174 protein-coding genes, 2 tRNA genes and 1 pseudogene (1 of these 177 only partly in view) are annotated in these 230,686 nt (G+C 36.8%); 93 read left to right on the top strand and 84 right to left on the bottom strand.

Translation table 11 applies throughout. The annotated features are described in order from the left end of the window. Positions 1-21: 21 nt before the first annotated feature. From BUA71_RS05360 to BUA71_RS05285, 16 genes are all read right to left on the bottom strand, one after another. On the bottom strand, positions 22-1,104 hold the full coding sequence (locus tag BUA71_RS05360) for a hypothetical protein (protein ID WP_072877485.1): 1,083 nt from the start codon (positions 1,102-1,104) through the stop codon (positions 22-24). 153 nt (positions 1,105-1,257) lie between these two features. Beyond that, entirely contained in the window at positions 1,258-2,022 is a 765-nt protein-coding gene (locus tag BUA71_RS05355; protein WP_072877483.1) for a hypothetical protein, read from the bottom strand. A 159-nt stretch (positions 2,023-2,181) separates the two neighbouring features. Then, positions 2,182-2,721, bottom strand: coding sequence for a hypothetical protein (locus BUA71_RS05350; protein ID WP_072877481.1), 540 nt, complete (start codon positions 2,719-2,721; stop codon positions 2,182-2,184). Between the two features lie 101 nt (positions 2,722-2,822). After that, the gene (locus tag BUA71_RS05345; RefSeq protein ID WP_072877479.1) at positions 2,823-3,290 is read right to left on the bottom strand and encodes a DUF4468 domain-containing protein; all 468 of its coding nucleotides are present in this window, start codon (positions 3,288-3,290) and stop codon (positions 2,823-2,825) included. 300 nt (positions 3,291-3,590) lie between these two features. Next, positions 3,591-4,064 (bottom strand): hypothetical protein, encoded by a 474-nt coding sequence (locus BUA71_RS05340; protein ID WP_072877477.1) that lies wholly within the window; start codon positions 4,062-4,064, stop codon positions 3,591-3,593. Between the two features lie 4 nt (positions 4,065-4,068). Next, the gene (locus BUA71_RS05335) at positions 4,069-4,611 is read right to left on the bottom strand and encodes a hypothetical protein (RefSeq protein WP_072877475.1); all 543 of its coding nucleotides are present in this window, start codon (positions 4,609-4,611) and stop codon (positions 4,069-4,071) included. A gap of 108 nt (positions 4,612-4,719) precedes the next feature. After that, the gene (locus tag BUA71_RS05330; protein WP_072877473.1) at positions 4,720-5,646 is read right to left on the bottom strand and encodes a competence protein CoiA; all 927 of its coding nucleotides are present in this window, start codon (positions 5,644-5,646) and stop codon (positions 4,720-4,722) included. A 284-nt stretch (positions 5,647-5,930) separates the two neighbouring features. After that, a complete protein-coding gene (locus BUA71_RS05325; RefSeq protein WP_072877471.1) occupies positions 5,931-7,142 on the bottom strand; it encodes a GIY-YIG nuclease family protein in 1,212 nt (403 codons plus the stop codon). After that, a complete protein-coding gene (locus BUA71_RS05320; protein ID WP_072877469.1) occupies positions 7,135-9,108 on the bottom strand; it encodes a DEAD/DEAH box helicase in 1,974 nt (657 codons plus the stop codon). Before BUA71_RS05320 ends, BUA71_RS05325 begins: the two co-directional genes overlap by 8 nt. A 118-nt stretch (positions 9,109-9,226) precedes the next feature. Then, on the bottom strand, positions 9,227-11,932 hold the full coding sequence (locus tag BUA71_RS05315; protein WP_072877467.1) for a class I SAM-dependent DNA methyltransferase: 2,706 nt from the start codon (positions 11,930-11,932) through the stop codon (positions 9,227-9,229). A gap of 181 nt (positions 11,933-12,113) precedes the next feature. Beyond that, positions 12,114-14,330 (bottom strand): DUF3987 domain-containing protein, encoded by a 2,217-nt coding sequence (locus BUA71_RS05310; RefSeq protein WP_072877465.1) that lies wholly within the window; start codon positions 14,328-14,330, stop codon positions 12,114-12,116. A 1-nt stretch (position 14,331) separates the two neighbouring features. Further along, positions 14,332-14,637 (bottom strand): helix-turn-helix domain-containing protein, encoded by a 306-nt coding sequence (locus BUA71_RS05305; protein ID WP_072877463.1) that lies wholly within the window; start codon positions 14,635-14,637, stop codon positions 14,332-14,334. 4 nt (positions 14,638-14,641) lie between these two features. Continuing rightward, positions 14,642-14,938 carry a helix-turn-helix domain-containing protein gene (locus BUA71_RS05300; protein WP_072877461.1) on the bottom strand — a complete coding sequence of 99 codons (297 nt, stop codon included), beginning with the start codon at positions 14,936-14,938 and terminating at the stop codon, positions 14,642-14,644. An 83-nt stretch (positions 14,939-15,021) separates the two neighbouring features. Continuing rightward, complete coding sequence (locus BUA71_RS05295) at positions 15,022-15,894, bottom strand: hypothetical protein (protein ID WP_072877459.1); 873 nt, start codon at positions 15,892-15,894, stop codon at positions 15,022-15,024. Positions 15,895-15,909: 15 nt separating this feature from the next. Continuing rightward, positions 15,910-16,803, bottom strand: a complete 894-nt coding sequence (locus BUA71_RS05290; RefSeq protein WP_072877457.1) for a hypothetical protein — start codon at positions 16,801-16,803, stop codon at positions 15,910-15,912. 154 nt (positions 16,804-16,957) lie between these two features. Continuing rightward, complete coding sequence (locus BUA71_RS05285; protein WP_072877455.1) at positions 16,958-18,271, bottom strand: tyrosine-type recombinase/integrase; 1,314 nt, start codon at positions 18,269-18,271, stop codon at positions 16,958-16,960. 388 nt (positions 18,272-18,659) lie between these two features. Between BUA71_RS05285 and BUA71_RS05280 the strand changes: the two genes are divergently transcribed. Further along, a complete protein-coding gene (locus tag BUA71_RS05280) occupies positions 18,660-20,270 on the top strand; it encodes a sulfatase family protein (protein ID WP_072877453.1) in 1,611 nt (536 codons plus the stop codon). Positions 20,271-20,378: 108 nt separating this feature from the next. On the opposite strand, the gene BUA71_RS05275 is transcribed toward BUA71_RS05280, so the two are convergent. After that, a complete protein-coding gene (locus tag BUA71_RS05275) occupies positions 20,379-21,263 on the bottom strand; it encodes a bile acid:sodium symporter family protein (protein ID WP_072877451.1) in 885 nt (294 codons plus the stop codon). Between the two features lie 756 nt (positions 21,264-22,019). Between BUA71_RS05275 and BUA71_RS05270 the strand changes: the two genes are divergently transcribed. From BUA71_RS05270 to BUA71_RS05220, 11 genes are all read left to right on the top strand, one after another. After that, on the top strand, positions 22,020-22,550 hold the full coding sequence (locus BUA71_RS05270) for a c-type cytochrome (protein WP_072877449.1): 531 nt from the start codon (positions 22,020-22,022) through the stop codon (positions 22,548-22,550). A 62-nt stretch (positions 22,551-22,612) separates the two neighbouring features. Beyond that, positions 22,613-24,574, top strand: a complete 1,962-nt coding sequence (gene nosZ / locus BUA71_RS05265) for a Sec-dependent nitrous-oxide reductase (RefSeq protein WP_072877447.1) — start codon at positions 22,613-22,615, stop codon at positions 24,572-24,574. A gap of 106 nt (positions 24,575-24,680) precedes the next feature. After that, positions 24,681-25,298 (top strand): hypothetical protein, encoded by a 618-nt coding sequence (locus BUA71_RS05260; protein ID WP_072877445.1) that lies wholly within the window; start codon positions 24,681-24,683, stop codon positions 25,296-25,298. Positions 25,299-25,404: 106 nt separating this feature from the next. Further along, positions 25,405-25,815 (top strand): nitrous oxide reductase accessory protein NosL, encoded by a 411-nt coding sequence (locus BUA71_RS05255; protein ID WP_072877443.1) that lies wholly within the window; start codon positions 25,405-25,407, stop codon positions 25,813-25,815. 132 nt (positions 25,816-25,947) lie between these two features. Further along, entirely contained in the window at positions 25,948-27,186 is a 1,239-nt protein-coding gene (locus BUA71_RS05250; RefSeq protein WP_072877441.1) for a nitrous oxide reductase family maturation protein NosD, read from the top strand. Continuing rightward, the gene (locus BUA71_RS05245; protein ID WP_072877440.1) at positions 27,180-27,887 is read left to right on the top strand and encodes an ABC transporter ATP-binding protein; all 708 of its coding nucleotides are present in this window, start codon (positions 27,180-27,182) and stop codon (positions 27,885-27,887) included. Before BUA71_RS05250 ends, BUA71_RS05245 begins: the two co-directional genes overlap by 7 nt. After that, complete coding sequence (locus BUA71_RS05240) at positions 27,880-28,662, top strand: ABC transporter permease (RefSeq protein WP_072877438.1); 783 nt, start codon at positions 27,880-27,882, stop codon at positions 28,660-28,662. The genes BUA71_RS05245 and BUA71_RS05240 overlap by 8 nt, the downstream gene beginning before the upstream one ends. A gap of 161 nt (positions 28,663-28,823) precedes the next feature. After that, the gene (gene ric / locus BUA71_RS05235; RefSeq protein ID WP_072877436.1) at positions 28,824-29,546 is read left to right on the top strand and encodes an iron-sulfur cluster repair di-iron protein; all 723 of its coding nucleotides are present in this window, start codon (positions 28,824-28,826) and stop codon (positions 29,544-29,546) included. Between the two features lie 186 nt (positions 29,547-29,732). Then, on the top strand, positions 29,733-29,969 hold the full coding sequence (locus BUA71_RS05230; RefSeq protein ID WP_072877435.1) for a hypothetical protein: 237 nt from the start codon (positions 29,733-29,735) through the stop codon (positions 29,967-29,969). Between the two features lie 17 nt (positions 29,970-29,986). Continuing rightward, on the top strand, positions 29,987-30,256 hold the full coding sequence (locus BUA71_RS05225) for a type II toxin-antitoxin system RelE/ParE family toxin (RefSeq protein WP_245812543.1): 270 nt from the start codon (positions 29,987-29,989) through the stop codon (positions 30,254-30,256). Between the two features lie 167 nt (positions 30,257-30,423). Further along, entirely contained in the window at positions 30,424-31,644 is a 1,221-nt protein-coding gene (locus tag BUA71_RS05220; protein WP_072877433.1) for a hypothetical protein, read from the top strand. Here BUA71_RS05220 and BUA71_RS05215 read toward each other — a convergent pair. From BUA71_RS05215 to BUA71_RS05205, 3 genes are all read right to left on the bottom strand, one after another. Next, positions 31,619-32,215 carry a Crp/Fnr family transcriptional regulator gene (locus tag BUA71_RS05215; RefSeq protein WP_072877432.1) on the bottom strand — a complete coding sequence of 199 codons (597 nt, stop codon included), beginning with the start codon at positions 32,213-32,215 and terminating at the stop codon, positions 31,619-31,621. The genes BUA71_RS05220 and BUA71_RS05215 overlap by 26 nt on opposite strands. Before the next feature lie 74 nt (positions 32,216-32,289). After that, the gene (locus BUA71_RS05210) at positions 32,290-32,685 is read right to left on the bottom strand and encodes a response regulator (RefSeq protein WP_072877431.1); all 396 of its coding nucleotides are present in this window, start codon (positions 32,683-32,685) and stop codon (positions 32,290-32,292) included. Continuing rightward, positions 32,672-34,690 (bottom strand): PAS domain S-box protein, encoded by a 2,019-nt coding sequence (locus BUA71_RS05205; protein WP_072877430.1) that lies wholly within the window; start codon positions 34,688-34,690, stop codon positions 32,672-32,674. The genes BUA71_RS05210 and BUA71_RS05205 overlap by 14 nt, the downstream gene beginning before the upstream one ends. 506 nt (positions 34,691-35,196) lie before the next feature. Here BUA71_RS05205 and galK point away from each other — a divergent pair. The 3 genes from galK to BUA71_RS05190 are packed head-to-tail and all read left to right on the top strand — an operon-like array spanning position 35,197 to position 38,561. Beyond that, on the top strand, positions 35,197-36,348 hold the full coding sequence (galK, locus tag BUA71_RS05200; protein ID WP_072877429.1) for a galactokinase: 1,152 nt from the start codon (positions 35,197-35,199) through the stop codon (positions 36,346-36,348). Between the two features lie 4 nt (positions 36,349-36,352). Continuing rightward, the gene (locus tag BUA71_RS05195) at positions 36,353-37,396 is read left to right on the top strand and encodes a UDP-glucose--hexose-1-phosphate uridylyltransferase (RefSeq protein ID WP_072877428.1); all 1,044 of its coding nucleotides are present in this window, start codon (positions 36,353-36,355) and stop codon (positions 37,394-37,396) included. A gap of 49 nt (positions 37,397-37,445) precedes the next feature. Further along, entirely contained in the window at positions 37,446-38,561 is a 1,116-nt protein-coding gene (locus BUA71_RS05190) for a formylglycine-generating enzyme family protein (protein ID WP_072877427.1), read from the top strand. A gap of 97 nt (positions 38,562-38,658) precedes the next feature. Here BUA71_RS05190 and BUA71_RS05185 read toward each other — a convergent pair whose 3' ends face one another. From BUA71_RS05185 to BUA71_RS05175, 3 genes are all read right to left on the bottom strand, one after another. Continuing rightward, entirely contained in the window at positions 38,659-40,236 is a 1,578-nt protein-coding gene (locus BUA71_RS05185) for an NADP-dependent glyceraldehyde-3-phosphate dehydrogenase (RefSeq protein ID WP_072877426.1), read from the bottom strand. Between the two features lie 577 nt (positions 40,237-40,813). After that, positions 40,814-42,097, bottom strand: coding sequence for a DUF3472 domain-containing protein (locus tag BUA71_RS05180; RefSeq protein ID WP_072877425.1), 1,284 nt, complete (start codon positions 42,095-42,097; stop codon positions 40,814-40,816). A gap of 13 nt (positions 42,098-42,110) precedes the next feature. Further along, positions 42,111-43,337 (bottom strand): glycoside hydrolase family 27 protein, encoded by a 1,227-nt coding sequence (locus BUA71_RS05175; protein WP_072877424.1) that lies wholly within the window; start codon positions 43,335-43,337, stop codon positions 42,111-42,113. Positions 43,338-43,555: 218 nt separating this feature from the next. Here BUA71_RS05175 and BUA71_RS05170 point away from each other — a divergent pair, with 218 nt between their 5' ends. Further along, positions 43,556-45,154 carry a beta-N-acetylhexosaminidase gene (locus tag BUA71_RS05170; RefSeq protein ID WP_072877422.1) on the top strand — a complete coding sequence of 533 codons (1,599 nt, stop codon included), beginning with the start codon at positions 43,556-43,558 and terminating at the stop codon, positions 45,152-45,154. 331 nt (positions 45,155-45,485) lie between these two features. Here BUA71_RS05170 and BUA71_RS05165 read toward each other — a convergent pair whose 3' ends face one another. From BUA71_RS05165 to BUA71_RS05120, 10 genes are all read right to left on the bottom strand, one after another. Next, complete coding sequence (locus BUA71_RS05165) at positions 45,486-47,096, bottom strand: beta-N-acetylhexosaminidase (RefSeq protein ID WP_072877420.1); 1,611 nt, start codon at positions 47,094-47,096, stop codon at positions 45,486-45,488. A gap of 121 nt (positions 47,097-47,217) precedes the next feature. After that, positions 47,218-47,904 (bottom strand): DUF3823 domain-containing protein, encoded by a 687-nt coding sequence (locus BUA71_RS05160; RefSeq protein ID WP_072877418.1) that lies wholly within the window; start codon positions 47,902-47,904, stop codon positions 47,218-47,220. Between the two features lie 12 nt (positions 47,905-47,916). Then, positions 47,917-49,674 carry a RagB/SusD family nutrient uptake outer membrane protein gene (locus BUA71_RS05155; RefSeq protein WP_072877416.1) on the bottom strand — a complete coding sequence of 586 codons (1,758 nt, stop codon included), beginning with the start codon at positions 49,672-49,674 and terminating at the stop codon, positions 47,917-47,919. A 15-nt stretch (positions 49,675-49,689) separates the two neighbouring features. Then, a complete protein-coding gene (locus BUA71_RS05150) occupies positions 49,690-52,773 on the bottom strand; it encodes a SusC/RagA family TonB-linked outer membrane protein (RefSeq protein ID WP_072877414.1) in 3,084 nt (1,027 codons plus the stop codon). Positions 52,774-53,748: 975 nt separating this feature from the next. Beyond that, positions 53,749-55,455 (bottom strand): RagB/SusD family nutrient uptake outer membrane protein, encoded by a 1,707-nt coding sequence (locus BUA71_RS05145; protein WP_072877412.1) that lies wholly within the window; start codon positions 55,453-55,455, stop codon positions 53,749-53,751. Between the two features lie 12 nt (positions 55,456-55,467). Beyond that, on the bottom strand, positions 55,468-58,476 hold the full coding sequence (locus BUA71_RS05140) for a SusC/RagA family TonB-linked outer membrane protein (protein WP_083572040.1): 3,009 nt from the start codon (positions 58,474-58,476) through the stop codon (positions 55,468-55,470). Positions 58,477-59,148: 672 nt separating this feature from the next. Further along, a complete protein-coding gene (gene agaR / locus BUA71_RS05135; RefSeq protein WP_072877409.1) occupies positions 59,149-59,910 on the bottom strand; it encodes a transcriptional repressor AgaR in 762 nt (253 codons plus the stop codon). A gap of 209 nt (positions 59,911-60,119) precedes the next feature. Continuing rightward, positions 60,120-61,121 carry an amidohydrolase family protein gene (locus tag BUA71_RS05130; protein ID WP_072877407.1) on the bottom strand — a complete coding sequence of 334 codons (1,002 nt, stop codon included), beginning with the start codon at positions 61,119-61,121 and terminating at the stop codon, positions 60,120-60,122. Positions 61,122-61,432: 311 nt separating this feature from the next. Continuing rightward, on the bottom strand, positions 61,433-62,377 hold the full coding sequence (locus tag BUA71_RS05125) for a carbohydrate kinase family protein (RefSeq protein ID WP_072877405.1): 945 nt from the start codon (positions 62,375-62,377) through the stop codon (positions 61,433-61,435). Positions 62,378-62,504: 127 nt separating this feature from the next. Beyond that, complete coding sequence (locus BUA71_RS05120) at positions 62,505-63,644, bottom strand: SIS domain-containing protein (protein WP_072877403.1); 1,140 nt, start codon at positions 63,642-63,644, stop codon at positions 62,505-62,507. Positions 63,645-64,085: 441 nt separating this feature from the next. Here BUA71_RS05120 and BUA71_RS05115 point away from each other — a divergent pair, with 441 nt between their 5' ends. Beyond that, a complete protein-coding gene (locus BUA71_RS05115) occupies positions 64,086-64,886 on the top strand; it encodes an aspartate dehydrogenase domain-containing protein (protein ID WP_072877401.1) in 801 nt (266 codons plus the stop codon). A 558-nt stretch (positions 64,887-65,444) separates the two neighbouring features. Here the strand turns inward: BUA71_RS05115 and BUA71_RS05110 are convergent. From BUA71_RS05110 to BUA71_RS05100, 3 genes are all read right to left on the bottom strand, one after another. Then, positions 65,445-66,344, bottom strand: coding sequence for a DMT family transporter (locus tag BUA71_RS05110; RefSeq protein ID WP_072877399.1), 900 nt, complete (start codon positions 66,342-66,344; stop codon positions 65,445-65,447). 163 nt (positions 66,345-66,507) lie between these two features. Next, positions 66,508-67,893: an NAD(P)-binding domain-containing protein gene (locus BUA71_RS05105; RefSeq protein WP_072877397.1), complete on the bottom strand. Its 1,386-nt coding sequence runs from the start codon at positions 67,891-67,893 to the stop codon at positions 66,508-66,510. Between the two features lie 771 nt (positions 67,894-68,664). Next, entirely contained in the window at positions 68,665-69,591 is a 927-nt protein-coding gene (locus BUA71_RS05100) for a ketopantoate reductase family protein (RefSeq protein WP_072877395.1), read from the bottom strand. Between the two features lie 223 nt (positions 69,592-69,814). Between BUA71_RS05100 and BUA71_RS05095 the strand changes: the two genes are divergently transcribed. From BUA71_RS05095 to BUA71_RS05070, 6 genes are all read left to right on the top strand, one after another. Then, positions 69,815-70,693, top strand: a complete 879-nt coding sequence (locus tag BUA71_RS05095; RefSeq protein WP_072877393.1) for a cell division protein FtsX — start codon at positions 69,815-69,817, stop codon at positions 70,691-70,693. Positions 70,694-71,157: 464 nt separating this feature from the next. After that, a complete protein-coding gene (locus BUA71_RS05090) occupies positions 71,158-71,745 on the top strand; it encodes a YceI family protein (RefSeq protein WP_072877391.1) in 588 nt (195 codons plus the stop codon). A gap of 25 nt (positions 71,746-71,770) precedes the next feature. After that, positions 71,771-73,030: a hypothetical protein gene (locus tag BUA71_RS05085; protein WP_072877389.1), complete on the top strand. Its 1,260-nt coding sequence runs from the start codon at positions 71,771-71,773 to the stop codon at positions 73,028-73,030. A 142-nt stretch (positions 73,031-73,172) separates the two neighbouring features. After that, positions 73,173-73,748 (top strand): YceI family protein, encoded by a 576-nt coding sequence (locus BUA71_RS05080; RefSeq protein WP_072877387.1) that lies wholly within the window; start codon positions 73,173-73,175, stop codon positions 73,746-73,748. A 283-nt stretch (positions 73,749-74,031) separates the two neighbouring features. Then, positions 74,032-74,313, top strand: coding sequence for a hypothetical protein (locus BUA71_RS05075; RefSeq protein WP_072877380.1), 282 nt, complete (start codon positions 74,032-74,034; stop codon positions 74,311-74,313). Next, the gene (locus BUA71_RS05070) at positions 74,313-74,705 is read left to right on the top strand and encodes a group III truncated hemoglobin (RefSeq protein ID WP_072877378.1); all 393 of its coding nucleotides are present in this window, start codon (positions 74,313-74,315) and stop codon (positions 74,703-74,705) included. The genes BUA71_RS05075 and BUA71_RS05070 overlap by 1 nt, the downstream gene beginning before the upstream one ends. Positions 74,706-74,814: 109 nt before the next feature. Here the strand turns inward: BUA71_RS05070 and BUA71_RS05065 are convergent, their stop codons facing one another. The 3 genes from BUA71_RS05065 to BUA71_RS05055 form a co-directional block, all read right to left on the bottom strand. Beyond that, a complete protein-coding gene (locus tag BUA71_RS05065) occupies positions 74,815-75,576 on the bottom strand; it encodes a universal stress protein (protein ID WP_072877376.1) in 762 nt (253 codons plus the stop codon). An 87-nt stretch (positions 75,577-75,663) separates the two neighbouring features. After that, positions 75,664-76,695: a response regulator gene (locus tag BUA71_RS05060; protein WP_072877374.1), complete on the bottom strand. Its 1,032-nt coding sequence runs from the start codon at positions 76,693-76,695 to the stop codon at positions 75,664-75,666. A 35-nt stretch (positions 76,696-76,730) separates the two neighbouring features. Beyond that, positions 76,731-77,966 (bottom strand): PAS domain-containing sensor histidine kinase, encoded by a 1,236-nt coding sequence (locus tag BUA71_RS05055; protein WP_139277062.1) that lies wholly within the window; start codon positions 77,964-77,966, stop codon positions 76,731-76,733. Between the two features lie 202 nt (positions 77,967-78,168). Here BUA71_RS05055 and BUA71_RS05050 point away from each other — a divergent pair, with 202 nt between their 5' ends. The 6 genes from BUA71_RS05050 (at position 78,169) to BUA71_RS05020 (ending at position 85,192) form a co-directional block, all read left to right on the top strand. Continuing rightward, positions 78,169-78,927 (top strand): DUF481 domain-containing protein, encoded by a 759-nt coding sequence (locus tag BUA71_RS05050; RefSeq protein ID WP_072877372.1) that lies wholly within the window; start codon positions 78,169-78,171, stop codon positions 78,925-78,927. A 184-nt stretch (positions 78,928-79,111) separates the two neighbouring features. Continuing rightward, positions 79,112-82,447, top strand: coding sequence for a type ISP restriction/modification enzyme (locus BUA71_RS05045; RefSeq protein WP_072877370.1), 3,336 nt, complete (start codon positions 79,112-79,114; stop codon positions 82,445-82,447). Between the two features lie 139 nt (positions 82,448-82,586). Continuing rightward, the gene (locus BUA71_RS05040; protein WP_072877368.1) at positions 82,587-83,159 is read left to right on the top strand and encodes an ATPase; all 573 of its coding nucleotides are present in this window, start codon (positions 82,587-82,589) and stop codon (positions 83,157-83,159) included. Next, positions 83,152-83,340 carry a hypothetical protein gene (locus BUA71_RS05035; protein WP_072877366.1) on the top strand — a complete coding sequence of 63 codons (189 nt, stop codon included), beginning with the start codon at positions 83,152-83,154 and terminating at the stop codon, positions 83,338-83,340. The genes BUA71_RS05040 and BUA71_RS05035 overlap by 8 nt, the downstream gene beginning before the upstream one ends. A gap of 448 nt (positions 83,341-83,788) precedes the next feature. Further along, positions 83,789-84,313, top strand: a complete 525-nt coding sequence (locus BUA71_RS05030; protein ID WP_139277061.1) for a hypothetical protein — start codon at positions 83,789-83,791, stop codon at positions 84,311-84,313. Between the two features lie 525 nt (positions 84,314-84,838). Continuing rightward, positions 84,839-85,192 carry a type II toxin-antitoxin system HicB family antitoxin gene (locus BUA71_RS05020; protein ID WP_072877362.1) on the top strand — a complete coding sequence of 118 codons (354 nt, stop codon included), beginning with the start codon at positions 84,839-84,841 and terminating at the stop codon, positions 85,190-85,192. 85 nt (positions 85,193-85,277) lie between these two features. On the opposite strand, the gene BUA71_RS05015 is transcribed toward BUA71_RS05020, so the two are convergent. Beyond that, positions 85,278-85,350: transfer RNA gene (locus BUA71_RS05015), tRNA-Gln, on the bottom strand. Positions 85,351-85,741: 391 nt separating this feature from the next. Between BUA71_RS05015 and BUA71_RS05010 the strand changes: the two genes are divergently transcribed. The 4 genes from BUA71_RS05010 (at position 85,742) to BUA71_RS04995 (ending at position 90,619) form a co-directional block, all read left to right on the top strand. After that, complete coding sequence (locus BUA71_RS05010) at positions 85,742-89,038, top strand: glycosyltransferase family 117 protein (RefSeq protein ID WP_072877361.1); 3,297 nt, start codon at positions 85,742-85,744, stop codon at positions 89,036-89,038. A gap of 142 nt (positions 89,039-89,180) precedes the next feature. After that, entirely contained in the window at positions 89,181-89,903 is a 723-nt protein-coding gene (locus BUA71_RS05005) for a polysaccharide deacetylase family protein (RefSeq protein WP_072877359.1), read from the top strand. Between the two features lie 202 nt (positions 89,904-90,105). Beyond that, a complete protein-coding gene (locus BUA71_RS05000; protein ID WP_072877357.1) occupies positions 90,106-90,333 on the top strand; it encodes an addiction module protein in 228 nt (75 codons plus the stop codon). Further along, positions 90,314-90,619 carry a type II toxin-antitoxin system RelE/ParE family toxin gene (locus BUA71_RS04995; RefSeq protein WP_072877355.1) on the top strand — a complete coding sequence of 102 codons (306 nt, stop codon included), beginning with the start codon at positions 90,314-90,316 and terminating at the stop codon, positions 90,617-90,619. The genes BUA71_RS05000 and BUA71_RS04995 overlap by 20 nt, the downstream gene beginning before the upstream one ends. A 208-nt stretch (positions 90,620-90,827) precedes the next feature. Here the strand turns inward: BUA71_RS04995 and BUA71_RS04990 are convergent, their stop codons facing one another. After that, a complete protein-coding gene (locus tag BUA71_RS04990; RefSeq protein ID WP_072877353.1) occupies positions 90,828-91,124 on the bottom strand; it encodes a thioredoxin family protein in 297 nt (98 codons plus the stop codon). 77 nt (positions 91,125-91,201) lie between these two features. Beyond that, positions 91,202-92,428, bottom strand: a complete 1,227-nt coding sequence (locus BUA71_RS04985; RefSeq protein ID WP_072877351.1) for a metallophosphoesterase — start codon at positions 92,426-92,428, stop codon at positions 91,202-91,204. A gap of 262 nt (positions 92,429-92,690) precedes the next feature. Here BUA71_RS04985 and BUA71_RS04980 point away from each other — a divergent pair, with 262 nt between their 5' ends. From BUA71_RS04980 to polA, 3 genes are all read left to right on the top strand, one after another. Further along, the gene (locus BUA71_RS04980; RefSeq protein WP_072877349.1) at positions 92,691-93,662 is read left to right on the top strand and encodes a glycosylasparaginase; all 972 of its coding nucleotides are present in this window, start codon (positions 92,691-92,693) and stop codon (positions 93,660-93,662) included. Continuing rightward, a complete protein-coding gene (locus tag BUA71_RS04975) occupies positions 93,663-94,973 on the top strand; it encodes a sugar MFS transporter (RefSeq protein ID WP_072877347.1) in 1,311 nt (436 codons plus the stop codon). 524 nt (positions 94,974-95,497) lie between these two features. Further along, on the top strand, positions 95,498-98,326 hold the full coding sequence (gene polA / locus BUA71_RS04970) for a DNA polymerase I (RefSeq protein WP_072877345.1): 2,829 nt from the start codon (positions 95,498-95,500) through the stop codon (positions 98,324-98,326). A gap of 211 nt (positions 98,327-98,537) precedes the next feature. Here polA and BUA71_RS04965 read toward each other — a convergent pair whose 3' ends face one another. Next, positions 98,538-99,128, bottom strand: a complete 591-nt coding sequence (locus tag BUA71_RS04965; RefSeq protein ID WP_072877343.1) for a lipocalin family protein — start codon at positions 99,126-99,128, stop codon at positions 98,538-98,540. An 847-nt stretch (positions 99,129-99,975) separates the two neighbouring features. Between BUA71_RS04965 and rplM the strand changes: the two genes are divergently transcribed. The 10 genes from rplM to BUA71_RS04915 all read left to right on the top strand — a co-directional run bounded on the left by rplM (position 99,976) and on the right by BUA71_RS04915 (position 111,853). Beyond that, a complete protein-coding gene (rplM, locus tag BUA71_RS04960; RefSeq protein WP_072877341.1) occupies positions 99,976-100,431 on the top strand; it encodes a 50S ribosomal protein L13 in 456 nt (151 codons plus the stop codon). Continuing rightward, the gene (gene rpsI, locus BUA71_RS04955; RefSeq protein WP_072877339.1) at positions 100,431-100,817 is read left to right on the top strand and encodes a 30S ribosomal protein S9; all 387 of its coding nucleotides are present in this window, start codon (positions 100,431-100,433) and stop codon (positions 100,815-100,817) included. The genes rplM and rpsI overlap by 1 nt, the downstream gene beginning before the upstream one ends. Before the next feature lie 203 nt (positions 100,818-101,020). Next, positions 101,021-101,935, top strand: a complete 915-nt coding sequence (gene rpsB / locus BUA71_RS04950) for a 30S ribosomal protein S2 (RefSeq protein WP_072877337.1) — start codon at positions 101,021-101,023, stop codon at positions 101,933-101,935. Positions 101,936-102,022: 87 nt separating this feature from the next. Continuing rightward, the gene (gene tsf / locus BUA71_RS04945) at positions 102,023-102,850 is read left to right on the top strand and encodes a translation elongation factor Ts (RefSeq protein WP_072877335.1); all 828 of its coding nucleotides are present in this window, start codon (positions 102,023-102,025) and stop codon (positions 102,848-102,850) included. Positions 102,851-102,987: 137 nt separating this feature from the next. Further along, a complete protein-coding gene (locus BUA71_RS04940; RefSeq protein ID WP_072877332.1) occupies positions 102,988-103,797 on the top strand; it encodes an SDR family NAD(P)-dependent oxidoreductase in 810 nt (269 codons plus the stop codon). Further along, the gene (locus BUA71_RS04935; RefSeq protein WP_072877330.1) at positions 103,787-104,767 is read left to right on the top strand and encodes an NAD-dependent epimerase/dehydratase family protein; all 981 of its coding nucleotides are present in this window, start codon (positions 103,787-103,789) and stop codon (positions 104,765-104,767) included. Before BUA71_RS04940 ends, BUA71_RS04935 begins: the two co-directional genes overlap by 11 nt. An 8-nt stretch (positions 104,768-104,775) precedes the next feature. After that, positions 104,776-105,528 (top strand): tRNA1(Val) (adenine(37)-N6)-methyltransferase, encoded by a 753-nt coding sequence (locus tag BUA71_RS04930; RefSeq protein ID WP_072877328.1) that lies wholly within the window; start codon positions 104,776-104,778, stop codon positions 105,526-105,528. 331 nt (positions 105,529-105,859) lie between these two features. Next, positions 105,860-106,168, top strand: a complete 309-nt coding sequence (locus BUA71_RS04925) for a DUF6660 family protein (protein WP_072877758.1) — start codon at positions 105,860-105,862, stop codon at positions 106,166-106,168. A gap of 88 nt (positions 106,169-106,256) precedes the next feature. After that, positions 106,257-110,606, top strand: coding sequence for a CusA/CzcA family heavy metal efflux RND transporter (locus BUA71_RS04920; protein WP_072877326.1), 4,350 nt, complete (start codon positions 106,257-106,259; stop codon positions 110,604-110,606). Positions 110,607-110,677: 71 nt separating this feature from the next. Continuing rightward, positions 110,678-111,853, top strand: a complete 1,176-nt coding sequence (locus BUA71_RS04915; protein WP_072877324.1) for an efflux RND transporter periplasmic adaptor subunit — start codon at positions 110,678-110,680, stop codon at positions 111,851-111,853. 178 nt (positions 111,854-112,031) lie between these two features. Here BUA71_RS04915 and BUA71_RS04910 read toward each other — a convergent pair whose 3' ends face one another. Both BUA71_RS04910 and BUA71_RS04905 read right to left on the bottom strand, forming a co-directional pair. Then, positions 112,032-112,334 carry a HigA family addiction module antitoxin gene (locus BUA71_RS04910; RefSeq protein WP_072877322.1) on the bottom strand — a complete coding sequence of 101 codons (303 nt, stop codon included), beginning with the start codon at positions 112,332-112,334 and terminating at the stop codon, positions 112,032-112,034. Positions 112,335-112,351: 17 nt separating this feature from the next. Further along, positions 112,352-112,633 carry a type II toxin-antitoxin system RelE/ParE family toxin gene (locus tag BUA71_RS04905; RefSeq protein WP_072877320.1) on the bottom strand — a complete coding sequence of 94 codons (282 nt, stop codon included), beginning with the start codon at positions 112,631-112,633 and terminating at the stop codon, positions 112,352-112,354. A gap of 377 nt (positions 112,634-113,010) precedes the next feature. On the opposite strand from BUA71_RS04905, the gene BUA71_RS04900 reads away from it, so the two are divergent. The 4 genes from BUA71_RS04900 to BUA71_RS04885 all read left to right on the top strand — a co-directional run bounded on the left by BUA71_RS04900 (position 113,011) and on the right by BUA71_RS04885 (position 116,170). Beyond that, complete coding sequence (locus tag BUA71_RS04900; protein ID WP_072877756.1) at positions 113,011-113,598, top strand: HupE/UreJ family protein; 588 nt, start codon at positions 113,011-113,013, stop codon at positions 113,596-113,598. Between the two features lie 242 nt (positions 113,599-113,840). Further along, positions 113,841-114,272: a deoxycytidylate deaminase gene (locus BUA71_RS04895; RefSeq protein WP_072877318.1), complete on the top strand. Its 432-nt coding sequence runs from the start codon at positions 113,841-113,843 to the stop codon at positions 114,270-114,272. Then, positions 114,269-115,858 (top strand): S41 family peptidase, encoded by a 1,590-nt coding sequence (locus tag BUA71_RS04890; protein ID WP_072877316.1) that lies wholly within the window; start codon positions 114,269-114,271, stop codon positions 115,856-115,858. Before BUA71_RS04895 ends, BUA71_RS04890 begins: the two co-directional genes overlap by 4 nt. 9 nt (positions 115,859-115,867) lie before the next feature. After that, entirely contained in the window at positions 115,868-116,170 is a 303-nt protein-coding gene (locus BUA71_RS04885; protein WP_072877314.1) for a hypothetical protein, read from the top strand. 134 nt (positions 116,171-116,304) lie between these two features. Here BUA71_RS04885 and BUA71_RS04880 read toward each other — a convergent pair whose 3' ends face one another. Both BUA71_RS04880 and BUA71_RS04875 read right to left on the bottom strand, forming a co-directional pair. Further along, positions 116,305-116,502 carry a hypothetical protein gene (locus tag BUA71_RS04880; protein WP_072877312.1) on the bottom strand — a complete coding sequence of 66 codons (198 nt, stop codon included), beginning with the start codon at positions 116,500-116,502 and terminating at the stop codon, positions 116,305-116,307. Continuing rightward, positions 116,499-117,080, bottom strand: coding sequence for a MarC family protein (locus BUA71_RS04875; RefSeq protein ID WP_072877310.1), 582 nt, complete (start codon positions 117,078-117,080; stop codon positions 116,499-116,501). The genes BUA71_RS04880 and BUA71_RS04875 overlap by 4 nt, the downstream gene beginning before the upstream one ends. A gap of 385 nt (positions 117,081-117,465) precedes the next feature. On the opposite strand from BUA71_RS04875, the gene BUA71_RS04870 reads away from it, so the two are divergent. From BUA71_RS04870 to dgt, 4 genes are all read left to right on the top strand, one after another. Then, positions 117,466-118,029, top strand: coding sequence for a DUF3109 family protein (locus BUA71_RS04870; protein ID WP_072877308.1), 564 nt, complete (start codon positions 117,466-117,468; stop codon positions 118,027-118,029). A gap of 584 nt (positions 118,030-118,613) precedes the next feature. After that, positions 118,614-119,438, top strand: coding sequence for a DUF4412 domain-containing protein (locus BUA71_RS04865; RefSeq protein ID WP_072877306.1), 825 nt, complete (start codon positions 118,614-118,616; stop codon positions 119,436-119,438). 6 nt (positions 119,439-119,444) lie between these two features. Then, entirely contained in the window at positions 119,445-119,807 is a 363-nt protein-coding gene (locus tag BUA71_RS04860; protein ID WP_072877304.1) for a DUF4870 domain-containing protein, read from the top strand. 250 nt (positions 119,808-120,057) lie between these two features. Continuing rightward, positions 120,058-121,404 (top strand): dGTP triphosphohydrolase, encoded by a 1,347-nt coding sequence (gene dgt, locus BUA71_RS04855; protein WP_072877754.1) that lies wholly within the window; start codon positions 120,058-120,060, stop codon positions 121,402-121,404. A gap of 263 nt (positions 121,405-121,667) precedes the next feature. Here dgt and BUA71_RS04850 read toward each other — a convergent pair whose 3' ends face one another. Both BUA71_RS04850 and BUA71_RS04845 read right to left on the bottom strand, forming a co-directional pair. Continuing rightward, on the bottom strand, positions 121,668-122,675 hold the full coding sequence (locus BUA71_RS04850) for a DUF3078 domain-containing protein (RefSeq protein ID WP_072877302.1): 1,008 nt from the start codon (positions 122,673-122,675) through the stop codon (positions 121,668-121,670). A 32-nt stretch (positions 122,676-122,707) separates the two neighbouring features. Further along, positions 122,708-124,486 (bottom strand): 1-deoxy-D-xylulose-5-phosphate synthase, encoded by a 1,779-nt coding sequence (locus BUA71_RS04845; protein WP_072877300.1) that lies wholly within the window; start codon positions 124,484-124,486, stop codon positions 122,708-122,710. Positions 124,487-124,892: 406 nt separating this feature from the next. Between BUA71_RS04845 and BUA71_RS04840 the strand changes: the two genes are divergently transcribed. From BUA71_RS04840 to BUA71_RS04830, 3 genes are all read left to right on the top strand, one after another. Then, positions 124,893-125,342 carry a nucleoside deaminase gene (locus BUA71_RS04840; RefSeq protein WP_072877298.1) on the top strand — a complete coding sequence of 150 codons (450 nt, stop codon included), beginning with the start codon at positions 124,893-124,895 and terminating at the stop codon, positions 125,340-125,342. A 182-nt stretch (positions 125,343-125,524) separates the two neighbouring features. Continuing rightward, entirely contained in the window at positions 125,525-129,103 is a 3,579-nt protein-coding gene (locus tag BUA71_RS04835) for a BamA/TamA family outer membrane protein (protein WP_072877296.1), read from the top strand. Positions 129,104-129,312: 209 nt separating this feature from the next. Beyond that, the gene (locus BUA71_RS04830; protein ID WP_072877294.1) at positions 129,313-130,539 is read left to right on the top strand and encodes a hypothetical protein; all 1,227 of its coding nucleotides are present in this window, start codon (positions 129,313-129,315) and stop codon (positions 130,537-130,539) included. A 1,034-nt stretch (positions 130,540-131,573) separates the two neighbouring features. Here the strand turns inward: BUA71_RS04830 and BUA71_RS04825 are convergent. The 4 genes from BUA71_RS04825 to BUA71_RS04810 all read right to left on the bottom strand — a co-directional run bounded on the left by BUA71_RS04825 (position 131,574) and on the right by BUA71_RS04810 (position 138,840). Next, positions 131,574-133,055, bottom strand: a complete 1,482-nt coding sequence (locus BUA71_RS04825; protein WP_072877292.1) for an aminotransferase class V-fold PLP-dependent enzyme — start codon at positions 133,053-133,055, stop codon at positions 131,574-131,576. Positions 133,056-133,061: 6 nt separating this feature from the next. Continuing rightward, positions 133,062-135,104 (bottom strand): protein-disulfide reductase DsbD family protein, encoded by a 2,043-nt coding sequence (locus BUA71_RS04820; protein ID WP_072877290.1) that lies wholly within the window; start codon positions 135,102-135,104, stop codon positions 133,062-133,064. A 178-nt stretch (positions 135,105-135,282) separates the two neighbouring features. Then, the gene (locus tag BUA71_RS04815) at positions 135,283-138,021 is read right to left on the bottom strand and encodes a M16 family metallopeptidase (protein WP_072877288.1); all 2,739 of its coding nucleotides are present in this window, start codon (positions 138,019-138,021) and stop codon (positions 135,283-135,285) included. Positions 138,022-138,261: 240 nt separating this feature from the next. Then, complete coding sequence (locus tag BUA71_RS04810; protein ID WP_072877286.1) at positions 138,262-138,840, bottom strand: RNA polymerase sigma factor; 579 nt, start codon at positions 138,838-138,840, stop codon at positions 138,262-138,264. A 90-nt stretch (positions 138,841-138,930) separates the two neighbouring features. Here BUA71_RS04810 and BUA71_RS04805 point away from each other — a divergent pair, with 90 nt between their 5' ends. The 6 genes and pseudogenes from BUA71_RS04805 to BUA71_RS04780 all read left to right on the top strand — a co-directional run bounded on the left by BUA71_RS04805 (position 138,931) and on the right by BUA71_RS04780 (position 149,372). After that, positions 138,931-140,046, top strand: a complete 1,116-nt coding sequence (locus BUA71_RS04805) for a FecR family protein (protein WP_083572038.1) — start codon at positions 138,931-138,933, stop codon at positions 140,044-140,046. A gap of 93 nt (positions 140,047-140,139) precedes the next feature. After that, positions 140,140-143,634: a TonB-dependent receptor gene (locus BUA71_RS04800; protein WP_072877284.1), complete on the top strand. Its 3,495-nt coding sequence runs from the start codon at positions 140,140-140,142 to the stop codon at positions 143,632-143,634. An 11-nt stretch (positions 143,635-143,645) separates the two neighbouring features. Beyond that, complete coding sequence (locus BUA71_RS04795; RefSeq protein ID WP_072877282.1) at positions 143,646-145,055, top strand: RagB/SusD family nutrient uptake outer membrane protein; 1,410 nt, start codon at positions 143,646-143,648, stop codon at positions 145,053-145,055. Between the two features lie 103 nt (positions 145,056-145,158). Further along, entirely contained in the window at positions 145,159-146,193 is a 1,035-nt protein-coding gene (locus tag BUA71_RS04790) for a TlpA family protein disulfide reductase (protein WP_072877280.1), read from the top strand. A 349-nt stretch (positions 146,194-146,542) separates the two neighbouring features. Continuing rightward, positions 146,543-147,076, top strand: coding sequence for a lipid-binding SYLF domain-containing protein (locus BUA71_RS04785; protein ID WP_072877278.1), 534 nt, complete (start codon positions 146,543-146,545; stop codon positions 147,074-147,076). Positions 147,077-147,304: 228 nt separating this feature from the next. After that, positions 147,305-149,372 (top strand): annotated as a pseudogene (locus BUA71_RS04780) (glycoside hydrolase family 97 protein). A 301-nt stretch (positions 149,373-149,673) separates the two neighbouring features. On the opposite strand, the gene BUA71_RS04775 reads toward BUA71_RS04780, so the two are convergent. Beyond that, the gene (locus BUA71_RS04775; RefSeq protein WP_072877276.1) at positions 149,674-150,720 is read right to left on the bottom strand and encodes an AI-2E family transporter; all 1,047 of its coding nucleotides are present in this window, start codon (positions 150,718-150,720) and stop codon (positions 149,674-149,676) included. 191 nt (positions 150,721-150,911) lie between these two features. Here BUA71_RS04775 and BUA71_RS04770 point away from each other — a divergent pair, with 191 nt between their 5' ends. The 5 genes from BUA71_RS04770 (at position 150,912) to BUA71_RS04750 (ending at position 155,183) form a co-directional block, all read left to right on the top strand. Then, positions 150,912-151,355: a PepSY-like domain-containing protein gene (locus BUA71_RS04770; protein ID WP_072877274.1), complete on the top strand. Its 444-nt coding sequence runs from the start codon at positions 150,912-150,914 to the stop codon at positions 151,353-151,355. Positions 151,356-151,607: 252 nt separating this feature from the next. Then, the gene (locus BUA71_RS04765) at positions 151,608-152,489 is read left to right on the top strand and encodes a LysR family transcriptional regulator (RefSeq protein WP_072877272.1); all 882 of its coding nucleotides are present in this window, start codon (positions 151,608-151,610) and stop codon (positions 152,487-152,489) included. A gap of 274 nt (positions 152,490-152,763) precedes the next feature. Beyond that, positions 152,764-153,687, top strand: a complete 924-nt coding sequence (locus BUA71_RS04760; RefSeq protein ID WP_072877270.1) for a YeiH family protein — start codon at positions 152,764-152,766, stop codon at positions 153,685-153,687. Between the two features lie 254 nt (positions 153,688-153,941). Beyond that, entirely contained in the window at positions 153,942-154,715 is a 774-nt protein-coding gene (locus tag BUA71_RS04755) for a TrkA C-terminal domain-containing protein (RefSeq protein WP_072877268.1), read from the top strand. 105 nt (positions 154,716-154,820) lie between these two features. Continuing rightward, entirely contained in the window at positions 154,821-155,183 is a 363-nt protein-coding gene (locus tag BUA71_RS04750) for a hydroxyisourate hydrolase (protein ID WP_245812542.1), read from the top strand. Positions 155,184-155,276: 93 nt separating this feature from the next. Here the strand turns inward: BUA71_RS04750 and BUA71_RS04745 are convergent, their stop codons facing one another. The 8 genes from BUA71_RS04745 to uvrC form a co-directional block, all read right to left on the bottom strand. Then, positions 155,277-157,955, bottom strand: a complete 2,679-nt coding sequence (locus BUA71_RS04745; RefSeq protein WP_072877264.1) for a TonB-dependent receptor — start codon at positions 157,953-157,955, stop codon at positions 155,277-155,279. 182 nt (positions 157,956-158,137) lie between these two features. Then, positions 158,138-159,775 carry a glucose-6-phosphate isomerase gene (gene pgi / locus BUA71_RS04740; RefSeq protein WP_072877262.1) on the bottom strand — a complete coding sequence of 546 codons (1,638 nt, stop codon included), beginning with the start codon at positions 159,773-159,775 and terminating at the stop codon, positions 158,138-158,140. Positions 159,776-159,901: 126 nt separating this feature from the next. Next, positions 159,902-161,137: a M23 family metallopeptidase gene (locus BUA71_RS04735; RefSeq protein WP_175545935.1), complete on the bottom strand. Its 1,236-nt coding sequence runs from the start codon at positions 161,135-161,137 to the stop codon at positions 159,902-159,904. A 308-nt stretch (positions 161,138-161,445) separates the two neighbouring features. After that, positions 161,446-162,231 carry a DUF3108 domain-containing protein gene (locus BUA71_RS04725; RefSeq protein ID WP_072877256.1) on the bottom strand — a complete coding sequence of 262 codons (786 nt, stop codon included), beginning with the start codon at positions 162,229-162,231 and terminating at the stop codon, positions 161,446-161,448. Between the two features lie 310 nt (positions 162,232-162,541). After that, a complete protein-coding gene (gene hppD, locus BUA71_RS04720; RefSeq protein ID WP_072877255.1) occupies positions 162,542-163,681 on the bottom strand; it encodes a 4-hydroxyphenylpyruvate dioxygenase in 1,140 nt (379 codons plus the stop codon). Positions 163,682-163,833: 152 nt separating this feature from the next. Then, positions 163,834-164,991: a homogentisate 1,2-dioxygenase gene (locus tag BUA71_RS04715; protein WP_072877254.1), complete on the bottom strand. Its 1,158-nt coding sequence runs from the start codon at positions 164,989-164,991 to the stop codon at positions 163,834-163,836. Between the two features lie 408 nt (positions 164,992-165,399). Continuing rightward, positions 165,400-167,622 (bottom strand): patatin-like phospholipase family protein, encoded by a 2,223-nt coding sequence (locus BUA71_RS04710; RefSeq protein ID WP_072877253.1) that lies wholly within the window; start codon positions 167,620-167,622, stop codon positions 165,400-165,402. Beyond that, entirely contained in the window at positions 167,619-169,415 is a 1,797-nt protein-coding gene (gene uvrC / locus BUA71_RS04705; RefSeq protein WP_072877252.1) for an excinuclease ABC subunit UvrC, read from the bottom strand. The genes BUA71_RS04710 and uvrC overlap by 4 nt, the downstream gene beginning before the upstream one ends. A 247-nt stretch (positions 169,416-169,662) precedes the next feature. Here uvrC and BUA71_RS04700 point away from each other — a divergent pair, with 247 nt between their 5' ends. The 5 genes from BUA71_RS04700 (at position 169,663) to BUA71_RS04680 (ending at position 173,081) form a co-directional block, all read left to right on the top strand. Then, entirely contained in the window at positions 169,663-170,115 is a 453-nt protein-coding gene (locus BUA71_RS04700) for an ATP-dependent zinc protease family protein (RefSeq protein WP_072877251.1), read from the top strand. Next, on the top strand, positions 170,084-170,956 hold the full coding sequence (gene rimK, locus BUA71_RS04695) for a 30S ribosomal protein S6--L-glutamate ligase (RefSeq protein WP_072877250.1): 873 nt from the start codon (positions 170,084-170,086) through the stop codon (positions 170,954-170,956). The genes BUA71_RS04700 and rimK overlap by 32 nt, the downstream gene beginning before the upstream one ends. Positions 170,957-170,959: 3 nt before the next feature. Continuing rightward, a complete protein-coding gene (locus BUA71_RS04690; RefSeq protein WP_072877249.1) occupies positions 170,960-171,940 on the top strand; it encodes a succinylglutamate desuccinylase/aspartoacylase family protein in 981 nt (326 codons plus the stop codon). After that, on the top strand, positions 171,933-172,502 hold the full coding sequence (locus tag BUA71_RS04685; protein WP_072877248.1) for a 5-formyltetrahydrofolate cyclo-ligase: 570 nt from the start codon (positions 171,933-171,935) through the stop codon (positions 172,500-172,502). Before BUA71_RS04690 ends, BUA71_RS04685 begins: the two co-directional genes overlap by 8 nt. 159 nt (positions 172,503-172,661) lie before the next feature. Further along, positions 172,662-173,081 carry a response regulator gene (locus BUA71_RS04680; RefSeq protein WP_072877247.1) on the top strand — a complete coding sequence of 140 codons (420 nt, stop codon included), beginning with the start codon at positions 172,662-172,664 and terminating at the stop codon, positions 173,079-173,081. 16 nt (positions 173,082-173,097) lie between these two features. Here BUA71_RS04680 and BUA71_RS04675 read toward each other — a convergent pair whose 3' ends face one another. The 10 genes from BUA71_RS04675 to BUA71_RS04630 all read right to left on the bottom strand — a co-directional run bounded on the left by BUA71_RS04675 (position 173,098) and on the right by BUA71_RS04630 (position 191,473). Then, on the bottom strand, positions 173,098-173,703 hold the full coding sequence (locus BUA71_RS04675; RefSeq protein ID WP_072877246.1) for a lipoprotein signal peptidase: 606 nt from the start codon (positions 173,701-173,703) through the stop codon (positions 173,098-173,100). 406 nt (positions 173,704-174,109) lie between these two features. Further along, positions 174,110-174,493, bottom strand: a complete 384-nt coding sequence (locus BUA71_RS04670; protein WP_072877245.1) for a TraR/DksA family transcriptional regulator — start codon at positions 174,491-174,493, stop codon at positions 174,110-174,112. 4 nt (positions 174,494-174,497) lie between these two features. After that, positions 174,498-178,364, bottom strand: coding sequence for a class I tRNA ligase family protein (locus BUA71_RS04665; protein WP_072877243.1), 3,867 nt, complete (start codon positions 178,362-178,364; stop codon positions 174,498-174,500). A 652-nt stretch (positions 178,365-179,016) separates the two neighbouring features. Then, positions 179,017-180,246 carry a C40 family peptidase gene (locus tag BUA71_RS04660; RefSeq protein ID WP_072877241.1) on the bottom strand — a complete coding sequence of 410 codons (1,230 nt, stop codon included), beginning with the start codon at positions 180,244-180,246 and terminating at the stop codon, positions 179,017-179,019. 129 nt (positions 180,247-180,375) lie between these two features. Next, entirely contained in the window at positions 180,376-181,389 is a 1,014-nt protein-coding gene (locus BUA71_RS04655; RefSeq protein ID WP_072877239.1) for a dipeptide epimerase, read from the bottom strand. 12 nt (positions 181,390-181,401) lie between these two features. Beyond that, positions 181,402-183,210 (bottom strand): glycoside hydrolase family 9 protein, encoded by a 1,809-nt coding sequence (locus BUA71_RS04650; RefSeq protein WP_217653603.1) that lies wholly within the window; start codon positions 183,208-183,210, stop codon positions 181,402-181,404. Positions 183,211-183,228: 18 nt separating this feature from the next. Then, positions 183,229-184,665 (bottom strand): sodium:solute symporter, encoded by a 1,437-nt coding sequence (locus BUA71_RS04645; RefSeq protein ID WP_072877237.1) that lies wholly within the window; start codon positions 184,663-184,665, stop codon positions 183,229-183,231. A 7-nt stretch (positions 184,666-184,672) separates the two neighbouring features. Then, entirely contained in the window at positions 184,673-186,283 is a 1,611-nt protein-coding gene (locus BUA71_RS04640; RefSeq protein WP_072877235.1) for a glycoside hydrolase family 10-like protein, read from the bottom strand. A gap of 228 nt (positions 186,284-186,511) precedes the next feature. Then, the gene (locus BUA71_RS04635; protein WP_072877233.1) at positions 186,512-188,224 is read right to left on the bottom strand and encodes a RagB/SusD family nutrient uptake outer membrane protein; all 1,713 of its coding nucleotides are present in this window, start codon (positions 188,222-188,224) and stop codon (positions 186,512-186,514) included. Between the two features lie 18 nt (positions 188,225-188,242). Further along, entirely contained in the window at positions 188,243-191,473 is a 3,231-nt protein-coding gene (locus tag BUA71_RS04630; RefSeq protein ID WP_072877231.1) for a SusC/RagA family TonB-linked outer membrane protein, read from the bottom strand. A gap of 330 nt (positions 191,474-191,803) precedes the next feature. Between BUA71_RS04630 and BUA71_RS04625 the strand changes: the two genes are divergently transcribed. Further along, positions 191,804-192,559 (top strand): DeoR/GlpR family DNA-binding transcription regulator, encoded by a 756-nt coding sequence (locus BUA71_RS04625; protein WP_072877229.1) that lies wholly within the window; start codon positions 191,804-191,806, stop codon positions 192,557-192,559. A 78-nt stretch (positions 192,560-192,637) separates the two neighbouring features. On the opposite strand, the gene BUA71_RS04620 is transcribed toward BUA71_RS04625, so the two are convergent. Next, positions 192,638-194,140: a SusD/RagB family nutrient-binding outer membrane lipoprotein gene (locus BUA71_RS04620; protein WP_072877227.1), complete on the bottom strand. Its 1,503-nt coding sequence runs from the start codon at positions 194,138-194,140 to the stop codon at positions 192,638-192,640. A 4-nt stretch (positions 194,141-194,144) separates the two neighbouring features. After that, on the bottom strand, positions 194,145-197,207 hold the full coding sequence (locus tag BUA71_RS04615; RefSeq protein WP_072877225.1) for a SusC/RagA family TonB-linked outer membrane protein: 3,063 nt from the start codon (positions 197,205-197,207) through the stop codon (positions 194,145-194,147). Positions 197,208-197,490: 283 nt separating this feature from the next. On the opposite strand from BUA71_RS04615, the gene BUA71_RS04610 reads away from it, so the two are divergent. After that, positions 197,491-198,246, top strand: coding sequence for a DeoR/GlpR family DNA-binding transcription regulator (locus tag BUA71_RS04610; RefSeq protein ID WP_072877223.1), 756 nt, complete (start codon positions 197,491-197,493; stop codon positions 198,244-198,246). 80 nt (positions 198,247-198,326) lie between these two features. On the opposite strand, the gene murQ is transcribed toward BUA71_RS04610, so the two are convergent. From murQ to BUA71_RS04595, 3 genes are all read right to left on the bottom strand, one after another. Continuing rightward, the gene (murQ, locus tag BUA71_RS04605; RefSeq protein WP_072877221.1) at positions 198,327-199,139 is read right to left on the bottom strand and encodes an N-acetylmuramic acid 6-phosphate etherase; all 813 of its coding nucleotides are present in this window, start codon (positions 199,137-199,139) and stop codon (positions 198,327-198,329) included. Between the two features lie 76 nt (positions 199,140-199,215). Continuing rightward, positions 199,216-200,781, bottom strand: coding sequence for a beta-N-acetylhexosaminidase (locus tag BUA71_RS04600; RefSeq protein ID WP_175545934.1), 1,566 nt, complete (start codon positions 200,779-200,781; stop codon positions 199,216-199,218). A gap of 42 nt (positions 200,782-200,823) precedes the next feature. Then, positions 200,824-202,089, bottom strand: a complete 1,266-nt coding sequence (locus tag BUA71_RS04595; RefSeq protein WP_072877217.1) for a sugar MFS transporter — start codon at positions 202,087-202,089, stop codon at positions 200,824-200,826. A gap of 414 nt (positions 202,090-202,503) precedes the next feature. Between BUA71_RS04595 and lepA the strand changes: the two genes are divergently transcribed. From lepA to BUA71_RS04575, 4 genes are all read left to right on the top strand, one after another. Further along, positions 202,504-204,300, top strand: coding sequence for a translation elongation factor 4 (gene lepA, locus BUA71_RS04590; RefSeq protein WP_072877216.1), 1,797 nt, complete (start codon positions 202,504-202,506; stop codon positions 204,298-204,300). Between the two features lie 47 nt (positions 204,301-204,347). Further along, entirely contained in the window at positions 204,348-204,548 is a 201-nt protein-coding gene (locus BUA71_RS04585) for an addiction module protein (RefSeq protein WP_072877215.1), read from the top strand. Further along, positions 204,548-204,850, top strand: coding sequence for a type II toxin-antitoxin system RelE/ParE family toxin (locus BUA71_RS04580; RefSeq protein ID WP_072877214.1), 303 nt, complete (start codon positions 204,548-204,550; stop codon positions 204,848-204,850). Before BUA71_RS04585 ends, BUA71_RS04580 begins: the two co-directional genes overlap by 1 nt. Positions 204,851-204,957: 107 nt before the next feature. Then, entirely contained in the window at positions 204,958-205,719 is a 762-nt protein-coding gene (locus tag BUA71_RS04575; protein WP_072877213.1) for a YebC/PmpR family DNA-binding transcriptional regulator, read from the top strand. A gap of 104 nt (positions 205,720-205,823) precedes the next feature. Here BUA71_RS04575 and BUA71_RS04570 read toward each other — a convergent pair whose 3' ends face one another. After that, on the bottom strand, positions 205,824-207,737 hold the full coding sequence (locus tag BUA71_RS04570) for a cation:proton antiporter (protein WP_072877212.1): 1,914 nt from the start codon (positions 207,735-207,737) through the stop codon (positions 205,824-205,826). A gap of 187 nt (positions 207,738-207,924) precedes the next feature. Here BUA71_RS04570 and BUA71_RS04565 point away from each other — a divergent pair, with 187 nt between their 5' ends. The 6 genes from BUA71_RS04565 (at position 207,925) to BUA71_RS04540 (ending at position 217,462) form a co-directional block, all read left to right on the top strand. After that, entirely contained in the window at positions 207,925-209,703 is a 1,779-nt protein-coding gene (locus tag BUA71_RS04565) for a cation:proton antiporter (RefSeq protein WP_072877211.1), read from the top strand. A gap of 424 nt (positions 209,704-210,127) precedes the next feature. Further along, positions 210,128-210,994 (top strand): MBL fold metallo-hydrolase, encoded by an 867-nt coding sequence (locus BUA71_RS04560; protein WP_072877210.1) that lies wholly within the window; start codon positions 210,128-210,130, stop codon positions 210,992-210,994. Positions 210,995-211,024: 30 nt separating this feature from the next. Continuing rightward, positions 211,025-212,698, top strand: coding sequence for a S8 family peptidase (locus BUA71_RS04555; protein ID WP_072877209.1), 1,674 nt, complete (start codon positions 211,025-211,027; stop codon positions 212,696-212,698). Between the two features lie 60 nt (positions 212,699-212,758). Continuing rightward, complete coding sequence (locus BUA71_RS04550; protein ID WP_072877208.1) at positions 212,759-214,606, top strand: M1 family metallopeptidase; 1,848 nt, start codon at positions 212,759-212,761, stop codon at positions 214,604-214,606. Positions 214,607-215,378: 772 nt separating this feature from the next. Next, positions 215,379-215,759, top strand: coding sequence for a ribonuclease P protein component (gene rnpA, locus BUA71_RS04545; RefSeq protein ID WP_072877207.1), 381 nt, complete (start codon positions 215,379-215,381; stop codon positions 215,757-215,759). A 68-nt stretch (positions 215,760-215,827) separates the two neighbouring features. Beyond that, the gene (locus BUA71_RS04540) at positions 215,828-217,462 is read left to right on the top strand and encodes a S41 family peptidase (protein WP_072877205.1); all 1,635 of its coding nucleotides are present in this window, start codon (positions 215,828-215,830) and stop codon (positions 217,460-217,462) included. Positions 217,463-217,531: 69 nt separating this feature from the next. Here the strand turns inward: BUA71_RS04540 and BUA71_RS04535 are convergent, their stop codons facing one another. Next, the gene (locus BUA71_RS04535) at positions 217,532-217,969 is read right to left on the bottom strand and encodes a GNAT family N-acetyltransferase (RefSeq protein WP_072877203.1); all 438 of its coding nucleotides are present in this window, start codon (positions 217,967-217,969) and stop codon (positions 217,532-217,534) included. A 46-nt stretch (positions 217,970-218,015) separates the two neighbouring features. After that, positions 218,016-218,444 (bottom strand): ribose 5-phosphate isomerase B, encoded by a 429-nt coding sequence (gene rpiB / locus BUA71_RS04530; RefSeq protein WP_072877201.1) that lies wholly within the window; start codon positions 218,442-218,444, stop codon positions 218,016-218,018. A 1,175-nt stretch (positions 218,445-219,619) separates the two neighbouring features. Between rpiB and rnr the strand changes: the two genes are divergently transcribed. The 3 genes from rnr to BUA71_RS04515 all read left to right on the top strand — a co-directional run bounded on the left by rnr (position 219,620) and on the right by BUA71_RS04515 (position 223,343). Next, the gene (gene rnr, locus BUA71_RS04525) at positions 219,620-221,812 is read left to right on the top strand and encodes a ribonuclease R (RefSeq protein WP_072877198.1); all 2,193 of its coding nucleotides are present in this window, start codon (positions 219,620-219,622) and stop codon (positions 221,810-221,812) included. Positions 221,813-221,925: 113 nt separating this feature from the next. After that, entirely contained in the window at positions 221,926-222,597 is a 672-nt protein-coding gene (locus tag BUA71_RS04520; protein WP_072877196.1) for a head GIN domain-containing protein, read from the top strand. Between the two features lie 29 nt (positions 222,598-222,626). After that, positions 222,627-223,343 carry a LysE family translocator gene (locus BUA71_RS04515; protein WP_072877194.1) on the top strand — a complete coding sequence of 239 codons (717 nt, stop codon included), beginning with the start codon at positions 222,627-222,629 and terminating at the stop codon, positions 223,341-223,343. 309 nt (positions 223,344-223,652) lie between these two features. Here BUA71_RS04515 and BUA71_RS04505 read toward each other — a convergent pair. Next, positions 223,653-223,723 (bottom strand) — tRNA-Cys (locus BUA71_RS04505). 52 nt (positions 223,724-223,775) lie between these two features. Then, positions 223,776-224,132 (bottom strand): dihydroneopterin aldolase, encoded by a 357-nt coding sequence (gene folB, locus BUA71_RS04500; RefSeq protein ID WP_072877190.1) that lies wholly within the window; start codon positions 224,130-224,132, stop codon positions 223,776-223,778. A 291-nt stretch (positions 224,133-224,423) separates the two neighbouring features. Here folB and BUA71_RS04495 point away from each other — a divergent pair, with 291 nt between their 5' ends. The 4 genes from BUA71_RS04495 to BUA71_RS04480 all read left to right on the top strand — a co-directional run bounded on the left by BUA71_RS04495 (position 224,424) and on the right by BUA71_RS04480 (position 227,217). After that, entirely contained in the window at positions 224,424-226,100 is a 1,677-nt protein-coding gene (locus BUA71_RS04495; RefSeq protein WP_072877188.1) for a glutamine--tRNA ligase/YqeY domain fusion protein, read from the top strand. A gap of 139 nt (positions 226,101-226,239) precedes the next feature. Beyond that, complete coding sequence (locus tag BUA71_RS04490; RefSeq protein ID WP_072877186.1) at positions 226,240-226,626, top strand: YtxH domain-containing protein; 387 nt, start codon at positions 226,240-226,242, stop codon at positions 226,624-226,626. Between the two features lie 9 nt (positions 226,627-226,635). Further along, the gene (locus BUA71_RS04485) at positions 226,636-226,986 is read left to right on the top strand and encodes a phage holin family protein (protein ID WP_072877184.1); all 351 of its coding nucleotides are present in this window, start codon (positions 226,636-226,638) and stop codon (positions 226,984-226,986) included. Between the two features lie 3 nt (positions 226,987-226,989). Continuing rightward, complete coding sequence (locus tag BUA71_RS04480) at positions 226,990-227,217, top strand: DUF6327 family protein (RefSeq protein WP_072877182.1); 228 nt, start codon at positions 226,990-226,992, stop codon at positions 227,215-227,217. Positions 227,218-227,333: 116 nt separating this feature from the next. Here BUA71_RS04480 and BUA71_RS04475 read toward each other — a convergent pair whose 3' ends face one another. Continuing rightward, a complete protein-coding gene (locus tag BUA71_RS04475; protein ID WP_072877180.1) occupies positions 227,334-228,275 on the bottom strand; it encodes an SPFH domain-containing protein in 942 nt (313 codons plus the stop codon). 130 nt (positions 228,276-228,405) lie between these two features. Then, positions 228,406-229,923, bottom strand: coding sequence for a glutamate--tRNA ligase (gene gltX / locus BUA71_RS04470; protein WP_072877178.1), 1,518 nt, complete (start codon positions 229,921-229,923; stop codon positions 228,406-228,408). 124 nt (positions 229,924-230,047) lie between these two features. On the opposite strand from gltX, the gene BUA71_RS04465 reads away from it, so the two are divergent. Continuing rightward, a protein-coding gene (locus tag BUA71_RS04465; RefSeq protein WP_072877176.1) for a coiled-coil domain-containing protein crosses the window boundary here: on the top strand, positions 230,048-230,686 show its 5' end (the start). 2,616 nt of this gene lie beyond the right edge of the window; only the first 639 of its 3,255 coding nucleotides appear in the window; the start codon lies at positions 230,048-230,050; its stop codon lies off the right edge, out of view.

Below are 230,686 nucleotides of genomic sequence, written 5' to 3'. Positions count from 1 at the left end.
ATTGCTGCTTGTTACTGGCTTTTAAACGTAACTTCTACCACAGTCCATAATAACATTTGTCACGACATTTAACATCTCAGATATGATGATTTCTCCATCCCTACTTTTTATATATTCAATCATCTTTTGGTTGAAATAGTTGATTGCTTCTTGAGAAGGAAAAAATCCGAAAAAAGCACGATGAAGTTGGAAGAATGTGTCTGTGAATTTTTGTCTAATCTGCTCAAGTTGTATTAAAGCGATTTTATTGAACAATTTTTTTCTTTCTTCATCTGTATTAATCCCAATTCTCAACTCATCATCCAAATTGCTTGAAATTATGCAACCTATATTTGATTCAATCGTGCCCTTAGTTAAATCCGGCATTTTTTTAGAATCTAAGATTTTAAAATCAAAAATGATAGATAGCCTATTTAACAGAATAAAAAATGGCTCTGCAGAATTATCAATTAATACCCCATTATCAGAAAGTTGGTTTCCAGATGATATAAAATAATTTAAAGCAAAATCAAATCTTTCTATTTCCTCTAAATTTTCCTGAGTTTTCTTAATAATGGATTGAATATCTAAATCAGCAGTTTTTAAAATAAACTTTCTTAAATACTCCTCATCATCTTCTTTCAAAGACCAATTATCATATTTCGAAGCTGATGCCCTCCAAATATTAATTATTGAAAATTGAAGGCCCAGGGTTTTTTGATTTGCAAATGAAACATAATTGCAACTATCACTCTCTAGCTCTTCATCTTTTTTCTTGATAATTTTGGCATAGATATCTTGTGCGAAGCTTGTTTCAATGGGGCCAAATTTTTTTTCGCAATCTCTACATACTAAATCTCTATTAATGAATGGATTTTTATTTTTCTTAATTTCATCTTCACTAGCTTCTCTTCCTAATATTTGTTGAAGTTTTTCAGGAAGAACTCCATTTCCAAAATAATCTAATCCAATATTTTCAGTTGAAATTTCATAAATCAATTCCTTATCTTCTCTTTTTGTAAATCCGTCTTCATTTAAAGCAGTTCGAATAATACTTTCAGTGAAAATGTGTGATCCTACATTTTCTAATTTATTTGTTTGACATAATTTACATAAATCACTCATAATTTGTTTAGGCTTGCAGCTAATGTCTCGTATAATAACAATTCGAGTTGTTGAGTTTGGTTGAGCCTAGGCCTACTAGCCGCAGCAAGCAAAGACTCAAGATTTGAGACAGATTTAGCATTATTTTTATATTGTTTTAGCAAATATTTTATTTCAAAACTGATTCCAAAAATCTTCGCTTTGTTGGTCTTTATCTAGATCTTCATTGTAATGGGTATAGTCTGTAATATCCGTAAATTTGTGATTGATGGATCTATTTTCCGGTTGATGGTGGATTTTATTGTTTTCGTCAGGAATACCATCAAATAAAAATTCGTTATCGCTGAACAAGTCTAAAACTAGTACTTTACAGATATACCCCGAATAACCATCTTTGCTTCTTAAAAATCTTTGTTTAGTTATAATGCCTTTATTTTCTAGAAGTCGTATTAATTCATCGTCCACTATATCCCACAGCAAAATGTGATCTTTGTTTAATTCTTTATTCGGGAATGAATGGTTTATGCAAAGAATTAAACTCTTATGATTACTGGTATTTACTAATTCTATAAGAAGATTATTGTCACGATAGTATTTCCTTAGGTTATAAATACCTTCTTTATACCTAATCCAATTATCAATTCTTGTATTCTTTACAATCTCAAGGGATTTACAAATAAGTTCATTAGCAGAATATTGCTTTTGACCGTATTTCCACATACTGCCTTTTAATTTGACATCAATTGCAATTTCTGACCCTATTTTGCAGAATCTCAAAAGATCGATATACTTGTCATAAAATGAGATAGTTAATTTCTCCCCGTCTGCGTCAATTACAATTCTTTGTTTTAAAAAAGATTTGCTCTCATTTAACTTTGAATACTGATGCTTACCTTCAAAAAAGTAAACTATTTCTCCCTTCAATTTTTGGTTTAACATTTTTTAAAATGTTTGCAACTCGTTATAGTATCCTAATATAAAAGAATATCTCAAGCAAAACCGGAGTACGTTGCGAGTGGTTTATGTTAAAAAAACATAAGTGCATTACTAATTGGGTTTATAGTTTCAATATCCATTAGGTCACTATATTGAGAAAATTTATAAATCTAAATAGATCGAACCATTGGTATAAGTAACCTCATTTCCAAAAGGAGCATCTGGAGCATCCTCACTGTAATACAAACCATTGCAGTATACTCCATAACCATTTGAAAAAGCAAGTGTAGCAATGAATTCCTCTTCATTATTTGCTGTTACATTTATATCAGGGTAAGGAGTGTCAGGAGCATAGTAAGAGCAATCATTATTATTCTCACGGGTGTGAAGGTTAAATTCACCGATAATATTATCACCTTGATCCGCAGTTAATCCAAGTGTGACATCAAACTCAATAACTAAATCATCTTTATTGTCGATCTTAGCTGTAACGTAATAATATTTATCATTTGGATCTTCAAAATGCTTTTCAAAAGTAAAAGTATTAAACCTGTATTCAGTCCCATTGATAGTAACATTTATCTTACTCTCATTAGAATTTTTCTCATTATTCGCATCCTCACTTGAACACGATGTAATAATAAAACTAAATATTGCGATAACTAGTAGTATTGTCTTTTTAATAATATTATATATTTTCATTTAATTAATTAAAGGCGGACGGCGTTGCGAAGCGAGAGCGCCGTCTCGCCAGTTAATATGTAATTTTTAATTATTTTTTTAGAATAAATTTCGGATAGAGTTTACCAATCTGAATTATCCTTTTCCACGATACTTTCTTCAAATGAGGAAATCAAATTGTTGATTTTGTTCTTCGCATCTTCTTCTTTGTACAAGGTGTACATATTTCCTTTCATATACTGAAATTCCTCGGGAGTAACAGTAATTTTACTGGCATCATCTTTAACCTGGATATTAATTATTGCATAGGCATCCTGACCCGGACCATATTGGTTAGCTGATGTAATGGGGCTCAAATAATATTTTCCCGTAATAGTTCCTGATTCTTTATCGGTAAATTGAACTACCGATTCAGCATCATTGAAGGCTTCTACCATCCAGTTATTAGCCCTTACATACAATTCATTTTTGGATGTATTTTCAACGGGGACTACTTTGGTAATTGGAGTATTATCAGAGGTGGTAAGACTACCGCAACTTGTTAAAAAGGAAACACTAATTAGTGATAAAAAAAGTAAAAATTTGTTCATTGGAGTATGTTTGAAGTTAATAGGATTAAGCCTGGTATTTCTGGTCGTTAATTGTGAATTATAAAACTGAAATGTATCGGCTGAAAAAACAAGCAACCGATGTAGGGATAGGCCGCTTGCTTTAGCAATTTAAGAATATTCTATTAATTAAAATGTGGAAAGCCGTAAAAACAGGGCAATTTTAGGAATGAGCGAAGAGCAGGCGGAGCCGGAAGTGAGCGAATGAGTAAATTTGCCTCCTTAGCCGAAAGCGGTATGCACGAGGTTAGTACCGAGTGCAATACGGCTGAAGGCGCTTGTTTAGTTTAGCTTTTGAGATTCCTGTAAACTATCAATTATTTCCACAAAAGATTCTAATTGTTTTGTAAAGGCAATTGCTTCTTCTCCTTGCTGACCGATTAAAAGAGATTTGGTCATTTTAAAAGTTAATTTTAGTTCTTTAAGTTTTTGCTCAAATTCTAATGATTTGGCTTCGGCATTTATCTTTCTTGCTTCTGCCTTACTTCTTTCTATTTTAGAGAATTTCTCTTTTATTTCTGAGAAAACTTTATAATTACTAACCCCAGGACTATATTGAGATGGAGTTGAATTGTTACTGCCCGATGAAATATGTTTTTCCATTAGGCTTTTAATAGATACTCCCTTATCATCCCTGGTAGAGCAATCTAATACATCGTTAATTTTTGCTATTAAATGGCCACGTAAATTTTCAAAAAGCGTTTCATTTAAACCTATCAAGTCTATCTTTATAAAATTCTGCTTTGTCTCTTCCATAGGACTAAATTGATGGTTCAAAATACTTTTCTAACTGAACCTTTGAAAAGCCTTTTATTCTTAAAGCATCGCCACCAATTTCTTTATAGAGATCAGACAGGCAAGAGATCATCGCACTCATTTCTTCCGGGTCATACTCATCTTCTAAAAAATAAATAGGTAAACTTTCTACTGTAGGGGCTAAAGAATTAAATAATAACTTAAAATCGAGTTTGTCTGTATCTATATTTAATTTTGAAAAAATCAGCTGTAATTCAATTTCATCATCTAAATTTTTTTCATCAATTTCCATATGAACGCTCACGCCCGCTCTCATACTATTAAGAATAGAATCATTTATAGCACTAATTTCATCTACTGTTATTTCCTCACTACCAGTAGAAATTTTTAGAAAAACTATTTTTGAATCCAAGACATCATAACCGCCGTTGTAAATTTTCTTGTAGACATCATTTACAGCTTTTCTTGCCCTATTCTTTCCCCTTGCTTTTGCAAAAATTTTAAGACTATACTTGGGATTAGCTATTAATTCGTATAGATTATCCATATTTATCAATTGAATGAATAATAAATATAATAATTTATTAGTAATATGGCATTTTAATCTATGAATTTAATATTTAGGAATAGCTTAAGTAATTTTTTTGTTACAATTTTACTTTGCCATTTTTTGGTATTTACTAATAAACCGATCCTTTTTCACTATTTTATCCTTAGTGTACCAATATAATTCATCACTCTCAAGGCCATTTAATTTATCGAAAAAAACATTGCATTTCATTTTATCTATAAACTTTCTCCAGTAGCTTTTTGTCAAATAATGGCTTTGTAAATCAACCTTAGTTTCGGTATAGGAAATCTGCAATTTATGATGTAATTCATCATTATCAATATTATCGTAGTCGTTATGCATTTCAAAGTATCCAACTATATTATATTTTAATTGAGGTATATCCATTTGCAAATCTATATCATTATGATGGTAGAAGTATATCTCTAAGGTGGTGTCCTGGAATTTATAATCGTGATAGTTGTTATCGTAGAACCTATTTTTGATAAGATCTACAATGTCTTCAATAAACTCAGTTTTAAGGTATTCTGACCTACTTCGCAATAGCAGCGGAAATTTTATCTTCCAGGTATATAAGCGGTCTACCCCTATTCGTACTAAACGAGATGAATTTGCTAAACTTTTACCGTTTAAAATCCATATTAAATTTTGGTAAAAAGCTTCTCTTTTTTGGATTTGTGAAATTGGAATGGATGAATTTTGTACTTCAATGACAATCTCTTTATTATCCTTTTGAAGTAAGATATCAGCACGGTGTTTTTTACCTGCTTTTTCTACAATAGCTTCTCTATTTATCTTCGGAAATTGATTTTGCCACCATAAATGCCATTCGGTTATTGGTTCATACCAACTATCACAATTTTTGGAATTTATATGGGCCCAGTGGGCAACCCTTTCATCACCTTTTTTCCCCTGTACTTTAGAGTTACAAATCCCACACCATCCAATTTCTCCTGAATGTGAAACTTCAACCTCATCCTCATCTTTATTTAAATTAAGTGCGTAGCGCATTGCTGAACTTTTTTAGAATACCAAATATATGGTACCAGCTAAGGAATAGTTTACATTTTATAAACGATGAAGGAAAGCTCAAAAGAATTAACTAATTATGACTTTAATTAAAAAGGGTTACCCAGTGTGCATTGCGAAGAGGCAGGGTAACCACGTTTTCAGACAAATATAATAATTTCTTCGAGTATAATTCTTTCCTATTTTAGTGAAAAATGGTACTTGATTAAAGCAACCTCAACACGATGGCAAAATTAGAAAACGTTTATTTTTATACGATTTCTATTTTAACCTTTTAATATAACCTTCTCCTGGGAAGGGTCATATTCATAGTGGATAATATTCTCATTCAAAATTAATTGAATTGCTTGCTCTATGGCTTCAAAAGGTACTACAAACCATTCTCTAGGATTTAATCTTTGTCCTTTGTCATTAAATAAATCGATGTCTAAGCAGGCCTTAGCGAAAAACCGGTGTAAAAGAGCTTCTAACTTATCGGCATTTCTATTATATACTTTGTAAGTAGCAAATTTTTGAACATCGGCATACAAATAGGTAGCTTCTTTTTTTGCATTTTTTATTCTTAAATCTACAGATTCACTTGCAAAACCAATCTTGTAAAGATTTTGAATTCCGGCTATTTCTTTTCTGGAAGACTTACTTTTTAAAACGTAAATCCAACCAGACTGCACATCTTCTTCTTTTACCAATCCCGAATTCACAAACAAATCTTCTTCAATTTTATCTTTAGTATTGGTAATTAATTTACCTTCTTTTTGAATTTGTTTACCTAAAGATCGATAAAGCATATTGCTGTAAGTTCCATTTTCAAAAACGGTTCTAGTACGCCCTTCCACTCTAATTCTATTACCTGATTTCTGCTCCCACTCTTCTTTTTTTAAGTTAGCTGATTCTAAATACAGCATAATTCCATTCATAAGATAAAAATCGCCAACGTGTAGATTCTTTTCAATGTTGGTAAATGGTTTAATCTTACGCTTTCCATCTTTTATTTCCCTATGAACCTGTAAAAACATTTTTTCATATTTATCAAAGTCCTTTTCTTTAATTGGTTTTCTTTGAGCCACGAAATCTGTTTCCTGCCTATCTTCTATTTTTGGGGTGTGATTAAATTTGAAAATATCTAAATCATTTTCTGCATCCAATAAACCTAACTCATCATCATTTAAAATATCATCGATTGATTTCTTTTCAATTTCTACATACCCTAATAAATTATGTTTATCATATGGTTTTAGTATCTTTTTCTGGACTTCATTCTCTCTGAAGTTTTTTAGTTTAGCCTGTAAACCATATTCCGACATACTGGATTTGCCCGGCTCCCTACCATTCTTATCTATAAAAATGTTTATTTCTTCAAATGATTCTATTAATCTTTGTTCATCTGTTTTTACAGTTGAAGTTTTGACATTAGAATCTAACAATCCAAAATCATCATCATCAAAAATATCGTCTATGGTCAATTTCTTTTTACCCATTTTCAAGTGCTCTTTTACGTTTCAATTCCCTTAAAAACACTAATGCTTCCGCCATTCTTTTTTCTTTATGGTCAAATGCCTGGATGTTTGGCTGCTCACCATTATTATTCTTAACCCATTCTTTTATTTTAGGCCAAAGTAAAATGGCTTCTTCTTCGGTCATTTCAATCTTAGTCGATTGAATATGTTCATCAATTAATTTTAAAACCTGTGTCGTTACGGATTTGGACAATATTTCAAATGCTTTTTGAAATGGATTCACCTGGTCTATTAAATCTATATGAATATCATCTATATTCACAAAGCTTCCAGCCATTCTAATAAATTTTTTATCACCTTGTTCTTCAATGGTCCCATTCTTAATAACTGAATCTACGACCACGTGCTGTCTTACTGCTTCAACATCTTCATCTTCCAGGTCTGGATAGACCTCTCGAATAATTTTCGGAATTAAAACAGTGTTTATTACTTCCGGTTCGATATTACCCGGCATAGCTTTGAGCATTTGAGGATCTTGAAGAATTTTAGCTTTTAAATCATTTAAATCTGTATCAATAATATCTTTAGCTCTTTGTGAAGTAGGCAACTTAAAACCTCTTATTTTAATCGTGTTATCATCTTCTTCATCTTCCTCATCATTCTCTTCATCATCGTCTTTTTTGAGCTTAAATTTAAAGTTTGGTGCCAAAACCTGCTCCATTAATAAAGAAGCCGTAATAGCTTTAAGCATATTATTTACCGATAATTTAACCTCATCACTCTCTGCATCCGGTTCAGCAATAAGATTGGTAAACTGTGCGTGGCTTTTATTATTACTATCTCGGGTAGCTCTACCAATAATTTGAATAATTTCAGTTAAAGAACCTCTGTATCCGATGGTTAAGGCGTGTTGACAATAGGGCCAATCAAAACCTTCTTTTGCCATACCTAGAGCTATAATGATATCTATATCGCTTGCTGATTTTACAGTTCGCAGGAAGGCACTTATTTTGTCTCTTGACTTTGGATTGTCATTTACCAAATCAGCAACTTTCAACATTTTGCCTGTCTTATGGCTTTTAATATGTAATACGCCTGTGGTTTCATCCTGATATTCCAACTCACCCAAAACATCAATGATATGGTTTACTTCTTCGTATTTCTCTTTAGAAGATTCAGCAGAGTTTACACTAGGGATATGAATAATGGTCTTTTGGTCTTCATTTAATATTTCTGCCAGTGCAGAAATACCGGTTTCCGGATTCTTTTTAAAATATTTCCCCGTGTAAAAGTGATAACCTATACCCAAAGATTTTAAATAATCATAGCCGTTTAATTGCTGGTAATAGGTATAAGTTACCTTGGTAAATTTTGCTTCATCTTCCGGCATTAATACTGGAACACTGTCGCCTCTAAAATAAGAGCCTGTCATAGCCACTATATGAGCATTTGAATTTGCCATAATACTTTTTAGTACCCGACCTAATATATTGTCACCTTCAGCTGAAACGTGATGAAATTCATCAATAGCAACTAATGAGTCATCCAGTTTTTTTGGATCCAGGCCTTCAAAAGCAGAGCGTAATGTGGAATGCGTACAAACCAAAATTTGTTCTTGAGATTCTAAAAATTTCTGAAATGTTTTTACTTTACTTTTTTCTTCGCCCGGTGTACACAAATTGTATTTGGGATTAGGAATCCAGTCTTCAAAAAAGCCAAATTTCTTAAGTTCTGTTTCTCCAAAAGAAGCACCAATGGATCTTTCAGGAACGGCAACAATCACTTTTTTAATGCCCTGATTTTTCAGTTTATCTAAAGCAATAAACATTAAAGCCCTTGATTTACCTGATGCTGGTGGGGCTTTGATTAATAAATATTGTGCTGTTCTGCCTTCGTAAGCTTTTTGTTGCATTTCCCGCATTCCAAAGGCATTAGTACTTTTACTTTTACCGGTTTGCTTATAGTTTACTTCTACTAAATTTGGCATTATATTTTTTTTTAAAACTCTTAATTAAGTTTATGTAAAGTTTATCAAAATTATTTTACATCATCATTTTTGAAAAACTCAATATTCATCTGGAAACATAAAAAATGTAAAACCTTTATCATTTCACTTTCTTTTTTCTCGTTTTCTTTTGCTTAGAAAATAGCGTATCTTCCTTTACCATCTTTTCATACAATTTAAATAAATACTCCAAACGCTCAGTATCGTTTTTAAAAGGTTGCAAACGGTAACATTGCTCTATGGCGGTATCTAATTCTTGATGGGCTTGTAGCAAACCTTTGGGCATTGTACTTGGATTGTACAATTGTGCCATTGTTTTGCTGGGGTGTTTGGCGCGCTCATCCAAAATATCAAACACGTATTGATTCAAGTTCTCCTTTTGCTTGGTCGTGATGTCTGGAAAAGGGAAGGTGTTGTAGCAAAGCGTGTTTGAATATTGCATATCCATTTTTAATCGCCCTGCAACAGCTTTTACCCAAACAATATGCATTCTTGAAGATATTACACCGAAAAGCCAAGGTTGAACTTTGTAAATAACTCTTGTTGCGTTTGAAGGAACATACGATTCATCAAAATATCCAATCGGAACATAGTTTCTCCTTTCTGAACCTGTTTGAGGAACTAAAATAAATTCGCCTTTTTGATGTTTATCTTCATCAAAAAAGTGAGGTGTTTCAGCTTTTTTCTGTGTGGCTACTTTTTTACTGTTTAGCCTAAAAATTTCAACTTTTTCAAAGCGTTCTTCAAGTGCTTTAACCTTGTAAGCTTCCTTTACATTCTCATCTGTAATGTGAATACAATACCTGCTTGTGCCTTTTATAAACTCAGATGCACCAATGTATTTTTTAATGAATTTTTCGGCTTCAGGATACTTAGAAATTATTTCGTTTTTCTCGTCCTGGTCTAAAAGTAAATTGCCATTGTCGCCTGGTGAACTCCCTTTAATCATTGAAGGTAAATTGCTTAGAGGATTTGTTCTTGGCGAAACGTAAACGTTGGAAGTGTTAGTTATATAAGGACTGATATTTTTTACACTTTGCTTCAGGTTTTGATTATAAAGGAATTTGTCTGTTGTATCATTATTTCTAATACCAATAATTACTACAGCTACACCTGCATTTCCTTTGGCGTTGTTGGTCCATTTGAAAGATTGATGAGCAAATTCAATTTCTTGTCCTTTGTTTAAAATAAGTGGCCAAAGTAAAGCCACTTGCTCACCTTGCGTGATTGAATTGGTAGTAACGTAAGCGTATTTTGAAAACCTATTTTCAATGTACTTCGTTGCTTTATAAAACCAACAAGCGATATAATCTAGCTTTTTATAATTATTGATGCGAGAGAAGACATTTTTCATATCTTCTTTTTGACTTTCATCTTGTCGGCTATAACCTAAATAAGGTGGATTTCCAATAATATAAACTTCATCCTTTTTAGAAATAGGGCATATCTTACTCCAATCTTTTCTGGTGGCATTTCCTTGTTGTATTTGACCCGCTTCTTTAAGTGGTAGAATGGGTTTTGTTTTCCCATAATCAAAAAGCATTTCTTCAAACACTTTATTCATTTGGTGTTCTGCCAGCCATAGCGAGAGAATTGCCATTTCGTGGGCAAAGTCGTCTATTTCTATGCCGTAAAATTGGGACAGCTGTATAGAGGTCCATTTAAAACTTGGGTTTGTTTCTAAATCGGTTATTTTTTGTAGAATCTTAATTTCCAACAAGCGGATTTCCTTGTAGGTAATAATTAAAAAATTTCCGCTACCGCAGGCAGGGTCAAAGAATTTTATTTTTGAGATTCGTTGAATAAGCGCGTTGAGTTGTTTAACTGTTCTGGCATTCTCGTAGGCTTCATAGAGTTCATCCAAAAACAGTGGTTTTATCAATTTTTTGATGTTTTCTACAGAAGTGTAGTGCATCCCTAGATCGCTGCGGTAATCTTTATCCACTACCGCCTGAATCATAGACCCAAAAATATCAGGGTTGATCTCGGACCATTTGAGATCACCTAAATCAATTAAAATTTTTCTAGTCTTAGTATTAAATTTTGGTGAGTATATTTTTTGACCAAATAAACCACCATTAACATAAGGGAATTTTGCCAGAAACGCAGGATAGTCCTTTCCACTTTCGCTATTTAAGCGGTCAAATAACTCATCTAAAAACGTATGGGTGTCTTTACCATTTTCAGTGGTGTGTTGTGCTAAGGTATTCGTAAAAATACTGTCTTGTTCAAAGATATCGGTATCTTCAGCAAAGAAGCAAAATAAGAGACGGGACAGAAAAATATTAAGTTCGTGAACGCTTTCTTTTGAATTATAAACATTGGGGTTTTCTTCCACCAATAGATCATACAATTCTGCCATCTTATACGAGGCATTTCTATCGGCTTCATTATTGTTGGTAGCATTATAAACTTCGCTGCCTGCCAAAGGCAAAAAGAAATCGAAGTAATTGGATAATTCTTTTAATTTAATATCCAGATTCTTGCCTAATTTTAGATCCCTGGCTACTAATTGCTTATAGTCGGTAAGAACAGCGAACCTAGGTTTCTGCTTTAAAATTTGCTCGTTATTTGAAATCGAATCAATACTACTCAACAGTCTATCAGTGGCTTCTACTTTAAAGAAAATTTTCTTTTTGTAAAGTATTTCGCCATCCACTTTAGAGAGATTGTAATCTCCCTTTTTCAAACGTGTTACAGAGGTTTTTGAAATGCCATAGGCTCTTAATAAATCAAAAATAAACTCTTCTTTTGAGAAGTTATCAATGAGGTCTTGAACGTTATTTTTTATCTCTGCTGATTTCACGTGTCGTATTTTATTTTAGGAGTATTTGATACCAATAAATTTCAATATTAGTATTTCTACCATTGTAAAAGCACATTTGTTTACATAAACACCACTAAATTTGTGGGGTTTATCAACAGCATTGTAGGGATTACTGTAGGAAGCCAAGATAAGAATTTAATAAACTTTTAAAATAATGAATTTAGATGTTATGACTTTCTTTCTCATATACCCCTTCTTTTTCCTTCTTAAGGAAACAGGTTTTAGTTAATTTAGAAAGGTAATAATCTGCAGTTCTTTCTTTTATACCCATTTTCTCAGCAAGTTTTATAGCTTCTTTTCTTTTAAATTTCACCGGTAATTTTAGATAGAAATTTTTCATTGCGGTATTCGTAATAGCACTTTCTTTGGGTAGATTTTTAAAGATAGTTACCGCGTGTTCCTGGTAAACCTCAACTAATTTTAAAGCATTATCAAAATCGCGATCTTCACAGGTATAGTTTAAACTTACTTCTGCATTCTCGTAATATCTTAATACGGTAAATACCATCGCAATTCTGTATAGAATTAAACCTAAACGTTTTGAAGTACTGCTAAGATCTTCACTAATAAACGTAGCCAGGTAATTTAAACCTTTACTTCCAAAAACATTGAGTTTAGCCCATTGTACTTCGGTAAGTTCAAAAGTAACATCGGCCTGGGTTTCGTGAAAATCTATTAATTCTAATACCTGTTTACCTAATTCAGAAAAATGAGTAGTGAGATTAACGCCATTTGAAGTTGGCCCAATTTCCCGCCATTTAATTTCATTTTTAAACGTGTAAAAGAGAAAACGACTAAATAAACCATCTTCGGCAGTGGCGATAAGGCTTTTTACCTGGCTTGGAGTACCGGCCAAACAAATAGATAATTTTGGACCTTCAATTTCTACCCATTCTTTATCGGTTTTTCGGCTATAGGAAATAGATTCGTGATGAAAGGCTTTTCTAAGTAAATCGGAATAGCCGCCCCAATCCTGTTTTAAGACATTACCCATTGTATCGGCTTCGGTTTCACAAAAAATACCCTTATTTTCACTTTCGTGAAGTTGTTGAATAACCCTTGCACTACTATTATTTGCCGGTATGTATAAAACTTTAAATGGTGGTTCTACCGGTGGTTCGAGATTGGCGGTGTCTATTTTTTTATCGGCTAACTTTCGTTTATACTCTTTTTCTTCCATCTGATAATTGCGATAAGCTTCCTGACTTTCTGCCACCAAACGTTTATGATGCTGTTGCGCTAAATCTTTTGCATAGGTTATAGAACCTTTTCCACTAGCAGCTGGAGCTATTACAAAAGAGAACAAATTAGCCGAATGTTCTTTACCATCATAGGTGCCCGAGATACAAGGGAGACATCCGCTTAAAATAGCGATAGCACTAGTTAGAAAAACATCTCTTTCCCTGCGATCTTTAAATACCCTGGCTCCTTCTTTTAAAATTTCAGGTAAATCATCAAAAACCTCATCGGGTAAATAAGGCATATTTAGAAGATTTTCTTCTTCGTTTTCTTTTTCCTGATTTCCTGCAGGGCTTGCAAGCTTTGCAAACTTTGCAAAGTCTGCAGTATTATTTTTATAAGCGCTATTTATTGTATTGCTTATTTCGCGTTGAGGTAAATCATAGCTCTGTAAGCAAAATTCTAATAGTTCCTGTTCAGGAATGCCTCTTCGATTCGTATTACAGGCTAATTGATGAATAAAATTGTTTCTACTACCTTCCTGATAGGAAATACAGTTTTCAGTAAATGCCACACAGTCCTCTATTAAGTTACCGGTAGGTACTATATTTTCCGGAATAGATTTATTGGAATTTTTAGTTATTTCGGGTGTTATTTCTACTTCAAAAATTTCACCATTTTCCTTTAAAAAACAATCTTCATCATAAGACACATAACACAATCTATTAATATCACTGCCAGAAGTATCAATTTCCAACTGCAAGCATTGCTCATAATACTTAACCACCTGTTCAAAGGCTTTTTTATGAACTTCTGGTCCTGAATTTACAGGCACAAGAATTTTAATACCCTCCCCTCTCGGGCTTCGAAAGGCGAAATAGGTATAAGGTGCCAGGCATACTAAATCCCACTTTTCTTTATAAGCCGATTTATTTATATGGTCTAAATCGAGTATTAAATAACCAGAATATTGGTTTAAGTTTTTTGCAATTCGTCTACCCACAAAAGTACCCGAGGCGGTAAAGGCGGGTAAAGCAGCCTTTAAACGGTCTGCTTTATCCTCCTCTCCCTTTTGCATACACTCTCTAATTTGAATAATTTGCTCTTTATATTCCCCCGTTTTTATTTTTGAAATCATTTCCTCTAAAGACAAATCTTTCACATAGGAGAATTTCTTATATACTGATACAGCTTCCATCCTACTTACGTTTTGAGTCCCCGTTACTTATTTGAACCTTATGATAATTTCGGTCTAAAAAGGCCTGAATATCTTCGATTTTATAATAGATTTTATTTCCAATTTGGGAATAAGCTATTTGATGTTCGTCTCGCCAGCGTTGGGCGGTTTTAGCGCTAATTTTAAAAAGCTGAAGAATATCGGCATTATCAAGTAAAGACAACACACTACCAAAACTTGGTTTGGTTTCCAGTTTCTCAATTATTTGGTCTAAGCGCTTATTTATTTGCTCCCATTGAGCTATGCTAAATTGATCTTTTGGTGCCATAGCTCTATTTTTTATTTTGATTAATTTGAATAAGTGCTTTATCTAACTCACTTCTTTTATAACGTACCAGCGTACCTAATCGATAGGGATTAAGAATTCCCTTTTTATTCCAATCGGAAAGAGTGATAATAGAAACCTTAAGAATTTCGGCGGCTTCCTGGCGCGTAATGTATTCTTCAGGATCTGGTGCCTGAAAATTTGAAGCTAACTGACTTAATTCAGCTCTAACATCATTCACGATGCTTGCTTTTAATTCTTCGGGAGTAATACCGAAAACCTGAGTAACTTTTGTTTGTTCCATCATATACGTTTTTAATGATTTATGATGGCTAAACTAAGCTGGTTATGTGGGGTTATCCGTTCCGCTAAGTTCTGGAACGCGTTCTAACTTATTAACTTAATGTGAGGTATATAGAAGTTCTCAGCATCTAATTTTCCTTGAGTTTCCTGGGCTTTATCTGAATGAATATTTAGATATTTTGAAAGAGAATCCGCCTTAGAATTACTTTCAAAATTTTTCAAAACAAGTTTGCTAAACTTAGCATAATTGATTTCTCCATTTGGTTTTTTAGGAGCTTCTATAAATCCGCTTTCGGCTAAATGGCCAATAATTAAACCTAATTGGGCTGTACCACCCGTCCATTTTAATTTTTCGTTTTCAGATATTATCTCCTGGCTAGTTTTCGTAGGATTTTTTGAAGGCATAAGATAGACCTGGGCTAATTCACTCCCGCCCCTGGCTTCAGGTTCCGGTACAATTAATTCGTAATCTTTACCTAATTCCTGAAGGCGATTTGCTAGAAATTCAATTTTTCTAGCTGCAGCAAATTTTAATTTACTTTCATCATTTATGAAGCGATGGTAGAACAAGGTTATCCCATTATACTCCAGAGTCCGATTTAATTTTGGATTGAAAATATCAACAAGCTCTTCTCTTATAAAATCACTTTCAATAGCATCTGGATTTTCTTCAATAAAAGACTCTAACTTTTTGGAATATGTGTTTTCATAGATAATAAAAGGTGCATCAAAAAATAAGAAATTAGCCTCTATGGCTTCTTTTTGCAGCTTTTCTATATTTGTGGTGATTGTAAAATTCTTCCATTGAGTTTCTCGATTAAACTCATTATGTAAATTTTCATCGTAATCTTCAATACCGTGGTCTACTAAAACCTTATTATTTTCTACTTGCTGCTTTAATTCCTGCAGCTCCTTAATTTCTTTATCAATATTCTTTAAAATTTCATTTACAGACATACTATTTATATTAAATCAACTAACCCTTCTAATATCTGGAAGATTAAAATCTTCGCTTAAAAAGTTACGAGAAGCTTCTTCAAACTTTGAATTTTGCAGGTTTAAGTATTTGGCAAGAGAAGCCGGTGTAGTTTTTAAATTAAAGTGTTCTATTAATTGCCTGGCAAAAGCACTACAATTCACTTCCCCCTCTTTAGTTACCGGGGAATCGATATAACCTTCTTCGACCAGGTTTCTGAAAATAAAACCTAATTGTGCCGGGCCGCCATTCCATTTAATTTTATCACTTAAAATGGAGTCGTTACTTAGAGTCTTTGCAGAAAAGTTTTCTAATTCTAAAGGACTAAAAGTGATAGTTACAGGATCTAAAGAGTTATTAATTAATTCAGTTTCGGAAGGTTTTAAAATTTCAACTTTGGTAGACCAGCCTTTATCTTTTAATAGATTAACCAGGTAATGTTGTTTTTTACGCAAAGTAATATTGAAGCAATTAATATCTTCCGCGTATTCAGAATAGTCCATTTTTTCCTCTTTATGCCAAAAGAATCTATTTTGAAAAGGCCTAAAATGTTTTTCTATCTCATACTTAAGAAAATCTTCTTGTTCTGCATCATAATTTTGATCCTGAAATTCTCGGAAACGATGTTGATAAGTATTAGTGTATACCTGAAAGCTACAGTCAAAGAAATAATAATCGTCTTCGAGAGATTTTCTTTTAAGTTCTAATAAATCTTTTTGAAAAATGAGCCTCATAGCCTCAAGGCTTTCATTTAATTTATTCTCTTCAACGATCCAGGAATCATCATCTGTAAATTGTTTGACACCTATAATTTCGTGTACCTTAATTTTATTCTCACGTACCTTAAAAAGTTGAAAAGCTATAGAATTAGCCAGGTTTTTAGACTCCATAGATTAGTATATTCAATAATTAAAACGCCAGCTGAAAACACCGACTATCATTATAAAATTGACTGAGCTATTTGGAATTAGCTACGGGTAGGGTAAGAGTAAATATAAATAAAGAATTTTAAATTGTACAATTACAAATTTGAATTTCAGCTATCTACAAGTTAAAATAGCCGTTTTTAGCAATATGCGTTGCTCTTTCTTCTTCCTTAATTCTAATGTATTTATAGAATTCTTTTTCGGTGGTATGGCCGGAAAATAGCATAATATCGTACACTGACATACCGGCTTTATATTTATTGGTGCAAAAACTTCTACGAGCGGTATGCGATTTTATAAGGTTGTATTTCTCGATATATTCTGTTTGAAATTCTCCACCTTTGGTGTATTCGCATTTTATTTTTTGGTTTAGGGAATCCATTTCCAACATCTGCCCTACTTGTTTAATATAATCGTTGAGGTCTTTATCGGGTATTCGTTTTGGCGGCTTCCCTTCATAACGTTTATCCATAATTTCACGAATTTCCTTTGTTATAGGGCATAAAACCTTTCTGCCAGATTTTCGGTTTTTCTTTTGTACAATTTTAAAGTAATCTACCCCATCAATGCTTACAATATCTTCTTCTTTAAAGCTATTATAATCACTAACTCTTTGACCTGTGTAGCAACCTATTAAGAATATATCCCTGGCCTTTTCTAAATTTGGGTACTTGCTTAAATCTTTTTGTCTAAAAGCTTCAATTTCATCTTCGGTAAGATAAATTTCGGTGGTAATTTCTTTTGTAGCTTTAAAAGAGTTATTTCTGAATTTCAGGTTATTATTAAAACCTTCATCTACTGAATAATTAAGGAAGGTCTTTAGCGATTTTATATGTTTCCCAATAGTATTAAGTGAGTAATTCTCACTTTCCATAAATCGGGTGAATTTGGAATAGAAACCCATATCAAAGCTAGACCAATCCAGAGTGGTATTCTCAGCTTTCTCAAACTCCTCTAATCGTTTCTTTGTTTGTTTATAGGATCTTAAGGTTACATTGGTTACACGTCCTTTCTTTTCTTCTAAAAACCTATCAATAACTTCAAAAAATGAAAGGTATTCAGGTTGATCTGTGACTTTTATTTTATCGGTAATAATATCTAATTCCCGCTTTAATTGTTTTGGGGTGATATTGGGATCAGTAAGCTGCAACTCCTCGAATCGATCAGAAAATTTATTCTCTAAATCTCTTAAATGAATATTTACAGCATCACTATTTAAAATATCTGCTCGTTTTCTAATTTTATTTTTACCGGCATCCCAATTATGCCAGGAAGTTTTAAATCCGGTAGAATATTTTAATCTTTTACCGCGACCATAGGAAAAGAACATATAAAGTAAATGTTCTTTTTTTGTATCTTTTTCAAGCTCTTTTTGTGGAGTTTTAAAACCAAATCGAATGGTTCCCCGAGACCTTTCAACCCTGTTGCTCATTGTTTTATTATTTCTCTAAAAATACAAAAAGGGTGCTACATAGGGTGCAACATAAACGTTTAAATACATATATTGTAGATAATCAAACCTAACTGAAATACCTATAAAACCCCTATTACTAAAGGATTTAAGAGGTGTTTTGATAAAGAATATTATATATAGAAAAATGGAAGTATAGTACTGGAGGCACCACCCAGGAAACCCGCTATTTTTAGCGGGTTTTTTGTTTTATGGCTATTTTGGGAAAATATTATCCCACGTAATTCTTACACAAACTTCTAAATTTTCTTTTGTAATTTGTGGAAAGCTTTTACATAGCTTCAGCGCTGGGTTTTTACTGAATATTAAAAATCCTGAAACAACAGCGACCATTAAACTATCTAATCCTATGAAAATCATTTGGTTTCTCCCCGTTTTACTTATTTACCTAATTCCCCACGGCTCATTTTCGCAGGAAAACGCGTCTAAAGAAAATCTGCCCAATATTATTTTTATCATGAGCGATGATCACGGCTACCAGGCTATTAGCGCTTACAACGATGAATTAATTCAAACTCCAAATATTGATAGAATTGCAGATGAAGGTGCCATATTTAACAACTCTTTTGTCACCAATTCTATTTGTGCGCCAAGTAGGGCGGTAATGCTCACAGGAAAACATAGTTTTATAAACGGGAAAGTAGATAATGTTCAACCTTTTAATTGGGACCAACAAATGTTCCCTAAACTTTTACAGGAAAATGGATACCAAACCGCACTGGTAGGAAAAATTCATTTGGATGGCACCCCGCAGGGATTTGACTATTCGGCTGTTTTACCGGGACAGGGACGCTATTATAATCCGAATTTTATTATAGATGATAAAAAACAGCAAATTCACGGGCATGTCACAGAAATCACTACGCAGTTAGCTTTAGACTGGCTTAAAGATCGTGAACAGGATAAACCTTTCTTGCTTTTATATCACCAGAAAGCACCACACCGTGAGTGGCTACCCATGCCCAAACATTTTCAGGCTTATAGCGATAAGGAATTTCCATTACCGGAAACTCTGTTCGACGATTATAAAGGTCGTGGCACCGCAGCCAAAACTGCCGAAATGAACATCCTGGAAGATATGAACTGGGCAGGAGATTCTAAAATTCCACCAGAAGTGATGGAACAATTGGGAATTGAAGAACGTACAGATTGGGGTAAAAATGCTTATAAAAGTAATTTAGGTCGTATGGATTCTACTCAAAGAGCGACCTGGGATAAAACCTATGACAAAATGATTGAAGATTTTATAGCCGAATACCCAAATATGAACAAAAAAGAGTTGATGCAATGGCGCTACCAAAGATATATGCAGGACTATTTAGCGAGTATCGCCGGGGTAGATGAAGGCGTGGGAGATATCCTCAATTTCCTTAAGGAGAACAACCTGGAAGAAAACACGATAGTTGTTTACACATCAGACCAGGGGTTCTACCTGGGAGAACACGGTTGGTTCGACAAGCGTTTTATGTATGAACCTTCTTTAAAAACACCACTACTAATTCGTTATCCCAAAGAAATAATGCCAAATACCACAGTAGATAAAATGGTGCAAAATATAGATTATGCTCCTACGCTTTTAGATTATGCCGGGGTTGATATCCCCGGGGATATTCAGGGAAAATCTATGAAGCCTTTACTTGAAAACAATAATGCTGAATGGCGGGATGAAATCTACTATACCTATTATGAATATCCTTCTATTCATATGGTTAAGCGGCATTATGGCATTAGAACCCCGCGCTATAAATTGATTCACTTTTATTATGATATAAACGAGTGGGAACTCTATGATCTAAAAGAAGATCCGCGTGAAATGAAAAACCTTTACAACGATCCACAATATGCCGACTTAATTAAAGAATTAAAAGCACGCCTACAGGATTTAAGGGATAAGTATGGAGACTCTAAAGTTAAAGATGAAAAGTTTCTAGAAGACTATTTAGAAGCCGTTGAGAACTAAAGCGAACTTAACCAACAGATTCCAAGAAAATATGACTTACTTTTTTAACCTAAAAATCAGGGCGTTTTTTCAAATCGTTTTAATAAAAAATAAGATAATGTTTAAACGTTATTTTTCAAACCTTCCTTTTCCAAAATATCTTTTTAAGATCCAGGCTAAGATAAACGTACTTACCAGGGAAAAGCCGCTGTATAAAATAGCTACAAGGCTAATATTTCTATCCTCCAAAATAGAATTGGCAATAAAGAGCGCCAAAACACTGTTTTGCAAGCCCATTTCTATGGCAATAGTATAGGAAGAAGTATGTTTTAAATATAGTTTTCTTGCCAGGGCATATCCACAAATAATCGTTCCAATATTTAAAATAAACAAAGGAATTAATAAGTTTACGTGAGATAGATAATTGATGTTTTGTTGAGAATCATCAATAAAAATCACCACTAAAAATGCCAGGATCATAATTCCGGGTAAGATAAACCGTAAAGCTTTGTGCAGGTTTCTTCCAAATTTATGTCCAAAATATTGGTTTAACAAAACCCCAGATATTACTGGAAAAAGCACAGTATAAGAAACGTTTTTTACGGTCTGTAAAAAGTTTAAGGTTACTGTCAAATTATCATTTCCAAAAACAGCATAGCTAAATTGTATTATTAAAGGAATACTCATTAAAATAATAAAGCTATTAAAGGCTGTTAAAGAAACAGAAAGCGCCACCCTGCCGCCAAGCATCTTCGTTACCAGATTAGATGTCGTACCTCCCGGACAGGCAGCTAAAAGCATAATCGCAATTTTATAAACCGGTGCTATTGGCCAGAAAAAAACAAGAGCAAAAGCGAAAAGTGGCAGGATAAATAATTGACTGGCCAGCCCGGTAATTATAGCCCTGGGGTCTATAAAAACTCTTCTGAAATCTTTAAAACTCAGTTCTAAACCAATCCCAAACATAATTAGGGCAATGGATAAGGGCATAAAAATATCTGCAAATTGTTGCATAGTTTCTCCGGAAAAAATTAAAGTTAAGCTTTTTCTCGTTTTTTAAAATTTAGTAACGAATCGAGTCAAAAGTATTACCCTTCTATGTAAATACTGTGCGAAAAGAGCATAATTATTACCAAATTTTCTCTAGAGAAGAGATAAGAGCATTTTTAGGTTTACTTCTTACTATTTGAAATCACTATTGTACGGTAAAGAAACAAGATCGCTTCGCTGCAAGAAAAAAGAGAAAAGACTAAACCTTAACTAACTGAGCATCCTGCTTTTTCATAGGTAATATTCTACAATTAACTCTTTTTCGTGAAGATTTCACATAGCAAGGAGAATAATTATGAAATCGCTTTTAAGCTTTACTATAAAAAAGAACATGCAAAATCGCTATATTTTTATCGGACATCAATAATTTGAAATTTTCATATTAAGCCTTATTGAAAAATCTTATTTCTGAAAAAGAAAAGTTTTCAGATCTATCATAGCCTGGTGTGTTCTCTTTTTTCTTGTAGAAACGTCTCGATTTTTGCTGAAAATTGATCTTTAACCAGGCAATACTAAATTTAAAGATTTCAGCTTAAAATTATTCTTAATTTTTTAAGATTTAATTCTACATAAAATCTTTATAAGGCCTGCCAGAACCACTTCTTCCCGGTTTCCACCAACATAGAAGTTTTCTTAATTTTTTCTTTATGATTGGGGTCATAAAATAGCTTCAGCCTGAAACTTAATTTTACCCTGAATTTACAATCAAACCTATTAATTATGAAAAATGTAATAAAATCGGTAGTTCTATTTGCTACACTGCTCATTTTATCTTCCTGCGGAAATTCAGAAAAAAAAGATAACATTAGGCTGGAAGATTATAACGAATCCTCACAACAAACCGAAAAACAGGATACCGATAAAGCTCCTTCAAGTGAAAAAGAAGAAACCAGTACAGAAGATGCGCTTTCTAATAAAGGAATTGGGCCGGTAAAAAATTTAGAGCTCCCCGAAGGTATAAACAGCGATATGGCTAGCAGCGGGGCCGATGTCTTTAAAAAGCTATGTTCTGCCTGCCATAAAATGGATAAAAAGTTTGTTGGCCCCCAATTAGCCGGAGTTACAGAAAGAAGATCTCCAGAATGGATTATGAATATGATCCTTAATCCAACCGAGATGATTAAAAAAGATCCGATTGCCAAAAAATTATTGATAGAATCTAATATGGCGGTAATGGCAAACCAGGGACTTTCGGAAGAAGAAACCAGGTCTATTTTAGAATACTTTAGGCAGTATGACCAAGAGAATTAAACCTGTCTTGTTCTCCCTAGAATTTTAAACAATTCATTCAACAATTAGCAAAACTCAATCCAATGAAAAACTTTTTTAGAATCTTTAGTTTAGCCATTCTGGGCATTCTAACCCAGGCGTGCAACAACAGCGATAATTCCCAGGGAAAGAAATCGGGTGCACTGGCTTCTAACGTTGCAGAACGTGTATATGTAGCTCCCGGTGAGCACGATGAGTTCTACGCATTCCTATCTGGTGGATATAGCGGTAACCTCCTGGTTTACGGTCTTCCCTCTGGAAGGATGTTTAAAGAGATCCCAGTATTTTCGCAGTTTCCTACCAACGGGTATGGTTATTCTGAAGAAACTACTCCTATGCTAAACACCTCCCACGGATTCATTCCCTGGGGAGATGCCCACCACCCAGATATTTCTCAAACAAATGGGGAGACCGATGGTCGTTGGGTTTTTATCAATGAAAATAATACACCACGAATAGCTCGTATTAGCCTGGAAACTTTTGAGACCGAAGAGATTATTGAGATCCCACACAGCGCGGGGAACCACTCTTCATCTTTTGTGACCGAAAATACTGAATATGTTGTGGCAGGAACCCGTTTTTCTGTGCCATATCCACAAAAAGATATGCCTATTGAAGAAATGAAAGGTAATTTTAAAGGCCCTCTTACTTTTATTGCTGTAGATGATAAAGGGGGTATGAGTATAGATTTTCAATTGAAAATGCCAGGTTTTAACTATGATCTTTCTCACCCGGGACGTGGTGATTCACACGGCTGGTTCTTCTTTACTACCTATAATACCGAGGAAGCCCACACTATGCAAGAAGTAAATGCTTCTCAAAACGACAAAGACTTTATCGCAGCAGTAAACTGGAAAAAAATTCAGGAATATGTGAAAAACGGTGGTGGAAAAGAGATAGATGCAGAGTACGCTCACAATGTGTTTGACCATAAAACCCATAATGCCACTTCTACAATGAAGAAAAAGGTGTTAACGGTAGATCCAAGAGAAGTTGAAGGCGCAGTTTTCTTTATGCCAACCCCAAAATCACCACACGGTTGTGATGTAGATCCATCTGGCGAATATATTATAGGGAACGGGAAATTATCTACAGATTTAACTGTACACTCTTTCTCCAAGATGATAAAAGCTATCGAAAATGAAGATTTTGAAGGAGAAGCATACGATATTCCCATTCTTAGCTTCGAATCTACGCTTGGCGGTACAGTAAAAGAAGGAGGCCTGGGACCACTGCACACCGAGTTTGATGGTAAAGGAAATGCTTATACTACATTCTTTATTTCTTCGGAAGTTGTAAAATGGAAATTAGGAACCTGGGAGGTATTAGATCGTCAACCAGCTTATTATTCTGTGGGACACAATATGATTCCCGGCGGAAACTCCAGAAAACCCGATGGTAAGTATATGATTTCTATGAATAAAATTACCAAAGACCGTTACCTGCCAACCGGTCCAGAATTGGAGCACTCTGCGCAGCTTTATGACATCTCTGGTGATAAAATGGAATTACTTTTAGACTTCCCAACACACGGAGAGCCTCATTATGCAGCCGCAATTAGAGCAGATAAGGTTAAGCCAAATTCAAGGAAAATCTATAGACTGGATGAAAACGAACATAAATATGCCGCTACCAGTGAAGATGAAACTAAAATGGTGCGGGAAGGTAATGAAGTACACGTGTATATGACTACGGTAAGAAGTCACTTCTCCCCAGATAACCTGGAAGGAATTAAAGTTGGGGACAAGGTTTACTTTCACGTTACCAACTTAGAACAGGACTTTGATGTTCCTCACGGGTTTGCGATGATTGGTGCAAATACCTCGGAATTATTGATTATGCCGGGACAAACCAAAACCATTACCTGGGAACCTAAAAGAGAAGGTATCTGGCCATTCTATTGTACAGATTTCTGCTCCGCACTTCACCAGGAGATGCAAGGTTATGTAAGAGTCTCCAGTAAAAATGCTAAGGTACCTCTAAAATGGACATTAGACGGGGAATAGCAATTGGTTAATTAGTTGATTTATTTTTAATACTGGTTGTTTTTAGATGGTTGAAGGCGGGTAAGATTGTATCTGCCCGCCTTCTTTTTAAAAAATAAAATACGTTATGAAAAAATCAGGAGTATTAATGATAATTGGTTCAGCACTTTTGTTGGGACTTTTTATCTTTCCGCTTTGGAATATTGAACTGGAAGCCCCACAATACCCAGATCCTTTGGGAATGAATATTTTCATTGGAGGAATACAGGGGGAAGAAGAATTTGATATTCAGAATATAGACGGGATTAACCATTATATTGGGATGAAAAAAATTCCAAAACCGGTAGAAATGTGGGAATTTCAAACTTTTCCACTCGTAATAGGTGGGATGGCTGCGTTGGGAATCTTACTTGGTGTGCTGGGGTTCTTTAAAATAATTAGTCCAAATTGGTTTTTAGCCTGGCTCATTTTAATGAGCGTACTTGGGATTCTTGGAATGTACGATTTTAATAGCTGGTTATTGGAGTACGGTACCGATCTTGATCCCAAAGCTATTATGAAATTAACCGATGCCGAGGGTAATCCGCTCAATTACAAACCACCATTATTTGGTTCTCAAAAAATACTCAATTTTACTGCTCACTCCTATCCCGAGACGGGAGCTTACTTAATGTTTGCAGGAATGCTGCTCACTTTGGTGGCGTGGATCACCGGTAGAAATTCGGTTGCGGCCAGAAAATCATAGACTGCATATAGAGAAACGCTTTAAACCCGCCTTGATGTTATTTAGCAAAAAACAGGCAATGATTTTAAGCAAGTTTAGAATTATGTTGAGATTAAAATTATAAAAGATGAAAAATTATATTTTCTTATTTGTGAGTTTGCTATTGGTAGCTTGTAGTACAGAACCAGAACCAATTGTCTATGGTAGTGACGCGTGTGATTTTTGCGAAATGACTATTGTTGATAAAGAATTTGCAGCCCAAAGCGTTAGTGATAAAGGCAAGCAATTTAAGTATGATGCCATAGAATGTATGCTGAATGATCACCTGCAAAAGGATACAAAAATGGCGGTAAAATTGGTGGCTAACTTTCATGACCCGGGAAAGATGCTAGAGGTAGATCATGCAAAGTTTGTACAAAACGATTCTATAAACAGTCCTATGGGAGGTCATCTGGCAGCCTTTAGCACCAAAAATCCTCAAGCTAAAAAAGCAGGAATTTATACCTGGCAGGAATTACAGCTTAAATTTAAAGAATAAACAAAGCCAGTTTAAGTTTTTATTTTAACCTTTTAAGAGCGATAATTAACTCGATTTACCTTTCTTAAGGAATAATGAAACGGGGTTATTCGCATTAGAAAAAAACCTTTCCTATCATACAAGTATCAATTCATGGAACGACTTTTTATCATATTAGTGTTGTTCCTCGCGGTTTTCGCGGGGCATGCTTCAGAAATTGAAGTTTGTAAAACCTGTGAAATCAGTAGTATTCAGAAGGCGATAGATTTTGCTGAGGACGGCGATCTTATTCGAATTAAAAGCGGAATTTATAAAGAAAATGGAATCCAGATTTTAAATAAATCCCTGAAAATAATTGGTGAGAATTACCCGGTAATTGATGCAGAAATGCAAGGTACTGCCTTAAGCATAAGTGCAAATAATTTTTCTATTGAAGGTTTAAAAATTATAAATGTAGGAAAAAGTCATACTGAAGAATTCGCTGGCATCCTCGTATCACAATCCAGAAATTTTAAAATTCTGAATAATAAACTGGACAATGTTTTCTTCGGAATTCTATTGGAGAAATCTAATGAAGGCGTGATTTCTGGAAATCACATTACCAGTAATGCCCGTTCCCAGTCCAATAGTGGCAATGGAATTCACTTATGGAACACCAATAAGGTTGAGATTAGAAACAATAAAATTGTTGGCTTAAGGGATGGGATTTACCTGGAATTTGTAAATAACTCGGAAATTTCGGGGAATTTCTGTAAGGATAACCTGCGTTATGGGCTACATTTTATGTTTTCTGATGAAGATATTTATACCGATAATATTTTTGAAAATAACGGCGCCGGCGTGGCGGTGATGTATTCAAAATTTATAGAAATGCGGGGGAATCATTTCAGAAAAAATTGGGGAAGTGCCTCTTATGGTCTCCTGCTTAAAGAAATAACAGATTCTAAATTAGAAAATAATATTTTTGAGGAAAATACCATCGCCATAAGTGCCGATAACACTAACCGGATAGAGTATTTAAAGAATGATTTTAAAAATAACGGTTATGCTGTTAGAATACGCGGTGCTTGTTATGATAACTTTTTTAAAGAAAACAACTTCCTATACAACTCTTTTGATATTGGTTATACCGGCAGATTGAACAATAATGAATTTACCGAGAACTACTGGAGTGCTTATACGGGTTATGACCTGGATAAAAATGGTATTGGAGATGTACCTTATCGACCGGTAAAATTATTTTCTTACCTGGTAAACCGAACGCCGGAAGCTATTATACTACTTAGAAGCTTATTTATAGATCTATTAGATTTTTCTGAAAAAGTTTCTCCCGTTTTCACACCGGCCAACCTTATGGATTCCCAACCTTTAATGAAAAAAGTATCATGGTAAACATACAAAATCTACATAAAAAATTTGGTTCCCTACAAGTACTTAACGGCCTCAACCTAGAAACTCCAGAAAACGGGATTATTGCGGTTTTAGGCCCAAATGGCTCCGGTAAGACCACGCTTATTAAAAGCATTTTAGGGATGGTAGTACCTCAAAAAGGAGAAATAAAAATTAACGGTAAAAAAATAATAAAGCACTGGGATTATCGTAAAGACATAGATTACCTACCTCAAATTGCTAATTTCCCCGGCAATCTAAGCGTGACCGAGCTTATTAAAATGATCAAAGACTTACGCTGTAAACCGGCCAGGGACAAAGAATTGATTTCACTTTTTAAACTGGAACCTTTTTTAGATAAAAAACTGAATAACCTTTCTGGCGGAAGCAAACAAAAAGTAAACCTGGTGTTGTGCTTTATGTTTAACAGCCCACTTATTATTTTAGACGAACCTACCACCGGCCTGGACCCCGTTTCTCTTATTAGGCTTAGAAAGTTAATACAAAACGAGAAGGAAAAAGGAAAAACCATTCTTATCACCTCCCATATTATGAGTTTTGTGGAAGAAATTTCAGATAGGATCGTCTTTTTACTGGAAGGCAAAATTTACTTCAACGGGACAGTAGCCGAGTTAAAAAAGGCTACCAACCAACAGGATTTTGAACACGCTATTGCTAACATTTTATCAGAAAATCATGCTTAAAATTTTAAAATATAGTTTTAAAGATTTGTCCCGTAGCCGTTGGAGTTATGTATATTTTTTCTTCTATCTTTTACTGGGCATTGTTTTATTGTTTTTAAACAACGACCTCTCCAATGCTGTAATCACGCTTATGAATGTGATTATAATCCTGGTACCATTAATTGGGACTATTTTTGGGGTGATGTATTTTTACAATTCCAGGGAATTCACCGAGCTATTGCTTGCCCAGCCGGTAAAACGCAGCAGTATCTTTTTGGGCCAATATCTTGGGGTAGCTATTTCACTCTCTGCCAGTCTTATTTTAGGGCTGGGAATCCCGTTTGTGGCTTATGGTATATTCCAATCGGCGGCGATATGGGATTTCTTTTCTTTATTAGTATCGGGCGGATTTCTAACTTTTATTTTCACTGCCCTCGCCTTTAATATTGCCCTTTCACAGGAAAATAAAATTAAAGGTTTTGGAATGGCTATTTTACTTTGGCTTTTTCTCGCGGTAATTTACGATGGGCTATTTTTATTGTCCCTGGTCTATTTTCAGGATTATCCTTTAGACAAATTTTCTTTGGTGGCCAGTATGCTTAATCCTATAGACCTATCCCGTATTTTAATTCTATTGAAACTAGATATTTCTGCACTTTTAGGCTATACCGGGGCTGTTTTTAAAGATTTCTTTGGCACCAGTTTGGGAAGTATTACCTCCTTTGGAGTACTTATTCTATGGGTTATTTTTCCGGTTTGGCGCATTGTAAAACTTTCAGGAAAAAAAGATTTCTAAAAAGAAGCTTTATGCGCAGGCTCATAAATTTTAGCTATATAAAACCTCAACTTTACTTTTTGTAATACACTAATTCTTAGTTAACCACAAAATTTTAAAAATAAAATTTACGCAGCACTTAGCTTAACATTGAGCTTGCGAATAACCAAAAGCCCATAATTATGGAACAATTAAGAGAAAAGACCGTGGCACAAATGGTGACCGAAAATATTAAAACTGCCCATATTTTTAAGAAATACGGGATTGACTTTTGCTGCGGAGGTGGACAAAGTATAGAAAAGGCCTGTAATCGCAAAAGCGTAGATTTAAATATTCTTGAGCAGGAATTATTAGCTGCTAATGACAGCAATGAAAGAAATTACGATTATAAAAACTGGAAACTTCCTTTTCTTATAGATCATATTGTAAATATTCACCACCAGTATGTAGAGGAAAATATTCCCTTATTAAGACAATATTCTACACGGGTTGCCAAAGTACACGGCAACACCCATCCCGAAGTAGTAGAGGTTGAAGATCTATTTCATCAGGTAGCAGATGAACTGGCGGCACATTTAAAAAAAGAAGAACTTATTCTCTTTCCTTACATCAAGAAACTGGTGATTGCCTCGGAAGAAAATAGCGCCCTTGAGCGTCCCTCCTTTGGATCGGCAGAAAACCCTGTGGAGATGATGAAAGACGAGCACGAAAGTGCAGGGGCTATTTTTAGTAAAATTGCTCAACTAACCAATAATTACACGCCACCTATGGGCGCCTGCAACACTTTTAGAGCGATGTATGCAAAATTAGATGAGTTTGAGCAAGACCTGCATTTACATATTCATCTAGAAAACAACATCTTATTCCCAAAAGCTTTAAAATTGGAACAAGAAGTAATGGGATAATTAAAACTTAGTTTTATCCCTCTAAAATGAGCTGTTTTAAAAACCTGCTTCAAGTCGTCCCCATTTTTATTTGAGAAGTATTATTAGAATGGCCTTTTTTTAGGTTGGAAACCATATCTTTAAATAGTCCTATAAACTTTCAGTATCACAGAAATTGTATATTTACCTTAATAAAAAGTAGAAGTCATGAATATACAAACAGATTTAGACTGGATACACAAAGAGTTGGAAACGGTTCAAGACCCCACTCTGGTACAGGCTATCAAGAACATATTGCAGTATAGAAAAAGCGTAACATCAGAGCGTATTAGTGTTGAGCAATATAATAAAGAGATTGATGCTTCTGAAAATGAAATAGAATCAGGTAATTTCTATACACAAGAAGAGGTTAAGCAGATTGCAGCTCAATGGGGAAAAAAATAATATGGTCACCAAGCTCATTGCGTCAACTAGAAATTATCCACCAGGATATTCTACAACTCAGCAAATCTTTAAAGATTGCAGATGGGTTCATTGATGATATTATAAAAAGTACCGATATTCTAATTTCTCAACCTGATATTTACACCTTAGATGATAATAAAATTAAAAATGATGGCAGCTATAGGTCCTATGAAATTCGGACTTACCAGATATCATATCGCATTTTAACACATACTATTCGAATAATAAGAGTGCGCTATTCTGGTAAAGAACCCAGGCAACATTAGAAAGACTATTTTATGAATTTTTCAAAAAGTCATTTTCAATATTAGTTAACATCCAAAAAACGCTCTTATTCAATAAATGAGGTTGGTTTTTTTATTTGCTTTTTACAAGTCTCGCAACCTCCGTTCACTCACCCTACAAATCTGATATTTTTTCTAACTTGCAAAGCATGATTGCGATTAAAAAGCATACTATCCTGGCTTTAGGATATTTTCTATTGGTAGCTCTTCTAGGGCTTTTACTTAGGTTTTTTGTTATCGTCGATGTCCCGGCTACTTACAGGTTTTTGGTGCACACCCATTCCCATATTGCATTATTAGGTTGGGTTTATATAGCCCTTACCAGTATAATTTATCTGCTTTATTTAAAGTCGGCAGCTATAGATGCTTTGTACCGGCGAATTTTCTGGTTTACACAAATTACCATCCTGGGGATGTTATTTAGTTTTCCTTTTCAGGGATATGCTTTATTTTCTATAATTTTCTCGACACTTTTTCTTATCGCTACTTACTTTTTTACGTGGATGGTCTTAAAGCACACCCCAAAAAAATTTAGAAACAGGAATTCTTATACCTGCGTAAAAACCTCATTAATTTATATGGTATTTTCCAGTATTGGACCCTGGGCTGTTGGTGGCGTTATGGCTACCCTGGGCAAAACCTCTATTTGGTATAAGCTGGCGATCTATTTTTACCTGCATTTTCAATACAATGCCTGGTTTATTTTAGCTTTATGCGGATTTTTATTTTTTATCCTGGAAAGTCGGAATATTGAAATCGATAAAAAGGTTTTTCAAAGATTCTTCTATCTTTTTAATATTTCGGCTATACTCACGCTTTTCCTTTCAGTACTCTGGACGCAACCTCCCACCGTTTTTTATTATCTAGCGGGAATAGGAGCCGTGGTACAAGTGTTCGCTTTCCTAAAATTCTTCGGAATAATAAGACCGAATTTTAAAGCTTTGGGCTTTGATCGATTTACCGGGTTATTACTAAAAATAGCCGTCATTGTTCTCATCCTGAAGGTTTTAATGCAATTAATTTCTGCCCTGCCCTATTTTGCAAAACTCGCCTACCAGTCGCAAGACTTTGTCATTGGTTATTTACACCTCACATTTTTAGGTTTAATTAGCGTAAGTTTACTCGCTTTGCTTAGCCATTTCAAGCTAATTTATCTTTCAAAAGGCGGCTTTTGGTTTTTCTTTACCGCTTTTATATTAACCGAGGCTATTATTTTTTACCGCGGCCTCGCCATCTGGCAGGCACTACCCATACCAGAACAGCTGCTCAATTACTTATTTGCAGCAAGTTGTTTATTTCCTATTGGGATTGGGTGGTTATTAATCGCAAATTTCAGAAAGAAGGTTAGCGATAAACCTTTCGGGACTTAATTTTTAGCTCTTTTTTACGCTCTAAAGACTTAGTAGCCCTTATTACAGTTTCTACACGCAAACCGGTGAGATCTGCAATTTGTTGTCTTGTGAGATCTACTTTAAACTCAAAAGGTTCTTTTAAGTTGTGCACGTGTTTTTTTAAATAATCCAGTAATCTTAAAATTCTATGTTCGGGTTCCTGGGTAGAAAGTTCAGAAGCGATAATTGCTTTGTAATAAAGCCTACTCGCCAAAGTTTTAGTGAATTCTAAATGCAAATTTGGATGTGCCGTGAGCAACTCGAGAAATTTTAACTTTTGAAGTTTAAAGAGCCTGGCATCTGTAATAGCTTCAGCATTAGCAGGGTATTTTACATCGGCTAGCAGAGGTGGCTCACCAAAGCTTTGTGGTGCATAAAAAATACCCTGTACAAACTCTTTTCCATCGTAATTAAAATTGTTCATCTTAATCTCTCCAGAAATTATTTGGTAGTAATTATTAGCGTGTTCTCCTTCAGAAAAAATTTGTTCTCCTTTGGGGTAACTTACCTTTTGTGCTCCAAAACTTTCTAAAATATCTTCTTTGAACATAATTTACATTTCGATATTACAATGACGGCAATTTGTAACAAAGCCTACCGATTATTACTAAGAGCTAAGTCCTATTACCTGATTTTTTCTAACAGGGAAATTAAATTTTCAATTTTAATTGGTTTAATAATATAGTTTGAGACCTGGTTATATTTTTTGGCTTTTTCAATATCCTTATTAGAAATGCTACTGGAAAGGATAAAAATAGTGATTTCCTCTTCGATAGGAATCTTTATAAACTCATCTAAAAACTGCCATCCATCCCAAATTGGCATATTTAAGTCTAATAAAATAACCTTTGGCAGTTCACCGCCTTCCTGTACTATAGCCGCCAGACTATCGAAAGCGATTTTGCCATTTTGAAAGACCATTAGGTTTTCTATCATTCCCGTTTGTTTTAGGTATTTTTTAGACAGAAAAACATGAACGGGATCATCATCAATCAAACACGCTAAATTAATCTTTTGCATAAGGTAGAAATACTTTAAATTCGGTACCATTATTTACTTCGCTTTCCACTTTTACAAAACCATTCATGGTATCAATTTGGTTCTTAGTGATGAAAAGTCCTATCCCCCTGGAATCTTCGTGTTGATGAAAGGTTTTATACATTTTAAAAAGTTGGTCCTTATGCATTCTCATATCTATTCCCTGACCATTATCTTTAAACGAAAGTAAGGTATAAGCATCTTCCCGTTTCGCTGTAAGTTTAATATAACTTTGCCTGTCTATTGCTCTGTATTTTATACCATTGGTTATAAAATTAAGAACAATACTTTCAAGATAAGATTTTATACCTAAAATGCTAAGATTTGGTTCAACATCTAAAATAATCTCCACTTCTTTGGCTGCAGCCAGCCCTTTTACACTTTCCAGGGTTGCACTTATAACTTTATTAACCGAAATATTATGAAATTTATTAACATCAGATAGATTAATTTCTACTACCTCGTTTAAGTCTTCTATAGTATTTTCAAGGTTTCTGGAAGCATTTTTCAAGTGCATAAAAGCCTCGCCATCTTCAACCTCGGGACAATCGTCCTTTAGAAAATCGAGTAATACTGAAATTCCTCCCGAGTGGGAACGCAAGTTATGAGAAACGATGTATGCAAAATTTTTAAGTCGGTCGTTTTGATTTTCGGTTAATGCATAAAGCTTTTCAATACGCTTTAAATTTTCAGCTCTAAGGTTTTCGGTATTTTTACGTTCTGTAATATCTTCAATAAAACTCCAAATTTTCTTATTACCATCAATATCTTCAACCAGAATCCCATTTAATAGTACAGGATATGTTTCTCCATTCTTATTAATATATTCTTTTTCATAAGGGCCGTAAGCCCCAGTTTCCGTTAGCTTTTCTATTAAAAACTGCTCCTCGTTTTCGTAAGCTCTTGGGGTTACATCCCAATAACTTAATTTAAGAAACTCCTCCCTGGTGTATCTCGAAGATTGCAGGAGCTTTTCGTTAGCCGCCAAAAAACTTCCGTCCTCAAAATCATTTAATGCAATCCCTATAGGAGACAACTCATATAAAGCATCCAGTAACTTTTTATTGTACAGTAGCTCGTGTTCCTTCTTTTTAATTTCGGTAACATCTTCCAGGATTCCAAACATCCTAACCGGTAACTTACCCTGGTCATCTACGAAAACTTTTCCCTTGCAGTCTATCCAAATATAGTGACCGTTTTTATGTAATACCCTAAACTCAAATTGAAAAGGTCGCTTTTTATCCTCAAGGTGGTCATTTAGTTTAGCCAGTAAAATCTCTAAATCTTTGGGGTGCACCCGGTCTCGCCAAAAATAAATCTGTTGTTTTTCTTTTAATGAAGTTTCATAACCGGTAAGCTCCTGCCACTGTTCATTGAAAATTAATTGGTCTGATAATAAATTCCACTCAAAAGTGGCTGTAGCGGTACCAGAAGTTATATGGTCAAACCTATCTTTACTTATTTGTAAATCCCTATTAGCAGTTTCAAGTTCAACCGACTTTCTTCTTAATTCCAGTAGATTGACAACCTGGCTTGCCAATTTTTTTAATTTTTTTATTTGTTGAGCTGTGAGTGAATGAGGATTACTATCTATGGCACAAATAGTTCCAATAGCATAGCCATTTTGATTTATTAAAGGCACCCCGGCATAAAAAACCACCGGATTATCATTTTCTGTGAAAGGATTTTTCTTAAAGCGCTCGTCTTGTTTGGCATTTTCAACAATTGTAATTTCTGGCGCTTGCTCTAATGTCAAATTACAAAATACAAACTCCCGCGGCAGTTTTCGCTCTTCAAATTCGACTCCATTTGCAGATTTGATATACTGTGTATCCCGGGTAATGAGCGTAATAATTGCAGCTTCAGTTTGGCATATCTCTGCAGCCATGGTGCTCAAAAAATCAAGATCGTCCTTGTGAAAAGTTTGTTCGAGATCATATTTATGAACCTCCCGAATTCGGTTAGCTTCGTTTTTTGGGGCAATCATTTATAAAACTTTGGGGTTGGTGATTACGAATTGCAAAAAATAGCTTTTCTACATTTCAAAGCTATAAAGATATTAGAGATTTTAAACTAAAGCTTTTAAATTCAAGAAAAAAGTATAAAAAATTGAAACTCATAAATTCAAGAGCACACAAAACAGTAACACATAATCACTTTAGTTTTCAAGAATAATCCATATTAAACACTATTGTCCGGTAAAGAAGCAAGATCGCTTTCGCTGCAAGAACAAAGACTAAATTGTAACTAACTGATAATTTTAATCTTTCTATTCATCAACGAACCTTTTTATTGAAGATTTCAAATAGCAAGGAGGATAATTATGAAATCGCTCTTAGGCTTTGCTATAAAAGAGAACGTTCTATTAGGTTCTATTTTTATCGGACATCAATAAATATTAAACAAACTTTAATCCCAAAATTCTTAGTGTAAGTTTTAGGTTTATTATATTTGAAGTTATTCCAAAAATGAATGCCCTTGCAACCTCAAAATATGAAAAAAAATTGTCCTGAAGATTTCAAAAATTTTACTGCTGAAATAAAAGTAGCTTCTCCCGGAAGAATTAATTTAATTGGCGAACATACCGACTATAACAACGGCTTTGTCATGCCCTCTGCCATAGATAAAAAGATCTACTTTGAAATGGCAAAAAACGATACAGATAATTTAGCAAGAATATACAGCGAAACTTTCGATACTTATGTGGAGTGGGATCTCGCTAATATTAAAAAAAGTGAAAATTCCTGGGAAAATTACTTACTGGGGGTAATTGATGAAATCAACAAGTTAGGAAAAACTTTTTCTGGCCTAAACTGCATTATCAACAGTGAATTACCCATTGGTGCCGGGATTAGTTCTTCGGCCGCCTTAGAATGCGGATTTGCGGGTGGCCTTAACGAATTATTCGGTTTAGGATTATCTAAAATGGATATAGTAAAGCTCTCCCAACGTGCCGAAAATAACTTTGTAGGCTCCAATTGTGGTATTATGGATCAATTTGCTTCAGTAATGAGCAAGAAAGACCATTTTATAAAACTGGATTGCGATTCTTTAACATCCACATTTATTCCGGCAAAACTTAATAATTATAAATTACTACTCATTAACACCAATGTATCGCATAACCTTGCCGACAGTGAATACAATACGCGCCGCCAGGAATGTGAAGACGCTGTAGCGGTTATCCAGAAGGAATATCCGGAAGTATCTTCATTGAGGCAGGTAAGTTTTGAAATGCTACAGGAATTTAAAGGGAAAATAGCACCTGTTCCTTTTAAGAGATGTCGCTATGTTCTAGAAGAAAACAAGCGGGTAACAGCCACAGAAAAAGCACTTAAAAATGATGACCTGGCCGCGGCGGGAAAATTAATGTACGCCTCGCACCGCGGTTTGCAACATGATTATGAGGTGAGCTGCAAAGAGTTGGATTTTCTGGTAGATTTTTCTGAAGATAAAGAATATATTCACGGTTCTAGAATGATGGGTGGCGGATTTGGCGGCTGTACCATCAACCTCATTGAAGCCGATAAAATTGAAGCCTATTTTGCTGAAGTAAAGTCGGCTTATACCAAAGCCTTTGATCGCGAGCCCAGCCAAATAATTGTAGTTCCAGACGAAGGCACAATAGTTACTAAATTACAATAAAAGGATGAATACAGCATTTAACAATAGCCCGCACAGAAGATATAATATTTTAACCGGCGAATGGATTTTAGTTTCCCCACACCGAACCAAACGACCCTGGCAGGGAAAAACCGAGAAAAACAATCAGGAAAAAAGAGAAACTTACGATCCTTCCTGTTATTTATGCCCCGGAAATTCCAGGGCCGGAGGTGAAACCAATCCAGATTATAAAGGCGTGCACTCTTTTGAAAATGATTACCCTGCCTTACTTAGGGAAGAGCCAGGGCAATCTAATTTAGAGGATGGCTTGCTTAAAGCCGAAAGCGAAACAGGAATATGTAAAGTGGTATGTTTCTCTCCAGATCATTCCTTAACGCTTCCGCTAATGAAAGTTGAGGACATCACCAAAGTAGTAGGGCTTTGGAAAAAAGAATATAACGAACTTGGCGCGACAGCCGGTATTAACTACGTACAAATATTTGAAAACAAAGGCGCGATGATGGGATGTAGTAATCCGCATCCACACGGTCAAATTTGGTCTCAAAAATCTATTCCTACCGAAGTTTTAAAGAAATCAAAACACTTTAAAGACTACTGGCAAAAAAATAAGCGCAGTTTGTTAGGTGATTATTTAGAGCAGGAATTGGAATTAGACGAACGCATTTTAGCCAAAAATGAGCATTTTGTTGCGTTAATTCCTTATTGGGCGGTATGGCCTTATGAAGCCATGATTGTTCCTAGAAACCATTATCAGCATATTGGGCAGTTAAATGCCGAAGAAGAAAAAGCATTTGCTGAAATCATTAAAAAATTGACCACGAAATACGACAATCTCTTTGAGACTTCATTCCCCTACTCATCGGGAATTCATCAAATGCCCACCAATGGTGAAAATTATGAAGAATGGCATTTTCATATGAGTTTTTATCCACCTTTGTTACGTTCAGCTACAGTTAAGAAATTTATGGTAGGTTATGAAATGTTTGCCGGTCCGCAACGCGATATCACGGCAGAACAGGCTGCGGCAAATTTAAACGAACTATCTGATGTGCATTATTTAAAGCAGTAATGCTCGCTAAAGTTTAGAGTTGAAATGAATACGGCAAAACTAGCAGGTTATGATTTATTATAGATTAGTGGTTTTCATCTTGAGTGGTGTAGTGCTTTTTTCTTGTAAGAATAAGGAAAATGACGAAGCGATAGCTATTCAGGAAAACTCGAATAAGGAAAAAAACTTTAAGGTTATTACAAAAAAACCTTCTGAAGTAAATACTCCGGAAGGCATGGTATGGATTCCCGGTGGGACTTTTATACAGGGTGCAAGAGCTGAGGATGAAATGGCCATGAAGCACGAAAAACCGGCACACCAGGTTACCGTGGATGGCTTTTTTATGGATATAACCGAAGTAACCAACGCTGAATTTAGGGAGTTTGTAGAAGCAACCGGTTATGTAACCATAGCCGAAAGGGAAATTGAATGGGAAGAAATGAAAAAACAACTTTCCCCCGGCACCGCCAAACCTCACGATTCTATTCTACAACCCGGTTCGCTAACCTTTAAGAAAACCAAAAACAGCGTTCCAAACCTATACGATTACTCCCAGTGGTGGGACTGGACAATTGGGGCGAACTGGCGCCATCCCGAAGGCCCCGGCAGTAGTATAGAAGGCAAAGACAACTATCCCGTGGTGCACATCGCTTATAAAGATGCTCTAGCCTATTGTGAATGGGCCGGAAGACGTTTACCTACGGAAGCAGAATGGGAATATGCCGCACGTGGCGGGCAAGAAGATGCTATTTTCACCTGGGGAAACGATCTCAATAAACTTTCTGAAATGGCAAACTCCTGGGAGGGCGAATTTCCAAAAAAGAACACTAAAGCCGATGGTTTTGAAAATAAAGCCCCGGTAAAATCTTATCCTGCCAATCCTTATGGACTATATGAAATGGCCGGGAATGTATGGGAATTTACACAAGATTGGTATAATGTAGACTATTATAAAGATTTAGAGAAAAAAGGCAACATTAAAAATCCTATGGGACCAGAAAAGGCCTATAATCCCAATCAACCAAGAACACCCGAGAAGGTAATTAAAGGAGGCTCTTATTTATGTCACGAATCTTACTGCGCCAGTTTTCGCATATCGGCAAGAATGGCCAATTCTACAGATTCGGCACAAGAACATTTAGGTTTTAGAACGGTGGCTAGTGTGGATATGGTAGGAAAAGAATAATATTTTACTCTAAGAAACTCTTGAGAGTTTTAAACACAAAACCCCGAAAACGATTATCAATTCATTTTCGGGGTTTTGTATTTATAAAACTATCTCTCTATAATAGATAATCTGTACTCACAAAATTAGATTTTTTGCTATCCAATAATTTTCTTAAAATCTCATTGTTATATTTCTTGTCCTTACTCGCCACAAAAGTTCTAATGGAGAAAGAACGCAAGGCGTCATGAACGCTTAACGTACTTACTGCAGAGTCTTTTCTTCCGGTAAACGGAAATACATCTGGACCACGCTGACAGGAACTGTTAAGGTTTACACGACATACCAGGTTAACCAGAGTATCGATAAGCGGTGCGATTTTCTCTATGCCCGTACCAAATAAACTTACCTGTTGCCCATAATTAGAGGCAGAAATCTCATCGAGTAAGTCATCTATAGAATTAAAAGGTTTTATTGGAACTACAGGACCAAATTGCTCCTCTTTATAAACACGCATCTCTTCCGTCACCGGGTATAAAACCGCAGGATAGATAAAATTATTAGAGGTTTCCCCGCCTCGTTCGTTCAGGATTTTCGCACCTTTATCTTTAGCATCATCAATTAATTCCTGGATATATTTGGGCTTATCAGCTTCGGGTAATGGCGTTAGCATTACATCTTCATCCCATGGATTACCAAACTTCAATTCATCCACCCGTTTTGCGTAACGCTTATTAAATTCCTCCCGAATATCTTCGTGCACATAAAGTATTTTTAATGCAGTACAACGCTGTCCATTAAAAGAAAGTGTTCCCGAAATACATTCCTCTACTGCCAAATCAAGATCGGCATCGGGTAAAATAATCGCCGGATTTTTTGCTTCCAGGCCAAGTACAAGTCGAAGCCTGTTTTTATAAGGGTGTTGATCCTGCAAAGCGATAGCCGATTTGCTATTACCAATTAATGCCAACACATCTATGCGACCGGTTTTCATAATTGGCGCTGCAACCTCTCTTCCTCTTCCGTAGATCACATTTACCACACCTTTAGGAAACGCAGTCTGAAAAGCTTCTAATAAAGGAGACAATAACAACACCCCGTGTTTTGCGGGTTTAAACACTACTGTATTCCCCATCATTATAGCGGGAATTAATAGTGCGAACGTTTCATTTAAAGGATAATTATAGGGGCCTAAACATAGTACTACACCTAATGGTCCGCGGCGAATATGCGCATATACGCCAGATTTTTTATGAAACTTAGAACTATCGCGATCCAATTGTTTATAATCGGCAATCGTATCGATGATATATTCTACCGTACGATCAAATTCTTTTCGGGAATCTGGTAGGGATTTACCAATTTCCCACATCAAATACTTAACAACTTCTTTTCTTTTCGTCTTCATTTGCTCCACGAAATCCTCCATGCAAGCAATCCTATCGGCTACTTTCATTGTAGGCCAATCCCCCTGGCCTTTGTTATAAGCATTTGTTGCCGATTTTAAAACCTCTAAGGCAGCATTTTCATCCATATGCGGCACAGTGCCCAGCAAAGTTGGTTTGTAATCTTCGGTAGAAGAAATTGTGGAGTAAACCTCATCGGTTTTTCCTTTCCAGGAGAGTAATTCTCCATTAGAAAGGTACTTTTCCTGGTGTAGTTGTTCAGTAATTTGAAATTCTTTGGGTATCGTCATATAGTTAAATTTAGATTGATTCTTTTATCATAAATAGTTACTTCTGAAACAAAAAATTAAGGCCAAATACTTAACTACTGTATTGAGTATAAGCATTTCATTGTTTCTGAATTTACTTAGTAAAATACCCCGGGGCCAGCCCACAAGATATTATATAGAAAAATTATTTTGATTTCGAGGCAAGCCTCGTAGCTCCCGATAGCTATCGGGATAAATCACAATTGTCGAGTAAAAATAAAGAAAAAATAATAGTTTTTCTGAAGCTAAAGGCTTCAGCTTCAATATAAGAAGCAAAACCCGATAAGGATGAAGCAGAAAACCTGGACAAAAAAGAAGTTAGTTTGCAGAATAACCAAACCAGCGAATTATCATCTAAAATCTGGCAATTTAATTAGCTTCAGAATAAAAATACAATAAAACTGCAAGAGCGGATAAAATGATTCTGTCATCAAAAAATTGATTTTTACAAGTTTTATATAACAATATAACTCATCTGGAATTTCTGTTTAAAATTATAAAATATATACTTCTAAGCAGTTCAGTTTTAAGGGGAGCTTACATTTCTAAATATATTATATTAGGGCAAGTCCTCAAACTTTATTTTAGGCGCCTGCGTAGCGTCACGTTTAAATTCTGCACCTACCTCTGTATAGTTATCAAAAAAACCGCAGTTTTTGAGGAAGTAACCATCTTCAGTTTCTCCGCCGGCATAATCTAAGCGATCTTTTTGGTGTGCAGTAGCATCGGCACTAAAAATAGCATCATTAATTGCCAACCAACCCTTATCCTTATCATAGACCCATTGGTTTTTATAGTTTGCCATACGAGTAACATCGCCTGTGGCAGGAACGAAGTTCTCGAGAAAAGAATAAAGACTGCCAAGGTAATTGCTAGATTTAGGTCTTCTAAAACTGGCGATAAGTTCCCACTTTCCTTTTTCCGGAGCAAAGAAATATGCAGTATAATCGGTGTGATTTGAACCGGCCGGCTCTCCTTTTAATAAAAAACGATAGGTATTCCCCGTTTTCCACATATAGCGCTTAAAGCTTTGTCCACCAGAACCCTCGTTTCCAAATTCACCGGTATTTACCTCATCTCCTTTTTTCAGTAAGACTATTTTTTGATCATCTGGAATTTCAGAGGGATCTTGAGTATCATAAGGACTCCAAACCGAAAACAATATTCTACGCTCTTTTTCAGAATTTATCTGAATACCAAAATAACCATGGGCAAAACCATTGGCCATATAATAAGATCCTATTACATCTTCTCCTTCTGGCACTACTATTTCATTGTAAAAATAGGTTGGTTTCTTGCTTTCTTCTGGGATGGGATAGCGCAAATGCACCGACGGACCGCGTCTTCCGAAATGAAAATTATCCTTTACAAAATTCACTTCCCCTTCGGTTACATGACCTGCCAATAGCAACTCCTTTATTTCTATATTTTCATTGGTTTGTGGCTTTACAACTTCAATAGAAACTTGTTGATATCCGGCTTTTTTAAGCTCAAAATCACCAAAATAAATTTCTTTAAAATCTTTATTATTAACTGTAACCTCATGGCTATTTCCCGCCAGGGATACTTTAAGCCTCGTATTTCCAGAAGCCGATTTCAGATTAAATCCAAGCTTAATCTCTCCAGGTTTCTCAGTTCTAAAGTAAGTTTGGAGCGGTTTACTTCCGTCCCAATTTCGAACTCCTTCTTTTTTAATAATTTCACCATCTTCACGCTGGTTATTAGAAATCCAGGAATTTTCACCTAGTGAAATCTTATAGGTGAAATCTTCTGGTACATTAGATTGGGAATTGCAGGAAAGAAAATAAATTAAGACAAGACTTGTTAAGAGACTACTTCTCATTCTAATAATTCATTTAGTTGGTTAATTTAAATACAAGGGTTTCGTGGGATTTTACTTTGAAATTTAGCTTATTAGTTTTTTTGTGAGTTTCTTTGTTCCACACATCGAATAACTGATACTTCCCATCTATTCCAAGATCTGAAAGCTTACTTTTAAACCTGCGTTTCTTTTCATCAGCATTTAATATCCCCACAGCGTAGGTTCCATCTGCCAAAGGTTTTACAAAAACCTGCCATCCATTTTCGTTTATTACTCTTTTAGCTTGTTTCCCTAACGGATCCTGATCGATTGCAAGAATATCCTTATTAGTAAGGATAGCGCGAGTGGCATCGTCCATATTTCTCACATCGTTGCTAATCATTAATGGAGCAGCCATGAGGCTCCAAAGGCTCATTTGACTTTGATACTCGGTATTAGTGGCTCCAGTACCTCCCTGATCTTTCGAGGGGCCGCTTTTCCCGTGAAGTCCTACTACAAGCATATCTGGATCATTCCAACCGCCTGGGCCGGCATATTCATCGAGTTCGGCATTGATTTCAAGGATATCTAAAATACCGTAGCCTATACTTTCTTCGTGAAGATCGGCTCCTTCTGGAGCATCTGCTTTCCATTTATCCCGAATGTCATAGGTAGTTCGCCATAATTGTCCGCCCGCTTCTTCAGCCCATAACCAGGGTTCTCGCTGACCCCATTCGCACACTGCGAAAACAATATCCCTATCGGTTGCTTTAAGAGCATCGGCCATTTTAATGTATCTTTTTTCGGCAGTCTCCCTGTCTGTAGGGGCAAAACAATAATCATATTTTAAGTAATCTACTTCCCATTCTGCAAAAGTTTTAGCATCCTGTTCTTCAAAACCAAGACTAGCGGTATAGCCGGCACAGGTAAGTTGAGCAGCATCTGAATAAATCCCCAGTTTCATACCTCTTTCATGCAGGTAGTCGGCCAAGGCTTTTATCCCCGAGGGGAATTTCTCGGGATCTGGAATGATATTATTCTTGTTATCCCTGCCTCCTTGCCAGCCATCGTCTATAAAAATATAGTCATATCCCAGTTCTACCAGACCTTCCTCTAACATAGCATCGGCTATAGATTTTACATCCTGCTCGGTGATGTTATCGCCAAAATAGTTCCAGGTCATAAAACCCATAGGCGGAGTTGGGGCGAGATTGGATTTCTGGGCGGTGGAACAGAGCGGAATAGAAATAATGAATGTTAGAATCAACAACGTATGCTTCATTTTAAATAGATTTAATGAATTTAGAAATGGGGTTTATCTGTTTGTTAGATTTAATAAGGAAAGAGCTGATAATTATTTTCGTTTTCTTTATATATTCTTAATTATAAGTTATAAAAATACTATTTATATTTGATTCTAAATAAGACAAAGGTTAATATTTGGATATGGTTAAATCTAAAACACAAGTCATCTCCGATGGGTTTTTAAAAAATAAGAAAATGAATATATTTAAAATTACAGTATTCGCTATATTCCTGCTAAATGCTTTCGCTCTAAGCGCACAAGAACATAGTTTAAAAATAATTCCGGAACCTTTACAAGTACAAGTAAATAATGGAAGTTTTACTTTGAAGAAAGAAAATGTTATTTACCTGGATACTAATTTTCTCGAAGCACAACCGGAAGTAAAACAATTACAGCAATTAATTGTTAACAAAGCCAAAATTGACCTCCCCATCGTTAACAGAGATTCCAATAAAAAGGTAGGAATTCATGTGTTTCGAGATCCTAAGATTAAAAATAAAGAAGGATATGTCCTGGATATTGATGCAAGAGGAATTCATTTAAGTGCTGCGCATAGAACTGGTTTGTTTTATGGCATTCAAACATTGGCTCAAATCTTCCCTGTGCCTATTGAAAATATTCCTTTAGAAAAACTGCCTTTTTTATCGATTACAGACAGCCCCAGGTTTCCGTATCGTTCATTAATGCTGGATCCCGCAAGACATTTTTTACCCATAGAGGACATTAAAAAATATATAGATGTCATGGCAGCCTATAAGTATAATCATTTGCACTTACATCTCACTGATGACCAGGGCTGGAGAATAGAAATTAAAGAATACCCATTATTGACTGAAATTGGGTCCAAGCGAAAGGAAACCGACGGCGATGGCCAGCCGCATTCAGGCTTTTATACCCAGGAAGAATTAGAAGACCTGGTGGCTTATGCCAGAACCAAACATGTAGAGATTATCCCGGAAATAGACATGCCCGGCCATGGATTATCTATACTTGCTGCCTATCCCAATTTGGCGTGTTTTCCCAGGAAATTTGAGGTAAGCACTGTTCCTGGAGTATCGAAAGAACTTTTATGTGCAGGAAAAAAAGAGGTTTACGAATTTTATGAACACATAATTTCTGAAGTAGCTTCGATTTTCCCCAACACTAAAATGCATATAGGTGGGGATGAAGCACCGTTAGACCAATGGGAAAAATGCCCAAATTGTCAAAAGACGATGCAAGAGAATAGTTTGGAAAAAGAAGAAGAATTGATGGCCTATTTTTTTGATCGTATAAACAATATCCTGATTAACTATGATAAAGAACCCTTATTGTGGTATGAAAGCAATGTTGAGAACTATCCTAAAAACAGTACTGTTATACTATGGCGATATGAAGAACCAGATGTAAAACTACGCGAAATCCAATCGAGAGGATTAAAGATGATTAATTCTTATGGGGGAAATGTTTATTTTGATTATCCCCAGTGGGAAGGTGATATTCCAAAAACCAATTGGATGAATATAATATCATTAGAAAAAACCTACGCATTTGACCCGGTAAGGGGCCTTCCAGAAGAGGAGAACAATTTCATCATAGGGGTCGAAGGCTGTGTTTGGGGTGAATATGTGCCAAATATTGACCGCGCTTTTTATATGACCTACCCACGGGCTTTAGCTCTTGCTGAAGCGGGATGGTCAACAGATAAAAACCGTTCCTGGGAGAATTTTCAAAAGAAATTGGACAAACATTTCATTAGGTTTATCAATGAAGGAATTAACTTCAGGCCCCCAAATGAATTATCAAAAAAGTAAATAAAACTCTTTTAATAAGGATTGGGGGGCAGTAAAAGCTTTTCGTTTTATTGAAAAGAAAGACCATTAATACTGTCATATTTGGAAAATTCTCGCTTTAATAGAATTCATTTAAACTTTCTGGATTGTAGCGAAAATTAGACATTTTCAACCCAACGGAAGGCTTTTTGATTACTATCCATTACAACAAAAATTGGGTAAAAAAGACAATTTATTAGCTAATATAAAAGGCTTAAACGAGTAAAGGAAAATATAATTCCAGATGTGAAAACCTGGATTATAGATTAATTTCCTCCTCAGTTATTTTTATTGTACGAGTTCCCCAAAATCATTATAATTTATCTGCGATTTCACCATAAATAATACCTTTATTCTTCCATCGTTTCAATAGATTTGGTAAAGCTGCTTTAAAACGTTCATAATCTTTTTTATCTCTGCCAGACCAACCAACCTCAGCATAGGCTGCAATTCTAGGAAATACTTTTCTTTGCATATCTTCTACTGTTGGAATAAACTCTCCCCACATTTGACAGCCTAAACCTAATACCTTTTTCTCATCCTCCTTTTTCAAACCATCAGGTATAGGGTTAAAAGAATAAGCTTTAGACAGGGGTATAGATTTATAACTATAATCTAAATATGTGTAAACGTGGTATGAATTCACTATTTCATAACCTTCTTTTAAACTTTTAGTCATTAATTGAGGATCGCCCTTCCAAAATTGAATAATAGTTTCTTCAGCCAGACTTTGCCCTAGTTGTTTCGTATCGCTATCAGACTGATAATCGTGCAGTTTATCTCCTTTTATCTCATTCCACCCCATCATTCTTTTATTTTTTTCCTTTAACATAGAAGAAATATTATTGGTAAAGAAAACCTGCAATTCTGCCGGTGTTTCTAAGTTATTTTCTACCATATACTCCTGTATGCTTTCTGAACTTTTCCACTGATCGTATCTTATTTCGTCCCCTCCAATATGGATAACGGGTGACGGAAAAAGCGCTATAACCTCATCGAAAATATCATTGAAAAACTCTAACACTTTGGGTTTGGTAACGTCATAAACATCATAATGAACCCCAAATTTGGTAGGGACATCAATATTCTCTCCTGTAACCCCTAGCCAGGGATAAGCCGCGATAGCAGCGCTGGAGTGACCTGGCATTTCAATTTCTGGTACAATTTGAATATGCCTCTTAGTTGCATAATCCACAATCTCCCTAATTTCATCTTGAGTGTAATAACCGCTATGTGGTTTACCATCGAAAACATTACTATGAAAATGATTGATTTCTGTAGAATCCCTCCTGGCACCAATTTCGGTTAGTTTAGGGTATTTTTTAATTTCTATCCTCCAGCCCTGGTCATCTGTTAAATGCCAATGAAATGTATTCATTTTTAAAAATGACATCTCGTCCAATAACTGTTTAACAACTTCTTTACCTTTAAAATGCCTGGCTTCGTCAAGCATAAAAGCACGCCAGGAAAAAGCAGGATTATCTTTAATAGTTCCTCGTTGAATTAAAAATCCATTTCCTTCTTCTTTAATAATTTGCCGTAAGGTTTGTATGCCATTCAAAATTCCTGCGGAGGAGCCAGAACTAATTTTAATCTTTTCCTCATCAACCTTTAAGGTATAGCTTTCTATTTCTTTCGCTTCCTTAGACGAATTTATTTCTAAAATAATATCGGCCTTATTCCAACTATTAACCTTCTTAAGATTTATCTGAAAATCACTGTCCAAAAAGTTTTCTAATAATTGAAACTCATTTTTTAATTCTTCTGGAAAAACCACTTTAACGGATCTCCCTAAAGAAACTGAACCTTTAGCATATGTAATATCTTGAGGTTCTGGAATAATTTGATATTCATGCTTGGGAGCCGGTTTAAAAGCAAAAAAGAACAAGGATAGTAGAGTTCCAAAAAGGGCTTTTGATTTCATTTTAAGTGTTTTTAAATATTTGTTTGATGTTATTTAGATTTAGCGAAAAAACCTTATAAAATAAACCCCGTAAACTTGTAGTAAACGGGGTTTGCCAAAAATTGTCTATTTTAACCAATTATTAAGGTAATTCAATTTCCATCACTTCTGAATAGTTATAGCGATTTCCTACATTGTCAGTTCTTGCACCTATCCTTACAAAATAGGTAGTATTCGATTCAAGTCCTCTAATAGTATCCCTATAAGTAGTGGTTGTGATTAAAGAATCTGATACACTTTCAGTATTAATAAATGGATTGCTATTTACAAAATTATTGATATCAACATACGGAGTATTGCTTACCAATGTGCTTCTTCGCATAATTTTACCTTCTTCGGGCTTTGTTTCAGATAATTCATAATCAACAATAATAGAATTATCTTCCCCAGCTTTTGCATTTGCTCTTATTCGAAGAATTGGCAAAACCTCTATATTAAGGGGTTCATTTTTAGGTAAAGAGACAGCAAGCGTATCCTCCGAATAAAATCCACCATTATCTACTACCACTTTGTAATCTCCGCCAAATAATTTTGTGTTTTTAAAACTACCGTCTTGCATTCCCCAAAAATCTATGGGTTGAGGGTCTTGATAACCTTGGTCGTATAATCTAACGCGTAAACCATTTGGGCTTTGAGAAGGGATACTGTCTCCTGTTTCCCTATCTATAATCGCACCTTGCAAGGTCTTATTTGGAGCCGAATAATTATCTTTTTCGCTACACGCCACTACTATAAATAGAAGTAATGCTATAATTAATAATTTTCTCATTATTGCTATATTTTAATATCCCGGATTTTGAATTAGATTAGGATTTTTTTCTATTTCTCCACTTGGAATAGGTTCATAATATGTTTTCTCTAAAAAGGTTCTGGTATTTTTTGGAGCATCTACAATAGTAAAGGTATAATCTTTACTATTCCAGTTTAACCAGGGATACAAAGCTTCAAATTGCGTATTATTTAATATTTCGGTAGCTGTTCTCCATCGTCTAATATCCCAAAATCTATGGTTTTCAAAAGCTAGTTCAACTTTACGCTCATGTCTAATTTTAGCTATATCAACAGATTCCAACTCTGCGATGCCGGCCCGATTTCTTATCTTATTGATAGAGGTTAATGCTTTGTCACTTTGCCCTAATTCTTCTGCAGCTTCAGCATGGTTCAAAAGAATTTCACCAAGCCTAAAAACAATCCATGGTTGATCTGAGCGTCCATAATTCACCCTATCTGTGGGATTCATCGATTTTTTTACATAAAAACCTGTTTTAGTTGGATCCCAGGTGGTAAGCGGTCCATCTTTTCCCACAATTGAAACTGCTTCTGCTCCACTTCCATAAGTATCTGTAAGATTAGATGCTGTTATATACTCTCCATTATCAAGTATCCCCGCACGAACCTCTACGGTACCACCCTGCCAGGGTGAAAAAGGTGGTAATATAGTTGCAAAAAAGCGCGGATCCTTGCCTTCAAATAGATCGTATGGATTATCGAAATGAATAGGATTTCCGTCGTCATCTTTAATTTTCAACTCGCCAGAGCTCCCATCTATATATTCATAATCTTCAACTAATGATAACGTAGGGTTAATAGCATTACCATAATCTACCCTAAAGCTTTGAGGTGCATTAAAAAAGTCATAAGAATGAGTTTTATCTGGAGAAGAGAATATTTTTGCAAAAATTATTTCTGAATTATTTTCTACATCTAAAAATAAATTCTGAAAGTTTTCTGCCTTATCATCAGATTGATTGTATAGTGAAAAACCTGCATTAATAATTTCTTCTGAAGCTTCCATTGCATATTTAAAGTAGGTATCGGCATCCTGGCTTGGTATTCCTACCAGTCCATTTAATTGAACATCGCTGTATTTCCCTATAGACCCTGCATATAACATAGATCGGGACATCAGGGCCAATGCTGTATACTTAGTAGCCCTGTATTGTTCAGCAGTGCCATAACTATCTGGTAAATTAGAAATAGCAAGATTCAACTCTTCACGAATAAAATCATAAACTTCTTTTTCTGTAGCTCTAGGCACCTGAAGTTCAGATATATTATCTCCTGTAAATTCTTGCGGCTCGGTAATAATTGGCACACCACCATAACGCTTTACCATAGAGAAGTAGTAGAAAGCACGAATAAAATGACCTTCGGCCAGATATCGATTTTTTAAATTTTCATCTACATTGGCAGTTTCAATTTGATTTAAAAACACATTGACTTTTCGAACATTACCATATCCCCACCAACCATAAGAGTTAGAAGGAACAATAGGGTCATTTTGTGCTCCCCAGCCATAAGATCTTACAGCAATATCTGTCACAGTGGATAGAAAACCGGCCTGAGCTATAACTGAGTAGTTAAAATCCTCTACCTGCATATTATCATAGAGGGTCACCATATAAGCATCTATCGCATTAGGATCGCTCCACACGTCATCATCGGAAACAACATTTAACGGACTGCGATCCAAATAATCTTCGCAGCTAGTAGTGATCCCAATGATCGCTACCAGGAATAATATTTTGTATCGATTCATATTCTTTATCTTTTATTATAAGGTTAAATTAACACCTAAATTAACTATTTTTTGTTGTGGGTAATAAGTTCCTCGACCTGTAGGAGCTTCTGGATCCAAGAATTCTATCTGGTCCCAGGTTACCAAATTATAACCGGAAATATATATCCTAAACTCATCAACATTTATTTCATCCAGGATTGTTCTGGGAAGACTATAACCTAACTCAATATTCTTTAGTCTTAAATAACTTGCATCTTTAAGCCAGAAAGAGGAATATTTCTTATTGTTAGGGTTTCCGGAAGCAATTGTAGATGGAAATTTCCCGGGAATCCATTCACTATTTGGATCGTAAATGTCTTCTCTGTGCCATCTATCTTTAAATACCGCCAAAGAATTGGCGCCGTTATAAAACGGGTTTTGTAGCTCACCATCATAATAGGCCACAAAGTTCGCTGCTCCCTGAAGCTGGGCACTCAAATCAAAACCTTTCCATTGCATAGCTAAATTTAAACCATAAGTAATCTCTGGAGTAGTTCCCTTTCCTATTGGTTTAATATCATCGTCATTAATAACCCCATCGTTATTGTAATCTAAATATTTGATATCTCCTGGCAGCAAGGTGGTATTACCTTTATCATCCTGTACTGCCCAGTTATCAATTTCTTCCTGAGACTGGAATTGACCAAGCGCTTCATAACCCCAGGTTACATTCTTCCATCTACCGGTTTTATCATTTCTCCATCTGTTTAAAGAATTCACAAAATCGGCTCGTTCTACATAATTATCCTTGGATCTGGAATACCCGTAATTACCTGTTACATTTAATTTAAAATCTTCAGCAATAGTTGTTCTATAAGAAACACTTAAATCAAATCCTTGCGTTTCGTCGCTATTTAAATTTTCTTGAGGTAGTGCCGAACCAAAACTACCTGGCAAGGAAGATGCCCTGGTGGCCAATAACCCACTTCTTTTTCTATAGAACCAATCGAAGGTAAAATCAATTTGCCTGTCTAAAAATGTGGCATCAAAACCAATATCTGTAGTCTCAGCTTCAAACCAGGTAATATTTCGATTAGCCAGACCTCTATCGGTTAAACCTGGCACTACACTATTACCAAAAATATAGTTTCCGCTGGGGTAATTATATCCTGTAATAAATTGAAATTCACTGGCGCTATCATCACCAAGCTGTCCCCAGGAAGCTCTTAGTTTTAAATTATCAAAAAAGCTTAAAGGCTCCTCTAAAAAATCTTCTTTAGTAAGAACCCATCCTCCCGAAACGAATGGAAAGAATCCCCAACGACTTTCTGATGGAAACTTAGAAGACCCATCATATCTAAAGCCCGCTTCCAGCAGGTATTTTTCATCAAAATCGTAATTAAACCTACCCACTAATCCAGCAGATGCTAACTCGTAAGCTCCACCACCATTATCTTTGTTTTCATCCAAACCGGCAAACAGATAATCAAGATCCAGTAAAAACTCCCTATAGGCAGAAAAATCATCTCCCTCATTCTCCAGAGTCTCAAACAACACCAATCCTTTTACATTGTGTTTTTCGGCAAAAGTATTTTCATAATTTAAAGAAACCTGCATTTGGTTATAGTTTCCTGGCAAATCATTTTCATAATATCCAGAACTATAACTTTCACTTAGACTTGATGGATCGTTACCTACGTAATCCACAACATATTCGTCTGAAGCTTCATCGTAAGCATATAAATTATACTTTTGCGTCCATCCTTTCACTCTCTTTACATTGGTCCCGTATGCATATCGTAATTTAGCGGACAATCCTTCTATACCTGGTATTTCATAATTCAAGGTCAAATTACCGTTAAATACCTTTCTTCTATCCTCTGTATATCCTGATTGATCTTTATTCATCAAAAGTGCAACGTTTTGATGCGCCTGATTGGTAAGTCCATAATAATTTCCTTCTGGATCGGCATAAGGACTATAAGTAGGATAATTTCGCAAAATCCCAGACATTAAAGTAGCAGCTCCGGCTCCTGGATAATCACGATTTTCCAAACGCGCTGAAATATTCATCGAAGCCGTTAAATTATCGGTGATTTTCGCTTCCAGGTTTGAAGAAATATTAAAACGTTCATAATTAGTATCTCCACTTTTCCACATTCCTTCCTGTTGAAGATAGCCAGCAGACATAAAATACTTCACGTCTTCTGAAGCCCCAGAGACATTTAAATTATAATATTGCTGTGGAGATTGATCCTGAATAACCGTATTATACCAATTAGTACTCTCAAAACCCGCAACATTATTTCTGTAGTTCTCTACTTCTTCTCTTCCATAGACAGGTTCTCTCCCTTGATTCACCTGTGATTCATCGGTAAGTTCGGCGAATTCTGCAGCATTTAGAAGGTCTGGATAACGTGTAGGCGATTGAAAACCAGTATAGGCATTTAATGTGATTTTAGGCTTACCTATTTTCCCTTGTTTCGTAGTAACGAGTAAAACACCATTTGCCGCTCTCACCCCATAAACTGCGGCAGAAGCATCTTTAAGCACACTAATACTTTCTATCGTATTTGGGTCTATTGAAGTAAAAGACCTTGGCACCCCATCTACAATAACCAGTGGGTTTCCAAAACCTCGCAGGTTAATATCTGCGCCGTCATAACCAGGCTCACCAGAGCGCTGGGTAATTTTTAATCCGGGTAATCTTCCAGCCAGGGCATTACTAATATTTGCCACAGGAGATTTTTTAACCAAATCCCCATCTATTTGTGAAACTGCAGCAGTAACACTCCCTTTCTTTTGGGTACCATAACCTACTACAACTATTTCCTCCAAACTAGATGCTTCTGGACTTAATTGTATGCTTATTTGAGTTTGATTATCAACTTGCACCTCTTTAGTGGCATAGCCTAAAAAGGAAACTTCAAGCACCGCATTAGGTGCAACACTTAAAGTAAAATTACCATCAAAATCTGTCATTGTACCATTAGAGGTTCCTTTTTCAATGACGTTTACACTTGGTATAGGAATACCGGTTTCGCCATCCACTACAGAACCTGTAATTTCTGTAGCTTCCTGCCCCAACATTATAAAGGGCAAAAGCACGACTGCGAAGGTTAGTACTAATTTTTTCATAAAAATTGCATAATTATCTGGTTAATATTAGTAATTAAATCATTCGTAATAATTTAAACGAAACACTAAACTTTCGTATTCTTTGGCTAAATTATATTTTTCAAAGATGATAGCAAACTTTTTCTTAATTAAATATTAATTTTAACTTTCGTTAGTTTAAGAATTTTTTAATCATCGTTTTTTTAAAGAAGTTTAAAAAACAAACATAATATTTTAGAAAGTATGAAAATTCAATTAATAAGTTGAAATGCAGATTTCTTATATTGCTCAACAATCATCCTTTAAAACTTACGAAAAAGAAGGACAAGCCAGAATGAGGATAATTATATCGGTTTTATGCCATACCATATAAGAAAGCTCAACATTTAGTTTTGTTTTCAACAAAACATTGATAATTTAATATTTATCTCAAAAGTGCTTAATATCAATAGCGTCTTAAACCTTTTTTTGGAGGTACTTTGTAAGGACTTACTATAATTGGGTGCGGAGAGCTTTGTATAATAATTGGAATGATTTTCTGTAATACGATTTCTATGGCTGACCTATCGAAAATTTATCGTGAAATTTGAAGTGAAAATTTAGGCTGATTGAGCCAAACGGATTTTTTAGACCTATACTAAAGGTCACCGACGAGTTTTCCTAATCCCATACTACGGAAGGGATCGAACGATAGATTTAGAGAAAGTGTAGCCGGTCCTTAGCGAAGTCACGGTATTAGCCTATACTTTTTTGTTTCTTTTTGGGTAATGCAAAAAAGGAAAAATTACATTAGAAAATTTAAAGATAAATTCTGCGCTAAAATTAATCATAACAATACTGGTTTAATATCATTATTCTATTAAAGAAACCCCGTATTAAAATTTTAAACGGGGTTCTTTATATAACGCTGAAGTTTGGCTAATTCTAATATTTAAAAAACTTCTTCGTAAGTAATATTGGCATCAAGTCTGGAAAAACCACATTTCCATCTCTTATCTACTGCGTTGGATTTTGCGTTAATGTACCGGGGTAGGAGTTAATGGCATCCTGCGGAATATAATAAACTACGCGAAAATCTGTGGCTGGGATATCTTCAAACTGTTCGTGAGGCCCCGGGTACTCACGGCTCAACTCCTTTCCATTACGAAACACATCATAGCTGCGTTCTGCCTGGTAGGCAAGCTCCAATTGACGTTCTTTGTCAATTCTTGCACTAGCGTTAGACGCATCTAGAGCGGCATAGCCTCCATCTACAATAGAGCGCTCTCTTATTGTATTTAGATCTTCCAGGGCAGCAGTGTAATTTCCTAATTTGGCATAGGCTTCGGCACGGTTTAGGTAAATCTCGCCCAAACGACTAATCACAGGCGAATGCAAATGGGATTCCTCTCCTTCTAAAGAAGCCTTAGTAATATAGAATTGCGGATATACCCGATTAAGAGTAATATAATTATCTATAACCCCAGTATAGGTATTACCGTCTTCATACTGAATAGAGTACACACCTTCATTAGCATTTACTGGCTTAAGACTATACGTATTATCATCTTCGGTTGCAGTTATACTACTACCGCTACGTGTAATGTCTGCCTGCACATAATTTAAAACACCATCTTCTTTCTTTACAAAACGAAATACCTCATTAAATTCTCCTGCATCGTTTTCTTGATAAGTTGGTCTAATAAAGGAAGCTCTTGCATCCACCATATTGTAGCTCTCTGGTCTCCAATCGTTACGATCAGTTTCGTTAAGCAATTCAATATATTTGGCGCTGGCATACATTTCTCCCCAACCCATACCTCCTATATTGGCATACATTCCGCCAACACCATAATAGTGGTCATTACCAGAAAACTCTGAAGCTACACGCTTTATAGCAAAGATAGTTTCTGCATTATCTTCTGGAACAAACGTGTTATATTCCATAAACTCCTCTCTTGGCAATAGTGAGAATTTTCCTGAATTAATTACCTTGTTTGAATACTCTACTGCAAGCTGCGCATATTCCATATTAGGAGATTCATAAGTACCGCTCATATATAAGTAAATACGTGACAACATAGCCTGTGCTGCTTCTTTTGTCGCATAAATTGACTGATTATCTAAGGTGAGCATTTCCTCTGCTTTCTTCAGATCATTAATAGCCTGCTCATAACTTTCTTTTACGGTTGCACGATCTGGCAGTTCAAGATTAATCACATCATCTGGCGTTCCATTAACAATTGGTACTCCTAAATTACTTTCTGGGTTTTGGTAATAAGGCCGTCCAAAAGCCCGGGTAAGGTAGAAGTACATCATCCCTCGAACATAATAAGCTTCACCCAGGTTATTGTCTATCTTTTCACTTTCGCCTTCTGCGATCATATTAATGATATTGGAAGATTGTGCAATAGCTTTATACCCTGAATCCCAAAACTGAGTCAAACGATAGTTATTTGGAGTTCGGGCATAGGAAATGAATTCATAGAAAGGGTCTGTCGAAGAACCGCGAATCATCATGTTATCCCCGGCATATTCTCCCATTCTATGCATAGGATCTGACCAGGATTTTAACTGGGCATACATCCCATTTAGTAAAGCTTCCAGGGAAGCATCGGGATCATTTACAATTGTTTCAGAATCCATACTTCCATGTGGCGGTCTATCAATATCGCAGCCTAAAAGTGCTGCCGTGGTCAAAATGACTATAAATATTCGTTTCATATCTTTTTCGATTTAAAATTTCACGTTAAGGCCTAACATAAATTTACGGGTAGCAGGATATACTCCGGGCCCCGTTGATCCTAATATAGCGCCATTACTTTCATTTACCGGTATTTCGGGATCTACTCCAGAATAATCTGTAATCACAAACAGGTTTTCACCAGATAAAGATATTCTTACATTATCAATATTATACTGACTAAAATCAAGGTTATAGCCCAAAGTTAACGAACGTAACTTTAAGAAATCACTTTTCTCCAGGTAACGCGTAGAGGTAGCATTGCCTTTATCCTGATTGTTATACCTTGCCACAGGATGTGTTGCTATATCGCCGGTTTTTTCCCAACGGCTCCAGCCTGGTCTTAGCTTCATTTGGTTGCGATCTGTATAGGTTCCATCAGAATCATATTCCTGTCTGGAATAGTTGTAAATCTCGCCTCCCAGGGAATATCCAAAGACTGCATTAAGATCAAATTGCTTATACGATACCGAAGTGGAAAATCCTCCAAAAAGATCAGGAGACATTTTTCCGGTTTTTTCAAATGTTGCTTCAGAATAATTGGATGTAGTAGTTCTGGAAAGTTCATTTCCATCGTCATCTCTTTCTACTACATACCACATTGGCAATCCATTTTCAGGATCTACACCGGCCCATTCTTTTAAATAATAGGTATCAACAGATCTACCGGGCTCCAATATTCGTTGTGCAGAACCTGCGATTCCCAAATTATCGCCTACAATAATGGGTTTTACCACATATTCTCCACTGGCATTTTTTGTTTTATAAAGTTTGGTCAATTTATTCACATTATGACCTACATTTAAATCTAAACTCCAGGTTAAGCTTTCATTACGAATAATATCACCGCCAATGGCAATTTCAATTCCCTTGTTTTCCATTTCGCCTATATTTTGCCAAATACTGGTAACCCCCGTCAAACCGCTAATTGGAACGCGGTACAAAATATTTTCAGTGTTTTTTTCGTAATAATCGAAGGTAAGCCTGGCACGGTTATTAAATAAGCCAGCGTCAATTCCCACACCACTGGTATATGTTTTTTCCCAGGTTAAGTTTTCATTTCCTATTTGACTAATCAAGGCACCTGGATTTCCATTGTAACCAGATCCTGTAGAAACACTATAAAGATCATATTGAGGATACAAAGAACTAGGTCTGTTCCCTACAGAACCATAAGATGCTCGCAGCTTTAGCGCATCTACCCAATCGGCATTAAACCACTCTTCTCTATTAATGTTCCATCCCCCACTAACGGAGAAGAAATTTCCGTATTTAGCATTATCACCAAAATTTGAAGCACCGTCTCTACGAAAAGAAACCTGCCCCAGGTATTTACCATCGTAATCATAATTTGCATTGAAAAGGAATGACTGTACAGCCCAATCACTAATGGCGCCTTTGGTACGTTCGGGTTTGCTTACCACATCTAAAACCTCGAAGCCAGGAATAAATCCGGTACCGTAAACATCTAAGGTTTCATTTTTATAATCGTTAAATTCATACGCTAATAAACCGTTTACATCATGCTTGCCCCAACTTTTGTCAAATCTTAAGATCTGGTTAGTATAACGACGTGTAACTTCAGAGCGGTATTCCATTATTCGGCCATCTACGCTTTCGCCAGCGTTAGAACGAGGATCTTCGTAACCTTTTGATTTGTAACTGGTATAGCGAAAATTATTTACTGAAGAAAAAGTCAACCAATCTGTAAGATCAACATCAAAATCGAGGTTCCCCATAAACTCATAATTTTTATTGGAAGAATGGTTCCATTGAAGATCGTATAAATAATTGGTGCTGGCACTATTCACCCAATCACTAGATCTGTGTGGTACCAGGTCACCATTCTCATCATAAGGGCTATCCCACGGAAGATTAGAATACATCGCTGTTGTAGAATACTGCCTGTCATCTACATCACGAAGAGAACCAGACAAGGAAGGTTTAATTTTCAACCAGTCTGTAGGTCTGTATTCGGTTTTAAACCGGAAGTTATAACGTGAATAATCATACCCCTTAACAGCTCCCTCCTCATCATAAAAACCAACAGAAGCATAAGATCTAAGAGTTTCGCTACCTCCCTGTATAGATACATTATAATTTTGAGTAAAGCCAGTTCTTGTAGCTACATCCCACCAATCAAAGTTACTGTTTCTTAATTCGGGATTCCAACGTGGAAAAGATATCTGGTCTGCATTGGAAAAAGAAGCGTAATAATCATACAGCTCCGCACCATTCATCATTTCCATATTTCCGTTATTGAGGTCATTAAAACCTACTTTAGCAGAGACATTGATGGAAGTTTTACCAGGCTTTGCACTTTTAGTTGTAACTACAATAACCCCATTTGCTCCCTGGGATCCGTATATGGCTGTAGAGGCAGCATCCTTTAAAATTGTCATGGACTCAATATCATCTGGGTTTAATTCTCCCGGTCCAGATCCTACTATCACACCGTCTATAACCCATAATGGACTGGTAGTACCGCTTAAGGTTGCCTGCCCCCTAATAACGACTCCACCTTTGGCACCCGGTTTTCCAGATCCCGGTGCAACAAATACTCCAGGAGCCTTGCCATTCAACATATTTTCCACAGATGGTGTAGTAACGTCTCTCAATTCGTCACCTTCTACTGTTTGTAAAGCACCGGTTAGACTTTCTCTTTTTTGGGTGCCATAACCAACTACAACAACTTCATCTAAAGCTGCTGCATCTTGTTCTAAAACAATATTGAATTCTGTTTGGCCATTCACCGCTATCGTTTTGGTAGCATACCCCAGGTAACTTACTTCTAAAACAGCATCACTGGCCACTTCTAAAGTGAAATTACCATCAAAATCTGTCATGGCACCGTTAGAGGTTCCTTTCTCGATAATATTTACACTTGGTAAAGGAACACCGGTCTCATTCTCCACAACAGACCCGGTAATCTCAATTGTCTCCTGCCCCAATAATATAAGTGGCGCGACTAGCATTGTGAAGGTTAATATTAGATTTTTCATGAAATTAGATAATTGTTTGATTAATATTAATAAACCTAACGTTAAAATTGAATTAAATGAAACACTAAACTTTCGTATTCTTTGCTAAATTATGTTTTTCATGAAGCTCACCAAATTCTTTCTTAAATAAATATTAATTTTAACTTTTTGAATTAAGCATTATTTTATTTTGAATTTTTTAAAGAAGAAAAAAATAGAAATAAAAATATTAAAGAAGTGCAGAAGCCTTCTCCTCAGTTAGGTAAGTATCTATAATCACAAAAAAAGCGTTAAGCAGAGGAAAGATCCTGTTAATTTTGAAAATTAATTACCTTTAATTACTTAAGCGTTTAAATTAAAGGATATTTAAGACGGCTCAAACGATCAACTACGTTATGATTTATTATTGATTTTTTTGCAGTCTCTACCCGATAAAGTCGGGCACCAGAGACTCTAAGCTAGATTTTTATAGCAAACCATATAAAAAAAGAACACAGCAATATTCTTAAGAACAGTCCTGAAATTAATTCCCAAAAAGATTATTAGCAAAACTGCATTATAGAAGTAAATTACCCCGGTACAAGACCACGAGGTATATTATAAATGAAAGTTATTAAGATTTCCAGGCATTCCCGCAGCTATCGAGATAGAGCAATTAAATCTCGATTATCAAGCAAATACTGCAAAAATAATCTATTCTGCTATTATCACCTCAACATTATTCTTTTGCAGCATTTCGATCATTGACTGCTCAATATACCTGTCGGTGATAAATTTGTGAATTTTTTCAAAACCACAAATAAAAGCCAAACCAGATTTCATAAACTTAGAGGAATCAGCCACGATAATAACCTCTTCAGCAACTTCAATCATCAATTGATTCAAATAAGCTTCTTCCATATAATGTGTGAAGATTCCAAGATTATCTTTTATCCCATCAACTCCCAAAAATAACTTATTACAGTAAAGCTGCTTAAAATTTCGCTCGGCCATAGGCCCTACCAGCGACATACTAAATTCTTTTAAATAACCTCCCGGCATAAATACGTCTAATTGTTTGTGCTGGGAAAGGTTATTCACAATATCCAGCGCATTGCTGATTACCGTAAGACTATCAAATTTTTTCAAATTATTAGACAATTCGAAAGTAGTAGTTCCAGAATCTAAAATGATGCTATCTTCTTCATTTATAAGGCTTGCGGCTTTTTTTCCTATTAGACGCTTTAAGTCTATATTTATTTTTTTCTTTTCAGAAACATTTAAAGCTATATTATTGGTTTTAAAAGCACCGCCATGCGCGCGAATTAATAACTTATTTTTTTCAAGCTTATCCAGGTCATTTCGAATAGTCACCTCACTAACTCCCAATAGTTCACTAAGATCCCTTACATTAACCTGTCCTGTCTCATCTAATTTTTCCAGAATTAATGATCTACGATATGCTGTTTTTTTCATAAAAAAGAATTGTGATTAATAGATTTCTAAAATAAGACTTCATAACCTAATAAAATCATAATTATGTAAAAAATTTACGTATTCAATATTTAAACTTTCGTTTTTTTAAATAGTGAAAAAAGCTATATCTTACAAAGGAATTATATAATTGAAATTCAATAACTTACAAACAACATTGTAATACAAAAAATTGAGGGTTCTGAAAATAATTACTTGCAATTATTTTTAAAACCGTAAGTTTTTTGCGCATTAACTCTAAAAAGCTTTTCTAAAATTGTCTCGGGAAGAGCGAGCCCTCTAAAACTTCCTTCAAACTGCGGCGCCTCGAGAACTTTTGAAGTTGAAAAAAATTCCCAATGGTATAACCATAAATTTCTAAAGTGCTCAGCAAGATCTTTTTCCTTCATAGAACCGTCATCTATCACATCTGTTCCGTAAATAATCCTGTCCTGGTACTCAATAAAAAAATCTCGTACTTTCTCACGGTTTTGCATCGCTTGAAATTGTACATGACATATTCTTCCGGCCACATCGGTTTTTGAATTGGGAAATTCTTCTAAACGTTTTGCGACCTCCTCCAAATTATACTCTAAACTAAATAGATGTAATCCCACAAATTTCAAATCGGGATATTTTCGTAACACATTATCACGTGCCTGCATATGCCTCTCATAAGAAGGATAGTTGGGCTTACTATGCATATAATATTCAGGATGATTCAAAAAATACTCCCTATCACTTTCTACTGTCATTTCGTCTAAGGCTAACCAACAGTTTCGGGGTTCTCCCTGGTGCCCTACCAACAAAATATCATTCTCAATAAGATACTCAAAAATTGGATTAAAACGCGAATCATCAATCATTACAAAATTTCCATCATCATCCTTAAAGTTTTTATCCATCCCAATATTTTTCCATATTTTAACTCCAACAGCCCCATTCGCCACACCGTTCTCAATTTGCGACAAAGCGCGGGGCAACCACTCTTTAGTGTTCCAGTATTTATTGTCAAAGCTAGTTATATAGGCGATTCTATTTGGATACTCTTGCTGTAATTGTTGAATAACAGCTTCCTGTCCCTTGAGACCTTCAAAAAAAGGAATTGTGGTGTTTATGGACAAAAAGCGCGCTCCAAAAACTTTGGCCATCTCAATTTTAGCGGTAGATTTAGTGTTTAAATGTACATGTGCGTCTATAAAATTATCTATCATTCTTTTAAATAAATTTTCTGAATGTCAATTGATTACTCATCAATATCATCAGACCAAATTACTTTCAGTAATAAGCAGAGCTGTAATTAGCAAACCCTGTCTTGAAAATATTCGGTTAAAAAAGGGTTCTTTCTCAGTTTAGTGTTTAACACTTATTTTTTTCACTAATTTAATCATTTTTCGTCGTTTGGAAGCCCAAATCTACCGCGATAATTGCACTCATTTTTGAAGATAAACACCTTAGGCCTGGAATTTAGTGTTACGAACGTAATGACGTAAGCAAACTTGCAGTCTTACTTCTAAGAAATTTATTAAAGTACCCGTTTCTTAATTTCATCTGCTTTTTTGCGAATTTCCTCTGCTGAAGTGAACGCCGCGGTACCACCGGCGCGGGTTGTGTTGAGGGATCCCATAAGATTGGCATATTTTAAACAGTTTTCCCAGGAAGCCGCATTTAAATACTTATGGATAAATCCTGCGTTAAAAGAATCGCCGGCACCTACAGCGTCTTTAAAATCTTTATTTAAAAGAGCGCCCTGCCTGTACTCTTGTTCACCTGTAATGAGTCTTGCCCCTTGCTCACCCATTTTAATTACCAAAACATTTGCATAATCTCTAATATGAGCAATCGCAGCGGTCAAATCGTTTTTTTTACAAAGGCTCAACAATTCGCTATAATTAGGAAGGAAAATATCTACAAATGGAAGCGTATTTTTATAATCAAATTCCCATTTATCATCTGGATCTACCTGCAAATCTAAAGAAGTAGTAAGTCCCGCTTCTTTCATCCTTTTAAATATTTCTGTAATATCTTTTTGTATCCCTTTTTGTAAAAAGTAGTTTGAAAAATGGAAATGATCGTATTCCTTAAGGTCTTCCCAGGGAATATCTTTAATATTCAAGGCTTCCATCGCACCACAAAAAGTGAGGTTTGCACAGTCTTGTTCGTAATTCATCACAACAGTTATACCCGTTTTTAAAGTGTCTGAAGTACTTATATAACGAGTAGAAACCTTTCTTTTCTGAAGTTCCTGTTTTAAAAATTCACCAAATTTATCGTGACCTATTTTACCGCAGAATGTTGTATCTGTCCCCATTGCCGAGATATTAGAAGCCATAATTGCTGCCGAACTTCCCAGGGTAAATTCCATCTCACCGGCCAGGGTTTCGTTCCCAATCTTTGGAAACCCTCTAATATCATTTAAAATAAGATCTACGTTAAGCTCACCAACAACTAATAGTCTTTTATTGTTCATTCCTAAGTAATTTAAGCTTTTTTCATCCAAAGGTCGCTTGCTCCTACCCCACTCTAATTAATTTTGATCTGTCATCATTACCGGGCAATGCAATGTTACGTGTAAGAATTTGGATAAAGGTTTAAAATCATACCGATAAATATTTTGGGTGATCATAGATAGTCACTCCTTCAACGACACGACTTATAGTTCCAGATTTGGAAGGTTCATCTGGATTTAATCCTAAAGCCAATGATTTATAATAACCTAAAATTTGTCCTACCAATGCTGCAGGTATAATATTCAATTCTTCACATTTTCCAAAATTTAAATTCAAGTTGAAGCAAGGTGACAGGCCTTCTTCCCTTTTTCTTCCTATTGATATACAAGTTATATTTCTGGGATCTTCAGCAATATTTTTTGCAAGATCTAATTCATACTTATAAACGTGTTCCATTGGGGAGAATAAATAGACCATTAATGTTTTAGTATTTGTTATCGCTCTTGGACCATGACGAAATCCTAAAAAAGAATCATATTTGCAAATTACTGCTCCATCAGACAATTCCTGTAATTTTAAATGACATTCTTTTGCGATACCCAACATCGTTCCAGAACCTAAAAATACAACTCTGTTAAATTCCCTGGTCGCCATCATTTTAAAAGAATCCCAATGATCTAAGATTAAATTAGCTTGCTCCATAATTTTCTCTATTTCAGCTTTGGCTTTTTCGAAATGTTCCTTCCTAAAGACAAGCAACAAACTTAATAACATGGAGGTAAAGCTCCCCGTCATAGCCAGGCTTTGATCATTGGCTTCTTCTGGAAGCAGGATGGCACAGGCATCATTTGGGTTTTCACAACCATAACGTGCCAACTCCCCTTTGCTGTTACAAGTGATTATAAGATGGTAAACATTCTTGCAAAACCCATTTACCAAAGCTATTGTCTCTACACTCTCGGGACTGTTACCAGAACGTGCAATAGAAACTAATAAGATAGGCTTGTTTTTTGGTAAATAAAGTTGTGGATGAGTAACAATATCCGTAGTAGCAATAGCACTTGTAGCACATCCTGTATAATTTTGCACCAGGCCCTGCGCGGCATCTCCAACGAAAGACGAAGAACCGGCACCGGAAAGGATAATATGGAGATCGGGTATTTCCAGAATTGGGACTAAAAATTCTTTTATTTCTTTTTGCCTGGAAATCAAGAGCTCGAAAACCTGTTGCCATAATTTTGGCTGTCCTTCAATTTCTTTTTTTGTATAAAATTCTTTACTATTCATATTCTAAGCACTTGTATAACCAGTTTGCAATAATTATCCTGATTAATATTTCATTTTTCAACCTAAAACAACTCACAACTTAATAATTTTTCAATGATTCCCGAAAAGTAAAATAAAGATTTCGAAAGATTTGTTTTTTATAATTTAAAAACCAATCTTTTACCAGAAAGCAGAATAAATATTGAACCTTATTTCGAGCTTTTCTATAATTTTTACTAATTGTTCAGGTTAAGCTCGATTTAATCCTACTCTTTTTAGAACGGAAATCAACAAGCTTAACCCTAGAGTACGAGCTATGCGTCCTAAAAAAGTTCTATTATTTCCAGACAGGTCCAAAAGAAATGAATACCGATGCAATAAAATTTAAGGATAAAATCGAATTACAGCGCTTTTTATACGACCACTTTTTTTAATCTATTAAATAACGTAATTTTCAAAAATATGGAAAAGAAAAAATTAGCTATTGTTGGCTGCGGAAAACTTGCAAATATTATCGCAGGTGCTTATAATGACGGACTTTTATCAAACTATCAATTTACAGCTGCCTACTCCAGAAGTAAGGAAAGTGCTCAAAATTTTGCAGATAAAATCTCTTCCTCCCAACAAAATTCCTGCAAAGTGTGTAGCGAGCCAGAAGAAATGCTCAATACTCAACCCGATATTATTATTGAAGCAGCAAATCCGCAGGCTTTTAAAGAAATAGCCCTTCCGGCTTTAGAAAAAGGCATTTCAGTTGTCACTTTATCCATTGGAGCTTTTGCAGACGAGGAGTTTTTAGAAAAAACGAAAGCTATTTGTTTAAGAACCGGGGCTAAGATCTATATTGCCTCTGGTGCCATAGGAGGTTTTGATGTCCTTAAAACAGCGAATTTAATGGGTTCCTCAAAAGCTTCTATACACACTACCAAAGGCCCCAACTCTTTAAAGAAAACCTCGGTTTATCAAGAGGATATGCAAGAAAAAGAACGCAAAGTTTTTGACGGCAATGCAAAAGAAGCCATTGCACTTTTTCCCACTAAAGTAAATGTAGCTGTTGCAGCTTCTCTAGCCTCTGTTGGACCGGAAAAAATGGATGTTTCAATTACCTCTGTTCCAGATTATGTTGGAGATGAGCACCGAATTGAGATAGAAAATGAGCAGGTAAAAGCGGTTATAGATGTATATAGCAAGACTTCAGAAATAGCAGCCTGGAGTGTAGTTCACAGTCTAAGAAATATCGTCTCACCCATTGTTTTTCATTAAGCAATAAGAATAAACTACCTCGTGGACTTATCACGAGGTTTTTTCCTTTTATATTTTAGGTCACAGTTACTCCAAAAAAAAGCCTCTTCCCGAGTTCACGGAAAAAAGCTTCTCATTGGTTAGCCAAAATCCCCACAACACAGGATTTTACTTGGCTAAATACATCCCGTTTTCACGGGACAAACAACACAACTTAATCTTTGAGATTAGCAATTAACCCCAGTATTTTATTTTTATAGCCCAATTCAACTTTCATAAAAATTAAGACCTAAAAATCTTGATTTCATAAAGAAGGCTGGCAAATATAAGTATATTTTATCATTCAGCAAGCTAAAACAGCCTACTCCTTAATAAACTAATAAATATTGTTCGATTAAAGAGTGTAGATCGCTTCACTGAAAGAGAAAAAACAGAGCTACATTTTCAGCATTAACCCGGAATATTCATTAAAATCACCTCAATGCTATACTGCGACTAAGTTTTACCATCCCGACTTCTCCTAATTAGATCCTTTTCACTAACCCGGATATAAACTAATCAACTTAACGTGACGTCGGCTTATCTTGGCGTTACCTGCGGCTTTTTCTTTTTCTCCCTAATTAAATAAATTCCTATTAAGATTAATAATCCGCCAAGCACATACCAAATGGTAAATTCCTCACCGTCTAAAACCCCCCATAGTACCGCCACGACCGGCAATAAATAGGAAACCGTGCTGGCAAAAACTGCCGAAGTATCCTGTATCAATTTATAAAATAAAACGATAGCCGCTGCTGTTCCAATTACGCTAAGAATACTTAAAAACCCAAGAGCGTGCAGCGTTTCATTATTAAACTCAAAATCCCGGAAGAAACCGGTAAACATCAGGATTATAAAAGAAGGAATCATCCAGATACTAAAAACACTACTGGAAATATGTAAAGAACGCACATGTTGCAACTTATCTTTAATTATAAGTGCTGAAACTGCGTAAGAAGCAGAGGCCAAAACCATTAACAACGAATACCACACCTGATTTCCTTCAGAGTTTACTTCAGAAAAATACAACAAGGTTGCAGCGCCAATAAAACCAATTATAGCACCAATTACCTGCTTGTACCTACTTGTAATTCCGAAGAACAAAAAGCCTAAAAACAATACAAAAATTGGCTCCAAACTATTAATAATCCCAGCCAGGGAACTACCCACCCTGGTTTGCGCTATAGGAAACAAAAACATAGGCAGGAAATTACCGAAAAATCCTGCTGCAGCCACCCAAAATATGGTCTTAGGTTTCATTTTTCGAATGGCCGGCACTCCTATAAAAGCTAAAAGCAAGCCAGATAATCCTACCCGAAAAGCTCCAATTTCAAAAGGCGAAAATACCAACAAGGCCTTTTTAATTAAAATAAAGGAACTACCCCAGGTAAGGGCCATAATACATAATAAAAACCATTTGTTTCTTAAAAAAGCAGGCATAATCAATAATTCTAAAATAAAAAATGCCGAAAGAGGTTCGGCGTTTCAGGTTGCAAATATCTTCTTTTTATTTCGAACTGCTTTGCACTTTTCCAAGAATTACCGATAAAAAAACCGCGACATGGAGCATATATCGCGGCTTTATTGTTTGGAGTTTAAAACTTTACAATCTGTCTGAAACAAACTCCTCTTCTTCCTTCACTTCTTCTTCAAAGAGGTAACGTTCCTTACTATCATCCAGTTCATCCATCCAGTCGGTATGGTGATCGGCTGCCATAGTTCCGGTAACCACACTTTTATAGGTTTTATCGCGATAGGTAAGAATATTCTCTTCTTTATCCCGCAACCACTGTTTGAAAATTTCTGAAACCTTATCCACGTTAAAATCGGGATAATCAGACAGCGATAAGAGGTCTTTAATGTAATCTGTTTGAAAATCTACGTGGTCTGCACCGGTTTCTAAAGCCTCATTACGCTCCAACCACTTGTCCATATCTACACGTCGTTCAGCTTTTGTAGGCAGGTCTAATTTTCCCATAATATAGTCACGCGCAGCCCAGGCCTGGGTATCGAACATATTAAACGTATAATATTGATCTTGCATACCTAAATAAATCAACTCCGGTAAATCATTGTAGAAAATTCCCTTATAAAGTTGATCGGGATAAAGATTATTTTTGGTTTTTAACCGCAGCTCATCGGGTAGAAACGGAAATTTATGTTGATACCCGGTACACATAATTACTGCATCATATTTCTCTGTAGTACCATCTTTAAAAAAGGCGGTATCTTCTTCAAAATGCGTTAATAATGGCAATTCTTTGATTCCTTCTGGCCAGTCCACACCAATGGGATTGCTGCGATAACTAAGGGTTACAGAATTGGCTCCATGTTTATAACATTGCACTCCAATATCTTCTGCAGAATAACTACTTCCTATGAGCAATAGGTTTTGATCCTTAAATTGATCTGCTCCTCTAAAATCATGGGCGTGAATTACATTCCCCGGAAAATTCTCTATTCCCTTAAAATAAGGCATATTTGGAGTAGAGAAATGCCCCGAAGCCACTACCAGGTAATCAAATTCTTCAGAATAGGTTTTGTCAATTTTTAAATCGTCTAAATGCACGGTAAACTTTTTTGTCTCCTCGTTATATTCTACCCATCTTGCAGTGGTGTCAAACCTAATATAATCACGTGCCTTGCTCTTCTTAATACGCCCCTGAATATAATCGAATAATACAGGTCGCGGCGGGTATGATGAAATGGGCTTTTCAAAATGCTCATCGAAAGAATAATCTGAGAATTCCAGACACTCCTTAGGCCCGTTAGACCAAAGATATTTATACATGCTACCGTGAATGGGCTCTCCATATTTTCCTACCCCTGTTCTCCAGGTATAGTTCCACATACCACCCCAATTACTCTGTTTCTCAAAACATACAATCTCTGGCACATCAACTCCCTTATCCTTAAGGGCTTCAAAAGCACGAAGTTGTGCTAAACCACTAGGTCCAGATCCAATAATACCAATACGTTTGTTATTCATAAATCTTAAATATTTAATTAATAGTTATCGGGAAGTAACTAATTCCATTTTCAATTTTTCTATAGCAATTGTTTGAAAAATTTAGTTCCCGACCGGTTTTTTCTATGCGCCACTTCTAGTCTATAAAAGAAGCCCACAGATCCTCCTTTAATTTCAAAATAATTTAATTTTCAAACCGAAAGATAATACGCTATTTAAGCAAGTAATCCAAAAATTTATTCATTATTAAGAAAACACTAACCCCTATGCAATTCACCACACATAAACCTATCTATGAATCACTTTTATTAACATACTAAAAAGAATTCCGACTATAATTTTAATTTTTCTGATTAACTATTTATACTTCTAATATAATTTCTACTGGAAAATATGAATTTAAATGCAGAAGCAACATTATTCTTTCTGAAGACATGACAGGAAAAATAAAACCTTGGATTACGGAAAACCGTATTTTTTATCAGTTTCGAAGACTTACTTTTGAAGTAAATTAGAAGACGAATTAAAACAGCATTAAACAACGCTTTAAAGAGTTGCGGGAAAGATTTGATGTTCACAAGAATCCGCATTTATGGAAATTGTGAAAGATTTACCATTAATAAAAAGAATGCCGCATCTGGGTACTGTAGCGAATTGAGTAGGGTTAAAACGCTTCCCCCCAGATGCCGGCATTTTTACTCGATAATCGAGATTTAAATGCTCCGTCCCGATAGCTACCGTGATGCCTCGAAATCAAAATAAGCCTCTTTTATAATACCACGTGGTAGTTTATTACTTTTTCCTTGCTTCTCGCTCCATAGGCAATAAAAGCTCATAAAGCATTTTATTTACAGGAGTAGGCACTTTTAGTTTTTCGCCTTCTTTTACAATAAACCCATTAAAATTCTCTAATTCTGAGGCTTTGCCGGCCATAATGTCCCGTTGGGTAGAAGCAGTAGTATCTTCAGCTTGATTTTTAATAATTTCAAAGGTTTGATTGAGGTGTTTTTCTTCTATAGGAATTCCCTTTGCATTGGCCACTGCCTTAATTTCACTAGCGGTTTTTTGCATAAGTTCAAACAAATATTCCCGCTCCCTTATTTTATCGATTGAAACCCGTGTTAAACCACCAATCCCACTTATTGTGGCAATAAACAAGAATTTTTTCCAGATTTCCACCTGGATATTTTCCGGATTATTATTAGTGATTTCAGCTTTGTCAAAAATAGTTTTAAGAGCTTCTATCCTTTTAGTTTTAGAATTATCTACCTCGCCAAAAGTTATACGGGGATCAAAAGCAACGTGTTTTATCTTACCGGGTTTTTCCATAAAAGAGATAAGATGGCAAAGTCCTGCCAGTATATTTTTCTTCGGAAAGATTTCCAAAAGCTCTTCTGCATTATTAGCACCGTTTTGCAAGGGTAAAATCATTGTTTCTGAAGTAATAATGGGTTTCAACTGAAGCGCTACGTTTTTAAGCTGCCAGGATTTCACGCCCAGGATTATAAGGTCTGGCGTAGGCACTTCTGCCAAATCGCTGGTCACTAACTTTGGCTGCACTTTAAAATTTCCATTAATGCTCTCTACTTCGAGTCCATTTTCCTTAATTGCTTCCAGGTGTTTTCCACGGGCGATCATTGTTACATCAAAACCTGCATTGGCGAGTTTTCCGCCAAAATAACCACCCACACCCCCACTTCCGAAGATTAAAATTTCCATAGTATCCAATTTTGAAGCATAAAATTAATGAATTCAATTTTGCTACTGGCGTTTTTCCATGTTGAACTAGCAGCACTCCACGCTGTTTCAAAAATAATGGGAATTAAATAAGGTTTTAGGTGCTGAAAAATTACTGAGTTCGCTAATTTTTTTAAACTTTAGACGTTTTAAACATATTGCAAGATTATCTTTTTTATTTTTACAAAAAATCTAAGGTCGCCCTATGAGCACATCTTTTGAAAAGTACCAAAAACGCCGGTTGATATCGTCCTATTTCTCGGTAGTGATTAGTATTGCTTTAGTACTTTTTTTATTGGGAATGTTGGGATTATTGGTTTTAAATACTAAAAAAGTAGCCGATCACTTTAAGGAGCAAATTGCCCTTACCGTTTATTTGGAAGATTCGGCTAAGGAAGTAGAGATCGAACAGCTTAAGAAAAGCCTCGCGATGGCAGATTATACTAAATCTACCAACTATGTCTCTAAAGAAGAAGCGGCCAAAAAGCACAGCGAGGAGATTGGGGAAGATTTTATGGACTTCTTAGGTTACAATCCGCTGCAAAACTCCATAGATGTTTATATGAACGCCGATTTTGTTTCTGGTGAGCAGGTAGATAAAATCGCGACAGACCTCACTGAAAAAGGCTTTGTAGATGAGGTGGTGTATGACAAACCTTTAATTGCACTTTTAAACGAAAACGTACAAAAAATTAGCTTTTGGGTACTTATTGCCAGCGGAGTCTTTACATTTATTGCTGTACTGCTTATTAACAGCTCCATAAGACTTTCGGTTTATTCTAAGCGATTTATCATCAAAACCATGCAAATGGTGGGCGCCACAAAAGGCTTTATACGTCGCCCTTTTATTTGGCAAAGCATTAAACTGGGCATTATTGGCGCTGTTCTTGCCTTAATTGGGATGGCAGCGATGCTTTTCTACCTGGATAACAGTTTTCCCCAACTTCAGCTAACGGCTGATGTTAACCTGCTGGTAGGTCTCTTTCTAGGAGTATTTCTTATAGGCATCATCATCACCTGGCTTAGCACGTACTTCGCTACTTCCCGATTTCTAAACCTAAAAACAGACGAGCTTTATTACTAACTGATCGTTTTGAGCTTTTCGGTAATCTTTACTTGGAGCAAATCAAAAAGCTATACTTTGTACAGATATATCAATACTAATCCTCTCCTGTCTTGGATATGGGCTTTTACCATTCTCCAAAGCCAAGTAATCTCCATTTTTTGGCTCTAGCTGTCTTCATGATTTTATATACCAAAAAGAATAGCCTTAGTTTTTTCTAAAGTGATATTAATTATTGGCTTCTAATTTTTAAGCCTGTTTCTTACCAATCATAAGGTCTAATTTACCCAAAAATCAATAAGCTTATTTAGACTTAATTTGGCTCTACGAAAACGTTATATTAATCACAACCTACTAATAAACAGCAGAATACAAATAACACAATCATAATTTATCGTTAAAAAAACTTCAGTAAACCTGATTTTCCTCATAAATAACTCAGCATTCATTCCCCATCTTTGTACCAAACTTAAAAACCTAATATTATGAACTTTTTTAAATCATACAAAGTACTGTTTACCGGAGTGATTTTTATGCTCTTCACCACTGGAAGTCTTTTTGCTCAAAATTTCAAAATGGATCCTTCTTCAGAAATAATTGTTGAAGGAACCTCAAATATCCACGATTGGGAAATGAAAACAGACTCCAAGCAGGGGATGGCCATACTCAAAATGCAAGATGGCAAGTTAACTGAAATTAGCAAGCTTCAAGTTAGCGTGCTTGCAGAGAGCCTGGATAGTGGAAAAGGCGGAATGAATAAAAATGCCTATAAAGCACTGGATACTAAAAAGCATAAAAATATTGAATTTAGCCTCGATAAAGTCAAAAACATCTCAGCCGGTGCTAATAACTCCTATACCGTAGAAGGTTTGGCTAGTCTAAAAATTGCCGGCGTAAGCAAACAGGTTCCGGTTAGCTTCACGGCTACTGTAAAGGGAAATAAACTTAAAATAAATGGGGAACAAAAAATTAATATGACCCACTATAAGGTAGATCCTCCAACAGCTATGTTTGGCACCATTAAAACCGGTGAGGAAGTAACTGTAAAATTTAATTCATCATTCACTAAATAATTATTCAATTTTAAAAATCGTAACTATGAAAAATTCAATCAAATATCTCGGCTTAATTGCATTTGTTCTCTTTGGTTTACAAATCCAAGCTCAGGACAGGGACCTGGATAACTACAGGCTTCCAGACAAACGCGGCATTAATGTGTTTGAAGCGCCAAAAGATACCCTTACAGATTTCGATGGCGTGCATGTGAGAATTGGTGGTTCATCTACTATTCAATTTCAGGCCATAGATCACGAAAACTCTGGCCAACCCTTAAAAGAAATTGGCGATAACTTTAACCTGGCAACGGCCAACTTAGACCTGGACGTGGTTTTATATGACGGTTTAAGAATGCACCTTAGGACTTATTTATCTTCTCGTCACCACCCAGAACCTTATGTAAAAGGCGGGTACATTCAGGTAGATAAATTGGAGTTTGTAAAAGAAGGCTTCCTGGAAGATCTTATGAAAAAAGTGACCTTAAAAATAGGACATATGGAAAACAACTATGGTGATGCGCACTTTAGAAGATCAGACAACGCCCAGGCTATGCATAACCCATTTGTTGGTAACTATATAATGGATGCTTTCACTACAGAAGTTGGTGCAGAGGTTTACTACCGTGACCGTGGATTTTTAGGAATGCTTGGATTGTCTAATGGAAAATTAAACCAGGCCGTAGATAACCCGGGAACTACTGAAGCCTCATTCCTTGCCAAAATAGGCTATGACAATTATGTGGCTGAAGATTTAAGGGTGAGATTAACAGGATCTCTTTACCACACAGGTAAATCTGCCAACGCTTATCTTTATGCCGGGGATAGAGCAGGATCGAGATATTATATGGTTTTGGAAAACCCAGAAGCAACTTCAAGTGGAAACTTTAGGTCTGGACGTTACAACCCCAACCTTAGAAACGAACTTACTTCTTTTATGATTAACCCTTTTGTAAAGTATAAAGGTTTAGAATTCTTCGGAACTTATGAAAGAGCTAGTGGAAAAGCCACCGATGAAGCCAGCGATAGGGATTTTGACCAAATTGCAGCAGATCTTGTTTACAGGTTTGGAAATAATGAAAATTTCTTCATAGGCGGTAGATATAACACTGTTGAAGGAACTGAGATAGGTGGGAACGATATAGACATTACCAGATATCAGGTAAGTGCAGGTTGGTTCTTAACCAAAAATGTATTGGCCAAAGTAGAGTATGTAACACAGGACTACAACGGCTTTAACCCAGGAACAATTCTACACGAAGGAAACTTTGAAGGACTTATGCTTGAAGCAGCGATTAGTTTTTAAGTGAGTGATGAGCCCCGGTTAGTATCCAAAAGATATTTGCCGGGGCTTTTTTTCTTATCAAACTCATTTTTTAGCTTAGAAATTACGATTGTAAAGCTATTTTTTATTCTTCTTTACGTAGAGGATTTAAAATTAGAAATATATGAAGACCATTTTTAACATATTGCTGTTTTTCACCCTGGGACTTTCGGTCCAGGCACAAAATATACAAACCCGGGAGGTTACAATTTTACCCAATAGTAGCCTAAGTATTTCAGGAACTACCAATATCAATACTTTCGATTGTGATTTTAATGTACTGAGTTTCAAAAAGCAAGCTTTTGAGGTACATTATACAGATAAGGACCGTGTTCTTCATTTTAAAAACAGTGTACTTCCCTTGGAAAACAAATATTTTGACTGCGGAAACAGGAAAATAAATAAAGACTTCCACAAACTTCTCAAAACAGAAGAATATCCGGCAATTTTTTTAACGGTAAAAAAAATAGATATGAGTCGCGGTGAAGATGCCGTGGTTACCTTAAGTTTTACCATCGCCGGGATAGAAAACGATTATAAATTTCCCATAGAAGTTTCATGGGAAAATCAACTTCGCTTTAAAGGCAATCTACAGCTCAACATTAAAGATTTTAATCTGGAAGCACCCAGTAAAATATTTGGTCTTATTGTATTGGAAGAAGAAATTGAAATCAATTTTAACCTGAATATTCAAACCTAACATTATATAAATCCTAAGGATGTCATCTTCGTAAACCTTACATAAAGTCCTACTTCTTATTTCTATAGCCCATCAAGATTTTATGAAGCATGCATTTAACTGTTTTAATTAAGTAAAAACGATAATATTTTAAGAATAAGTGACTATCTAAAAAGCACTTTGACTTGTCATTGCAAGGATTTTACTTTTGAGACAGCCACTTTTTGTTTATGATTGAGGTCATAAAACCGCCTGCAGTTTTTCAATAATTTTACAAAGATTTTTAAATGAAAAACTAGGCATCATGAAACTTTATAAAAATATATTGTCAGACTTTGAAAAGATGAGTCTGGGGCATTCTACGATAGGAATTATCGCATCCAGCTGTCTTGGCTCTGTCGCTGCGATGTTTATTCTTGAGAGCGGGCATAGCTTTTTGTATATGTTCGAACTTTTTTTGGTGGTAAGCGTGTGTATGGGATTCAACGCAGTAGTTTTATTACAGCTTAGACCAAAAATTATACTCAATACACTTATATTAAGCCTGGTAGTTTCCACTATATTTATTCTTTTAAACATTTTTTAATGCAAAAGCAAGATTTACAAAATAGGGAAGACGTATATAGGCTGGTTTCCAGTTTCTACAAAAAAGTAAGGAAAAATCCAGAAATTGGTTATTTCTTCAATGAGGTAATTAAAGATTGGGATGAACATTTAAATAAATTAACCGACTTTTGGGAGAGTCATTTATTTGGAAAAGCTATCTACTACGGCAATCCTAAAATAGCGCATATAGAAGTAGATCAACGCAATAATGAACAAATAAGCTCTTATCATTTTGGAGTGTGGTTAAATATGTGGTTTGAAACAATAGATGAACTTTACGAAGGTGAAAAGGCCCAACGCGCTAAGACCAACGCCCGTAAAATGTCTTCGAATCTATACTTAAAAATGTACGAAGCGCGCTCCAGTAAATAATTCGTATTCTTAGTACGTTTTTTGCTATATAGGACAAATAGCGCTACGGTAGCCTCGTAATATTGCAAGTTCTTACGAATGCCTGGAATTTCTAAAACTAAAGCTGTTCTTAACCGTGTAATATAAGCACCGGTGGCCTGCTATTATCGTCTTTTCCTGAAACCGGTGGATGTAGCAATAATTCTTCTGAAACTTTTAAATTCCTCGCCATTAAAACAACGAGATTGGCATTGGTTTTGGCCTTTTTCCAAAACTGTCCCCCTAATTGATCGGCAACCTCTATTTCACTGAAGTTAACAGCCTGCGGACTCAGTTTTGAATTGATCTCATTTCGATAGGAGTTTAGTTTTTGCTTATCGGCGGCATTAATTTCCCAAACATTAAAAACCGAAAGCTTTAACAGCGGAAGTTTTTTAAAAACACCAAGGGTTTCGCCGTGTAACATCACTCCATAATCTATAGGAAAGAGTAAATTTTCCCAGGGCTTAAACTCCTGGTTCTCTGCAACTGTCAAAACCGGGCATTTCACCTTCCTTATAACGTTGTAAGTATTATTGCCCAAACCTTTTATTCTAGATGAACTTTTGCCCGAGGCTCCCATAACTATTAAGTCTATATTTTTCTCGGCAACTATTTTCCTGGTAGCATCTATAAGGTTATCGTTGCTAAAATTAGGACAAAATTTATGTTTAGCAGCCCTATTATTTCCCTGAGAGAGCTTATGGATAAAGCGATCCATCAATTTTGTTTCTGTACTACCTGAATTTAAAATATAAAAATTTGAAGCAGATTTAGATAAATTAAGAGCATATCTCGCCGCATTTAGCGAATGCCCCGAATAATCTGTTAAAATCAAAATATTAATAGCCATAGCTCTATCATCTAATTTTTGCGGTAAAAATAGGATGAAAGCCCCGAGACAAATATGATAGAAATCAGTTCATGGCAAAAAAGCGGTTTAACTTATTTTTTCAAGTTTCTCGGCATCAATAAGTTTCACATTTCTACCTTCAATTTCTATAAGACCCTCTTTTTTAAAATCTGATAAGGTTCTAATTAAAGTTTCTGAAGCTATTCCTGCCACCCCGGCAAGATCGGAGCGGGAGATCCTAATGCTATGCAGTGGATTCTTCTTTATTTTATGGGCAAAAAGTAAAATTGTACGGGCAGTTTTTCTTCGCACCGAAGCATAGGCTATTTCTAAAAGTTGCTCTTTTACCCCCAATAAATGATCGCTTACTTCTTCCAGCAGTTCCATCCCAATGTTACTGTTTTGCTTTAAAATTTCGGCAAAATCTTCTTTAGAAGCCACATACAACAAACTATCTTCAATGGCTGTGGTATATTCGCCATAAACAGAACTCTTATTAAAACTTAAATTTCCGAAGAAATCACCCTCTTTATAAATTTCAGTAATCATCTCTTTACCGCGGCTATCAAATTTATGCGCTTTAATTACTCCGCGCTCTACCATATAAAAATGTAGGGAAGATTTTCCTTCTTCATAGATTACATCCCCTGCTTTATGCTGTACACGTTCCCTTTGACGCATCATTTCCCTAAATGCCGTAAGATTTTGCACTTTGTCCTCTTCGGGTTCTTTAGTTTGAGATTTAAGTATCTCTACCTTGGCAATACGACTTTCTATAGCGCTAAGCAACTCGGCTTCTTCAAAAGGTTTGGTGAGATAATCGTCTGCACCAAGATCCATGCCCCTTCTAATATCTTTATGTTCGGTTTTTGCTGAAAGGAAGATAAAGGGAATACTACTGGTTTTTGAATCCTTAGAAAGATTTGTTAACACATCATAACCGTCTAACTCGGGCATCATAATATCGCAAACGATGATATCTGGCAATTCAACTTTTGCTTTTTCCAGGCCTTGTTTACCATTGGCAGCGGCGACCACCTCGTAATCTGATAATTCTAACAACTCTGCCGTGTTTTCACGAACGGTCACATCATCTTCAATTAAAAGTATCTTTTTCATTCTAATCTTTTTTCAATTTCAACTACGTTTGGTAATTATCTATCCTGGTTAGGTAATTCTACCGTAAATTTTGAGCCTTTATTTTCTTCGCTTTCAAAAACTATGCTACCGCCCATATTTTCTACGTGTACCTTTACAATATTTAATCCAATCCCGGTACCCTGGTCAAGCAGGGCGTTTTTTGCCCTAAAATAACGTTCAAAAATATTCTTTTGATCCTTTTTGGGTATCCCAATTCCCTCGTCTTCTACTTCAAAAATAATCCTATTTTTCTTCGGAAATATTCTAAAGTAAATAGTGGAATCCTCTGGTGAATACTTTATGGAATTGCCTATTAAATTTGAAAGTACCAATTCTAAAATCCTTTCATCCTGATAGAGGATGACATCTTCCATATCCTTTTTATATACTATTTCCTGGCCGTATTTTAAAGTAACATTCGCATTGTAAATAACTTCATTCACCAGTTTATTTAAGCTAAAGGCGGTGTATTTATAATTGACATTGCCAGATTCCAGGCGTTCTAAAGAAAGAAAATCATTTAGAATATTATTGAGGTACTGGACTTTATTTTTTATTGTGGTTAAATGTTTGTCCCGTTTCTCCTGTTGTTCCTCCTTTGTGTATTTACCGGCCAAAGTTGCCGAGGTTAAAATCCCACTTAAAGGGGTTTTAAATTCGTGAGAAACTAAAGATAAAAAGCTGGTTTTTAATTCGCTAAGCTCTTTTTCTTGTTTAAGAGCTAGTGTAATTCGCTTTTCGGCTTCTCTTCTTTTAGTGATCTCCTCTTCTAAACTTTTTACCGTATGACGCAGCTCCTGGGTGCGAACTTTAATCTTACCCTCCAGTTCATTATTCAATTCTTTAATGCGCTTTTGATGTTCTTTTCTTGCACTTATATCTACAATAAGCGACATTACATAAGATTCTCCATCAATTTGAAATGGATTAAGCCCCGCTTCTACAGGAAACTGAGTGCCATCTTTTTTTACGCCATATAATTCTCCTTTTCCATGCCCCATTTGCCGCTTCTTCCCATCTTTCATAAACCCCTTGAAATGTTTAGGATGTTTATGCTTATACTTCATAGGGATTAGAATGTTGAGGTCTTTACCCAGCAAATCTTTTTTTTGATAGCCAAACATATTTAATGTGGCCAGATTTGCACTAACTATTATTTGTTGATCGTTTACCACAATCACACCTTCTGAAGCAGCTTCAAACAAGGTGTCAAAAATTTTTTCATTCTCATTTAGAAAACCCAGGGACACATCTTTACTTTTAAAATTTACGAAAACGAAATTACAAAGTGTTTGGCTAAATATTAAGAAAAGACGGTTTTAATTTCAATGGAGAAATAGCAAGGGAAAGCAGCGACTTTTTACCTCATCAAAATTAAGAATTCAGCATAAATTAAAGCATATTTTAAAAAAGTGAGATTAGTGGTTATATTTACTTTCTTAATACAATTATATGCTTAGACATTTTATACTCATTCTATTTCTTATTTCAACCATAGCAAATGCACAATTGGTTAACATTGAAGGAAAACGACTACAAACCGATTCTATTCGTTTTGCTTTAAATGCCGATTTCGCTTTTAACCATACCAATAACGATGGCACTAAAGTGAACCAGATAGATGGAGCACTAACTACCCAGTTTAAATCTAAAGATTTGAGAAAAATATACCTTTTCCTGGGAACTTATAAATTAATAGATTCTGATGCTAAAAACCTGCAAAACTCCTGGTTTTTACATGGAAGGTTTAATTATAAAATGAATCAAGTATGGCGATTGGAGTCTTTTGTGCAGGGACAGTACAATCAATTATTAGTAGTAGAGCAGCGTAATTTAGTAGGTGCAGGATTGCGCGCTAAATGGATGGATGAAGAAAATTTCACCGGCTACCTGGGCAATAGTTACATCTATGAAGTAGAACATAGTAATAAAGCAAATACCAGGGAATACAACCATAGGAACAGCACTTACCTAACTCTTTCCTACGTTCCGGAATCTGAAAAATTTTCAGTGGCGAACACTTTTTATTATCAGCCATTGTATCATGATTTTGGAGACTATAGGATTTTAGAGCAGTTTCGTTTAGATATCCCGCTCTCCAACTGGTTTAAGGTTTTTGTAATTTATGACTATTATTTTGACAGTAAAACCCCGTTAAAAACCCGGGAATATACCTCAGAGCTCGAGATTGGGGTTGGGATAAGTTTGTAAGATTTAATTTTCTGATTTAACGCTAAATCTTTGAAACAAAATAAATAGTATCGTAAAATTTACATACTTTCTATCTATTGAAGTCAAAATTGAATGTCTAGTTAAAAAAGTGGCGCACATTTCCGTAAGTGTGCTATTTAATTTATCTTCACTTTTCTTTTCAAAAGCCTGAACATTTACATAAATGACAATACATAATTACCTGGAGATCGTAAATTCACGTTACACCTCTGGAATTTCCCGCGAACACTCTTATAGAGGTGACTTTGAGAATCTACTACGTTCAATCTTAATTGATATTGATGTTACCAATGAACCCGCAAATGTAACCGACTGTGGGAACCCCGATTATGTTTTGACCAACGGAAAAATCCCCATTGGCTATATTGAAGCAAAAGATGTTGGCAAAGACTTAAATTCCAAAACTTATAAAGAACAGTTTACACGTTACCGTAATGCCCTGGATAATTTAATTATTACCGATTATTTATGGTTTCAGTTTTTCCAAAATGGTGAGTTAGTCCACGAAATTGAAATTGCCGAAATTGAAAACGGAAAAATCATTCCGCTTCCTGAAAATTTTCAGCAGTTTGAAAATCTAATCAGGAACTTTTGCAGCTTTATTGGGCAAACCATTAAATCGGCTAAAAAATTGGCCGAAATGATGGCCGCTAAAGCCCGCTTGCTGCAAAATATTTTGGAAAATGCTATCACTTCCGATGAGAAAACGCAAGAAAACACCTCTCTACAAGGACAATTCAAGACCTTTAAAGAAATTCTTATCCACGATTTAACGCCCAAAGGTTTTGCCGATATCTATGCGCAAACTTTGGCCTACGGAATGTTCGCCGCCCGCTTACACGACCCCACGCTGCAAGATTTTAGTCGGCAGGAAGCCGCCGAACTTATCCCAAAATCAAATCCGTTTCTACGGAAATTGTTTGGCTATGTGGCCGGGCCCGATATTGACGAACGTATAAAACCCACCGTAGATAACCTGGCCGAAGTTTTTAGGGCGACCAATGTAGAGCAACTGCTAAAAAACTTCGGAAAAAGCACCCAAACCCAGGATGCCATTATTCATTTTTATGAAACCTTTTTGGCAGAATACGACCCGAAACTTAGAAAAGCACGCGGAGTTTGGTACACGCCAGAGCCTGTGGTGAAATTTATAGTGCGCGCGGTAGATGATGTGTTAAAAACAGAATTCAACCTGCCACAAGGCCTGGCCGACACCTCTAAAACCAAAATAAAGGTAAATACCGATGTAGCCGATAAACGTTCGGCCACCGGCTATAAACAAACCGAAAAAGAAGTTCATAAAGTTCAAATTCTCGACCCCGCCACGGGTACGGGCACATTTTTGGCCGAAGTGGTGAATTATATTTACAGCAAAAAGTTTAAGGCCATGCAGGGCGCGTGGAGCGGTTATGTAGAGCAACATTTAATTCCGCGGCTAAACGGCTTTGAATTGTTGATGGCTTCTTATGCGATGGCGCACCTAAAACTGGATATGCTTTTGCGCGAAACCGGGTACAAAGAGAACAGCGGCCAACGCTTAAATGTTTACCTCACCAATTCTTTGGAAGAACACCATAAAGACACCGGCACCCTATTTTCTAACTGGTTAAGTACCGAAGCCAACGACGCCAACCATATAAAACGCGATACGCCGGTGATGTGCGTAATTGGGAATCCGCCGTATTCTGGGGAAAGTGCCAATAAAGGGAAATGGGTAATGGATTTAATGGAAGATTATAAAAAAGAACCCGGCGGAAAAGAAAAATTAAAAGAACGGAATTCTAAATGGATCAACGACGATTACGTAAAATTTATGCGTTACGGCCAGCATTACATCGAAAAGAATGGCGAAGGAATTTTGGCCTTTATTAACCCGCACGGATTTTTAGATAACCCTACTTTCCGGGGAATGCGGTGGAATTTATTAAAAACCTACGATAAAATTTATACCATAGACCTGCACGGAAATTCCAAAAAGAAAGAAACCGCCCCCGATGGCGGGAAAGATGAAAACGTATTTGATATTCAACAAGGCGTTTCCATTAATATTTTGGTAAAAACCGGAAAGAAAAAACCCAATGAGCTCGGCGAAGTTTATCATTATGATTGCTTCGGAAAAAGAGATAAAAAGTATCAGTTTTTAAATGAAAATAATTTGGCCAAAATACCTTTTGTAGAACTCCCCAACAAAGCACCCAATTATTTTATGGTGCAAAAAGATTTTGAGGCACAAGAAAAGTTTAATGAAGGGTTTTCGATTAATGAATTATTTGTAAATAATAGTGTTGGCATCGTTACTGCGAGAGATAAATTCACCATTCACGATAACAAAAATGAATTAAAAAAAACTATTGAAGAATTTCTGAATTTAGATGATGAAGTCGCTCGTTTTAAATTCAATTTAGGTAAAGACGTAAGAGACTGGAAAATAAAATATGCTAAAGAGGATTTAATTTCAAATTATCCAGATCAAAGTAAGTTAGTTCAAATAAGTTACCGTCCATTTGATGCAAAATGGACATTTTATACCGGAAATTCAAAAGGTTTTCATTGTTATCCAAGATTTGAAGTAATGCACCATTTAATAGAGGAAAATGTAGGAATAATTTTTTCAAGGCAAGCAACAGCTGAAAATTGGACTTCAATTCAAATATCAAAAAATATGATAGATAATCGCTATCATTTTAGTTATAAGGGAATTCCACAACAAGCCCCACTTTACCTCTACCCCGAACCCACCGACCAACAAAGCACCGAAACAAAACCCGAACGCATTCCCAATCTAAACAAAGAAATCCTGGCGGAAATCGAAAAAAGTTTGGGATTGGAGTTTTTACCCGAAGAACCGCAAGAAGGCGAAGTTTGTTTTGCAGAAAGCAGCGAACTTCGAGATGATTTTAAAAGCTATTTTACGCCGCTTAATTTGTTAGATTATATTTACGCGGTTTTACATTCGCCCACCTACCGCGAAACCTATAAAGAATTTTTAAAAATAGATTTTCCACGGGTGCCTTTTCCAAAAGACCAGCAGGAGTTTTGGCAGTTGGTAACATTGGGCGGCGAACTGCGCAAAATTCATTTACTGGAAAGCCCAAAAACCGAAGATTTTATTACCACCTATCCCGTAGACGGCGATAATATTATCACCAGAAAAATCACAAAAACCAGCCCCGGTTTTGAGTTAAACCCCAATGTCAGTTCGAGCGCAGTCGAGAACCAGAGCGCAGTCGAGAGAAACTTCCCCCCTTCGGGGGGATTAGAGGGGGGCCTGGGGGGCTTTGGCCGCGTTTGGATAAACGACACTCAATATTTTGATAAAGTACCCAAAATTGCCTGGGAATTTTACATTGGCGGTTACCAACCCGCGCAAAAATGGCTAAAAGACCGCAAAGGCCGGGAATTAAAATTTGAGGACATTCTGCACTACCAAAAAATAATAGTCGCCCTCACCGAAACCGATAGGTTGATGAAGGAGATTGATAAGGTTGAAATTGTGTGATTATGCATCAAAAAAGGTACTACATATATTGTGATGAGTGGCCATTATTCAAGAAAAGTAAACGAAGATAAATTTAATTTATATTTGCTGGGATTTGAATAAACAAACTCGGAGCATTCAAATCTTGATTATCGAGTAAATGAAAAAACTATATATCATAGCAGGATGCAACGGAGCCGGAAAAACGACCGCTTCCTATACTATTCTTCCTGAAATTTTAGGATGTGATGAATTTATTAACGCTGACGAAATCGCTAAAGGATTATCGCCCTTTAATCCCGAGAGAGCAGGAATTCAGGCAGGGAGATTAATGCTGCAAAGTATTAAAACCCTAATTAATTCAGAAAAAGATTTTGCATTTGAAACAACTTTATCAACCAGAAGCTATAAAAATTTTGTTATAGAAGCACAAAGAAAAGGTTTTTCGGTGACCCTACTTTTCTTTTGGCTAAGTTCTCAGAATCTTGCTATAAAACGTGTTGAGACAAGGGTAAAAGAAGGGGGACATAATATCCCAGAACATGTAATTCGTAGAAGATATGAGAATGGACTAAAGAATTTTTTCACTATCTTTAAAGAATTAGTCGACGATTGGATGTTCATTGATAATTCAGGAGAACCCTATCAAATTATTGCAGAAGGTGCAAAGAATGAGGATGAAATTGGAAATGCAGAAATTTGGAATAATTTAAATAAAAAATACAATGGATAGAAAAACCGAATTAAAAGAGAAGCGCAAAAAAATAGTTGCAGGACTTGAGGAAACATATCAAAAATTAGTGGAATATAAACGTTATAAGAAAAGTCCGTTAATTATAGCAAAGAACGGAGAAGTACTGGAAATAGCACCAGAAGAAATACTACCCACAACCCCCTATATAACAAACAGCTAAGGCATTTCTAATTCGAAAATTTTGATGATTCTGGAAGGTTTCCAATGTTCATTTTGGAATTTTAGAGAGGAGAGCAAGGGCTAAGATTTCTTAGGCTGCGTCCAAAAAGAAACCAGAACTTTTCAATATATCGCCTTCTAAAACTGCGAAACTTATATCTTTCTCACAAAACAACCAGGTTTTTTTAAATTTTATATGAAAATTGGATATATATTAAACTTTCTATCTAATTTTAATATTTCATTAAGAATCTAATTTCCCTGCCAATTTATCTTTTTCAATGAGAAATAAATCTTCTTTAGTTTTAGTGCTGCTTACTATTTTTCTTTTTATATTTAATTTAATTTTACTTTATTTTTTCGGTGAGAAGCTTAACAGATGGTCGGGGTTTATTAGTATTTTCTTGTTTTTCATTTATTTTTTATCGCAGCCGGTCGGGTCTAGAAAAATGTTGGTTTTTTTTATTAGCTACCTAATAGGGGATTTTCTGCTTATTTTTTATGAAAATCCAGACCTTAGGAATATAGCATTTGGTTTTAGGGCAATTTCATTTTTAGTTTTAGCTGCTATGGTTTTTAAACGCATGCAAAACCTAAAACTGGATTTTTCTGGAATACTTGTGCTTGTTATTGCCTGTTCCGTTAACTTTTACCTGCTACATGTACTCATAGATATTACACCCAATACTCCGGGCCTTGATACTTTTGAGTTTATATTTTACGCCTACGGTTTAAGCGTGATTTTAAGTGTGGTGGCTTCAATTTCCTACCAAATGAGATATGCCAGCAAAGCTTCATTTTTTTTCGTAGTAGGGGTAATAAGTCTGGTGTTATCTAAATTAAGCTACTATATTGGTTATTACCTGGAATACAACTATTTCTTTCTTGCGTTTGTGTTTTTTGAGATTATTGGATTAGCTTGTCTTTTAAACTACCTACAAAAAAAGCCAGTTGAAAGCACCTCCCTTATTTAACTAAATCAAGAGCGCACTCGTTGCAGATTCATATTTGTTTGAATCTCGATGCGATTCATCCTTAGTTAAGCTAATTAAAGGAGCTCCTTCCCTTTGAAGGGAAGGTGGCTACTTCTGCGATAGCGGATGAAGTCGGAAGGGTTGGATAGGTGATAGAATCTAATTGAAAGCAACCGATTTTCTAAGCTAAAATCCTGAATCTTTTCCAAAAGCAAAAGCAGATAATATTTTTTTGCAACTAAAATTTAGTTGCTTATATAAAAGTCATATATTTGTACATGTCTAAAATTGAAAAACTTGTTCAAAAATTCCAAAAGATCCCCACGGACTTAACCTGGGAGGAGTTTTCGAAAGTATTGAAACATTACGGGTATGTTGAGATTAAGAGAAAAGGTAAAACAGGAGGATCCAGGAGAAAGTTTATAAATAAAAAAGACAATGATATTATAATAGCCCATAACCCCATCCTCAAAATGTCGTGAAAAAATATATAATTGAACAGGTAATCGAAAAATTAGGTCTGTAATGAAGAATTATTTAGAATATAAGGGATATATAGGTACAGTTGAGTTTAGTGCCGATGATAAAGTTTTCTTTGGAAAAATACAGGGAATGAATGATTTAGTCCTTTTTGAAGGTGAATCTGTTTCTGAATTGGAAAATAGTTTTAAGGAATCTGTAGACGATTATCTGGAAACCTGCAAGGAATTAGGAAAAGAGCCCAACAAAGCTTTTAAGGGTAGTTTTAATGTGCGGGTAAATAAAAAAGTACACCAAAAGTTATTTATGCTCGCCGCTAAAAAAGGAATGAACTTAAATCAATTGGTCAATAAATCTTTGAATTTCACCGTTGAGAATGAGGAAGCGGTTTTAGAGTAAGAGAGCAAGGACTACCTTTAAACTTGCTAAAATTTCATCTAAAACAAAAAAACCGAACTGTTCTTACAATTCGGTTTTCTTTTTGTTGGCCTACTAGGGCTCGAACCTAGACTCTTCTGGACCAAAACCAGACGTGTTGCCAGTTACACCATAGGCCATTGCTGTAATGCGGATGCAAATTTAAAACAAACTTTCTATTGCGCAAACTTTTTATTGAAAAAATAAATGTTTTTTATTCTCCTAACTTCAGCTTTGTACTTTTTAGAAAATATAAAACTTCTCCTTCCTATACTGCCTATACATAGGAACAACCTCATATTGTATCGAATGACAGAGGTTCAGCATCTTACAAAATAAATCCTTTTAAAGCACGTTCTGTAAACATTCCTATATTTATTATTAAATTCGCCACTTGAGATTTAAAGCTTCAAACTTAAAGTAGTAGTTATAAATCTTAAATATCGAGTAATTATTTTTAGACAGATTGATCGTGATTTTGCCAAAACCTGCAAACTAAACTTTCAATAAGGGATTCAATTTTAGTAGAAAATGACAGATTTTAACTTTAAAAAGTGGAACAAAATATTAGGATGGCTGGTATTTTTAATTGCACTTACTACCTACACCCTCACTTTAGAACCTACTGCAAGTTTTTGGGACGCAGGGGAGTATATTGCCACTTCGGCAAACCTTGAAGTGGGTCACCCCCCGGGAGCTCCTTTTTATCAAATGTTGGGTGCCTTCTTTTCTATGTTTGCTCCCAGTGATTCCCAGGTTGCACTTATGGTGAATTTTATGTCTGGCCTGGCCAGTGCTTTCGCCATTTTGTTTATGTTTTGGTCTATTAGCCTGCTGGTATTGAAGATTGCCGGCCCCATTGAAAAACTTAAACCCGCAAATAAAATAGCTGTTTTGGGAAGTGCTCTAGTGGGTTCTTTAGCTTTTACCTTTACCGATAGTTTTTGGTTTAGTGCCGTAGAAGCGGAGGTTTATGCCATGGCAGCCTGTCTTATGGCACTTATGTTCTATTTAGGTTTACTATGGGAACGAGATATGTTTAAGCCGCGTGGTAACCGTTGGCTTATATTAATTTCACTGGTTATTGGACTTTCCTTTGGCGTACATTTTATGGGACTTCTCACCATCCCGGCTATAGGATTCCTGTATTTCTTTAAAAATTACGAAAAAGTTACTGTTAAGAATTTTATCGTTGCCAATATCGTAGTGGTTGCGGTGCTTATGTTTATTTTTAAACTCTTACTGCCTTATACGCTGACTTTCTTTGCGGCTTCAGAACTATTTTTCACCAACAGCCTGGGGCTTCCGTTTAATACGGGTACTGTAATAGCACTATTAGTCATCGTTGCTGCTTTTTATTATGCCCTAAATTACAGCCGAAAAAAAGAGTACTTTCAGCTTAACACTTTTTTCCTCTGTATTTTATTTATTCTAATTGGTTTTTCCAGTTGGGTGATGCTGCCTATACGTTCTAATGCGCCTACGGTGATAAACGAAAACAGCCCCGATAACGCCCGCGAATTGCTGGCTTATTACAACCGTGAACAATATGGGGAAACCCATCTTTTTTACGGTCCTCAGTTTTCTGAAATGTACGCCGGCCTGGATCCCAACAATCCATACACCGATGCTAAACCTAAATATGAAAAAGATGAGGAAGCCGGGAAATATATTATTGTAAACGATTATAAAAATGCCAAACAGAACCTGGACGATTCCCACAAAGCATTTTTGCCCCGTTTATGGAGTTCGCAACACGCAGCAAATTATATGGACTTTACCGGTCCCTTAGAATTTACCATTAAACCAGAATACCAGGGAGAAGAACGTCTAGTAAGTGCTGTTAACGAGTTTAAAAACCGCTACGCTGCCGGGGAACTGGACAATACCGATTATCATAGTTTCTTAAGACAATTTGGAAATTACCTTAATATAGAAAAACCATCATTTGGTTCTAATATCGCTTATTTACTCGAATATCAAATTGGTTACATGTATTGGCGTTATTTTATGTGGAATTTTGTTGGTCGCCAAAACGATATTCAGGGGAAATATACCGATATAGATGGAAACTGGCTTAGCGGAATAAAATTTATAGACGAAATGCGTCTCGCGCCACAGGACAACCTCCCCGATGATGTAAAAAACAACAAAGCGAGAAATACCTATTATTTCCTACCCCTAATTTTAGGATTAATCGGGCTCGTTTTTCAGTTTAAACGCGATAAAAATAATTTTTGGGTACTGCTGGTCTTCTTCTTATTTACCGGGATTGCCCTAAAAATCTACCTCAACGAAAGACCTTTTGAACCACGGGAGCGGGATTATGCCCTGGTAGGCTCTTTTTATGTTTTTGCAATCTGGATTGGTTTTGGAGTTTATGCCCTTTTCGATTGGGTTAAAAAATTCCTGACTCCAAAAATTGCCGGTCCCATTGTGATTGCTGCTTCCCTACTTGCTGTCCCGGTGTTATTAGCTTCAGAAAATTGGGACGATCACGACCGTAGCGGCAGGGATACTACCCTTACCATGGCCAAGATGTACCTGGATTCTGTAGATGAAAACGGAATTATCTTTACCATTGGGGACAACGATACCTTCGCTTTGTGGTATGTGCAACAAATTGAACATTACCGTACCGATGTGCGGGTAATAAACACGAGTTTATTTGCGACAGATTGGTATATAGACCAAATGAAACGCAAGGCTTTTGAAAGTGATCCTATCCCTTCACAATTTGAAAATAAAGATTATAACGGGGTAAATGATGCCGTCTTTGGAAGAGTGGTCACCCAGGATACCCTCCCCATAAAAACCTGGCTCAATTTTATTCAAAATGACGACCAGCGCACTAAAGCCGAGTTACAGAGCGGACAAATGGTAAATACTTTTCCTTCAAAAAATGTGCGAATTCCGGTTGATAAAGAAACAGTACTGGATCACGGGATTGTAGAACAGCGTTTTGCAGATCAAATCGTAGAAGATATTGTAATTAAAATAGATTCTGATGTGATTTATAAAAATACCCTAATGATGTTGGATATTATCGCCAATAACAATTGGGAACGCCCCATATATTTCTCTGGTGGAAGCTTTAAAGATGAAGATTTCCTCTGGATGAAAGAGTATTTGCAACTGGAAGGAGTTGCCTATAAACTGGTGCCTATCAAAACGCCAATAGATCCCAAAAGCCCTTATGATATGGGCCGAATTAACACCGATAAGATGTATGATATTGTGATGAATTGGGACTGGGGAAATATGGGCTCTTCAGAAATTTATCACGATACCGAAACGCGTAGAAACTCCATTACTTATCGCAGCAACCTGGCAAGATTGGTAGAGAGCTTGCTTAACGAGCAGGATACAGCCAGGGCGAAAAAAGTATTGGATGTAGCTATGGAAAATATGCCGGTAGAGCATTTTCAATATTATGCTTTGCTTGAACCCTATGTGAGCGGATATTATGAAGTTGGAGAACCGGAAAAAGCCCGGGAAATCTGGGAAAAGATTGCTACACATTACAAACAAAACCTGCAGTATTACAGCAGTTGGGATGTAGATAGGCAATATAAAAATGCCAATGAAATTATATCAAACATTGAACGTTACCGTGCCCTGGTTGACCTTTTGGTGATTCATCAGGATGAAGAAATCATTTCTGAAAAAGCCGATGAGTTTAACGAGCATCTTGAGCTTTTCCGTCATTTTTATGGGGAAGAAGAAGATATCACTCCGGAAGATCCCAGGCAGGAAGCAATTCCGGAAGGGTTAAACCAGGAAATAAACCAAGGAGGCAATTCCTTAAGAATAGATTCTTCGGAATAAAAACGCTGCGGTTAGCAAGTAAACCTGCGAGGTTTTCAAAACCTTGTAGGTTTATTTTTATCTATCCATCAAAACATAGAAAATCTCCAAAAATTAAAACCTACTATTTGCCAAATACCAGACAATAACATTATTTTTTCCCGTGAATCCATTTCTTGTAAAATATCCTTCTATCCTAAAGAAATTATATCCTGAAAGAATTACACGGCTAAATACCCCAAAAACACTCTACCTCACATTCGATGATGGTCCAATCCCCGAAATCACTCCCTGGGTTTTGAGGCAACTGAAGGAATATAAGGCTAAAGCCACGTTTTTTTGTATAGGTGATAATATTAGAAAACACAAAGATATTTTTAATCAGGTCATTGAACAGGGACATCGCATTGGCAACCACTCCTTTAATCATTTAAACGGCTGGAAAACCAATACTGATTTCTATGTTGAAAACGTGCTAAAAGCTGAAGAAGCAATTATTGAAAATAGAGCTCAGAAAAAAGAAAAAAGAGAGAAGAGCCAGGATTCAAGAAGTAAGAAACCAAACCCGCAACTCGCAACTTGCAACTCGCAACCCGCAACCCAAAACTCGAAACTCTTCCGTCCGCCTTACGGAAAAATCAAAAACTCCCAGGCTGCAAAACTTGTAAACCTGAATTACACTATAGTGATGTGGGATGTTTTAAGCGGCGATTTCGATAAAACTATTACTGCGGAAAAATGTTTCAACAATGTGATAAAACATACTAAAGAAGGAAGCACTATTGTTTTTCACGATAGCCAAAAAGCCTCGAAAAACCTTAAAGCAGTACTCCCCGAGGTTTTAGAATTTTATACTAAAAAAGGTTTTCAATTTGAGACACTATAAAAACCATCATACAAAGCTGAAAATTTTAGTTTTTTCAAATTTCTAGTCCTTCTTAACGTCCTCGAATCTTAAAAGCTTAATTCATCCCCTACTTGCAAGGGTTGGGAGCGTCATTATATGGTTAAATTGGCATAAGAACTACAATGCTTCAAAAATCGACAATCGCATTATAAATTAGTATCTTTGTCTAAAATGATTTAACATGGAAATTACAGTTAACATAAAGGAGCAGAGTAAAATAGCTACATTTCTTAATCTAATCAAAAAAATTGATTATGTTAAGATTGTTAGTGTAAAAGAAGAATCACAGGAGCTTCCAACCGAGCATAAGGATTTGCTTGATAAAAGACTACAAAGAATAGAAAACGGCGAAACGACTTTTAAGAGTTGGGACTTGATTAAAGAGAAATATGAAGACAAAGCCGTTTAGTATTGAATTATCGGATGAGGCAGAAGCTGACTTTGATAAATCATATAAATTTTATTCTGAGGACAGTCCAAAAGTTGCAGACACTTTCTTTAAACAAATTAAACTTGGTTTTGAGTATATCCAGCAAAACCCAAAATCTTTTCCAATTGCTCACAAAGATGTAAGAAAATATGTTGTAAAAAAGTTTCCGTTTGTGATTTACTATCTAATTGTTAATACAGTAATTCAAGTAATTGCGATTTTTCATTCAAGTAGAAATCCTGAAATATGGAATGAACGGATATAAAGTACGAGGGTACACACATTTTATATAAGTAATGGCAAGGAAGGTTATAAATATCATGATTTGTAGTCCGATCAAACGGCATAGTGGTTTGAAAGAAAACAAGCCCATGTGCCACTACTCATACCGTTCCTTCCCTTGAAAGAGAGGGTCGCTTCCTCCCCGGTAACAGAAGAAGTCGGAGGGGTTGATATTTAACTCTATACTATAGTTATAAATATTCCTTAAGAATACCAACCAGCGTAGCCGAAACTTGCTCCCCGCTTTGCCGCCATTTCATTTCGCCGGCTTTATAAATAATAAGCGTTGGCACAGTCTTTACGTGCAGGGCTTCCGCCAATTGTGAGTTTTTATCGATATCTATTTTAATCACTTTAACCTTGCTACCAAGTTTTGTGACCACGTCCCGCAACACCGGGTCCATCACTTTAGATTTTTCATTTCCTTCACTGTGAAAATTCAATAAAACCGGAATTTTTAAATCTATTAATTCCCCAAATTTTGACATATAGCTTTTCTTTAGATGAGCGTTTTTTTAAAACTTATTAGGAGCAATTCTTAATCAAATATAAGAAATTCAAAAATTTATGAGGGTCTGGAGCCTTTTTTGAGTTCTATTACACTAATTTCTGGCCAAATCCCCACTCTACCGGGAAAAGCCAAATAGCCAAATCCGCGGTTTACATTTATATAACGTCCAAATTCCTCATATATTCCAGCCCAGTTTTGATAACGGTATTTCGCCGGGCTCCATTTTAACCAACCGGGAATTTCAATTCCAAATTGCATTCCGTGAGTATGACCACTTAAGGTTAGGTGGTAATTGTTTTTATCTGTTTTAATTTTTTCTTGCCAATAGGAAGGATCGTGGCTAAGCAGGATTTTAAAATCTTTTTCGCTTAAACCTTTTCCGGCTTTATCCAGGTCACCGGCTTTTTTAAATCCGCCAGTACCCCAGTTTTCTACGCCAACCAAAGCAATTTTTTCTCCGTTTTTCTCAATAATCCGATGTTCGTTGAGCAGTAAGTCCCAGCCCATATTTGCGTGCGTTTGCTTCAGGGTGTTCAGGTTTTCTTTTTTTGCTTCCGCAGAACTCCATTTTTTATAATCACCATAATCGTGGTTTCCGAGGATAGAATAAACCCCGTCTTTGGCTTTTAATCCGCTAAACATCTCTGTCCAGTTGTTCATCTCCTTTGCTTCGTTATTCACCAAATCCCCCGTAAAAACGATCATATCACTTTCCTGCTCGTTCAGTAAATCCACACCATATTGAATTTTCTTTTTGTTATCGAAACTTCCGCTGTGAACATCACTTATTTGACTTACACGATAACCATCAAATGCAGCGGGCAGGTCTTCAAAATAAAGAGTATAGCGTAATACCCTAAAATTATAGCGCCCCTGGTACATGCCATATAAAACCGAAGCAAAAGGTATGGCCGCCAAACCCAGCGCCAACTGACTTACAAATTTACGACGCGATGGTAACGCAAAGGTATTTTGAGTGGTAAAGACTTTTCGGTAAGACGCTATACTTAAACGCACTAAATCTTCCCCGAACATAATTAGTAAGAGAAAAACCTTGAAAAGTATTATAGCCAGTAAGAAACCAAAGGCATAACTTCTCGCCCCAGTTAATACAGCTCCCTCTACCGGTTTCAACCATTGATAAAGGAAGTTTCCCAACACTACAGCAGTGATTAAAAAATAAATTCCCAACCACCAATAGCTGCGGGTAATAGTTTTTAAAGCCTGATAAGCGTAAATTTCTAACAGCAAGAAAAGGACGATGAATAGAATCCAGCGCATATTTTTTCTGCAAAGTTACTTTTAATCATTAGGTTAGCGATTTTGTTTAGGCATAATTTAACGCTTATAGAACCACCTATCTAATTCTTAACAACAGATTATTGATAGCCACCAGAAACTAAGACTGCTTACTACAAACTAGTGAAGTTAATCTAAATCACTTCCGTAAATAGTACGAAAATGGTCGTTTAGCTATTAAATTTGAATATCACTGCGATATAAACTACTTTTCAGGGATTTTTTAACCTTAAAAATCATCCACATGAAACGTAGAAATTTTATAAAAGCCGCTACGATTACCGGTGCCGGCGTGAGTTTTTTTCCCGCAGCCTGTAAAGTGAGCGCTGCAAATTTAAAAGATTACCAGAAACCCAATCCCATATGTGTGGCCACCTGGAATTTTCACGAAGCCAGTAAAACCGCAGGAGAATTACTTTATAATGGAATTCCTGCCTTAGATGCTGCTGAACAGGGCGTAAAGGTTGAAGAAGCAAACCTGTCTAATACCACCGTGGGAAACGGCGGAGCACCAGACCGTGACGGAAATGTAACTTTAGATGCTTCTATTATGGCACCCAATGGTGACTGCGGTAGTGTGGTTTATTTAAAAGAAATTGAACACCCTGTTTCTGTAGCGCGAAAAGTTATGGAGGAAACTCCGCATGTAATGCTGGCCGGGGAAGGTGCTTTACAGTTTGCTATTCAGCAGGGCTTTAAACGCCAAAATTTACTCACTAAAGAATCTGAAGAAGCCTGGAAAGAGTGGTTGAAGAAAAAAGAATACAAACCAATTATTAATATTGAAAATCACGACACTATTGGTATGCTGTGTATTGATGAAACCGGGGATATCGCCGGGGCATGTACCACCTCTGGCCTGGCCTATAAAATGAATGGTCGTGTGGGGGATTCCCCAATTATTGGCGCTGGTTTATATTTAGACAATGAAATTGGTGGTGCCGTAGCAACCGGAATGGGCGAGGCTATTGTAAAAAGTGTAGGCAGTTTTTTAATCGTAGAGCTCATGCGACAGGGCAAAACACCGCAGGAAGCCTGTGAAATTGCGGTACAGCGAATTGTTAAACAGCATAAGAATTACAAAGATTTCCAGGTAGCTTTCTTAGCTTTGGACAAAAATGGAAATGTAGGTTCCTACTGCATTCATCAGGGTTTTACCTACGTAAAATATCAGGATAAACAGAATACCAATATCCCAAGTAAATCTCATTTATAAATGGAACAGAAGAAATCATACCGCACCGCTTTTATTTTCGTAACCATACTTTTCTTTTTATGGGGATTTATTACCGTCTTAGTAGATTCTTTAATTCCAAGATTGCGCGAGGTATTTACACTTTCCTACTTCCAGGCAGGAATGGTACAATTTGCTTTCTTTGGAGCTTTTTTTTTACTTTCCATTCCGGCAGGTTATATTTTATCCAAGATCGGTTATAAAAAAGGAATCATTTTAGGTTTGAGCGCCATGGCGCTGGGTTGTCTTTTATTCTATCCGGCCGCATCTTATAGGGTATTTGGGATTTTCATGTTAGGGTATTTTACCCTGGCTGCGGGAATCACCGTATTACAGGTTGCCGCCAATCCCTATGTTACCATATTGGGGCCAGAAAAAACCGCTTCCAGTAGGTTAAACCTTTCACAGGCTTTTAACTCGTTGGGAACTTCTATTGCTCCTATTCTTGGCGCTTTTTTTATACTTCAGGATAAGGTAAAGACCACTGCTGAAATTGAGGCGCTGGATGCAACGGCGCAAAAAAGCTATTATGCTGCTGAAGCCTCTGCAGTGCAATTACCTTTTCTAGGCATAGCTGTCTTTATTGCCTTAATCGCGTTAGTTTTTTTCTTTGTAAAACTCCCTACCGTTAGTGATAAGAAAGCTTCCAACGATTATGGCCGGGTGTTGAAGAATAGAAATCTCGTTTTAGGAGCCATCGGACTTTTCTGTTATGTGGGAGCCGAAGTTTCCCTGGGTAGCTATATGGTGAATTATTTTTTAAACTTAGATCTTGCCAATGTGGTGAGAGAAACCTCTTTTATGCGCACCATAGCAGAGTGGGTTCTTTCAACCGGGGTTTCTGCCTCCAGTGACATGGCGGTAGTTGGAGTATTTGTCACCTTTTACTGGCTGGGCGCCATGGTTGGCCGTTTTATAGGGTCTTATTTAACTACCATATTTAATCCAGCCAAAGTGCTTAGTATTTTTGCGGTTGGCGCCATAGGAATGATCTTAATTTCCACCTTCTCGGTGGGGCTGGCAGCAATGTGGACTATTATTGCGGTGGGCTTGTTTAATTCTATTATGTTTCCAACTATCTTTAGTCTTGCATTAGATGGGCTGGGAGACGATAAAGCCCAGGGCTCCGGGATTTTATGTACTATGATTGTTGGTGGCGCTATTATCCCGCCGGCTTATGGTTTCCTTACAGATTCCTATAACTTTAATATCGCACTAATCCTGGTAATGGCTTGTTACGCCTATATTTTTTATTATGCCTATAGCAACAAGAGAAGACAGGTCAGTGTTTAAAATACTTATGCAATATTTTTCTTCGGAAGAATAAAATGGCTTTTTAAATAATTGTTAGGGATAAAACTGATTTTTTTTTAACTGATTAAATTCACCTAAATTACATCACATATCAACCCTTCCGACTCTTTCCGCTATCGCAAAAGAAGTCACCTTCCCTTCAAAGGGAAGGAGCGCTTTCAATTCGACTAAGTAACCCGATAAGCCTGCTCCCCTACTTGGCAAGGAGGGGATGATTTCAGCTTAGCTGAAGAAGGGGTGGTTGCGTTTTTTATTCCTCAAATTCAATTTATAGTTTCAAAAATTGTGATATTTTTCTGATTTTCAAGAAACTAAAGAATAAAATATTCCAAGTTTCATCAATTACAGCCCGTCGAAGCCCTGCCAATTAACTTAGTGCCTTTAAACGAATTTATTCTGTCCGCTCCCATCATTCTCCACTAACTTTTTAACCGGTCTTAAAGATGATATGCTAATATCTTTGTAGCTTTGGAACATTCAGAAAAAATAAATTCTCAAACACTATGTCTGCTAAAAAACGCCTGTTCCTTGTTGATGCCTATGCCTTAATTTTTAGAGGATATTATGCTTTTATTAAAAATCCGCGAATAAATTCCAAGGGATTTGACACTTCGGCTATTATGGGGTTTATGAACTCCCTGTTTGATGTTATTAGAAGGGAAAAACCAGATCATCTCGCAGTGTGTTTCGACAAGGAGGGCAGCAAAGTAAGAACAGAAATGTTTACCGAATACAAGGCCAATCGAGATGCCACACCAGAGCCTATTCGAGAGGGAATTCCTATTATTCAGGATATTCTCAAGGCTATGCACATCCCGGTGATAGAGATGGCAGGTTGTGAGGCCGATGATATCATTGGCACCCTCGCTCAACAGGCAGAAAAAGAGGATTACCAGGTTTTTATGGTTACACCAGACAAGGACTTTGCCCAATTGGTCACCGATAATATCTTTATGTACCGGCCGGCAAGAATGGGTAACGGGATAGAGATTTGGGGTATTCCAGAAGTTCAAAAAAGATTTGAAGTAGAACGCCCCGAACAGGTGATAGATTATTTGGGAATGATGGGTGATGCAGTAGATAACATTCCGGGGCTTCCCGGGGTTGGCGATAAAACAGCTAAAAAATTCCTCAAACAATTTGGAAGCATGGAGGAATTGCTCGCTAACACCGACCAGCTTAAGGGGAAAATGAAAGAAAAAGTGATTGCCAATGCCAAGCAAGGCATACTTTCTAAAGAACTGGCCACGATTATCACCGATATCCCTGTAAATTTTAATGCTGAAGATTACGAACTCTCCATGCCAGATTCTGAAAAAGTACAGGAAATCTTTGAAGAACTGGAATTTAGAAGGTTGAGAGATCAATTTATAAAACTGTTTAGCGGAGAGGAAGAACAACAAACCCAGGTTACCAATTCGCCAACCGCTAAAAAAGCTTCAGAAACGGCTGGTGCGGGTCAATTTTCTTTATTCTCTGGAGATAAAGGCAGTGAAATAACAGAAACTGAAGGCAGCAGAAAATCTTTGCAAGATACCGCGCACGTTTATCAAAGCCTAAACACCAAAATGGCTCGAGAACTATTTCTTCAGAATTTAATGAAGCAGGACAGCGTGTGCCTGGATACCGAAACCACCAGTTTAAACGCGCTGGAAGCTAAACTTGTAGGCATCGCTTTTTCCTGGGAAGCCGGGAAAGGTTTCTATTTGCCGTTTCCGGAAGATCAGCAGAAAGCCCAGGAACTTATCGAAGAATTAAGACCGTTTTTTGAAGATGAAAACATCGAAAAAATTGGACAGAACTTAAAATATGATATTAAGGTTTTAGCCAAATATAAAGTACAGATTAAAGGAAAACTATTTGATACCATGATCGCGCATTATTTGATAAACCCAGATATGCGCCACAATATGGATGTGCTGGCCGAAACTTATTTGAATTACACTCCACAACCTATTTCAGCATTAATCGGAAAAAAAGGCAAAAACCAAAAGTCTATGCGCGTGGTGCCTTTAGACCAACAAACCGAATATGGAGTAGAAGACGCCGATATTACCCTTCAGCTTAAAACATTCTTTCAGGAAGAGCTAAAAGAGGCTAAAACCCGAAAGTTGTTTGATGAAATTGAAATTCCGCTGGTTCGCGTTCTGGCAGCAATGGAACTGGAAGGTATTAAACTAGACAAAGATTTCTTAAAATCACTTTCCGAAGCATTAGAAAACGATATAAAAGTCCTGGAAGATAACATCTATAAAGAAGCGGGAGAAGAATTTAAAATTAGTTCGCCAAAACAATTAGGGCTTATTTTATTTGAAAAAATGGCGCTGGTTAAAAAGCCCAAGAAAACTAAAACGGGACAATATTCCACCAGTGAGGATGTACTTTCGGCACTGGTAAAAGAACATAAAATTGTTGAAGATGTACTTATGTTCCGCGCCCTGGTGAAATTACAAAACACTTATATAGATGCCCTGCCTAAACAAGTACAAAGAGCTACCGGCAGGATTCATACCGATTATATGCAAACCGTTGCCGCTACCGGTAGGTTGAGTTCCAATAATCCCAACCTGCAAAACATCCCAATTAGAACCGAGCGTGGCCGGCAGGTAAGAAAAGCTTTTGTGCCCCGTGATGAAAATCATATTATTCTCGCTGCCGATTATTCCCAGATAGAATTGCGCATTATCGCTGCTTTAAGTAAAGAGGAAAATATGATTAAGGCTTTTAAAGATGGAAAAGATATTCACGCTTCTACCGCTGCCCGGGTCTTTGAGGTAGATATTGATAAAGTAACCCGGGAACAAAGAAGCAATGCCAAGACGGTAAACTTCGGGATTATTTATGGAGTTTCTGCGTTTGGATTAAGCAATCAAACCAATTTATCCCGCGCCGAGTCTAAAGAACTGATAGATACTTATTATAAAACATACCCGAAACTCACCGGATTTATAAGCGATCAGGTGGCTTACGCCCGGGAACACGGTTATGTACAAACAGTTTTAGGCCGAAGGCGTTATTTAAAAGACATAAACTCCAGAAATGCGGTGGTGCGCGGCGCAGCAGAGCGTAATGCTGTAAATGCCCCAATACAGGGAAGTGCAGCCGATATTATTAAACTGGCAATGATTAATATTCACCAAAAACTTACTGAAGGAAAATTTAAAACTAAAATGCTACTCCAGGTACATGATGAGTTGGTTTTTGATGCTCACAAAGAAGAGCTTGAGGAGGTAAAAAAAATGATTAAGTATGAAATGGAAAACGCTTATAAATTAGACGTACCATTGGACATAGAAATGGGCGAGGGACAAAATTGGCTGGAAGCGCATTAAAGAGCAGTGAAAATAAAGATTAATTTTTACCAACAAATCTTATTAAAAAAAGCCTCGCAATATTAAACTTGCGAGGCTTCCTTATCTAACACTAAAAAAGTTCTTTATAATAAACAATTTCAATCCAGGGATACGAGATACGCACCCGATTTTTTTTTATTTCAACCAAGGTAAGCTTCGAGGAATTAAACCTCTGGCTATCACCTCGCAATTAATTCACCCTGGTATATTCTAAAGACAAAATAGTCACATCTTCGGCATCGGTGCCATCTGGATTACCATAATATTGTTCAGATTCCATTTTGCTAACTTCAAAAGCAAAGGTATTTTCGGTTCTTTCCAGCACCCGGCTATGCGTATATTCATTTCCGTTAATCGTCATGGTAAGCACTAAACGCTCTTCGTTATTTTGATTTTCTACCCTCCAGGTTCCGGTATCGGTTCTTCCAGACAGGCATTTAAATTCATCATTATTTGCGCCGGCTTTAAAATCCAGTTTAGAATTTGTGGTAACCATATCTCCGTTAGGATTAAAAACAACACCCATGGTATCAAAACAATCGGTTTCCAGTAAAATATTCTTATGGCCAACATTGTCATTGTTAAGATCTACCAGCGTATCTGCGTTCATTTTAGAAAGTATCCATTCCCCTTCAAGATCTGCTGGAGTTATAGAAGCAGTAGCATCGGTACCCGAAACATTGCTTGCCATTATCTCGCTATCTTCTGCTTCACAGGAAATTAGGGACAGTGCCAGGCCTATAAAGACGCACAAGCCCTTTAAATTAAATAGGTTTTTCATAGCTTAATCGATTTGGGACTACAAAACTACAGAAAAACAAAAATAATTAGCACTTTATTAACACAAACTTTGCCGCTTATCGCATAAATATGTTTTTCATCGATAAGCTTTAAGTAGTCCTGTAGGCGGTTAGGCCAACCAAATAGCCTGCAAATCGAATTTTCATAAGCTGTGTACTCTATAAAATTTTAAAAAAACAAATGGCATTTAATACATCTAATTATGCTCTAACGAGCTATGAAAACCACTATGATAATGGGCAAATTCGTTTAACAACCAAAACAAAAGACCAAAACAAAATGGTATTTTTCTTTCATATTGGAGAAACGTTAACTTAAAAAAAACAGATTTGTAACGTAATAGATAACTTTTACAAGGAAAAACCTGGCACATAAATGGTAATGAGGAAAAATATTCCTAATCTAAAATACCCACAAAGTTATAAGTCTGTATTCAAAGCACTTTACTCTGGTTAAATAAAAAAAGCTTAGACTATAATCCAATAAAAATCCTGCTTTTTAATAATAATTCTCGAATAACTATTTTTAAAAGCTATTTCAGGAAAAATTATATAATTGCTATAGACCGGGTATCGCAAAAAATTAAGTTATAAATTAATTAATCAGATTTTTGTTACTGAATGTATTATCGCCCCCATAAGGCCATAAAATTTGATTCTTCACGGGGTTATACCAATGGAGAATTCCTCATATCTCCCTCAGTATAAATTAATTAATTTGGTTCTTGCTATATAAATTTATAATTGTACATTTGCACCCCGTTTTCCTAACATGAATTTGAAAGGATCGGGGAATGGAATGTTTAATAATAAGTAAAATTAATTAGTGTGGACACATTAAGCTACAAAACAGTATCGGCCAACAAGGCTACCGTGACCAAAGATTGGGTACACCTGGATGCTGAAGGACACTCATTAGGTCGTTTTGCTTCTATAGTAGCCAAGCTACTTAGGGGAAAACACAAACCTAACTTCACCCCACACGTTGATTGCGGAGACAATGTAATTGTTACCAACGCAGAAAAAATCAACTTAACCGGAAAGAAATGGGATTCTAAGGAATACATTCGTCACACCGGTTACCCAGGGGGACAAAAAAGTTTAACAGCAGCCGAGTTATTTGAAAAGGCTCCTGAAAGACTTATTGAGAAATCTGTAAAAGGGATGTTACCAAAAAACAAACTTGGAGCAGACCTATTTAGAAATTTAAAGGTTTATGCCGGGGCTGATCACGATCACAGCGCGCAAAAGCCTAAAACTATTAACTTAAACGATCTTAAGTAATGGAGGTTATTCACAAAATTGGCCGTAGAAAAACGGCAGTTGCACGTGTTTACGTTTCTGAAGGAAGCGGGAAATTTAGCGTGAACAAAAAAGACCTTAAAGACTATTTTACCACCGGAACCTTATTGTACAAAGCCAACCAGGCAATGCAACTTACCGGAAATGACCAAAACTTTGACATAACTGCAAATGTTTATGGCGGTGGTATTACAGGACAGGCAGAAGCTATTCGTCTTGCCCTTTCTAGAGCAATGGTAGAACTGGACGCAGAAAACAGAAGTGTTTTAAAGCCAGAAGGTTTAATGACCAGAGACCCAAGAATGGTAGAGCGTAAGAAATTTGGACAGAAGAAAGCCCGTAAGAAATTTCAATTCTCTAAACGTTAATTTTTATTGGGGATTTTCCCTAAAAGTTCATTTAATATTAAAAAGATTTTTGTTGTTACCCCACCCTCATACCAAGCTTGTCGAAGTGACACTTAGCGATTGAGCGTGCGGGAGTTAGTTTAGCATCTAAACAGGTAAGGCCGTGTTTTTAAAACAGCCACTTACGTGTTGCTATCTTCAACAGAACGTAAACTATTACAAAAATGGCAAACAAAGTAGAAGTAAAAGAATTACTTGATGCAGGTGTGCATTTTGGCCACCTTACAAGAAGATGGAATCCAAATATGGCCCCATATATCTATATGGAGCGTAACGGGATTCACATCATCAACCTATATAAAAGTGCTGCAAAAATGCAGGAGGCAGGAGATGCCCTTGCAAAAATAGCAGCTAGCGGTAGAAAAATACTTTTTGTAGCTACCAAAAAACAGGCTAAAGAAATTGTAGCCGAACAAGCTGAAAAAGCAAACATGCCATACATTACCGAGCGCTGGCCCGGTGGTATGCTTACCAATTTCGTGACTATTCGTAGAGCTGTTAAGAAAATGGCTTCTATTGATAGGATGAAAAAAGACGGTACTTTTAATACACTTTCTAAAAAAGAACGTCTTCAGGTAGATCGTTTAAGAGCGAAATTAGAAAAGAACCTTGGTTCTATTTCTGAAATGAGCCGTCTTCCAGGCGCACTTTTCGTTGTTGACATTACCCGTGAACACATTGCTGTTAAAGAAGCTCAAAAATTAAACATTCCAATTTTTGCTATGGTAGATACCAACTCAGACCCGCGTGAGGTAGAGTATGTGATCCCATCTAACGACGATGCTTCAAAATCTGTTAACAAAGTAGTATCTTATGTTTCTGATGCTATCGTAGAAGGTCTTTCTGAAAGAAAAGCTTCTAAGAAAGAGAAAGCCGAAAAGGCAGAAGCACAGAAAGCCGAAAAAGAAGCAAAAGCCGAAACAAAAGCATCTGCAAAGAAAGCTGAAAAAGTTGAAGCTGAAGTTCCTTCTAAAGACGCCGAAGATAAAGAGGCTATGAAAGAAGCCAAGAAAGATGTAAAACTGGAGTCTAAAGAAGAAACTTTAGACAAAGCCAAATCATCTAACGAAAAAGAATAACATAACCTTTTCACAAATTCTAAAAGTCGTTTAGTTCTTTCTTAATAGTTAGTTTCTAAGCGACTTTTTTAAATAAAAGACAATATTATGGCAAAAATAACCGCCGCAGAAGTAAATAAATTAAGAAAATCTACTGGAGCCGGAATGATGGACTGTAAAAAGGCATTGGTAGAAGCAGATGGAGATTTCGACAAAGCCATCGAAGTACTTCGTAAAAAAGGTCAAAAAGTTGCTGCTAAAAGAGCCGATAGAGATTCAGCTGAAGGTGTGGCAATTGCTAAATTAAACGCAGATAATACTAAAGGGGCTATTGTTTCCCTTAACTGTGAAACAGATTTTGTGGCCAAAAATGAAGATTTCATCACATTGGGCAACGATCTTGCTGAACTTGCTCTTGGAGTTTCTTCAAAAGAAGAGCTATTAAAAACCGAGTATAAAGGAATTACTGTTGAAGAAAAACTAACCGAGCAAACCGGTGTAATTGGTGAGAAGATCGAGATTGGTTCCTTTGAAACCCTGGAAGCTCCTTACGTAGGTGCATACATTCACGCCGGAAACAAAATTGCCGTGATCACAGGACTTTCTAAAAATGTTGAAGGAGCTGAGGAAGCTGCTAAAAATGTTTCTATGCAAGCTGCTGCTATGAACCCTATTGCACTTAACGAAGAAGGTGTGGACCAGGAAACCATAGATAAGGAGAATGAAATCGCTAAAGACACCCTTCGCCAGGAAGGAAAGCCAGAAGAAATGTTAGATAAAATCGCTAAAGGAAAAATTAAGCGCTATTTTAAGGACAACACTCTGGTAAACCAAATCTTTATCAAAGACAGTAAACAAAGCGTAGCAGAATATGTAAAATCTGTAGATTCAGAATTAGAAGTTGTAGGCTTCAAACGAGTGGGGCTAGGCGAATAACCAGCTCCACTTATAAAATTTCACAAACCGTCTCTATTTAGAGGCGGTTTTTTTATCGAATAAATTAGTTTTCTTGTTTCGAAAATTTGCCTGCCTTATCTTGCAAAATTCTAGCTATAGAATAATCTAAAATTGTGATGCAAGCCAATCAACCATATACAATTATCACCGGTTCCAGCCAGGGACTGGGCAAAGCCTTTGCCGAAATTTGTGCTAAACAAAAAAGAAATTTAATCCTTATTTCTCTTCCCAACGAAAACAATGGCAACTTAGCACAGGAATTAAGCGACAAATTTAATATTGAAGCCATACGCTATGAAGTAAATCTTACCAAAAAAGAGGAGTTATATAAACTGGTTAATTTTGTAAAAAAGTTTCCCGTTAATATATTGATTAATAACGCAGGAATTGGTGGTGCCAATAAGTTTGACGAAGTGAGTCTAGATTACTTAAACAATATTATCCTGTTAAATATTAAATCTCTGGTTACACTAACCCACCAATTACTACCCATTTTAAAAAAGCAGGAAGAAGCTTTTATTCTGAATATTTCCAGTCTCGCCGCTTTCGCTCCAATGCCATTTAAAACAGTTTACCCCGCCAGTAAAGCATTTGTTTCTTCATTCTCAAGAGGTTTAAAAGCTGAATTAAAAGAAACCAACATTCACGTTGCTGTAGCACACCCGGGACCTATGGCAACTAACGAAAATGTATCTAAACGGGTAAACGCTTTAACCGGGATCGTTAAGTTTTCAGTTCTATCGCCCGAAAAAACTGCCGAGATTTGCCTGGAAAAATTACTCAAGAAAAAAGCAGTAATTATTCCCGGGAAATTGAATTGGTTCAATTCCCTCTTATTACGTTATGTACCCACCCCCATACAACTAAGGATCTTAAACGGAAAGTTAAAAACTGAAACAACAAATACATTTAGCGATGACTCCTAAAGTATTGGTGACCGGCGCCAGCGGTTTCCTTGGTTTTCATATTACCAAACAGCTTTTGGAAGCAAATTACCGGGTAGTAGCTTTTATTAGAAGCAGCAGCGATGCAACATTGCTAAAAACCTTAGATTGTAGTATTTACAGAGGCAGTTTGAGCAGGAAGCAAGATATTGAGACTGCTTTAAAAAGTTGTGATTTCTTAATTCATGCGGCTTCAAAAACAAGTCAGGATTCTCCAGATTTTGAAGATTATCGCGAGGCAAATATTACCAGCACCAGGCTTTTGATGGAAGCCAGTGAGAAATTCAACATTAAAAAATTTATTTTTATAAGCAGTGCGAATGCTTTTACTATGGGTAGCAAAGAAAATCCGGGAGATGAAAACTCTGGGTTTATGCCGTTTTTGAAAAATTCCGGCTATGCACATAGTAAGTATAAAGCCCAGCAATTAGTACTGCAAGCAGTGGAAAATGATGCTTTCCCGGCAATCGTTTTAGCCCCTACTTTTTTGGTTGGACCTTATGACAGTAAACCTTCCAGCGGCAGATTACTCTTATATGCTTTAAAAAACAAAGTTGTTTTTTATCCCAAAGGAGGTAAAAGTTATGTTGACGTTAGTGCGGTAGCAACTACCTGCGTAAGCGCTTTAAAGAGTAATAAGCAAGGAGAAAGCTACCTGCTCTCGGGTGTTAACTTAACTTATAAAGAATATTTTAAAAAAGTTATGGTTATTTCAGGGCAGTCTAAAGTTTTAATACCTATTCCAAAAATCCTGGTAAGCTTAATCGTTATAGCAGCAAGTGTTTTTCCTTCTAAAAATATGCGTCTTTTAAAAACAAATTTAAAGATGTTATTTTCAGAAAATTATTTTAGCAATGCCAGAGCACAAAAAGAATTGGATATGCCTAAAACCAACATTAACTCGGCCATTAAAGAAAGTATCGCCTGGTTTCAAGAGAATAATTATATTTAATTTTCATTATGTCAAACAAAGCATTTCAATTTAAAGAATTTAAGGTAGAACAAGATCGTTGTGCAATGAAAATTGGCACCGATGGAGTCCTATTGGGAGCCTGGACTTCCCTAATGCATGAACCAGACAGTATTTTAGATATTGGCACAGGAACCGGGGTTATCGCTTTAATGTTGGCACAGCGCTCTCCGGCCCAACTCATAGATGCCATAGAAATAGATGAAAATGCTTACGAACAGAGTGTAGCAAATTTTGAAGCGAGCGATTGGGGCGATCGTTTATTTTGCTATCACGCAGCATTTGATGAGTTTGTAGAAGAAATGCAGGAAGAAGAACAATATGAACTCATCGTTTCCAATCCGCCTTTTTATGAACCCAGGCTCCCTCTGCCTTCGGTATCTACCCAGAAGGAGGAGAAAATAGCGTTATCCAGAAAAACAGCGCGCTTTTACGATGCGCTTCCTTTCTCAGAATTATTGGAGGGAGTTTCAAAATTACTTCATCCGGAAGGAGAATTTAGCACGGTAATCCCGTATAATGAAGAGGAAAATTTTATAGAACTGGCTGCAAAATTCAAACTTTTTCCGAGGAAAATCACCCGGGTAAAAGGTACCGAAACTTCAAAAATTAAGAGAAGCCTTCTAAGTTTTAGTTTTCATCAAATTAAACCCGAAGAAGACAAACTAATTATAGAAATTTCAAGACATAACTACACTCGGGAATATAAAGCCCTGGTAAAAGATTTCTATTTAAAAATGTAGGAAATATGATTCAAGGTTTAAAGTTTCAAAGTTCAAGGTTTGACAAAAAACCGGTACTTATCCAATGAGTAGAACAATTTTTTTTCTATGTAGCTCAATTTTTCACCTTCATTTCCAAAAAAGAGTAACACGGGCGATAAATTTTTTGAAATACCTAATTAAAAATCTATCGGAAAAATCTGCTTCATCAAAGTGATCTTTAATCTACCTTTTTTTAGGTTTTTAAAACTAAAAGTTTCGCGCATTGGTGGCAAATATTTCTTCCATAGTAATTCTTAATTTTCCTTTAATTCAAAGTTTTATCTTCAAACAAAACACCTATCTTTGCAACGTGAAGCATTTAGCTATTATACTCGCTGTATTTTTTTTGGGACTTAATTTGGTTCCCTGTGAGGATGATATGCTTACTATTCAGCAGGATACGCAAGTACAGGTGAGTGATCACGGTGAACATTCACCTCTGGAAGCAGACAGCTGTAGCCCTTTTTGCCAATGTCATTGCTGCCATGTACATGTTACAAACTTTAACGGCCAGGCTTTTGAAACTCTAGACCTCGCCATTTCTACACTAATTATCAATAGAGGTGCAAATTTAGGTGAAGAACTTCCTAACTTTCACTTTCAACCGCCCAGGGTTTAATTCAGTATAAGGGATGATTATATCCCATCGTCACCGGCTTTCTCTTGTCGGCTTTTTTAATATTTAACTGAATTAAACATCAATATACATGATTAATAAAATCATTGATTTTTCAATCAATAATAAATTTATTATTGGCTTGCTTACCCTGGTGCTTATTGGCGCAGGAGTCTGGAGTATGCTGCAGGTTCCCGTAGATGCCCAACCAGACATTACCAACAACCAGGTACAGGTAATGACGCAAGCCCCGAACCTGGCAACCGAAGACATTGAACAGTTTGTCACCTATCCTGTAGAAATTGCCTTAAGCAACCTTCCCGGGGTAACAGAGATTCGTTCTGTTTCCCGTTTCGGTCTCTCGGTAGTGACCATTGTTTTTAAAGATGATATGGGCACCTATCTTCCCAGGCAACTGGTAGCCGAAAAACTAGAAGCCGTAAAAGATGAAATCCCAAAAGGCTTTGGAGCACCTTCCATGGGACCAATTTCTACCGGCCTGGGAGAGATTTATCAATATACTTTGGAGGTTGAAGATGAATATAAACAGGAATATTCAGCTACCGAATTACGCAGTATTCAAGATTGGATTGTTAGGCGACAAATGGCCATGGTGCCGGGAGTCGTGGAGGTTAATGGAGTTGGTGGAAAAATAAAACAATATGAAGTTGCCGTAGATCCCGAAGAGCTACACGCCATAGACTTAAGTATTTCTGATGTTTTTAAAGCTCTTGAAAACAATAACCAAAATACGGGGGGTGCTTATATTGAAAAAAACCACCAGGCGAATTTTATTCGTGGCGAAGGTTTAGCGCGAAGTGTTGATGATCTTAAAAAAATAGTGGTTACTAATAAAAACGGCATTCCTATTACTGTAGAAGATGTCGCTGAAGTTCGCTTAGGCAGTGCTGTAAGATATGGTGCTCTTACTAAAAATGGCGAAGGAGAAGCCGTTGGTGGGATGGTGATGATGCTGAAAGGTGCCAATTCTAACGAGGTTATCGATAATGTAAAACAGCGCATTGTACAAATACAAAAATCCCTACCGGAAGGAATTTCAATAGTGCCCTTCCTGGATCGTAGTGAATTAATAAGTGAAACCACTTCTACCGTAACCCAAAACTTACTGGAAGGCGGGCTAATTGTAATTTTTGTCCTGGTGTTGCTATTGGGTAATTGGCGCGGCGGACTTATAGTTGCCTCCACCATTCCCCTATCGCTATTGTTTGCCTTTATCCTTATGAATGTCTTTGATGTTTGGGCTAATTTAATGAGCCTGGGCGCGATAGATTTTGGAATTATTGTTGACGGTGCAGTAATTATTGTAGAAAGCACGGTATTTACCATTCATCAGCAAATAAAGAAAAAGAGGAGTTTAGGTGCTGCAGAAAAAGATAAAATTGCTTCGTCTTCAGCAAAAAAGATGATGAATTCTGCATTTTTTGGGCAACTTATCATTTTAATTGTTTTTCTCCCTATTCTCGCTTTAGAAGGCGTAGAGGGTAAAATGTTTAAACCCATGGCACTTACTTTTATTTTTGCCATGCTGGGCGCGATGATCCTTTGCCTTACCTACGTACCTATGATTTCCTCGGTATTTCTGAAGAAACCAAAAACTTCAAAAAAATCTTACGGAGATAAATTTATAATTTGGCTTCAGGATAAATATGAGCCTCTACTAAAAAAGTCCCTGCGAAAAGGAAAATTGATTCTGGGACTGGCAATTGGCCTATTTGCCCTGGCAGTTTTTATGTTCAGCAGGATGGGAGGAGAATTCATTCCTCAATTAGACGAAGGGGATATTGCTTTTCATATTATTCTAAAACCCGGAAGTTCCCTGGAAGAAGGTATTGCTACCTCAACAAAAATCGAGAAACTCCTTTTAGATGAGTATCCCGAAATTAACCAGGTGGTAAGTCGCTTTGGAGTTTCAGATGTTCCCACAGATCCCATGCCTATGGATATTGGCGATAGTTTTATCATTTTAAAAGATAAATCTGAGTGGACTTCGGCCTCCTCTAAAGATGAGCTTATTGCCAGTATCAAAGAAACGCTTAGCGTATTTCCGGGTGTAAGTTATGAATTTACACAACCGGTAGAAATGCGCTTCAATGAGCTTTTAACCGGAGTTCGGGAAGATATTGCCGTAAAATTATACGGGGAAGACCTGGAACTCTTAGCCAGCAAAGCCCGGGAGATGGGAAATATTATTAGTGGTGTAGAAGGTGTTGCCGATATGAAAGTAGAAGCCACATCTGGCCTGCCGCAGATAAGTGTAAAATACAATCGTGATAAGATTGCCCAGTACGGCTTGCAAATTAACGACCTTAACACCCTGGTACAATCGGCTTTTGCCGGTGGAAAGGCCGGGGTTATTTTTGAAGGTGAGAAACGCTTTGACCTGGTGGTTAGACTACAGGAAGAAAATCGCAGCAGTATTGAAAATATAAAAGATTTGTATGTGAGTTTACCCTCGGGAAATCAAATTCCTCTTAAAGAAGTTGCGAATATTAGTTATCAACCAGGACCAATGCAGATTAGTCGGGATAACACCAATAGACGTACTTATGTTGGAGTAAACATTAGGGATCGCGATGTAAAATCTGTAGTAGAAGATATTCAAACAAGGCTTGATGCTCAGTTTGAATTACCAGCCGGTTATTATATTCGTTACGGTGGGGCATTTGAAAACTTTGAACGCGCCAGCAAGCGGTTGCAAATTGTGGTTCCAATCGCGCTTTTACTCATTTTTATTCTAATTTATTTCGCATTAAAATCTTTTAAGCAAACCACTATGATCTATATCGCCATTCCCCTGGCGGCAATTGGCGGGATTTACTCACTATGGCTTCGGGATATGCCATTTAGTATTTCGGCTGGGGTTGGATTTATCGTATTATTTGGGGTTGCCGTCTTAAATGGACTCGTACTAATAAGCGGTTTTAACGAATTAAAAGAAGAAGGCGTGACCAATATCAACGAACGTATTTCCCTTGGTACACGGCGTAGAATAAGACCTATTTTACTAACTGCGTTGACCGATATTTTAGGTTTTCTTCCCATGGCTGTTTCGACCTCAGCCGGTGGTGAAGTGCAACGACCTTTAGCTACGGTAGTTATTGGTGGTCTAATTACCTCTACCCTTTTAACCTTATTTATTTTGCCCATCCTTTACAAATGGGTGGAAAACAGAAAAAATAAAAGTATGTTGAATCAAAATATCGTGGCTGGGATCGCGGTTGTAGCATTTTTAGTTCTTCCGCTAAAAACGACTATGGCTCAAGAGACCAGCAATAATTCTTCTGAAATTAGCCAACAGGAAGCTGTAGAACTGGCACTAAAGAATTATCCCTTGCTAAAAAATGAAAAGCGCAAAATTGAAAAAGAAAAAGCGCTAAAGAAATCGGCCTGGGATTTGGGGACCACCGGTGTTTTTACCGGCGGAGAAGAACTTGGGGATTCCGGAGGAACTTATACCACTGTGGGTGTTAAACAACAGGGAATTGATCTCTTCGGAATAATTCCGAAGAACAAATTACATAAGGAGCGTATTAAACTTGCAGAAAATGCTTATCGTTTATCTCAACTTGAAGTAAGCCGCGAAGTAAAAAAATTGTGGACCAAAGCTTTTGCGGCAAATCGAAAGACCAACTTGTTTACCAGGCTGGATTCACTTTATTCGAAGATGGAAGAGGCAATTTCTCTAAGGCACGAAGTTGAAGCCATTTCCCGTTTGGAAATGCTTACTGCGCAAAACCGGGTTAGTGAGATAAAAATTGAGAAAGCCCAGGCAGAAAACGACTATCAAATTGCCATTCAGAAATTAAATTTATGGTTGGGAGAGGAAGCAAATTACAAAGTTCCCACAAGTTTTGAAACTAAATTAATCGCAGAAAACGAACTAAACCCCCGGGTAATAGCATCACATCCCCAACTTCAAGTTGCCCAGCAGGAACTCGCTGTCTCAAAAGCAAAATACAGTACAGAGAAAGCAGATTTTCTTCCCGATTTTAATGTGCAGTATGGATTTCAGAAAAAAGATGGAAATACCGGGTTTTACAGCTATCAGGCGGGGATTTCCATTCCTATTTTATCGGGTGCAGCGCACGGCGAAGTGAAAGCGGCGCGTATAGATCGCGATATAGCCAGGGAAGCCGCCAAATTTGAGGAAAAACGCTTAGCTTCTAAGTTTAAAACAAGGCTTCAGAATTACAAAAAATGGAAAGCTTCCTGGGAGTTTTATCGCGATAAGGTATTGCCATTATTGGAAGAAGAAAGACAGGGTTCGCTGTTGGCCTTTAACGAAGGCGCTATGGAATACGTGGCTTTTATTCAGAACCTGGACAACGCGGTACAGGCCGAATTAAAAGCGCTTACCGCTTACAAAAATTACCAGTTTGCCCTGGCAGAAATTCAATTTTATTTACAAAACGAACTTTAATCTCTATTCGTTCAATCTAAAACCTCGTGAAAATAACAGGAGGTAGTTTTCTAAACTATAAACAAAACAATATGAAAATCAGAAATATTATATTCTTCTCTATAATCATAGCATTTGTGTCCTGCAAGGATAAACAGGAGCCGCAAGCAAATAGTAAAGCTCAAAAGGAAGCTCCAGAAACAGCCCAGGTCGAAGAAGCCATGTTGTCACAGCAGCAGTTTGAAGCTTTAGACATGAAAATTGATACGCTACAGCATAAGCTAATGAGCGGCTTTGTAGCAGCAAATGGACAGTTGGAAGTGCCACCCCAAAGTGAAGCCTCTATCACCCCCGTTATTGGTGGGAATGTTAAAAATATAAAGGTAATAGAAGGCGAGAAGGTAAAAAAAGGAGCGGTACTCGCTTATATTTCCCATCCTGAAATAATTAAAATCCAGACAGACTATATGAACGCGAGCAATCAGTTAAAATTTCAGGAAAAAGATTTCTCGAGACAACAAAAATTATATGAAGGCGGCGTAGGCTCGGGAGAAAGTTTCCAGCGGGCTGAAGCCGATTTAGATATGATAAAAGGCCGTCTCGCGGGATTGGAAGCTCAATTAAGACAATTACACATTAATCCAAAAAGTGTAAAAAATGGAAATATCCAGCAGCAAATCCCCATCCTATCACCCATAAATGGTGCTATACAGGCGGTAAACGTTAAAACCGGCCAGTTTGTACAGGCGCAAACGAATATGTTTGAAGTTATTAATACTGAACATGTTCACGTAGATCTTATGGTTTTTGAAAAAGATGTGGCAAAAGTAAAAGAGGAGCAAAAAGTGTATTTTACAGTAGAATCAATGCCCGGCAAGGAGCTTACTGCAGAAATTCTTTCCATTAGCAAAAACTTTGAACAAGATCCAAAAGCGTTGCACGTGCACGCCGAAATTGATAATCTACCCGAGAATTTAGTACCGGGAATGTTTGTACGCGCAAAAATAGCGGTGGCAGATAGCCGAAGCATCGCTTTACCCGAAGCAGCCATCACTAAAGATGGAGACCAGTTCTTTACTTTTTCTGCAGAAGAAGAGGGTGATGCCTGGAGCTTTAAACCCATAGAGGTTGTTCCCGGGATCCAGGAAGGCGAATGGATTGCCATAAAATTAGTGGACGAAGTCGCTCCAGGCACGCGATTTGTTTATAACAACGCCTACTACCTCATGGCCGAAATGCAAAAAGGAGAAGGCGGACATAGCCATTAATTTCAGTTGGTAGTGAGGCAGTGACCAGTTGGCAGTGACAGTAAGCAGTTAGTAGCATCCTGCAAGGTCTAGCAGAATCTTGCAGGATTAAAATAAGCAATTGTGAGAAAAGATCTCGAATATCCGTAAGTTTTTATTAATTACCCCTAGCTAAAGGGATCACAATTGCGAATATTCTTTATTGGGCCACGTTATTTTCTAACGGCTTTATGTTATTGAATTCTTTCTCTTTTAATGTTTTCTCTTCATCTAAATCATAATCATCTTGTAAACCCAACCAAAATTTAGCTGTTGTTCCAAAATATTTTGAAAGTCGAAGAGCTGTATCAGCAGTTATTCTTCTTTTCTTTTTAATGATTTCACTTATTCTTGTTTGCGGAATAAATGTGTCTTTGGAAAGTCTGTATGCAGTAATTTCCATTGGATCTAAAAATTCTTCTTTTAAGATTTCTCCAGGATGTATGTTTTCAAGTTTTTTCATTTCTCTATTTTTTAGGTTTAATGATAATCAACTATTTGAACTTCAAAAGCATTGCCATTTTTCCATTTGAACATTATTCTCCATTGTTTATTAATTCTAATACTATGAAAATCTTCTAAATTTCCACTCAACTTTTCTAGATGATTAGCTGGAGGAATTCTTAAGTCATTTATATTTTGAGCATTATTTATCATTCTCAGTTTTCTTCTTGCTACATTTTGAATATTGGCAGGAAGCTTTCTTGATTGGGTTCCATTCCAAATTTTGTCAGCTTCTTTGTCTGTAAATGATTTTATCACAAATAAGATTGTTTCACGTTACTAACGTCAAAGATAAGCAAAAAAGCTGAAGTTCTATGCGCGAAAATTTATGCTTGACTAACTTGTTTTATCAAAAGATATTCGTGTGCACACCGTAGCTTATATTCATAGGATGTTAATTTCCCCGCTACTTCTAATGGAAAAGAAAGCAGAATTTTAAATTAACAACCTCGCCCCAAGGGTGCGAGGTATGCTTCCGAAAAAAACTCTTTTATTTCGAGGCAAGCCCCGGCGGAATTAAACCCTTGGCTTTCGCCCCGCGATTAAAAGTCGCCAATTGACTGGAAGAACGGGATTTCTTGTCTTTGCAATTTTATGAATTAGTTGTACTTTCGGGTTTTTCTAATTCATTTGATATGTCCCAATTCTGGCTGTATTTTAAATTAGGTTTAGAACACGTTCTGGACTGGCAAGCTTACGACCATATTCTATTTTTGATTGTGTTGGTTGCAGCTTATACCTTTAGCAGCTGGAAACGCATATTATGGCTGGTAACGCTATTTACCATTGGTCACAGCCTGGCTTTATTCCTTTCTGTATATGAGATTGTAAAAGTAGATTCGGCTTACGTAGAACTGCTTATTCCCATTACTATTATTTTAACGGCTTTATTTAATCTTTTTACCGCCAGCAAGAAGGAGCGGAATACGAACCACAGTTGGCTTTATTTTACCACGGTATTCTTTGGTTTGATTCACGGTTTAGGCTTCTCCACCTATTTTAAAATGGTTTCTGCCAATACCGAAAGTAAACTTTTACCCTTACTGGAATTTGCTCTGGGGATAGAAACAGCCCAGGTAATTGTAGTAATTGCCGTGATCATTTTTTCCTTTATAGCGCAAAATATTTTACAGGTTTCAAGACGCGACTGGATCCTGGTAAGTTCGTCTGTGGTTATTGGGATTATACTACCAATACTTCAAGAGAACTGGCTGGCGATTTAAAATTTTAAGCATAAAGACCTCACGAGGTCTCTGAGTCCGTGAGGTCTAATCTACGTGTATATTTAAGAAAGTCTCTTAAAAATTCTACCGCGAAGAAAGATTAAATTGTAACTGACTGATAAATAGCTTTTATTATCTTTGAATTTCAGAAAAAACAAACCTTAATTTCGGGATCATTTAAGATTAAGACTGAAATTTTTAAATTCAGAAAAAATAGCCCAACAAGCGAGGAAATTCCACACATGGATAAGAAAAAACAATTAAAGTACGACAAGGCCTATTTGAGAATTGCCCGGGAATGGAGCAAATTATCGCAATGCAAAAGAAAGCAGGTTGGCGCAGTTATTGTAAAAGACAGGATGATAATTTCTGATGGTTTTAATGGTACTCCTACCGGTTTTGAAAATTATTGTGAAGATGACGAGGGATATACCAAATGGTACGTGTTACACGCCGAAGCCAACGCAATTTTAAAGGTTGCAAGTTCTACACAATCCTGTAACGGTGCTACCCTTTATATCACGATGTCCCCCTGTAAAGAGTGTAGTAAATTAATTCACCAGGCAGGAATCACACGGCTGGTGTACCATATCGATTATAAAGATAACTCTGGGTTGGATTTTTTAAAAAAGGCCGGTGTTGATCTAAAACAGATTGATAATTTAGAAGATTGAAAAGAAGATATAAAATATTATTACCCATACTAATGGCCACCGCTTGCGCCATAGGGGTAATACTTGGAGGCCGAATTAATTTTTCTACATCTAAAAATTTATTTACGTCCAATCCTAAAAAACAAAAGCTAAACCGACTTATAGACTATATTGACTACGAGTACGTAGATGATGTCAATACAGATAGTATCGTTGATCTTACTGTAAACCGAATTTTAGAAAACCTCGATCCACATTCGGTGTACATTCCCAAAGAAGAATATGCCAGCGTTTCTGAGAATATGCAGGGGGATTTTGTAGGAATTGGGGTTAGTTTTTACAACGTGAATGATACGGTGGTGGTGATACAGGCACTAAAAGGCGGGCCAAGTGAAAAAATTGGCATTCGCGGGGGCGATCGTATTTTATATGCCAATGGTACTCCACTCTTTAATATGAACATCCCTACAGATTCTCTGACCAGGCATTTAAAAGGGGAAATCAATTCTGCAGTTACCTTAAAAGTTAAACGAAAAGGTACCGAAGATCTGCTTACTTTTAAAGTAAAACGCGGGCGTGTTCCCTTAAAAAGTGTCGATGCTGCTTACATGCTTTCCCCCACCCTGGGTTACATAAAAGTGAACCGCTTTGCAGAGACTACTTATAAAGAATTTAAAAAAGCATTAAAAAGATTAAAGAAAGAAGGCGCTACACAAATTGCGTTAGATCTTAGGGATAATCCCGGTGGCTATCTGGCAGAAGCTATTAAGATTGTAGATGAAGTTTTAGAAGATGAAAAATTAATCCTGTTCACCAAAAACAAGAGTGGCGCGGTAGAAGAAACTTATTCCCGTCGTGAAGGCATGTTGGAAGATGGGGATATTTATGTATTAATTAATGAAAATTCGGCTTCGGCTAGTGAAGTTATTGCGGGTGCTCTGCAAGATAATGATCGTGGCATTATTGTAGGAAGACGTTCTTACGGTAAAGGACTCGTGCAGCGGGAAATGGAATTGGGTGATGGTAGTGCGGTAAGGCTTACTATCGCAAGATATTATACACCTACAGGACGTTCCATTCAGAAGCCATACAACAACGGAAATGACAATTATTTTAAAGATTATATGCGACGTTATAATAACGGGGAATTAAACAATGCCGATAGTATTCACGTAAATGACTCTCTAAAATATACTACTCCAAAAGGAAAGACTGTTTATGGTGGCGGTGGAATAATCCCAGATGTTTTTATTCCTAAAGATACCGATAGCGAACGCGCTAAAATTCAGCTTCTAATGCAACACGGCTTTATGAACCGTTTTGTTTTTAATGTACTGGAGGAAGACCGGTCATATTATAACAATATTTCCCGTGAAGATTTTAAAACTGAAGTAAAGATTACCGAAGAAATAGTGCAGGATTTTATAAGATTTTCGAGAATGCAGAACATATCCCTGGAGGTAAATGAACACGAAGATTTATTGAAACGATATTTAAAAGCTGTGATGGCGCAGCAATTATATGGAATGAATGCTTTTGAAAAATTGCTAAATGCCAACGACCCCGCTATTGAGAAAGTTCTTGAATTATCTAAAAAAAATCAATAAATTGCGATTGTGAGTGTTTTTTCTGAGAATCTAATTATCGCATTTTTCGTTGCCCCCCTGTTTTTCTTCATTATAGCGGTGGCTTTTCGGTTATTAGATAACAGTTCTTTACTTTTTCTTCAGAAAGAAATTTTGGTAACTTCTTCTAATGTTTCGATGAAATGTATTAAAAATGAAATACAACTTACCGAAGATTTAACCTTTAGAAAAAAATTACGCCTGGCACTAATTTACAGAAAATTGCATCGCAGCTTTCTCATACTCACTTTCCTCTCCCTGCCTTTAATGATGTTTGGTTATTATTTAATGTAAGCGCAGCTAAGTTTAGCTTAGTTACAAAAGCTGCCAATGAGGACAAAGCAACTTTTCCCTAAAATAAGCACGTAAATTAGGGCTAATTGAAATTGATAAGAACTGGTCTTAAGCTAAAGAGTCTTTGAATGCAATTAAGCTTTATGCTTCTTAGCGATACTTCTGGAAACCAACAAGATACCCATTAGCACAATAACACAAAGACAGGCTAGAATTACCAGAACAGCGGTGCCGCTATCACCTTCCATTAAATTATTAAAATTTAATACATTGGCGCTATAAATGGATATAAATCCAGCCAAAATAATTACGGTATAAATTAAAAACTTCATGAAAACAAGCTCTGAATGTTTGCGGCGAATAATTTTACTGCAATAGCCAGTAAAATTACACCAAATACTTTTCTAATCACACTAATCCCCTGGCTTCCTAAAATACTTTCAATTTTAGCAGAAGATTTAAGTACAATATATACAAAGATAAGATTGATTAGGATAGCTGCAATAATATTTATGGCTTCAAATTCTGCTTGTAGAGAAACCAGGGTGGTCATTGTCCCCGCTCCAGCAATTAAAGGAAAGGCTAATGGCACTATAGATGCGGTTTCTGGCTCATCATCTTTATAAAGGGTTATTCCCAAAATCATTTCTAAAGCCAGGAAAAATAAAATAAAAGCACCCGCCACGGCAAAAGAATTTACATCTATACCTATTAAATTTAGAATTTCTTTTCCTAAAAATAAAAATACGATCATGATCACCCCGGCCACCACAGAAGCTTTTTCACTTTGAATATGACCTACTTTTTTTCGTAAGTCTATAATAATTGGAATATTACCTATAATATCTATTACCGCAAATAGAATCATCCCGGCCGTAAATATTTCCCGAACATTCAATAATTTCCACATAATATTACTTTTCAAAAAATTTGCGCAAAAGTAATTTTTAAAAATTGACTGTCAAGACTTTCCCTATTAATTTTTATATAAATTTCAGCATTGAAATCATGAGAAATTTCATAAATAATCACCTGAATACTAATGTTTTAAAATAAAAATCAATAATTTCAACTTAAGAGTGTGAGGGATGCTTCCGAAAAAACTCTTTTTTTCCCAGGCAAACTCCTGGTAATTAAACGTCTGGCTATCGCCTCGCAGCTAAAATAAGTTTTGGATGCATTGAAAAAATAATGTGTTATTTATGAGAAATTGAACACGAAAGATCAATTTAATTTTAATTGAAAATTTCTGGTGTTTTATTCTGAAAAAATAAGGATAAGGCTATCTTTGTATTATGTTTCAGATAGGAAAAACCATAGTTTCAGAAGAGATTCTTACCAAAGATTTTGTATGCAACCTTTCAGCTTGCAAAGGAGCTTGCTGTGTTGATGGTGAGGCCGGTGCCCCGGTCACTCCAGAGGAAAGACAAATTTTAGATGATATCTACCCTAAAGTAAAGCCTTATTTAAGACAAAAAGGAATTGATGCGATAGAAGAGCAGGGTACTTATATCACGAACGATTTTAATGAAATTGAAACCCCACTTATCGACGGGGCAGATTGTGCCTATGTAACTTTTGACAATAAGGGCACCGCACTCTGTGGAATTGAAGAAGCTTACAACCAGGGGGATATCGACTTTAAAAAGCCCGTTTCCTGTCATTTATACCCGGTGCGGATTCAGGAGTATTCAGAATTTTCGGCTGTAAATTATCATAAATGGCATATTTGCGATGATGCCTGTACCCTGGGAGCCGAACTTCAGGTTCCTATTTATAAATTCACTAAAGATGCATTAATTCGCAAATTTGGCGAAGACTGGTATAAAGAATTGGAAGAAGCCGCGAAAGAGCTATAACTTAAATACCTTCTTTATTTCATAATTCTTTAATCCATTCCTAACGAAAGAAAACTTTACATTCCAATGATAAAAACAAGTGATTTTTAGAATCGTACAAGTTTTACTATACCCAACATTAGCTGCACAAACACTTGTTTTTCAAATATTGTTTTATACTTCTCATTTATTTCGTATATTAGATTTAAATTTATTGCGCCCTAACTGGTTATTTTCTCCCCCAACCGGTTAATTAATTACAATTTATTCCCTACCAAAGACTAAACCTTTGCGTTGCACTGGTTGGCGTCTGGTCTATCAAACCTGTTATAATCTAGATTATTCATAACAATAACTGAATGATCTAAATAAAGTTAGTTGAACTAATATTTTTGATACTCAAGAAATAGTTTTTCTAATTCGGGATAAACCGGCCGAGGAAAGCATTTCTAAGCAAGGATGTGAAATATGCGGGTAAAGCTTTTTTCTCATTTTTACTATGCATTTATGCATTGAAATGAATTACAATTGCTTATTCACAGTGTTTTTTAGATCAAATCAATTATGATTAAACGAATACCAATTATTAACCTAAATATCGAATTATGAAAAAAATAGTCTTACTGGGATTTTCTTTATTGTTTTTCGTGGCTACTGCGGAAGCTCAATTTTTTAAGAAATTAAAGAAGAAAGTTGAACAAAAAGTTGAACATGCTGTAACTGAGAATATTTCTAATAAAGCAGCAAATGAAGCCAATAAGTCCCTTAATAAAATGTGGGAAACCGATCTAAAGAACAGTCCAATTCCTATGGGTAGCAATCGGGTAGATATTAGTAAAATACCACAAACTTATCAGTTTAATTGGGAATATAAATTAAACATCGAAACAAAAGATGGCGCCATGGATATGACCTATCTATTAAATAAAGATCAACCTTACTTCGGAATGAGGGTACCCAAGGCAAATGGAATGCACATGGTTTTAGATAATCAAAATAAATTAAGTGTAATGTATTTTTCTTCTGGAGATAATAATTTTATCACTGCTACAGAAATTAAAGATCTGGAGGATTATGAGGCTGAAGAAAATCCTTACGAAGGTTCAGAATTAAAAGAAATAGGCTCTAAAACTATTATGGGCTATTCCTGCCAGGGTTATGAGACCGAAAATGAGGAACATATACTTAAATTCTACGTAACCCGAGATGCTCCCATAAGTTTTGCAAATATGTACAACAATAAAAAAAGTAATATTCCAGATGGTTGGAATGCAGACTGGTTTGAAGATGATGCACTTATGATGGAGATGGAAATGATCGATAAATCGAAATCCAAAAATAATGTTGTTATGCGTTGTACCGGTCTGGAAAAAAAATCATTTAGTTTAAATAAAGATGATTATGCATCGCTTGGTGCCACAAAAAAATAATTTATTATGGAAAATACGCACTCAGAAGCAAATAAGACAGAGAAAACAAGCAATGGTTTTGACGCCAAAACCATTGCTATAATTTCTTACCTTACCGTAATAGGTTTGATAGTCGCATTTGTATTAAACAACGAGAAAAAAGACGCCTATGCTAATTTTCATATAAAGCAATCTTTAGGGCTGGTATTAATTGGGTTCGGACTGTTTATTTTAGGAATGATTCCCATTCTAGGCTGGATTTTAAGCTTTTTGGGGTCAATTTTTCTATTGTACCTATGGATTATGGGACTTATAAATGCCATAAATCATCAAAAAAAGCCTGTTCCTATATTAGGAAATAAATTTGAAACCTGGTTTGCAAGTATTTAGTACTTGCTCACTTTGCTATAAGCTCTTGTAGAAATTGAAGCTCTTCCTATATTTTATTGGGATGACCAGGTCTGGTTTTTCAAATTTCGTATTTATAGAATTATATGAATTTTTCTACTATAAATGTTTATCTCGACTTTCCTGAATATTCCAGGTTTAAAAAATTCTACGTTGCAAATCCTATCGTTTTCGCTACTTTTGAAATGTTTATAATTAGGCACCAATAACTTCTAAAATATTTCAGAAAATGATGAACTGGGAACAGCTTTTATCTCTAAAACGCTTTGGCGACACCAATAAAAGGCTAAGAAAAGAGCAGAATGAAACCCGTCTTGGGTTTGAGGTAGATTACGATCGCATCATATTTTCTTCCGCTTTTAGGAGTTTGCAGGATAAGACCCAGGTAATCCCACTTTCCAAAACAGATTTTGTGCATACCCGGCTTACCCATAGTCTGGAAGTTTCAGTAGTAGGACGTTCCCTGGGAAGGTTAGCCGGTCAAAAAATACTGGAGAAACATCCGCAATTAGAAGAAACGCACGGCTACAAAATGAATGATTTTGGAGCTATTGTTGCCGCAGCCGCTTTAGCGCACGATATTGGGAATCCTCCTTTTGGTCACTCAGGAGAGAAGGCAATTGGTGAATATTTTAGTTTAGGGCGAGGTAGGCGTTTTAAAGAAGCGCTAACTCCAAAAGAATTTCAGGATCTTATAAAATTTGAAGGAAATGCCAACGGCTTTAAAATTTTAACTCAAAACAAACCGGGCATCTCTGGCGGCCTTAGACTATCTTATGCTACACTGGGAGCTTTTATAAAATATCCCAAAGAATCCTTACCCTATAAACCCACTAAAAAAGTAACCGACAAGAAATTTGGTTTTTTTCAGACCGACAGTAATTTCTTTCAGGAAATTGCTTCAGAATTAGGTTTAAAAAACACCGGAAGTAAGGGTGATATTAGTTATTCCAGGCACCCACTGGCTTTTTTAGTAGAAGCTGCCGATGATATTTGTTATACCATCATAGATTTTGAAGACGGCATTAACCTTGGACTTATCGAGGAAGAATATGCTTTAGAATATCTTATAAAATTGGTAAAAAACAACATCAATACTAAAAAATACAACCGGCTTACCAATACTGCCGACAGATTAAGTTATTTGCGAGCCTTAGCCATTAGCACCTTAATTACTGAAGCTGTAGAGATATTCCTCCATTATGAAGAAGCTATTTTAGCAGGAGAATTTCACCAAACCTTGCTGGAAAAGAGTGCGTATAGTGCACAAATAGATGATATTATTAAAATTAGTGTTGAAAATATTTATGAAAGTGAAGAGGTGATTAATAAAGAAATTGCCGGCCATAAGATGCTCACACACCTACTAGACACCTATACTGAAGCGTTTCTACCAGATGAAACACACTTAGATTCGCACTTTAATAAGCTGGTATTAAAATCGGCACCAGGCTTAAATTTTCTAAAAGACGAAGAATCGGTTTACAAACGCCTGCTGGAAATTTGTTCCCATACCTCATCGCTAACAGATGGGTTCACGGTAGCTTCTTTTGAACGATATAGCGGGAAAAAATTATAAAATAAATCACTATTGTCCAGTAATGAAGTAAGATAGCTTTGCTACAAGAAAAATGAGAAAAGACTAAATTGTAACTAGCTGATAATCTTAATCTTTTATATATATTATTCTTCAGCAAACCCTTTTTCGTAAAGATTTCAATTAGCAAGAAAGGTAATTATGAAATCATTCTTAGGCTCTATTATAAAAGAGAACGTGCTATTTGGTTATATTTTTATCGGACATCAATGAAAATAAATGCCTACACAATTGAATAAAATTGGTCAAAATTCATAGACCAGTCCCACCCCAAGCATCTGTTTAAATTGCACCCGCGGGCCGGTGGTTTCCAGATTACCGTCCCCATTGGTGTCTTCTTTAAATTTCACATCATCATCGTAAATTAAATGAGAACCTACATTAGCTTTAATAAAGTCGTTCACTTTTAAGTTCACATTTAACCGCCATTCTACATCGATATTTCCGAATTTATTGAGATAATCTGAATAAAAACTTACTTGATTTTCTAAATCTACATTCTCAAAAACCTCTTTAGAAAACTCACTGGTGACCAGGAAACCAAATTCCGTACGCACCCTTTGACCTTTTTTTATCACATTCCCAAGACTATCTTTTTCGGCTGGATTAACCCCAAACATCCCATCATTCGCCAGCCTTTGGTCTAAAACAAAGGTAGATTTATCTGTTAGCGGCGAAATGTAAACAGTAAAATCTTCCACAGGGTCTGAATATTCGGTACCAACCCCTAAAAACAAATAACCCGGGGCCATAAATTTAGAGATTGGTGTATTGGTATCGGGATATTTATAACCATTGGTAAATTGTGTATTAAAATTCAATTTTCCCGAATAAAACCAATTAGATGTTGAATCCTTTCTATAACCAAAAGTAGAAGTTAATCTAAATTGATCTTCAGTTTTGCGAACTTTTTGACCTTCCTGCGAGTTTAGACCATATCTAATAGAAACCCGGTTTTTCCAGCTTAAAAGGCTTTTCTTAAAATTCCTTTCAAAATCTCCATGCATTAAGGCTGAAATAGAATTATTTCCCCCCGCATTCCAGTTTATAAACGCAACTTCATTAAGATTAACACCAACCTTGTTCTTTGGAGTCCAGAAGGTGACCACTATAGAATCTACTTCCTTCTCCTGTTCTACAACTTTTATAGTGTCAGAAGGTTTTATAGTGTCAAAATACCTGGCATTTAAATTTTTCGCAAAAGAGATAAAATGAATTAAGCAGACTAAAAAACATAAGACTTTGATTCTCATTGGTTAATATTAGATTGTTCGGATTTGCAAAATTAAAAATTTAAGAATAGGGATGCTATCTCTTCCCTTATATTTTCAACGCTTATTTTTGCAATTTCTTGTAATTCGCCAACATTTCCCTGCTCAATAAACTCATCGGGAATACCCAACACCTTGATCTTCTGCTTATAATCGTTTTTTGCAGCAAACTCTAAAACGGCGCTTCCAAAGCCACCGGCTATCACCCCGTCTTCCACCGTTAGAATTATTTCATATTCTTTGAATATTTGATCTAGTAAAACTTCGTCTAATGGTTTGACAAAAAGCATATCGTAATGAGCGGGTTTTTCAGTATTCAACTTTTTAATGGCTTTTTTCACATTGGTAGTCATATTACCTACACTCAAAACGGCAATTTTATTACCTTTTCGAAGACATTTTCCTTTTCCTATCTCTATTTTTTCAAACGGGGCTTCCCAATTTACAGTTGTTCCCCTACCCCTGGGATATCTAATTGCAATGGGAAGTTGCAATTCTAATTGAGCAGTGAATAATAAATCCCGAAGATCTTTTTCATTGGCAGGAGCAGCGATAATCATATTGGGAATGCAGCGCAAATAAGCCAGATCGAAAACGCCATGATGGGTTGCGCCATCTTCACCAACCAAACCCGCCCTGTCAAGACAAAAAACTACCGGTAACTTTTGAAGTGCCACGTCGTGAATCACTTGATCATAGGCTCGTTGCAAAAATGTAGAATAAATAGCACAAAATACGGTAAAACCTTGTGTAGCCATTCCCGCAGAAAAGGTCACAGCATGCTGTTCTGCAATACCTACATCGAAAGCCCTATCTGGAAACGCCTGCATCATAAATTTTAAAGAACTGCCGGTAGGCATGGCCGGGGTTACGCCAATAATTTTTTTGTTCTTAGAAGCCAGTTCTACTAGACTTAATCCAAAAACATCCTGAAATTTTAAAGGAAGCCCGGTAGTATCATAAGATAAAAGTTCCCCGGTATCGGGTTTAAATTTCCCCGGGGCATGATATTTCACCTGGTCTTCCTCGGCTTTTTTCAAACCTTTTCCCTTGGTAGTAATTACGTGCAGGAATTTAGGGCCTTTAATTTGCTTTAATTCTTCAAAAACTTTCAGAAGTCCGGGGATATCGTGTCCATCTACCGGACCAAAATATTTAAAATTAAGCGCTTCAATAATATTGCTTTGTCTTGGCTTGTAACCAACCCGGGCTTTGGTAAGATATTCTTTTAATGCCCCTACACTGGGATCTATTCCAATCGCATTGTCATTTAAGATTACCAATAAATTTGCATTGGTTACCCCGGCGTGGTTAAGACCTTCAAACGCCATGCCACTTGCGATAGAAGCATCACCAACTACGGCGATATGATGTTTTTCCTCTTGCCCGTTTAAACTGGAAGCAATGGCCATACCCAGAGTAGCAGAAATAGCGGTAGAAGAATGGCCAACCCCAAAGCTGTCATATTCACTTTCCTCTCGTTTTGGAAATCCGCTAATACCATTAAGCCGCCGATTGGTTTCAAAAATATCCCGACGTCCGGTTAAAATTTTATGTCCATAAGCCTGGTGTCCCACATCCCAGGTTAACAGATCTTGCGGGGTATGATATGCATAATGCAAAGCAACGGTTAATTCTACCACGCCGAGGCTGGCGCCAAGATGACCTTCTTTAGTAGCCACAATATTGATGATAAACTGTCTCAGTTCAGCAGCTACTTCCTTGAGCCCGGCTTCCGGCAATTTCCTAAGGTCTTCCGGGCTATTAATGTTATTTAAATGTTTATAGGCCATAACTCACAAAGTTAAACTAATCTTATCTGAAAAAGTAATAAGAAACTAAACAAGATGCTCCTTCAGAAGAAAATATAAATTTGTTTCATTAGACTCAATATCAATTTTCCATTTCTTAAACCGATTTACCCTGAAGATTTTGTAATATTCGCTGGTATTGTCTGTTTCCCGGGATCCTCTGCCTAAGTTGACGCGTAGTTTGTAAAGCATTACTCTCAAAGTTTATTATGTACTACAGACACAATAAGTTTCATTTTGCATAAGAACAGTTCAAGTTATTCATTCTTTTTAATTTTCGAGAATTTGTGAGCTTCAATAGTAAACCTTAACTATTTCATCCTCGAAACCGAAAAACACATTTTTCCTGATTAAGTTTTTAATTTTTACCTTTCCGAAGAAAAAACAGATGATGCAGGTTTACGATGATGAATATTTTATGCGAAAGGCCCTCGATGAAGCAGAAAAAGCCTTTAACCGCGGTGAAATCCCCGTTGGTGTGGTAGTGGTGATAGAAGACCGCATTATCGCCCGGGGCCACAATCTCACCGAGACCCTTAACGATGTTACTGCCCACGCCGAAATGCAGGCAATAACCGCAGCTTCAGATTTTTTAGGGGGAAAATATTTGACAAATTGTAAAATGTATGTCACTTTAGAGCCCTGCCAAATGTGTGCCGGTGCTTTATACTGGAGCCAAATTTCAAATTTAATATTTGCAGCAAATGACCAGCAGCGCGGTTATAGAAAAACCGGGGTGCACTTACACCCTAAAACAAAGGTAATCTCTGGTGTTCTTGCTGAAGAAGCATCCGCATTGCTAAAACGCTTTTTTATAGAGAAAAGAAATCTCAACTAAGCTCACGAGAGAAAGTTAAAATTCTGCTAACGGCGTTTGTTATAATGCGTTAAAATGTTTTGTGAAATCGCATTTTATAGGAAAATTGCAAAGCTTCTTATTTGAAAAGCATCCTTCTCAAATTTTAAGCTTCTTCATTATAAAATTAATGGGAAATTATTCTGAAATCTGGTGACACATTTATGGGAAAACATAAAATTTATCTAAGCTTAATTGTAATTTTAATACTTTCAGATTCCTTACGGGCTCAACAAAATTTGGAACTGAAAGATGAAAAGCCCGAACATACTTTTTACGCTATCGGTAATTTGGGCAATGATTTAGCAGGAGAGAGCCAACAAATACTTAGAAAGATCGTATTAGCATCCAAACAGGATGAAGTAGCCACACTACTAATTCCTGGGAATTTCACCCCTACCTCCTCTGGCAATATGACACTACAACAACCACAAAAAGAAAAACTTAAAAAACTTCTTATTGGTCCTTTAAAGGGGTTTAATGGAAAAGTAATTTTCACTCCCAGTAAGAACGAATGGAAAAACGGCGGGCAGGAATATATAGACAACTTAGAGTCCTTTTTTCAAGATAACAATAATAATTTTGAAGTTTGGCCAGACGATGGTTGCCCTATTGAGGACGAAGATATTACAGACGAGATAGTTCTTGTAACAGTAGATACACAATGGTATTTAGAAAATTGGGACGATCATCCCAATATGAATAGAAAATGTGATATTAAAACCAGGGAACAGTTTTTTGCTGAATTTAAAGACGCAATTAAAGATGCCCACGGAAAAACGATTCTTGTTTCTCTCCCACATCCCGTGATGAGCAATTCAAAAACAAATTTCTTTAGCAAAATTGGCGGATTTTCCTCTCAGGATTATCAAAATGAGAAAAATAGATACCTACGCGGAAGGTTGGAAACGCTGGCCAGCCAATTTGATAATGTGATATTTATTTCTGGAAATGAAGCCAATCTTCAATACCTACAAGACGATGGAATTCCTCAAATTATAAGTGGTAACATAGGAAAACCTAAAAAATACAGCATTAGAAAAGAGGAACACTTTGGCTCTACAAAAAAAGGTTTTGCCAGGCTTAAAGTTTTTAAAAACAATAAAACTATTGTAGATATTTTTAGTATTGAACAAGAGGAACCAAAAATTATTTTTAGCAAGACTATAGAAAGTGATGAACCAAATTGGGACGAAATCTCTTTTAAAACAAAAGAAGAATTGGGACGCACCAAAAAGGCATCAATCTATACTAAAGAAGAAACTACAAAATCTGGTTTTTATAAAGCGCTGTTTGGAGATTATTATCGCAAGGTTTACAGTAAAAAAATAGAGGCTCCTGTACTATTTTTAGACACCATCCCGGGCAATTTAAAACCTTTAAAAGAAGGTGGTGGCATGCAATCAAGATCTTTAAGGTTTATAGATAACAACGACAATGAATTTACTATACGAGCTCTGCGAAAAAGCGCAAAAAGGTTTTTACAATCTTATACTGTAAAAGATCATTACATAAAAGATATCTTAGAAAATACCGTGGCGCAGCGCCTGGCTTTAGATTTATTTACCACTGCTCACCCTTATGCCCGTTACTCATTAAAGCATATTAATGAGATTTTAGGCATTAATGCCGGCAAACCAAAAATCTTCTATGTCCCAAAACAAAAAGCATTAGGTTTAAATAATGATGAATACGGGGATGAATTATATATGTTTGAAGCGCACGTTGGCGATGAAAATAAAAATTTTGAGCGTTTTGGCTCCCCTGAAGATATTTTAAGCACGCGCGATTTCCTCGCCGAAATGAAAGAAACCAAAGATGTTGCGCCAGATGAAGAAGCATTTATTAAAAATAGACTGGTTGATATGCTTATTGGGGACTGGGACCGTCATTTTGACCAATGGCGTTGGGGACAATACACCCAACCCGATAGCACTAAACTTTTTAAACCAATTCCCCGGGATCGGGATTTCGCTTTTCCAAATTATGATGGTTTTTTTCCTTCTTTACTTAAAATTGGATTTCCATTAGTGCGAAAGATGGAAACTTATGATGAGAATGTAGATGACGTAAAATGGTTTAACCTGGCCGGTTATCCACTAGATCAAAGATTATTAAAGAAATCTGATTTAGAAGACTGGCGGGAACAGGCAAAATTTATTCAGGCAAAACTTAGTGATGCTGAAATTAATAAAGCCTTTGAAGCTTTACCAAAAGCTGCACAAGATGAAACGATAAGTAAAATTAAAAGTGATCTAAAAGCCAGAAGGGAAAACCTGGTAGATATCACTGAACGTTACTATAAATATTTAATGGAGTTTCAGGTTTTAACCGGCACCGAAGAAGACGACACCTTTAAAATTACCAGAGCAGAAGATGGTAAGACCAATATTAGCATAGAAAATGAGGCCGGGAAAGAAGTATTCCGCAGAACATATTCTTCAGAAGAAACTAAAGAAATCTGGATTTATGGTCTGGATGGAGAGGATAAATTTACAGTGACCGGCCAGGGAAATCACCCAGTGAAAATTAAGGTAATTGGTGGGGAAGAAAACGATATTTACGATTTTAAAAATACCCGAAAGCTTAAAATTTACGATCATAAATCTAAAGAAAACACAATCACTAACAAGCATTCGAAAAAGTGGTTAGTAGATTCTTACGATATACTTACCTATAACCCAGATAAACGTAAAAAACAAGAAAACATTCTCTTGCCGCAAGCAGATTATAGTGGTGATGAAGGTTTGTCCCTGGGGGTAAAAAACACATATACCACCTATGGTCTTACCAACAATCCATTTAACACCCGGCATACTCTTGGGGCAGCTTTTTATTTTGCGACCAGCGGATTTGAAATAGGATATAAAGGAGAGTTCTCTCATATTTTCCACAATTGGAATCTTGGTATTATGGCCAGATATACCAGCCCTAAGTTTGCGGTGAACTATTTTGGAGAAGGTGTAGATTCAGAATATAACAAGGATGATCGGGATAAAGATTACAACAGGGCATTGTTGGAGCAATGGTATTTTGCCCCGTCTTTAATTTGGCGCGGAAAATATGGCGGAAGCTTTTATGTGAAACCTATGCTACAATCCCGGGAAGTTTCTTATGAAGAAGATAGGTATATAGGCCAGGCCCTCGAAAAGTCTAATGATGTTTTCAAGCAACAACTCTATGCCGGTGGAGAAGTGAATTATACTTTCGAAAATCGCAACAGACCAGCATTTCCCAGTAAAGGCTTTGAAGCTAAAATTACCGCAGGCTATAAAACCAATATCGATGAATATGACAATGAATTCGCTTATGTAAACCCATCTTTAGCTGTAAATTATCCTTTACATCCAAGTGGAATAGCTGTTTTGGCTACTAAAGTAGGCGGAAAAGCGATTCTTGGTGATCATTATGAATATTATGATGGTGCCATTTTAGGCGGAACAGATAACCTAAGAGCCTATAGAAATGAGCGTTTTAACGGAAAGTATTCATTTTATCATACCACAGACCTTCGTGTGGGGATAAGTCGGTTTAAAACCAACTTTGTTCCAATACAAGTTGGGGTAAGTGCAGGGTTTGACTACGGAAGGGTATGGACCGAAAACACCAATGCTAAAAGGTGGCGTAACGATTATGGTGGTTCGGTTTGGATAAATGCATTTCGAGCGGTAACCGGAAACCTGGGGTACTATAGAGGCGATGATGGCGGCCGATTGACCTTTACCTTCGGATTTAAATTTTAAGAAACACCCAGTATTAACGGTGATTTCCACACATCTGTGGAATTTTTTCTGTGGAAAAAATATTGTTAAAAATCCATAGATTAATATAAACGTAAGTACTTGACTACAAACATAAGAATATGCTTATTTTTAAAGAATAAATTTAGCAATTTGAGAATTAGATGATTTAGGTAAGGATATTGAACTAAAGGGAATAAACAAGAAAACAAATGTTCCCAGATACTAACCTACTTCATAACCTATTGCAGGCGGCGATGATGATTCCGTTTTTATACCTCATCACGCAATATATATTTAAAAAAATAAAGGAAAAGCATGATTTTTTCTCAGTAAGCCTGATGAACAAACTGTTTTTCTATCATTTGATTTTCGGAGGAATCTATTATTGTTACGCATTTTTTAATCCTTCAGACTCTAAAAGGTATTTTAGCGTACCCGGGAAAGAAGATGTAACCTGGAGTGGTTTCTTAAAAACCGGAACCTCTTTTATCGATTTTCTTTCTTACCCTTTTATTAATTTCCTGGGGTTTAGCTATGAAATGATGATGCTGTTGTTTACCTGGGTAGGTTTTATGGGGTTTGTATATGCTTACTTATTCTTTAAAGAAAGCATTTCTTTGGATATCAAAATATTCAAAAGAATAAATTTTTTAACTTTAATTCTATTTCTGCCGAATATGCATTTTTGGACGGCTTCCCTGGGAAAAGGAGCTCCTATCTTTCTGGGTTTAATGCTATTCGCTTATGCCCTTAGAAAACCTAAGAATAGAATGATAAGTTTAAGTGTTGGGTCACTATTGGTTTTTGCTATTAGACCACATATGTTCTTATTATTGGCGGGAGCCGGGTTATTTGCCATATTCTTTAATAAAGATCAAGTAAGTTTAAAGCAAAAAGCAATATTTGGAGGGGTTATAGCCGGAACCTTGCTATTATTTCACAAACAAATTTTAGGAGTGGTAAACCTTGGAAACTCTCAAAACCTCATAGCAGATTTCTTGTCTTTTACAGAAAACAGGGCTGGTAAATTAGATAACGCAACCTCTGGAGTACCAATGAACGACTATTCCCTAATCGAAAAATTCTTTACCTTTTGGTTTAGGCCGTTGTTTTTTGATGCACCAGGAATTCTGGGAATTGTGGTTTCTGTAGAGAATTTTATTTATTTACTAATCTTCGGAAAACTATTTAGAAAAAGTTTCTTAGGATTTCTTAAGAGCGCTCCCGCGCACGTAAAGCTAAGCCTGGTGCTATTCTTTACCTCATCTTTTGCTATGACTTTCGTAATGTCTAATTTGGGAATTATTTTAAGACAGAAATCAATGATTATGTATTTCTTATTCTTTGTGATCTACTACTTTATGGCTTATGAAAAAGATACTGTATTTAGGCTGAAACAGGAAGTTAGAACCAGGAATCTTAAAAAAGCAGCTTAAGGACAGGTCTTATGCCGCTCCGCTGGAGCTCGGTTGCATATCATATTTAATATTCTAGAAATATACCGCCTCTACAAGGCTCGTTAAGCAAAGCCATCAAGAACGAAATACTGAAATTTTTTAATCGAACTTAATGTAGAAATCCAGAAAAAACGGGGTGAAAGAGCTTTAGAGAAGCGAAATATTTATAGAGAAAAGTTTAAAGTCAAGCACAGAGCTCCAGAGGAGCGGAATATTTTATTTGAGCATAAATCACGCGAAATAGCATTGAGAAAAGCCATCTACAAAAAAAGACCATGCAGAAAGTGCTTCCGACCTTCATGGTCAATCCCTGAACCTTTCGACTTAGCTCAAACCAGCATAAGCTAGTAAAACAAAAAATCCTTGTTCCAATAAAAAAGATTCCTCCTACGTCGGAATGACAATTTATTACGACAGTAATAGCTTGATTAAACTACAACCAAATCATTTAATCGAATCTAGGTTGCCCGTTTAGAAAGTCAAAAAAAACCGGGTGAAAGAGCTTCAGATAAGCGAAATATTTATAGAGAAAAGTTTAAAGTCAAGCACAGAGCTCCAGAGGAGCGGAATATTTTGTTTGAGCATAAATCACGTGAAATAGCATTGAGAAAAGCTATTTACAAAAAAAGACCATGCAGAAAGTGCTTCCGATCTTCATGGTCAATCCCTGAACCTTTCGACTTAGAATGCTCAAACCAGCATAAGCTAGTAAAACAAAAAATCCTTGTTTCAATAAACTAGATTCCTCCTACGTCGGAATGACAATTTATTACCACAGTGATAGCTTGATTAAACTACAACCAAATCATTTAATCGAATCTAGGTTGCCCGCTTAGAAAGTCAAAAAAAACCGGGTGAAAGAGCTTTAGAGAAGCGAAATATTTATAGAAAGAAGTTCAGCATCAAACACAGAGTTCCAGAGGAGCGGAATATTTTGTTTGAGCACAAATCCGCAAAATAGCACAGTAAACCATACCTACAAGGTCAAAAAAACCTTGTAGGAAGGTGTATTCTTATAAACTCAGCATAGCATTAAAATCTGGCAATTCTACGGCTGAGGCTTCTACCCTATCAAACTCATTGGTAGCGGGATTATAGGTATAATCCTTTTCCCATTCAGCTTTATTTTTCACAATTTCCTTTAGAGCATCGGTAATTAATAGGACTTCTTTATTGGTCATTATAGGATGCAAAGATACCCGAACCCAACCGGGTTTATCACACATATTTTTGGTGGCGATTCCTTCACTAATTGCTGCCGAAGAGGCTTTGTCAATTTCAAATAAGTAATGGGCATAAGTGCTCGCGCAAGACCAACCCCCGCGAACCTGTATGCCGAAACGGTCGTTTAATAAACGAACCACTAAATTATAATGAAAACCTTCCAGGTTAAAAGACACACAGCCAATTTGCTCCCGTTCCTTTTCGCCGAAAATCTTTATTTCCGGGATAGTAGCTACTTCTTTATAGAAAAACTCTAACAATTCATTTTCCCGAAGTTTCATCCTTTCAGGATTCATTTTTTCTTTCAACCTTATGGCCAGGGCGGCGCGCATCACCTGAAGAATACCTGGCGTACCACCATCTTCACGGGTTTCATGGTCTTCAGCATAGGCGTGTTCTCCCCAGGGATTGGTCCACTTTACGTTTCCTCCACCGGGATTATCGGGAATGCTGCTCTTTTGTAAGTTTTCGTCATAAACAAGCACGCCACAAGCCCCGGGACCCCCAAGAAATTTATGAGGCGAAAAGAAAATAGCGTCTAACTTCTCCTCTTTTGCAGCCGGGTGCATATCAATATTTACATAAGGCGCAGAAGCCGCAAAATCCATAAAACAGTAACCATTATGCTGATGCATAACCCTGGCCAGTTCGTGATAGGGAGAGATCATTCCGGTTACGTTAGAACAGGCGGTAAACGAACCAATTTTTAACTTTCTATTACTATATTTTTTAAGCTCTGCTTTCAAAATTTCAGGATCTATGAGGTTGTTTTTTCCGGGAGGTAAAACTACAACATCGGCGTTTGTTTCCTGCCAACACACCTGATTGGAATGATGTTCCATATGGGTTATAAACACCACGGGACGGTCTTCTTCTGCTTCAGAAATTAAATCTTTATCTAAAGCGATAATGCGTTGTAATTTTCTTAAAGCACCTGTCATTCCGGTGCCGGTGGTGACTAAGACATCTTTTTTCTGCGCGTTTACGTGTTCTTTAATGATTTTGCGCGCCTCGCGATATAGATAGGTCGTGTTCTTTCCGCTTTCGCTGGAGAAAGAATGGGTATTGGCCATCATAGGGCCTACTTTTTGACAAATTATATCTTCAATTGGTTGATATAGGCGACCACTTGCAATCCAATCGGCATAGAGCAAATCCTGCTTTCCGTAATCGGTATAAAAGCTACATTGGGTTCCAACTGTATTCTTTCGGAATTCATTAAATTCCTGTTCCAGTTTATCGTTTTTAAGTTCGGTTGTAGGTAATTCCATATTGAACTATTCTTTTCCAAATTCTTTAACTCCTTTTTCTAACCAGGCTTTATATTCCTGAATATCTGGCGTATAACCAACAGGATCGAGCAAATTCTCTTCTTCCAAATCCATTAATACATAGAAGGGCTGTGCATTTGCTTTATATCGCAAGGTTTGAAATTCACTCCATTTCTGGCCTATATATTTTAATTCTTTTCCGCTTATTTCTGAAGTAAACTTTTCATCATCAGGTAATTCCCGCTTATCATCTACGTAGAGCGAAATAAGCACGATGTCATTTTTAAGAATTTGTAACACGGCGGGATCACTCCACACCCGTTCTTCCATTTTTCTACAATTCACGCAGGCATGTCCTGTAAAATCTATCATCACCGGCTTATTGACTTTTCTGGCATACGCAAGTCCCTCTTCATAATCGGTAAAAGCTACTATATCGTGGGGTCCCAGGTGGGCACCATCTGGAAATTCCTCTTTGGAAACTGTGGCGCCACCGCTACCCAATTTGGTGTATCCCACGCCATAGGGCGATTCACTATAATTCATAGCCGGTGGAAAACCACTAATTAATTGCAACGGTGCACCCCATAACCCGGGAATCATATAAATAGTAAAAGCCATGACCAATAAACCCAAACTAAGTCTTCCTACCGAAATATGCTCTAATGGAGAGTCGTGGGGCAACCTAATTTTTCCGAAGAGATAAAACGCCATCGCTCCAAAAATGGTAATCCAAATAGTTAAGAAAACTTCCCGCTCCAACAAATGCAATTGCAATACAAGATCGGCATTGGAAAGGAATTTAAAGGCTAAGGCCAGTTCTAAAAAGCCCAGTACCACTTTTACCGTGTTAAGCCAGCCGCCAGATTTTGGAAGGGAATTTAACCAGCCGGGGAACGCAGCGAAAAGTGCAAAAGGTAAGGCCAGTGCCAAGGCAAAGCCAAACATCCCAATAAAAGGGGCAATACCACCTTTTGAGGCTGCTTCTACCAGTAAGGTACCCACAATAGGCCCAGTGCAGGAAAAAGAAACAATGGCCAGTGCCAATCCCATAAAGAAAATCCCAATTACCCCGCCTTTATCAGCTTGTTTATCTACTTTATTCGCCCAGGAATTAGGCAGCATAATTTCAAAAGCACCCAAAAAGGAAATTGCGAATATTACTAAAATGATAAAAAAGATAAGGTTAAACCAAACACTGGTAGAAAAAGCGTTTAGCACACTTGCACCAAAAACCCAGGTTACAATTCCACCGAGGAATAAGTAAATTATAATGATTGAAAGTCCATAAATAAGCGCATTCTTTATTCCTTTAGCTCTGGTTTTACTTTGTTTGGTAAAAAAACTTACGGTCATGGGAATCATAGGAAAAACACAGGGTGTAAGCAAAGCCGCAAAACCAGAAAAGAAAGCGATAATAAAAATAGTCCATAATCCTTTCTTTTCTTGCTTTTTAGTATCGGCTACCGCCGCTTTAGAAGAATCTTCGCTGGTTTCCACCTGCTTTGTCTCTTTTAGTGACTGCTCGCCAACTGCATTAATAGCATCCTGGCTGGCAGCTACGCTTTTGCGAAGATCAAAGTTTAATTCTACATAAGAAGGTGGCAGGCAACGCTCATCGTCACATACCATAAAGCCAACTTCTCCTGTAACGCTCTTTAAATCTTTATTCGATAACTTGATTTTCTGCCTAAACTCTGCCTGATTATCAAAAAAGGTAATCACCATATCAAAAACAGGGTCGTGAATGGTACGTCCTTCATCTTCAACGGTATTTCCCTCCAGGCTATAACCATCGGCTTCCTCGTAAGAAAAACTGGTGGGAATGGGACCATCTTCTGGCACATCTTGCGAATATAGGTGCCAGCCCGGTTCTATTTGTGCAGTGGAAACCAAAATATATTCGGTTTCTGAAACCTTTTCTACACTTGTTGACCATTCTACGGGATCAAAAATTTGAGCTTCTGCTTTTGTCGATAAAAACAATAATAGCAAGAAGAAAAACTTTGCCCTCGACTTTAAAAATCCAGTAACTTGTTTATAATTCATATTCTATAGTATTCTTTTTGAATATCTGTATTTATTTATAAAAACAGAAAACGCCCTAAGGGGCAGACCTCACAGTACCGATAATTATGCGGGCCTGTGAGGTCTCTATCTTGGAAACCTTTAACATTGAATTTGACAGTTGAAGGTTTAACATCACTACTGTTTACAAAAATTCATATTACTCTTTAAGAGAGCCAGCCTTGATAATAATAAACTGCCCCGGCTTAATATACTTTTTTATCGCAGTGTTCACTTCCTTTAGATTCAAATTATCTATTTCTTCAGGATATTTTGCGATATAAGAAGGATCTTTTCCCTCTTGCAAATATTGTAAAATTGTACGTGCCATGCCACCTGTTGTGGAAAGAGATACCTTAAAAGAGCCAATAATATTGGTTTTTTTATTTTTTAGCTCTTCTTTTGTAATTCCTTCTTCTATCCATTTATTAATTTCCCTAAAGCTGGAGGTTTCTCCTTTTTCAATTAAATCTGGGTTAAAAGAAGCATTAACCCTCCAGTATCCATCGGTAAAAGTGTTGCCAGACTGGTTGGCATAGATACCGTAAGTAAGCCCTTCTTTATCCCGAACTTCCTGCATTAATCTACCGGCAAATCCGCCACCCAGGGCGTAAGTACCCACTTTCATTGCCAAATAATCGGCATCATTTTTTGTGAGGCCTGTATATTGAGCGATAGTTAAATCGGCACTTGGTTTTTCTGGCACCTGAATGGTTTTGGTCACCTCTTTTTTAGATTTAACTGCTTTAGAATCAAAACTTAACTTACTTGCTTCTTTTTTTGCATCTGGAAAGTTTTGCTTTAGTGACTCTGTAATTTTAGCCTCTTCAACATCCCCTACAATTACCGTATGCATAGGCACGTTCATATAGTGCGACTTGTGAAAAGTTTTTACATCTTCCAGGCTAATACTTTTTACATCTTTTATTTGTTCTTCCAGACTTTTGGAGTAGTTGGGATGGCCCTTAGGATATAGGGTTTGCGACAATTCAATTTGGCCCAGAGTTGCAGGATCATCCAATCGGTTTTTTAAGTTTCCTACATATTGCTTTTTGATAAGCTCCAGTTCCTCTTTTTTAAATGCAGGCTCAAATAGTGCTTCGGCTAATAATTTAATTACCGCATCGCTATTTTCATTTAGCGTTTTAAAATAGAATCCTGTTTTAAAATCTCCCGCGTAGAAACTAATGTTGGTTCCCATTTTTTCCAGCGCTTCAGAAAACTCATATTTATCTTTATTAGACGTTCCTTTAGAAAGCATTGCCGCAGTTATAGAAGCAAGATTGCTTTTTTCGGCAGCGTATTCCCCGGCATTAAAACTTCCGTTTACGGTAATAAAATCATTTACCGCAGTTTTTACCGTAACAAGGTCTATGCTGCCCACATTTTGTCTTTTGTAATCAAAAGAATTTTTCTTCGGAAGGACATCAAAGTTCTGTTTTGTGGTTTTAAGCCCGGTTTTGGCTGCTTCAGGATTTCTGTAAAATTGCTTATCATTCAAGTTCTTCTGAAATGATTCAGCTGATTCTTTCGGCTTTGCATTACCACCCTGGTTATTCTTCGGAATAAAAAATCCGCTGGTGCTTTGGTCAACATCCAGGTATTTTTTGGCCACACGTTGCACGTCTTCGGTAGTGACGGCTTTTAGTTTGTCAACCCTGGTAATATAATCTGTCCAGTCGCCAACGGCAATCGCTTCATTTAATGCTCCTGCAATGGCAAAGGAACCGTCCCGGCTCATTTTATTCTGTGCCACAGTAGCATCTACCACCCGCTCTAAATCGCTTTTTGTTACTCCGTGTGTTTTAACAGAATCTACTAGAGCCAGTAATTCCTTTTTGGCTTCTTCGTGCTCAAAATTTGGTGATAAGCCTAAGCCAAGGGTCATTAAATTGTGATCTTTAAAATTACTAAGCTGGCTATAAGCATATAAAGCTTTGCCGGTGTCTGTAAAGGTTTTATTCAAAATTGAAGAGGCACCATTACTAAGAATCATATTTAAAACTCCCAAAGCCGGGTGATCCTCGTGCATTCTTCCGGGAGCCTTAAAAGCGGTAATTACAACGCCGGTTTGTCCGGGTTTTTTCACCGTGATTTGACGGGGACCGGTTTGTTCGGTCTCCTCGGTATAAGGCTGCGGAAATCCATGCGGCGCCTTAGCTACTTTCCCAAAATGTTTATCGATTAATTTAAAAGCTTCATCTTTTTCAAAGTCTCCAATGATAGAAAGTGTGGCGTTATTTGGCCAGTAATAGGTATCGTAAAATTCCCTGAGTTTTTCATTGGGCGCATTTTCAATATCAGATTTCCAACCAATCGTAGAGTGATGGTAGGAATGAGCCATAAAAGCGGTAGCCCATACCTCTTTAGAGAGAATGCTGTTTGGATTATTTTCCCCTCGCTCAAATTCGTTTCTAACCACGGTCATTTCAGCTTCCTTATACTCGGGTAACAGCAAAGCATTTCGCATCCTGTCTGCTTCCACATCTAAGGCGAGGCCAAGATAATCACTGGGAATAGTTTCATAATAATTGGTCCTGTCGTTCCAGGTAGTCGCATTAAGATTGGCACCAATATTTTGCAAAACATTGGTCACGGTTGTGGTTTCGGGATTATATTTTGGGGTGCCTTTAAACATTAAATGCTCCAGCAGATGGGTAGAACCGGTATTACCGGGAACTTCGTGCTTAGAACCTACGTGATAAGTAACCTGTACTGTTACCACCGGCGCAGCTTGATCCTGAATTAGTAAAACCTGAAGATCATTAGGTTTATAAGTATATTCTTCTATTCCTTTTTTTGACTTTATATGTTCAAAATTATCTTCCTGTGCATAACTGGCCAGGAAACCAAAAAGAAAAACATAAGTAAAAATTCTGAATAAAAAACGCTGCTTCATAGTGTAAATTTTAGGATTAATTAGGTGTTTTTTCTCCGGAAGAAATAAATGTGATGTGGTTAATTTTGTATTTCTGATTCCAGATTACAGCCCTATGAGCATGAAAAACTGAAAAACCATTATAAAGCAAACGTTAATATAATGTTAATTTTTAAGAATGCTTTTTAATGATAATTTACAATCATCTTTAAAATTAGAATGAAATAATGCGTTTTTAGCGGGAGAAAAATTTTTTAAGTTCTATTCCTCATCCAAAAGCGGCAAGGTTTGAAGTACAATAATAAAAAAGCTGGGATCATCTTCAAACTCCTCCCTAATTTTTTGGTAGGCGATACGCATTTGAGATTCTACAGATTTTACTGAAAGCTCTAATTTTTCGGCAATTTCCCTATACTTATAACCTTGTTGTTTAAGTTTTAAAACCTGCTTGCACCTGATTGGTAAGTCTTCTATAACTTCTCGAAGTTTCTTGATTTTTCGCTCCTGCAACTCTTCATCTATTTCAATTTCTGCCCGTAGAGCCTCTTCCTTGAGCCGATGCGATAGTTTTTCCTGCTTTTTTTTTCTACGCTGCATTTGTAGAAAAGAATTATAGGCCGTTTTATATAAATAACTTTTCAAAGAAGTATCAATATCTAAACTTTCCCTTTTTTGCCAAATAGTAATAAATGCCGATTGCACAATTTCTTTGGCGGTGTCCCAATCCCTGGTGTAAGGTTTTATGAAAGCACAAAGGGGTTGGTAATATTTCTCAAACAGTCTTCCATAGGCCTGCCTGTTACCTTCCTTAAGGGCTTTTGAGAAATCTTTATCGGTCATTTTTATAGGGAAAAATTTAAGCCAAGATATGTATATTAAAAAAAATTAAAAAAAAGTTAAGGGTAAATAAAATTAAAATCATCATAGCCTATGGATATGGAAAAGATTATCATCAAATATTTGAACAACGAGGCTTCTGCATTAGAAATGGAGCAACTGGAAAAATGGTTGAAAGTTAAAGCCAATCAGGAAAAATATAAGTCTTTTATAAAGACTCAATATTTAATAGATCGTAATTATGTTCCAAAAGCTAAAGCCCCGGCTGTTATAGGGGAAACCGAAAAGAAAAGAAGAAGTAAAAGTTTTGCTTTTCTAAAATACGCCGCGGTGTTTGCTGCAGTGATCCTTGGTGGAATTTTCGCCTATTTTAATTTGGAAAATCAAAATAATTTTAATGAATCCAATCAAATCACTTTAGAATTGGAAGACGGCAGCCTGGAAGTGATGGATGGAGACGGAAGTAGTTTCTTCTCTGGCGAAGCGGTTATGTTGAAAGAAGAGCAGAATAAGTTGGTTTATAAGAAAAGCGCCAGAGTTTCGAAAAAAGAATTAAAATACAACACTTTAAGAGTGCCTTTTGGAAAAACTTATGAAGTAAGTCTTACCGATGGTTCTGAGGTTACTCTAAATGCCGGCACCGAATTAAAATATCCCGTGGCTTTTCTAGAAAAAGGAGACAGAAAAGTGTTTTTGGAAGGAGAAGCTTACTTTAAGGTAGCCCGCGATACCAGCAGGCCGTTTAAAGTGGTTTCCAATCAAATGCAGGTTGAGGTTTTAGGTACCGCCTTTAATATGACGGCTTATAAAGATGATGATAAAACCAGGACTTTATTGGTTTCCGGAAAGGTTTCAGCCACTTCAAAATCAAATGATAAATCTAAAGAAGAATCGGTGGTTTTAAGCCCTAATCAACTTGCAGAAATCACCAATACCGGCATGCAGGTTTCCGAAGTAAAACCAGCGAAATACCTGGCCTGGATAGATGGAAAAATCATCTTTGTAAATGATTCTTTCGAAGTAATTAAAAATAAGCTGGAAAGACAGTTTAATGTTAGTATAGAAAATAATTACAAAGCTCTAAACGAACTAAAAATTAGTGCGAGTTTTGAGACTAAAAGTATAGATGAGGTATTACAAACCTTTCAGAAATATAAAGATTTTAAGTATGAAAAAGAAGATAATAAAATTGTGATAACCAAACCGTAACGTGTGAAAAACCAAAAGAAGGGATGCGCCAACATCCCTTCCAAAATCGATTTAACCAACCTAGAAGTTAATTAATTAAATCTTATCAAAATTATGAAAAAACCATTTAATTTAAGGGGATTTGCAAATGTATTGCTAAAGCCCGATTTAAAGATGAAACTCACTTATTTTCTATTTATCTGTTGTTTTCTGCAAATTAAGGCAGGAGGTTATGCCCAGGATGTGAATGTAGATATTCACGTGCGTAATGCGAATATGCTAGAAGTGTTTAACGCTATAGAAAATCAGACAAATTTCAGGTTTTTTTATAATCAGGAAGAATTGGGACTTACCAAAAGGATTAGCTTAGATGTAGAGAAAGAGAAGTTGAGCAATGTGCTTAAATATCTTTTTAAGGGTACCGATAATAAATATGAAGTTTTTAAGAATCAAATTATTATATCTAAAGCTTTACCTGTAGTAAACGAAATTAAAGCGCAGGAGATTGTAGTAACCGGAAGGGTGACCGATAAAGATGGAAATCCGCTTTACGGTGTGGCAGTTATTGAGAAATCTACCAATATGGGAACCGCCACGAATGAAGAGGGGGAATACCGACTTAAAGTTCAGGATACCGACCAAACGTTAATCTTTTCATATTTGGGCTTTAAGAAAGAAGAAGTTGCCTTGGCCGGAAGGATTAAAGTTGATATCCAACTAATCGCAGAGTTAGGAGAATTGGACCAGGTTGTCCTCATTGGTTATGGAAAGCAAAAACGAAGCGCGGTTTCTGGGGCGGTATCATCAATTGGCTCTGGTGACATAGAAAATACTTCTACCGGTACTATTGGTTTTGACCGTGCGCTGGGTGGTTTGGCAAAAGGGGTACAGGTTTCTCAAAATACCGGACGTCCCGGGGCGCCAATTCGGTTAAATATTAGGGGATACACTTCTCCTTTATCCGGAAGTTTAAATCAGCCTTTATATGTTATAGACGGGGTTCCTTTTAATATAGATGCTTTGCCGGGTACTTTTAGCGGCGGCACCAGCAACCCATTGTTGGCCATTAGCCCAGATAATATTGAAAGCATAGATATCTTAAAAGATGCAGCGGCCACGGCCATTTATGGGTCCAGAGGAGCTAATGGTGTAGTAATTGTAAAGACAAAAAGCGGGGAGAATAATCAAAAACCAAGTATTAATTTTAGCTATAATACTACCATTGCACAACCCATTAATACTTTAGACCCGCTGAATTCAAAACAATATAAGAATTTTTACGACGGGCTTATTTCCAATAGTGTTCCTGCTGTAAACAGTGGAAGATTGCCGTTTTATACCGGTTTTGATCTTGCCAACTTAGCCGATGTCCCTTTTGACCCCGCCACCGGAGCATTTTCTTACAACGGACTTCTGGACGATCGATTTGGAGATGAGGATATTAACTTTAATGACGAGGTTTATCGAGATTTTGCAATTACCAATCAGGCAAATTTTGGAATTAGCGGTGGAAGTGAAAATACCAATTACACCTTTGGAATTTCTGGAAGTGACCAGGAAGGTTTGGTGATAAACGACGAGTTTAAATTGTATAATACCCGTGCAGCGGTGAATACAGATATTAGCGATAGGGTTACTGCAGGAGTTTCCTTAAACCTTGGTTATAACAAATCTGAATCTGGAGAAGGTGCTCAAGATGGACAATATAATGTGAATACCGCCAATATTTTGGCCCGGCCAGATTTCCCATTCCGTGATGATAATGGAGAATTAATTCCTTTACCAGATTATCAATTTGGTTTCCCAACTTTTGAGCCCAGCCCGGTAGCAAGGTTGCAACATAAGAACAAGTCTAAAAACTATAATTTTATAGGAAACGGATATTTAGAAGTAGAGGCATTAAAAAACCTAAATTTAAAAGCTGAAATAAATGCAGCCTTTTTTGATAGGAATAGTTCAATTTTCACACCGGGATCAACCCTAACTAATTTTGGAGCACCAAATAATTCTTATTTAACGACTTCAAAAAGTACTTCAACCAACCTTACTACAAACCTAACTGCTAATTATACTTTTGCCCTGGCAGATCATAATTTCGATCTTTTAGCAGGATATGCCTGGGATAGAACAGAAATCAATACAGAAAGTTATTTCTATCTTGGTTTCCCCGATGAGGATATTTTAATTAATCCCGGCTCTGCCGAAGAGGTCTTAGGTTATAATAATAGCGACTCAGAGAACGGGATCAATTCTTTTTTCTCCAGGTTAAGCTATGACTATAAAGACAGGTACACAGCGACCTTAAACTTTAGGACAGATGCTTCTTCAAAGTTTGGTCCCGGCAATAAAAGAGGTTATTTCCCATCCCTTTCTGCCGGTTGGAATATTGCCAACGAAGATTTCTTAAAAAATAATAAGTCTGTAAATAACCTGAAATTAAGAGCGAGTATCGGGAAAGTAGGTTCGGCAAACATTAGAAACTTTGCTTACCTGCAATTCTTTTCAACCACCTCTAGTGATCTTTATGGTGGCAGTACTGCTATTGTAGCTTCCAATACTTTACCAAATAGGGATGTAGGCTGGGAAACCACCAAAGAAATAAATGTTGGTTTAGACTGGAACCTTTTAGATTATCGCTTACGCGGAAGTATAGATGTGTATAAAAGAGATACCGAAGGTGCCCTGGCGCCAACACCAATTCCTTATGAGTTAGGGCCGTCTAACTATGTTTCTAACTTAATGGACGTGTCTAATGAAGGAATGGAAATTTCTTTGGGTGGCGATATTATACGTACGCAAGATTTTACCTGGAGTTTGGATGCCAACTGGGCTTACAACCGGAATGTATTGGAAAGCTTAAACGGTGCCAACATTAATCAATATAATTTAGATTATTACATAGAAGGAGAACCTGTAGGTACCATAAAAGGATATGAAGTAGCTAAAATTTTAGAAACGCAGGAAGAAGTAGATGAACTTAACGCCAATGCACCAACCGGTCAATATGATAGAGCTTCTCTGGGCGTAGGTGATTTTATGTTTAAAGACACCAACGGCGATGGCGAGATCACTACACGAGATAGGGTAAAGATTGGTTCTATTGAACCCGATTTCTTTGGTGGTTTTAATACTAAATTCAGCTTTAAGAACATTAGTCTTTCCTCATATTTCCAATATTCGGTAGGCGCAGAATCTGTGTGGAGTGCAATTACCAGCCAGCCGGCAAATTATTTAGGACCAAATAAACTAGAGGAATACGCATTAAACACCTGGACACCCGAAAATCCCGATGCCAGGTATGCCCGGACTATTTATACCGATCCTTCCAGAAATGCACGATTAAACGACCGGTATATGTATGATTCTTCATACTTAAGATTGAAATATCTTCAACTGGCCTACAATTTTGATGAAGATTTTCTGAAAGCGCTTAACATTAAAAATCTTTCAGTATTTATTTCCGGGTCTAATTTATTTACCGTTACCGATTGGCCGGGCGTAGATCCCGAGAGTTTTTCTGAAAGGGGAACCATTACCGATGGCGCTAACAACGAAGATCCTTACCCATTAGCCAAATCATATAGCCTGGGAGTTCAATTACAATTTTAAAAAATAGCAAGATGATATTTAATAGATATAAAAAACAATTTATGGTACTCCTACTCGCCGTAGGAAGCCTGGCAAGTTGCAGCATAGACGATGTAAAACCAATAAACCAACTTACAGATGAGAATGTAATTCGCGACGGGAAATCTGCACAACAGGTTTTAAATGGCGTTTATTCTGGCTGGAGGGAATTTAAACTGGGTTATTATCCAATTCTACTGGGAGCCGAAGGTAATGAGGGTGATTTTATTTCCCAGCTTTCCGGTAGTGGTGGATTTGGAGAAAACGAAATTCCCGTTCAAAACCCTAATTTAACCACGGTTTACAATGCGCATTATAAAATTATAAATCAGGCAAACTTCCTAATTCGCGAAGTTGAAGCTGGTAAAGCCGATAATATTTCCGAAGAAAAACAAAAAGAACTTATTGCCCAGGCAAAATTTAATCGCGCCTTTGCAAGTTTTAAGCTCTTGCGCAACTTTGGACAGTTTTACGATCTATCCTCGCCAATTGGGATTGTATTGCAAACTTCATTTTCCCAGGAAGTAGATGCACAGACCAGGAATAGCGTGCAGGAAACGTATAACCAGATATTTGAAGATTTAGAATATGCCATCAACTTCGGGCCTAAGAATGTGCCACATTATTATGGCGGTAGTCTGGCAGCAAAAGCGCTATTGGCAAAAGTAAAATTATATGCCGGCGACTTTGAAACAGCTTCAAACCTGGCGATGGAAGTGATAAATAATGAAGAAGGGTATAACCTTGAAGCAGATTATGCCAGTATTTTCGCAAATCAGATGAATTCTTCGGAAGTAATTTTTGCTCCTTTTGCAGGTTCAGGATCAGAAGGTGGCGTGGCTATGTACCAAATAAAGAAAACGAATCCCAGCGCACAATTAGACAGCCTCGCTAATAAGCAGGTTGAAGGCGCGGGCGACCTTACCGGAATGGGAACAGGCTATGACCCACGATTTTTATTTGCCTATTCTGAAGCTACCCAGGGAAATAACAGAAATGCTAAATATCCTAATGAAAGCTTTATAAACGGACAGGTAAATACTAATTATCACCTGCGTTTGGCAGAAATCTATTTGATTTTTGCAGAAGCCGAAGTTCGTAAAGGTGGTGACCTTGATGCTGCTGTAATGGCATTAAACACTATTCGCGAGCGTGCCGGAGTAATGCCAAAAGAAACCGGTACTGCCTCAGAAATATTGGAAGATGTAAGAGAAGAAAAACTGCTGGAACTGTTTTTTGAAAATGGAGAAGGTTGGTTTGACCTGATAAGATTTCACGAATATGGGGATATTAATGCTTTTGAGCTGAAAGCCTCATTAACCAATAAAGATCAATTTATAAAACCAATCCCGCTGCAAGTGCTAACTGCAAATAACCAGCTGGAACAAAACCCCGGATATTAAAAATTTAGATTTGAATTAGTTGCAGATTGAGGAGGGGATTCTATTCCTCTCTTTAATCAAAAAGTTCACAAAGAAATTTCAGAATAACATCAAAACACAAATTATGAGAAAAATATTAATGTTAGTCCTAGCAGCCACGGCTTTAATTAGCTGTAATGAAGACAAGAAGGAAGTCCAAAAGGATTATGCCGTGATCTCCGGAAGCATAAAAGAACCTATTGAAAACAGGAAAATAAGGTTATATGACTATGAAAATCAGAAGTCTGTAATTATAGAGGTAGATAAAGACGGTAATTTTCGCGACACCCTAAAATTAGAAAATCCAACGGTTTACAATGCCAGCTACCGTAGTATCTTTCCTTTATATCTTCGCAACGGTATGGATTTAAATTTAAAGTTTAAAGATTCTACGTCAAAACCCGAAGCAACGGGGGAGGGAAGTACTTCTTTTAAAGTGCTTCAGGAGAAAAATAAGTTAATGGCATCATTATTTGATGATTATAAAGCTTTTTTCAGTAGGCCAGAGGCAGAGTTTCGAAAGGATATGGACGAATACAATGAGGATTTTAAAAATCTTTTAGAATCGAATAAAGATGAATTGGATTCTGCTTTTGTAAACAGTCAGGAGAAAAGTCTGGAAGGGTTTAACAAACAAATGAATTCGGAATTTGAGCGTTATGAAGAAATAAACGCAAAACTCGCCGCGGGAACACCTTCTCCAGATTTTCAGGATTATATAAATTATGATGGTGGTACTTCCTCTTTAAGCGATATTACCGGGAACAAACACATTTACATAGATATGTGGGCTACCTGGTGTGGACCTTGTAAGTATGAAATTCCTTTCTTAAAAGAGCTGGAAGAAGAATATGAGGACAAAGACATCAAATTTGTGAGTATTTCTATAGACGCCAGAAAGGATGAGGATAAATGGCGACAAATGATTAAGGATAAAGAGCTAACGGGAACACAGCTTTTGGCCGATAAGGAATACCAGTCTCAATTTGTTCAGGATTATTACATACAGGGGATTCCAAGGTTTATTATTTTAGACCCACAGGGCAACATTGTAGATTATGATGCTCCAAGACCATCAGAACCAAGGTTAAAAGAAGTTTTAAACGGATTGGATATTTAAAATATCCAAAACTCGTAACAGTTTATTTGATTTTATAAGATTTTATCCCAAAGTTTTTAATACCCTACGTAGAAGCTCCTTTCCTTAGTAACATAAGGGAGGAGCTTTTTTTTAATGTGATGATTTGGTGATACGATAATTTGTTAATCTAAGAATCGGTAATTTGAGGATCTAAAATTAAATAAAAATTGAAAACCAACTTCCAAAAACGGTCAACTCTATTCAGGACTCTACACCAGTCAAACTGAGAACTGAGAATACTAAAAAGTTATTAAATAACAGAGGATTAACACTTTAACTATTTCAAAAACTATAGTTTTGAGTCAACTAAAACCAAAAACAATAAATTATGAAATCTATTAAAAGTATTTTTATCCTATTTAGTTTAACGCTCTTAGCCAGTTGCGGACCAACTAAAAACACAGAGAAAGAACTTTCTGCCGATGCGCAGCAAGCACAAACTGAAGTGATGAACAAACATCCTCAAATAGCTGAGAATTTCGCGAATTCTGCGGGATATGCAATTTTTCCAAATGTAGGAAAAGGTGCTTATGTAATTGGCGGTGCATCCGGAAACGGCGTGGTTTATAAAAACGGAAGTAAAGTTGGCTATGCAGACCTTAAACAACTTGATGTAGGCCTGCAAGCCGGTGGAAAAGCTTTTATTGAAATTATTTTCTTCCAAACCGAATCGGCTTTAGATGAATTTCAACAAGGTGGCTATGAATTAGCCGGGAATGCTTCAGCCGTTGTGCTGGAAGAAGGAGTTTCAAAAAGTGTTGATTTTCAAAACGGGGTTGGTGTAGTAACTATGCCAAAAGCCGGTGCAATGGCCGGAGTATCTGTAGGCGGACAACGCTTTGAATATCATTCTGCCCAATAATTTTTAAATCGTTTTAGATTACAGGGACTGTAGCGATTATAAAATTTTAGAATCAAATGCCAAACATGTAACGCTATTGGCAAGAGTTTTTAAAATTAATTAATAATAGTCGTTACAGTCTTTTTTTATATAATTATGTGCTGCTGAACAAAAAGCATGGTTGAATTTTTAATCTTTCCTAACTTTACATTCACTTTGCACAATCCCATCTTCCCATATAAGTATTGAATGATACAGGTTAAAAGCCTTAAATTTTCTTTAAAAGAAGATGGTACACCCGTTTACAGCCTCAATTATAAAAGCAAAGAAGTTATAAAACCCAGTGCTTTAGGGATAAAATTAAAAGAGGATGAAGATCTCATCGCTAATTTTACTGTAGAAGACATCAAAAAATCTTCTTTTGATGAAACCTGGCAGCCGGTTTGGGGTGAAGAAGCTGAAATTAGAAATCATTATAACGAATTAAGCGTTCATTTAAATCAGCAGGAAAGCGAGCGTAAATTGGTTTTGCGGTTCCGTTTGTACAATACGGGGCTGGGTTTTAGGTATGAATTTCCGCAGCAACCTAATTTAGCGCATTTTGTGATTTCCAAAGAAAGATCTGAATTTGCAATGACAGGAGACCATACAGCTTTTTGGATCGCCGGTGATTACGATACCCAGGAATATGATTATACAGAGAGCAAGTTATCTGAAATACGCAAATTGATGAAAGAAGCGGTTACCGCAAACTTATCGCAAAAATCTTTTTCCAATACCGGGGTGCAAACTTCGTTAATGCTAAAAACTGACGATGGATTGTATCTAAACCTGCACGAAGCTGCGCTACTAGATTATCCTGCTATGCACCTTAATCTGGATGATGAAAATATGGTTTTTGAGTCCTGGTTAACTCCGCTAGCCAACGGCGATAAAGCTTATATGATCGCGCCGGGCCACACCCCATGGAGAACTGTAATGGTGAGCGATGACGCCCGAGACATTCTTGCCTCCAGAATTACTTACAACCTTAACGAGCCTAATAAAATTGAAGATCCTTCCTGGATCAAACCTATGAAATATATGGGTGTTTGGTGGGAAATGATCACCGGAATGAGTTCCTGGAATTATACCGATGAATTTGCCGCAGTGAAATTGGGCGAAACCGATTATGAAAAAGCTAAACCAAATGATACCCACGCTGCAAATAACGAAAATGTAAAGCGCTATATAGATTTCGCTTCAAAACACGGTTTTGACGGATTATTGGTGGAAGGCTGGAATATTGGATGGGAAGATTGGTTTGGAAACTCTAAAGATTATGTATTCGATTTCGTGACGCCTTACCCCGATTTTGATGTAGAGGAAATTCAGGAATATGCAGCAAGCAAGAATATAGAAATGATTATGCACCACGAGACCTCGGCATCTGTTAGGAATTATGAGCGTCATTTAGATACTGCATATAAATTTATGAAAGCTTATGGCTACAACGCTGTGAAATCTGGTTATGTGGGTGATATTCTTCCAAGGGGTGAAAATCACTATTCGCAATGGCTGGTAAACCATTACCAATATGCGATCGAAAAAGCCGCTGAATATGAAATTATGGTAAATGCGCACGAAGCGGTGAGACCAACCGGGGGTAGCAAGAACCTGGCCCAACCTTATCGCCAACGAATCGGCGCGCGGTACAGAATACCAATCTTTTGGGGGCAGCAAGCCCAATCACGTAACTGTTTTACCCTTCACGCGTTTAATTGGAGGGCCTATGGATTACACTCCCGGGATTTTTGAAATGGATATGAGCAAATTAAATCCCGAGAACGATTCCCATGTAAATAGCACTATCGCCAATCAGCTGGCATTATATGTTACGATGTACTCGCCACTGCAAATGGCAGCCGACCTGCCGCAGCATTATAAACAGTTTATGGATGCTTTTCAGTTTATAAAAGATGTGGGTATAGATTGGGAAAGAAGCGTTTACCTGGAAGCAGAACCGGGAGATTATATCACTATTGCCCGAAAAGAAAAAAACACTAATAATTGGTTTGTAGGCAATGTAAACGGTGAAACGCCGCGTACTGCAAAAATTGCTTTCGATTTTCTGGAAAAAGGAAAAAACTATATCGCTACCATTTATGCAGATGCTGAAGATGCGCACTATAAAACGAATCCGCAGGCTTATGAAATTACCAAATACAGGGTAAACAGCAGGTCTAAGTTAAAACAGAAATCGGCACCCGGTGGCGGCTTCGCCATAAGTATTATTGAAGCAGATAAAGCTGAAGTAAAAGGTTTAAAGAAGCTGTAATTTAAAAGTTGCGGGATGCGGGTTGCGGGTTAGAGTTGTTCTGTTGCGGGATGCGAGTTACGAGTTATGGGTTGTAGTTCTGTTGCGTCATTGCGAATGACGAAGGAGTGCGGCAATCTGTTATTGATTAGCGTTTGGTGTTTAGTGTTGCGGGTTTTTCAATTGCTTGAATGCTAAGTGCAATTTGTTATTGGTAGGAGGTTTTTTAAGATCGATTCTCCACTACGAGCGCATCACGATTCACAATTCCCGAATCACGAATTAACACATCATCACATCAACAAATAAGCACATTATCACATCAACCCTCAACTTCGCTTTCTTTATTCATAGGTTTTACATAGAGCTCTTCTACAATAATGATGATAATAAGTACTAGCGGTGTGGCAAAAATAATACCCCAAATCCCGGTTAAAGCCCCAACAAAAACCTGGGCTAAAATAATTAAAGCCGGAGGAATTTGAATTAATCGCTGTTGTGCTTTTGGCGTGATAAAGCTGCTCTCGAAAACCTGAATTACCACATATAAGCCCGCAATCAATAACGCCGTATTAAGACCATCTGCCAGCCCAACCAATAAAGCCGGTAAAGCCGACGCCAAAGGGCCAAAGTTTGGAATAAAATTGAGTAATCCGGCCAAAACTGCTAACGTAAGCCACATTGGAATATCCAAAATCACTAGACCAACAGCCGTTAAAATAAAAACAGCAAGCATTGCGATAAATTTTCCCGCTAACCACCTTTTTAATCCTGAACCTAAGCGATGCATTAAAGCACCTGCTTTATCGCGATTTTTGGGCGGAACAAGTTGAATAATCCCATCAACATAAATTGTTGGAGCTACTGTAAAAAATATACCTATTAAAATAACAATATAAATATTGGTAATTCCCCCTAAAGTGGTTTCAAAAAAATCTGATATAAATGTAGAAAATTCGTCGGAAGTCTTAATATTCCTAACCTGTTGAATTATCTCCTGTCCTACTGCACTGGCGTGTAATTTTTGCTCGGCTTTATCCAAAAGCTCCGGTATAGATTCTTGCATTTGCTCAGCCTGTGAGGAAACAGTAGCACCTATTAAAAAAAAGATACCCCCTATTATTAAAAATGAGCCAATTACCGAAATAGCCAGGGAAACTGTGCTATTCCAATCTAATTTTTTCTGAATTAGTTCACTCAACCCTCTAAAGTAACAAGCGATAAGAGCACCGGCCAGCACCAGGATAACCATATCGAAAGTCGCTTCAAATATTAAAAGCGTAGTGGCTATTAAGGAGAAAATTAATCCTACAATCCAAACTTTCTTTACAAAACTAGGTTCTTTTTTTTGTCTATTTTCCTCTGGCATTATGCTAATTTAAATTGAAGGTTATCCTGCAACTATACAATATGACTGAAAGTTCGGAATTGAAAAAACATATTACATCAACAAGAACGTTATAAATTCCTTAAAATACAGGTTTAAAGAACTTTAGTCCTAATATTCCCAAATTCTTCCAGTTTTGTACTTTTAGTTTGTATCAAATTAAAAAACAGAAGATGATGAAAAATTTAAAAATTGCAGCACTTGCTTTATTTGCAACAGCAGCAGTAAGTGCACAGGATTTAAGAATGGATGAAGTGCCAACAAACCTTGCAGATAGTTTTCAAAAAGAATACCCTAATGCTTCCGATGTGGAATGGGAGATGGAAGGTATGAACTATAATGTAGAGTTTGATGTTGACCGTTTAGAACACGAAATATGGTACTCTAAAGATGGGAAAATCGTAAAAATGGAGCAGGAACTCGATAATAAAAACCTGTCCGATATGATTACCAAATTGATTGATAGTAAGTATTCAGCATACAAAATTGATTCTGTTGAAATGACAGAAAAAGATGGTAAGAAAACCTACGAAGTAGAACTCGATAAAGGTTGGACCGAAGAAAAAACCCTTATCGTAGATGAGAACGGAAAAGTGATTAATGAATACGATGATTAATCATAATCTCACTCAATTAAAAATGGCAAATTAACTGCCTCAAATTTGCGAAACCGGGCTTTGCCCGGTTTTTATTTACCTACTCCCTAATTAGTTTTATGCCGGAACTACAATTTATACCCCCGGCAAGGTTGAGTTCACAATCTCGTCTATATGTCATTCTCCATCTTTTGGCTCAAATTGATACTCCCTACTTTTAAAATTCAGAAAAAGAAAATGAAATTTTTAATTTGAAGTAGTTAACTTTATGGCATGGATCACAAATTAAGGATTTTTAAAGAGGTGGTGCTCACCAGGAGTTTTACCAAAGCTGCCGAGAATTTATATATGTCGCAACCGGCGGTTTCTAAAACTATAAAAAACCTGGAACAGGAATACGGAAAAGCGTTTTTTTTGCGGGAAGGAAATAGCATAGCCCTAACTGCCGAAGGAAAAGTTTTTTTAAAATATGCCAATAGTTTACTGGAAATCTTTGCTAAAATGAAGCAGGAATTTTCTACAGAAAATCCAAATTTCCCAAACCATATAAAAATTGGCGCCAGTACGACTATCGCCCAGTATGTAATTCCCGGGATGGCTGCTTCGCTTCAAAACATACACAGTGATCTAAATTTCAACCTTATTTCGGGCAATACAGGAGACATTCAGCAGCTTATTTTAAATGGACAACTCGATTTTGGGATCATTGAAGGTGAAAATCAAAATACTCGCCTACAGTATGAACCTTTTGTAAAAGATGAACTGGTATTGGTTACTAGTGTGAAGAACCAAGCTGTAGATGAAAGTATAATTATAGCTCACCTATCCAGACTCAATTTTGTAGAGCGGGAACCAGGCTCGGGTACACGAGAGGTGATTGCCAATGCTTTAAAAAAACATCATATTCCAGCTTTAAATGTGAAAGCTACTCTTGGCAGCACCGAAAGTATAAAATCTTATTTGCGACATTCCAGGCATTTCGCCTTTCTTTCTATTCACGCCATAAAGCGGGAGCTTTTAGACGGGCATTTAAAAGTAATCGAGGTAAAAGGACTTAGTATAACCAGGTGGTTTAATTTTGTAAGCAGGCAGGGCTTTCAATCCCAACTTAACCAAAAACTCAAGAATATCTTTTTAGAAGAATATTCCAAATAATGCAGCTTATATTTATTCCTCAAGTTTTTTTTCAAAAAAACCCTCTTTTTCTTCGGAAGTATTAAATGCTTCTCTCCTCGTAGTTTACCCCTTTTCATTCAGCCTATAATTAAATGGAATAGCCCATTACTTTTTGCTTTGCTGAAGAACCTTTAATTCTCACGAACTTTGCAGTATCAAAATTATAAATGCTGAAACCAGCATGATGCTGGACACAGGAAGATAATTATACGCCCGGGACAAAATTCTCTCATTGGATTAAAAGTATAAACAGATGAAAGAAAAGAAAATTATTACTGCCATATTCATTATGCTAATAGCCTTTTGTTTTAGCGGATTCATAAGCAGCCCGGTGGCTTTAATTTTAGGCTTTTTATTCACTTTATTTGTAGGGCAGCCTTTCCAGGCTTTGGCCGCAAAGAGTATTCAGTACTTATTAAAAATATCTGTGGTGGGCCTTGGTTTTGGAATGTTTTTAATGGAAACCTTAAAAACCGGAAAAGAAGGCTTAGCCATCACTATTCTCACTATTGCTACCACCTTAATCTTAGGTTATTTTTTGGCCCGGGCTTTAAAAATAGATTCCCGGCTGGGACACCTTATTTCATCAGGTACTTCTATTTGTGGCGGGAGCGCAATTGCAGCAGTTTCTCCTGTAATTAACGCCAAACCAAAGACAATTTCGGTTTCTTTGGGAGTCGTTTTTCTTCTTAATTCAATAGCTTTATTTATTTTCCCCGGCATTGGACATTTCTTTGGAATGAGCCAGCATCAATTTGGCCTTTGGGCAGCCGTAGCCATTCACGATACAAGTTCTGTAGTTGGGGCAGCTTTAGAATATGGCGAAGAAGCACTACGCGTGGCCACCACCGTTAAGCTTGCCCGTACGCTCTGGATTATACCGGTTTCTTTACTTTCTATGTTCTTATTTAAAACCAAAGATGGTAAGATTAAAATTCCCTGGTTTATCTTATTTTTTATCCTTGCAATTTTAATAAACAGTTATTTAAACCTACCAGACGTAGTAACAGAAAGTATTGTGAGTGTTTCAAAACGTTTACTAATTGTAACGCTCTTTTTGGTAGGAACTACGCTATCTGTTAAAGACATAAAAAAAACCGGATTTAAACCCTTTTTACTTGGAGTTAGCCTGTGGATATTTATTTCTATAGCCTCTTTATTCTTTATCCTTAATTAGGATTAAGAAATAGGCTATTTTGCTTAAAAATAAGCCACGCCTTCGTTAATTTTAGGTTTGCTGAAGTCGTGGCAACTTTATCATGACTTCCAACCTAAATTCATTACGTCAAAAAAGGCAATTTTTCAAACTTATAGCTGCTTTCCTAACAATTTGACAACCAATCTGTCAACATAAAAACTTCAGGATAATAAATTATATTTTCAGAATTTAGTTTATCTTTTAGCAGCATTAGTTTCTAAAATTTTCCAGTTATGATTGCCGCTGTCACCTTATTTTTTATCATCACACTTTCGGCTTTAATTACAAGAATAGCCGCGATTGCACTGGCCCACACCGGGCTTTCTACCCAAAGTGCCAGGTTTCAGGCAAGATCGGCTTATACGGGCGCAGGATTCACCACTTCAGAGTCTGAAAAAATTATGCAACACCCGGTGCGCCGAAAAATTATTTATACGCTTATGCTTATTGGTAATGCCGGGATTGTAACCGCGATGTCTTCGCTAATCCTCACCTTTGTTTTGCCAGACAGCCTTACCTCAAAACTTTATGGATTGCTGATTGTACTGGCCGGATTGGCGGTTTTGTGGTGGGCCATAAGAAGTGCCTGGGTAGATCGCGGACTTTCAAAAATAATCAATAAAATGCTTAAGCGCTATACCGAAATAAATGTGCAGGATTATGCCGCGGTTTTGCACCTGCAGGACAATTATCATATTAGTGAATTAAGGGTAGAAGAAGACAGTTGGCTGGCCAATAAAACTTTAATTGAATTAGAACTGAGGAAAGAAGGTATAACGGTACTTGGTATAGATCGTGACGGTGAAGATTACCTGGGTTCTCCCTCGGGAGCCTCAAAAATCCTCCCCGATGATGTGATCACCGTTTATGGAAAAGCAGAGGTTTTTAAAAACCTGTATAACAGAAATCGTGATTTAAGTGGGGAAATGCAGCATAAAGAATATGTAAAAAAAGAAGCCGAAAGAAAAAAAGAGCAAGCCGAAAAAGACAAAGTGAAAGCAGATTAATTTGCTTATTGTTATCTAAAGAGTACAAAAAAATAATATTTATAGATCAATAAAAGCTAAAGATTATACCTCAAAACAAGTGTGTTTTTCATTTTGCCTGGCACAGTGAGTTTTCCACAACAAAAAGAATATCAATTATCCACGTATAATTTAAATATTTCTGAAGGAGTTCCCGCCGGAGGTATGAAAATTAAATTAGAAACGATGAATCCCGGTTCAGGTCACCGGAAGGTTATTTCTGGAAAAAAGATTATGGAAAACGCTAGGGTAAACGATTTTTCACCTTCTTCCGAAGAAAATAAAGGAATCTGCAGGTTTACATTTTATACTGAACCTTATTTTAAGGAAAATAACAGAGAAAGGTTTTATCCTTTTATAGAAGTAGTTTTTGAAATAACAGGTGACAAACATTTTCATGTTTCCATTACGCTCTCTGCCTTTGGATATTCAGCTTACCCTGGCAATTAAAAAAGCCTCTGTTTTAAATAATTCGTAAGACAGTTTAAATTAAAAAACCACCCGGGTTGGGTGGTTTTTAAAGTATAAGCGTTTTTAAGGCTTTTAGAAGTTATATTTAACACTAAAACTCCATTGTCTATCAAAACCAAAATATCCTCTGTTGGAAGTATTAATACCTTTATATAAATCATCTCCTTGAGCAGCCGGTCTATTTGAACTAAGACTGGTTAGATAAACTTCATTAAAAAGATTATCTACATTGGCCCTAAAATCAAGTGAAGTATTGTTGCTTAAAGGTAAGTTGTAAGAAGCTCCTATTCTCACGAGGTCATAAGAAGGCAATTCAACTACTTCACCACCTTCTTCAGTAAATGAAATTGGGTCTATACCAGCATAAATATCTCCGTAGTAATACCAATCAGCATCTACAGAAAGATTATCCAAAATTTTATAGTCAACACCCAATCCTACAGAGGTTTGTGGGGCATTACCAACCTTTTCACCGTCTATATAAGAAATAGCATTTTCAAAACCAGGAACTACTTCCAGGTTTTCAGAATCATATAATGATTGAACAGGGTTATCAGAATATTTCCAGTCACCAATAGAGGCCAAACCATTTATTGTTAATTCTTCAGTTGGTTTAAAGATAAAATCCAGTTCAATACCCATATGTGTTTGCTCCAACAAATTAAAGTTTGCAAGATATTCTTCATCTACACCGTCCTCATCAAAATCAATAAATCTAGTACTGGTATCTGTTCTATTACCCCATTTTGTATAATAGGCGTTTAGATTTAAGCTTACCAATTCACTTTGAAAACCATATCCTAATTCAACACCTGTTATTTCTTCATTTTCGGTTAGAGGATTAATATCATTTGTGAAATTAAGAAAGAGGTTATCGTGGAATGGTTGTCTGGAATAATAACCAGCATTTACAAATACATTGTGTTGATCATTGATATTGTAATTCAGACCTCCTTTAATATTATACCCTGTATTGGTTATTTTCTCTGACTCTTGATTCTCTGGAAGACTGTAAACAAAATAATCATAACGAGTGTGTGATTGACTTGAAAGGGCTCCTTGCAGGAATGCAGAAAAAAGATCGGTTTTATATTCAATTTGACCAAACCCTCCTATATAAGAGATATCTTCAGAATTACTATATCCAATTTGTTGATCATTTCTAGCTCTATTAAACGTCGGATCCAAAAGGTTTACATCATAATTAGCAAATACTGTTTGACCTCCAGGGATACTAGCATTTCTGCCTTCATACCAACCATCAAGGCCTAAAAAATCCGTTACCTGACGGTAGTGATCTCCATGATAATATCTATAATCAGCACCTACATTAAATTCCCAATTATCATTAATTTCGTAATTAAAATTGGAAACACCACCTACCCAGTAATGATTATTCATAGAAGCTCTGGTAATGTACCCATTACCAAGTTCTTCTTCTAAATCGGGATGATTACCAACTCTGTACTCCTGTCCATCAATTTCTGTAGTCGGTAAATTTCTATTGTGTGCAATGATTTCATCAAAATTAATTTGACCGTTTTCATTGTATTTATTGTCGTAACCACCTAATGGGCCTGTTCCTCCACCAGTTCCTGTTGAGGCATAAATTACCGTGGAAAGATCTGTCTGACTACTAATATTCCAGTCCCAGTTGAGGTTCAATACAGGTTTATGATAAAAGTTAGTTCGCTCATTATATAGACTACCATCTTTATAACCCCAGTTTTCATTGTAATCCTTTCCATACTTTAGAGCTTCCGCAATACTTCCTTGATATGCCTGACCATGCGTTTGTGGAGCACCAGTAATTAAAAGGTTAAAGGCGTGTTCATCAGAAGGTTTATAACCAACAGAGAAAAAGTAAGTTATCCCCTTTCCAGATGTACCTTCATAAAAATTACCATCACCTTGCCAATAAGAAAGCATATATGTTGAAGACCAACCTAAATCATTTTTTCCCGTAGAATAGTAGGCCGTAGATTTAGTATAATTATCATTAGCAATTTCCTGTTGAACATAACCCTTTTCTACATTGTTATATGTTTGAGTAACAATATTCACCGTACCACCCACAGAAGAAATAGCAAGTTTTGAAGCACCTAACCCCCTTTGGACCTGAACGGCATTAGCAATATCTTTTACACCTTGCCAATTACTCCAGTACATATTACCGTCTTCCATTCCATTAATCGGCTGTCCGTTTAAAAGAAAAGCAGTATTACTTTGATCAAAACCACGGACGCGAATTTCAGAATCTCCATATCCACCTCCAGATGTATTGGCATAAACAGATGGTACCGAGCGCAATAATTGTGGAAATTCCATATTTCCAGATGACTTTTGAATTTCACCAGCTTTCACGGTACTTACGGCAACCGGTGTCTGCCTACCAATCGCGACATCAATTACACCTTTACCAATTACAATAACTTCAGAAAGAGCATCAGCGTCTGGCCCAAGTTCTATGGTGCCTAAATTTTGAGTTGCGCCTCCCGTAACGTTAAAATTAATAGTTTGTTTTTGATAGCCAACAAAAGTAATGCTAACTTTTCCCTTAGCTGAGTCAACATCCAAAGAAAAATTACCATCAAAATCTGTGGTAGTTCCTTGGTTTGTTCCAGCAACCATTACCGTAGCCCCGGGCAGTGGAGCGTTCATGTCAGAATCGATTACCGTTCCGGTAAGCGTTCCCTGAGCAAAAATCGTAGCTGATGTTAAAAACAACGCTAGAAGTAATAATTTCCTCATTTTTTAAATTGTTTGTTTGAGTTTTAAATTTGGTGCAAAAGAACTAAAATCTTATAAATCTGAGTTTACCAGAATGTTAAGAATTTTAACTTTCCCACCTTTTTCACCGCAAAACTAAAACAATTTTTTAACTAAATAGATTTTTGGAAACTATTGATTTGCACACATTGTTAACAAAACGCTTATTTTTGTGCTAAAAACACATTTAGGAGGCTTTTTGTTGAAGAATCGTGATTATTTATATTTTTATCCTCAATTTCCTTAAGAATATTGCTCGCCAGTTGTTTTCCCAGCTCTACACCCCATTGGTCATAACTAAATATGTTCCAGATCACTCCCTGTACAAAGATTTTATGCTCATACATTGCTATTAATTTCCCCAAAGACCCCGGCTCTAGTTTATCAATAAGCAATGTATTGGTAGGTTTATTCCCTTCAAATTCTTTAAAAGGCACTAATTTTTCGATAGCTTCCTGAGATAAACCCTGTGCTTCCAACTCTTTTTTTACTTCCTGCCCTGTTTTCCCCTGAAGCAAGGCTTCGGTTTGAGCAAAAAAGTTGGCCATTAATTTTTGATGATGATCTGTATCGCCGTGCAGAGATTTTTTATAACCAATAAAATCTGCCGGAATCAATTTAGTTCCCTGGTGAATTAATTGAAAAAAGGCGTGCTGGGAATTGGTGCCCGGCTCTCCCCATATAATAGTACCGGTTTGATAGTTCACCTTCTCCCCGTTTCTATCTACACTTTTACCATTACTTTCCATAACAGCCTGTTGTAAATAAGCCGGCAAGCTGTTTAGATATTGGGTATAAGGTATTACTGCTTCACTTTCGGCTTTATAAAAATTGTTATACCAAACGCTTAGTAGCGCTAATTGCACGGGAATATTTTCCTTAAAATCGGCATCTTTAAAATGTGTATCCATTTTATGGGCACCTTTTAGCATAGCTTCAAAATTAGCATATCCAACAGCAAGGCTTATAGAAAGTCCCACGGCACTCCAAAGTGAAAACCTGCCACCAACCCAATCCCACATGGGAAATACATTCTCTACAGCGATCCCAAACTCCTCTACGTTTTTAAGATTGGTAGAAACTGCTACAAAATGTTCTGATACTGCCTCTTGTGGAGCCGATTTTCTAAACCAATTTCTTATGGTCATAGCATTGGTTAAGGTCTCTTGCGTGGTAAAGGTCTTAGAAACAATTAAAAATAAGGTCGTTTCAGGGTTTAATTCTTTTAAGGTTTCATGTACGTGATCTCCGTCCACATTAGAAACAAAATGTACATTTAGATGATTTTGGTAATATTTTAAAGACTCGGTGACCATTGCAGGGCCAAGATCTGACCCACCAATACCAATATTCACCACATCGGTAAAAGCTTTTCCCGTAAAGCCTTTTTTCTCACCGCTAATTACAGCTTGTGAGAATTTTTCTATCTTCTTCTTAACTTCCTGAACCTCTGGCACCACATTCTCTCCATCTACCATAACTTCTTTATTAGCAGGAGCTCTTAAAGCGGTATGTAGTACAGCCCTGTTTTCAGTCTGGTTAATAGCATCTCCCTTAAAGTAGGAGTCGATTGCGGTTTTAAGATCACATTCTTCAGCTAACTTTAATAAAAGCTCACGGGTTTTTGTAGTTAATCGGTTTTTACTGTAATCGAGGTAAAAATCTTCCCAGGCAATACTAAATTTAGAAGCTCTCTCTGGATCTTCTTTAAACAAATCTTTCAACTGCTGGTTTTGCATCTCGTTAAAATGATCTTTTAATGCTGTCCAGGCTGAAGTCTGCGTAGGGTTTATACTTCTCATAGTAATGCTCTTAAAATTTATCTATTATTTATCGCTAATTGAGCTTGCAAAAAGAAAGCTTAATTAGAAAAATATGTTTTTAAAACAATCATATCCTGTTAAAACCAGGTTGATTTAAACAGTTATTTACATTTCCTTATAGGGGATATCATCAAGTGTTTTCCTTAAGTCTTTAATAGCTGCAAAATAGTTTTCTTTTTCATTTGCTGCCAGCTTTTTTGCCGTTGGTAGGTTTTGGCGATAAGGATCTACCTGTTTACCATGAACCCAGAAACGGTAACAAACATGGGGGCCGGTTGCCAAACCAGTACTTCCCACATAACCTATCACATCGCCTTGTTTCACGCGCGCCCCGTTTTTAACATTGCGCTTGCTCATATGTAAATATTGCGTGGTGTATTTATCGTTATGCTTTACTTTCACATAGTTTCCGTTTCCGGAAGTATAGCTGGATGCGATTACCCTACCATCTGCCGTGCTTACAATTGGTGTACCCGTCGCAGCGGCATAATCTGTTCCCAGGTGGGCTTTCCATCGTTTTTGAACCGGGTGAAACCTTCTTTTGGTATATCGCGAGGAAATCCTGCTATAATTAAGTGGTGCTTTTAAAAAGAAACTCTGTAAAGCCTTTGCTTCTTCGTCATAGAAACTGGACTTTCCGGTGATCGAATCAATCTCATATTCAAAAGCATAGAAAGGACGGTCGCCGTGTTTAAAAACTGCTGCTTCTACATTTTCTATTCCAGCAAAAATCGTATCGTCAATATATTTTTCAGAATAAATCATTTTAAATTGATCTCCCTTCTGAAGTTTAAAAAAGTCGATACTCCATTGGTAGATATCAGAAAGTCGATACATTACCAGGTTACTTAAACCCTGCTCCTGCACGGCTTCTGAAAGAGAGGAGGCAATAACACCCGAAATTTTGCGTCTTTTTACACTTACAGGACGCTTCTTTTTAACTGCACTAATACTATCTCCAATACCTACTACCGTATAATTAATTTTATCATTTTGATAAACAAAATACTGCGGTGTTTTAGCAGAGTCTTTGGCTTTTAGGATCATGTATTTCTTTCCTGCTGTAATTCTTGCAGGATTAAAAGTATCTTTTACTTTTTGGGAAATTTCATAGATTTTGCCACGATCTACACCTTGTTGATCTAAAAGATAACCAAAACTATCGCCCGATTCTACTACTCCTTTTACAACTTCAAAATCATTCAGCACAAAACCAAACTTTTTCTCTATGGGCTCTGGTGCTACTTTTTCGACTTTTTCTTTTACTGCTGTGTCCTTTACATCATCTTCACATGCCACTAAGGCCAACATTAAAACTAACAGGTAACTTAATCTCTTCAATTTCAGCAAATTTTCTATTTGGGGTGTTAAACTTTGGTTTTGCGCATACTTTTGATTACTCCTAATAACGCAATTTTAGTCTCTAAAAAAGCATAAAAATTACGAGCAATTTTTGTTTTTAGGATTTCAAAATTACATAATGCATTTTTTACCACCTTATATTTTCTTAAATAAATCTTATTAGAATGAATAATTGTAAAGGTTTGCAATAAAATTGGTTTGTTTTCTACAATGAAGCCCACCCGTACTTCATTTTGTTAACGGCTAAAACCGATATTTATTTACGCTAAACGAAAATTCTAATAGCACTAATCGATTATTATCTCAAACGGATGCTTTAAACCTTTATAAGCATCCAGATCTGCATCCAGGGAACCTATAGCGAGATTTGCTTTTATTTTTATAGGGATTTTATTGGCATCGTCGCTAACCCACAAAGTAAGGCTTTCTTTTTCTTTAAAAACCCTACCGGCCATGACATAAGGTCTAAATTTTAGCGTGGCTACTTTTCCAAATTTGGTACTTATAGTTTCCCGACCCAAAAATTTAAGCTTAAAGTCTATGTTTTCATCATCCATAAACATATTAAGGTGCATTTCATCACCTTCTCTTAATTTATCATTTTCAATATTATTCCTAAAATGATAAAATGCAGAAAGCATGTCATGAACTTTGGGTTTGGTAGTATATGTATCCCTTTCGTTATGTTTTCTGTCAAAAACATAAGCCTTGTGGCTATCGTGATCAAAATCTATTTCCAGATCTTTTGTATGTCCCCCTTCGTTTATTTTACGAATAAAACGATGCGGTCTGCCGGTTTCTTTATCAATATAGCTCTGGTAATCATCATCTACTTTAAAAAACCAATGCAATAAACCCGTAGATTTACCTTCTCCTTTTACGTGATAGACATCATTACCCTTAAGCCTTGCGTCTTCTACCTGCAAGGTTGCAAAACTGGCATTAAATGGACCATAATGAATACGAAATTTAAACCATTCTCCAGCCTGGTAAGCAGGCTTTTGGGCTTGGGTTATACCGGGGAGACTTAGAAGAAATATACTAATGGCAATTGTAAAAAATCCTTTTGTCATAACTCGAATTTAATGAATATTGAGCACGGGAATTCCCGTTTGGATTTACATATTTACAATTTTTATTCCAAACAGTTGAAAAACAAAAACCCCGTCACCTTAATGACGGGGTTTTTTGTCTTATTAACCAACTAAAACTTAAATTATGAAAAAATTTAATCACACTTAAGGTAACCACTCCAAAAATGCGAGCGCAAAATTCTACATTTTTGTAAGCAAAAGCAATACAAAAATTCAGTTTAACGCAATAATTTACAGATAATCAAATTTTTAACTAATAAATTTTAGTTTAGTTCATTTTTAATGTGTTTTAAAGATTTCCTCGCAAATCCTGTTCTCTTTCAATAGCTTCAAATAGCGCTTTAAAGTTTCCTTTTCCAAAAGATTGAGCTCCTTTTCGCTGGATGATCTCAAAAAACATGGTTGGCCGGTCTAAAACAGGCTTGGTGAAAATCTGTAATAAATAGCCTTCATCATCCCTATCTACCAAAACCCCCAGTTCTTTTAGCGGTTCTAAATCTTCATCAATTTCTCCTACCCTGTCTAATAAAGTTTCGTAATAAGTGTCTGGAACATACAAAAACTCCACCCCGCGGTCCCGCAATTGAGTAACGGTTTTTATAATATTATCTGTCGCAAGGGCAATATGCTGTACACCGGCACCATTGTAAAAATCTATATATTCTTCAATCTGTGACTTTTTCTTTCCTTCGGCAGGCTCGTTAATGGGAAACTTTATCCTTCCGTTGCCGTTGCTCATCACTTTGCTCATAAGCGCCGTATAATCTGTTGAAATATCCTTGTCATCAAAAGAAAGCATTTGTGCAAACCCCATCACCTCGGCATAGAACTTTACCCATTTATTCATTTCGTTCCAGCCTACGTTACCAACCATATGATCTATATATTTTAGACCGTTATCTTCACTGGTCACCAGGGGTGCATAGGTTTTATAACCGGGCAAAAAGGGTCCTTCATAATTTTTCCTTTCCACAAACAGGTGCACAGTTTCTCCATAAGTATGAATTCCCGAAATCACCGCTTTCCCATGATCATCTTCAAGTTCATAAGGCTCTACATAGGATTTTGCCCCTCTTTTTGTGGTTTCTTTATAGCTCTTTTTTGCATCGTCAACCCAAAGTGCAATTACTTTTACTCCATCCCCATGTTTATTGATATGGGCATTAATATTTCCTTCGGGTTGCAGGGGGGAAGTGAGTACAATACGAATTTTGCCTTGCTGCAACACATAGGAAACGCTATCCTTTCTACCGGTTTCCAATCCCGAGTATGCTATAGGTTGAAAACCCCAGGCGTGCTGATAATAATAGGCAGACTGCTTGGCATTACCTACATATAGTTCTACAAAATCGGTGCCCAGGATGGGAAGAAAATCTTCGGCATCCTTCATCACCTTTTCTAATTTTAAAGAAGTGTTATCTGTGTTCATTGTTTTGTGGTTTGGTGTTTGAAATTTCTGCTCACTGAATACTGCAACTGCAAACTGGTCTGGTCACTGCGAGCGACGAAGGAGCGCGGCAATCTGTTGTTGCATATTTGGTGTTTCTAATTTTGTCTACTGAAAACTGGGACTGCCAACTTTTATTCCAACCAGGATTTGTGATAGGTCTCATCGGCTATCTTCATGGCGTCCTCGGTTAACATTAGCGGCTTAAAGGTATCTACCATTACCGCCAGTTCTTCGGTTTCTACCTGGCCAATACTACGCTCTACCGCCCCCGGATGTGGTCCATGCGGAATTCCTGCCGGATGCAATGAAATATGCCCGGCTTCAATATCATTTCTACTCATAAAATCCCCATCTACATAATACAAAACCTCATCGCTGTCTATATTGCTATGGCTGTAGGGTGCAGGAATACTATCTGGGTGATAGTCGTATTTCCTGGGACAAAAACTACAGACTACAAAGGCTGAAGTTTCAAAAGTTTGGTGTACCGGCGGCGGCTGATGGATTCTACCGGTAATAGGTTCGAAATCGTGAATGGAAAAAGCATATGGATAGTTATAACCGTCGTAGCCAACGACATCAAAAGGATGGGTAGCATATACCATATCGAAAATTTCGCCTTGTTTTTTAACTTTTATAAGGAAATCCCCTTTTTCATCGTTAGTTTCCAATTCGTAAGGTTGGCGCAGGTCGCGTTCACAAAATGGTGAATGCTCCAACAACTGCCCAAACCAGTTTCGATATCTTTTGGGCGTATAAATTGGGTGTCTGGATTCTACAATAAACAGCCTATTATCTTCGGTATCAAAATCAATCTTATAAATTGTTCCCCGGGGAATTAAAAGATAGTCCCCATACTTAAAATCCAGGTTTCCCAGTTGTGTTCTTAATTTTCCGCTTCCTTTATGGATAAAAAGCAACTCGTCTGAATCTGCATTTTTATAAAAATAATCCTCGGTAGAACCTTGTGGGGAAGCCAGCGTAATGTCAACATCGGCATTGGTGAGCATCACTTTTCTACTTTCCAGGTAATCTGGGTTTGGTTTTACCTGAAAACCTTTAAACCGGTATGATTTAATATTGTTTTCCCTGGCCACTTTAGGTTTAACATTATAACTTCCCTTTATTTCTTTTACCTGGGTAGGACGATGTTCGTGATAGAGGTTGGAAGACATACCATCGAAACCAATAGTTCCAAAGAGTTGCTCGTAATACAGGCTGCCATCTGGCTTTTTAAAAACCGTATGACGCTTATGTGGGATCTTACCCAGTTTATGATAAAAAGGCATAATCTTAGGTTTAATTTTAAATTCAATTTCCAAAAGATTATTGAGAATATAATATTATTATCAATAAATTTTTGCTGTAAAACAAATATCGGGAATTTTTAAGCAAAAAATACTAATAAATACGTAAAAACCTTGTGATTTATATTTCCGACTATTCTGAAGAATATAGCATACTCTTTCTCAAAAGCTAATTGTTTTTGATTTATAAATACATTTAACCAGGACTATTAATAAACACCTGTTTAATCCCGGCTCAAAATGAAATTAAACCTTGGAAAGAGTCTTTATTCTAATCTTAGTGGTCATCATTGATTTAATTTCTAGCCCACTAATTTAAAGTGCTTTGAAAAGAATTCTTTTATTTCACAAGCTCCCAAAAACTTAAACTCCTGACTATCGCACCTGCAATTAAAACCAGAAGCCCAGGCTAATGAACCAGTTGCTGGTTTTAATTTCAGGTGAATAGGAGTATTTTACTTCCAGTGGCCCTACAAAAGTATCGATACCATAACCCAGGGCATAACCTGAATAGTCGGGTAAATTAAGCCAATTTCCTGTAGAATAAAGTTTATTCCCCACATTAGCCACATTTACACTGGCAATAACATGATTTTTTCTAAAAAGTTCATAATCAAACTCCACTAAGCCTTTAATATAACTATCACCAGAAAGGCTTATAAAATCATAGCCGTAAAATGGCACAAAATTATTGATAAAGTTATTGCCATATCCCCCCAGGAAGAAATCGAGCGTGTTTACCCCGTCATTTCCAATTTTAAATCCAGCTTCAGCACCCATGCGTATGGCAAAATTCTTTAATGGTGAAAAAGCATAACCAAACTCTCCTTTTGTCATAGAAAATTCAGCAAAATTATCATTGAAATCTGAAGAAAACAGATACAAATGAAAATCCCCGTTAAAATAAACTCCCCGGCTAGGAAAGTATTTATTATCGTAAGAGTCGTATTTTAGGTAGCCAAAAGTACTAAAATAATGGCTCTTTTCGAAGGCCGCATCGTTTCCATCAGGATCGGGATTTAAGGTTTCCGAAGTAATTTTTAAATATTTATGTTCTGCTCCCACCCCAAATGAAAATACCTGCTTAAAAAGTGTTTCTACATAAAACTGATTGGTAAAATCCCTATAATCTACGCTAATATTATTTACACCAATATCTTCCAATTCGGCATTTTCACTGGCAAAATCGAAAGATACATTTTTATTAAAATTATTGTAGCGAGACCTTAGGCCAATGCTCCAGTAAAAACCTTTGTCGATATAATAATTAAAATTGTATCGAAACTGCTCTCCCACCACAAAATCGAAAGAGATTACATCATTGGGAAATAACAGACTTTTTCTTGTAAAATTTATTAGCGCACCTATATTATATAAATCGTCATAATGCAGGCCCAGGCGCAAGTAGCTTTTACTATCGCTTTCCTCAACCTGCAAGGCAAGACGATAATAATCGTCATCTTCATTGGGCGTTAACCTATAGTTTAAGCGGTTAAAATTTCCCGTAGCCGAAAGGTTATTAATACCTTCGTTTAAATCCTGGTAAGTAAAATCTGTAAAATAATCCAGCTTTAACTTCCCCATAATATAAGAGCGGGGATAGTTGTTATTTCCTTCTAAGGATACCGAACTTACCTGGAGCGTATCGTCCCGGGGAATTTTAATAGTTCTTTTAGGTGCTTTTTGGCGGTCTGATAGTGCTATAAGTTTACTAAGTTTTTTATCGGCGGCTACTGTTCCCGAATCTATAATGGACTGTCCCTTTTCAAAAGACAATACCGAAAAATTTCTAATATCTGGTTTAATATAAATATCTGTCTTCGGAATTTTCTCCTTCATATCACTAATCGTCCTAAAATTGGTAATTTGAGTAAGAATATCAAAAACACTATTTAGATTATCACGATCAACGAGGCTGTCCTGCACATCTACCCCAATAATCACCTCTGCACCCCTATCACGCAATTCTTCTACCGGATAATTATTGGCTACGCCCCCATCAATAAGCAGTTGGTCATTTATTTTCACGGGACTAAAAACCGAAGGTATAGCTCCACTCGCAGATACTGACTGTGCCAGCGAACCTTTATCTAAAACTACCGCTTCCCCGGTTTCTACATTGGCAGCGATACAAAAGAAAGGAATAGGAAGCTCGCTAAAATCTTCCAAATTTCCCAAATGCCGGGTGAGTCGTGACATTAAATTATAAATATTCTGCCCCCTGGAAAGTCCGGTGGGCAAGCCAATTTTAAAATTGTCGAAAGGCAGGGTTATCGCATATTTCTCATCGTCTTCCTTTTCATAAAAAGTTTTTGCGCTACGCGGAATATCATCCTGAATTAAAATATTAAAATTGGTTTCCTGAAAAATAGAATCTAATTGGTGTGCCGTGTATCCGGAAGCGTATAATCCCCCAATAATAGCTCCCATACTACTTCCCCCAATATAATCTATGCGCACTCCTGCTTCTTCAATCACTTTTAGGGCGCCAATATGCGCCAGGCCTTTCGCACCACCCCCGCTAAGTACAAGGCCCACTTTTATATCATCCTTATCCTGGGCAATGCCGGGGAGTGCCAGAAGAAGGAAAATAAAAAGTAGTGATTTTTTCATTTCTTATCGTGATAATGATTGTAGATAAGCGCTGCTTTAGAAACGCCTATTACTTCAGCCAAATCCTTTTCTTTGGCTTCCTTTACGCGTTTTACAGACCGGAATTGTTGCAGCAATTCCACCACCGTTTTTTCTCCTATTCCCTTTATATCTTCCAATTCGGTATTTAACGCAGATTTGCTTCTTTTATTACGGTGGAAAGTAATGCCAAAACGGTGCGCTTCATTTCGCAGTTGTTGAATAATTTTTAGAGACTCAGATTTTTTATCCAGATACAAAGGAATAGAGTCCTCGGGATAGAATATTTCTTCCAAACGCTTTGCAATACCTATTATAGCAATTTTCCCACGTAAACCTAAAGTTTCCAGTGCCTTTACGCCAGATGAAAGCTGGCCTTTCCCACCGTCAACAATAATTAACTGCGGCAGGTCTTCTCCTTCATTCAGCAACCTGCGATAGCGCCTAAAAACCACTTCTTCCATAGAAGCAAAATCATCTGGGCCTTCTACGGTTTTAATATTAAATTTACGATAGTCTTTTTTACTTGGTTTCCCATTTTTAAAAACCACGCATGCCGCAACAGGATTGGTACCCTGTATATTGGAATTATCAAAACATTCTATATGGCGCGGCTCCTCGTTAAGCCTAAGATCTTCTTTCATTTGCGCCATTACTCGTTTTACATGCCTGTCTGGATCTACAATCTTCATTTGCTTAAAGCGCTCCTGCCGGTAATACTTGGCATTTCGCAACGAGAGATCTACAATTTTCTTTTTATCACCAAGTTTCGGGACCGTCACTTTCACATCCTCGCCGGCATCAACTTTAAATGGCACATAAATTTCTTTAGAAGTGGAACTGAAGCGCTGCCTAATCTCGGTAATAGCCAATTCTAAAAGCTGCTCGTCGCTTTCTTCCAGTTTTTTTCGCATCTCTATGGTATGCGACCTAATAATAGCCCCGTGGGATAGTTGAAGAAAATTTACATACCCATAACCCTCATCGGCCACGATAGAAAAGACATCTACGTTGGTGATTTTTGGGTTGACTACCGTAGATTTGGATTGGTAATTTTCCAGCACCTCTATTTTATTCTTTATGCGCTGGGCATCCTCAAATTCCATGTTTTCGGCGTGCGTTTTCATCTGGTTTCTAAACCGCTGCAGGGATTCTTTAAAATTTCCCTTTACAATTTGGCGAATCGCCTCAATATTATCGTTGTATTCTGCTTCGGGTTGTTTCCCTTCACAAGGACCCAGGCAGTTTCCCAGGTGATATTCCAAACAAACTTTATACTTTCCATTCCTTATTTTTTCTTCGGAAAGATCGTAATTGCAGGTCCTTAATTTATACAAGCCTTTTATAAGGTCCAGTAAAGTGTTTACCGTTTTAAAGCTGGTAAAAGGACCATAATATTCACTGCCGTCTTTAATGAGTTTTCGGGTAGGAAAAACCCTGGGAAAACGTTCATTTTTTATACAGATCCAGGGATAGGTCTTATCATCCTTCAGCATCACATTAAATCGCGGCTGATGTTTCTTAATAAGATTATTTTCCAGTAATAGCGCATCGGTTTCAGAGGCAACCACAATATGCTTAATCTCCTTAATCTTCTTTACCATCACGCCAATACGATGACTATCGTGCCGCTTGGTAAAATAGGAAGTCACCCTTTTTTTAAGATTCTTGGCTTTCCCAACATACAGAATCTTTCCGTTTTTATCGTAATATTGATAAACCCCCGGACTATTGGGGAGTGTTTTTAATTGTACTTCTAATGCAGGCGTTTCCATTACTCCAAAGATAAAAATTTATTCTTCCAAGTCTGTAAAGAAATAAACTACCTTGGGCCAAGTTCTTGAGGTCGTTTATTTAGTTATAATTTTGTCTTTTTATATAAAGTCCCGGGCATTCGGGGATCTTGCTTCTTCACCAATTAATATTTAAATTTTTCCCTAAGTATTTGAAATAACGAAGAAAGCACCGTATATTTTATAGAAAATAGCAAAAGCTTGCTTACTCATTTTAGTATATTGCGATATGGAGAAGATAGTAATAGGACGTTTTGATAAGGCAGATTTCCCTGCTTTGCAATTAAATGACATCGCAGTTAAAATTGATACCGGTGCATATACTTCTTCCATTCACTGTAATAATATTGTTGAAAAAGATAATATACTGGAGTGTACTTTTCTCGACGAAGAACATCCATTATATAATGAAAAAAAAATTACTTTTACAGATTATGATATCATTTTTGTACGCAGTAGTAATGGCATAATTCAAAAGAGATATCAGGTATTATCTAAAATTAAAATATTTAATAAGGTCTATAAAATTTCACTTTCTTTGTCCTCCAGGCAGGAAATGCGTTTTCCTGTATTGATAGGCAGAAAGTTCCTAACGAAAAAATTTATAGTAGATACCGAACTAACCGACGTCTCTTATAAGAAAAAAAATAATGAAAATAATAATTCTATCCCGAAACACTAATCTCTATTCTACCAAACGACTTGTGGAAGCGGCTAAAAAACGCAAACACGATGTTGAGGTTGTCGATCCGTTAAAATGCGATATCGTTATTGAAAAGAGAAATCCCAATATTTATTATAAGGGAGGCTATATAAAAGAAGTAGATGCCATTATTCCCAGGATTGGAGCTTCGGTTACTTTTTATGGTACTGCCGTTGTACGTCAATTTGAAATGATGGGCGCTTTTACTACCACAGAGTCTGAAGCATTGGTGCGAAGCAGGGATAAACTAAGGAGTTTACAGGTATTGTCCCGCGCCAAAATTGGACTTCCAAAAACGGTTTTCACCAATTATTCCCGGGATGTTTCTGGCTTGATAGAGCAAGCGGGCGGCACTCCTTTGGTTATTAAGCTTTTGGAAGGCACCCAGGGAGTAGGAGTTGTTCTAGCCGATACTAAAAATGCTGCTGAATCTGTGATCGAGGCTTTTAATGGCTTACAGGCCCGGGTTATTGTGCAGGAATATATAAAAGAAGCCAAAGGTGCAGATATTAGGGCTTTTGTAGTAGATGGGCACGTAGTTGGCGCTATGAAAAGACAGGGGAAAGAAGGTGAGTTTAGGTCTAATTTACACAGAGGTGGTAGTGCAGAAATTGTAGAGTTAAGCGACGAAGAAGAAATTGCCGCGGTTAAAGCCACCAAAGCCATGGGACTAGGTGTTGCGGGGGTAGATTTACTGCAAAGTTCCCGTGGGCCATTAATTCTGGAAGTGAACTCCTCCCCGGGGCTGGAGGGAATAGAAAAAGCCACAGGAAAAGATATTGCAAAATCCATTATTAGATATATAGAAAAGAGCGTTTAGCCTATGGCCAAAATAACCAGCGATAATGTGTTGGAGATATTAGGGGAGAAAATACGCCCCGGTAAGAGTGCCACCATTAATTTTAATATGGCCAAACTCTATACCACCACCTCGGTAGAAGTACCGGTAATTATAGAACGTTCTAAAAAACCGGGACCAGTAGTTTTACTTACTGCAGGAATTCACGGAGATGAAATTAACGGTGTTGAGATTGTAAGGCAAATCATTTCTAAAGGCATTAATAAGCCGCAAAAGGGAACCATTATTTGCATTCCCGTGGTCAATATTTTCGGGTTTCTAAATTTAAGAAGAGAGTTTCCAGACGGTCGTGACCTCAACAGGATGTTTCCAGGTACCAAACACGGCTCGCTGGCCGGCAGGTTTGCATATCAATTTGTAAAGAATATTCTACCGCTTGCCAATTTTTGCCTGGACTTTCATACCGGTGGTGCCAGCCGATTTAATGCACCGCAGATAAGGGTGAAAAAAGGAGATGAACAGAGCTTGAAATATGCTAAGATTTTTAGCGCTCCTTTCACCATACATTCCAAAACAATCACTAAGTCATACCGGGAAACCTGTGCTAAAAAAGGAATTCCCGTCCTACTTTTTGAAGGTGGCAAATCTTTAGATAGCAATCGTGATATCGCCAAACACGGTGTAGAAGGAGCAATTAGGATCCTGAGTTTTTTAGAAATGCTAGATCCAAAATTTGACTATCCCGATGCTGCTACCGAAACCATTATCATTGAAAACACCAATTGGATGCGTGCTAAATACAGCGGATTACTCCACATAAAAATCCCCTGCGGAAAGCATGTCGAGAAAGGTGAGTATATTGGAACAATTACCGATCCCTATGGTAAGTTTAGACATAAAATAAAAGCCAATCATACAGGATATGTAATTAATATTAATGAGTCACCCATAGTTTACCAGGGTGATGCTATTTTTCATATTTCAGTGCCAACAAAAAATGAATAAAGCCGAATTAAGAAAAAAATACAAGAAACTAAGGTTAGCCCTTTCCGAAGAAAAAATAGAAGAATTGAGTTTGAAAATTGCCAATAATTTACTCAATCTACCGGTTTGGGAAGCCTCCTTCTATCACCTTTTTTTAAGTATAGCCGAGCAAAAAGAGGTAAATACTGAATTTTTGCTTCATATCTTACAGGGAAAAGATAAGAATATAGTGCTTTCTAAAACCGATATTAAAAATAACCAATTAGAACATATTTTATTGACCGATAGCACTGTAATCAGGAAAAACCGCTGGAACATCCCAGAACCGGAAGCTGGAATTCCCATTACCCCACAGCAAATTGAAGTAGTTTTTGTACCGTTACTTGCTTTTGATGAAAATGGGCACCGCATTGGCTACGGAAAAGGTTTTTACGACAATTTTTTAAAAGAATGCAATGATAATGTAGTTAAAATTGGCCTGTCCTTTTTTAATACTGAAATAGAAATTACTGAAATATTTAGCAGTGATGTTCCTCTGGATTATTGTGTGACGCCTACTAAAATTTACGATTTCAATAAATAATTTTTCCCGGCTGAAATAAGTAAGATAAAAGCTTCATTTTCTTTTATAAAAATCGGGGAAAAGCTAAAATATTAGCCCAACTTCTCGTGATTTAAATCAACCGCTAATACCCTGATTTTCTTAAGTTTATTTTACTATATTCAGTAAAAATTCAAGGAAATGAGAAAAATGGTAAAAATGGCGTATGTGATAGATGACGATAGAATACATGTACATCTTCTTAAAAAAGTTATTGAAATAAAAGCCATAGCCGAAGAATTAATGGTGTTCGAAAATGGTAGGGAAGCGCTTAATCATCTTAAAAAGATTCTTAGAAAACCTAAAAAGCAGCAAATACTCCCAGAAATTATTTTTCTGGACCTCAATATGCCGGTGATGAATGGCTGGGAGTTTTTACAGGAGTTCACCAAGCTAAAAAATAAGTTAGAACAAAAGATAAGCCTTTATGTGATGAGTTCTTCTATAGATGCACAAGAATTAGAACGAGCACAATCTTTAAACCTAATAAAAGATTATCTTATAAAACCGCTTGAATTAAAGAAGTTTGAAAAAATCTTTGGCAATGATACTGCAGCTTAGGAATTTAACCGAAATTTTAGCTTTCTTCCTTGGGAAAAGCACGTTTATTAAAAAGCAGCAACAGGATTACCCCCACACTAATGGAAGTATCGGCGATGTTAAAAACCGGTTCGAAGAAAGTAAAATAATTACCACCCCAAAATGGGATCCATTGTGGTAAATTTCCCTGCCATAATGGGAAGTAAAGCATATCTACCACTTTCCCGTGAAACAACGTGCCATAGGCGCCATCTGCCGGCATGAATTCTGCTACCTGACCATAGCTGTCGTTAAATATTATTCCATAGAAAACTGAATCTATAATATTACCAAACGCACCAGCAAAAATAAGGGCGATGGAGGCAATTAGTATTCGGGACCCATTCTTTTTAACAGAATCCCATAACCAATACCCAATCCCTACAATAGCTACCAAACGAAAAAGGGTAAGGAAAAGTTTTCCATACTCTCCCGGGATTTTAGTTCCCCAGGCCATACCTTCATTTTCTACAAATAAGATCCTAAACCAATCAAAAACCTCCACTTCCTCGCCGAGGGCAAAATTAGTTTTAATATAGAATTTGGAAATTTGGTCTATTAAAAGCACCAAAAGGATTATAAAACCCGCTTTTTTTAAGGACATGAGCTGGATGTAATTTAAAACGTCGCTAAAATACTAATATTATTTTATTATTGTTTGGTATAGGCTGAAGATCGTTACGCAAACAAATAAAATTTTTCGCAACAAATTGTTGAGTTTAGCCAGGAGATAATTCAACCATCAGGTCTAAAAATTTATTTATCATTAAGAAACTGATCCAACTGTACTATTAAAATGAAGAAGTAGCTTTAAAAAAGTTCCTGGCCTTACTACAATAGTCTTTTAATAAATAGTCGTTAGCGGTGAAATACCGTCTTCTTAGATGTTTTAAAAATTTGCAATTCCAGGAAGCGAGCTAATTTATTCAAAATATTTCACTACTTCGAAAAATAGAAAAAACGCCCTTCTGTAGTACAAAAAGGCGTTTTTTAAGCTGTTGTGCACAAGACTATTTTTGCATGTTCTTTGCTTCAATACTTAAGGTTGCGTGAGGGACCAATAATAGGCGTTCTTTTGCGATTAAGTTTCCTGTTACCCTACAAATCCCATAAGTTTTGTTTTCAATACGGTTTAGTGCATTGGTAAGGTCACGAATAAACTTCTCCTGCCTAATTGCCAATTGAGAGTTTGCTTCCTTGCTCATTGTTTCGCTGCCTTCTTCAAAAGCTTTAAAAGTTGGCGCGGTATCATCTGTACCGTTATTCCCATCATTTTTGTAAGCATTTTGATAGATTTCCAATTGTTCTTGCGCTTTGGCAATCTTGCCTTTAATCAAGGCCTTAAATTCTGCCAAATCAGCATCGCTGTAACGCTCTTTAACTTCAGTAGCCATAATTCTAGTGTTTTTTAATAAACATTTTGGTAGTAATATCGTCGAAGCTAATTTCTATACCTTCTTCCACCACCGCTGCAAATTCGAGATTTGCAGTTAATGTTTCATTTTTTATATAATTTATATTTTCACTCGCGGCATCCTCGACCACGCCGTCCTTTTGTAGGGTCACATCTATGGTATCGGTCACTTCAAAGCCAGAATCTTTTCTCATATTCTGAATTCTATTTACCAATTCCCTGGCAATACCTTCTTTTTTTAATTCTTCTGAAATACTAACGTCCAGGGCTACGGTAATATTATTACTGCTTGCAACTAACCAGCCTTCAATATCCCGGGAAGTTATTTCAACATCAGAAAGTGCCAATGTAATCAATTTTCCATTAACTTCTATTTCTTTCTTTTCTTCCCGCTCAATTTCTGCAATATCTTTAGAAGTAAAACTGTTTATCTCTTTTACAACCAGCTTCATATCCTTTCCAAAACGCGGGCCAAGCACCTTGAAATTAGGTTTTATTTGTTTTACCAAAATCCCCGAAGCATCATCTATAAGTTGTAGTTCTTTTACATTTATTTCAGATTTTATAAGCTCTTCTACAGCTTTAATCTCTTCACGTTGTTGCTCGTCTAATACAGGAATCATGATCCTTTGCAGCGGTTGGCGCACTTTTATCATCTCCTTCTTTCTAAGTGATAGTGCCAGAGAGGAGATAGTCTGCGCTTTCTCCATTTTTCGTTCTAAAGACTTATCAACAAATTTCTCTTCATATTTTGAAAAATTGGCCAGATGTACAGATTCAAAATCCTCTTTTTGGCTTATTTGATTTAAATCTTTATAAAGCCTATCCATATAAAATGGAGCTACAGGCGCACTTAGTTTAGCCACTTCTATCAAACAGGTATAAAGCGTTTGATAAGCAGAAATTTTATCCTGCTCATAATCGCCTTTCCAGAATCTTCTTCGGCTTAACCTTACAAACCAGTTGCTTAAGTTTTCCTGTACAAAATCTGAAATAGCCCGGGTTGCCCGGGTTGGTTCATAATCGGCATAGAATTTATCGACTTTCTTTATAAGGGTATGTAATTCTGAAAGCACCCATCGATCTATTTCCGGCCTTTTTGCTAAAGGTACATCTTTTTCTTTGTAGGTGAACCCATCTATATTCGCATATAAGATAAAGAAAGAATAGGTATTATACAAAGTTCCGAAGAATTTTCGGCGCACCTCAGCAATGCCTTCAATATCAAATTTTAAGTTATCCCAGGGGTTTGCATTAGAGATCATATACCAGCGGGTAGCATCTGGGCCATAAGCAGCCAGAGTCTCAAAAGGATCTACAGCGTTCCCCAGTCGTTTGGACATTTTTTGTCCGTTTTTATCCAGAACAAGTCCGTTAGAAACCACATTTTTATAAGCTACATCATCAAAGATCATGGTTGCAATAGCATGCAGGGTATAAAACCAGCCCCGGGTTTGGTCAACGCCTTCGGCTATGAAATCGGCCGTGAAAGCCCCCTGGCCCCTAAGGGGGGATTTGGCAAGGGCATCTTCAATTTTGTCCAGGACTCCTTCCAGGTTTCCTATTACTTCCTCATTGGTAAAGCGGATTACGTTATATCCAAAGTTGTCTTTTAGGTACTTCGTTCTAAATTCATCATTTTTCTTTATTTCAGGATCGGTATGATAACCACCGTCCACTTCTATGATCAGACTTTTTGCCAGGCAAACAAAATCGGCAATATATTCATCAATTATATGTTCCCTTCTAAATTTAAAACCTCCCAGGTTTTTTCCTTTTAAAGCATCCCAAAGTATTTTTTCAGCTTCGGTAGGATTGTTCTTCCTTTCTTCTGCTTTTTCCTTCAAAAGATGATAAGAAGACTTCCTCGCAGTTTGATATTTTGGGCTTTTTGCCTCTCCCCCTTTGGGGGAGCTGGAGGGGGCTTCTTCAAAAGGGTAATGCCATTGTGCGTAGGGCATGGAGCCTGAATCGAACCATACATCTATAAGATCGGCTTCGCGTTTCATTGGTTTTCCTGCGTCTGAAACTAAAGTGATCTCATCTACCACATCTTTATGCAGATCTACCAGATCATAATTTTCATCACTCATGTTTCCGGGTTCGAAACCTTCAAAAATGTCTTTTTCCATAAGTCCGGCGGTCACAGCTTTGGCCATTTCCTCTTTTAACTCGGCGATAGAACCTATCAATTTTTCTTCATCACCTTCTTCGGTTCTCCAAATTGGCAAAGGAACTCCCCAATACCTACTTCTGGAAAGGTTCCAGTCGTTAGCATTAGCAAGCCAGTTTCCAAACCGGCCTTCCCCGGTAGATTTTGGTTTCCAGTTAATTCCTTTATTGAGCTCGTACATTCGCTCTTTAAATTCGGTCACTTTAATAAACCAGGAATCTAATGGATAGTATAAAATAGGCTTATCGGTTCTCCAGCAATTTGGATAACTGTGCACGTATTTTTCAACTTTAAAAGCCCTGTTTTCTTCTTTCAACTTAATAGCCAGCTCTACATCTACAGATTTCTCTGGCGCCTGGCCTTCATCATAATATTCATTCTTTACGTATTTGCCGGCAAATTCACCCATTTGAGAACGAAATCTCCCCTGCAAATCTACCAGCGGCACTAAGTTTCCGTTATCATCTTTTACCAACATTGGCGGAATTTGCGGAGAGGCCTGTTTAGCTACCAGGGCATCGTCTGCACCAAAAGTTGGCGCGGTATGCACTATCCCGGTACCATCTTCGGTGGTCACAAAATCCCCGGAAATAATACGAAATGCATTTTCAGGATTTTCTGCAGGTTGTGCAAAAGGTAGTAATTGCTCATATTTAATTCCTACCAGGTCTACTCCTTTAACAACCTTTTCTGTAATAAAATAAGGAATCTTTTTATCGCCTTCTGCGTATTGCTCAAGTGCTTCTTCGCTATCTACTTTTATGAATTTTTTATCGAATTGTTTATCGGCCAAATCTTCAGCAACAATAATATTTATAGGCTCAAAAGTGTATTGGTTAAAAGTTTTTACCAACACGTAGTTTATCTTTTTGCCCACTGTTAGGGCAGTATTGGAAGGCAATGTCCAGGGAGTAGTGGTCCAGGCAATAAAAAAGAAATCACCCTCTAAATCTTCCGAAGGAGAAGTACTTGATAACCCAAAAGCTTTTGAAATAGAGTTCCCGTTGGCTCCCCCTTCGGGGGTTAGAGGGCTCCTAAACATCGCGGTAACCGTAGTGTCTGTAACATCCTGATAGGTTCCCGGCTGATTAAGCTCATGGGAACTTAATCCGGTTCCAGCTTTCGGGGAGTATGGTTGAATGGTATAACCTTTATAAATAAGGTCCTTTTTATAAATTTCGGAAAGCAGCCACCACACTGTTTCCATATATTTGGATTTATAGGTAATATACGGGTCGTCCATATCTACCCAGTAGCCTATTTTTTCGGTAAGGTCGTTCCAAACATCGGTGTAACGCATAACCGCGTTTTTACAGGCTTCATTATATTTTTCTACGGAAATTTTTGTACCAATATCCTCTTTGGTAATTCCCAATTCTTTCTCTACTCCCAGTTCTACGGGTAGCCCGTGGGTATCCCAACCTGCTTTACGTTTTACCTGAAACCCTTTTTGGGTTTTATACCGGCAAAAAATATCTTTAATAGCACGGGCCATCACGTGGTGAATTCCCGGCAGGCCATTTGCCGAAGGCGGGCCTTCAAAAAACACAAAAGGCTCCTGGCCTTCCCGCGTGGAAACACTCTTTTCAAAAATATCATTTTCCTTCCAGTAGCTTAAGATTTCTTCAGCTACTTTTGGTAAGTCAAGTCCTTTATACTCAGGGAACTTATTGCTCATCTTGTCCATTTTTCCAATGAGCTGCGAAATTAATCAAATTTGAGAAAAGAGCGAGGAAGAAAAATGGGAAAAATACTCTTAAAAATACAGAACCTCGACACAACACTAAACGAGCACCGAATAAAAAACCTCATAAAATTTCAGAAAACTAAATGAGGTTATACGATTATTAAGATTTAAAAGACTATAGTTCAACACTGCGTTGATATATCTTGAATTGTCATTCTGAACCTTTCGTTTTTAGTTAGCGGAGTGAAGAATCCTTATTCTAAGAGAAAAGATTCCTCCTACGTCGGAATGACAGCTAATTACGACAGAAATAGAGACACTACAAAATTTTAAAAAAGGCGGTATTGACGTAATGGGTTCCATTCAAAGCTTAAAAAAAAGTTGCCACGAATTCCGAATATTTTTTATTATAAGTGAATTCGTGGCTTTTTTCTCTTGAATATTGGGGTTTGGTAAACTCCAGGCATATTTTTGCCACTAAGACAGGGAAACACCAAGATACACAAAGATGCTCTTAGGGTTTTTCTTGGAGTTTTGGAGTCTTTGTGGCTTTTTTTATTTTTAATCGGGAATACTTAAAGAACATTAAATCAATTTCTTACAAATTCCGTCCATGATTGATTGAACTACAACTATTTTGAGACTACCCCTTCACTGCTTCCGCTTCGGGTTGTGTAAATAAATCGGCGTTTTTTAGGTAAATTAAACCTTCATCTTCTTGGTTAAGCACTCGTTTACTACGCAAGTAACGATTGTAATTGTATTCATCGAAATCTTCCGCATCCTTGTCGAAGTTACTAATATGCACTTCTCCCATAGAATGAATAAATTTATTATCGCCTATCCACATGCCAACGTGAATCACACGTTCTGAAGTAGAATCGGTGGCTGGTTTTCCGAAGAATAATAAATCCCCTTTTTCCAGATTTTCAAAATTTTTATCGGTATCTACAACTTTCCCGGTGTTGATTTGCTGGGACGCATCCCGCGGAATTACCATGCCGTTTAAGAAGAATACGGTTTTAGTGAAGCCGCTGCAATCCACTCCTTTTGGCGAGGTACCACCCCATAAATAAGGTGCTCCCATAAGTTCTTTAGAAGTTTTTATAAGGCTTTCCTCGTCCTGTTCTAAATTAGCCAGCCATTCTTTGTAAGGCTTCGCGTAAGCGATTTCTACAAAAGCTTTTTTGCCGTTGGGGTACTTAACCTTATAGAAATTATTTTCTTTACCCTCTAATTCTAAAATATTACCGGCAACCAGGTCTGAGATTCGTTGTGATTTATTGTCCGGTTTTGTGTACGCATTCCCTGAAGTCTCTAAAAAGATTAATTTCTCGGAGCCTTTCCAACTGCTAAATTCCTGCGGATTCATACTATGCAAACCGCCATAATCTACCCAGCCCAGGTAACCTTCGGGGGTTTGGATATAGTACCAACCACCCTGTTTTTTATACACGTGCAAAGGCATGCCCATAGTTGCCTGGGTTACCAGTTGCGCAGAATGCTTTGGCTTATCACGAATATTCGCCACCGAAATTTTTACTACAGCCCGCGTTTTGCCTTCTAAAGCTTCTTTATTCGGAAGCAAACGAATGCTATCTTTAAAAGAAATATTGTCTGATTTTAATTTTTCTTTTAAGGAGTTAAGCGCTTCTTCGTTGTTCGATTCTCCTTTTAGCACATAAGTATCTCCTTGTTTTTCGGCTTCTACATCAAACAAAACCACGCGACCATCTGGTGCATACTCCTCTTTTACCGCTGCAATTTCATCTTTTAGCGGTTCTTCGGCCTGCTTTTTAGATTTTTGTTCGCAAGAAGCGAATATAAAAAGCAATAGCAGTACCGGTAGGTAGATTTTTTTAATTTGTTTCATTTCCTCTGTTTTAATAATTAATTCTATTTTATTTGAGTCGCAATTTTCAATCTCAGTTGGCAGTCGCAGTGGGCAGTAGGCATAAACTGCAGCCTGCGACTGAAAACTGCCTACTGAGACTGCGACTGCTTACTGATAAAGTTCCACCCCGGTGCCATTACGGTTTGGGAAATGCACCTTTTCGTCATAAACTTTAACACCATCTGCAATATCATTTTTTATCAACAAACCACCATCCATATCTACATAATCCAACAATGGTAAAAGCTGGGCAATTGCTGAAATTCCTACCGTAGATTCTGTCATACAACCTACCATGGTTTTTAAGCCCAGGGATTTTGCTTTTAAAATCATTCTTTTCCCGGGGGTAAGTCCGCCGCATTTGGTGAGTTTAATATTTACGCCGTGAAAATAACCGGCACATTTTTCTACATCGCTTTCTTCAATGCAACTTTCGTCTGCAATTACCGGTAAAACCGATTCTTTATACACCTTTTCCATGCCCGCCCAGTCATTGGCTTTTAAAGGCTGTTCCAGAAATTCTACGTTAAGATCTTTTAAAACCTTTGCGTTGGCTATGGCCTGGGTGGCCGTCCAGGCAGCATTGGCATCTACCCTAAACACAGCATCGGTATGCTTGCGCAATTCTCTTATAAGACCTAAATCGTCTTCAGTGCCAAGCTTGATCTTATACAAAGGCCAGGGAAATTCTTTAATTTTCTGAATCATTTTTTCCACAGAATCTATCCCAATGGTATAGTTTGTTAATGGATAATCCTTTAATTCCAGGCCCCAGAGTTCATAAAGTGGCAGCTTATTCCGTTTTCCGTGAAGATCGTGCATAGCAATATCCAATGCGCAAAGTGCAAACGGATTCCCCTTTAAATGCGGCTGGGTTAGTTCCCATAGCTCTTCCGGTTCTAAATCTATATTTTCTAAAATTAGCGGCTCTATTTTTTGAATATCGGCCTGCATTCTTTCTACGCTAACGCCATAATATGAAGTAGCTGCGGCTTCACCATAACCCGTGTATTCCCCGTCGCTTAACGCCACAATTAAAGTGGGTTGAAAATCGCGGGAAGCATGGCTAATGGTAAATGTATTCTTTAACTCCAGGTTATAGGAATAAAAATTTAGTTTCATAGTTTAAGTATTCTATTCTTTAGCTGCATCTTGTGCAAACCAAGCCATTAGAAAAATAGCATCTGCTGTTCCATCCATCGTAGGTTCATTGGTCGAGTAATCACCAAAATCGTCGTGATACACTACAAAATCATTCTGAAACTTAGCAAACTCATCCTCATTTTTAAGGGTTAGGCCTCTTAGATTTTCGTACACACTCCTGTAAACAGGACCGTCTACAAGGCCTCCCGGAACCTCTTTACCCGTTAAAAACCAAATACTGGTATGTACATCTTCGGGATATTCTCCATTTTCCGGAATATTCATAAACATTGAAGTGCCCCATGGGTTATTTCCCAACAACCAATCTCTTTGTGCTAACATAAAATCGTGGTATTGTTTATCCCCGGTCATTTCTTCATATAATATAATTTGAGTAATTAGGTTTGCGGTTAAATTATTAGAGCACCAGATAAAGGGTACCCCAATTTGATATGGATTATTGGCACCTCTTTGGGTGGTGGCTTCAATTCCTTCCTGATAGTAACCGGCTAATTTCTCCTGAAAACCTTTATCAACCAAATCGTAGAGCACAAAATGACCAATATTAAAAAACGGATAAAAGCGATAATGCTCAGCATCTTCTTTATCCATCCAGGAAACGCTGGCTGCCATTTCAGCATAATGCATAGCATCTTCCAGATATTGTTCTTCCCTGGTATTGATAAAAAGTTCAGCGGCAGCCCATTCCATATCATCGGCCCAGGTATCTTCATTATAGCGATATGGCGCCCCGTATGAATTTCCTTGCTGAAATCCTTCCTGTTTCTTGCCCATTCTATAAAGTTCAAAAGCTGCCTCTCTACACTTTTGGGCATACTTTGGATCTATTTCTTCCCAAATACGTGCTCCAATGGCCATAGCAGCAGCCGATCTTCCCGCTAAATTTGCTATTCCTGTAGCTTTACTTTTATATTCGCTTAAACCCTGCGGTTTACCGGTTGCGAAGTATGCTACCCGGTATGAATTGGGTCCCCAACCATAGTCTGAAGAGTCTTTATCTGGCCATTTCATGCCCAGATGATCTCGATCATCGGCTACCTGATGAAATAGCTCTCCCGGCCCTGTATGCAATTTATGAATCCAATCCAGCCCCCATTTTGCTTCATCTAAAACATCTGGAATTCCATTTTTTCCTTCTTGTCCAAGTGCATTTACTTTATCTGAAAATTTTTCCGGAATTAATTCATAGGCTTTTAACATTTTGGCAGTAGCATTACTACCGGTAATAAGATATTTTAACTGGTCCCCCGCATCGTGCCAGCCTCCACTTACATCTACGAAAGTTGAATCGGGCATAGGTCCAAACATGCTGCGACCATCGCGTTGATGACAAACCATATCTAAAAAAGAATTATATCCGCAACGTTGTTGCCTCATAAAACCTAATAAATCTTCATGATAGTTGGTATAAGAATGTGTTCTACCAATACCAAATTCAGTAGATTTTATTCCCGAACCAGATAATGATAGTTTAAATTTCCCGGGTTGTTTTAGTTTTGAAAAATCAGCTTTATAATAATATTTAAAGTTACCCCATCCTTTATTTTTAACCTTTTTTAGTTTTCCGGAATACACCTCTTCACCATTTTGGGTATTTTCTATATGGAATCTTGGTGTAACCTTAGTATTTGAAAAAATCACGGCAGTTTTGGCATCCTCTTCCAAAAAGCCCACCTGGTTTAAACGGATAAAAATTTCATCTTGTGGTGTAGTGGCTCCCATAAGGTTAATGGTAAGCCCCAGAAACAAGATCAAACATTTACTAATAAAAGATTTCATATTTTTAAATATAAAGATTTATTTTTTTCGATATAGTGCAAATAGCCCTAACATGGTAATCGCGGCATTTACCAGTAAAATTTCAAATCCGAATTCATAGCCGTTAAACCAGGTTTCAGAATTAAAATCTAATAATACAGAAATTATTGGTGATAAGACACACACCAGCGGCACCCACTTATCTTTCACTCTTTTTTTCGTTAATAAACCATAAGCAAACAAACCAAGCAAGGGACCATAAGTAAACCCTGCAACTTTAAAAACGGCACTAACAACACTACTATCGTTTAGTGCATTAAAGGTAACAATAACCAAAAACATTAAAAAGGTAAAACCAATATGCACCAATAACCGGGTCTTTTTTTGATTTTTTTCTTTCTTTTGAATATCCAAAATATCCACACAAAAAGAAGTAGTGAGCGCGGTTAAGGCTGAATCTGCACTGGAAAAAGCAGCTGCGGTAATTCCTAGCAGGAACACCACTCCTGCTAAAATCCCAAAGTGGTTTAAAGCCAACAAGGGGTAGAGGTCATCGGTTCGCTCTGGTATTGCTATTCCCTGGTCGAACGCATACTTATAAAGCAAAACCCCAAGGGCTAAAAACAGCATTGTAGAAAGGAAAAACACCAGGGAAAACCAAAATATGTTTTTTTGTGCTTCTCCTTTATTTTTGCAGGTAAGGTTTTTTTGCATCACATTTTGGTCTAAACCATTCATAGCAATGGTAATAAACATCCCGGCCAAAAAGCTTTTGAAAAAAGCATTATTAGAACGCCAGTCCCACTCAAAAATGGTGGACATATCACTTTTTGCTACCGTAGCAAAAACTTCGGTGAATTGCAGGTCCATGTGATCTACAATCATAAAAATACTAATCAACACAGCGAGCAGTAGAAAGGTGGTTTGCAGGGTATCTGTCCATACAATAGTTTTAATCCCTCCGCGAAAGGTATAGAGCCAAATTAGCGCAATGGTAATTAACACGGTTACCCAAAAAGGAATTCCGAAAGCATCAAAAAAAGCGATTTGCAAGACCAAAGCAGCCAGGAACAATCTAAAGGAAGCACCTACGGTTTGAGAGATAAGAAAAAATGAGGCTCCTGCATAATAGGAGCTTTGCCCAAACCTATCTTTTAAATATTCATAAATAGAAATTAATTTCAGCTTATAAAACAGCGGAATAAGGACTAAGGCAATTACCGCATAACCCAGCATATTTCCCATCACAAATTGCAGATAGGTCCAGTTTGAGTTTCCCACTTCCCCCGGCACCGAGATGAAAGTCACCCCAGATAAGGTTGCCCCTACCATCCCGTAAGCTACCAAAAACCAAGGGGATTGCCTATTTGCGGTAAAAAAAGTAGTGTTATCTGCCTGCCTTGAGGTAAAATAACTTATTCCCATTAATAAAATAAAGTATCCGGCAATAACGCCAAAAACCAGAATAGGACTCATAAGCAGATCAATTTAATTCTATTTCTATAAATTCACTTTGATTCCCGGTACGATCTACACTTGTTACGCCTATCTTCTCCAATTTTATCTTCTTCTCCCCTACTTCCTTCTGTAGATCCTGGCTGCCTTTATCGGAAGTTAAAATTTTATAATCCCAGTTACCGGTTTCATATTTAAAATAAACTACCCAGCGAAAAACGTCTTTCGGTTTTGTAACACCCCAGGTTATTTCAATTTTATCGCGGTTTTCATTTACGGTAACATTGGGGATTTCAGGCGGAGTATTGTCCAGCCAGGGACTTGGCGGCACCAAAGTTTTTTTGCTGTAAGGCCCTTCTCTTAAAGCCGTCGCCAATTCTTTGTGTTTTACTAATGGCCCAATACTCCAGTGCACCGTTCCTTTGCTTTCCGGTAGCATTCCGCGGGTGATCATAATTTGATTTACTACCTCGGTAATGTGCATTTCGTCACCTTCTCCACCAACATTTATTCCCGGCCATAAGTGCCGTTTTTTGGTGTTTTCACTTTCCCACCAGCCAAGAAGCTCGGGAAAACTCTGTCCCAACTGACTAATTTTCCAATATAATTGCGGGGTGTAGTAATCTATCCAGCCCTCATTAAGCCATAATTTAGCATCGGCATATAATTTATCGTATTGATCGTAGCCTTTTACAGACTCCGGATAGCCGGGGCGCCAAATCCCGAAGGGACTTAATCCAAATTTCACATAAGGTTTTTTGGCTTTAATTTCTTTATAAATACGCTTAATAAAAGTATTTACACTTTCTCGGCGCCAATCCCCACGGGAAAGTTCTCCTCCCGCTGCCTGATATGCCCTCCAACTCTTCTCATCTGGAAAATCTTTACCATTATTATAGGAATCGTAAGGATAAAAATAATCATCAAAATGAACCCCGTCGATATCGTATCTTTTTACGATGTCCATAACCACATCACTAGAACGGTCTTGAGTTCCTTTTTGGGAAGGATCCATCCACCACATTCCATTTTCCAATTCTACTACGAGATCGGGATTGGTTTTTATGACAGATTTTTCACTAATTTCTTTTCCGGTAGTGTGATGTGCGCGGTAAGGATTTAACCATACGTGTAGTTCCAAACCTCTTTGGTGGGCAGCATTCACCCAAAACTTTAGAGGATCGTAATAAGGTTGTGGTGCTTTGCCTTGCTCCTCGGTAAGAAAGTAAGACCAGGGTTCTAGTTCACTATCATACAAAGCATCGGCTTGTGGTCTTACCTGGAAAACTACGGCATTAAAGTTATGGGCTTCCAGAAAATCCAGCAGCGCTAAAGCTTCCTTTTGCTGTTCTGAAGTGGAAAGTCCCGGTTTACTGGGCCAATTAATATTAGCTACAGTCGCTACCCAGGCAGCTCTAAATTCTTCAATATTCCTGGGGGTTTTAGGATCCCAGGGGATTATTTCTGTTGATTTCTCTTTTTCTTCGGAAGGAGCAACTTCTTCAGGAATTTCTTCTACAACTTCCACTTTTTCTTCCGGTGCTTTGGGAGTAGTTTCGGGTTGAGAAGCTTCCTTGCTTGATTTACAGGATAGAAGCAATACAAAAATGCTAAATAGGGATAGAAGTCTTTTTTTCATAGCTGCAATATCGCAATAATTAGAGAAAGTCCTTTAGGTAATTCTAAAGGACTTTCTGGCTAAAAAATACAAATTAACCCGCATAATTCACATTATTGATATAAGCGTTTTTTAGTGCGGGTTAATCCCGAATTAGGGAAACTCATTTTTGAGTATCAAAAATGTTAGTTGAACTTAATCGCTTGAGGTCACTCATTAATTTTTATGAATAATCTGGATTAATTAAAATTACCAACCTGGGTTTTGCTCTAAATCTACCCCCTGATCTTTATACAATGTAATTTGATCTAAAGGAATAGGATCTAAATAAACTCTTGGATCGTCAAATGTTCTTAAAGCCTCATCTGCAGAAGCGGGAATTATATATCCTTTATCTCCTTGCGTAAGTTTAAGGCTTTCAAGGTTTGCATCTGGATAATCTGATTTTTCTATCCAGGCACCTCTGTTAATTTCCGGATACTCAACCATATCTGTATATTCCAGTTTTTTCCAACGTTTAAGATCGTCTAACCTAAATCCTTCAAACATTAATTCAACTCTACGTTCTCTTCTTATTTCCCAAAGGATTGAAGGAACATCCGGATCTCTTTGAGGATCATCATAGGTTTGACCGTTAACAGCAGGCATATCTCCCGATACTTGTAAATGCGGAAGATTAACTCCCGGCCTATCCCTTAAAGTATTGATAGATTTATCTAGATCTGCCTGGGTAAAGCTCGCCCCACCTACAGTTGAAAGCTCATAAGCTGCTTCGGCATAGTTTATCAAAACTTCACCAAACCGAATAATTGGTGCATCTGTGGGGTTTTGGTTAGAGTTACCTATTGGCTGATCTTTAATATCCTCATTTAAGAATTTATGTGTGGCATAACCTGTAGTTGAATAATTTGAGGCCACTCCATTTATCCTTAATTCATCTGAAACATAAGTTTCATACATCCTTGGGTCTCGATTTGCCATTACATTATCTATACTTTTATCTCCTTTGTACAGGCTTGATACTCCAATAGGCAATCCATCTTCAGTCAAATAAGCTTCCATTGCATCCTTGGAAACTCCGGTTTGAGGTTCGTTGTTATTATAACTGTTTAGAGCGTGAGTAATCATTCCTTCCTCATATTCCCTGTAAAGCATTACCTCTGGATTTCCAGATAGATCAAGGGAGTTAAACACTTTTCTATAATCTCCCAAAGAGTAGTTGCCAGATTCTATTAGTTCATTGGCCGCCCACTTGGCAGCTTCTAAATATTCAGCAGCTTTTTCATTATCGTTTTCGTGATATTTTTGCCAGGTTCCTTCGTAGAGGAAAATACGTGACATATATCCTAGCACAACATCCCTGTTTACTTCCTGCCCATTGTGTTCTACACTTTGCCTAACATTTTCTGCGGCAAAACGAAAATCTTCCAGCACGCGATCCATAACAAAACTTCTGTCATCACGCTTTTTATATAGCAATTCATTATCTTCTTCAGAAAGCTCACCGTCATAGTATGGAACGTCTCCAAAGTCTTTCACAAGATCATGATATTCCAAACCTCTAAAGAACCTACCAATACCCGTCCAATGGTTTATAGCTTCTTCTTCCATATCTACCCCCTGCACACGGTCTATAAAAATGTTTGCTTTTCTAACCCACGCAAAAGTCCAACCTCCTCCAGAAGTTGGCACCTGCAAGGTGAACCTGGGAGGGTTTGTTGGGGAAAAATCATCGTTTAAAGATTGGCCTGAGAAATATTTCCCCCAGGTATAACCAGAACCATAACCCGAAAAATAAGCCGTATAAAATCCATATGCGAAAGTTTTTACGTTGCTTTCACTGGTCCAATAGGTCTCATCTACCAGAACATCGTCTGGCGGAGTGTCTAAAAAATCTTTTTCACAACCTGCCACACCTAAGGCAAGTAGCAAAAGAATAAATATTTTATTTGATATTTTCATAGTACCTAATTTTTAAAGTTAAAGAGTTATCTGTACACCAAAAGATAAAGATCTTCTAAAAGGATATACCCTTCCAAATGTAGAGGTATCGTTTAATCCTGCATTGGTATAATCTACCTCTGGATCTACAGGGATTTGAGCTCCTGTAAATTCAAATAGGTTTTCACCACTCATATAAATTCTAAACCTATCAATTTGGAATTTCTCTGTAAATGATGCCGGGATAGTATAACCAAGAGTGATATTTTTCATTCTTAGATAAGACATATCCAACAAGTACTTAGATTGTGGCAAAAAGTTCATCGCACCATTAGATTGCTGTTGGTCGTTAGGTCTTGGGTAATACGCATTGGTGTTTTCTGGGGTCCAATAATCCAATTGGTGATCATACCAGGCTTCACCATAACGATAGCCCGGGATAAATACCGGTCCATTCGCCCAGAAATCACGTTTTCCCACCCCTTGCATAAACATACTAAGGTCAAAACCTTTCCAATTGGCTCCCAGCTGAATACCGTACTGATATCTTGGGGTTGAGTTTCCAATTCGCTTCATATCTCCGTGATCATCTACTGTTCTGGAACCATAATTTACTTCGCCATCACCATTCAAATCTTTGTATTTAATATCACCGGGTCCATATTCAAACCAGCCGTTAGTTTCGAAGATTTCCTGAGAGGCAATACCATCTTTTAGGTTTCCTTCTGCATCAAAATCTTCTTCTGCAAAAAACCTATCGGTTTCATAACCCCAAATTTCACCAAGCACTTTACCTTCATAGTTAGAATATATTCCCTGGGTAGTATTGGCAAATTTGGTTACCCTTTCTTTAAAGTCTGTTATATTTCCTTTAAAATTAATACCTAAACCATTATCGAAAGTATGACTAAAGTCTAATTCCAATTCCCAACCTTTAGTTTGTATTTCACCATAGTTTCTAATAGGTGCAGAAGTACCAAAAGAACTTGGTAAGGTTACCCCGGCACTGTGCATGTCACTAATTGTTCTTTCATACCAGCTAAAACTTGCGCCCAATTTGTCCCTAAAGAACCGGGCATCAAAACCAAGGTCTAAGGTAGTCACCGTTTCCCAGGTTAGATCTGCGGGTAAAGCCCCTGGTGTTCCTACCGCCAATTGATTTTCACCATCTATTAACCAGCTAGAATTATAGGAAGACATGGTTCTATAAATATTGGATATTCTTGTGTTTTGATTTCCAACCGAACCATAAGAACCTCTCAGTTTAAAGAAAGATAAAACCGGGTCTAAGGGATCCATAAAATCTTCTTTTGAGACGATCCATCCTGCAGACATAGAAGGGAACATCGCCCACTTTTCATCGGCCGATAATCTTGATGAACCGTCGTATCTAGCGTTAAGGTTTAATAAATATTTTTCTTTATAGGAATAATTAATCCGAGCAAATGCACCTAGAGTAGTCCAATGTTCTCTATTACCACCTACAAATTGATCCCCGGTAGCTAAATCTAATTCTCCCTGGTCTGGATTTAAAAGATCCCTTCTTTGGGAATATTGCCCCCAAAGCTCATACTCTTCTGCATCCCCACCCAGGGTAACTTCGAACTCGTGATCATCATCTATATTCAAATCATAAGTAGCATAAGCTTTTGCTGTATTTCTTCTACTCCAGGATGAATTGTAAACCACCCTGTCATAAGCAGAACTAGTATAAGGCTCATAAGCTAAATCTGGTCCTGTAGCCCAGAAGTTGTAAGCCGAAACAGAACCTCCAACCTGATGTTCGTGTCTATCTACAGCATCATAAGTATAATCGAAATTAATAGCTAAGTTTTCAAGAGGGGTAATGGTTGTCCCTAAATTAATACGGGTTAAAGATCTGTCATCTTCATTCATATTAGCCTGGGTAACCTCGTTGATATGACTACGAAATGGTTTACCTTCATAAGTTCCATAAGGGTAATATGCCGGCCATCTAGTGGTATAATACCAGGCATCATAAGTAGCAGATCCAAAAGCAAAAGGCTCTGTAGTCTTAGAATTAGAATATAGAACTTTGGCTCTTACTTCCATCCAATCGGTAATAGAAGTACTTACACTTAAGTTAAGGTTATATCTTTCAAACTCATCTGGATTGGTTTTATAAACCCCACCCTGCTCTAAGTATCCAAGGCCAACATAATAGTTCGTCTTTTCACTACCTCCCGATACCGAAAGGTCATGTTTTTGCTGTGGCGCCCATTCCCGAACGAACATTTTTTGCGGACTCCAGGGACGGTAAAAGAATAATCTTCCATCCCTAATTTCAAAGTCACGTCCCAATACCATTTCATCACTAAGGTCTTGATCGCCATATTGCTCTTCCCAATCCCTCATTTTTTCTATGGCCAAATCATCTAAATACATGTTAACCAGGCCAAAAGCTTCTAAAGATGGGATTCTTCTTCTAACCGCTGCAAAAGCCATTTCAGCACCATCGGCAGCAGGAGCTACAGTAGGCCGGTTTGTTGGCGTTGACCAGGAAATATTATTCGAGTAATTCACGGTTGGAGCCTGGTTTTTCCTACCATCTTTTGTAGTAATTAAAATTACACCCCAGGCAGCCCTGGCACCATAAATTGAAGTTGAGGCTGCATCTTTCAATACTGAAATATCCTCAATATCCTGTGGGTTTATAGCTTGTAAACTTGAAACTTCCACGTTGTCAACCAGAATAAGTGGTTGTGCACCGCCACCTCCAGGGCTAAGTGTCCCAACATTACCTCTTAATCTTATAACAGGATTTTGACCAATTTGTCCGGTTGGCGCCGTAATCGTCACCCCGGGACTGGCCCCCTGTAATCCTCTACCAACATCTGTTACCGGCCGGGAGTCTAAAATTTCGGCATCTACCGTAGAGATTGCACTGGTTACATTGCTACGCTTTTGGCTACCATATCCTACAACTACCACTTCGTCTAAACCTTCGGTATCTGTTTGCATGGTAATACTAAAAGTAGTTTTATCTCCTACCCTTATTTTTTGCTGTTGGAAGCCCAGTGAGGAGAACACCAATACTATATCGTTATCGTCCGGAATTTTTAAAGAGAAATTCCCATCAAAATCGGTTACAGTTCCCGTTGAGGTGTTTTCTACAAATACATTTACCCCTGGTAGCGGCAACCCATCTGTATCAAGCACTTCTCCCGAAACTTCTAGTTCCTGTGCCCAAACCTGCATCGAAAACAGGCATAGCAAGAATAAAATCGGTTTGCGAAATCGTTTTCTCATAATATTGCTTTAACAATTAGTTATGAAACAAATTTATTATTAAAATCCAATATTAGCAATAAAAAACAGCAAAATTATTTTTATTACGCCTTATCTTTGCAGCTAATATTTAATTTTGCTATTTTTAATAGCAATTATATGACGATTTGAAGGCACCAACCTATTAAGGCGAAATTATTTAATTAACCTAAATTTAGCTTAGATGTTAATGGAGTCTAAAACAATAAATGATGCATTGTGGTATCTGTTTTTATTAAAGGAAGTTTGCCTGGATAAAGAATTTTCAAACTGAGACAGGATTTAAAATAAGTGTTTATAAAATATTAAGACATGAAAAAAAAGGAGCGTCATCAAATTATCCTTAACGAAATACATTTACACAATAGGGTGCTTTTAACCGATCTAACACGCAGTCTTAATGTTTCACGGGATACTGTGAGACGGGATTTGAAAGAATTAGATAAATTAAAACAATTAAAACGGGTTCACGGCGGCGCAGTTTCCAATGGCTTCAATCTTCATACAGATCACAGTAGGGAGGTTTATGAACACACTAGTAAAGCTATTATTGCCAAAAAAGCTATTTCACTTTTAAATAATGGGGATGTCGTGCTTATAAGCGGTGGCTCTACTAATCTGGAATTTGCAAAACTACTGCCACGAAAAATGAACCTGACTTTTTTCACCCCAAGCTTGCCTATGGCAGTAGAATTATTAAACAACGTATCTAAAAGTGATGAGGTACACCTCATTGGTGGAAAGTTGGCCAGAGGTTCCCAGCTATCCACAGGTGGCAGTTCTATCAATTTTTTATCTGAAATTAATGCAGATATCTGTTTTTTGGGCACAGGATATTTAGACCTTGAAAAAGGAATTACCGAACTCGATTGGGAGATTGCCCAAATGAAAAGTGCCATGGTCAATGCTTCTAAAAAGCTAATATCTTTAACTATTTCTAAGAAACTAAATACCGCAAACCGCTTTAAAGTTTGCAATGCTTTAGCGGTACACAGCCTGGTCACCGAATTGGATCCAGCTAATAAGAAACTTAAAAAATATCAAAAGGCAGGGATAGATTTATTGTAATTATTGGATTTAAGACACTTCTTTAAAACAAAAAAGCCCTTTAAATTAAAGGACTTTTTTATATTTTTCAATTACTTACTATTCCGGGGTGTCCCACCAAAGTCTTGTGGTGAGCCTTACCGCGGGATTATTATCTGGCATATTTTCATAATTCCTGTCTTCCTCATTATACTCATACATCATCGCTCTCAACCAGTCATCTTCACCGGGGAAAAGACTTACATTTACGTTTTTAGGACGTTGAAGACCGGGATAAATAGCAGCACTATAATCCATTCTCCTAAAATCTACCCAGGTTTCAGGGTTTAGCATATTTGCAATATATTTCTGAACAAATATTTCTGAAAGACCAATCCCAGATTCACCAATTTTTGAGTCTATAGTATTTAAATAAGCAGAAATCTCTTCCGAAGAAATATTCAGCTTATTCAAGTCGGCTTCAACTCCTTGCTTATAGGCTTGATAAGCCCCACCGGTATCGCCGCTCCTAAACCTTGCTTCAGCCATAATAAATTGCAATTCACTATAAGTCATCATATAGGTGGGAGAATCTGGAGAGGTGTAAAAACCTCCGTTGCCCACAGAATAATTATCGCCTTCTTCTTTATCTACACCACCACCGGTTCTCACTCCCTGGTAACCACCATTTACTGCTTCTGGCACTATCACCGGTAATCTTGGGTCCCTAACATCGGCTGCTTCATTAAGCGGATCTTTTAAAAGATTTACAAAAAATTCTGAAAAATAATCAAACCTGGTAGAGCCATAACCATCTTCACTAAAAGGTTGATTATCATTGGAAGCCTCTCCCCCACCATAAGTGATTAAAGCATTATCTGCATTTGAGGTAAAACCTTTTTGGGCTGTTTCTAAAACCAATTGCGGATTATAAGCGTGTTCTCCCGAAGATTTTTTGGTTAAATGGTTTAAATACCTGGCCTTAATGGAATAGGCAAAACGTTTCCATTGTTCCAAATCACCATTATAAAGGATATCTCCTCCTTCCGCATTAAGGTCAATTTCACTTTCCTGGTCTAATTCCTGAACTGCTTCGTCAAGAATTTTAAAAATCCTTTCGTAAACCACCTCCTGGGAAACAAACTCTGGCTCCAGTTTAATAGCTTCTTCCGGGTTATAACTATCGTCTAACACAATTGCGCCATATTGATCTGTCGCCATTCCCAATAAATAAGCTCTTAAAATCTTTCCTACAGCGGTATAATGCGGAGAATTAAATTCTTTCCCTAAATAGATAAGATCTGCTGTATTTGGTAAGGCATATACGTACACATTTTGCCATAAAAAATAACTTCCGGTTGTTAAAAACGTATTCCAGGATTCAGAATAATAGGCTGGAACGTTTTGGGAACCGTATTGCACCACGCCTAAGATTTCCCTGGCTCCTCTATATTGAGCAGTGGCAACAGCGTTTTCTATCGCACCTTCAATACGGTATTGTGGGGGCAAATCTGTAGTAGTAGGCTGTGTTTCAGAATCATTTACATCAAAATAATCGTCACTACAAGCACCTATCGTTAAAGTAACACTTATAAAAAACAGGTATCTAAAATATTTTTTCATTGTCTTAAAATTTAAATTTTAAACCTAAATCAAATCCTTTGGTATTAGGTGTTCCCAGGTTATCAATTCCCATAGAACCGGCGCCCTGTATTCCCGCACCATAGGTATTTACTTCTGGATCTACCCCAGAATAATCTGTGATGGTAAATAAGTTTCTACCGGTTAAAGAAATTTGGGCAGACATAATATTCAATTTATCCAAAAGGTCTTTAGGAATATTATAGCTCAAGGTTGCATAACGCATTCTCACAAAAGATGCATCTTCAATAAAATTCTCGGCATTTTGCGAGTAATATTGCTGGTAATACTGCTGATCTGTAATTTCGGTAGTATTGGCATTTCCATTTCCATCTACTCCTTCCACTACTCTTACACCACTTTCAGAACGATTTAAGGTTTCTTCTCCTAAACCGTAATAAATAAGTGCAGATTTAGTAGCGTTATATGCCTCCTGCCCCTGTACAACATCGATTAAGAAAGAAAGATTAAAGTTTTTATAAGAAAGGTTATTGGTGATTCCCAACGTCCAGTCTGGTAATCTATTTACATCTTCAAAGATCACGGTTTCTAATTCTGGCACACCATCGGCACCAATAATAAGTTCTCCATTGTCATTTCTCACAGATTTATACCCGCGCAATCCAAATAGTGAACCATCTAAGATCGCAGCTCCCGCCGCGGTATTGCTAAATGTCCACGAATCTGAAAGATAAACCTCGTCTAATTGCCCGGGAAGCTCAACTACGTCACTCTTGTTTAAGCCAAAATTATAAGTCATATTCCATTGAAAAGCTTTGCTCCTGTCAAATATCTTCGCAGTTACCAAAGCTTCTATTCCTTTATTAATAATAGAACCGCCGTTTAAGGTTGCATAAAAAGTTCCTGCGGAAGGGGGAACCCTAATATCTTCCAAAATTTGATTTTTGGATTTACTGTAGTACAAACTTAAATCTACGCCTAACCTGTTTTTGAAAAAACGAGAATCTATACCTACTTCATAACTATCGGTAAACTCGGGTTCTAACTCGGGGTTTCCTATATCAACCCCGTTATAAGTATATGCCGAACTGGCCAGTGGATTAATATCGGTACCCAAGAAGCTGTTTAACGCACCTATTGGTGCATCTTTCCCTGCCTGTGCCCAGGTAGCTCTAAATTTTAAGAATGAAAGCCCGCGATCGCTGGTGATATCATTTCCTCCCTGCTTTAAAAGATCGGTAATCACCGCCGATGTTCCTATGGAAGGGTAAAAGAAAGATCGTTTATCTTCCGGCAATGTAGAAGACCAGTCATTTCTTCCGGTGAAATTAAGGAAAAGTGCATCTTTCCAACCAAATTTCAATTCTCCAAAAACCCCTACAGCTCTTCTTCTGGTTACTAGTTCTGTTACAGACTGGTTTTCTTTAGATACATTCCCAATACTGTAAATTCCCGGGGCCAAAAAGCCATCGCCATACGTATAGACACTGTGAACTCTGTAATCTTCTACCATATTTCCCACCAGGGCATCTATAGCAAAATCTTCCGTAATATCCTTGTTGTAACTTAAAATAAGGTTTGAAGTTGTTTTTCTATTTTCCCGTTGAAACTGACTTATGTAACCGTCTTTTCGATTCTCAATTAAAGAACCTGTACCTATAATTCTTTTGCTGGTTTCATTAAAATAATCTGTACCCAGTTTATAGGATAAATTAAAGTCATCCAGGAAATCGTAGCTAATATTAATCATTCCTATCAACCTGTTTACCTTATTATCGTTAGGACTATTTTCTAAACTCCAATAAGGGTTATCGAATGTTTGATCCTGGTAAAACATATTTTGCGCACCATTTTCATCATAATAATTCTGAATGTCCACATTAATTGGATAAGAAAGTAAACTACTATAACTACTTCCGGAGGCATTACCCTGTTTGGTGCTTTCAACTTCAGTAACGATATAATTGGCAGAAGCGCCCACGGTTAAATTATCTCCTAACTTAGATGTGGTATTGATCTTAAATGAGGTTTTATCGTAATTAGTTCCATCAATTACCCCTTCCTGGGAAACATCTCCAATAGAAAGATACATAGTACTCTTTTCTGATCCGCCGGAATAGCTCACATTGTGATTTTGTGTAATTGCTGTTTGAAAAAAGTTCTCGATATGATTGTAAGTTTCTTCATTATTAACTTTTGGACCCCAGCTAAAAGAAGATTCTTCTTCATAGCTAAATCCATCTGTACTTAAAATTTGAGTTCCCTGCCCATATTCCTGTTGAACATCTGGAGCACCCAAAACCTCATCTACAGAGAAAGTACCGGAATAAGAAACAGTACTTTTTCCCGCTTTACCCTTTTTAGTGGTAATGATTACAGCACCTTCAGCAGCCTGTATCCCATATAAAGCTGCCGCTGCCGGTCCTTTTAGAACCGAAATACTCTCAATGTCTTCCGGGTTAAGGTCTGCTGCCCGGTTTACACTGGCAACCGTTAAACTGGAGCTTGTAGAGTTATCAATAGGAATTCCATCTACCACAAATAAAGGTTGGTTGTTACCGGTGATAGAAGTACCTCCTCTAATTAAAATTGCTGTAGAAGATCCCGGTGCACCCCCCGAGTTAGATATCGTAACGCCCGAAACCTTTCCTTGTAAACCACTTACCACATTGGTCTTGTTCCCTTCCATAATTTCTTCGGCTTTAACTTCCTGAACTGCATATCCCAGGGCCTTCTCCTTTCGTTCAATCCCAAAAGCAGTAACTACTACTTCATCGAGGCTTTCAGTATCTGTTTCCATGGAAATTTGTAAGGTAGCTCTGCTGCCTACCTTAACCTCCTGTTCTACGAAACCAAGAGAAGAGAAAACCAAAACAGTTTCTTCTGAAATCGGGATAGAAATATTGAATTTTCCATCAAAATCTGTAACGGTGCCGTTATTGGTGTTTTTTTCTATCACATTAACCCCTGGCAGAGGTAAACCATTTTCATCTATCACCGTCCCCGAAACTTCTCGCTCCTGAGCCCAAACCTGCATAGAGAACAGACATAGCAAGAAAAATAATGAATTACGAAATCGTTTTCTCATAATAATGCTTTAACAGTTAGTTATGAAACAAACTTATTGTATAAATTTTTTATCCGCAATAATTTATCGCATAATTATCTGATAATCATATTATTTTGTTATATTCTTTTTAATTTGCTATTTTTAATCGCATTTTTTAATATAAAACGTGAGTTTTTCAGGATAAGTTGGTATATAATTAATTAACAAAACATTGATTTTGAATAAATAAAGTTTGAAATGCATTTTTTATTTTATTTTGGAGTATATAATGCAGGGATTCTCTAAATAACAAAAAACATATATGAAGAAAACAGAACGTCATCAAATTATCCTTAACGAAGTTCATTTGCACAATAGAGTGCTGTTAAGCGATTTAACACGTAGCCTCAATGTTTCTATGGACACGGTGCGAAGGGATCTCAAAGAATTGGATAAATTGAAGCAATTAAAAAAAGTTCACGGTGGCGCTGTTTCCAATGGCTTTAATATTCACGCAGATCATAGCAGGGAAATCTACGAATATGAAAATAAATCTAAAATTGCTAAAAAAGCTGTTTCCCTTTTAAATCACGGTGACGTTATCCTTATAAGTGGGGGCTCCACCAATCTGGAGTTTGCAAGAATGCTTCCCGGTAAAATGGACCTTACTTTCTTTACTCCAAGTCTTCCTATGGCAGTAGAATTATTAAATAATGCTTCAAAAAATTATGAGGTACATCTTATAGGAGGTAAACTATCCCGGGATTCACAATTAGCCACGGGAGGCAGTTCAGTAAATATTTTATCTGAAATTAATGCAGATATCTGCTTTTTGGGAACCGGGTATTTAGATTTGGATAAAGGTATTACCGAACTGGATTGGGAGATTGCACAAATGAAGCGTGCAATGGTAAATGCTTCCAAAAAGCTTGTTTCTCTTACCATTTCAAAAAAGCTGAACACCGCTAACCGTTTTAAGGTCTGCAATGCTTTTGCGGTAGATGCTTTAGTTACCGAACTGGAACCTGAAGATGAGCAACTTAAAAAATATCAAGAAGCAGGTCTAAATTTACTCTAATACATAAATATAAACCTGCTAATACTTTTTCTAGCTAAGCTTGCAAATTGAAAGAATTAGCCATTATAGGTCTAATTAGACTAAACCTTGTTAGCAAGTACATTTCTTACACTACCGTGCTCTTGCAATAATTTGGCAGCTTCGGCTTCCGGGATCCCCAACTCATCCATGATCATTCGCGTGCCACGACTTACTAATTTTTTATTGGAGAGTTGCATATCTACCATTTTATTGCCTTTAACTCTTCCTAATTTTATCATAACTGCGGTAGAAATCATGTTTAAAACGAGCTTTTGAGCAGTTCCAGCCTTCATGCGGGTACTGCCTGTTACAAACTCGGCTCCTGTTACAACTTCTACAGGGAATTCACTTGCTGCGGCCAAAGGGCTCCCTGAGCTGCAGGTAACACAACCGGTAATAATTCCTTTTGCCCGGGCATCGTTAATTCCTTCAATAACATAGGGTGTAGTCCCAGAAGCTGCTATCCCTACCAGCACGTCTTTCTCTGTTATGTTATATTCCTGAAGGTCTTTCCAGGCCTGTGTTGTATCATCTTCGGCATTTTCTACTGCGTTTCTAAGGGCGATATCCCCACCGGCAATTATTCCTATCACCAAGTCATCTGAAACCCCAAAAGTTGGTGGACATTCTGAAGCATCTAATACACCAAGTCTTCCACTCGTTCCTGCGCCAATATAGAAGAGTCTCCCACCTTTCTGCATTTTTGGCACAATTTGATCTACTAACTTTTGGATTGCAGGAAGCTCTTTTTCAACACTTTCAGAAATAGTTTTATCTTCTTTATTGATATTGCTCAATAAGGTAGAAGTACTCATCTTTTCAAGGTCGTTGTACTTCGAGGTTTTTTCGGTATCGGGGTTTTTTATTTCCATTTTTAAATTCAATTGAAAAATTTCCCGAATTTTAAACTTCAGGAAATAGTATTTCTAACAAATTTACTAAAATAGCCTAATATTTTGATTCTGGCATAAATTCTGAAAAAACTCCGTTTTGGGTATTTAAATTCCAATTTACTTCGGGGCTTTTATAGTAATCTACATTCATAAACTCCAAACGAGAGCCATGCTCGCCCAAACGTTCAATAAAATTGGAATAATCTTTAGTTTCTTCTGTACTCCAGCCTACCTCGGCAACAGCTATACTTCTTGGCCAAAACCTATTGTCCAATTCGGTATCAGAAAGTACCTTTTCTGTCCATACCGGGGCTTCCACCCCAATAGTACGAGGGTTTTTACTTTTAAAGGTATAAACATCCTTTAAATTCACTCCTCTTTCCTGGCACCAGTTATTGGTCATTTTCTGCCCCGTTTCGTTAGCGTGGTCAAAATAAAAGCTGGAACATATAGATTCTATAATTGCTGTGTTCACCACACTTTTTGTCTTTCCATTCCACCGCTGACTAATAAAACTGCTATCTACTTTTGCCTGGGTTACTTCTTCCCAACCAATAGTGGTTTTTCCTAATCCTCTTACTATAGAATCTGCTTTTACCACAAACTCGGTATAGCGTTCGTCTTCAATTTCATCCCCGCCAATATGCAGGTAATCCCCATCAGTAATATCAGCAACCTCGCCTAAAACGGTGGCAACAAAATCATAAATTTCAGGTTTATCGAGACATAGGTTACTCCAGCCTACGCGGTGACCGTGATACATTTCTGGCGGTGTGGCCAACTTTGGGTCAATATTAGAATTCTCATCACAGTTAAGTTCTGGATAAGCCATTAAGGCCGCATAAATATGACCCGGCATATCAATTTCTGGAATAATCACAATATTTCTGGCCGCTGCATAATCCTGAATTTCTTTATATTCAGCTTGCGTTAAATAGCCAGAACGACCGCCTCGTACAGAACTTTTACCACCTTTTTCAGCAAGTTTTGGTTTCGCTTTAATCTCTATTCTCCAACCCTGGTCGTCACTTAAATGCAGGTGAAGCTTGTTAAGTTTGTACAGCGCCATTCGGTCTATATGTTTCTTTATGTAATCTGGACCAAAGAAACTACGCGCTACATCTATCATAGAACCGCGCCATTTATAGCGGGGTACATCTTTAATGCTTACTTGTGGTAATTTAATTTCTCCTGAAATCTTTTCATTTTCAATTTCAGAAGGAAACATTTGTCTTAAGGTTTGGATAGCGTAAAATAAACCCGCTTCTTTTGCCGCGGTTAACGTTACCACAGATGAAGTAATATCCAGTTTATAACCTTCTTCCCCCAATTCATCTTCTAAATTTGGCTCTAAATGCAGGCTAAAACCATTGCATTCCTCGCCTCTCATCGTATAACTTTGGGTACTGGTATTTTGCAACAATCTCTGCAGCCAGGCAGCCGATAATTCGGCCCCGGAGTTAAAACAAACCACTGTTCTTTCTGGAAGAATAAAAAAATCATCTTTCCAATCTATCTCTGCCGGCTGCGGAATGATTGCTGGTTTTTCAGCTTGAGTTTGTTGTGCGGATAAACCCAACTGAAATAACACTAAAAAAACTAAACCTAATCTAAATTTCATCTTGTACATTGTATGCTGTATTTATAAGACTTATAACATTAATTATCTTATTTTATGACCTTTTATTGCAAAGAACAGGATATAAAGGTAACTTGGAATTACAATCCAATATGCCGTTTGAGGATCGTAGGCATCGGCCAGTGAGCCATAAACAAGTGGTAGAATTGCACCACCTGCTAATGCCATAATTAAAAACGAAGAGCCAATTTTGGTAAATCTTCCCAATCCTTCTAAAGCTAATGGCCAAATGGCGGGGAATACAAGTGCGTTGGCCAAACCAAGTAAAGATATACATAAAACGGAAATATAACCGTCTGTAAATATAGCAGCGAGTCCCAATATAATTCCCAGAACTCCCGAGATTTGTAAAGCTTTTTGCTGACTTATATATTTTGGAATTGTCACAGTACCTATTAAATAACCTACGATCATCGCGATTAAAGTATAGGTAGTAAAGAATTTAGCAACATCTGTCGCAATATTCTGCCCGTCCTTTGCATAACTAATTACGGTATCACCAGCAATAACTTCTACCCCAACATACATAAACATAGCCAAAGTACCCAGTAACAGGTTTGGGAATTGAAATACGCTGGTTTTATCTTTATTGGCTGCTAAAACTTTCTCGTCCTCCCCGTCGGTTTCTATTTCAGGCAATGCTGAATAATAAATTAATACAGACAGTCCTACCAGGATCACGGCCATGGTGATGTAGGGCGTAATAACCAGGGAAGCAAGTTTGTCTAATTCGGTTGCCCTTGCTATACCAGTCATAGTTTCTAACCTTGCTTCTACAGCATCCATGTTTTTAAGAAGAAGGGCGCCAAAAATAATAGGTGCTAGAGCACCGGCAATTTTATTACAAATCCCCATAATACTTAAGCGCTTCGCGGCACTTTCAATAGGACCAAGAATTGTAATATAAGGGTTAGCAGCAGATTGTAATAAAGCTAAACCTGTACCTTGCACAAACAAGCCAAAAAGGAACATAGCATAAGTTCTGGACATTGCGGCCGGAATAAATATAAGCGCCCCAACCGCCATCACTACCAAACCAAGCGACATCCCGTTCTTAAAACCAGTTTTCTTTAAGACCCAGGCCGAAGGTATGGCCATAACAAAATATGAAATATAAGAAGCGAAGGCTACTAAATAAGATTCGAAGTTATTTAATTCACTAGCCGTTTTTAAAAAGGGAATTAATACCGAGTTAAGCCAGGTCACAAACCCGAAGATAAAAAACAAAACTCCAATAATAATGATAGACCTACTAGTACTATTCTTTTTGGATTCAGATTGAGCTGCCATATAAAATTTTATAAGTTTTCCGAAGAATTTTATTGTTTGAAAGGTTTATTATGCTAAAAGTAATTCTACGAAAAGGTTTTATACAAAAAAAAGAAACTTTTTTTATATCTAGGGTACACTTCAGTAACTTTTTTTATAATTAACACTAAGATGGTTGAAAATTTTATATAAAGATACGGCAGCTTTTTTACTTTTCGTACTAATTTCGTTGATTCTTAGTTTCCAAGTTTCTTTTTAAGATTATGAAATAAACTATATTTGTAAACTTAAATTTATTGAATTTTCAAACCGAAAATTTAATTTTTATAGTTAGCCTGTGAAACAGCAAGATGCTGAATCGAAAAGATAGGCAATGCGCTGGAAGGTAGTGAGATTCTGTTCTCATTATTTATCCTGAACCTAAAAAACAAACAGATGAAACATATTAGGAACTTTTGTATAATCGCACATATTGACCACGGAAAAAGCACGCTCGCCGACAGGCTTCTGGACTTTACCGGCTCGGTAACATCCCGTGAAAAGCAGGAACAACTTCTGGACAGTATGGATTTGGAACGCGAGCGTGGTATTACCATTAAAAGTCACGCCATTCAAATGGATTATGAATATGAAGGGGAAAAATATGTTTTAAACCTTATTGATACTCCGGGACACGTAGATTTTTCTTACGAAGTTTCCCGTTCTATAGCTGCCTGTGAAGGCGCTTTATTAATTGTAGATGCCGCGCAAAGCATACAGGCACAAACTATTTCTAACCTCTATCTTGCATTAGAGCACGATTTGGAAATTATTCCCGTGTTGAACAAAGTAGATTTGCCCAGCGCCAACCCAGAAGAGGTTACAGACGATATCGTAGATCTTTTGGGTTGTACCCGGGAGGAAGTTATCCCTGCCAGTGCTAAAACAGGTTTAGGAATAGAAGAAATTCTTAAAGCCATTATTACAAAAATACCGGCACCATCGGGTAAAATAGATGCTCCCTTAAGAGCTTTAATTTTCGATTCGGTTTACAATCCATTTCGTGGGGTAGAAACTTTGTTTAGGGTAATAAATGGTTCTATAAAAAAAGGGCAGCATATTAAATTTGTGGCGACCCAAAAAGACTATAATGCCGATGAAGTGGGGACGCTCCGTTTAAAACAATTTCCGCAGAAGGAGATTAAAACCGGCGATGTAGGCTACTTAATCACCGGGATTAAAGACGCCCGGGAAGTAAAAGTTGGAGATACCATAACCGATGCCGAAAAACCTACCACCGAAGCAGTTGCCGGCTTCGAGGATGTAAAACCAATGGTTTTTGCCGGAATTTACCCTGTAGATACCGAAGATTATGAAGAATTAAGGTCTTCCATGGAAAAACTTCAGCTTAATGATGCTTCTTTAGTTTTTCTTCCGGAGAGTTCTGCAGCATTAGGATTTGGGTTTCGTTGTGGCTTTTTGGGAATGCTGCACCTGGAGATTATACAGGAGCGGTTGGAGCGGGAATTTGATATGACGGTAATTACCACCGTGCCCAACGTTTCCTACCACGCTTATACCAATAAAAACCCTGATGATGTTATTTTAGTCAACAACCCGTCAGACCTGCCAGAGCCTTCTTCCTTAAACAGGGTTGAGGAGCCGTTTATTAAGGCAACCATTATTACCAAAGCCGATTATGTTGGGCCGGTCATGACATTGTGTATTGAGAAACGAGGCGAGGTTACCAACCAGGTTTATTTAACGCCCGAGCGTGTGGAGCTATCTTTCGATATGCCCCTGGCTGAAATTGTTTTCGATTTTTATGATCGCTTAAAAACTGTTTCCCGTGGTTATGCTTCTTTTGATTATTCACCAATTGGATTGCGCGAATCTAAATTGGTAAAAGTAGATGTGCTTTTAAACGCAAATAAAGTTGACGCTCTTTCTGCCCTTTTACACGTAGATAATGCTTATGATATTGGGAAGAAAATGTGCGAAAAGCTTAAAGAATTGATACCAAGACAACAGTTTGATATCCCGATACAGGCGGCAATTGGGGCAAAAATTATAGCTCGTGAAACGGTAAAAGCCCTTCGAAAAGATGTAACCGCCAAGTGTTACGGTGGGGATATTTCCAGAAAACGTAAACTTTTAGAAAAGCAGAAAAAAGGTAAAAAACGTATGCGCCAGGTAGGAAATGTTGAAATTCCGCAGGAAGCATTTATGGCGGTATTGAAGTTGAATGATTAAAAACTAAATATCTTTCAATTTCGTATCTTTAGCTAAAATCCAGGATTATGGACCTTAAAACCAGAAAATACGATTTAATCCAAAAACTCACTAAAATAACGGATGAGCAGGTTATAGAGGATATTGAACAAATTTTAGTGCATGATATTACATCTGCTCAAAAAAAAGAGCTGAATAGTAGAATAAAAAGCTTTGAGAAGAATCCTGAAGATGTTTTAGATTGGGATAGTTTTAAAGAAACCTGGTAATGGTTTATACGGTTAAATTTCTACCGGAAGTAAAGAATGATCTTTCCAAAGCAAAAGCTTATTATTTAAGAAAAGGGGGAGTACAAATTGCTGCTAATTTCAAAAAAGAAATAAATTCAGAAATAAAATATCTTAGAAAATACCCGAAACATTATCAGGTTCAATATCAAAATTTGAGGAGGGCTTTAGTTAAAAGATTTCCTTTTGGTATTTTTTATCAAATTAGAGATGAAGAGATTATCATTTTTGCCATTCTTCATACACGCCAGGATATTAATAAAATCTCTGAAAGACTTACCTAATTTTGAATTTTCATTTTAAAATTTGGTATCGTCATTCATAGTTTTATGATGTTCCACATTTTCTTAAATTTGTAGGACTATTTTTTCTTTAAAAAAGCAAACTACTCATGGCTGGACATAGTAAATGGGCGAATATCAAGCATCGTAAAGGAGCACAGGACAAAAAGAGGGCGAAACAGTTTACCCGGGCCATTAAGGAAATTAGCGTTGCCGTAAAAGAAGGAGGCGGTCCAGATATAGAATCCAATCCTACGCTGCGTAACGCGGTTTCTAACGCCAAAGGTGTGAATATGCCAAAAGACACCATAGAACGTGCTATAAAGAAAGCCAGCGGTGCAGATGCCGATAATTATGAGACTGTTACTTTTGAAGGCTACGGCCCTCACGGTATCGCTTTCTTTATTGAATGTACCACAGATAATACAAATAGAACGGTAGCTTCTGTACGCTCTATTTTTTCTAAAAATAATGGGAATTTAGGAACCAATGGTTCTCTGGAATTTCTCTTCGATAAAAAAGGGGTTTTTGTACTTGAAAAAGAAAAAATTGAAATGGATCTGGAAGAGTTTGAACTGGAGCTTATTGAAGGAGGTGCTTCAAAAATTGAAAAAGATGAAGGTTTTATAAGCGTTTTTACAGATTTCACCGATTTTGGACTTATGTCTTCCAAACTCGAAGAGCTAAACATGGAAGTAAAATCTTCTGAAATACAGCGCATTCCTATGAATACTATTGAACTTCCAGTAGCAGATGCTGAAGAAATTTTAAATTTGGCTGAAAAATTTGAAGATGACGAAGATGTGCAAAATGTATTTCACAACCTGGAAATCATCGATGAGTTGGTAGCGAAAATGGAAGCAGAAGACTAACACAACACAGTTTCTAGCGTAAGAAGAATCTTTCTTTTAAAAGAAAAGATTCCTCTTACGTTGGAATGACAGCCATTTATAATTAAGCTAGAGCTTTAACTTATCTAATTATTTTCTTCCTGCTTTTGTTTTTCCGTTATGATTTCTTCTTCCGCCTCTGCATTATCAATAGTTTCATCATAGTCTTCTTCCTTTTCTTCCCGCTGAATTTTTTTACCAAGGTAAACCAATTGGTAATCTTCAGCGATCTCAACCTCAGAGCTATGTGAAGGGATGATAGTAAGGTTTCCTTCCTCGTCTTTTACAAAAAGTGGAATAATATCGGGATCGGTTTTTGAAATTTCTATGAGTCCGTTGTAGTGCTCTTTACTATTAAGGTCTATTTCGTGAATTTTAGGATATTTCCTGGAAACTTCGGTCAATTTTATATAATCATCGGTAGGAGAAAATAAGCCTTCCGAAGGATTTTTTTCAGGATTATTCATCTCATCGGCAGTAATCACCCTAAAAGTACCGTTTTCACCAAACTGTTTTTTAAACTTTTTAATGGCCGTTTTGTTAATGCTGCTATTCGCCGTCAATGCCATTACAAAACCTATATCATTAAGCTCGATGTTATTCATAAGGTCATCTGCAAACACACTACCTTCAATAGCGTCAATTCCCAATTTCCTGGCTTTTCTCACGTTATCTGAGTTACTATCCAGTAAAACCACACGCCTTTCGTGTTCGTGCAGGTATTTACCAATTAATCGGGAAATTGAAGATGCGCCAATAATTAAAATTCCCTGGGAATTCTTAATAAATACACCTACCAGCTTGGCAAAGATTCTCGCCGTAGCAGCGTTAAGCAAAACTGAACAAAGCACAATCATAAAAACCAGCGGAGTGATATATTCTGCTCCTTCTACGCCTTCCCGGGAAAGTCTTAAGCCAAATAAAGAAGCGATACCCGCAGCTACAATACCTCTTGGACCAACCCAGCTTATAAATGCTATTTCGTTCCATTTTAAACCGGCACCCAAAGAACTTAAAATAACGCCTATAGGCCTTACTAATAAAGCCACAATACCAAATAAAATTAGCGAGTTCCAGTTAAAAACCAGTAAAAGATCTTCAATTTCTATGTTGGCTGCCAGTAAAATAAATAGAATTGAAACCAGTAAAACACTTAGAGATTCTTTAAAATAAAGTAATTCTTTGATGTTGGGAAGATCTTTATTCCCCATTACCATTCCCATTACTACTACAGCCAGTAAACCGCTCTCGTGTGCAAAAATATCTGCGAGGACAAATACACCTAAAACAGTTGCAAGTGTAAATACATTAAGCAAATAATGCGGAATAATCTGTTTTTTAATCAAAAACCCTAACAAATGTGCAAAAGTAAAGCCGAAAGTAAAACCAAATAGAAGAATTTTACCGAATTCAATTAACGCGGTTTGCGTAAAATCCTGCCCGCCTTCTACCCTAATAAACTCGAACATCAATACAGAAATTAAAGCTCCAATAGGATCAATAAGAATTCCTTCCCATTTAAGTACAGAAGAAACGTGAGCTTTTAGAGGGATATTTCGAAGAATAGGTGAAATAACGGTAGGCCCTGTAACCACAATTAATGCTGAAAAGAGAAATGATATTTGCCAGGAGAGGTCAAATATAAAATGTGCGGCTAAACCGGCACCCATAAAGGTAACCACGGTACCCACACTAATTAATTTTAAAATCACCGGACCAATATTCCCAACTTCACTTTTTCTAAGAGTTAATCCGCCTTCAAAAAGTATCACAGAAACAGCCAGGGAGACAAAATAAAAGAGGCTTTCCCCGGGAAAAAGTCCTTTAGAGCCGTTCCATATTGGTTCTACCCATTTGGTCCCGTCTTCAGAAATTAAGGTAGAAACCGGTCCTACGAGAAGGCCTATTAAAATTAAAGGAAGAATGGCCGGCGTCTTTATTTTCCAAGCCAACCACTGGGCGAGAATACCCAAAATTATCAAACTAGCAAGCTCTAACATGCGCTTAGGGTTTAAACTATAATTGTTCAATACAAAAATAGCTTGATTTAATTGCAATAATAGAAAAAAATAAAGCTTTTCATGAGAAATAATTATTTATTTACGAAAAATTAAATAAAATATATATTTAATAAAACTAATATTAAAATTTTTAATATTTTTCAATTTTAATATTAATTCTACAGCTATGGAAGAATTTAATATCCTAAATCTATTAATTATTCTAGCTAGTGCCTGGTTAGGAGGATCGGCTGCAAAGCGACTTGGTTATCCCGCTATTCTCGGGGAATTAGTAGTAGGAATTATCCTGGGCCCCGCTATTTTTGGCGTTCTGGAAGCTACCGAAATGATTAGTGTTTTGGCTGAAGTAGGAATCATCCTACTTATGGTTTACATTGGGATGGAAATTAATTTTCGTGATCTCGGCAAGGCATCCTGGCCAGGTCTCCTGGCCGCTATTGGGGGGTTTATTGTACCGTTTGCCCTGGGTTATTATACCATAATCTATTTTGGCGGAACTCAAATTGCCGCTGTTTTTGTAGCTATTGCCGTTGCAGTAACTTCCCTGGCTACCAAAAGCAGGATTTTGGTAGATTTAAAACTACTCAATACCCGAATAGCCTACGTTCTTATGGCTGGTGCTCTAATTTCTGACACTTTAGCCCTGGTAATTTTTGCCGGGATCACGAGTTATGTAGATGCCGGCAGTATAGATTCTCTTGGTTTAGCCTGGGTTGCAGGAAAAGCTATTCTGTTTTTTATTTTTACCGCCCTGGCAGGTATTTATCTTTTACCATTGTTGGGAAAATATTTAATGAGGTCCAATATTAACAGGACACTTCATTTTACCCTTATTTTAATTATCGTATTTGGGTTTTCAGAATTAGCAGAAATTGCCGGATTACACAGTATTTTAGGAGCTTTTATGGCTGGATTATTTATTAGGGATGGTGTTTTTAACCGGCAGATATCAAAAGATATAAACCATATTTTTCACGATATTTCCATAGGTTTTTTAGCACCTATATTCTTCGTTTCGGCGGGATTTGAAGTAACCTTAAAAGTTTTTCAAACAGATTTACTCTTGCTCATTGTGGTGATTTTAGTCGCAATGATAGGTAAAATAGTGGGAACGGCGTTGTTTTACCTTCCCAGTGGTTATGGCTGGCGTGAAGGAATTACTGTGGGAACAGGAATGAACGGTCGTGGCGCGGTAGAGATTATTATTGCAGGGATAGGTTTACAAATGGGAATTATTAGCAGTGAAATCTTTTCAATTTTAGTTTTTATGGCCATTTTTACCACCCTCACGGTGCCTATTTTTCTAACCTGGACCACTACCTGGTTAAGGAACAGAAATGAACTGGTGCACCAGGATGCCAGGAGTGGTTATATTATTTTAGGAGCAAATCCGCTGGGATTATATATTGCTAAACAAATAGAAGATGAACAAGTTGTTATTGTAGATGCCAATCGGGATATGGTAGCCGAAGCTAAAAAACAGGGATTCAACAGTATTTACGGCAATATTTTAAAAGAAGAAACCCTGGAAGATGCCAAAGCCATTGAAAAAGGTACTTTTATTGCGCTAACTGGTAACAGTGAAATCAATTTTCTGGCAGCACAATTAGCAGATGATCTTTTTTATATTCCGAAGAAAATAGTTTTAGTTTCTACCAATGAAAACGGCGCCGATGTAGAAATGTTAGATAAAATAAACGCCACCTCACTTTTTGCCAATAAAACAGAATTAAAACCCTGGGCCAAAAAAATTGGTGATGGGGATTTTGAAGAAAAAACAGTCACTATTGAAGAAGAAATTACTACCCGCGACTGGATAAAGGGCACTAAAGACTATCAAAATTCAATTTTACCATTTTTTATTATTAATGCTGAAGGCAAAAAAAGGGTATTTCATTATAACGATGTTATAGGAAAAAACGAAAAAGTGGTTTTTCTGGAATGAAAGTGGTTTTTTCCACTATTGTCTCGTTAAAGAACCAGAGTCACTCACTGCAAGAAAAAAAAGAAAAGTTAAGCTAACTGAAAAACTTCGTCTTATAGAAATTATATTTCTCAGTTCACTGTTTTTTTAAAGGTTCAAAATACAAAGAAATGATTATGAGATTGCTTTAATAGCTTACTATTAAAGAAATTTTATAAATCTCGTATTTACCGAACAGCAAAGATTTTTTCAATCAACCACCTCTACCCCAGGGTAAGAAATATGCATCCAAAAAAGTTCTTTTATTTCGAGGCAAACACTGGGAGAAATAGATTCCTGGCTGTCGCCGTGCGATTAAATTTTAAAAAACATGCATTGCTAACACAATTTTAGTAGTGCATGTTTTTCGCTTTTAGTAATTTGCAGCAACTATAAAATAAGCAGCATGAATTTATACCCCATAGAAGCAGGAAATTTTAAATTAGACGGTGGTGCTATGTTTGGCGTAGTCCCAAAAAGTTTATGGCAAAGAACAAATCCGGCAGATAATAATAATATGATAGATATTGCTGCCCGCTGTCTCTTAATTGAAAATGGAGATCGCTTAAGCCTTATAGATACCGGCCTGGGAAATAAACAAACTGAGAAATTTTTTAGCCATTATTATCCCTGGGGGGATCATTCTTTAGATAAATCCCTTAAAACACAAGGTTTTCATCGCGATGATATTACCGATGTTTTTCTTACCCATTTACATTTTGATCATTGTGGCGGCGCCATTAAGTGGAACAAAGATAGGACTGGTTACGAGCCGGCTTTTAAAAATGCCAATTTTTGGAGCAATAAAGACCATTGGCAATGGGCAACTAAGCCAAATGCCCGGGAAAAAGCATCTTTTTTAAAGGAAAATATCCTTCCTATAGAAGAAAGTGGAAAACTTAAATTTCTGGAGAGAAAAGAAAATGAAAACTATACTAAAGCTAATGAATTTGATTTTGGCGTGCTGTTTGTAGATGGTCATACCGATAAACAAATGATACCTCATCTAAATTATAAAGGAAAAACCCTTGTTTTTATGGCAGATTTACTACCAACGGCAGGACATATTCCTTTACCGTACGTGATGGGCTTTGATACAAGACCTTTGCTCACTTTGTCTGAAAAAGATAAATTTTTAAAAAAAGCAGCAGATGAAGGCTATTATTTATTTATGCAACACGATGCCCATAATGAAATTATCACCCTTAAAAACACTGAAAAAGGTGTTAGGTTAGATAATACTTTTACGTTTAATGAACTTTTTAATTCATAATCCCTAAATATTCAATTAAATTTCAAATACATGAAAATTCCTTTTTTAAAATCCGCTTTTGCAATAGGAAGCGCGATTATTCTTGCTTCTTGTGGAAGTAGTGCCCCAAAAATTGTAGCTACGCCAATAGCTAATATAGATTCCATTCCTCTTAAAATCACCGACCTTTCTGATGCACAGTTAAAAAACTGGGGAGCTACCGATCTAATGACCGATACTATCCCGGGAATGAGTGTTGACAAAGCTTACACCGAAATCATTAAAAACAAAAAAGGAGAAAAAACCATTGTTGCGGTTATTGATAGTGGGGTGGATATTGAACATGAAGACCTGCAAGGCGTTCTTTGGACCAATACCGATGAAATTCCCAATAACGGAAAAGATGATGATAACAATGGTTATATAGACGATGTGCACGGCTGGAACTTTCTTGGAGATGCCGTAGAAGAAAATATGGAATATACCCGTATTCTAAAGCGTTTAAAACCTAAATATGAAGGAAAGGCCGCAAGCGCAATAAGTACAGCAGATCGAGCTGAATTTATGAAGTATAAGGAGGCTAAAGAAGAGTATGATAAAGAATACCAGGAGACCCTTCAAAATAGAAATCAATACCAGCAGATCAAAAAGCAACTTTTAGCGGCGCATCAGGCGGTATCTTCCCAACTTGGTAAAGAAGATTACACCAAAGAAGAATTGCAAAAAATGGAAGCCTCTGGACAGTTGGCGCAATATAAAGCGATGTTGCAACAAATTCAGAATAATGTAAATGAAAACATTCCTGAAGCCCTGGATGAGCTGGATGATGGTATAGATTATTTTGCTGGGAGGTTAGATACTCATTTAAATTTAGAGTTAGACGGCCGTGCCCCAACCGGTGACGATCCATATGATATTACCGATATCAATTATGGAAATGCCAATGTGATGGGGCCTTCTAAAGACAAAGAAGATCTTAAACACGGTACGCATGTAGCAGGAATTATTGCGGCTGAAAGAGATAACGGTATTGGCATTAACGGTGTAGCCAATAATGTGGAAATTATGGCAATAAGAGCGGTGCCAGATGGTGATGAGTACGATAAAGATATTGCCCTGGCTATTCGATATGCTGTAGATAATGGTGCTAAGGTAATTAATACCAGTTTTGGAAAATATTTTTCCCCGAATCCTGAATGGGTGACAGATGCTATTAAATATGCTGCAGATAAGGATGTTCTAATTGTAAATGCTGGTGGAAATGAAGGTCTTAATTTAGACGAAAAGAGAGTATATCCCAACGATCAAAATCCTGAAGCTCCTCAGGAAATTGCAGATAATTTCCTTACGGTAGGTGCTCTTAATTACGATTATGGTTCTGGCCTGGTTGCAAACTTCTCCAACTATGGAAAAACGAATGTAGATGTGTTTGCACCCGGAACCAAAATATGGTCTACCACGCCAAATGATGAATATGAATATCTACAGGGAACCTCCATGGCTTCACCGGCAGTTGCTGGGGTTGCAGCAGTAATTCGTTCTTTTTACCCAAATTTATCGGCAGCCCAGGTAAAGCAGGTAATCATGAACAGCGGGCTTACTACCAATGCAAAAGTAATTGTGGGTGGCGATAATACAAATACTAAAAGTTTTAAGGAATTGTCCACTTCAGGAAAAATGGTAAACCTTTATAACGCCCTAATCCTGGCTTCTAAAACAAAATAATGCTTAGAAACCTGGTTTATGATTAAAGGACAAATTCAGAAATAATAAAAAATATAATCAATGAAGAAAATAATATTAAGTCTGGCGATTTTAGCAACCTCCTGGGCCGGTGCCCAAAACACTAACGGCTACTGGCAACAACACGTAGATTATGAAATGGAGGTAGATATGAATGTAAATAACTTCCAATACACAGGTACCCAGGAGCTGGTTTATACCAATAACTCTCCAGATACTTTAGACCGTGTATTTTATCACCTGTATTTTAATGCTTTCCAACCGGGAAGTGAAATGGATGTAAGATCTTTAACTATTCAAGATCCAGACAGAAGAGTAGGTGACCGAATTTCAAAATTATCTAAAGATGAAGAAGGTTATTTAAAGGTTTCCAGTCTTAACCAGGATGGAAAACGCTTAAACTATGAAACCGTGGGAACCGTGTTGGAAGTAGAGTTGAACGAACCTATTTTACCGGGAGAAAAAACCACATTAAATATGAAATTTAACGGTCAGGTACCTAAGCAAATTCGCCGTTCTGGTAGAAATAGTGCCGAAGGGGTAGCACTTTCTATGAGCCAGTGGTATCCTAAAATGGCCGAATATGATTTTGAAGGTTGGCACGCCGCACCTTATATAGGCCGGGAATTTCATGGAGTTTGGGGTGATTTTGATGTAAAACTAACTTTAGATAAGGATTATACCGTAGCAGCTTCAGGATATCTTCAAAATCCCGAGAAAATTGGCCACGGTTATACCGATAAAGAAGTTACGGTAAACGATGATAAAATCACCTGGCATTTTATCGCGCCAAAGGTTCACGATTTTACCTGGGCCGCAGATCCTGAATATATTCACGATAAACGAATTGCCAGTGACGGTACTGTACTTCACTTTTTCTATAAAGACAATGACGAGATAAAGGAGAACTGGAAAAAGCTACAGGAAAAAACCGAAGACTTATTACTATTTTTTAACGAGCACATAGGACCATATCCCTGGGATCAATATTCTGTAGTACAGGGTGGTGACGGTGGTATGGAATATGCCATGCTTACCTTAATTACCGGGGAACGTAACTTTGGAAGCCTTGTTGGAGTGACGGCCCATGAATTGGCGCACGCCTGGTTTCAGCATCTAATGGCTACCAATGAAAATACGCACGAGTGGATGGACGAAGGCTTTACCAGCTACATTTCTAGCGCTGCGATGAACCAGGTAATGGAAACTTATGCAGAAAATCCTCATACAGGTTCTTACAGAAGCTATATAAGACTGGCAAACTCTGGGATGGAACAACCACAAACCACCCAGGCAGATAGATATGCATTGAATGCTGCTTATGGCGCTGCCGCCTATTCTAAAGGTGCGGTATTCTTAGCACAACTGGGCTACGTAATTGGGAAAGATAATCTTGATAAAACCCTGAAACGTTATTACGATGAATGGCAATTTAAACATCCAACTCCCAATGATTTTATTAGAATTGCTGAAAAAGTTTCGGGAGCAGAATTGGACTGGTATTTAAATGATTGGACCCGAACCACCAATTCCATAGACTACGGAATTAAAAATGTAGCCGAGGCCAATGAAGGTACTACAAAAGTGACTTTAGAACGTTTAAACCTTATGCCAATGCCTATAGAACTTAGCGTTCGCTATACCAATGGAGCTGAAGAAGTATTTTATATTCCATTGCGAATGATGCGCTGGGAAAAACCCGCCACCAGGGAAAACTGGACCGTGGCAGACGATTGGGCCTGGGCGTATCCTACTTACGATTTAGAGATAAACAAACCATTAAGCGAAATTGAAAGTATTGAAATTGACGAGTCTCAGCTAATGGCCGATGTAAATAGAGATAACAATCTTTATACTGCTGAAGAAAATCAAGAAGCAGAGCAGGAGTAGCACCGATTCAGTTTTTTTAAAATATAAACCTCACAGTCCCGAGAGTTATGCGCGACTGTGAGGTTTTTTTTTGAAATTAGTTCTAATTTTAACCAAATAATCCCGGCGCTCCTTCTTTTTAAAGCTACCGTGAGTACGTATCTTTCAAACAATTATTGAACATTTTAATATACCTACCGGATTTCCCAGAACTTGTGGGAAACAAAGTAAAGGTAGGTATAGACCTTGAAAAAACATTAATAAATTGAGGAAAAAAGGCAATGGATAGCTATGTCGCACCGCTGGAGCTCACTACAACTTACTTCTAGTTCTATACTACAAATATTCCACCTCTACGAGGCTTAAAATCGGGATAAAATATTACAGAAAATAAACTGAAACTCAGCGAGCTTCAGAGAAGCGCTATATTTATAGTAAAGCATTTAGGAATCGGTCAAATAGCTCCAGCGGAGCGGTATGTTTGTGACAAATGGATAATAAACACGATCATATTTGGAATTAAACACAGTCTCTTACAGAAGAATCAGGCAGTCCCAATAGGAGTATTCGCGATTTAAAATCTTATAAGATTAAAAAAACAGTACTTCCGAGGCAGGTAATGCTTCTTTCAATATTTGTGTACACACGGTAGCTTTTTAAGGAGGGGAGAATTCAGCTTGCTGAAGAAAGAGGTGGTTAAGCGGGCCTAAATTTTAATAATTCCAAAAATTATTTTTTCTTGAAATTCAGCATTATTTTAAACCAAATTTAAAACTATCCCTATTTTTGACTTATGGATCAAAGTTTTGGAAAAGAAGAGAAGTTAAAGAGCAAGAAGCTTATCGATACTTTATTTCAGGAGGGAAAAGCATTAAAAGCCTATCCGCTAAAATTAGTTTATTTCCCCATTACAAACCCCGAAATTACAAGGTTTAAAACCGGCGTTTCTGTTCCGAAGAAATTAGTAAAAACCGCGGTGGGGCGCAATAGGATAAAACGACTAATGCGCGAAGCTTTCAGAAAAAATAAGTATCTTGTTATCAACAATTCCAGCCGGGCCTATGCTTTAATGTTTATATATATTTCTCGTGAAGAGGTTAGCATGGAACATCTAACCAAAGCTATGCTTAAACTGCTGGAGAAATTTAAAAAACAGGAAGATTTTAAGGGATAATTACAAGATTAGCTTTAAAAATAAATACTTTTAAAAAGAACGTAAGATTCCTCGCAAAATATAAATAGATGAAAAATAAATTCATTAAAAAGATTGCCCTTTTAAGTCTTGGTGGCATGCTCATATTTAGCAGTTTTGGTTTTAAATCTGATTTTTTTGAAATCGCCAAACAAATTGAAATTTTCACCACGCTTTTTAAGGAAATCAACATGAATTATGTTGAAGAAACCAATCCTGCCGCCCTTATGGATACCGCGATCACGGCCATGCTTGCCGATTTAGATCCCTATACCAATTATTGGAACGAGCAGGATGTAGAAGCCGCCAGGATCAATAACTCTGGAGAGTACAGTGGGATTGGCGCCACGGTAAAAGTAGGCAAAGATGCCTTAATTATTATGGAACCCTATAAAGGTTATCCTGCAGACAAAGCCGGATTAAAAGCCGGAGACAGGATTATAAAAATTGATGGGGTAGAAGTAGCTAATTTTAAAGAAGAGGTGGGAGAACTCTTAAATGGATCTCCAAATTCTAAAATAGATATCATTTACAAACGCCAGGGCGAAATAAAAGAAACCAGGCTCAAAAGAACATCTATTAATTTAAAAGCTGTTCCTTTTTATAAACTTTTAGATAATAAAACCGGTTATATTGTGCTTTCCCGTTTTAATGCCAAAGCTTCCCGGGAAACTACTAGTGCCTTAAAAGACCTAAAAAATAAAGGAGCAGAAAAGATAATTTTAGACCTGCGTGGCAATCCCGGCGGACTTCTCACTGAAGCCATTAATGTGAGCAATATTTTCCTGCCTAGAAATGAATTAATTACCAGCACAAAATCTGTAATTAAGAAGTACAATAAACGCTATCATACCAAAAAAGAGCCCATAGATACGCAAATTCCCTTAGTGGTTTTGATAAATGGGCGTAGCGCCTCTGCGAGTGAAATTGTGGCAGGAGCCATTCAGGATTTAGATAGGGGAGTAGTGGTAGGTGCCCGCAGTTATGGCAAAGGCCTGGTACAGCGTCCTAAAGAACTGGCTTATGGCACCCAACTAAAGATCACAATTTCCAGGTATTATACGCCCAGCGGAAGGTGTATCCAGGCGCTTGATTACAGCAAAAGGGACGAGAGTGGAAAAGCATTGACCACGGGAATAGAAGAACACAATGAATTCACTACTAAAAACGGAAGAAAAGTTTTTGATGGTGGCGGGATTTCTCCCGATGTGAAATTGGAAACTTCAGAGTACAGTAGTGTTACCAACGCTTTGCTTGCCCAGGATGCGATTTTTGACTACGCTACGAAGTATTACTACAAAAATTCCCTGAATAGTCCCGATGCTTTTACATTCACCGATGCCGATTTTAAAGATTTTAAAGATTATTTAAAAACTTCTGGTTTTGAATATAAAACCGAAACAGAAAAGCAATTGGAAGATTTACTTGCCACAGCTTCCAAAGAAGGTTATGAAAAAGACATTTTAACGAATTATAAAAGTATTTCTTCGGAAATTAATTCTGAAAAAAAGAAAGCACTGGAGGATAAAAAACACGAAATAGTTAGCCTATTGACCGATGAAATCATTAAGCGCTATTTCTATAAAGAAGGTTTGTATGATTACTACGTAAACCACAATCCCGAAATCACAAAAGCAAAGTCTATTTTAAACGACAATTCACGTTATGCTGAAATACTTAGATAGATTAATTTTTTAGCTGAATAAAAACATACTCTAAACTTCATAATAAAAGGTATTATTCCATTTATAACTTTATTTCAGCATCGCAATATGGGGAATACCATCTTCCAGGTAACCTTCGCCTATTTGCATAAAGCCGTGGCTTTCATAAAATGCGGTTAGATATTGTTGTGCAGAAAGCTTAATTTCCTGTGTTTTATAGTGTTTTGCAATGGCATTAATTGACGCCTTAAGAATAAGGTGCCCATAGCCATATTTGCGCTGGGATTCCTTTACTAAAACCCGACCAATTGCGGCCTCTTCAAAATAATATTTAGGCGGAAAACAGCGGGCATATCCCACTATTTTTCCGTCCTTTTTTCCAATAATATGCAGCGCATCGGCATCTTTTCCATCAATATCCTGGTAAACGCAATCCTGTTCTACCACAAATATTTGAGAACGCAATTGGAGCAATTCATACAATTCTTCCAAACTGAGCTCCCTAAACGTTTTGATTAAAAGCACCATATAATCGTTTTAATTTTTAAAAATCCTCTTCTGGAAACAATTACTCTCATACAGGAATTTTATTAATCCTGTTTTGATGTCTGCCACCTTCAAAAGCGGTTTGCAAAAACAAATCTACCATTCCTACAGCTTGATGTTCTGAAACAAACCTGGCGGGAATACTTAATACATTGGCATTGTTATGCTCCCGGGCCAGTTTAGTGATTTCTCCTGTCCAACAAAGCGCCGAACGAACTCCCTGGTGTTTATTAGCGGTCATATTAGCACCATTTCCACTTCCGCAAATTATGATACCAAAATCTACAGTATTGTTTTCCACATCGTTTGCCACCGGATGCACAAAATCTGGATAATCTACACTTTCCTCACTGTTAGTACCATAGTTAATAACTTCTATTCCCTTGTTTTTCAAATGTTCAACAACCGTTTTCTTATAAGAAGTACCGGCGTGATCGTTTCCAATTGCTATTTTCATCTATATATATTTTAAGTTACAAAGGTAAAAAAACCGCTTACTAACAGGGTTATTATCAATTGTTAATTACTTTTTTGGTTTCTTTAGAAATCAGGTGTTTACAATAAACATATAATTGTGAATAAGCTTTGATGAGAAACTGAGAAACTTATTTGCAGGTTTCAATTAAAATTTCAAATGGATTTTTTATTCTTCAAAATCAAATTATAAGTCGGCTATTTTTAGAAAAGTTATCAGCATATAAAAACAGGTTGTGAACAGGAATATTTTTTAAAATTTTAAAGAATAATTCCGGGATGGTAGTTATTAACTTTTGTTAAGAAAGTATTAAAAGTATAAGAATGTCAGATGCTTAAGTTTCAATATAGATGTTGATAACCCGGTATAAAAAAGAGCTTCCTGAAATACCAAATAAAGTTCAAAATAATTGTGCTACAAATTAACAGCCTATAATAACCATTAGTTTTAATTTTTTAAAAAAGAAGAAATAATAATAATAGTATATATTGTTAATAACCGAATGAGATGTTTTATAAAAATTGATTTTGAAATAGAAAACTTCTTAGTTTTGTTATTGAGCTAATTTCCCTTTTCAAAAACAGATTTACCTTAAAAAATAGTATAACTTACTTAAAATTAGGGGTTTTAAAATTTAAAATACCTCGCTACTTTGAATTCAAATAAGGCCCATTTAGCCTGAGTGATTGAACATCAAGCTTTTGTAAAACTTAAATTTAAAGATTTTTAAAAAGGGAAATTTTTAAAATAGCCTTGGAATAAAAATAGTTTAGGAATGGAAGTTTCAATAATAATTTTCTAAAATTAAAAGATGGCGATTACTAAAATATACTACTAATTATTTAATTGAAATTTGTATGTTTCTGATGCAGAAGAACTTCAAAAATTAATTGGAAAAACAAGAAAATATAAATTCGTGATTTGATTATTTTTTATTAATAAAATATTAAAATAAAATCGGGGTTTTATTTTATTTCAGAATAATTCAAACTTAAATTTTAAAGCTTGGATAGAAGAGTAATAAATAGAAAATTGAGCTCATTTTTGAAGTTAAATTAAATTTAGGTAAAGCTTATTTTAAGCTACTTAACAAAACTTTAATGTGAAATCTGGCTAATATATTTGAGAAGCCGTAATTTTATCTTTTAATTATCGAAATGAGTAAAAAGAAAAAAAATAAATCTCCCATTAAAGGAGATCTTTCCAAAAGTATTCTCGATATCTTGAGAAAAGAGCCGGGAAAAAACTTTAACCATAAACAAATTGCCGCAAAACTTGGCGTAAATGATGCTACAAGTCGCAATAATATTATTAAAAAGTTAGCCCATTTAGCGGGAAAAAAGCAGATAGAACAGGTTGAACGTGGTAAATTCAAAATTAATAAAGGAAAAGATTATTATACTGCAAAAATAGATATGACTACCAAGGGCTATGCCTATGCAGTAGTGGAAGATCTTGACGACGATATTTTTATATCTCCAAATAACTTAAATACCGCATTCGATGGTGATGAGGTGGAAATTTATATCTATAAACGCCGCAGGAATAAAAAATCTGAAGGTGAGGTAACCAAAATCCTTAATAGGAAGCGCACAGAATTTGTGGGCATTTTAGAAATGCAGAAAGATTTTGGTTTTGTAGTTATCGATAATCCCAAAATGTACACTGATATTTTTGTTCAGAAGAACAGGATGAAAGATGCGAAAGACGGAGAGAAAGTAGTAGTGAGCCTGGAAGATTGGCCTGAAAAAGCCGATTCTCCCTTTGGTAGTATTAAAAAAGTACTGGGAGCTCCGGGAGAACATCATACCGAAATCCACGCAATCCTGGCACAATATGGTTTGCCTTATGAATTTCCGGAAGAAGTGGAAGATTTTGCCAATAAATTAGATACTTCCATTCAACCCGAAGAGGTAAAAAAGCGTAGGGATATGCGGGATGCACTTACTTTTACCATAGATCCCGCCGATGCCAAAGATTTTGACGATGCTCTTAGTTTCGAAAAATTGGAGAACGGAAATGTGGAAATAGGCATTCACATTGCCGATGTTTCCCACTATGTACAGCCGGGTAATATTTTAGATGAAGAGGCCTATGAGCGCGCAACTTCGGTTTATCTGGTAGATAGGGTAGTACCTATGTTGCCAGAAGTTCTTTCTAACAATGCCTGTTCCTTGCGACCTAATGAAGAAAAATATACTTTTTCTGCTGTTTTCGAGTTAGATAAGAACGCAAAAGTGGTTAAAGAATGGTTTGGTAGAACGGTAACTTATTCTGATGCCCGCTTTGCTTATGAAGAAGCACAACATATAATTGAAACTGAAAAAGATGAGATTCCAAAAGATATTTCCATTCAGGAGAAAGCTTATACGGTGCAACCGGAAATTGTTGAAGCTGTACTTACTTTAAATAGAATGGCGAGAAAAATGCGCGCTGTAAGGATGCGCCAGGGTGCTATTTCATTTGATAAAGTAGAGGTGAAATTTAAATTGGATAAAGATAACGATCCGGTTGGGGTTTATTTTAAAACGGCCAAAGAAGCCAATAAACTTATTGAAGAGTTTATGCTTTTGGCAAATAGAATGGTAGCCGAATTCATTGGAAAACAAGAGAAAAAGAAAACTTTTGTTTATCGTTGTCACGATGAACCCGATGAGGAAAAACTGGTTTCTTTAAACAATTTAGTATCTCGATTTGGTCATGGATTAAACTTAAAAAACCGTAAAACGGTAACCTCCTCCCTTAATAAATTACTACAGGATGTACAGGGAAAAAAAGAACAAAACCTGGTAGATACCCTGGCGATAAGAACGATGAGTAAAGCTTATTACGGCACAGAAAATATTGGCCATTATGGCCTTGCTTTCGATTATTACACGCATTTTACTTCACCAATTAGACGATACCCCGATGTGATGGTGCATCGTTTGTTGCAGCGTTATTTAGAGGATAAACCATCAGTCAAAGAAGACGAGTATGATGAAAAATGCCATCATACCAGCGAAATGGAAAACCTTTCTTCTAATGCCGAAAGAGATTCTATAAAATATATGCAGGTAAAGTTTATGCAAGACCACGAAAACAAGGAGTTTTTGGGAGTAATATCTGGAGTAACAGATTTTGGCATTTTTGTGGAAATAGTAGAAAATAAATGTGAAGGAATGATTCGTTTGCGTGATATAAGTGGTGATCATTATGATTTTGATGCCGATAATTATGCAGTTGTAGGCCGCAAAACAGGGAAAACCTATCAGTTGGGAGACGATGTTGTGGTAAAGGTTAAAAATGCCGATTTAGTAAAAAGGCATCTGGATTTTACACTTATTGGGAAAAAGAAAAATAACGAATAAATGACCTCTGGATAAGCTCACGAGGCAGTATAAAGGAGTACTAATTTGATTTCGAGGTAAGCCTTGGAGCTTACAATAGGGATCAGGATAAATATCGATTATCGAGTAAAAACATGAAAAAGTATATATTCATTTTATTCTTTTTGGGCTTTGGTTTTATCAACGCTCAGGAATTGACGCAGGATTTAGAAGATTTTAATGAAATAAAGGTCTATAACGGCTTAGATGTGGTTTTAGAACAAGCTAATTCTAACAAGGCTTATATTACCGGTAGAAACCGAACCGATGTGAAATTCAAAATTAAAAATGGGATTCTAAAGGTGAGGATGAGTATTGATGAAATCCTGGATAACGACAATACAAAGATTAGGATTCAGTTTAAAAACCTTGAAAGGATAGATGCCAGGCAAAATGCTTCTATTGAAGTAAAATCTAAATTAAAACAGGATAATTTATACCTAAATGCTTCAGAAGGAGCCGATGTTTTTGCCAATGTCAAATTAGATAATTTGTATGTTGACAGTAATACCGGGGGAGTGGTTGAAGCTGAAGGTAAAACTAGAAACCAGGAAATTGCTATCAATACCGGTGGTAAGTTTTATGCAAAAAATTTAAGGTCTGAGCATGTAGATATTAAAATAAAAGCCGGTGGTGCTGCAGATATTACTGCCAGTGAACAGGTTAAAGCTCGGGTAAGGGCCGGAGGAACTGTGAATGTCTATGGGAATCCTAAAACCATTGATGAGAATACACTCTTTGGCGGAAAAGTTATTAGAAAAAACTAAAAGCCTACCTTTGTAAAAACTTGAGCTGAATGTTTCAGGATGTATTAGCAGCCCTGCCTTTGGGGCTTTTTCTGGCTTTTTTACTTGGTCCGGTGTTTTTCGTATTACTGGAAACCGCTGCTATTAAAGGTTTTCGGGCTGCACTTGCATTTGATGCAGGTGTAATCCTGGCCGATATCGTTTTCTTATGTATTGCATACTTAAGTACCACTAAACTGCTCAATAGCATTAAGGATGATCCTGCCCTGTTTATTTTTGGTGGTGTTATTCTCACCACTTATGGGGTGATGAGTTTTATTAAGACCAGAAAAACAATAAAGAAAAAGAAAAATAAAGAAGTACCCGAAGTTAAAAAACTCAGCAAAAGCGGTTATTTTGGGCTTGCTGGAAAAGGTTTTTTGCTCAACTTTATAAATATAGGCGTTTTAGGCTTTTGGCTGGGATTAATAATTGTATTTGGTCCAAAATTAGATATGCAACAGGATCGTATTATGGTCTTTTTTGCATCGGTTTTAGGAACTTATTTTATCCTGGATATTTTTAAAATTTTATTGGCTAAAAAATTAAAACGTAAGCTTACCCCAACGCGTATTTACTTGTTGAAAAAAGGTATTAGTATTCTATTGATTGTTTTTGGAGGTGTATTAATATTTCAGGGGCTTTTTCCTTCCCAGGTGAAAGAAATCAAAGAGCAAATTGAAACTATAAGTAACGTAGATGTGAATTTAAATGACTATGCTTCTTAAAAGGTAGTTAAGTATTTTCCTTTTCTGTCTATTTTGCTCATAATTATTCAATTAGTATAGATAAGTATTGGAACCTAAAGATTTGGTTTTTTTATTAGTATGCGCCCGGGAATGAATGAACGACTATATGAAATAATAATTTAAGCCTTTCAGATTTAATTTTAAGCATAAAAAAAGCTTGTAAAAAGAAGCTTTTTGAGGCATCGAGTTTCGCGAGGCTTCGGGGGAACCGCTGCACCATTCCATTCCATACACTTTCCCATCTTACTTTTGCCCATAAAAAAAGCCCCTTAAAAAAGGAGCTTTTTGAGGCATCGAGCGGATTCGAACCGCTGTACAAGGTTTTGCAGACCTCTGCCTAGCCACTCGGCCACGATGCCTTTTGTTAGGCTTGGCAAATGTAACAAATTTTTTAAGTTTTAAAACAAAAAATTAGCGTGATTTAGTTCTTATTACGCTAACCATCGCCACATTTCCTCCAATTGGTGGATTTATCTTAGAAACTTCAATCTTTACTTTCTTAACCAATGTTATCTCTTCCAGAACCCGGTTTAAAATTCGTTCTGCGACAGTTTCCAGAAGCTTGGAGCGAATAGCCATCTCTTCCTTTACAATCTTATTTAAATGCACGTAATCTATGGTATCTGCAAGGGCATCGGTTTTTGCTGAATGTGATAAATCTCCCTTCACTTTAAGATCTACCCGGTAATCACTCCCTATTTTTCCTTCTTCATCTAGGCAGCCGTGATAGGCAAATACCTTGATGTTTTTCAATTTTATGCTTCCCAAAGTTAATTTTTTTACAAATATAAGTCGGCTGTGAGATTTTCCTATCTATTTGCGTCTTAGTTTCTTGAGAGCACCCTATTTTTATTTGTGAAATGCCTCTCAATCCTTTTAAAAATTAAGCAATAATTCCAGGGGTTCTAAAGGTTTTTTTGAGCATTAAAGCGAGTATATTCTGTAAGATATTCCAAATAGGACAATAATCAGAAAAAACCAATAAAAAACTTAAGCTTTATAAAAAGCTAATGTGGTAGGCTTTTTAATTTTTATAACTTTGAAGCTTAGAATTTAATTATGACTGAAGAAAAAAAATCGCTCAACTTTATTGAGCAAATCATAGAAGAAGATTTACAATCAACCCATAGCCGGGAGTCGCTTAAATTTAGATTTCCGCCAGAACCTAACGGGTATTTACATATTGGTCACGCCTCTTCCATTTGTCTTAATTTTGGCCTGGGAGAACGTTATGGTGCACCGGTAAACCTTCGTTTTGATGACACAAATCCTATCAAAGAGGAGCAGGAGTACGTAGATGCCATAAAAAACGATGTTTTATGGTTAGGGTTTAAGTGGGAGAAGGAATGTTATGCTTCAGATTATTTTCAACAGTTATACGATTGGGCGGTAGAACTCATTAAAAATGGGGATGCCTATGTTGACAGCCAAACTTCAGAAGAAATAGCCGAACAAAAAGGAACTCCAACCGAAGCCGGTAAAGAAAGTCCATATAGAAATCGTGCTGTAGCTGAAAATTTGGAACTTTTTGAAAAAATGAAAAACGGGGATACTCCAGAAAGAGGTCACGTATTAAGGGCTAAAATAGACATGGCTGCCAAAAATATGTTGATGCGGGATCCTGTGATGTATCGTTGTTTACATAAAAATCATCATCGTACTAAAGATAACTGGAAGATTTACCCTATGTACGATTGGGCGCACGGGGAGAGTGATTTTATAGAAAGTATTTCCCATTCATTTTGTACGTTAGAATTTTTACCGCACCGTGAATTGTACAATTGGTTCTTGGAAAAAGTGGCACAGCGTGGTGAGTTAAAACCCAAACAGCGGGAATTTGCCAGGCGAAATTTAAGCCATACCGTGGTAAGCAAACGTAAATTAATGCAGCTGGTGGAGCAGGGTGTGGTAAATTCCTGGGATGATCCTAGAATGCCCACGATCTCGGGACTTAGAAGACGCGGTTATACCCCAAATTCCATTAGGAAATTCGCAGAATCTATAGGAGTTGGAAAACGTGAAAATATCATAGACGCATCACATTTGGAATTTTGTGCAAGAGAAGATCTCAATAAAACGGCTCCCAGGGTTATGGGTGTTTTAAATCCCGTTAAATTAGTGATTACTAATTATGATGAAGATAAGGAAGAGTTTTTAGAGACTGAAAATAATCCTGAAGATGAAACTGCGGGGACCAGGAATATTCCATTTTCGAGAGAATTATATATAGAACGGGAAGACTTTAAAGAAAGTGCGAATAGAAAATTCTTTAGGCTTACCTTAGGCAAGGAGGTACGATTAAAAAGCGCCTATATTATAAAAGGGGAAGATGTAGTAAAGGATGCTGAAGGAAATATTACCGAAATTCACTGTACCTACGATCCTAAAAGTAAGAGTGGAAGTGGTAGTGAAGAATCTTTACGAAAAGTAAAAGGAACCTTGCATTGGGTGTCTGTGAAGCATGCCTTAAAGGCTGAAATTAGGCTTTATGACAGGTTATTTACCGTAGAAAATCCAGATGGTGATAAGGAAAAAGATTTTATGCAATTTGTAAATCCAAATTCCCTTGAGACTATTACAGGTTTTGTAGAACCAAGTTTAAAATCGGCAGCGGTACAGGATAAATTTCAGTTTCAACGAATTGGGTATTTTTGTGTAGATAAGGAATCTAAAGACGGGGAACCTATTTTTAATCGCACGGTAACCTTAAGAGATTCCTGGGCAAAGAAGAAATAAAGAACTAAGATTTGCTTAAGTTGCTTTTTAAGAATACTTTAGTAAAGCATTTTAACATATTAACCGGTTATTAACAACAAACATTCGTACCAAACTGTATATTTGGATATTGTAATAACTTAAACTAACGAAAACTATTATGGCAAATTCAGGAAATACATTTTTAGCTTTAATTACTGGCGCAGCAATTGGTGCAGGAATTGGACTATTATATGCCCCAGATAGCGGAGAAAAAACCCGCAAAAAAATTAAAAGTGAGTCTAAAAAGGCTCAGGACAAGCTTAATAAGCAATATAATGAAACTTCATCTAATCTAACTGAGAAGGCTAAAAAAGCCAGACAGGATTTTGAAAATCGTTTAGAAGAAACTCTTTCATCTGCCAGTCATAAAGCAGATGATGTGCTTACTGCAATGGAAGCTAAGCTGGAAGAGCTAAGAAAGCAAAACGCAAAATTAACTAAAGACGCTAAAAAAGCGGTGAAGGATAATAAAGATAGTGATAAACCAAATAAAGCAGTAGTATAAGGCATTTCTATGGCATTTGAAAAACTATCGGACAGTATAGAGGAGTTAAATAGGCATTTAAAAGCTTACGCAGACAGTAATGCTGAATATTATAAGCTCAAAATTTTTAAGCAGGCCACTAAAGGTCTTACAGCCGTTATACTGGGTGTGCTTATGGGCTTATTTTTGCTATTTGCTCTAATTATTCTTTCTGTCGCTGTAGCTATTGCCATTAGTAATGCATTAGATGTACCAAGTGCAGGATATTTTATTGTAGGCGGTTTCTATGTTTTGCTATTCATTTTAGTATTGCTATTTGGTAAGAAACCACTTCAAAAATTTTTATTGGTAAAGTTATCCAGAAAAATATTTAATAAGTAGGTCATGAAGCAATATAGTTCTTACGAAGAAATAGATCGTGATCTTGAAATTCTTAAACTTCAAACAGATATCGATAAAGAAGAAATGAAGTTAAGTTTGGCTAAGACAAAGAGTGCAGTTTCACCAGTGACTATCGCTGGTAATATGGTGGGATCAGTCCTGCAAAAAGCTTTAATTTTTAAAGCAGTGGCCAAGCTTACCGGGCTTAAAAAGGTAATGGTTAAGAGATAGCGTATTTTTTATAACAACTAAGTTAAGGTTTGAAATCTTCTGAGCGTATTTGCTATTACAGCATACAATCAAGATTTCAAACCTTTTCTTATTTTGCGTAAATAACTTAAGATATCTTATTTATTTTTCTTCTTTTCTATTTCTTCATTTTTCTTGCGCATCGCTTCCCCAATTTGATTTGATGCAGTAAACGAAGCTACCATATTATTCAGCATTTCGCTCCCGGCTTGTGGTGAGTTTGGTAGTAAAATAAGATTGCTATTGGTCTCTTCGCCAACCGCTTGTAAAGTATCATAGTGCTGCGTTACTACGATTAAAGCTGAAGCCTCCTGTGAATTGATACCAACATTGTTCAGTACATCTACACTTTCCTCAAGACCACGGGCAATTTCACGTCTTTGATCGGCAATACCCTGTCCCTGTAAGCGTTTACTTTCGGCTTCAGCACGTGCTTTGGCCACAATGCGTATTCTTTCGGCTTCTCCTTCGTATTCTGCGGCTACTTTCTCGCGTTCTGCCGAGTTTATTCTGTTCATAGCCTGTTTTACCTGTTCATCGGGATCAATGTCTGTTACAAGCGTTTTAATGATGTCATAACCATAATCCTGCATAGATTCATTTAGTTCTCGATTAACGGCAATAGCGATGTCGTCCTTACGCTCAAACACGTCATCTAAGATCATTTTAGGAACTTCGGCTCGAACAACATCAAAAACATAGGAGGTAATCTGGTCAGATGGGCTTTCTAACTTATAGAAAGCATCGTAAATGTTATTCCTAATTACCTGGAACTGCACCGAAATTTTTAGTTTTACAAAAACATTATCTTTGGTTTTAGTCTCTACCAAAACATCTAATTGCTGCACTTTTAAATTAATTCGCCCGGCAATTTGGTCTATTATTGGCACTTTTAAATGTAAGCCTGAATTACTTATTCTTCTAAATTTACCAAAGCGCTCAATAATAGCCGCCTTTTGTTGTCTTACGGTAAAAATTCCGCTGAATAAAATTACAAGACCTAGAATGATAATAATGGGCAGAAAAACGTAGCTAATCATAGTTGAATATTTATTGAAAATTGTTCAACAAGATACTGAAACTTTTATTAGACAGAAGATTTTATTGAAAATTAAAAAAGCCGTCTCGAAATAATTCAAGACAGCTTTTTTAATACGGTATAGACTAAAATTACCCCAATATCTCTATGGCTTTATTTAAACGAGAAATAGTTTCCTTTTTTCCTATCATTTCAGCTATTTCATAAAGGTCTGGACCCTGCATAGCGCCTACAAGCGCCAGTCTAAAGGGTTGCATTACTTTTCCAAACCCAACCTCTTTTGCCTGGATCCAGGCTTTTACATTGTTTTGCACCACTTCAGCTTTAAACTCTTCTTGTTTTTCTAAAACTTCTGTAAGTTCCTGCATTAAGGTGGCGGTATTTACTTTCCAGGCTTTCTTTGCGTTTTTAGGGTTGTAGGAAGTAGGAGCAACGAAAAAGAAATAGCCCTGCTCCCAAATATCGTCAACAAAAATGGCGCGCTCTTTCATAAGCTTAACCACTTTTAAAACATATTCTGAAGAAGTTTTTATTTCTTTATGCTGAAGGATTTCTTCTAATTTTTCAGCAATAATTTTATCATTTGCTTCCTGCATATAATGCTGTTGGAACCATTTAGTTTTTTCGGGATCAAATTTAGCGCCTCCTTTGTGAACGCGATCCAATTCAAAAGCTTCCACTAATTCTTGCAGCTTAAAAAATTCTTCTTCGGTACCGGGATTCCAACCTAGAAAAGCCAGCATATTGGTAACTGCTTCTGGGAAATAACCTTCTTCGCGATATCCGCTGGATATTTCACCAGATTCAGGATCTTGCCATTCTAAAGGAAATACCGGAAATCCTAATTTATCCCCGTCACGTTTACTTAATTTTCCCTTTCCCTGTGGTTTTAAAATAAGTGGTAAATGAGCAAATTTTGGGGCATTCCAGCCAAACGCTCGATATAACATAAAATGCAAGGCCAGGGAAGGCAACCATTCTTCGCCACGAATTACATGGGTAATTTCCATTAAATGATCATCAACGATATTAGCCAGGTGATAGGTAGGCATCCCATCGCTTTTAAATAGAACTTTATCGTCTAAAGTACTGGTATCAATCTCCATCGCACCCCTAATTTCGTCTTTGATCAACAAATGTTCCTGGGCGGGAGACTTAAAACGAATTACATAATTATCCTCTTTTTCCAGTTTTTCCTTTACTTGTTCTTCTGAAAGTGAAAGAGAATTCTGCAATTTCTGGCGATTATGCCAATTGTAAATAAAGGTTTTTCCTTTTGCTTCGTGATCTTTCCTATAGGCATCTAACTCCTCGGCGGTATCAAAAGCATAATAGGCATCACCGCTATTTATAAGTTGTTCTGCGTATTGTTTATAACTGGTTTTACGTTCGCTTTGGCGATAGGGACCATAATTTCCTTCTTTCCCGGGACCTTCGTCAAAACCAATTCCGCACCAATTTAGCGCATCAATAATATATTTTTCTGCACCTTCTACATACCGGTTTTGATCGGTATCTTCTATGCGAAGTACAAAATCGCCCTGGTGTTTTTTGGCGAATAAATAATTATATAAAGCAGTTCTTACCCCTCCAATATGTAAAGGGCCGGTTGGACTAGGTGCAAATCGCACGCGGACTTTAGCAGACATATTATCTTGTTTTGAGCACAAAGATACAACCTTCTGTAAGGAAACCCAATGGCTGTAAGTGCAATACTGTGTAATTTCACTCCATTAAAATTATTGTATTTTTAAGCTCGAATTATGATGTAGGATGGATAGTTACAAACAGGTTAAAAAAAAGCTGGAAGCCTTTATTAGGAAATTTTATCTGAATAAACTTCTAAAAGGCGTCATTTTATTTTGTGCCACCGGTCTTATCTATTTGCTCGTTAATTTGCTTGTAGAACATTTTCTTTGGCTAAATTCTACCTGGCGAACTTTCCTGTTTTGGCTTTTGGTAGGGGTAGGAGGAGTGCTGTTTATATTTTTTATTTTAATTCCCCTCGCTAAACTATTTAAACTAACTAACGGGATCACTGCAGAGGAAGCAGCCAAAATTATAGGAATTCATTTTCCAGAAGTAAACGACAGTTTACTCAATATACTTCAATTAAAAAACGATCCCCAACAATCTGAATTATTGCTGGCTGGGATAGCCCAAAAATCTGCAAAGCTTAAGGCGGTTCCTTTTACCGCTGCCGTTACCTACAAAACCAATACTAAATACCTTAAATATCTACTGTTTCCGGTTATTTTAATCTTAGGATTTTTAATCACGGGTAATATAACTCTTATCACTTCCCCTTTAGATCGTTTAGCAAAACACGATGTGCGTTTTGAGGCACCAGCGCCATTTCGGTTTTTAATTTTGAATGATTCCCTAAGTGCCCGTGAGAATACCGACTATAAG

The organism is Salegentibacter echinorum, from assembly GCF_900129445.1.
GTDB classification, from domain to species: Bacteria; Bacteroidota; Bacteroidia; order Flavobacteriales; family Flavobacteriaceae; genus Salegentibacter; species Salegentibacter echinorum.
Note: the sequence above shows the minus strand (reverse complement) of the source record. Positions and strands in the feature narration are given on the sequence as shown.

Excerpts from the sequence above, each read along its gene's own strand:
- BUA71_RS05360 (WP_072877485.1), bottom strand. The coding sequence starts at position 1,104 with ATGAGTGATTTATGTAAATTATGTCAAACAAATAAATTAGAAAATGTA.
- BUA71_RS05355 (WP_072877483.1), bottom strand. The coding sequence starts at position 2,022 with ATGTTAAACCAAAAATTGAAGGGAGAAATAGTTTACTTTTTTGAAGGT.
- BUA71_RS05350 (WP_072877481.1), bottom strand. The coding sequence starts at position 2,721 with ATGAAAATATATAATATTATTAAAAAGACAATACTACTAGTTATCGCA.
- BUA71_RS05345 (WP_072877479.1), bottom strand. The coding sequence starts at position 3,290 with ATGAACAAATTTTTACTTTTTTTATCACTAATTAGTGTTTCCTTTTTA.
- BUA71_RS05340 (WP_072877477.1), bottom strand. The coding sequence starts at position 4,064 with ATGGAAGAGACAAAGCAGAATTTTATAAAGATAGACTTGATAGGTTTA.
- BUA71_RS05335 (WP_072877475.1), bottom strand. The coding sequence starts at position 4,611 with ATGGATAATCTATACGAATTAATAGCTAATCCCAAGTATAGTCTTAAA.
- BUA71_RS05330 (WP_072877473.1), bottom strand. The coding sequence starts at position 5,646 with ATGCGCTACGCACTTAATTTAAATAAAGATGAGGATGAGGTTGAAGTT.
- BUA71_RS05325 (WP_072877471.1), bottom strand. The coding sequence starts at position 7,142 with ATGGGTAAAAAGAAATTGACCATAGACGATATTTTTGATGATGATGAT.
- BUA71_RS05320 (WP_072877469.1), bottom strand. The coding sequence starts at position 9,108 with ATGCCAAATTTAGTAGAAGTAAACTATAAGCAAACCGGTAAAAGTAAA.
- BUA71_RS05310 (WP_072877465.1), bottom strand. The coding sequence starts at position 14,330 with ATGGAAGCTGTATCAGTATATAAGAAATTCTCCTATGTGAAAGATTTG.
- BUA71_RS05305 (WP_072877463.1), bottom strand. The coding sequence starts at position 14,637 with ATGGCACCAAAAGATCAATTTAGCATAGCTCAATGGGAGCAAATAAAT.
- BUA71_RS05300 (WP_072877461.1), bottom strand. The coding sequence starts at position 14,938 with ATGGAACAAACAAAAGTTACTCAGGTTTTCGGTATTACTCCCGAAGAA.
- BUA71_RS05295 (WP_072877459.1), bottom strand. The coding sequence starts at position 15,894 with ATGTCTGTAAATGAAATTTTAAAGAATATTGATAAAGAAATTAAGGAG.
- BUA71_RS05290 (WP_072877457.1), bottom strand. The coding sequence starts at position 16,803 with ATGGAGTCTAAAAACCTGGCTAATTCTATAGCTTTTCAACTTTTTAAG.
- BUA71_RS05285 (WP_072877455.1), bottom strand. The coding sequence starts at position 18,271 with ATGAGCAACAGGGTTGAAAGGTCTCGGGGAACCATTCGATTTGGTTTT.
- BUA71_RS05280 (WP_072877453.1), top strand. The coding sequence starts at position 18,660 with ATGAAAATCATTTGGTTTCTCCCCGTTTTACTTATTTACCTAATTCCC.
- BUA71_RS05275 (WP_072877451.1), bottom strand. The coding sequence starts at position 21,263 with ATGCAACAATTTGCAGATATTTTTATGCCCTTATCCATTGCCCTAATT.
- BUA71_RS05270 (WP_072877449.1), top strand. The coding sequence starts at position 22,020 with ATGAAAAATGTAATAAAATCGGTAGTTCTATTTGCTACACTGCTCATT.
- nosZ (WP_072877447.1), top strand. The coding sequence starts at position 22,613 with ATGAAAAACTTTTTTAGAATCTTTAGTTTAGCCATTCTGGGCATTCTA.
- BUA71_RS05260 (WP_072877445.1), top strand. The coding sequence starts at position 24,681 with ATGAAAAAATCAGGAGTATTAATGATAATTGGTTCAGCACTTTTGTTG.
- BUA71_RS05255 (WP_072877443.1), top strand. The coding sequence starts at position 25,405 with ATGAAAAATTATATTTTCTTATTTGTGAGTTTGCTATTGGTAGCTTGT.
- BUA71_RS05250 (WP_072877441.1), top strand. The coding sequence starts at position 25,948 with ATGGAACGACTTTTTATCATATTAGTGTTGTTCCTCGCGGTTTTCGCG.
- BUA71_RS05245 (WP_072877440.1), top strand. The coding sequence starts at position 27,180 with ATGGTAAACATACAAAATCTACATAAAAAATTTGGTTCCCTACAAGTA.
- BUA71_RS05240 (WP_072877438.1), top strand. The coding sequence starts at position 27,880 with ATGCTTAAAATTTTAAAATATAGTTTTAAAGATTTGTCCCGTAGCCGT.
- ric (WP_072877436.1), top strand. The coding sequence starts at position 28,824 with ATGGAACAATTAAGAGAAAAGACCGTGGCACAAATGGTGACCGAAAAT.
- BUA71_RS05230 (WP_072877435.1), top strand. The coding sequence starts at position 29,733 with ATGAATATACAAACAGATTTAGACTGGATACACAAAGAGTTGGAAACG.
- BUA71_RS05220 (WP_072877433.1), top strand. The coding sequence starts at position 30,424 with ATGATTGCGATTAAAAAGCATACTATCCTGGCTTTAGGATATTTTCTA.
- BUA71_RS05215 (WP_072877432.1), bottom strand. The coding sequence starts at position 32,215 with ATGTTCAAAGAAGATATTTTAGAAAGTTTTGGAGCACAAAAGGTAAGT.
- BUA71_RS05210 (WP_072877431.1), bottom strand. The coding sequence starts at position 32,685 with ATGCAAAAGATTAATTTAGCGTGTTTGATTGATGATGATCCCGTTCAT.
- BUA71_RS05205 (WP_072877430.1), bottom strand. The coding sequence starts at position 34,690 with ATGATTGCCCCAAAAAACGAAGCTAACCGAATTCGGGAGGTTCATAAA.
- galK (WP_072877429.1), top strand. The coding sequence starts at position 35,197 with ATGAAAAAAAATTGTCCTGAAGATTTCAAAAATTTTACTGCTGAAATA.
- BUA71_RS05195 (WP_072877428.1), top strand. The coding sequence starts at position 36,353 with ATGAATACAGCATTTAACAATAGCCCGCACAGAAGATATAATATTTTA.
- BUA71_RS05190 (WP_072877427.1), top strand. The coding sequence starts at position 37,446 with ATGATTTATTATAGATTAGTGGTTTTCATCTTGAGTGGTGTAGTGCTT.
- BUA71_RS05185 (WP_072877426.1), bottom strand. The coding sequence starts at position 40,236 with ATGACGATACCCAAAGAATTTCAAATTACTGAACAACTACACCAGGAA.
- BUA71_RS05180 (WP_072877425.1), bottom strand. The coding sequence starts at position 42,097 with ATGAGAAGTAGTCTCTTAACAAGTCTTGTCTTAATTTATTTTCTTTCC.
- BUA71_RS05175 (WP_072877424.1), bottom strand. The coding sequence starts at position 43,337 with ATGAAGCATACGTTGTTGATTCTAACATTCATTATTTCTATTCCGCTC.
- BUA71_RS05170 (WP_072877422.1), top strand. The coding sequence starts at position 43,556 with ATGAATATATTTAAAATTACAGTATTCGCTATATTCCTGCTAAATGCT.
- BUA71_RS05165 (WP_072877420.1), bottom strand. The coding sequence starts at position 47,096 with ATGAAATCAAAAGCCCTTTTTGGAACTCTACTATCCTTGTTCTTTTTT.
- BUA71_RS05160 (WP_072877418.1), bottom strand. The coding sequence starts at position 47,904 with ATGAGAAAATTATTAATTATAGCATTACTTCTATTTATAGTAGTGGCG.
- BUA71_RS05155 (WP_072877416.1), bottom strand. The coding sequence starts at position 49,674 with ATGAATCGATACAAAATATTATTCCTGGTAGCGATCATTGGGATCACT.
- BUA71_RS05150 (WP_072877414.1), bottom strand. The coding sequence starts at position 52,773 with ATGAAAAAATTAGTACTAACCTTCGCAGTCGTGCTTTTGCCCTTTATA.
- BUA71_RS05145 (WP_072877412.1), bottom strand. The coding sequence starts at position 55,455 with ATGAAACGAATATTTATAGTCATTTTGACCACGGCAGCACTTTTAGGC.
- BUA71_RS05140 (WP_083572040.1), bottom strand. The coding sequence starts at position 58,476 with ATGAAAAATCTAATATTAACCTTCACAATGCTAGTCGCGCCACTTATA.
- agaR (WP_072877409.1), bottom strand. The coding sequence starts at position 59,910 with ATGAAAAAAACAGCATATCGTAGATCATTAATTCTGGAAAAATTAGAT.
- BUA71_RS05130 (WP_072877407.1), bottom strand. The coding sequence starts at position 61,121 with ATGATAGATAATTTTATAGACGCACATGTACATTTAAACACTAAATCT.
- BUA71_RS05125 (WP_072877405.1), bottom strand. The coding sequence starts at position 62,377 with ATGAACAATAAAAGACTATTAGTTGTTGGTGAGCTTAACGTAGATCTT.
- BUA71_RS05120 (WP_072877403.1), bottom strand. The coding sequence starts at position 63,644 with ATGAATAGTAAAGAATTTTATACAAAAAAAGAAATTGAAGGACAGCCA.
- BUA71_RS05115 (WP_072877401.1), top strand. The coding sequence starts at position 64,086 with ATGGAAAAGAAAAAATTAGCTATTGTTGGCTGCGGAAAACTTGCAAAT.
- BUA71_RS05110 (WP_072877399.1), bottom strand. The coding sequence starts at position 66,344 with ATGCCTGCTTTTTTAAGAAACAAATGGTTTTTATTATGTATTATGGCC.
- BUA71_RS05105 (WP_072877397.1), bottom strand. The coding sequence starts at position 67,893 with ATGAATAACAAACGTATTGGTATTATTGGATCTGGACCTAGTGGTTTA.
- BUA71_RS05100 (WP_072877395.1), bottom strand. The coding sequence starts at position 69,591 with ATGGAAATTTTAATCTTCGGAAGTGGGGGTGTGGGTGGTTATTTTGGC.
- BUA71_RS05095 (WP_072877393.1), top strand. The coding sequence starts at position 69,815 with ATGAGCACATCTTTTGAAAAGTACCAAAAACGCCGGTTGATATCGTCC.
- BUA71_RS05090 (WP_072877391.1), top strand. The coding sequence starts at position 71,158 with ATGAACTTTTTTAAATCATACAAAGTACTGTTTACCGGAGTGATTTTT.
- BUA71_RS05085 (WP_072877389.1), top strand. The coding sequence starts at position 71,771 with ATGAAAAATTCAATCAAATATCTCGGCTTAATTGCATTTGTTCTCTTT.
- BUA71_RS05080 (WP_072877387.1), top strand. The coding sequence starts at position 73,173 with ATGAAGACCATTTTTAACATATTGCTGTTTTTCACCCTGGGACTTTCG.
- BUA71_RS05075 (WP_072877380.1), top strand. The coding sequence starts at position 74,032 with ATGAAACTTTATAAAAATATATTGTCAGACTTTGAAAAGATGAGTCTG.
- BUA71_RS05070 (WP_072877378.1), top strand. The coding sequence starts at position 74,313 with ATGCAAAAGCAAGATTTACAAAATAGGGAAGACGTATATAGGCTGGTT.
- BUA71_RS05065 (WP_072877376.1), bottom strand. The coding sequence starts at position 75,576 with ATGGCTATTAATATTTTGATTTTAACAGATTATTCGGGGCATTCGCTA.
- BUA71_RS05060 (WP_072877374.1), bottom strand. The coding sequence starts at position 76,695 with ATGAAAAAGATACTTTTAATTGAAGATGATGTGACCGTTCGTGAAAAC.
- BUA71_RS05050 (WP_072877372.1), top strand. The coding sequence starts at position 78,169 with ATGCTTAGACATTTTATACTCATTCTATTTCTTATTTCAACCATAGCA.
- BUA71_RS05045 (WP_072877370.1), top strand. The coding sequence starts at position 79,112 with ATGACAATACATAATTACCTGGAGATCGTAAATTCACGTTACACCTCT.
- BUA71_RS05040 (WP_072877368.1), top strand. The coding sequence starts at position 82,587 with ATGAAAAAACTATATATCATAGCAGGATGCAACGGAGCCGGAAAAACG.
- BUA71_RS05035 (WP_072877366.1), top strand. The coding sequence starts at position 83,152 with ATGGATAGAAAAACCGAATTAAAAGAGAAGCGCAAAAAAATAGTTGCA.
- BUA71_RS05030 (WP_139277061.1), top strand. The coding sequence starts at position 83,789 with ATGTTGGTTTTTTTTATTAGCTACCTAATAGGGGATTTTCTGCTTATT.
- BUA71_RS05020 (WP_072877362.1), top strand. The coding sequence starts at position 84,839 with ATGAAGAATTATTTAGAATATAAGGGATATATAGGTACAGTTGAGTTT.
- BUA71_RS05010 (WP_072877361.1), top strand. The coding sequence starts at position 85,742 with ATGACAGATTTTAACTTTAAAAAGTGGAACAAAATATTAGGATGGCTG.
- BUA71_RS05000 (WP_072877357.1), top strand. The coding sequence starts at position 90,106 with ATGGAAATTACAGTTAACATAAAGGAGCAGAGTAAAATAGCTACATTT.
- BUA71_RS04995 (WP_072877355.1), top strand. The coding sequence starts at position 90,314 with ATGAAGACAAAGCCGTTTAGTATTGAATTATCGGATGAGGCAGAAGCT.
- BUA71_RS04990 (WP_072877353.1), bottom strand. The coding sequence starts at position 91,124 with ATGTCAAAATTTGGGGAATTAATAGATTTAAAAATTCCGGTTTTATTG.
- BUA71_RS04985 (WP_072877351.1), bottom strand. The coding sequence starts at position 92,428 with ATGCGCTGGATTCTATTCATCGTCCTTTTCTTGCTGTTAGAAATTTAC.
- BUA71_RS04980 (WP_072877349.1), top strand. The coding sequence starts at position 92,691 with ATGAAACGTAGAAATTTTATAAAAGCCGCTACGATTACCGGTGCCGGC.
- BUA71_RS04975 (WP_072877347.1), top strand. The coding sequence starts at position 93,663 with ATGGAACAGAAGAAATCATACCGCACCGCTTTTATTTTCGTAACCATA.
- polA (WP_072877345.1), top strand. The coding sequence starts at position 95,498 with ATGTCTGCTAAAAAACGCCTGTTCCTTGTTGATGCCTATGCCTTAATT.
- BUA71_RS04965 (WP_072877343.1), bottom strand. The coding sequence starts at position 99,128 with ATGAAAAACCTATTTAATTTAAAGGGCTTGTGCGTCTTTATAGGCCTG.
- rpsI (WP_072877339.1), top strand. The coding sequence starts at position 100,431 with ATGGAGGTTATTCACAAAATTGGCCGTAGAAAAACGGCAGTTGCACGT.
- rpsB (WP_072877337.1), top strand. The coding sequence starts at position 101,021 with ATGGCAAACAAAGTAGAAGTAAAAGAATTACTTGATGCAGGTGTGCAT.
- tsf (WP_072877335.1), top strand. The coding sequence starts at position 102,023 with ATGGCAAAAATAACCGCCGCAGAAGTAAATAAATTAAGAAAATCTACT.
- BUA71_RS04940 (WP_072877332.1), top strand. The coding sequence starts at position 102,988 with ATGCAAGCCAATCAACCATATACAATTATCACCGGTTCCAGCCAGGGA.
- BUA71_RS04935 (WP_072877330.1), top strand. The coding sequence starts at position 103,787 with ATGACTCCTAAAGTATTGGTGACCGGCGCCAGCGGTTTCCTTGGTTTT.
- BUA71_RS04930 (WP_072877328.1), top strand. The coding sequence starts at position 104,776 with ATGTCAAACAAAGCATTTCAATTTAAAGAATTTAAGGTAGAACAAGAT.
- BUA71_RS04920 (WP_072877326.1), top strand. The coding sequence starts at position 106,257 with ATGATTAATAAAATCATTGATTTTTCAATCAATAATAAATTTATTATT.
- BUA71_RS04915 (WP_072877324.1), top strand. The coding sequence starts at position 110,678 with ATGAAAATCAGAAATATTATATTCTTCTCTATAATCATAGCATTTGTG.
- BUA71_RS04910 (WP_072877322.1), bottom strand. The coding sequence starts at position 112,334 with ATGAAAAAACTTGAAAACATACATCCTGGAGAAATCTTAAAAGAAGAA.
- BUA71_RS04900 (WP_072877756.1), top strand. The coding sequence starts at position 113,011 with ATGTCCCAATTCTGGCTGTATTTTAAATTAGGTTTAGAACACGTTCTG.
- BUA71_RS04895 (WP_072877318.1), top strand. The coding sequence starts at position 113,841 with ATGGATAAGAAAAAACAATTAAAGTACGACAAGGCCTATTTGAGAATT.
- BUA71_RS04880 (WP_072877312.1), bottom strand. The coding sequence starts at position 116,502 with ATGAAGTTTTTAATTTATACCGTAATTATTTTGGCTGGATTTATATCC.
- BUA71_RS04875 (WP_072877310.1), bottom strand. The coding sequence starts at position 117,080 with ATGTGGAAATTATTGAATGTTCGGGAAATATTTACGGCCGGGATGATT.
- BUA71_RS04870 (WP_072877308.1), top strand. The coding sequence starts at position 117,466 with ATGTTTCAGATAGGAAAAACCATAGTTTCAGAAGAGATTCTTACCAAA.
- BUA71_RS04865 (WP_072877306.1), top strand. The coding sequence starts at position 118,614 with ATGAAAAAAATAGTCTTACTGGGATTTTCTTTATTGTTTTTCGTGGCT.
- BUA71_RS04860 (WP_072877304.1), top strand. The coding sequence starts at position 119,445 with ATGGAAAATACGCACTCAGAAGCAAATAAGACAGAGAAAACAAGCAAT.
- dgt (WP_072877754.1), top strand. The coding sequence starts at position 120,058 with ATGAACTGGGAACAGCTTTTATCTCTAAAACGCTTTGGCGACACCAAT.
- BUA71_RS04850 (WP_072877302.1), bottom strand. The coding sequence starts at position 122,675 with ATGAGAATCAAAGTCTTATGTTTTTTAGTCTGCTTAATTCATTTTATC.
- BUA71_RS04845 (WP_072877300.1), bottom strand. The coding sequence starts at position 124,486 with ATGGCCTATAAACATTTAAATAACATTAATAGCCCGGAAGACCTTAGG.
- BUA71_RS04840 (WP_072877298.1), top strand. The coding sequence starts at position 124,893 with ATGATGCAGGTTTACGATGATGAATATTTTATGCGAAAGGCCCTCGAT.
- BUA71_RS04835 (WP_072877296.1), top strand. The coding sequence starts at position 125,525 with ATGGGAAAACATAAAATTTATCTAAGCTTAATTGTAATTTTAATACTT.
- BUA71_RS04830 (WP_072877294.1), top strand. The coding sequence starts at position 129,313 with ATGTTCCCAGATACTAACCTACTTCATAACCTATTGCAGGCGGCGATG.
- BUA71_RS04825 (WP_072877292.1), bottom strand. The coding sequence starts at position 133,055 with ATGGAATTACCTACAACCGAACTTAAAAACGATAAACTGGAACAGGAA.
- BUA71_RS04820 (WP_072877290.1), bottom strand. The coding sequence starts at position 135,104 with ATGAATTATAAACAAGTTACTGGATTTTTAAAGTCGAGGGCAAAGTTT.
- BUA71_RS04815 (WP_072877288.1), bottom strand. The coding sequence starts at position 138,021 with ATGAAGCAGCGTTTTTTATTCAGAATTTTTACTTATGTTTTTCTTTTT.
- BUA71_RS04810 (WP_072877286.1), bottom strand. The coding sequence starts at position 138,840 with ATGACCGATAAAGATTTCTCAAAAGCCCTTAAGGAAGGTAACAGGCAG.
- BUA71_RS04805 (WP_083572038.1), top strand. The coding sequence starts at position 138,931 with ATGGATATGGAAAAGATTATCATCAAATATTTGAACAACGAGGCTTCT.
- BUA71_RS04800 (WP_072877284.1), top strand. The coding sequence starts at position 140,140 with ATGAAAAAACCATTTAATTTAAGGGGATTTGCAAATGTATTGCTAAAG.
- BUA71_RS04795 (WP_072877282.1), top strand. The coding sequence starts at position 143,646 with ATGATATTTAATAGATATAAAAAACAATTTATGGTACTCCTACTCGCC.
- BUA71_RS04790 (WP_072877280.1), top strand. The coding sequence starts at position 145,159 with ATGAGAAAAATATTAATGTTAGTCCTAGCAGCCACGGCTTTAATTAGC.
- BUA71_RS04785 (WP_072877278.1), top strand. The coding sequence starts at position 146,543 with ATGAAATCTATTAAAAGTATTTTTATCCTATTTAGTTTAACGCTCTTA.
- BUA71_RS04775 (WP_072877276.1), bottom strand. The coding sequence starts at position 150,720 with ATGCCAGAGGAAAATAGACAAAAAAAAGAACCTAGTTTTGTAAAGAAA.
- BUA71_RS04770 (WP_072877274.1), top strand. The coding sequence starts at position 150,912 with ATGATGAAAAATTTAAAAATTGCAGCACTTGCTTTATTTGCAACAGCA.
- BUA71_RS04765 (WP_072877272.1), top strand. The coding sequence starts at position 151,608 with ATGGATCACAAATTAAGGATTTTTAAAGAGGTGGTGCTCACCAGGAGT.
- BUA71_RS04760 (WP_072877270.1), top strand. The coding sequence starts at position 152,764 with ATGAAAGAAAAGAAAATTATTACTGCCATATTCATTATGCTAATAGCC.
- BUA71_RS04755 (WP_072877268.1), top strand. The coding sequence starts at position 153,942 with ATGATTGCCGCTGTCACCTTATTTTTTATCATCACACTTTCGGCTTTA.
- BUA71_RS04745 (WP_072877264.1), bottom strand. The coding sequence starts at position 157,955 with ATGAGGAAATTATTACTTCTAGCGTTGTTTTTAACATCAGCTACGATT.
- pgi (WP_072877262.1), bottom strand. The coding sequence starts at position 159,775 with ATGAGAAGTATAAACCCTACGCAGACTTCAGCCTGGACAGCATTAAAA.
- BUA71_RS04725 (WP_072877256.1), bottom strand. The coding sequence starts at position 162,231 with ATGACAAAAGGATTTTTTACAATTGCCATTAGTATATTTCTTCTAAGT.
- hppD (WP_072877255.1), bottom strand. The coding sequence starts at position 163,681 with ATGAACACAGATAACACTTCTTTAAAATTAGAAAAGGTGATGAAGGAT.
- BUA71_RS04715 (WP_072877254.1), bottom strand. The coding sequence starts at position 164,991 with ATGCCTTTTTATCATAAACTGGGTAAGATCCCACATAAGCGTCATACG.
- BUA71_RS04710 (WP_072877253.1), bottom strand. The coding sequence starts at position 167,622 with ATGAAAAAATCACTACTTTTTATTTTCCTTCTTCTGGCACTCCCCGGC.
- uvrC (WP_072877252.1), bottom strand. The coding sequence starts at position 169,415 with ATGGAAACGCCTGCATTAGAAGTACAATTAAAAACACTCCCCAATAGT.
- BUA71_RS04700 (WP_072877251.1), top strand. The coding sequence starts at position 169,663 with ATGGAGAAGATAGTAATAGGACGTTTTGATAAGGCAGATTTCCCTGCT.
- rimK (WP_072877250.1), top strand. The coding sequence starts at position 170,084 with ATGAAAATAATAATTCTATCCCGAAACACTAATCTCTATTCTACCAAA.
- BUA71_RS04690 (WP_072877249.1), top strand. The coding sequence starts at position 170,960 with ATGGCCAAAATAACCAGCGATAATGTGTTGGAGATATTAGGGGAGAAA.
- BUA71_RS04685 (WP_072877248.1), top strand. The coding sequence starts at position 171,933 with ATGAATAAAGCCGAATTAAGAAAAAAATACAAGAAACTAAGGTTAGCC.
- BUA71_RS04680 (WP_072877247.1), top strand. The coding sequence starts at position 172,662 with ATGAGAAAAATGGTAAAAATGGCGTATGTGATAGATGACGATAGAATA.
- BUA71_RS04675 (WP_072877246.1), bottom strand. The coding sequence starts at position 173,703 with ATGTCCTTAAAAAAAGCGGGTTTTATAATCCTTTTGGTGCTTTTAATA.
- BUA71_RS04670 (WP_072877245.1), bottom strand. The coding sequence starts at position 174,493 with ATGGCTACTGAAGTTAAAGAGCGTTACAGCGATGCTGATTTGGCAGAA.
- BUA71_RS04665 (WP_072877243.1), bottom strand. The coding sequence starts at position 178,364 with ATGAGCAATAAGTTCCCTGAGTATAAAGGACTTGACTTACCAAAAGTA.
- BUA71_RS04660 (WP_072877241.1), bottom strand. The coding sequence starts at position 180,246 with ATGAAACAAATTAAAAAAATCTACCTACCGGTACTGCTATTGCTTTTT.
- BUA71_RS04655 (WP_072877239.1), bottom strand. The coding sequence starts at position 181,389 with ATGAAACTAAATTTTTATTCCTATAACCTGGAGTTAAAGAATACATTT.
- BUA71_RS04650 (WP_217653603.1), bottom strand. The coding sequence starts at position 183,210 with ATGAAATCTTTTATTAGTAAATGTTTGATCTTGTTTCTGGGGCTTACC.
- BUA71_RS04645 (WP_072877237.1), bottom strand. The coding sequence starts at position 184,665 with ATGAGTCCTATTCTGGTTTTTGGCGTTATTGCCGGATACTTTATTTTA.
- BUA71_RS04640 (WP_072877235.1), bottom strand. The coding sequence starts at position 186,283 with ATGAAAAAAAGACTTCTATCCCTATTTAGCATTTTTGTATTGCTTCTA.
- BUA71_RS04635 (WP_072877233.1), bottom strand. The coding sequence starts at position 188,224 with ATGAAAATATCAAATAAAATATTTATTCTTTTGCTACTTGCCTTAGGT.
- BUA71_RS04630 (WP_072877231.1), bottom strand. The coding sequence starts at position 191,473 with ATGAGAAAACGATTTCGCAAACCGATTTTATTCTTGCTATGCCTGTTT.
- BUA71_RS04625 (WP_072877229.1), top strand. The coding sequence starts at position 191,804 with ATGAAAAAAAAGGAGCGTCATCAAATTATCCTTAACGAAATACATTTA.
- BUA71_RS04620 (WP_072877227.1), bottom strand. The coding sequence starts at position 194,140 with ATGAAAAAATATTTTAGATACCTGTTTTTTATAAGTGTTACTTTAACG.
- BUA71_RS04615 (WP_072877225.1), bottom strand. The coding sequence starts at position 197,207 with ATGAGAAAACGATTTCGTAATTCATTATTTTTCTTGCTATGTCTGTTC.
- BUA71_RS04610 (WP_072877223.1), top strand. The coding sequence starts at position 197,491 with ATGAAGAAAACAGAACGTCATCAAATTATCCTTAACGAAGTTCATTTG.
- murQ (WP_072877221.1), bottom strand. The coding sequence starts at position 199,139 with ATGGAAATAAAAAACCCCGATACCGAAAAAACCTCGAAGTACAACGAC.
- BUA71_RS04600 (WP_175545934.1), bottom strand. The coding sequence starts at position 200,781 with ATGAAATTTAGATTAGGTTTAGTTTTTTTAGTGTTATTTCAGTTGGGT.
- BUA71_RS04595 (WP_072877217.1), bottom strand. The coding sequence starts at position 202,089 with ATGGCAGCTCAATCTGAATCCAAAAAGAATAGTACTAGTAGGTCTATC.
- lepA (WP_072877216.1), top strand. The coding sequence starts at position 202,504 with ATGAAACATATTAGGAACTTTTGTATAATCGCACATATTGACCACGGA.
- BUA71_RS04585 (WP_072877215.1), top strand. The coding sequence starts at position 204,348 with ATGGACCTTAAAACCAGAAAATACGATTTAATCCAAAAACTCACTAAA.
- BUA71_RS04580 (WP_072877214.1), top strand. The coding sequence starts at position 204,548 with ATGGTTTATACGGTTAAATTTCTACCGGAAGTAAAGAATGATCTTTCC.
- BUA71_RS04575 (WP_072877213.1), top strand. The coding sequence starts at position 204,958 with ATGGCTGGACATAGTAAATGGGCGAATATCAAGCATCGTAAAGGAGCA.
- BUA71_RS04570 (WP_072877212.1), bottom strand. The coding sequence starts at position 207,737 with ATGTTAGAGCTTGCTAGTTTGATAATTTTGGGTATTCTCGCCCAGTGG.
- BUA71_RS04565 (WP_072877211.1), top strand. The coding sequence starts at position 207,925 with ATGGAAGAATTTAATATCCTAAATCTATTAATTATTCTAGCTAGTGCC.
- BUA71_RS04560 (WP_072877210.1), top strand. The coding sequence starts at position 210,128 with ATGAATTTATACCCCATAGAAGCAGGAAATTTTAAATTAGACGGTGGT.
- BUA71_RS04555 (WP_072877209.1), top strand. The coding sequence starts at position 211,025 with ATGAAAATTCCTTTTTTAAAATCCGCTTTTGCAATAGGAAGCGCGATT.
- BUA71_RS04550 (WP_072877208.1), top strand. The coding sequence starts at position 212,759 with ATGAAGAAAATAATATTAAGTCTGGCGATTTTAGCAACCTCCTGGGCC.
- rnpA (WP_072877207.1), top strand. The coding sequence starts at position 215,379 with ATGGATCAAAGTTTTGGAAAAGAAGAGAAGTTAAAGAGCAAGAAGCTT.
- BUA71_RS04540 (WP_072877205.1), top strand. The coding sequence starts at position 215,828 with ATGAAAAATAAATTCATTAAAAAGATTGCCCTTTTAAGTCTTGGTGGC.
- BUA71_RS04535 (WP_072877203.1), bottom strand. The coding sequence starts at position 217,969 with ATGGTGCTTTTAATCAAAACGTTTAGGGAGCTCAGTTTGGAAGAATTG.
- rpiB (WP_072877201.1), bottom strand. The coding sequence starts at position 218,444 with ATGAAAATAGCAATTGGAAACGATCACGCCGGTACTTCTTATAAGAAA.
- rnr (WP_072877198.1), top strand. The coding sequence starts at position 219,620 with ATGAGTAAAAAGAAAAAAAATAAATCTCCCATTAAAGGAGATCTTTCC.
- BUA71_RS04520 (WP_072877196.1), top strand. The coding sequence starts at position 221,926 with ATGAAAAAGTATATATTCATTTTATTCTTTTTGGGCTTTGGTTTTATC.
- BUA71_RS04515 (WP_072877194.1), top strand. The coding sequence starts at position 222,627 with ATGTTTCAGGATGTATTAGCAGCCCTGCCTTTGGGGCTTTTTCTGGCT.
- BUA71_RS04495 (WP_072877188.1), top strand. The coding sequence starts at position 224,424 with ATGACTGAAGAAAAAAAATCGCTCAACTTTATTGAGCAAATCATAGAA.
- BUA71_RS04490 (WP_072877186.1), top strand. The coding sequence starts at position 226,240 with ATGGCAAATTCAGGAAATACATTTTTAGCTTTAATTACTGGCGCAGCA.
- BUA71_RS04485 (WP_072877184.1), top strand. The coding sequence starts at position 226,636 with ATGGCATTTGAAAAACTATCGGACAGTATAGAGGAGTTAAATAGGCAT.
- BUA71_RS04480 (WP_072877182.1), top strand. The coding sequence starts at position 226,990 with ATGAAGCAATATAGTTCTTACGAAGAAATAGATCGTGATCTTGAAATT.
- BUA71_RS04475 (WP_072877180.1), bottom strand. The coding sequence starts at position 228,275 with ATGATTAGCTACGTTTTTCTGCCCATTATTATCATTCTAGGTCTTGTA.
- gltX (WP_072877178.1), bottom strand. The coding sequence starts at position 229,923 with ATGTCTGCTAAAGTCCGCGTGCGATTTGCACCTAGTCCAACCGGCCCT.